The organism is Bacillus sp. GS3m_15504, assembly GCF_055825275.1.
This window is the reverse complement of sequence record NZ_JBVVNL010000005.1, coordinates 1-203,904: the sequence shown is the minus strand read 5'-3', so window position 1 is coordinate 203,904 and position 203,904 is coordinate 1. Positions and strand designations below refer to the sequence as shown.

Sequence of the window (203,904 nt, the reverse complement as noted above, 5' to 3'; positions counted from 1 at the left end):
GCCTTCAATAGTTTGGTGATGATGGCAGAGAGGTCACACCCGTTCCCATACCGAACACGGAAGTTAAGCTCTCTAGCGCCGATGGTAGTTGGGACCTTGTCCCTGTGAGAGTAGGACGTCGCCAAGCAAAAACCTAAGTCGATTCGACTTAGGTTTTTTTGTGTTTATTTTTATATACCAAATCTTAATGAGGAAAAAGAATGAAAATGAGGGTATTGAGAGTAATAGTAATGATTTTTTGCTTTTTAAGTTTTCTAAGTGCTCTAAGTGCTCCCAAACAATTCTTATAATAGGAACTGTTATTTCTACTACAAGTATATATTTTAAATAATGAGAGTGAAAAAAGCGGGATAATATAAACAAGTATTTAATTATTATAATAATCGTTGCGATACAAAGGAATATAAACGATATGCTTTATATTAATTAGTACACAAACCAGTTTGTGTATGATAGATCTCTAGAAATATATATTCTAATTTCTTATCCTTCTTGCATATAGTTACAATTATTCTTTTGAATATAACTAAAACACGAACGTTATTGATTAGTAATAAAAAAACATTCGATTATTTGTTGACATTGTTTATGAAATATTGTTAATATAGCCATAGAAAGAATAATATATAAGACCTCATATAATCGCGGGGATATGGCCTGCAAGTCTCTACCTAACGACCGTTATTCGTTAGACTATGAGGGAAAGTCACTCGGTATTTTTCTATTCACAAGGGATACGTATGCCTGAGTAGAGCGCTTTCTCTCATAGTAAAAGAGAAACTGTTCTATTTCAGGCTTTTTTTATTTGAATCGGGGGGATTCTAATATGAAATCACTAGTTGGAGTCATAATGGGAAGCACGTCAGACTGGGAAACAATGAAATATGCTTGTGACATTTTAGATGAATTAAATATACCGTATGAGAAAAAGGTTGTATCCGCTCATCGGACTCCGGATTATATGTTTGAATATGCAGAGACGGCTCGTGAACGTGGATTGAAAGTTATTATTGCTGGAGCTGGTGGAGCAGCGCATTTACCAGGAATGGTTGCAGCGAAGACGAATCTTCCTGTAATCGGAGTTCCAGTTCAATCAAAAGCGTTAAACGGCTTAGATTCATTATTATCCATCGTCCAAATGCCAGGAGGGGTTCCAGTTGCAACTGTTGCAATTGGTAAGGCTGGTTCAACAAATGCTGGTTTACTTGCTGCACAAATACTTGGATCATTCCATGATGACATACATGATGCATTAGAATTGAGAAGAGAAGCAATTGAAAAAGATGTGCGCGAAGGTAGTGAGCTAGTATGACGAGAATCATTTTACCTGGAAAAACAATCGGCATTATTGGAGGCGGCCAGCTAGGAAGAATGATGGCATTGGCAGCTAAGGAAATGGGATATAAAATTGCTGTTTTAGATCCTACAAAAAACTCACCATGTGCACAAGTTGCTGATATTGAAATTGTTGCATCATATGACGATTTAAAAGCAATTCAGCATTTAGCCGAGATTAGTGATGTTGTCACATATGAATTTGAGAATATTGATTATAGATGTTTACAATGGCTTGAAAAGCATGCTTACTTACCGCAAGGCAGTCAGTTGTTAAGTAAAACACAAAATCGTTTTACTGAAAAGAATGCAATTGAAAAAGCGGGATTACCAGTAGCAACGTATAGATTGGTTCAAACTCAAGAGCAGCTTACTGAAACAATCGCCGAGTTATCATATCCTTCCGTCTTAAAAACAACGACAGGTGGATATGATGGGAAAGGGCAAGTTGTTTTAAGAAGTGAAGCTGACGTTGATGAAGCGCGAAAGCTTGCGAATGCAGCAGAGTGTATTTTAGAGAAATGGGTGCCTTTTGAAAAAGAAGTATCAGTTATCGTAATTCGTAGTGTAAGTGGTGAAACGAAAGTATTTCCGGTAGCGGAAAATATTCATGTAAATAACATTTTGCATGAATCCATCGTTCCAGCTCGCATTACAGAAGAACTTTCTCAAAAAGCAATTGCTTATGCAAAAGTGCTAGCGGATGAACTAGAACTTGTGGGAACACTAGCGGTAGAGATGTTTGCTACAGCCGATGGTGAGATTTATATTAATGAACTAGCACCAAGACCTCACAATTCAGGACACTATACACAGGATGCATGTGAAACGAGTCAATTCGGTCAACATATTCGAGCAATCTGTAATTTACCTCTTGGAGAAACAAATTTGTTAAAACCAGTTGTCATGGTAAACATTTTAGGCGAACATATAGAAGGGGTCCTAAGACAAGTGAATAGATTAACCGGGTGCTATTTACACTTGTATGGAAAAGAAGAAGCAAAAGCGCAGCGAAAAATGGGGCATGTTAATATTTTAAATGATAATATTGAAGTCGCTCTAGAAAAAGCAAAGAGTTTGCATATTTGGGACCATCAAGAACAACTGTTGGAGGGAAAAAGATGATTAGTCGTTATACACGCCCAGAAATGGGTGCGATTTGGACGGAAGAGAACAAATTTAAAGCGTGGTTAGAAGTTGAGATTTTAGCTTGTGAAGCATGGGCTGAGCTTGGCGATATTCCTAAAGAAGATGTTAAGAAAATTCGTGAGCATGCATCATTTGATATTGATCGTATTTATGAAATTGAAAAAGAGACACGTCATGACGTAGTTGCATTCACTCGTGCTGTATCAGAAACACCAGCATTAGGTGAGGAACGTAAATGGGTTCATTACGGTTTAACATCTACAGACGTAGTAGATACAGCGTTATCTTACATCTTAAAACAAGCGAATGAAATCATATTAAAAGACTTAGAAAACTTCGTAAGCATTTTAGCTAACAAAGCGAAAGAGCATAAATACACGATTATGATGGGAAGAACACACGGTGTCCATGCAGAACCAACAACATTTGGTCTAAAACTTGGCCTTTGGTATGAAGAAATGAAACGTAACGTAGAGCGTTTCAAACAAGCTGCTAATACAGTTCGTGTGGGTAAACTATCTGGTGCGGTTGGTACATATGCAAATATTGATCCATTCGTAGAAAAATATGTTTGTGAAAATTTAGGATTAGAAGCAGCGCCAATTTCAACACAAACATTGCAACGTGATCGCCATGCTCATTACATGTCAACACTTGCATTAATCGCAACATCTATCGAAAAGATGGCAGTTGAGATTCGTGGTTTACAAAAGAGTGAAACACGTGAAGTTGAAGAAGCTTTCGCAAAGGGTCAAAAAGGTTCTTCTGCAATGCCACATAAGCGTAATCCAATTGGATCTGAAAATATGACTGGTTTAGCTCGTGTTATCCGCGGTTATATGATGACAGCTTATGAGAATGTTCCATTATGGCATGAGCGTGATATTTCTCACTCTTCAGCAGAACGTGTAATTTTACCAGATGCTACAATCGCGTTAAATTACATGCTAAATCGCTTTGGTAATATCGTTAAAAACTTAACTGTATACCCAGAGAATATGAAACGCAATATGACAAGAACATACGGCTTAATTTATTCTCAGCGCGTAATGCTTACATTAATCGATAAAGGTATGGTGCGTGAAGAAGCTTACGATATCGTACAACCTAAAGCGATGGAAGCTTGGGAAACACAAGTACAATTTAAAGAGCTTGTAGAAGCTGATGAGCGTATTACGAGCAAGTTAACACAAGAAGAAATTAATGAATGCTTCAACTATGAGCATCATATGCAACACGTTGATACAATCTTTGAACGCCTAGGATTAAACGAAGCGTAAAATTTCATATGGCACAGAATAGAGTCATTCTGTGCCATTCTTTATAAAAATATTATTCACATTTTTCAAACTACAGGGGGCTTGCGAAATGCAAAAGCTAGAGTTGCTGTATGAAGGTAAGGCAAAAAGAATTTATCGTACAGAATCAGCAGATATGGTTTGGGTAGAGTACAAAGATAGTGCGACTGCTTTCAATGGGGAGAAAAAAGAGACGATTACAGGAAAAGGTCGTTTGAACAATGAGATTACAACTTTATTGTTCAGAAAGTTACAAGAAGTTGGAATTAAAACACATTTTGTTGAGAAGTTATCTGAGACAGAGCAACTTGTTAAAAAAGTGAGTATTATTCCTTTAGAAGTTGTCACAAGAAATGTAATTGCAGGAAGCCTTTCAAAACGATTAGGAATGGAAGAGGGAACTGTACTTGCAGAACCAATCGTAGAATTTTACTTCAAAGATGATGATTTAGGAGATCCGCTTGTAACGGAAGATCATATTCGTGTATTAAACGTTGCATCGCCAGAGCAAGTAAGCGTATTACGAGATATGGCTCTACAAATCAATCAAGTGTTGATTGATCATTTCGCAAGCTGTCGTGTAAGATTAGTAGATTTTAAATTAGAGTTTGGTGTAACGGATGAAGGGGAAATCATTTTAGCAGATGAAATTTCACCAGATACTTGCCGTTTATGGGATGAAACGAGCAATGAAAAGTTTGATAAAGACGTATTCCGTCGTGATCTTGGAAATTTAACAGATGCTTATGAAGAGATTTTAAAACGTTTAGGGGGAATTTCACATGTATAAAGTTAAGGTATATGTAACATTAAGAGAAAGCGTATTAGATCCACAAGGAACAGCAGTAAAAGGAGCACTTCATAGCCTTTCATTCACAGAAGTACAAGATGTTAGAATTGGAAAATACATGGAATTAACAATTGATAAATCAGTATCTGACCTTGACGCAAAGGTAAAGGAAATGTGTGAAAAACTATTAGCGAACGTTGTAATGGAAGACTTCCGTTATGAAGTTGAGGAGGTTGTCGCACAGTGAAATTTGCCGTAATAGTATTTCCAGGTTCGAACTGTGATGTTGATATGTTCCATGCAATTAAAGATGAGCTTGGCGAAGAAGTAGATTACGTTTGGCACGATACAGAGAATTTAGATGAATATGATGCAATTCTACTACCAGGTGGTTTCTCTTACGGTGACTACTTACGCTGCGGTGCTATTTCTCGCTTTGCGAATGCAATGAAAGCAGTACAGAAAGCTGCTGAGCAAGGAAAGCCAATTTTAGGTGTATGTAATGGATTCCAGATTCTTGTTGAATCAGGATTACTACCAGGGGCATTAATGAGAAACGAAAACTTAAAATTTATGTGTCGAACGGTTCAGTTACGTGTTGAAAATAATGAAACAATGTTTACATCACAATATGAAAAAGATGAAGTAATCAATATTCCAATTGCACATGGTGAGGGGAATTACTATTGTGATGAAGAGACTCTTAAACAATTAGAAGAGAATAATCAAATCGCATTCCGTTACGTAGAAAACCCGAACGGAAGCGTTTCAGATATTGCTGGTATTGTAAACGAAAAAGGAAATGTACTTGGTATGATGCCACACCCAGAGCGTGCTGTAGATGAATTACTTGGCGGTGCTGAAGGGTTAAAAGTCTTTCAATCTATCTTAAAACAGTGGAGGGAAACATATGTCGTTAATGCTTGAACCAAATCCAACACAAATTAAAGAAGAGCGCATATATGCGGAAATGGGGCTAACAGACGAAGAGTTTGCCATGGTTGAAAAGATTTTAGGCCGTCTGCCAAATTATACAGAAACAGGATTATTCTCTGTTATGTGGTCTGAACATTGTAGTTATAAAAATTCAAAACCAGTGCTTCGAAAATTCCCAACAACAGGTGAGCGTGTCTTGCAAGGACCTGGGGAAGGTGCTGGAATTGTAGACATCGGTGATAATCAAGCGGTTGTATTTAAAATGGAAAGTCATAACCACCCTTCTGCTATTGAACCATATCAAGGAGCAGCAACAGGTGTTGGTGGTATTATTCGTGACGTATTCTCTATGGGAGCACGCCCAGTCGCTCTATTAAACTCACTTCGATTTGGTGAATTACAATCACCACGTGTGAAATATTTATTTGAAGAAGTAGTAGCAGGAATTGCGGGATACGGTAACTGTATCGGTATTCCGACTGTTGGCGGCGAAGTACAGTTTGATCCATGTTATGAAGGAAACCCACTTGTAAATGCAATGTGCGTAGGCTTAATTAACCATGAAGACATTAAAAAGGGGCAAGCGCACGGTGCTGGAAATACAGTAATGTACGTAGGTGCATCAACTGGTCGTGATGGTATCCACGGTGCAACATTCGCATCTGAAGAGTTATCTGAAAGCTCAGAAGCGAAGCGTCCAGCAGTTCAAGTAGGAGATCCATTTATGGAGAAACTTCTTATTGAAGCTTGCCTAGAACTTATTCAATCGGATGCACTTGTTGGAATTCAAGATATGGGTGCAGCTGGTTTAACATCATCTTCTGCAGAAATGGCAAGTAAAGCAGGAATGGGTATTGAAATGTACTTAGATGATGTACCGCAGCGAGAAACAGGAATGACACCATATGAAATGATGCTATCTGAATCACAAGAGCGTATGTTAATTGTTGTGAAAAAAGGTAGAGAGCAAGAAATAGTAGATTTATTTGAGAAGTATGGTCTTGCAGCCGTTACGATGGGGAAAGTAACGGAAGACAAAATGCTTCGTTTATTCCATAAAGGTGAAATGGTAGCTGAAGTGCCAGCAGATGCTCTTGCAGAAGAAGCACCAATTTATCATAAACCATCAAAAGAAGCAGCATATTTTGCTGAATTCCAGCAGATGAAAATGGAAACACCAAAAGTAGAAAATTATAAAGAAACGTTATTCGCTCTATTACAACAACCGACGATTGCAAGTAAAGAGTGGGTTTATGATCAATATGATTATCAAGTTCGCACAAGCACAGTTGTTACACCAGGTTCAGATGCAGCAGTTGTACGTGTACGCGGTACAGAAAAAGGATTAGCAATGACGACAGATTGTAACTCTCGCTACATTTATTTAGATCCAGAAGTGGGCGGTAAAATTGCAGTAGCAGAGGCAGCACGTAATATCGTATGTTCTGGGGGAGAGCCACTTGCAATTACAGATTGCTTAAACTTCGGTAATCCAGAAAAACCAGAAATCTTCTGGCAAATTGAGAAATCAGTAGATGGTATGAGTGAAGCTTGTCGTACGTTACAAACACCAGTTATCGGCGGAAACGTATCAATGTATAACGAGCGTAGTGGTGAAGCGGTATACCCAACACCGACAGTTGGGATGGTTGGACTTGTACATGATTTAAAACATGTAACAACACAAGAGTTTAAGCAAGCCGGCGATTTAGTTTATGTCATTGGAGAGACGAAAGCTGAGTTTGGTGGAAGTGAATTACAGAAAATGCTTCACGGAAAAATTTTCGGCCAATCACCAAGTATCGATTTAGACGTAGAATTAAAACGTCAAAAACAAGTATTAGCAGCCATTCAAGCTGGCCTTGTTCAATCTGCACATGACGTTGCTGAAGGTGGTTTAGCGGTTGCGATTTCAGAAAGTGCAATTGGTGCTAACGGCTTAGGTGCTACTGTGAAATTAGACGGGGAAGCAACAGCTGCATTATTTGCGGAATCACAATCTCGCTTCGTAATAACCGTAAAACGTGAAAATAAAGAAGCGTTCGAGAAAGCGGTAGAAGCAATTCAAGTTGGTGAAGTAACAAATACAAATGAAGTAACAATTCATAATGAAGAAAATGAAGTATTACTTACAGCAAATGTAGATGAAATGAGAAAGGCTTGGAAAGGGGCAATCCCATGCTTGCTGAAATAAAGGGGTTAAACGAAGAATGTGGCGTATTCGGAATTTGGGGGCATGAAAATGCGGCACAAGTTTCATACTACGGATTGCACAGTTTACAGCACCGTGGGCAAGAAGGCGCAGGCATTGTCGTAAATAATGGGGAAAAAATCGTCGGTCACAAGGGGTTAGGTTTAATATCGGAAGTGTTTTCAAGAGGTGAGCTAGAAGGATTGAATGGAAAATCAGCAATCGGGCATGTACGATACGCGACGGCTGGTGGAAGTGAAGTAGCTAACGTTCAACCATTATTATTCCGTTTTTCTGATCATAGTATGGCATTAGCTCACAACGGAAATTTAATTAATGCAAAAATGCTTCGCCGCGAATTAGAGGCAGAGGGAAGTATTTTTCAAACAAGTTCAGATACAGAAGTACTTTTACATCTTATTAAACGTAGTACGAAAGATTCGTTAATTGAAAGTGTAAAAGAGGCTTTAAATAAAGTGAAAGGTGCGTTTGCGTATCTTTTACTAACTGGAAATGAAATGATCGTTGCGTTAGATCCGAATGGTTTCCGTCCTCTTTCAATTGGAAAGATGGGTGATGCTTACGTTGTAGCATCAGAAACATGTGCTTTCGATGTAGTAGGTGCAACATACATTCGTGATGTAGAACCGGGTGAATTACTTATCATCAATGATGAAGGAATTCACGTAGATCGTTTTACAAATGAAGTAGATCATGCAATTTGTAGTATGGAATACATTTACTTTGCACGACCAGATTCTAATATTGCTGGTATTAACGTCCATGCAGCACGTAAAAACATGGGAAAACGTTTGGCGGCAGAAGCTCCTATTGAAGCTGATGTTGTTACTGGTGTGCCAGACTCTAGTATTTCGGCAGCAATTGGTTATGCGGAGGCGACAGGTATTCCATATGAGTTAGGATTAATTAAAAATCGTTACGTTGGACGTACATTTATTCAACCTTCTCAAGAACTGCGCGAGCAAGGGGTTAAGATGAAGCTTTCAGCAGTAAGAGGGGTAGTTGAAGGAAAACGAGTTGTTATGATTGACGATTCTATCGTAAGAGGAACAACAAGTAAACGAATTGTTCGCATGCTTCGCGAGGCTGGAGCGACAGAAGTTCACGTAAGAATTGCTTCACCACCTCTGAAATATCCATGCTTCTATGGTATTGATATTCAAACGAGAAAAGAATTAATTGCAGCAAATCATACGGTAGAAGAAATTCGTGAAATGATCGGTGCAGACTCATTAACATTTTTAAGTGAAGATGGATTAGTAGATGCAATTGGACGTCCATATGAAGGGAAATATGGCGGCCTATGTATGGCTTACTTTAATGGGGACTATCCAACAGCTCTTTATGATTATGAGCAAGAGCTTTTAGAAAGTATGAAATAAGAAAAATGAAAAAAGCTTCTACTTCTTTTGATGTAGAAGCTAGCTTCTTTTTTATAAATAGCCCGCCCTGGATGGGGAGAAATTAAAAGACGAGGTGTAAATAACGATGGCGAATGCATATAAGCAAGCAGGAGTAGATATTGAAGCTGGATATGAAGCGGTATCTCGCATGAAAAAACACGTACAAACAACTATGAGAAAAGAAGTACTAGGCGGTTTAGGCGGTTTTGGAGGTATGTTTGATCTATCAAAATTTGCATTAGAAGAACCTGTATTAGTATCTGGAACAGATGGCGTGGGAACGAAATTGATGCTCGCTTTTATGGCAGATAAACATGACACAATTGGTATTGATGCAGTAGCAATGTGTGTAAATGATATTGTTGTCCAAGGAGCAGAGCCGCTTTTCTTCCTTGATTATATTGCTTGTGGTAAAGCTGAACCTAGTAAAATTGAAAACATCGTCAAAGGTATATCAGAGGGCTGTCGCCAAGCAGGTTGTGCTTTAATTGGTGGAGAAACAGCTGAAATGCCAGGAATGTATTCGACGGAAGAATACGATTTAGCTGGTTTTACAGTTGGAATTGTTGATAAAAAGAAAATTGTAACAGGTGAAAAAATTGAAGCTGGTCACGTATTAATTGGCTTAGCATCTAGCGGTATTCATAGTAATGGTTACTCTTTAGTACGAAAAGTATTACTAGAAGATGGAGAACTATCTTTAGACCGCATTTATGGACGCTTAGAGCTACCTCTTGGTGAAGAATTATTAAAACCAACGAAAATTTATGTCAAACCTATTTTAGAACTATTGAAGAATCATGAAGTATACGGTATGGCGCATATTACAGGTGGCGGATTCATTGAAAATATTCCACGTATGTTACCAGAAGGAATCGGTGCAGAAATTGAATTAGGATCTTGGAAAATTCAGCCGATCTTCAGTTTACTTCAAGAAGTTGGAAAGCTAGAAGAGAAAGAAATGTTCAATATTTTTAACATGGGTATTGGTATGGTAGTAGCAGTGAAGGAAGAAGATGCAAAAGATATCGTCCGTCTTCTTGAAGAGCAAGGGGAAACAGCTCGTATTATTGGACGTACTGTACAAGGAGCTGGCGTTACCTTCAATGGGGGCAAAGCACTATGAGTAGATTAGCAGTTTTTGCTTCTGGAAGCGGATCTAACTTTCAATCTCTCGTTAATGCGGTAGAAGAAAAAAGATTGGATGCAGAAATTAGTTTATTAGTATGTGATAAACCAGAAGCACGCGCTGTTGGGCGAGCGAATTATCATCATATTCCGTGTTTTGCTTTTTCAGCGAAAGCATATGAGTCAAAAGAAGCATTTGAAAAAGAAATATTAAACAAGCTAGAAGAGTATGAAATTGATTATGTTATTTTAGCTGGATATATGCGTTTAATCGGGCCGACTTTACTAGAAGCTTACGGCGGAAGGATTATTAATATTCATCCATCATTATTACCAAGTTTTCCAGGTAAGGATGCTGTCGGCCAAGCGTTAGAAGCGGGTGTGAAAGTAACTGGAGTAACGATTCATTATGTAGATGCAGGTATGGATACAGGGCCAATTATTGCGCAAGAAGCAGTAGTTGTTTCTGAAGGTGATACGAGAGAAAGCTTACAAAAGAAAATTCAGCAAGTTGAACATAAATTATACGTAAATACAGTGAATCAAATTGTTCAATCTACGAAAGAACCAACTGTTAATTAACATACAACCAGGGGTGAAGGATAAATGAAAAAGCGTGCATTAGTAAGTGTTTCAGATAAAACAGGAGTAGTAGAATTTGTTAAAGGTTTACTAGAACAAGGGATCGAAGTTATATCAACAGGTGGTACGAAAAAATTACTAGAAGAAAACGGCTTACAAGTAATCGGTATTTCTGAAGTAACTGGTTTCCCAGAAATTATGGATGGTCGTGTGAAAACATTACATCCAAATATTCATGGTGGTCTATTAGCAGTTCGTGATAATGAAACACATGTAGCGCAAATGAATGAATTAGGTATGGAGCCGATTGATTTTGTTGTCGTTAACTTATACCCATTCAAAGAAACGATCGCTAAGCCTGATGTAACATTTGCTGATGCAATTGAAAATATTGATATCGGTGGCCCGACAATGATTCGCTCTGCTGCGAAAAATCATGAATTCGTATCTGTAATTGTAGATCCAGTAGATTATGATGTTGTATTAGCTGAATTAAAAGAGAACGGTGAAGTAGCAGAGGAAACAAAACGTAAACTAGCAGCGAAAGTATTCCGTCATACAGCAGCGTATGATGCGTTAATTTCTAACTACTTAACAGAGCAAATGGGTGAAGAAAGTCCAGAAACATTAACTGTGACATTTGAGAAAAAGCAAGACTTACGTTATGGCGAGAACCCACATCAAAAAGCAACTTTCTATAAAGCGCCATTCGCAGCAACTTCTTCTGTTGCATACGCAGAACAATTACATGGCAAGGAATTATCGTATAACAATATTAACGATGCAGATGCAGCGCTTAGTATCGTGAAAGAATTTACAGAACCAGCAGTAGTAGCGGTAAAACATATGAATCCATGTGGTGTTGGAGTAGGTACGGATATTCATGAAGCATACACACGTGCTTATGAAGCGGATCCAGTATCCATTTTTGGAGGAATTATTGCAGCGAATCGTGAAATTGATAAAGCTACAGCTGAAAAGTTACACGAAATTTTCTTAGAGATTATTATCGCACCTTCTTTCTCGAAAGAAGCTTTAGAAGTACTGCAAAGTAAGAAAAACTTACGTTTATTAACTGTAAATATTGAAAAAGCGACAAGCGCAAGCAAAAAATTAACTTCTGTACAAGGTGGCCTTCTCGTTCAAGAGGAAGATACGTTATCATTAGATGAAAGAACAATTTCAATTCCAACGAAACGTGAACCTTCAGAGCAAGAATGGAAAGATTTAAAACTAGCTTGGAAAGTTGTAAAGCATGTGAAATCAAATGCAATTGTTTTAGCAAAAGATGATATGACAATTGGTGTCGGTGCTGGACAGATGAACCGTGTAGGTTCTGCAAAAATCGCAATTACACAAGCTGGCGAAAAAGCACAAGGTAGCGCACTTGCATCTGATGCTTTCTTCCCAATGCCAGATACAGTAGAAGAAGCAGCAAAAGCAGGAATTACGGCAATCATTCAACCAGGCGGATCAATCCGTGACGAAGATTCTATTAAAGTGGCGGATACGTATGGGATTGCTATGGTGTTCACTGGCGTACGTCATTTCAAACACTAATAGAGGAAGTTTAAAAAGTCCGGTTAAGATAACCTTCCTTTTTAAACTTTGATTGATATGAAAAAACAAACTAGGAGCATAGCTTCTAGTTTGTACTTATTTAAATATTGGGGGATGAAATATGAATGTTTTAGTAATTGGCCGCGGTGGGCGTGAGCATGCTTTAGCTTGGAAGTTTGCACAATCTGAAAAAGTAGAAAAGGTATATGTAGCACCAGGTAATGAAGGTATGCGTGATGTTGCAACACCAATTGATATTGATGAAAATGATTTTGATGCATTAGTTTTATTTGCGAAAGAGAACCATGTGGAATTAACTTTCGTTGGACCAGAAATTCCACTTATGAATGGAATTGTTGATCGTTTTAAAGAAGAGGGACTTCGCGTATTTGGTCCGAATAAAGCAGCTGCTGTTATTGAAGGTAGTAAAGCTTTTACAAAAGAGCTTATGAAAAAATATAATATTCCAACTGCAGCGTACGAAACTTTTACAGATTATGAAGAAGCAGTACAGTACATTGAAAAAGTTGGTGCACCAATTGTTATTAAAGCGGATGGTCTAGCTGCTGGTAAAGGTGTAACAGTAGCGATGACGCTTGAAGAGGCATTACAAGCTGCGAAAGAAATGCTGCAAGATGTAAAGTTCGGGGAAGCGAGTAAGAAAGTTGTTATTGAAGAGTTTTTAGATGGACAAGAATTTTCATTAATGGCATTTGTGAATGGAACAACTGTACATCCGATGGTAATTGCGCAAGATCATAAACGAGCTTTTGATGGTGATAAAGGTCCAAATACTGGCGGAATGGGTGCATATTCTCCAGTACCACAAATTTCGGAGTCAGCAGTTCAAGAGGCGATTGAAACGGTGTTATATCCAACTGCTAAAGCAATGATCCAAGAAAATCGATCGTTTACAGGAATTTTATATGCGGGACTTATTTTAACAAATGATGGTCCAAAGGTAATTGAATTTAATGCACGTTTTGGCGATCCTGAAACTGAAGTTGTATTACCCCGTTTAGAAAATGATTTAGTGGATGTATGTAACGCTGTATTAGATGAAAGTGAGTTAACGTTACAATGGTCAGATGAAGCCGTAATTGGTGTTGTACTTGCTGCGAAAGGATATCCGGAAGCATATAAAAAAGGTGACATTATTAAAGGGCTAGATGCATTGCAAGATGTGATTGTTTTCCATGCAGGTACAGCAATGAAACATGGTGACTTTGTAACGAACGGTGGCCGTGTATTATTTGTTGCTTGTAAGGCGAATAGTTTACAAGAAGCGAAAGATAAGGTGTATAAAGAAATCGGTAAAATTGAGAGTGATGGTCTATTTTACCGAAGTGATATAGGATATCGTGCAATTGGGCATGAGATGACGAGAAGTTAATATGTAAAAATCCCGCTGATTCCTCAGCGGGATTTTTATGCATCTTTATCTTTTTTTAATTTACCTTTTTGCTTTGCCATTTCTCGAAGTAAATACTCGATGTGTGCATTGACGCTACGAAACTCATCATTCGCCCATTTTTCGATGACTGCATGTAATTCAGGATCAATACGTAATGGAAAGCTTTTCTTTTTAGCCATAATGATTTACAACCTTTTAGTATAGGCTTCCTGTATTAATGACTGGTTGCGCACCTTTATCTGAAACGATGGCAACTAATAAGTTGTTTACCATATTTGCTTTACGCTCGTCATCTAATTCCAGTACGCCTTCTTCATCTAACATATGGATTGAATCTTTAGCCATCTTCACAGCACCTTCAACAATCTCTTTTCTAGCAGCTAATACTGCTTTCGCTTGTTGACGTTGTAACATTGCATGGGCAATTTCCGTTGCGTAAGCTAGGTGCGTTAAACGAGTTTCTAATACTTCTACACCAGCAATTTCAAGACGTGCTTCTAACTCACGCTTTAATTCTTCAGAGATTTCTTCAGTATTTCCGCGTAACGTGATGCAAGTTTCATCTTGGAAATTGTCATAAGGATATTTCGTTGCGACGTGGCGGATTGCCGTTTCGCTTTGAATTTCTACAAATCGATCGTAATGTTCAACGCCGAACATTGCTTTTGCAGAATCAACAACTTTATATACGATAACAGCGGCAATTTCAATTGGATTTCCGTCGACATCATTTACTTTTAATTTTTTACTGTTAAAGTTTTCAACACGTAACGATACAGTTTGACGGAATGCGAACGGAATCGTTAAAAATAAACCGTTTTGACGAATTGTTCCTAAATAATTACCGAAGAACGTAATAACTTTTGCTTGGTTTGGTTGAACAATACCAATACCTGTAGCAAGAACTGCGGCTAAAATAATAGTTAATGCTGCTCCTATAAAAATTTCTTGTATAAGGAAAAATACACCGATAGCGGCTAAAATCAAAATTCCAATAATCCCAAGAAAACCATTAACATAAAATACTTGTTTTTCTTTCATATGATCGCCTCCTGATATAAAAATGATATCACTTTTATATCATTTTAAGCAAGGGGTTTACACCTAGTTTTCTGAATTTTATTGATTATGTATATTTTAACACTTAAAATGAGAATGTATGTTCTGTTTTATGGTAAAATAAAGAAGACTTAACCGCCCACTGCAGCAGCTAAGTCTCTTTGAGAGCATCTTGCATCGTGACAAATGATTCAAAGCGGTTTTGCCAGGATTATATCTTCAATCGCTGACTCAATCTCTTTGTCAGAAGCGTCATAACTTCCATTTGACTGTGGTTTGTCGTGATTGGAAGTTTGATTCACTTCTTCTTTAGTATGTCCCTTTTCAGCAAAATTCATGCTAGGCATTTTAAATGCCCCCATGTTCATGTATTTTCCGAATTTCCACATTTCAACAACAGGACAGAAACGAACAATTCCCTCTGCAACTTTCATTGCACCAATCCATAGCAAAATGTTAGACCAAGTGCACCAAGGTTTGCGTACGAGTTTCGTTGCACTACAACCGAAGAGGACAAGTCCGAGTGTAATTCGAATTAGGGCATTTATTGTACCGATATTTTGCTTCATTAGAAAAACACTCCTTTTTATGAAAGTTGAAATAGATAACACTATTTCTCCTATTAGTATCCCGTTTGATTTTTGGGATATGTAATCCAACATTTGACGTGGAAAAAGATGTTGGATTGTGCGTGTGTGTAAGTAGTTTTTTTTGTTATAATGAAAGAATGCATAAAAGGAAGTTCAAAAGTAAATCCTCTCGTTTAAAAAATGTGGAAGAGGAAATTCCAAACTTAATTCTCCGTTTTAAACAAATATTTAAGATGAAGTAAAAAATCCTAATGAAAATAAACTGTTATTTTGAACAGAAATATATACAACTTGAGAAAAGAAAGGGTGTTTTCATGTACGATATTTCCGGGTGGAAACATGTATTTAAGCTTGATCCGAATAAGGAGCTAAGTGACGAACATTTAGAAATGATTTGTGAGTCTGGAACAGATGCTGTTATTGTAGGCGGAAGTGATGGAGTGACAATTGATAATGTACTACACATGCTAGTTAGCATTCGTAGATATGCAGTTCCTTGTGTGCTAGAGGTTTCTGATGTAGAAGCAATTACACCAGGATTCGATTTTTATTATATCCCAAGCGTTTTAAATAGCCGAAAGGTAGAATGGGTAACAGGCGTTCATCATGAGGCTTTGAAAGAATTTGGGGATATTATGGATTGGAACGAAATTTTCATGGAAGGATATTGTGTTTTAAATCCTGAAGCGAAGGTAGCACAGCTTACAGATGCAAAGTGTGATGTAACAGAAGATGATGTGATTGCATACGCGCGTTTAGCAGACAAGCTATTACGTTTACCGATATTTTATTTAGAATATAGCGGTACGTATGGAGATGTTGAACTTGTTAAAAATGTAAAAGCAGAATTGAAACAAGCTAAGTTATATTATGGCGGTGGTATTTCTAATGCTGAACAAGCGAAGGAAATGGCGCAACATGCTGATACAGTAGTTGTTGGAAATATTATTTATGATGATATAAAAGCAGCGTTAAAAACGGTTAAAGCAGTAAAAGGAGAGTAGGTGCAGGCGTATATGAGTATGACAGATAGGTTATTAAATGGTTTAAATCCGCAACAACAAAAAGCAGTACAAACAACGAACGGACCACTTCTATTAATGGCAGGCGCAGGTAGTGGTAAAACACGTGTGTTAACACATCGTATTGCGTATTTACTTGGTGAAAAAGGAGTAGCACCGTGGAATGTACTAGCTATTACCTTTACAAATAAAGCCGCTCGTGAAATGCGCGAGCGTATTGATACACTTGTCGGACCAGAAGCCGAAGATATTTGGATTTCTACGTTCCACTCTATGTGTGTACGTATTTTACGACGTGATATCGATCGCATTGGTATTAATCGTAACTTTACAATTTTAGATTCGGGTGATCAGTTAACTGTGGTCAAAAAAATTATGAAAGAGCGCAATATTGATCCGAAGAAATTTGAGCCGCGCTCTATTTTGGCTGGTATTAGTAATGCGAAAAATGAACTGTTATCTGCGGATAAGTATGCAAAGAAAATTACAATTGCTGATCCATATGAAAAATTAACGAGCGATGTATATACAGAATATCAAAAACGTCTTTTGAAAAATAACTCATTAGACTTTGATGATTTAATTATGACGACGATTCAACTATTTGAACGTGTTCCAGAAGTACTAGAGTTTTATCAGCGCAAATTCCAGTATATTCACGTGGATGAGTATCAAGATACGAACAAAGCGCAGTACCTTCTTGTTAAACATTTGGCAGCACGTTTTAAAAATTTATGCGTTGTAGGTGACTCAGATCAGTCAATTTATCGCTGGCGTGGTGCGGACATTTCCAACATTTTGTCATTCGAAAAAGACTATGAGAATGCGCAAGTTATTCTGTTAGAACAAAATTATCGTTCGTCACAAAATATTTTAAATGCAGCGAATGCTGTTATTGAAAGAAATACGAATCGTAAACCGAAGAAGTTATGGACAGATAATGAAGTTGGAAGCAAAATCTCGTACTATCGTGCTGCAACGGAAAAGGACGAGGCGTACTTTGTTGCGAAAAAAATTCGCGACGATATTCAAATGGGAAAACGAAAATATACTGATTTTGCAGTGCTATATCGTACAAATGCGCAGTCTCGTATGGTCGAGGAGATTTTCCTGAAATCTAATATTCCTTACAAAATTGTCGGCGGTACGAAGTTCTACGACCGTAAAGAGATTAAAGACATTTTGGCGTATTTACGTTTAATTGGGAATCCAGATGATGAGATTAGTTTTGCGCGTATTATTAACGTGCCAAAGCGCGGAATTGGTGCGACTTCTATCGACAAAATTATTAATTATGGTGTACAAAATGGAATTTCTTTAACTGCTGTATTCGATGAGATTGAGCATGTTGGAGTAAGTGCAAAGGTTACAAAGGCAGTAAAAGAATTCGCAGGTTTATTACACAATTGGGTAAATATGCAAGAGTATTTATCTGTTACAGAATTGGTAGAAGAAGTGATTGAAAAAACAGGCTATCGCGATATGTTGAAAAATGAGCGTACGTTAGAAGCGGAAGGTCGTCTGGAAAACTTAGATGAGTTTTTATCTGTTACGCAAACATTTGAATCTCAAAGCGAGGATAAGAGCCTTGTTGCATTCTTAACAGACTTAGCACTTGTTGCAGATATTGATCGTGTAGATGAAGACCCAACTGCTGGTGAGGAAGTTATTTTAATGACGATGCACTCAGCGAAGGGGTTAGAATTCCCAGTTGTCTTTATTGTTGGTTTAGAGGAAGGAATATTCCCACATACTCGTTCTCTAATGGAAGAAGATGAAATGCAAGAAGAGCGTCGTCTTGCTTATGTAGGTATTACTCGTGCGGAAGAAGAGTTGTATTTATCAAATGCACAAATGCGTACTTTATTTGGTAGAACAAGTATGAATGCCGCATCGCGATTTATTACAGAAATCCCGACAGAACTAGTAGAATCATTAAATGAAACAGCACCGAAGCGTGAAACTTCGTTTGGTGCAAAAGGAAGAGTGGCAAGTAGCAGTAAAACGACAACTACAACACGTTCTCGCTCAGCTTTCGCACGTCCTGCAGCTAAGACGACAGGCGGCGAACAAATTGGCTGGGCAGTAGGTGATAAAGCTTCCCACCAAAAATGGGGAGTCGGTACAGTTGTAAGTGTAAAAGGTGAAGGTGATGCAAAAGAATTAGATATTGCGTTCCCAAGCCCAATTGGTGTTAAACGTTTGTTAGCAAAATTTGCACCTGTGACGAAACAATAGGAAAGGAATGAGGATATGTCAAAAGAGATAGCAAAAAAACGTATAGAAGAACTACGTGATTTGTTAAATACATTTAACTATCAATATCACGTATTAGACAATCCTTCTGTTTCTGATGCGGAGTATGACCGTAATATGCAGGAGCTTATAAAATTAGAAGCAGAGAATCCAGAGTTTATGAGTGAAGACTCTCCCTCTATTCGAGTTGGGGGAACGGTTCTTGATATATTTGAAAAAGTAACACATAAGTCACCGATGTTAAGTTTAGGAAATGCATTTAACGAAGGAGATTTACGTGATTTTGACAGACGAGTACGTCAAGGAATTGATGATGCGAATGTAAGATATATATGCGAATTAAAAATTGACGGACTTGCTGTTTCACTTCATTATGAAAAAGGACGCTTCATTCAAGGGGCAACACGTGGTGATGGTGTAACAGGTGAAGATATTACCCAAAATTTAAAAACGATTAAAGCAATCCCGCTTCGTTTAAATGAAGAAGTAACGTTAGAAGCACGAGGCGAAGCTTATATGCCGAAGCGTTCATTCGTTAAGTTAAATGAAGAAAAAGAGCAAAATGGTGAAGATGTATTTGCGAATCCGCGTAATGCGGCAGCAGGTTCAATCCGCCAACTTGATCCGAAAATTGCAGCGAAGCGTAACTTATCTATGTTTGTATACGGTCTTGCGAATGTAGAAGAAAAAACAATCCCATCACATAGTGAATCGCTTGATTACTTAGGTGAACTTGGATTCAAAACAAATCCAAATCGTCGTACATGTGAAACAATTGAAGAAGTTATAGCTTATGTAGAAGAATGGCAAGAAAAACGTCCGCATCTTGATTATGAGATTGATGGGATCGTTATAAAAGTAGATGATGTTGCTCTTCAAGAAAGTCTAGGAACTACAGCAAAGAGTCCAAGATGGGCGATTGCTTATAAATTCCCAGCGGAAGAAGTTGTAACAAGATTAACGGGCATTGAATTAAGTGTTGGTCGTACAGGAGTTGTAACACCGACTGCAGAGCTAGAGCCAGTGCGAGTGGCTGGTACGATCGTTCGTCGTGCTTCTTTACATAACGAAGATTTAATTCGTGAAAAAGATATTCGAATTGGTGACTACGTTGTTGTGAAGAAAGCTGGAGATATTATTCCAGAAGTTGTAAATGTTATTTTTGATAAGCGTACTGGTGGGGAAGAAGAATATCATATGCCAACGCATTGCCCAGCATGTGAGAGTGAACTAGTTCGTTTAGAAGAAGAGGTAGCACTTCGTTGTATAAATCCAACTTGTCCTGCTCAAATTCGAGAAGGGTTAATCCATTTCGTTTCAAGAAATGCAATGAATATTGATGGTCTTGGAGAACGTGTTATTACACAACTCTTTGATGCTGATTATATTCGTACATTTGCGGATTTATATTCGTTGACGAAAGAGCAATTATTACAGTTAGAACGATTCGGAGAAAAATCAGCAACGAATTTAGTACAAGCAATTGAGAATTCTAAAGAAAACTCATTAGAGCGATTATTATTCGGTCTTGGTATTCGCCATGTCGGAGCGAAAGCAGCACGTACATTTGCAGAGCATTTCGAAACGATGGATGCACTTGTGAAAGCGACGGAAGAAGAATTAAAAGCAATTAACGAGATTGGTGAAAAAATGGCTCAATCCGTCGTGGCGTATTTTGATAATGAAGACGTATTAGAGCTATTACAACAATTTAAAGAGTATGGCGTGAATATGACATACAAAGGTATAAAAATTGCTGATTTACAAAATGTTGAGTCGTACTTTGCAGGAAAAACTGTCGTTTTAACTGGGAAATTAGAAGTTATGGGACGTAGTGAAGCGAAGAAGAAGATTGAGGCATTAGGTGGAAAAGTAACAGGAAGTGTTAGTAAAAGTACGGATTTAGTTGTCGCAGGTGAAGCGGCAGGTTCGAAATTAGCACAAGCGGAGAAACATAATGTTGAGGTTTGGAATGAAGAGAGGTTCTTACAAGAGCTAAATAAGTAAGAGGTGCAAACTTACCATGAAAAAAATAGCATTAGCGGTATTAAGCCTTGGCCTACTTGTAAGTGGGTGTAGTGCAGGTGCCGATAAAGATGAAAAAGTGGTTGAGAAATCGGGGAAAGCAAAAGAGCAAGTAATCGTCCCAAATTACTCTATTTCGGATGAATATTATAAGACGACTATTCCATTTGAAGGAGGAAATGCACGTGGCTTAGTTGTGCAAGGAGTAAGTAATCGTCTTGATATAGATGAATTTGAAACAGGATTAATGCGTATTGCGAAAGAATCATTTAGTACGAAAGATAATGTTTTAAAAGGCGGAAAGTCCCTAACTACTCAGTATATACAGATGCTTGTTAAAAGAAAACGTACAGATGCAGAACAAAAGGAACTAGAAGATACATTAAAAAAAGATGCGGTTAAATTCCCGAACATAGGGTTAAATCCCGCATTAGGTGCAGGATCCGAATCATTAGAGGCGAAAAATAAAAAAAATCCAATATATATTTCCAATATTTTAGAACATGATTATTATGTGAACAAAGACAAAAAAGATGAGCGTAGTGGTATTGTAGTTGGATTAGCGATGAATTCGGTTCATTATTATGAGGAAGAGCATGGGTATCCGCGTGAGGTTACAATTTCGAATGAAAAGATGTTAGCTGAAGGGAAAAAAATGGTGCCAGAAATCTTGAAAGTTATGCATCAACAAGATCCTGAGACAAAAAAACTTCCGATAACATTTGCGATTTATCGTCAGGCTCCAAAGTCTTCGCTCGTACCAGGTAACTTTGTTTCTTATGGGAATGTCGAAAAAGGTAGTGAAACGGTTGAGGATTGGAAACAAATTAATGAGAAATATTATTTGTTCCCATCTGAACAAGCGAAAACAGATAATAAACGTGAAGACTTGGCGAGAGTATCAAACTTCAAGGCAAAATTAAGCGATTATTTCCAAGGTGACTATACAGCTGTTATCGGTACTGGTATGTATAGAGACGATGAATTAAGAGAAATAAAGCTTGATATTCCTGTCCAGTTTAATGGGAAAGCAGAAATAATTGGCTTTACACAATATGTAGCCGGGCTTGTTATGGAATATTTCCCGAATTATATGAAAGTACAAGTAACGATTAAATCTGTAGAACGTCCAGAAGCGATTATTATACGTGAAGCGAAGCAAGATGAACCGTATGTGAAAATTTTAGATTAAGTAGAAGGGCCGTTCCTTTATGGAACGGCTTTTTTTCTTGGTTAATTTTGTTATAATTTAAAATGTTATAAATAATGGGGTAAGGGGTAAAGGGCATGGATGAATTAAGTTTTCAAGTCATTATTTTATTAATTGCATTCGGTTTTTTAGCAGCTTTTATTGATTCAGTTGTTGGTGGTGGAGGATTAATTTCGCTTCCGGCACTTATGTTTGTTGGTTTACCACCAGCTTCGGCAATTGCAACGAATAAATTAGCTGCAACGATGGGGACGTTTACGAGTGCGATTTACTTTATTCGATCGGGAAAGGTCGATTTTAAAATTGTAGGAAAGTTAATCCCGTTAACTGTTATAGGAGCAGTAGCAGGTGCTTTAGTAGTAAAGTTTATTCCTCCAGATATTTTACGTCCGTTAGTGCTTGTAATGTTGGTATTTATTGCTATTTATATTATTGCGAAAAAGGATTGGGGAAGTGTGTCTACCTATAAGAAGATGACGAAAAGAAAAACATTAATATTTTTCTTTGTTATTTTAATGATAGGGTTTTACGATGGATTTTTTGGACCAGGGACAGGATCCTTTTTAATTTTTGCATTTTTATTAATAGGTTTGGATTTTATTCAAGCGGCAGCATCTGGAAAACTTTTGAACTTTGTTAGTAATATCGTATCGTTAATCACTTTTTTATTTTTAGACGTAATTCATTTTGAATACGGTATTATTATGGGGTTATCGATGATTTTTGGCGCTTATTTTGGATCGAAGTTTGCAGTTCAAAAAGGTGTTGGATATGTAAGAGCTTTATTTTTGTTAGTGACTATTTTATTGATTAGCAAAAACGTTTTGGAATATACTCATATTTTGTAGAGTTATACATTTGTATAACTCTGTTTTTTTATTATATTTTAAAAATTAATTAATTTTTAAAATATAAGTCTAGGAATATTTGAATAAATCTAAATTATCGTGTAGAATAATGTTGTAAAATGTAAACGTTTTTCTAAGGGGAGGCTAAAAATAATGGTAGTAGCATACAAACATGAGCCATTTACAGATTTTTCAGTAGAGGCTAACAAATTAGCGTTTGAAGAAGGTTTAAAGAAAGTAGAATCTTATCTTGGACAAGACTATCCATTAATTATTGGGGGAGAAAAAATCACTACAGAAGACAAAATTGTTTCTGTAAACCCTGCAAATAAAGAGGAACTTGTTGGTCGCGTTTCAAAAGCAAGCCGTGAGTTAGCTGAAAAAGCAATGCAAGTAGCGGATGAAACATTCCAAACTTGGAGAAAGTCAAAACCAGAAATGCGTGCAGACATTTTATTCCGTGCTGCAGCGATCGTTCGTCGTAGAAAACATGAATTCTCTGCTATTCTTGTAAAAGAAGCAGGTAAACCGTGGAATGAGGCAGATGCTGATACAGCAGAAGCAATCGACTTTATGGAATATTATGGTCGCCAAATGTTGAAATTAAAAGACGGAATTCCAGTAGAAAGCCGTCCAATTGAATATAATCGTTTCTCTTACATTCCATTAGGAGTAGGTGTTATCATTTCTCCTTGGAACTTCCCATTCGCAATTATGGCAGGTATGACAACAGCTGCTTTAGTTTCTGGTAACACAGTATTACTAAAACCAGCTAGTACAACTCCTGTAGTAGCAGCGAAATTCATGGAAGTATTAGAAGAAGCTGGCTTACCAGCTGGCGTAGTAAACTTCGTACCAGGTAATGGTTCTGAAGTTGGTGACTACTTAGTAGATCACCCTCGTACACGCTTCATTAGCTTCACTGGATCTCGTGATGTAGGTATCCGTATTTATGAGCGCGCAGCGAAAGTAAACCCAGGCCAAATCTGGTTAAAACGCGTTATCGCTGAAATGGGTGGTAAAGATACAATCGTTGTTGATAAAGAAGCAGATCTTGAATTAGCAGCTAAATCTATCGTTGCATCAGCATTCGGATTCTCAGGACAAAAATGTTCTGCATGTTCTCGTGCAGTAATCCATGAAGACGTATACGATCATGTATTAAATCGTGCTGTTGAATTAACAAAAGAATTAACAGTTGCTAACCCAGCTGTATTAGGTACAAACATGGGTCCTGTTAATGACCAAGCTGCATTTGATAAAGTAATGAGCTATGTTGCAATTGGTAAAGAAGAAGGTAGAATTTTAGCAGGTGGCGAAGGAGACGATTCTAAAGGCTGGTTCATCCAACCAACAATCGTTGCTGACGTTGCAGAAGATGCTCGCTTAATGAAAGAAGAAATCTTCGGACCAGTAGTAGCATTCTGTAAAGCAAAAGACTTTGACCATGCACTTGCAATTGCAAACAATACAGAATACGGTTTAACAGGAGCAGTTATCTCTAACAACCGTGACCATATTGAAAAAGCACGTGAAGACTTCCACGTAGGTAACTTATACTTCAACCGTGGATGTACTGGTGCAATCGTAGGATACCAACCATTCGGTGGCTTTAACATGTCTGGTACAGACTCTAAAGCTGGTGGCCCTGACTACTTAGCACTTCACATGCAAGCAAAAACTACTTCTGAAACTTTATAAGAAATAGTAGAAGAGATCTTCGCAGTCTGCGAAGATCTCTTTTTTTTTGAAAAACTTTCTATATGTGGAGTAAGATAGGTATCAGTAGAAAAACTAATAAAGTAATAAGGTTTACTTCAGCAAAATGAGGTATATTTATATTTGCTGAATAGATTCTCTTTAAAGACAAGAAAAGTAGGTGAACAAAGTGGGAAAATATCAATTGGATTACAAAGGTCAGGTAGCTGTCGCGAAGTTTCATGAAAAACAGACGCCTGTCAAATTTGATAAAAAGCAGCAAATTGAAAAATTGCGTGCGGAGTATTTGAAAAAGAAACAAAAACAAACAGATAAATAATAGGAGAAATTAGTTAATTTGCATTAAAAAACACTTACCATATATTACTATTTGGTAAGTGGAACTAGCTAAACCCTATTCATATCGGGGTAAACATGTAAATAGAAATAAAACAATGAGAAAAGTTGACTTATTAGTCACATTTTTTTGTATTCATTTTAAGGATTTCCTGTATAATACAATTTGAAAGAAAATCTATGGTTTGACAAGAAACACTCTTTTCGGTTTTGCTCACTGAAGAGAGTGTTTTTTTGTAGCTAAAAACTCCTCTGTACTCATTACATTTGCATAGACGCCATTTAAACTAGCTAAAATTGTGTTATGAATATAAACGGCTGGTATAGTAGCATTCTTAAAAGAAAGGTCTTTTGTAGCACAAGCATCATGTATAACAGTACATTGCAAGCCGAAATCAAAGGCAGCCCTTACGGTAGCATCAATACACATATGAGTCATCATCCCGCATATGACGACGTGCTCAATAGCTAAACGTTGTAATTGTTTTAGAAGATCAGTTTCGCGAAAACTATTTGGATAATGCTTGAGTATAACTGATTCTTCTCTAAGTGGGCGTACGCTTTCATGAATATGTACACCTTCTGTATTGGGTAGGAAAAAAGTTGCGTCTTCTTTTATTGCTACATGTTGGATATGAAAAATAGGTTCGTTTTTCTTTCTAAAGAGCTGTAGTAGCTGACTAGCATATGCGCTTGCTTCTGCTGGATTACGTAATTCCATCTTTCCGTGTGGAAAATAATCATTTTGAATATCAACGAGTAAAAGAGCTGTTTTCATATATTTATCTTCCTCCGATTTCATATTCAAATAATGGTATTCAATTAGTAGAGAAGATTATCCTTTTAAAAAATATGCAAGAGGAGAATTTTACATAACTTTAAAGGTTACTATTTTCTATTAAATTTTTCATCTGAAAATTTTAATAAAGAAATAATTAATATTTTTCTAAAAAATGTATTGACTCTTATTATTCTGAGTTCTATAATGAGAATTAATTAAACGACAATTAAATCGATACATTCTTATCCAGAGAGGTGGAGGGACTGGCCCTACGATACCTCAGCAACGGGTTTTTTAATACCGTGCTAACTCCAGCAAGCCTATGAAAGGCTTGGAAGATGAGAAGATGTGACCGAGTACATATAAGTGCTCTCCTTCTTATCTTTATGGTTGATAAGAAGGAGAGCACTTTTTATTTTACCTCGAGAGCTCTACTTCAAGTTTTTACAGCATATAGGAGGGGGAAAAATGATTTCTTTTAATAATGTAAGTAAAGTATATGAATCAGGTGGGCAATCTGTTCATGCGGTGGAGGATGTAACGTTATCAGTTGAGAAAGGCGAAATTTTTGGCATTATCGGTTTTAGTGGCGCTGGAAAGAGTACATTATTACGCCTAGTAAACATGTTAGAGAGACCAACGGCAGGAACGATTTCAATAGATGATAAAGATATTACATCATTATCGACGAAAGAATTACGGAAGCTAAGACAAAGAATCGGGATGATTTTTCAAAGCTTTAATTTATTTAATTCAAGAACAGTGTTTGGGAATATTGCTTATCCATTAAAGTTAGCAAAAGTACCAAAGAATGAGATAAAAGAAAGAGTAAATGAATTGCTGAAGTTTGTAGGATTAGAAGATAAGGCAAACAATTACCCAGAGCAGCTATCAGGCGGACAAAAGCAGCGTGTAGGTATTGCTAGAGCACTTGCAACATCACCAGATATTCTTATATGTGATGAGGCAACATCAGCTTTAGATCCAGAAACAACGACAGAAATTCTAAACTTATTAAAGAAAGTAAATCGAGAATATAATTTAACAATTCTTCTTATTACACATGAAATGCATGTCGTGAAAGAAATTTGTCACCGTGTAGCTGTAATGGAAAAAGGAAAAGTTATTGAAGAAGGAAAACTGTTTGATGTTTTCACACAACCAAAAACAACGACGACTCAAAACTTTGTACGTTCTGTTATTAATGATCATTTACCAGAAAGTGTTTTAGCGAAAATTCAAAATGGTGGTCAAATTTATCGTCTAACATTTACTGGTGAGGAGACAGGACAGCCGGTACTATCATATATCGCAAAAAACTATAACGTCGATGTAAATGTACTGTACGGAAATATTATTGAACTTCAAAATGTGCTATTTGGAAATCTTCTTGTAGAGTTGCAAGGTGAGCAGAGGGAAATTCAAAAAGCATTACAACATCTAAGACTGCAAGTGCAGCTGAAGGAGGTAGAAGCTCATGCGAGTTGATTGGAGTATATTTTGGCCGCGCATACTAGATGCGACGGGGGATACCCTCTTAATGGTAATTGTAACCCTTATATTCGCTACAATTCTTGGTATACCTCTAGGTTTACTTTTATATGTAACGAGAAAAGGAAACTTTTTAGAAAATAAATGGGTCTTTTCTATTCTTAACATCATAATTAATACAATTCGTCCGGTACCATTCATTATCTTTTTAGTAGCCTTAAGTCCACTAACAAGAAGTGTTATCGGAACGACGATTGGAACAGCAGCGGCAATTTTCCCGATGACGTTAGTCGCATCAATTGGTATTGCTAGAATGGTTGAAACAAACCTTGTTTCCGTTCCGAAAGGAGTAATTGAAGCAGCGCAAGCAATGGGCGCCTCGCCAATTAGAATTGTTTTTGAAATCCTTGTACCAGAAGCGTTAGCGCCATTAATTTTAGGTGTTACATTTATGACAGTTGGTTTAATTGAATTTTCTGCAGTTGCTGGGCTTGTCGGTGGTGGCGGTCTTGGTGATTTAGCAATGACATATGGTTATCAACGTTTTGATACATCAGTTATGTTCGTAACGGTCGTTTTACTTATCATTCTCGTACAATTAGCTCAAAACTTAGGAAACTATTTTGCGAAAGTCTTTTTACGCAGATCATAAAAAGGAAGAGGGGAAAAGAAAATGAAGAAAATTTTAGCATTTGCATTATCAGCAATTGTAGGAGTTTCAGCATTAAGCGGCTGCTCAAGTGGAGACACAGGGGCAGGGGCGAAAGAAAAAGTAGTTCGCGTCGGTGTAACTGGAACGGATGGAGACGCTTGGGAAATTTTGAAGAGGAAAGCTGAAAAAGAAGGAATTAAAATTAAGCTGGTTGAGTTCTCTGATTACACAACGCCAAATAAAGCGTTAGCTGATGGAGATATTGAATTAAACTCATTCCAGCACATTGCATTCTTAGAACAATTTAAAAAAGAGCATAAGCTAGATATTACAGCTGTTGGTACAACGCAAATTGCACCAATGGGTTTATACTCTGAAAAACATAAGAAAGCAAATGAAATTCCAGATGGTTCAGAAATTGCGATTCCAAATGATCCAACAAACCAAGCACGTGCATTAAAACTTCTTGATGCAGCTGGGTTATTAAAGCTTAAAAAAGACTTTGGCTTATTTGGAGATCCAAGCGGCATTGCAGAAAATCCGAAGAAGTTAAAAATTACACCGGTTATCGCACAGCAAACACCTCGTGTGTTAAAAGATGTTGCAGCATCAGTTATTAATAACGGTGTTGCTGGTCAAGCTGGATTAGATCCAGCGAAGGATCCTATTTTCTTAGAAGATCCAAAGAATGAAAATGCGAAGCCATATATTAATATTTTTGCAGCTCGTACGAAAGATAAAGATGATCCAACACTGAAAAAAGTAATTGAATTATACCATTCAAAAGAAGTAACAGATGCAATTAAGAAAGAAACAAATGATGGTTCAATTTCAGTAGATCTTTCACTCGATGAGCTTGAAAAAATCGTAAAATAATGATTGGGTTTAATGGACTAACAGAAGGAACCCCTCCGCTGTTAGTTCGTTCAACATATAATCTACTTAACAAACAAAACAAACCCTAATTCTGTACCTTCCAATTCTGTATAATATAGAATCCAATGTTTGTTAAGTAGAGTAATAGACCAGGAGTTTTCCTGGTCTTTTTTTATTACTGAAAGCAGCTAGCGAGTAGTAAGGTAATCCAAATGATAATGGGATAAGAAAATAAGCTGAACACGAGTGTAATTACGAATTGCTTTTTATGAATTAAGTGTTTTTGGGATGAAAAAAAGAAAATAGAAAAAATAACAATGAAAACTGCGGATATTACGCCAGGATTATAGGAGCCATAAATAAAAAACAAAATAATATGTTGAACAGAGTTGAAGAAGATAGCCCCTTGTATAAAAATAATCCAGTATATAGAAGACAAGAAATTCAGTTGATATAGAAAGACGATAACTAAGACAAAGAGAGTTAATACAGAAATCGCAATGAAAAAGTGTTGGCTAGTTATAAAAGTAATTGAAAATTGATTAGCAAGATATTGTGGCATTTGGAAAGATTCTTCAAGGTTATGAATGAAAAATAACAAGGGAATAATCCAAAATATAATAGTAGAAATTCTTTTTAACAACTTACCTCACTCCAATATGGAGATAGAAAGCCTAAAAAGGCCCTCTATCCAGAGATGTTTATTCGATTATAATATTTTTTAAATTATTTTTATGATGCCCTTGTTCTTTCGGATAAGAAGATAGCTCCTCTTGTAAAATATTTAGCATTTGCTTAGCTGATTGCTGGATTGGGGCAGGTAACTCTTCTAATATATGCATACCGACTTTTATTTTTGTACGGATTATCTTCCTTAGTAGTTCTTCATGCATGCACGACACCTCCAAAACGAATGTTTAGTACGTCCTCTTCAAACTTAGCCCCTTGAATAGAAAGGTGCGTTAATGTTTTTGGTAATGTGATGTTCCGTTTAACAGAACCTGCGCGAATGATAAGCTCATCACCTTTTTGATTTAATGTGAGCTCACTTTTATTTGAGAAGGGAATGGACAGAACGAAAATATATTCATTGCCATCTTTTTTTACATATTGTGTGCGGCCGTTAAATTTCACTTCAGTAGGACAATGTTCAGTTTTAAATAAAGCATCTCCTACACGCTCTAACATAGGCAAACCAACAACTTCTTGTTCAAACATTGGTGCTTCGTAAATAGGAAGTGGATCAAAACTATCTTGAATTAATGTTTTATATTTCTTTTGGGTATCTTTCCATGCTTGAAAATAAGGATCGGTGACAGTGTTAGGAATGACGCGGTTGATCATAATAGCATCTACGTTATAATCGTACAAATTTAAATACGTAAAGCTGCGCTGTGCTTCTTTAATGACCATTTTTTCAGGATTTACAACGATGCGGATACTTGTTACTTCTCGGTTTGATAAAATATCTCTCATTTCTCCGAGCTGTTCAAGTGTAATTGTTAATTCGTCCATAATATCATCGGTTGGAAGGGGCACACCAAGAAGTGGTTGAGCTACAGGGCGAACAACTTTTAAAACTTTTCTTTTAATAGGAAAGAGTTTTTCCATCCACCAGCCGAGCATGTCTGGAAAGCTGAGCATTGCTAACGTTTCTCCAGTTGGAGCGCAATCAATGATAATAACATCATATGTGTTTTGTTTATAATAATCGAGTACGCGAAGTAAGCTAATTAAATCTTCCATACCAGGAAACATCGTTAATTCTTCTGTTGTAATATCATCAGCTGCTTTGGAAGTGAAGAGTAGTGTAATATATTTCTGTAACTTTCCCCAGCCTTTTTCCATTTCATAAATTGTATTAATTTCTTGTGCCCACAAATTTTCACGAATTTCTAATGGCTCAGAAGATAGTTTTACACCAAATGAATCTCCTAAACTATGAGCTGGATCTGTACTCATTACTAAAGTTTTTAATCCTTGTTTTGCGCTTTGAATTGCTGTTGCTGCTGAAATGCTAGTTTTTCCTACGCCGCCTTTACCTGTATACAAAATAATTCTCATCATTTATATCTCCTTTGTTTCGAATATCGAATATTACGAGTGTCGAAATAAATGATTGAATAAAAACCCAACTAGGGTTTTATTCAATCGGAATGTTTTTCATTTTAGGTGTAGAAACCTTTTCTTCTGTTTTTTGCTGTGACGTAGCAATGTGATTCATAATCTTTTGGAAGATTTGTAGTAAAAATGCTTTTTCTTCTTCTGATAATGCTTCCGTCACTAAGTTAAAGTAATGGGCTGCATTTTGTTTCACTTCTTGAACAAGCGTTACACCGTTTTCTGTTAAACGAATTAATACAATACGTCGGTCGTTTTCATCACGGTAGCGTTCAATATAACCCTTTTTTACAAGGCGATTTACAACGCCTGTCGTCGTACTCATCGGTATATCAAGAAGATCAGCAATTTTTGTCATTGTAATATCCGTATTTCGCTCCATCCAAAGTAAACAAAATACTTCAGTTTTAGAAAGTGTTAAATCGAGGCTTACCCATTCTTCAGGATAAAAAAGTTTCTTGGCGTTATCTAGCAGTAAGTCTAAAAAATGTTCGTATTGCAACAATTAATTCCACTCCCGTATATTTCGAGATTCGTAATATTTGTTTTTATTTTATGTAGAATTGAAATAAATGTCAATTGTTTTAATTGTTTTTTCTGATTAGGCAGAAAATTCACCTTGAAATATTATTCTTTTATGAAAGATTTATAAATATAAAACTAGAATTTACATAAAAATTCATCATAGTAAATATACTTATCTATAATAGATGTACAGCTAACGAGGGGGAGAACGATGAGAAGACGTAATACGCAAGCGTTCACGTTTTTAGCATGGACTTCATTTGTTTGCGCGCTTTCAGGTATGCTAATTGGAATTTATACGCTAGATGAAACGCTTAGTGTAAAAGGATACTATTTAATTGGAACACTATTTTTAACGATGTCTTGTTTTGTATTACAAAAAACAATTCGTGATAATGAAGAAGATAACGAGAGATTTCCGAAAAATAAACCGTCAGATAAAGAGTAAATCGTAAAGAAAGGCGTTTGCCTTTCTTTTTTTATGTAAAAATGCTGTAAGTGCCGTGTGTTGACTTGCTTGAAGTACTGAAAATTTGGTATCATCAATAGTATTGTAGATTGAACGATATATTATGGAGGTGGCCTAGCCGTGTCAAGAATTTCCGTTGAGAATGTAAAGCACGTAGCACATTTAGCACGTCTTGCAATTACTGATCAAGAAGCAGAAAAATTTCAAAAACAACTAGATGCAATTGTTACATTTGCAGAACAGTTAAATGAATTAGATACAACAGATGTAAAACCAACAACTCATGTATTAACTATGAAAAATGTTATGCGTGAAGATGTACCAGAAAAAGGTTTACCAGTTGAAGAAGTATTAAAAAATGCACCGGATCACAAAGATAATCAAATCCGTGTTCCAGCAGTATTAGAATAGAGGAGGGGAATTTCGATGTCATTATTTGATCATTCAGTATCAGCGTTACATAAGAAGTTAAACAACAAAGAAATTTCCGTTACGGATTTAGTAGAAGAATCTTACAAACGTATTGCGGATGTTGAAGATAACGTAAAAGCTTTTCTTACATTAGATGAAGAAAACGCACGCGCGAAAGCGAAAGAATTAGACGCAAAAATTGGCGCTGAAGATAATGGTTTATTATTTGGTATGCCAATCGGTGTTAAAGATAACATTGTAACTAACGGGCTTCGTACAACTTGTGCGAGCAAAATATTAGCAAACTTCGATCCAATTTATGATGCGACAGTTGTGCAAAAGCTAAAAGCTGCTGACACAATTACAATCGGTAAATTAAATATGGATGAGTTCGCAATGGGTTCTTCAAATGAAAACTCAGGTTTCTACGCTACGAAAAATCCATGGAACTTAGATTACGTTCCAGGCGGATCTAGTGGTGGTTCTGCAGCAGCTGTAGCAGCAGGAGAAGTATTATTCTCTCTAGGTTCTGATACGGGTGGTTCTATCCGTCAGCCAGCTGCATATTGCGGCGTTGTAGGTTTAAAACCAACTTACGGACGCGTATCTCGTTACGGATTAGTAGCATTCGCATCTTCACTTGACCAAATCGGACCGATTACACGTACAGTAGAAGACAATGCATACTTATTACAAGCTATTTCAGGCCTTGACCGTATGGATGCAACTTCTGCAAACGTTGAAGTAGGAAACTACTTAGCTGGTTTAACAGGCGACGTTAAAGGTTTACGCATTGCTGTACCGAAAGAATACTTAGGTGAAGGTGTTGGCGAGGAAGCCCGTGAGTCAGTGCTAGCTGCTTTAAAAGTATTAGAAGGTATGGGCGCAACTTGGGAGGAAGTATCTCTTCCACACTCTAAATACGCTCTAGCAACGTATTACTTACTATCTTCTTCTGAAGCATCTGCTAACCTTTCACGCTTCGACGGCGTACGTTACGGCGTTCGTTCTGACAATGTGAATAACTTAATGGATCTTTACAAAAACACACGTAGCGAAGGCTTCGGTGATGAAGTTAAACGTCGTATTATGCTTGGTACATTTGCACTTAGCTCTGGTTACTATGATGCATATTACAAAAAGGCACAACAAGTACGTACATTAATTAAAAACGACTTTGAAAATGTATTTGCTAACTACGATGTTATTATTGGACCAACTACGCCAACTCCGGCATTTAAAGTGGGCGAAAAAGTTGATGATCCAATGACAATGTATGCAAATGACATTTTAACAATCCCAGTAAACTTAGCGGGTGTTCCAGCGATTTCTGTTCCATGTGGATTCGGTGCTAACAACATGCCACTTGGTCTACAAATCATTGGTAAACACTTCGATGAAGCGACAATTTACCGCGTTGCACATGCGTTTGAGCAAGCAACAGACCATCATACAAAAAAAGCAAGTCTGTAAGGAGGCGAGCATAGATGAATTTAGAAACAATTATTGGTTTAGAGGTTCACGTTGAGTTAAAAACAAATTCGAAAATTTTCTCTGCGAGTCCAACAGAATTCGGAGCGGAGCCAAATACACAAACAAGTGTAATTGACTTAGGATACCCAGGGGTACTTCCTACTTTAAATAAAGAAGCAGTTAACTTTGCAATGAAAGCTGCAATGGCATTAAACTGTGAAATCGCAACGGAAACGAAGTTCGACCGTAAAAACTATTTCTACCCAGATAATCCGAAAGCTTACCAAATTTCTCAATTTGATAAGCCAATTGGTGAAAATGGCTGGATTGAAATCGAAGTAGACGGTAAAAAGAAACGTATCGGTATTACACGTCTTCATTTAGAAGAAGATGCTGGTAAATCAACGCATACAGCTGATGGTTCATTAGTAGACTACAACCGTCAAGGTATGCCTTTAATCGAGATCGTGTCTGAGCCAGATATGCGTACGCCAGAAGAAGCATATGCATACTTAGAGAAGTTAAAATCAATCATTCAATACACTGGCGTATCTGATTGTAAGATGGAAGAAGGTTCCTTGCGTTGTGATGCGAACATCTCTCTTCGTCCAGTTGGACAAGAGAAGTTCGGTACAAAAGCAGAACTGAAAAACTTAAACTCATTCACTTACGTACAAAAAGGTCTTGAGCATGAGCAAGTGCGTCAAGAAAAAGAATTATTATCTGGTGGTATCATCCAACAAGAAACACGTCGTTATGATGAAGCAACGAAGAAAACAATCTTAATGCGTGTAAAAGAAGGATCTGACGATTACCGTTACTTCCCAGAGCCAGACTTAGTTGAACTTTACATCGATGATGAGTGGAAAGAAGAAGTTCGCGCTTCTATTCCAGAACTTCCAGACGCACGTAAAGCCCGCTACGTTGCAGAAATTGGCTTACCAGCTTATGATGCACACGTATTAACATTAACGAAAGAGATGTCTGATTTCTTTGAAGCAGCAATTGCAGATGGAGCAGATGCGAAATTAACATCAAACTGGTTAATGGGTGAAGTGCTTGCGTACTTAAACAAACAACAAAAAGAATTAAAAGATGTTGCATTAACGCCTGCTGGTTTATCTAAAATGGTTCAATTAATTGAAAAAGGTACAATTTCTTCTAAAATTGCGAAGAAAGTATTTAACGAATTAATTGAAAAAGGTGGAGACCCAGAAGAAATCGTTAAAGCGAAAGGTCTTGTTCAAATTTCTGACGAGGGTACACTTCGTAAAGTTGTAACAGAAATTCTTGATAATAATGAACAATCTATCGAAGACTTTAAAAACGGTAAAGACCGTGCGATTGGCTTCTTAGTTGGTCAAATTATGAAAGCTACAAAAGGACAAGCAAATCCACCGCTAGTTAACAAAATCTTACTTGAAGAGATTAATAAGCGATAATAGTAGTAACTTTTAAAGATTAAGCAGAAAAACACCCGGACATGGGTGTTTTTCTAGGTTAATCAAACGTTTGTTTAAATGAGAGAAAATCATTTAAACAAACGTTTGATTAACTGTCAAAAGTGGAAAAATGTTTGTATAGCAACTATGGTATGATAGTTGCAAAAAGGTGGGAATAATGATAAATCTAGACATAGAGGTTTTTTTCATCTCATGAAATAATAGATAATTATTATTCGTTATATGTAAATTGTTGTGAGGAAATAGATGGACATAAATTTTTTGTCAAATAAAACAAAACCATTGAAATGAATATTTACTTTTGATGGGCTACACGAATCGGGTTCTTACTGCCTGTTTGAGCGAGATAAAAGAAGGATAGGAAGATGAGAGGAGGTAGGCATGGGAATACTGAATAGAAGTTCGGTATGTTCTTTTTCGATACATAAAGAAATTTCCTGTGCTAATAAATGATGAAGCGAGCAAGAATTATTTATAATCCTACTTCTGGGCGTGAGCTATTTAAGAAGAGTTTACCAGAAGTATTACAAAAATTAGAACAAGCTGGATATGAAGCATCTTGTCATGCGACAACGGGTCCTGGCGACGCAACTGTGGCGGCGAGGCAAGCTGTGGATCGTAAATTTGATGTTGTTATCGCTGCTGGTGGTGACGGCACGTTAAATGAAGTGGTGAACGGTTTAGTAGGGCATGAACATCGTCCGAAGTTCGGAATTATTCCGGTTGGAACGACTAATGACTTTGCACGTGCAATCGGTGTACCTCGTTCTATTGAAGAGGCAGCAGATATTATTTGTGAAGGAAAAACTGTGCCATTAGACCTTGGTAGAGCAAACGATACATATTTTATTAACATCGCTGGTGGCGGTCGCATTACAGAATTAACATATGAAGTACCGAGTAAGCTAAAGACTGTATTAGGACAACTTGCTTATTATTTAAAAGGTATCGAAATGCTACCATCACTACACCCAACATATGTTGAAATTGAGTATGATGGAAAATTACTACAAGAAGAAATTACGATGTTTTTAATTACGAATACTCGTTCAGTGGGCGGCTTTGAAAAGGTAGCACCATATGCATCAATTAACGATGGCTTATTTGATTTATTAGTGCTGAAAAAAGGTTCGATTGCTGACTTAATTAAAGCAGCAACACAAGCGCAGCGTGGTGAACATATTAACAATCCAAAAGTACTGTACACACAAGCTAACCGAATTAAAGTGCATTCACCAGACAAACTAATGATTAATTTAGATGGTGAATACGGTGGAGATGCACCGATGGAATTCGAAAATATATATCATTGTCTGGAACTATTTGTTCCTGAACATCAAGAGGATGCCCTGTAAAGGCATCCTTTTTATTATATAGAGGAATTGTAAATTGGAAGTTAGTTTGATTTTCATGGTATTTTTACAATTCGTTTATTTTATATCCATACTTTATTGATACACTGGAGGAGATAAGAGACGAGAGGTAGGGTGTGCTATGGAGAAGGTAAAAGCAATACTATTTGATAAAGATGGGACATTAATGGATTTTCATTCAATTTGGATAAAAGTAGCTGAAGAACTTGTGGCGGAATGTATCAATTTATATGAACTGCCAAAGTCAATGCAGCCTACTTTATTAAAAGAGATCGGCGTGGAGGGTGTGTTTGTGAACCCTCGTAGCGCAATAGCGGCAGGAACAAGCCTTGATGTTGCAAAGGGGCTTTGTAAGTATATTACGTCATCTAAGGAAGAGGAGATGCATGAGTGGGTAAGTGGAAAATTATTTTCCCTTATGTATGAGCACCGTTCCTATATGAAAATGACGGCAGATTTACCGAGAATTTTACAAAGTTTAAAGGATAGAGGATTTATTTTAGGTGTTGTCACGGCGGATGATTTCGCACCGACAGAATTATTTTTAAAACAGTATCAATTAGAGTCTTTTTTTGATTATGTTGTAGCTTCAGATACATTTCCGGCACAAAAACCAGATAAAAGAATTGTAGAATCCTTCTGTGATAGGTTTCATTTAGATGCATGTGAAGTAGCGGTCGTTGGGGATACACCTACTGATTTATATTTAGCGAAAAATGGCGGCGATTGCTATGCAATTGGAGTACTATCTGGTACAGGAGATCGTCAAACGTTAGAACCACTTGCGGATTTAGTAGTACAATCTGTTGGGGATTTTATTTCTCATTCAGGTGAGTTTATTTGGGAACGAGGAAAGTCTAGTGTGTAAGAAAAATAAGTCTATAAAGACTCTTAATGAGTCTTTATAGACTTATTTTTTATGGCGAAATAGAAGGTATGTAGGATGAATACTGAAGAAGAATGTTGGCATACATTTTGCAATGAAAAGAGAAAACAATGTAAAGAAAAGGATGGGGTACGTAATGAACACAAAAAAATTTGCTAAAGTAAATGAACAAATTCCTGGACCGAAAGCAGCGTCTTTACTAGAACGCCGCCAAAATATAGTACCAAAAGGAGTAAGTAACGGCATCCCAACGTTTGTACAATCTGCAAATGGTGCTCTTGTAACAGATGTTGATGGCAATCAGTACATTGATTTCGCTGGAGCGATAGGAACAATTAACGTAGGGCATTGTCACCCAGCTGTTAAAGAAGTGCTCCATAAACAAGTAGATCAATACATCCATACTGGCTTTAATGTCATGATGTATGAGCCATATATTGAATTAGCAGAAAAACTTGCGGCATTAGCACCAGGAAGTTTTGATAAGCAAGTACTATTTTTAAATAGTGGTGCAGAAGCAGTTGAGAATGCGGTGAAAATCGCTCGTAAATATACAAAAAGACCTGGCATTATCGCTTTTTCTAAAGGTTTCCACGGACGTACATTAATGACAATGACGATGACAAGTAAAGTAAAACCATATAAATTTGGATTTGGCCCATTTGCTCCAGAAGTATATAAAGCGCCATTCCCTTATGAATATCGTCGCCCAGAAGGATTAACGGAAGAGCAGTATGATGACTTTATGATTGAAGAGTTTAAGAATTTCTTCATATCAGAAGTAGCACCAGAAACGATTGCAGCCGTTGTAATGGAACCTGTTCAAGGGGAAGGTGGATTTATCGTCCCAAGTAAGAAGTTTGTGCAAGAAGTACGCAATATTTGTTCAGAACACGGCATCTTATTTGTAGCGGATGAAATTCAAACAGGATTTAGCCGTACAGGAAAATATTTTGCCATTGATCATTATGATGTCGTTCCGGATTTAATTACGGTATCTAAATCATTAGGTGCTGGTGTACCAATTAGTGGTGTTATTGGGCGCAAGGAAATTATGAATGAGTCTGCTCCAGGAGAGCTTGGGGGAACGTATGCAGGAAGCCCGCTAGGATGTGCGGCAGCATTAGCAGTACTTGATGTAATAGAAAAAGAGAATTTAAATGATAGAGCGATAGAATTAGGAAAAGTTGTAATGAACCGATTCGAAGAGATGAAAAATAAATATAATTGCATCGGTGATGTGCGCGGTTTAGGAGCAATGTGTGCATTCGAGCTCGTTCAAGACCGTAAGACGAAAACACCTGATAAAACGTTAACAGCTAATTTGTGCACAGAAGCAAACAAACGCGGCCTACTTCTACTATCAGCAGGAACATACGGTAATGTTATTCGTGTACTAATGCCGCTAGTTATTACAGATGAGCAACTGGAAGAAGGATTAACAATTATTGAAGAATCATTGCAAATTTGTTATGAGAAAGCAAATACTGCCCGTGTTTAAAAGTTAAATAAATAGCAAACATTCTAGCTGACTCTATATAAAATGCAGAAAATTCACTTTATAATAAAGGTAGTGAAGTGAATCGATGGATTGGAAGTTAGGGGTGGCTAGGATGGTTGCAGAAAAGGAACGAGTGTTAATGGATTTACAAGATGTATTTGAATATGCGTTTGACGAAATTTTTGTGACTGACGACAAGGGAATCGTTGTGCGTGTAAATAGTACATGTGAAAGGCACTATCAAATAGCTGCTAAAGAGTTAGTAGGTAAGCATGTAAAAGAATTGCAGAAGGATGGGATCTTTTATCCATCAGCAACGTTAGAAGTAATTGAAAAAAAGAGGCCGATTGAACTCGTTCAAACGACAAAATCAGGAGAGTATTTACACGTTCGTACAAGGCCTGTTTTTGATGATGAGGGAAATTTAAGAAGGGTGATTAGTTACTCTCGTGATCTTACAGAACTCTATCAATTACGTCAAAAGGTAGAAGAAATGGATAATCAGTTAAAAACATATAAAAAAGAATTAAGAGAAACATATGAACATGAAGGACTTATTTTTAAAAGTATCGCTATGCAAAAAATAGTCGAGACAATCAAGAAAGTATCCGTGGTAGATAGTACTGTTCTCATTTTAGGTGAGACAGGAGTAGGGAAGAGTCGATTGGTGCGTCATTTACATGAAATGAGTAACCGGAAGAACGAAAGTTTCTATGAAATTAATTGTGCGGCATTGCCAACGAATTTAATTGAGTCAGAGCTTTTTGGATATTCAGGTGGATCCTTTACAGGTGCGAATCGTGAAGGGAAAAAGGGATTATTAGAATCAGCGCATAAAGGAACTCTTTTTTTAGATGAAATTGGTGAAATGCCACTTGAAATTCAAGCAAAGCTTTTGCAAGTGTTGCAAGAGAAAACGTTTCGTCCTATAGGCGGAAGAGAATTAAAAAAGGTGGACGTTAGGATTGTAGCGGCAACAAATAGAGATTTAAGTATGATGGTGAAACAAGGAACATTCCGGAAAGATCTATATTATCGTCTGAATGTCATTCCAATTTTAATTCCACCACTAAGGGAAAGAACCGAAGACATTTTGCCACTCATTTATCATTATTTACAACACTTTAACGAGAAATATGGCAGGAATGTAAAATTAGCGCCTAGTACATTGCAAATGTTTGTTGGTTACCCGTGGGAAGGAAATAATAGAGAAATTGAAAATGTGATTGAGCGAATTGTTATAACTGCTGATGATATCGTTACGATAGAGGATTTGCCAATAGCGATGCAAGAATCAACGGTTGAACAATCGGGTCAAAGTCTCTATAAAATGTTAGAAGAAGTAGAACGGAATATTATTTTGAAAGCATATAAAACATATGGATCGAGTTATAAAGTAGCGGAGTTTTTAAAAATAAGTCAATCTGCTGCCACGAGGAAAATAAAGAAACTTATAGAGGAGGAAGAGAACATTGGATAAAAAAGCGACGTTTGTAAATGTAGAGAAAAAGGCGATGTATATAAATGGTGAGTGGATTACATTACAAGAACAAATCGAAGTAAATAATCCAGCAACGAAGGAAATATTTGCGACGGTACCAAAGGGCGGGATAACAGAGGCAAAGCAAGCTGTTGATGCTGCGCATGAAGCTTTTAAATCATGGTCTAAGTTAACAGCAGCAGACCGTGCAGCGAAATTAAAAAAATGGTTCACACTGATTGATGAAAATAAAGAAGAGATTGCAGCAATTATGACGAAAGAACAAGGAAAGCCGTTTGCAGAAGCACTTGGTGAAGTAAATTATGCAAATAGCTTTGTTGAATGGTATGCAGAAGAAGGAAAACGCGTATATGGTGAAATGATTCCTGCTTCTCATCCAAATAAGCGCATTTTAGTTATGAAGCAACCAGTTGGCGTTATGGCAGCTATTACACCGTGGAACTTCCCGGCAGCGATGATTACGAGAAAGGTAGCCCCAGCGCTTGCAGCAGGCTGTACAGCCGTTGTGAAACCGGCAAGTCAAACGCCATTAACTGCATTGAAATTAGCTGAATTAGCCCATGAAGCAGATATTCCAAAGGGCGTAATCAATATCGTAACAGGTAGTGCAAAAGCAATTGCGGATACGTGGATGGAAGATGGGCGCGTTCGAAAAGTTTCCTTTACAGGATCAACGGAAATTGGGAAAGAGTTAATGGCTAGTGCTGCACAAACGATGAAAAAAGTTTCACTTGAGTTAGGTGGTCACGCACCGTTTATTGTTATGAATGATGCGGACTTAGATAAAGCAGTAGAAGCGGTGATTGGTTCGAAATTCCGTAACGCAGGACAAACGTGTATATGTACAAACCGAGTATTTGTTCAGGAAGAAGTGTACGAAGTATTTGCAGAGAAGTTCCAAAAGGCAGTAGGGCAGTTAAAAGTAGGAGACGGTTTCGGTGACGGAACGACTGTAGGACCACTTATTGACGAGAATGCAGTTTCGAAAGTACAGGAGCATATCGAAGACGCTATTCAAAAGGGTGGAACAGTTTTATATGGTGGTCAAAAGGTTGCAGAGCTAGACGGACACTTTATGCAACCGACTGTAATTGGATTGGCGAACGATACGATGCTTTGTATGAATGAAGAAACATTTGGACCGGTTGCACCAGTTGCGAAATTTAAAACGGTTGAAGAAGTAATTGAGCGTGCAAATCATACGCCATATGGTTTAGCCGCGTACATTTTCACGAAAGATATTAGTCAAGCATTCCAAATTAGTGAAGCGTTAGAGTACGGTATTATCGGATTAAATGATGGCCTCCCATCAGTTGCACAAGCACCGTTCGGTGGGTTTAAAGAAAGCGGTATTGGCCGTGAAGGTGGTCATTTCGGTATCGAGGAATATTTAGAAATTAAATATATTTCATTAGGACTATAAGTAGTATACTAGAATCTCTATAAGGTAACAGAGAAGGAGATTCTAGTATGGTATATTGGCTATTATTACTCGTAACAATTATTTTTGAAGTAGCTGGAACAATTGCGATGAAATTATCAAATGGTTTAACAAAGCTCGTTCCAAGTGTACTTATTTTCGTATTTTATGGAATTTGTTTCAGCGTGTTCGCCATCGTTGTAAAAAAGATTCATTTAAGTATTGCTTATGCAATTTGGTCTGGTGTTGGGACGTTACTTATTACAATTATTAGTGTGTACTTTTTTAAAGAGCACATTAGCTTATTCCAAGCATGTTGTATTCTTTTTATCGTGTTAGGAGTAATTGGACTTAAGGTGTCATCTGCATCATAAAAGGCTATCTTCCGTTGGGGAGATAGCCTTTTACTTTTGTTAAAATGCCCAATTACCTTTACGGAAGATTGGTTCATGTCTGCCATCAGCTGTAATACCGTCGATATCAAGCTCAGCTGATCCAATCATGAAGTCGTTGTGTGTAATACTAGTGTTTGCACCATTTTCAGCAAGTTCTTCTTTAGACATTGTTTTTCCGCCAACTAAGTTGAATGCATATGCACTTCCGATTGCAAGGTGGCAAGATGCGTTTTCATCAAAGAGCGTATTGTAGAATAAAATATTTGTATTTGAAATTGGTGAATCATGAGGTACTAAAGCCACTTCTCCTAAGAAGTGAGAACCTTCATCTGTTTCTACTAAATGTTTTAAAGCTTCTTCTCCAACTTCAGCTTTATAATCTACGATACGTCCGTTTTCAAATGTTAACGTGAAGTTATCGATAATGTTACCTGCAAATGCTAACGGTTTTGTGCTAGATACTTGGCCGTTTACACCTGTTTTAAGTGGCATTGTAAATACTTCTTCAGTTGGAATGTTCGCCATAAATGGTACATTCTTTTCATTTAAGCTACCAGCACCAGCCCATACATGCTTTTCTGGAAGTTCGATCGTTAAATCTGTTCCAGGACCTGTATAGTGAAGAGCTTTATAATGTTTTTCGTTTAAGTAATCAACTTTTGTATGTAACGTTTTATCGTGTTCTTTCCATGCTTCCACAGGATTTTCTAAATCAGCACGAGTCGCTTTGAAAATAGCATCCCATAGTTTTGCTTCTTGTTCTTCTGGTGCAGCGTCAGGGAATACTTTCGCAGCCCATTCTTTCGTAGGAACAGAAATGACACACCAGCTTACTTTATCAGCTTGTACGTAATCACGATATACTTTCATTGCTTCACCGGCTACTTTATGAGCTGTTGCAATACGCGTTGAATCCACACCTTTTAATAAATCAGGGTTTTCTGCATAAATAGACATAAATGCAGCGCCTTCTTTTGCTAATTCTTCACGAGCGTGTGCTTTCCAAGATGGGAACTCAGCGAATGCTTCTTCAGGAGCTAGATCGAACTTTAAGCGTGTTAACGTCTCATCATTCCAATCCACATATACGTGTTTTGCACCAGATTTATATGCTTTTTCTGTAACGAGACGTACAAATTGTACAGCTTCAAGAGGTGCACTGATTGATAATGTTTGTCCTGGTTGAATATTAACACCAACATTGACTGCAAGGGCAGCATATTTCTCTAACGTTTGTTCAAATGACATATGTATAATCTCCTTTAATTTGAAAGATTTCTTACTATATATAATACAAGAAAATTCAAAAAATATATATAAATATAGCATAAAAAGAGAGCTCAAAATATATTGAGCTCTCATCGTTATTTAATCGAAGAAGCAAATTGTTCTACGGTCGTCGTATGGTGTATGCGAACACGCTTCATTTTTAACAACTCATCGGGTTCACCTTTTGTAATGAATTTTCCAGGTTTTGTTGTTGTTGCGAATTGATAATATTTTTTCGTTTCTGCAACGACTTTATCATCTACGTGACCGAATGGATAGGCAACTGCGATAACGGGTTTACCTGTTATTTTTTCTAGCTTTTCTTTCGATTCCTTTAATTCTTCTTCATAGTTTGTAATCTTCGGCAAGTCCGCATGTGTTGCAGTATGAGATTGCATAGAGAAAATGCCGGAATCCACCATTTCTTTTATGTCAGATGTAGAAAGAGATCCTTCAGCATCAACATTATTAACAATCATATATTCTGTTGCCACCGGTTTAAACGTATCGTCTTTTAGCTTTTGTAAAACATGAAATGCATTCATATTATTTTTCATACCATCATCAAATGTAACAAAGATAGGTTTATTTACTTTATTTATATCGCCCCAGCGTTCAAACGTTAACAGTGTATAACCATTGTCCTTTAAATATTTCATTTGGGCTTCAAAGTTAGCGGGTGATACGAATAAGTCTTTAATACCTTGACCGTGATAATTCTCGATTGCATGGTACATAAGAACGGGAACCTTTTGCTCGAAAGTAATAGCAGATTTTGTGAGTGGAATGGTTTTCCCATCTTCTTTTATGCCTATTGCTTCAATTTGGAACTCACCGCGTTTTCCTTCAAATTCTTTTATGTCAAAAGGAAGTGAAAATTGCTTTTCCTTTTCTTTAGAAGACAAAGATTTAGCAGTTTCCTTTCCATCAGCGGTACGCCAAATTTTATATTGTACCTCAGTTAAAGTATCTTTTATATCTGTCATATGAATAGTAGTATTGGTAGATTCGTGTGTAATTGGGTTATAAGAAATTTTACCTTGTTCTTGCACAGTCTCTGCTTGTTTCTTAGTTTCTTGAACCTTTCTCTCTTTGTTAGGTTCCTGGCTTACATTGCTAGTATTACAGCCTGCTAGAATGGCAGATGTACATAAAGCGATTGCTGCATATTTTCTCATAAGATCACCTTCTATTGTGTATTATGTTTCGTACTTCTATTTAAAATCCCCACCGCTGTAAGAGAGGTGGGGATATACCCTTGTTCATCATGTCATTTTAGTAATGAGATAGTTTTTATTAGAGTCATTTCTACTGTTTTTTAGTAAAGTTTACTTTATAAGAGATATGAATTTTTCCATCGATGTATTAGGCCCTACAAAATGGCGTTTAATTAAGTACTGTTCGTTCGGCATCCCTTTTGTAATATGATTACCGTGATCAGTAGTTACTGCGAACTCATAGTATTTTTTTGTTTCTTCAACAGCTGGATCATTATAAGAACCTACTGGATAGGCGAGAGCGATGACCTTTTTACCAGTAAGAGCTTCAATTTTCTCTTTTGAACCACGTAATTCCTCATCATAATTATTCGAGTGAGCCATCATCGTATGATTAGCAGTATGGGATTGAATAGAGAAAATGCCGGAATCCATCATTTGCTTTATATCATCCGTTGATAGACGATTTGGTTTGTCTATCTCATTTGCAGTAAGGAATTCAGTAGCTGCAGGTTGGAAGGTATCATCCTTTAATTTTTGTAAAATATGAAGAGCGTTCATATTATTTTTTCGACCATCATCCATTGTTATGAAAATAGGTTTATTTACACGGTTTATATCATTCCAACGTTCAAACGTAAGCATCGTATAACCGTTATCTTTCAAATATTGCATATGTTTTTCGAATTGTTCAGGCGGTACGTATAAGCCATAATCTCCATCACTTGGCCCAGGAAATTTTTCAATTGCATGGTACATTAAAACGGGTACATGTTGCTGGAATGTAATTTTAGATGTTACTAGATTTGTTTCAGTATTATCTTCTTTAATTCCTACTGTTTCAATTTGAAATTCGCCACGTTTTAAATGGAATGTTTTTAGGTGAAGTGGGAGGGCAAAATCACGATCTTTTTCTTGTGAAGTGAAAGTTTGTTTGCTTTCAGGGCCATCAGCAGTACGCCAAATGTTATAACGTACTTCTTTAAACGAATCTCTTAAATCTTTTGTGTAAAGCGTGGTATTTTGTGCGTTATATTCATACGGATCCCATGTAATAACTCCTTGTGTTAAAGGAAGTTCAACTGCTTTCGCTTTTTTTTGTTCAACTGCTTGTTTCGCCGTTGTTTCTTGTATTTGTTTATCACTAGCGCTACTAGTGTTACAACCTACGAGAATAGCAGAAGAAAGTAAAGCGATATATGTATACTTTTTCATTCTATCATCCTTCTATTGTGATTTAATTATCATCACTTATATTATGAAACAATCGTTCTTATAAGTGACACGAATCCAAATTTTCGATTCTAAAAATTTGAATTATACCCTTGTCCATCATATCACTATAGAATATATAGGGGAATATGTTTTTGGGATATTTAGGTAAAAATACCTTATTTTTTTCTGGTGTTATTTACATAAAAATACATATAGAAGATAAAAAACTCCACCCAAACTTCTTTTAGAAAAAGAGAAGTAAGGTGGAGTTTTTTTAAATAAACAATCCAGCGATTGTCGCAGATAAAATAGAAGCAAGTGTTGATGCAAATAGCATTTTCCAACCAAATTTCGATACGATGCTTCCTTGTTTCTCAGAAAGAGCACGAATTGTACCAACGATCGCTCCAATTTGGCTAATACTTGCGAAGCTAATTAAGAATACTGTAACGATTCCAACTGTACGTGGAGATAATGTTGCTGCAACACCTTTTAAATCAAGGATTGCTACAAACTCGTTTAATACAATCTTCGTACCCATAATTCCGCCAGCTGGGATAATATCTTGAGCTGGAATACCCATTAAGAATGCAAATGGAGCAAGTACGTAACCAAAGATTTGTTGTAACGTAACGGCATGTCCCATTGCACCTGAAGCTGCGCTAATTACGTAGTTTACAACTTCCATCACACCGATGAAAGCGATCATTAATGCGGCAACGATACCTGCTACTTTTAAACCGTCAAGCGCACCGTTAATCATTGCACCGATAAAGCTGTCCCCGAATACAGTTCGGTCAAATTTCTGAACTACTTCGTCTTCCTTTTTCGTATCAACAGGTGTTAATAACGAACAAACGATTAAGCTTGAGAATAAGTTTAATGGAAGAGCTGCTAATACATATTTTGCATCTAACATCATTACGTATGATGCTGTAACAGAAGCAGAAACTGAGCTCATCGCAGAACAACAAATGATAAACATACGGTTTTTGTTAAAATGCTGTAAATCATTTTTAATAACGATTAAAGCTTCACTTGAACCGAAGAATACAGAGTTTACTGCGTGGAATGATTCAACGCGTGGTAAACCAGTAACTTTTGAAATGGCACCGCCGACAACGCGAACGATGAATGGTAAAACACCTAAATAACTAAAGATAGAAAGTAGTGCTGAGAAAAATACGATAATTAATAATACGTTTAAGAAAAAGACAAAATCTCTTTGAATTCCATTAAAGAGAAAATCGACGCCTGTCGTACCAAGTTTAATTAGTTTGTTGAAAACTTTACTAATGAAGATGATAATTTGTTGACCAATTTTTGTGCCAAACATAAACCAACCGATTAAAATTTGGAAACCAATCATAATTGCAATTGCACGGAAGTTGATTTTACTTTTGTTGTTTGACAAAGCAAAACATAAACCTAAAACGACAAGAATACCGATAATGCTCATTACATATTGCATGTAGTTGCCCCTTTCAGAAGTTCGTATAAAGTTTGTACATAAAACGCTCGTTATATTACTAAAAATAAAACAAAGAGGTTTTATGTCATACGTAAGATGTCTGACCTTTTAGAAAAATAAAAATAAAAAAAGACCCATATGGATTCACTTTCATCTATGAGAGAAAGCTAATCAATATGAGTCCTTTTTTGCACATAGGCTAATATTCATTAGTTTTCCCCATAGTCCAGCAATTTAAGGTTGCCGGGTAGAAACTCTCGATCCATATTATCGAGTATATATGAGGTAACATCGTCCGTATTAAATTAGTAGTAGCGTAACATTAACAGAGAACTATCGTCAATAGCTTTTTTTCTTCCAATAGAAATAGACCATATAAGTATGATAAAATGTAACGCAGTGTTATGAAAAAGAGAGGTCGGAAAATGAGTACAAAAATGACGCCACCAGTTGAAAAAAACGAGTTTATAGATGTAGTATTTGAAGATTTAACACATGATGGTGCCGGTGTTGCGAAAGTAAAAGGCTATCCTATTTTCGTTAAAAACGGATTACCAGGTGAAGAAGCGCAAATTAAAATTGTTAAAGTGAAGAAAAACTTCGCATTCGGACGTTTAATGAAACTTCATACAGAGAGCCCATATCGTAAAGATGCAGAATGCCCAGTGTACAATCAGTGCGGCGGTTGTCAGCTTCAGCATTTAACATATGAAGGACAATTACAAGCGAAAGAAAAACAAGTACGTGACGTTATGCAGCGTATTGGCGGATTAGGTGATGTTCCTGTTCATCCTGTACTTGGCATGAAGAATCCGTGGGTATACCGTAATAAAGCACAAGTACCAATTGGAGAACGTGAGGGCGGACTTGTAGCTGGTTTCTATCGTCAAGGAACGCATGACATTATTAATATGGAATCATGTTTAATTCAAGCAGAAGAAAACGATACATTGATTCAAGAAGTAAAACGTATTTGTGAAAAACACGGTATTTCGGCGTACAACGAAGAGCGTAACAAAGGGACACTTCGCCACGTAATGGCTCGTTACGGACAAGTAACAGGGGAAATTATGCTTGTCTTCATTACTCGTACAGCAGAACTGCCAAACAAAAAAGCAATCATTGAAGAAATTGCCGCGAAATTCCCAGAAGTAAAATCAATTGTTCAAAACGTAAACCCGAAACGTACAAACGTAATTTTCGGAGACAAAACGACAGTACTGTACGGATCAGAATATATTTATGACTTTATCGGGGATATTAAGTTTGCGATTTCAGCACGTTCATTCTATCAAGTAAACCCAGAGCAAACGAAAGTGTTATACGATAAAACGTTAGAATACGCCAAATTAGATGGCAACGAAACAGTAATTGATGCCTATTGCGGAATTGGATCAATCTCCTTATTCCTAGCACAAAAAGCGAAAAAAGTATACGGCGTTGAAATTGTGCCAGAAGCAATCGAAGACGCGAAGCGTAACGCAGCGCTAAACAATATGACAAACGCTGAATTTGGTGTAGGAGAAGCAGAAGTAGTCATTCCAAAATGGTATAAAGAAGGCGTAATAGCTGACACAATGGTCGTAGATCCACCGCGTAAAGGTTGTGATGAGGCACTACTTAACACAATCATCGACATGAAACCAAAACGCGTCGTATACGTATCATGTAACCCAGCAACATTAGCACGTGACTTAAAAGTACTAGAAGAAGGCGGATATAAAACGCAGGAAGTACAACCTGTTGATATGTTCCCGCATACGACGCATGTGGAGTGTGTAGCTTGGCTTAAGTTGGTATAATAAAAAAGCAGTTGATATAGGAAAATCTATACCATCTGCTTTTTGGTTTATTGAGAGTTTGAAATTGTATTCATAGTGAGAGGATTTGAATTTGAAATGATAGATAATTTTTGGCGTGATTTACCACGACCATTTTTTGTACTTGCACCAATGGAAGATGTGACAGACGTTGTGTTTCGTCACGTAGTAAGTGAGGCTGGCCGTCCGGACGTATTCTTCACAGAGTTCACAAATTCGGATAGCTACTGTCATCCAGAAGGTATGAAAAGCGTACGTGGCCGTTTAATTTTTACAGAAGACGAACAGCCAATGGTGGCACATATTTGGGGAGATAACCCTGAATATTTCCGTCAAATGAGTATTGGTATGGCAGAACTAGGATTTAAAGGCATCGATATTAATATGGGTTGCCCAGTACCGAACGTTGCATCAAGAGGAAAAGGTAGTGGTCTTATTCTACGTCCAGACGTTGCGGCAGAACTTATTCAAGCTGCAAAAGCAGGCGGACTACCTGTCAGCGTAAAAACACGACTTGGCTTTAAAGAGTTAAGCGAGTGGGAAGATTGGTTAACGCACATTTTCAAACAAGATATTGCAAACCTTTCTATTCATTTACGCACAAGAGAAGAAATGAGCCAAGTAGATGCGCACTGGGAACTAATTCCGGAAATTAAAAAATTACGTGATCGCATTGCACCAAATACGCTCCTAACAATCAACGGAGACATCCTTGATCGTAAAATGGGGCTGGAACTTGCTGAAAAATATGGTATTGATGGCGTAATGATTGGACGAGGAATCTTTAAAAATCCATTTGCGTTTGAAAAAGAGCCAAGAGAGCATAGCAGTAAAGAACATCTAGATCTTTTAAGACTGCAGCTTGATCTTCAAGATCAATATGCAGAAGTATTACCACGATCCATAACGGGATTACATCGCTTCTTCAAAATTTATGTAAAAGGCTTCCCTGGGGCTGCTGAACTAAGAAATCAATTGATGAGCACGAAGTCAACGGATGAAGTACGTGCATTGCTTAATAAGTTTGAGGAGAGTGTTAATGTGGTAGAAGGTAGTGAAACGGTGTAACTGTTGAAAGTTAGAGGGGATGGATTTTATTCATTTATGGGGAGTTGTTTTATTTAGTTTTGAGATCTTTTTTAGACGATAACTGAAAAGGGAATTTCTTAAGAATGAATAAAGCTATCAGTATCTTTTTGTTGTAACATATACTTTGTATATGTGGAGTGTTTGGTTTGATTAAATTTAGTTTAAAATGAGGCAACTTTCCTTTTGGAGAGTTGTCTTTTATGCTTTACAGTAAATATATAGGCAAGTAATTAGAGTGAATGGGGAAGGTTGAAGTGAAAAAGAAGAAAAAGCTATCAGTTATGAAATTTTTAATATATATGCTAATAGCAATTGTAGTTATTAATTGGATCTATAAGACACCCGAAGAGAAAAAAGCAGACTTAGAAGAAAAAGTTGCGAGCTATGAAGAGTTCGAATCACACTGTATAACATATGAAGATTGGAATGTTGATAAAGGTGGGAACAAAAATTTAAATACTTTGTATAATGATCCTCAAGAATGCTTGGAAAAAGAATTATTTATATGACGGAACGATGGTACGGAGCTAACAAGGGGAGTAGCCAAATTAGTATTTCATAAAACAGATTACTATTTTACAGAAGAAGAATTAAAAGATGATATTCAAACGGAGGCGGAAAATAAATACAAATTACTTGAAGAAATTCAGCGCGAGTGTAAATCTACATTGCTTGGGGGTTTTTCATATGATTATATAATAGAGGACACATCAGGCGAAAAATCAAAGATGAATGAAAAAATTTTTAATAGTCTATTTGAAATTACAAAAACGTATAAAAATAATTAACTAGGTGTATGAGGGAAATAGAATATTTGAAAAATGGCTACTGTTTTAGTTGATAAAAACTATAGGGTATTCAAATGACTCGATGGATAAGAAATATACTACCTTTTCTCCACGGTTACACTATTTTCTTGGTTTCTGGTTATAACCTCCACAAGCAATAATCCACCCAAGACTACAAAACCTCCCCCTAAAATGTTAAAGTAGTAACTTAACGACATTCATTTACACATGCTAAAAGCATTATGATAATTAACATTTCAGGAGGCAAAACAATGGCAATGAGCAACAACGATATATTAAAAAGAGTAAGATACGCTTTAGATATAAAAGATATAGATATGGTAGAAATCTTTAAACTTGGCGGGATGGAAGTAACGAAAGAAGACGTAGTTGATATGCTTACAAAAATAAAGAGAGCTCCTCAGCATGAAGCTGAAAATGATGATGTAATCGAAGATGAGTACGTATTAACATGCGATATGATGATGTTAGAATCATTTTTCAATGGATTTATTACTTTAAAAAGAGGGAAGCAAGATCCGAAACCAGGACAATCGGCACCTGTACAAAGTAAAGAGAGTGCTAATAACCTTCTTCTAAAGAAAATGAAAATCGCACTTTCATTAACGAGTGAAGATGTACTTGATATATTAGATAGCGTAGGCGTTAAGGTGACAAAAGGAGAACTAGGCGCTCTATTAAGAAAAAAAGGCCATAAAAATTACAAAGAGTGCGGCGATAGATACGCAAGGAATTTCATTAAAGGATTAGCTGTAAAGTATAGAGGATAATGATTCCGTTAAAGCGGTAAATGATATAATAGGTAGAGTAGGTGTTCGTATCCTACTCTTTTTCATTTGTAAAATAATACGTTAGGTGATGAAATGGTACATACTTATTTAGGTGAGACAATTAATTTTCATATAACTTATAAAAAGAAAAAATCGGTGCGTCTTTTTGTGGATTCTTACGGAAATGTGGAAGTACAGGCGCCGAAAGGGACACCTGTTGAATACTTAATCCAGTTGCTAGAAGAGAAGTGGGATTGGATTCAGACAACACGTAAGGAAATGCAGGAACGAGCGCGTGGACCACAGGAAAAGGATTATGATCAAGGAGAAGGCTTTTTGTATTTAGGGAATACGTATCCAATACAGATTTCCCAAGATGCGAGCGCTGAGCAAGACAATGCAGTGTTTGAAGGAGATAAGCTACATATTTATGTGAAAGATCTTAAAGATGAGAAAATACAGCAAGCTTTAAAACGATTTTACTATAAGCAGTGTAAGTCATTAGTAGAGAAGAGTATTAAAGCGTATCAAAGTAACTTTAAAACAAAACCACGTTCTATTCGTATTACAGATAGTAGTCGCACGTGGGGTACTTGTGATTCGAATTTACAACTAACATTCAATTGGAAGCTAGCGATGGCACCACAGCGAGTAATTGATTATGTAGTTGTTCATGAAATGTGTCATATGGTTCATTTAAATCATGATCGCTCTTTCTGGCGTCTTGTCGGGAAGATAATGCCCGATTATAAGGAAATGGAGAACTGGTTAGCGTTATCTAGTTGGAAGATGACGGTTTAGTAATGCACTACTTTATATAGGTTGCAATTATTGTTAAAATTTGTCGGTAAGTCGATATGTTTCAAAAATCGCTGATATATTTGGAGTTGCGCCGATATATTTTGAAAATCGCTGATATATTTGGAGTTGCGCCGATATATTTTGGAAATCGCTGATATATTTGGAGTTGCAATCGATATGTTCAAGGAAGAGAAAGCAAAAGGAGATGTCACAGCAGACATCTCCTTTTTTCTAGCGTAGCAATTATCGCCCAAACTTCACAACAAAATCTTCATCCACTTTCTCCATCTTATACCCACGATACCCTTCCGAAAGCAATGCCTGTTGTCCACCAGCATTGTTCATTGGAATGCTTTTAATATCCGTCCAATCCCTTTCATTGTCCTCACGCAATTCCTTCACAAAAACATACCGCATACTACCACCATACTTCTCCTTCAGCGCAGCAATTTTCATCCCTTGTGCGAACTTATCTTTTAAACTCGGAATGTTAAAAGGAGCAACGGTGCAGCAAACGTAGTCGTATTTGCTATCTTCTTTTTGTAATTCATCCATGATGACTGTCGCTAATATTTTTTGCATACCATTTCCGCGCCAGTTCGGATGAACGTTTGAGATCTCTTGATAGATGACGCGGTGCAGTTCACTTTCTAGTAAGCCGATATCAAGTCCTAAATGTTCATCGTCGATAGGAGGGACGAGTAGGGCGCGAAATGCGATGAGTTCTTTTTCGATAAAAGCACCAATCATCATGCCGTTTCCTTCTAGAATGTATTGAAATTCTTCTTGGGAGAGTGGTTGTAGACGACTTTTATCTTCTAGTGCTTCAACTACAACGTTTTGTAATAATAAAATTTGTTCGATGTGCTCTAGTGATAGTAATGTAACGTGAAATCGCTCGTTATTTTGTTTTAATCTGCCCTCGTATAGAACTGTCATGCGTTAGCCCTCCTTTAGCGTACACTGTCTTGAAAGACGGTGAGTTCTCGTAGTGTATCTTCATTTATTTCGATACCTAGTCCTGGCTTTTCGTTTAAGCGAATAAATGGTACGTCGTAATGTAAGTTTCCAATGTCTTTCGTGAATTTTAATGGTCCTGTTAGCTCTACGCTCGTAATGATTTTCTTTGAAAAAGCGACATGGAATCCTGCGGAAGAGGCAACAGATGATTCGACCATTGATCCCACTTGGCATTCAATGCCGGCCATTTCTGCTTGATGAGCGAGTTTTACAGCGGGATATATGCCGCCGCATTTCATTAGTTTTATGTTTACTTTATCAGCCGCGTCTACTTTAATAATTTGGCGCATTTCACGAGAGCCCTTTAATCCTTCATCAATCATAAGCGGAAGGTCTGTTTTCGAACGAATGTGAGCCATTGCGTCAATATCGTCTGCGATGACAGGCTGTTCAATCCAGTCGATGTTTAAATGACCTAATGAATGAAGTGCTGTTAATGTGTTTGCACTATTTTTCCACCCTTGGTTTACATCAACACGAATTGCGATGTCATTTCCTACACGCTCACGTACTGCTTCAATTCGTTTTACATCTTCTTTTACATTTGTACCGACTTTCATTTTGAAAGATTGGTAACCTTTCTGAATCATAGAGGCAGCTTCTTCGGCCATTTCTTCTGGATCTGCGATACTTAATACGTGAGTGATAGGAAATTCTTCATGGTATCGTCCGCCAATTAATTGATATACAGGTTGATTTAATTTTTTACCCATTATATCAAAACAAGCAATATCAATCGCAGCTTTCGCTGTTGGGACACCGTAAATTGTATTGTCCATCATATCGTGTATTTTTTCTATATTCATTGGATTTTGGCCGATAAGGGCAGGTGCTAGCGTATGTTTTAAAGTATGGAAAGTACTTTCCCACGATTCGCCTGTAACGTGATCATCAGCAACGCCTTCACCGTAACCGATAATACCTTCGTCTGTTTCCATTTTGACGATAATAGAAGGCATATCAGAATAAGAACCATAACTAATAACAAACGGATCGCGAAGCGGTAAACGAATTGCATAAAGGTGAATAGCTGTAATTTTCATTAGATAGAAACCCCTTCCTGTTTACAATAGTTTTGTACATTTGATATAGTTGACGTTAAATAGTCGTTAATTAATGATAAGGAGTTAGAGAAATGATGATAAAAATTGCAGTTGTCGGTTCAAAAGAGTTTATAGAGACACTTTTACCTATTGCTCATAAACTAGATGAAATAGAAATTGATCCATATGTTTACCTTCATCCGGCAGAATCTTCTGAACTATTAAAACGTTTAAAGCCTTGTGATTTCATCTTTTTCTCAGGTGCTTTACCTTATTATATGGCAAAAGAAATAAGAGAACAATTACGAATTCCAAGTACGTACTTACAGCAAGACGAGACGACCGTGGCATCTTCCATTCTTTCTGTCATGTATCACCAAGGGATTCAACCACATAAAATTTCAATTGATTTAGTAGACCGTTCATTCATTATAAATGTGTTCCATGATATTGGCATAAAAGAAAGTCCACAAGTGTTTGATTATGAAAATATGCTGTGGAGTAAAGATGAAATAAATAGAGTTATTGATTTTCATGTAGCTAAATATCAATCTGGAGAAGCTCATTTAGCTTTAACTAGTATTCACGCTGTCTATGATGAACTTCAAAAAATAGGTATTCCTTCAGAACGTATGATAGATCCGAAGCAATCCATTATACAAGGGTTAAAAGATGCAAAAATAAAAGCTGAGTTAGCAAAAAGCCATTCAGCTACTGTTGGTGCTTGTATTATTTCTTCTTTACAATTACGAGATGGTTTGCTTGAGCAATTAGATGTCATTTCAAAAGAACTACGTGGTTCATTTAAAACAATTGATGAAATGACGTTCATTTTGTATACGACTCGTGGTGATATTGAATCCATTATAAAAACAAATATGATAAATAATTTATTTGCGAGTATAGAAGGAACGATAGCTATTGGATTTGGTTACGGAAAAACTGTGAAAGAAGCGGAGCAAAATGCTAAAATCGCCCAAGGTTTCGCGAAGAATAATCCAATAGACCACTGTTTTTATATACTAACAAGTGATAAAGAACTATTTGGTCCGTTCCCGAAAGAACAGAGAGTACAAAGTTTGAAGAATGACAATCCGGAACTAATGAAAATAGCGAAGGAAACGAAACTTAGCCCAGCAAATTTATCAAAAATTATTCAATTTAGTCAATCACATCCGTCATTGAAGTTTACAGCAGCAGATCTTTCTGAATACTTACAAGTGACTCGGCGATCAACAGAAAGGTTATTAAAGAAACTAGTTGATTATGGGTATGTTCATATTTGCGGCGAGGAAATGCCTTATCAACAAGGGCGTCCTCGCGCAATATATGAACTGAATTTACCGTTATCTTTAAGCTTCTAATTGAGCGTTTTGTTTTTTTAGTAGTTCCGCTTTTTCAATGTCAGATAGTTTCGTAATTGTGAGACCAGTTATACCGTAAATGATCGAGATAATAGGTACGATGAAATTCAATATAGCATAAGGAGCATATTCGAATGCACCTACGCCGAGTGTTGCGAGTATAAATACGCCGCATGTATTCCAAGGTACGAAAACAGAAGTTAATGTTCCGCCATCTTCTAATGCTCTGGATAAATTTTTAGAATGTAGTCCTTTTTCTGTGTATGCATTCGCGTACATTCTTGAAGGAACAACAATCGAAATATATTGTTCAGAGCAAGTAAGATTTGTTGCAAAACATGAAGCGATAGTAGAAGCGATAAGTCCCTTTGCTGATTTCGCTAACTTTAAAATTTGATTTACAATGGAACGAAGAATACCTGTATGTTCTAGTACTCCTCCGAAAGTCATAGCGACAATTGTCATAGAGACTGTATTCATCATCGAATCTAAGCCACCACGGTTAAATAGCTCGTCTACTAGCTTGTTTCCAGTGTCTATAACAAATCCAGCTTGGAGTGCACCGACAGATGCTGAGACAGAACCACCTTGAATAAAGACTTGTGATAAAAACCCTAAAATAATACCTACAAGAATAGCTGGTATAGCAGGAACTTTTTTAGCAACCAATACCATAACGACTACAGGTATGATTAATAGGAAAGGTGAGATAACAAAATTTTGTTGCAATACTTGTAATGTTTGCTCGATACTTTTTGCATCAATATTGTTAGCACCGAAGCTTCTTCCTAAGAAGGCATAAACGATAAGAGTAATAATTAAACCTGGAATTGTAGTAAATAACATATGACGAATATGTGTGAATAAATCTGTATTTGTTAATCCTGCGGCTAAGTTTGTTGTGTCTGAAAGCGGTGACATTTTATCGCCGAAATAAGAACCGGAAATGATAGCACCGGCAACCATCGGAGCTGGGATTCCCATACTTAGGCCAATACCCATTCCTGCAACACCAATTGTTCCCATTGTAGACCAAGAGCTACCAATAGCTAATGCAACAATAGAACAAATAATTGTAATTGAAACTAAAAATAGTGATGGTGTTAAAAGATTTAAACCGTAATAAATCATTGTTGCGACAATTCCACCACCAATCCAGGCACCGATCGTTAAACCTACTAGAATAATGATAACGATAGCCGGTAATGCGAGGCGAATGCCTTTATACATTGCTTCTTCAATGTCGTTCCATTTGTAACCGTAACGCCAAGCGACGATAGAAGCAACAGTTGTACCGATAATAAGTGGGACGTGAGGGCTCTGTTTTAATACAACAATTGTAACCATCATAACTGCAACTGTAATGATAATAGGGATCATTGCTACACCAAAAGGTATTTCTTTTTTCATAAATTTCCTCCTGTTATGTATGTTTGTTTGTATTTTTAGAATTGTCGTAAAATAGACGCTATTAAGTTATAATAACTAAAAAACGATACGAGCGTCAATAAAAAACAGAAAATAAGGAATGTTCTATCGATATAAAGTGAGTGGAAATAAGTTGTAGATTATATTTGAAAATAAATAATTGACTTTTTTCTTAAAATTCAATATGTTCATAAAAACATCTGTTTTTCATAAGTATAATTAACCTGAATGGTTTTGGAATGTGGGAAGGAGAATGTAGCTTTGAAAACATTAGAACTACAAGAGCGTTTAACTGAAATTTTTCAGCATTTACATGAAAACCCTGAAGTGAGTTGGAAAGAGTATGAAACGACAGCGTATATTACTAACTTTTTAAAAGAAGAAGGAATTTCATATAAAATATTTGATGATTGTCCAGGCGTGATTGCTGAGATTGGAAGTGGAAATCCAGTTATTGCGGTTCGTGCTGATATGGATGCGCTTTGGCAAGAAGTGAATGGAGAATTTAAAGCGAATCATTCGTGTGGTCACGATGCTCATATGACGATTGTAATGGGACTTATTTTACAATTAAAGAATATGAGATGGAAAAGTGGTACAGTTAGATTTATTTTTCAGCCGGCAGAAGAGAAAGGAAATGGAGCTTTAAAGATGGTAGAGAAAGGTGCTGTGGATGATGCGGATTTCCTATTCGGTGTTCATTTGCGCCCAATTGAAGAACTATCTTTGAAACAAGCTGCCTCATCAATTCGTCACGGAGCAGCAGGATTTTTAGAAGGTACGATTCACGGAGAAGACGCACATGGAGCACGCCCACATCAAGGGATAAATGCCATTGATGTTATCTCTATGATTAATATCGGTTTGAAAAACATATGGCTACCACCGCAAAGTTCCTATTCAGTAAAGATGACGAGGTGCCAAGCTGGTGGAGATAATTTGAATATTATTCCGGGTAATGGTCATTTTAGTTTAGATGTAAGAGCAGAGAATAATACACTATTAGAAGAGTTAAAGAAAAGGATAGAGCATGTCATAGAATCAGCTGCATCAATGGGGTCGAAAACTTCATATGAGTGGATTGATCTCGCGCCAGGAGCTGAAGTTTCAGAAGAAGCTGAAAGATTTATGCGTAAAGGTATTCTTGAAGTGTATGGGGAAGATAAATGTACAGGACCACTTTATACGACAGGAAGCGATGATTTCCATTACTACACAGTGAAGAGACCATATTTAAAAGCTGTCATGCTTGGATTAGGAGCAGACTTACAACCTGGATTACACCATCCGTATATGAAGTTCGATCATAGTTGTATTATGGATGGGGTAGAAATATTAAAACAAACTGTATTGAAAGTGTTAGAAGACAGGGGCTAGAGAGCTCCTGTTTTTTTGTAGTAATTTGTTGTTAAGTCGATATATTGAAAAAATCGTTCATATAATTTCACGTACCTATTAATTTGATGAAAAATCCTTCTCCAGTACATAGTGTATAATAAGAAGTACCATTTCTTAATAGGAGAAAAAAATGAACGAACAACATTATGATGCAGTTTTAAATATAAAAACAGTAGGTGAACAAAAAGGGTTTAACAAGTCTATGCACTATCACCGTTATGAACCGACGCCATATAGCGGATTAGATGAGTTACTGAATCAATATGAGATAAAACGTAGTGACCGAGTTGTAGATTTTGGGTGCGGAAAAGGACGATTAAACTTTTATATGCATCATAAGTGTGGTGCTTCAGCGGTTGGAATTGAAATGAATGAAGAGTTTTATAAAGAAGCGTTGGATAATCTTGATCGTTATGCTCGAAAGGTAAGAGACAGTAAAGATAAAATTAGGTTTGAATGTTGTTTAGCGCAGGAATATGAGATTAATCCATGTGATAACCGATTTTATTTCTTTAATCCATTTTCTGTCCAAGTGTTTATGAATGTAGTAAATAACATTTTGCTTTCGGTAGAAGAAACGGGGAGAGAAGTGGATATTATTTTATACTATCCTTCTGAAGATTATATTTTCTTCCTAGAGAATCAGACTACGTTTGAGTTGAAGAGGGAAGTAAGATTGCCTGGGGCTTATGAGAAGAATGGGAATGAGAGGTTTTTAGTGTATACATTAGGATTATAAAAAAGCAGGTGCCAAGGCACCTGCTTTTTTTACTCACGTCTATATTAGTTACGGATTAAGTAATCAAATGCACCTAAAGCTGCGTTTGCACCTGAACCCATAGAGATGATGATTTGTTTGTACGGATTATTTGTACAGTCACCTGCAGCAAACACTCCTGGTACGTTTGTAGCGCCGTGCTTGTCTGTTACGATTTCACCGCGAACGCGTTCAACTGTTTCGCCTAACCAGTCTGTGTTTGGAACAAGACCGATTTGTACGAATACACCTTGTAATTCAACGTGATGAACTTCTTCAGTTTCACGATCGATGTAAGAAATACCGTTTACTTTATCAGTACCAGTAATTTCTTTCGTTTGAACGTTTTTCAGAACAGTTACGTTTGGTAAGCTGTTAAGACGTTCTTGTAATACAGCATCAGCTTTTAATTCTGGCATGAATTCAAGAACAGTTACGTGCTTAACAATACCTGCTAAGTCGATAGCTGCTTCAATACCAGAGTTACCGCCGCCGATAACTGCTACGTCTTTTCCAGTGAATAATGGACCGTCACAGTGTGGGCAGTATGCTACACCTTTATTTTTGAACTCAGCTTCACCTGGTACGCCAACGTTACGCCAGCGAGCACCTGTTGAAACGATTACGCTCTTACTTTTCAGAATAGCGCCGTTTTCAAGTTCCACTTCAATAAGTTCTTTTTTCTCTAAACGTTTTGCACGTTGTAGATTCATTACATCGATGTCGTATTCTTTTACGTGCTCTTCAAGGCTTGCTACTAGCTTAGGACCTTCAGTGCGTTTTACGCTGATGAAGTTCTCAATGCCCATAGTATCCATTACTTGACCACCGAAGCGCTCAGCAACGATACCAGTGCGGATGCCTTTACGTGCTGCATAAATTGCTGCACTTGCACCAGCAGGGCCGCCACCAACAACAAGAACATCGTATGGATCTTTATCAGAAAGCTCTGATGCATCTGGACCGTTACCCATTTTAGCTAAAATTTCTTCCAGTGTCATACGACCGCTGCCGAAAGATTCGCCGTTTAGGAAAACTGTTGGTACTGCCATGATGTCTTTGCTTTCTACTTCCTCTTTGAATGCAGCGCCATCAATCATAGTATGTGTAATACCAGAGTTTAGAACGCTCATTACGTTAAGAGCTTGTACAACATCAGGACAGTTATGACAACTTAGGCTGATATAAGATTCAAAATGATATTCGCCTTGAATGTTTTTAATTTGATCGATTAATTTTTGTTCAACTTTTGGAGCGCGTCCACTTACTTGTAGTAAAGCTAACACTAGTGATGTAAATTCGTGTCCTAATGGAATACCAGCGAATACGACACCAGTGTCTTCACCAGGGCGATTTACGCTAAAGCTTGGTGTTCTCTCTAGTTCAACTTTTTCTACTGTGATCTTAGAAGACATAGTAGATAACTCATCAACTAAAGCTAACATGTCTTTAGATACTGCATCGTCTCCTGCGCTTACTTTAAGTAAAATATCGTTCTCCATTAATTGAAGATATTGGGATAGTTGTGTTTTTATATCTGCATCTAGTATCATTTTGATCGAACTCCTTAGATTTTGCCTACAAGGTCAAGGCTTGGTTTAAGTGTTGCAGAACCCTCTTGCCATTTAGCTGGGCAAACTTCACCTGGGTTGTTACGTACGTATTGAGCTGCTTTAATTTTGTTAACAAGAATGCTTGCGTCACGGCCGATACCGTCAGCATTGATTTCCATAGATTGGATAACGCCGTCTGGATCGATGATGAATGTACCACGAGCAGCAAGACCTTCTTCTTCCATTAAAACGTTGAAGTTTGTAGTGATTGTGCGAGTTGGGTCACCAATCATGATGTACTCGATTTTACCGATAGTTTCTGAGCTATCATGCCATGCTTTGTGAGTGAAGTGAGTGTCTGTAGATACAGAGTATACTTCAACGCCTAACTCTTTAAGAGTTGCATATTGGTTTTGTAAGTCTTCAAGTTCAGTTGGACAAACGAATGTGAAGTCAGCTGGGTAGAAACAAACTACACTCCATTTTCCTTTTAAACTTTCGTCAGTAACTTGGATAAATTCTCCATTATGGTAAGCATTAGCTTTAAACGGTTTTACTTCTGTGCCGATTAATAACATATCAAAATTCCTCCTAAATGTTGGTTTTGAGCATCAAAAAATAGTGTGCTCATAAAATATATTTTTTAATTAACTATAATAATTCTAATTCGATATTAATTATCATATAGAAGTGGTTATTTTGTCAAGCGAATAAACGAACTTTATACCAATTTAATTAATATTTATTCTCAATTAAGGATAACAGGGAATGGAAAGGTAATTTTAAGTTTATAAATTTTCAATGAGTGCTTGAAAGTGTAGTGTGTATGTTAGACATATGATGTAAGTGTAAATTCTTAGGAAGGAAATATTTCTTAGAAGTTTTCTTTTTGAAAAGGAACTGCTTATTTCTATTTTACAAAGAATTGTGTGATAAATAAAATAAAATGAATTAGAATCTTTTTGAACAATTTTTGTCCTCCCAAACATATAATTAGGAAGTATATTGTAATAATAATTAGAAACATTGACTCAAAGTGTTAACAAGATATAATAAAATCTAGATATACATTTCAAAAAGAAGAACATATATTATAGGATGAAAGATTTAATCCTATTATTTTTTATAGCTTTTAGAAAACGCTTACAATTAGTATGGAGGGGAAACCATGTCTAAGTTCACGAAGTATTTTTTAATGGAAGCTAGCGATGTGATTGTATATGTGAAAGAGAAATTATGTAAGTTTGAACATGCAAAGGGGTTACAGTGTAAAGAAATAGGCGATGGTAATTTAAATTATGTATTCCGCGTTTGGGATGAACAGAAGAACATTTCTGTCATTGTAAAACAAGCTGGGGATACAGCTCGTATTTCAGATGAGTTTAAGTTATCGACGAATCGTATTCGTATTGAATCAGATGTTTTGCAGTTAGAGGAAGAGTTAGCACCTGGACTTGTTCCGAAGGTGTATTTGTTTGATAGTGTGATGAATTGTTGCGTAATGGAGGACTTATCGGATCACACAATATTACGTACAGCACTTATAAATCATGAAATATTTCCGAGGCTTGCGGATGATTTAACGACCTTTTTGGTAAATACGCTCTTATTAACATCGGATGTTGTAATGAATCATAAAGAGAAGAAGGAACTTGTGAAGAATTATATAAATCCTGAGTTATGTGAGATTACAGAAGACCTCGTATACGCTGAGCCATTTACAAATCATAATAAGCGTAATGAGTTATTTCCGTTAAATGAAGGGTGGATTAGAGAACATATTTATAGTGATAAAGAGCTTCGTATAGAAGTAGCAAAACTTAAGTTTTCTTTTATGACGAATGCACAGGCGCTTATTCACGGTGATTTGCATACTGGTTCTGTTTTTGTAAAAAATGATTCCACAAAGGTAATTGATCCTGAGTTTGCCTTTTATGGACCAATGGGCTATGACATTGGGAATGTAATGGCGAATTTAATGTTTGCTTGGGTGAATGCAGATGCGACAATGTCAGCTGGAGCCGAGAAAGATACGTATATGGATTGGTTACAATCGACAATGGTAGAGGTAATTGATCTATTTAAGAAGAAGTTTTTAGATGCCTGGAATATTCATGTGACAGAGATTATGGCGAAAGAAGAAGGCTTTAACGAAATCTATTTACAATCTGTATTAGAGGATACAGCTGCAGTGACAGGCCTTGAGTTAATTCGTCGTATTGTTGGGCTAGCGAAAGTAAAAGATATTACTTGTATTGAGAATGAGGAAGCACGTGCTAGAGCAGAACGCATTTGTCTTCAAGTAGCAAAGAAATTTATTTTACGAGCGAATCAATATAAAACAGGTACAAGCTTTGTAGAAACGTTAAAAGAACAGTCAATGCACTATGCGAAGTAAGGGGAGAAGATGATGGAAGAGCAATTAATACCAATTCAGTGGAAAGACGATGCTTTAGTTTTATTAGATCAAACATTATTACCAAATGAAGTTGTCTATGAATCTTTCAATACAGCTGAAGGTGTGTGGGATGCCATTCAAGTAATGAAAGTACGAGGAGCGCCAGCGATTGGTGTTTCAGCAGCTTATGGTGTGTATTTAGGGGTAAAGGAATTTGTTGAAAGTACGGAAGCTGAATTTATTGATGAAGTAAAAAGGGTATGTGCATATTTGGCCACATCAAGACCGACAGCAGTAAACTTATTTTGGGCACTTGAAAGAATGGAAAGTGTAGCGACAGATCATACTCATCTATCAATCACACAGTTGAAAGATAGATTACTAGAAGAGGCAAAAGAGATTCATAGGGAAGATGAAGAAATTAACCGTCAAATTGGAGAACATGCATTAACGTTATTCCATGATGGAATGGGAGTATTAACACATTGTAATGCTGGTGCGTTAGCGACGACTAAGTATGGTACTGCGACAGCTCCGATGTACTTAGCGAAAGAAAAAGGATGGGACTTAAAAATCTATTCCGATGAAACGCGTCCTAGATTACAAGGTTCAACGTTAACAGCATTAGAACTACAGCGAGCGGGAATTGATGTCACTGTCATTACGGATAATATGGCAGCTATGGTTATGTCACAAGGGAAGATTGATGCGGTAATCGTTGGATGCGACCGTGTGGCAGCAAACGGTGATGTAGCAAATAAAATTGGAACATTAGGCGTATCTATTTTAGCGAAATACTACAACATTCCGTTTTATGTAGCAGCACCAACACCGACAATTGACTTAAAAACACCGACAGGAAAAGAAATTCCGATTGAGGAAAGAGATGCTTCTGAAGTAATTAATCGTTTCGGACAGTATTCTGCTCCGAAAGAAAGTAAAGTATATAATCCAGCATTTGATGTCACGCCACATGAAAATGTAACAGCGATTATTACAGAAAAAGGGATTGTAAAAGCACCGTTTACGGACAATTTAAAAAAGCTATTTCAATAAGTAGATAGAGTTAAAAAGTCAGTCATCATAAGCTTTATACTTAGGGGGATGTATATGTTATTACAAAAAGAGAGAGAAGAGATTGTAGCGTACGGAAAGAAAATGATTTCTAGCGGTTTAACAAAGGGGACAGGCGGTAATATTAGTATTTTCAATCGTGAGCAAGGTCTTGTTGCCATTAGCCCAAGTGGTTTAGATTATTATGAAACAAAGCCTGAAGATGTAGTTATATTAAACTTAGATGGTGAAGTAGTAGAGGGAGAGAGAAAACCATCAAGCGAACTCGATATGCACCTTATTTATTATAGAAATCGTGAAGATATAAATGCGCTTGTGCATACACATTCTCCTTATGCGAAGACGATTGCATCATTAGGATGGGAACTGCCCGCAGTATCATATTTAATTGCTTTCGCAGGCCCGAATGTTCGCTGTGCACCGTATGAAACATTTGGTACGAAGCAATTAGCAGAGGCTGCTTTCGAAGGAATGATCGATCGTCGTGCTGTTTTACTTGCGAACCACGGTTTAATTGCGGGTGCAAATCATATCAAAATGGCATTTACCGTTGCAGAAGAAATTGAGTTTTGTGCGCAAATTTATTATCAAACGAAAAGCATTGGGGAACCGAAGCTATTGCCAGAAGACGAGATGGAGAATTTGGCGAAGAAGTTTGAAGGGTATGGGCAGCAGTAGAATAAAAACACCCTCAAGAAAAGATCTTGAGGGTGTTTCTTTACGCTTTTTTAAGCAACAAATACATAAAGTAAGGAGCACCAATTAAAGCGACAACAATACCTGCGGGGATACCGTTAGGTTCAACGATATTTCGTCCAATTGTGTCTGCTAGTAGCAATAGCCATCCACCGATTAAAAGGGCGATAGGCATGAAGATTTGATGTCTTGGACCTACTAAAGATTTCGCGATATGAGGAGCCATCAGTCCGATAAAGCTAATTCCTCCTGTTACAGAAACAGCGGCAGCAGCAAGTGCAACGGCTGCAACTAATAAATATCTACGCTCTTTTTCAATTTCAATTCCAACGCCAATTGCGACTGGTTCGTTTAATGCTAAAATGTTTAATCGATTTGCTTTATAGAAAACAAATGGAATTAATACGATTAACCATGGGAGCATTGCGAAAATGAAGATCCAATCGTCTCCCCAAATGTTCCCTGCAATCCATTTTGAAATAAAGTCTACTTTCATGCGATCTGCGGATGAAATAAGGACAATCATCATTCCAGATAGTGCAAAGGCAAAACCGATACCGGTTAATGTTAATCGTACCGGCTGAAGTCCACTTGATTTACTATATGAAAATACGTAAATGAGAACAGCTGTCAGAAATGCCCCGATAAATCCAACGACAGGTAGTAAGTAAAGAAATGAACCTACATCTATTGGAAAGTATAAAAAGAAAATAGCAACAGCAACACCGGCCCCAGAGTTGATACCGAGAATACCAGGTTCAGCTAAATCATTTCGGGTAATTCCTTGCAGAATAGCTCCTGATAAAGCAAGAGCCATACCAGCTAATAATGTAATGATAATTCTAGGTAGCCTTAAAGAGTATAAAACAAACTCCTCTTTAAAAGTTCCTTGGCCCATTAATATTGGGAGTAGCCGATCATAAGATAAAGATGCTGAACCGAGCCCCATTCCAATTACAATGGTTGTAATGGTTAGTATAAGTAAAGCGAGTATGATAAGACGTTGTTTTCTTAGAATAGATGGTATCATGAGAACGTTTTTCCTCCTTTACGTACAATGAATAGGAAGAATGGTAATCCTACAATTGCGACAATAGCGGCAACTGGTGTTTCGTACGGAGCGTTAATCGTACGTCCGATTGTATCTGCAAGTAGCATAAAGGAAGCCCCGGCAATTGCTGACATCGGTATAACAAATCGGTAATCTGGACCGACAATTGGACGTACCATGTGAGGTACCATTAAACCGATAAATGCCATATTTCCGACAAGTGCTACAGACGCACCTGCAAGTAAAATGATAATGATAAATAGAATGGTTTTAATAACAATAATTTTTTGACCGAGTCCAATAGCTACTTCTTCACTGAAACTAAGAACTGTCAACTTTTTGGCTAGTAAGATAGCGATAAAGATACTAATTGAAATGACTGGAATAATAACTTTCAATTGGCTCCAAGTAGTTCCAATTACGCCTCCAGCAGTCCAAAGTGATACATCTTGTGAAATTTTGAAGTAAATGCCGACTCCTTCTGAAATTGCGAGTAGAAATGCTGAAACTGCAGCACCAGCTAATACAATTCGAAGAGGGGAGAGACCGCCTTTTTTCACCATACCAATTCCAAATACCATAATTGCACCAACTGCAGCACCGATAAAGCAAGCTAATGTTAAGTAAAGATAGCTTATGGAAGGGTTGAAAGCAAGTGTTAGTGCAAGCGCAGCATTTGCTCCACCAGATAGCCCGAGTAATCCAGGATCAGCAAGTGGATTTCGTGTTAATCCTTGCATAATTGCTCCAGAAACGGCAAGTCCAGCTCCTACAAAAATAGCAGCAACTTCACGTGGCAAACGTATTTCGCGAATAATAGATATTTTGTCCCCTTTAGCGGAGGAAGTGAGTGCTAACCATACGTCTTTTATTGAAGTATCTGCAGCACCTAATACCATTGCCACCATAAAAATAAGAAAGAATGCAATTATGCTTAAAATTAATTTGTATGTAAAAGCTATAGAACGCGTATTGTCATGTTCTTTTGTCATTCGTTTCACATCTTTTCTTTTCATAGAATAAAGGAAGAGGAATTCTTAAATTAAGAATTCCTCATGTTTGTATTATTTACCAAGAAAGCTCTTCTTGAAGAAGTCTAGTTGGAAATCTAATGTAAGTGGATCATTGAAATAGAATTCCATCATGTTTGCTTCGTATACACGATTATTTTTTACTGCTGGGATGTTTTTATATGATTCTGTCTCTTGGAATGAGTTATCAGTATCTTTGTTTTTACTTACGATTAAGTAGTCACCAGCAAACTCAGGTAATACCTCAGTAGATAATGCGTAATAACCTTCTTTTAATGCTTTTTCTTTTACTTTTTCAGGCATTTTTAATTTCATTTCTTGGTACAGAATTTCTGTTCCACGGCCCCAGTTCTCGCCGTATACATAAAGCTGTTTGTTGAAGTTTTCTACAACAGAAACTGTTGCATCTTCACCGATTTTTGCTTTAATTTCTTTACCAGCGTCTTGTGCACGTTTCTTGAAGTCATCAACCCAAGTTTTTGCTTCTTTTTCTTTGTTTAATAACTTACCGATTTCTAAATGCTGTGTTAAGTAATCAACTTTTCCGTAAGTGTATGTTACAGTAGGAGCGATTTTCTTTAACTTATCAACATTTTTAATATTAGATAAACCAATGATTAAATCTGGATTTAGTTCAGCAATTTTTTCAACATTTTCATCTGATACTTCAGCAACATCTTTAAGTTTGCTATCAAAACGTGGGTTTTGTTTAGACCATGAATCTACCCCAACAAGATTTACACCTAATGACATTACGTTACCAGCGAATGATGATAGAACAACAACGCGTTTTGGATTTGCAGGAACTTCTACTTTACCATTTTCAGATTGGTATGTAATTGTTTCTGATTTACTACCTTTTGCATCGTTCTTTTTGTCTGTAGAGCCATTGCTACAAGCACTCATAACAAGAACGAAAAGAACTGTTAGTGAAATAAATAACTTTTTCATCGTCTTTCTCCTTTAACATAGATGATATGTGTATACGATAATTTGTTTAACTGCAATCTGTTTGAATGAGTAGTGGTAATGCAAAATATTTATTAAAAATCTTGAATGTGAGATTTTATAATATAGTATTAACCATATTAATGAAAGAAGATGTAATCTCAAATTTGCTAATTATTAACAAAATGATAATGATTATCACTATTGATTCTTTAAATAATATAATTTTATATAGGTGTATTGTCAATAGTAATTTTGATTGTAAATTTTGCGGAAACAGGTTATATTTTATTGAGAATGATAATCAATGATTAGTAGCTGAGGAGTGAGCACGAATGAATCGAGAAGAATTGTTTGATGTAACTGTGATAGGCGGAGGACCTGCAGGGCTTTATTCAGCTTTTTATAGTGGACTCAGAGAAATGAAAACAAAAATAATAGAATTTCAACCACAGTTAGGTGGGAAAATACATGTTTATCCGGAGAAAATGATTTGGGATATTGGCGGATTATTACCGGTTACTGGCGAAAAGTTAATTGAGCAACTTGTACAACAAGGGTTAACATTTCAGCCAGAAGTTGTATTGAATACAAAAATAGAATCAATTATTCGTAATAAAGATGGTATTTTTACGTTAAAAACAAGCACTGGAGAAGAACACTTTTCAAAAACAGTGATCGTTGCAACTGGAAGTGGTATATTGAATCCACAAAAGTTATCAATTGAAGGTGCGGAGCGATTTGAAGTATCGAACTTAAATTATACAGTTAAATCGTTAAAACGTTTCAAAAATAAAACGGTCATTATTTCAGGCGGAGGTAACTCTGCAATTGATTGGGCAAATGAGTTAGAACCAATTGCGAAAAAAGTCTATTTAACATATAGAAAAGAAGAATTATCTGGGCATGAGGCACAAGTAAAACAACTTATGAACAGTTCTGCAGAATGTTTCTTTAATACATCGATTACAACATTAATTGCTGGCGATAACCATGAAGCGATTGAATATGTAGAATTAACAAATCACGAAACGGGAGAGGTTTCTCAGTTAGCTATCGATGAAGTTATTATTAATCATGGATATGAACGTGACATTACATTATTAGAAAATAGTGAGTTAGACGTTGCGATTATAGATAATTATTATATTGCAGGTAATGCAAATAGTGAATCTTCAGTAGACGGATTATATGCTGCTGGAGATATTTTAAAGCATGAAGGAAAATTACACTTAATTGCGGGAGCATTCCAAGATGCTGGAAATGCTGTAAATAAAGCGAAACAATTTATTCAACCAGATGCAAGTGAGTATGGAATGGTTTCTTCGCATAATGAAGTATTTAAGAAGAGAAATCGTGAATTGATTAAGCAGATGATGAAATAATAAAGGAACAAGTATACCCCCATTTACTTCTCTATTCGAATGACGAGAGAGGTAAATGGGGGTTTTCCTGTTTACTATATTTTCAATCATTATAATGACACCGGTTTCATCAGTTCATGTGACATGAACGTTTTTATTTGTAAATCTTCCTAGAAAACAATGAATCTATGTTTTGCTGACGCAGAACAGTATTACATTACGCTGTTCCTTTAGCTCGTTCTTTAGGGAATGGCATATTTAATATAGAAGCAATGTACTGTTTTCCATGCATTCGAGCTAATGATTCTAATATTTGGCGAACACGTTTTGTAAGATGACCTTGTTTTTTTATTTCCTCACAATATGCGTCATAGAAAACGTATTTAGCCCAAAGGAAATCATCTTGTTGGAATAAGAAATGATTTTTGTACCATTCCCCAATTGTATGGTAACAATTGTTTTCTTGTATTGCTGCGCTTTGAGAAAGAATACGATCAGATAAAGATGTAGTTAAATGAGAAATTGTGTTTTCCGTTTCAACTTGTAATGTTTTTTCTAACATTGTAATGATGTGACGAGTAGCCATATGTTAACGCTCCTTTGTGTAAATGGGTAATACCATTCTATATTTAAAAAATTCTTACTATATACTATTATACAATATATGGAATGCATCTACCTGCTTTTTAGGTTGCATTTACAAAATCTTTTTTATTTGTTTACAAAAATAAAGTAAGATACAGTGTATAGGAAAAAATAATAAAGGAATGAATGCGTTGTATATAACAGTAGAAGAAGCTGCGGAGTATTTGAATTTACCAAAGTCGTATATTGAAGAGCTAATTCAGCAAAAGAAAATTCGTGCACTATTTGATGGAGAGCAATATTTATTAAATAAAGAACAATTCAATACACATTTAGAACAAATGGAGAAATATAAGCAATTAGTGGAAGAAATATTGAACGAACCAATTCCGGAAGATATGGATGTTAAAGATGAAGATTAACTATGGGAAATCCCTTATGAAGATATGCAGAAATGTATCTTCATAAGGGATTTTTTTGTTTAAAGATATCAAAAGCATAGGGGGTTCTTAGTCTTTCTTCAAATTTTGATAGGTAGTAGTCTACCATGTTAAAAGCATATTTTTTTCTAGCTAGGACAAACATAGAGAACGTAACCTGTACAGATACATATACTATCAGTGCAAAAGCTTATAAATTAATGGAAGGGGTTTTCTCGTGAGTTTATTTCATTGTGATTTTTTGAAAGACTTAATTGGATCTTTTGTGAGAGTAAACAGGGGTGGTCCAGAATCTCAAAGAGGAACAATAATATCAGTATGTCCGGACTACTTCGTATTGCAGAATGAAAAAGGTGAGCTTTATTACTATCAACTTAGTCATCTAAAAAGTATTACAAAAAGTGCAAAAGAATGTGGATCAAGTGATTGCGAATGGGAAGATTGCGCATGTGCAGAAGACTTTGAAGCACTTCTTGAAAGTTTCAAATATTGTTGGGTGAAAATTAATCGCGGTGGTCCAGAAAAAGTAGAAGGCATTTTACAAGATGTTTCTTGTGATTTCGTAACATTAATCGTAAAAGAAGAAATTATATTAATTGCAATAAAGCATATTAAAAGTGTTAACTATAATGCTTTAGCATGCGGAGAGAGCGATGAGAGCGACGATAGTAGCAGCAAGGAAAGTAGCAATAATTCAGGTCGCGCTCGTGCACAAAGACAATCAAGTAGAGGCAGATAATAAGAAAGGGGGATACGAAATTGGAGAATGTATTATGCTGTGACCAAATTAAATGTTTAGTTGGTGAGACTGTAAAAGTAAACCTTCGCGGACCAGAAAGTCGAGTGGGTGAGCTCGTATCGTTAGGCAAAGATTATTTAACGTTACAATTACCTCATGGTGAATTAGTATATTATCAGTTGAAACATGTGAAGAGCCTAGTTAAGAAAGTGAAAGAAAGTAAATGTGGCGATTGCTATAGTTCATGTTTCTGCTCTGATGAGGATACTTTTTTAGATATATTAAAAGACTTGAAGTATAAGTGGGTAAAAATTAATCGTGGTGGTCCAGAATGTGTGGATGGTTTATTAAGTGAGGTACACCATGGCTGTATTACACTAGTAAACTGCGATGAAGTTATTTATGTAATTAACTCTCATATTAAGAGTGTGAGTCAAGTAGTTAAATGTAAAAAGAATGAAGATGAATAATGTTTAATAAATAAGAGGGGCATTATGAGGGAAAGAGAAGAACAATTTCTTATTTCGATAGTATGAAAAGGAATTACTTACTATTAAAACAGAACTTTGCCCTGATTATTTTTTTGAAAATGGAAGACTGGAAAGAAGAAATTCATAGAAAGGAGGATATAGATGAATGAGTTAAACAAAAGTATTGGAGAAAATATATATGTTAAATTAATCGGTGAAAAAAGATTTAAAGGTGTATTAATAGACGTAGGAAATGATATCGTTGTTCTTTACAATGGACAAGACTATGTATATATATCTTTATACCATGTACAATATTATAAAATTTTAAGAACATATGATGAAGAAATATCAAAACCAGATGTTGATTCTGTAATTAAGAGGGAATCACCTTCTATCTCTTTGAGGAAAGTATTAAGTACTTCTAAAGGGATTTTCACTGAAATTTATGTAGCGGGAAATGCTCCAATACATGGTTATGTTACAAGTATAATGAACGATTATATCGTTTTTTATAGTCCAGTTTATAAAACAGTATATATATCTTTAAAGCATTTGAAATGGTTAATTCCATATAAAGAAAATCAAGTGCCTTATGCCCTCAATAAAAATGAACTCCCCGTAAATCCATTAAATATTACATTAGCTCGAACGTTTGAAGAACAACTTATTAAAATGTCTGGCAAAATCATGGTGTTCGATTTAGGTGAGGAATCTAATAAAATCGGAAAGATGGCGAAGATTGATGAAGGGCATATTGAAATATTAAAAGCGCGTGATGCGAAAATGTATGTAAATATTCAACATGTAAAATCTGTCCACTGTCCGTAAGCTAGTTGAAAGGGCTGGCTTTTTCTTTTATATGCAGAAGAAAAGGTCGAGCCTATTTGTTTAACTCGATTGGAATATGAGGGGAAAAATGAATTGAGTATAAATATGTTAGTGTGATCATTGAAGAGGAAATCTTGTGCTAAATTATAAAAAATATGTACGAGCTATCTTTTGATGTATTCAATTTATTTTTTTGAGGGAGAACTGCTAACTAATATATTAAAGGGGTTTTGTTGGTGGAGCAGTTTCCAAATTCTTTATCGATTACATTACTTGGTAGTGCTGGTGGAGCAGCAAAAGCAGTTTTAGCGATTTTGAATCAAGCGATAGTAAATGAAAAAGACCCGATTTATGAAGTGATAAAGAGTGTTACATTTCATTTGGTTGATATAAAACAAAAAGATAGGACGTATTATGACGAGTTGTTTCCAAATTTGAAAGATCAATTGTTTTTATCCGAAATAGACCTCCAAGATGTAGTGACATTTAAAAAGCATTTAAAAGAAAGTAGTACGAGTGTTGTTATTGATGTTTCGGGGGCAGATACGATCAGAGTATTAAGCTGTTGTAATGAACTTGGAATTTGTTATATTAATTCAGCTTTGGAAAATGAGGCAGTAGATCAGGACGATAGTTTAATCGGCTTTCAACTTACGGAAAGATATACGAGATTTGAGAAGGAAAAAGAGAAATTTACAAATACAAAAGCAATTATAGGCTCAGGTATGAATCCAGGGGTTGTTCAATGGATGGTTGTTGAACTTATGAAGGAACGCCCGAATGAAAAGCCAAGAGCATGCTATATAGTAGAACATGATACGTCATTTTTGAATGATACAGCACTTATAAAACCTCATACACTGTATGCTTCATGGGCAGTAGAGCGATTTCTAGATGAAGCGATATGGAGTTATCCGATGTATATGAGTCATCATCGTCCCCTTTACTTTTATGAAGATGTATATGCTTCAGAGTATAAAGTAAAGTTGGGAGAGAAAGAGTTTTATGGTTGTTTAATGCCGCATGAGGAAGTTTTAATTTTAGGGAAAAACTTTAACATGGAAGTTGGATTTCTTTACCGAATTAATGAGTATACAACAAATATAATTAGACAGAATTTAAATAAGGTAGAAGATCTATGGAACTGGAATCGTAAAGTATTTAATCCAGCCGAAGAAGAGATTGCGGGCGAGGATCTAGTCGGTGTATTACTCGTTTATGAAAATAGCGAGACATATATGTATAACGTGATGAATAGCAGCCAAGTTTTTCATAAATATAAAACGAATGCGACTTACTTCCAAGTAGGATGCGGAATTTATGCTGGCTTGTGTAGTTTACTGTTCGATGAATTTAAACAAGGTGCCTATTATGTAGAGGAATTATTATTAAATACAGAAAGTAAGTACGGAGAATATTTGAATTTATATATGAAGGATTTTGTAGTGGGGGAAAATGATTTTACAGATGGCTTGCTACATGATCGGGTAAGATGGATATAAGTTGTGATGAAAAGGAAGGGGAAATCCCCTTCCTTTTCGCGTTATAAGGTTACATATTGCTTTGAAAGTAATTTTATACTTATAACTTAATGAGATAATATGTAGAGTTTTTGTATTGATCATGAGGAGTATTTATATGAACAAATTTAAAAGCTTAATTTATGAGGAAAGAGAAGCTTTAAAAGTATTTAAAAAAATTAACGGATTTGTTAGGGAAACCAAAGCCAACAAATTATGAATGATGTAATATACGAGAAATCCTTTTATATGTTGTGCAGTTAATGGAAAGTTATGCAGCGCAATATAGAGTGAAGTTTCACTGGAAAATAAATGGGGATGCATCACCTGTAAACGGTGATGATAAACAATTAAAACAATTGTTATTAAAAATGGGATAGAATCGATGCGAGAAGGTGGAGACATTCATATCCGTGTATACGAAAAAACGGAAGGATATGAACGCATTTATAATTGGGATGGAGAACGAGAAGTTAGACAAAATCGGTAAAGCTTTTTACTCAAAAAAGCAGAATGGTACGGGACTTAGATTAGCGATTACATATAAAATTATTGAGGAGTATCAAGGAAATGTTGCGATTCAAAGTAGCGTGGAAATAGGAACGAAAGTGGAGATTTTTTTAATGATAGTATAATGTGCTACAAGAAAATATTTTTCAGAAAAGTGTTCTTGTTGTGTAAATATAAACATTTTATAAAATGTTTCAAGAAGGGTTTTTTTTATAAAATACTTCGTTTATAATGGAGGAAAATATCGACATGAGATTTGTTATTCATGTAACGGTTCGGTAGTGTTAGAAAAAGTAGGGGTGCACACGCATCCTTTTTCTATGCAGATATGATGAAAGAGGTGGTATCATGGAATTAACATTAAATTCGACTGTATGCTTACACACGATTCAATTTCGAAAAGAGCAAAAGAATTACATTGTAAAAGATACAATTACAGGAGAAAAATATGAAATGCCGCCACTTTGGATTGATGCATTGGCAATGATGCGTGACGGTTTTTTATTGGGGGAAATTGAGGAGAAATTAAAAGAAGAGTATCCAGACGAAGAAATAAATATGTTAGCATTTACAAGGCAACTGTTAGAGCTAGAGCTCGTCGGAATGGTAGATGGGGAAGAAATAGCTTGTACAAAGAAGAAAGAGAAAGATTATTTAGCTTGGTTACGTCCTCGTGTTGAGCAATTCTTTCTTAGTTTAAATAAAAAAAATAGAAGCAAAGGTCAATGATGATCTTTGCTTTTTTGTATAGTTTGTTTAAAAAATTACAGCGAACGCCCTTGCAAAAGCACCGTCGCTATCTTTAATTTTTAATGGTGCCGCTGAGAAAAAGAAACGTTTCGTGTGAATGGCATCTAAGTTTGTTAAGTTTTCAATTAAATAAATATTATTCCCAAGTAGTATGTGATGAATTGGTGATGTTTCTGTCGTTACCTCATCAGGAGAGATGAAATCTAGGCCGACCGATTTTACTTTTAATTGAACTAATTCCTCGGCTAATTCTTCAGAAAGATAAAAAGCTTCTTGCTCATACGCCTCTGTATTCCATTTAGTAGATAGATTGGAATGGAAAATGACAATATCTCCTTCTTTTATGTCAGCATTGTGTAATACTTCTTTACGTAATTTTCGTTCTTGTACATGAGTTACATCAATAAGAACAGCTTCGCCTACAAATTGATCTAGGGGTAATTGATCAATGGTAGTTGCGCCTGAAATGAAATGGGCAGGGGCATCGCAATGTGTACCAACATGAACGACAGAATGGAAATCTGTAACTTGATAACCTGTTTCTTCAACGCTTGTAATGGCTTCTAAATTGATTTTTGGTGTTCCAGGAAATTGAGACATATTATTTTCGAATGTTTGTGATAGGTCAATTACTTTCATTTTAAATACCTCCAATATATGTTTTGAAATATAAAAAAACTCACCTTTCATGGTCAAGAAAGATAAGTTTTGCACACAATAGTTACGTTTTATCTTTCAAAATGCAATGCATTTTGCAGGAATTAGCACCTATTCAGTTTGTATAAACTGAGGTTGCTGGGCTTCAAAGGGCCGGTCCCTCTGCCTCTCTTGATAAAGAATTATTCAGTTTTAAAATTTTAAATTTTTAGATAGTTAAATTGTAATTCATTTCCTTTTTTCGTGCAATACAAAATAGGTATTCACCCAAATAAAGTTGCTCGCATATTGTAGCTTATGTAAATAGAATGCTGCGAAGGAGTGAGTGCAGTGACAGGAAATGTATTGAATTATTTTGCTGGCGGCAATACAGCTAGAGGGTTTCATAATTTATACGAAGAGAATCTAAAAGGGCTAAACAGATTATTTATTTTAAAGGGTGGTCCTGGAACCGGGAAATCTTCTTTAATTAAGGCAATAGGTCGTGACTGGGTTGAAAAAGGATATGATATTGAATTTTTACACTGTTCTTCTGATAATAAATCGGTTGATGGTGTAATTATCCCGAAGTTAAAAGTAGGAATTGTTGATGGAACATCACCGCATGTTATTGAGCCGAAAATGCCAGGAGTTGTCGAGGAGTATATCAATTTAGGGGTTGCTTGGGACTCAGATAAATTGAGAGAGCAGAAAGTGGAAATTGAACGATTTGTTTCAGAAGCAAGCAAAGCTTTTCAAGCTGCTTACGCTCGTTTTAACGAGGCGCTAATTATACATGATGAGTGGGAGAAAATATATATTGATAATATTGATTTTAATAAAGCGAATGAACTAACCGATCAGCTCATTCAGAAATTATTTGCAGATAAAGGCGGGAAACAATCGCTTGTGAAACATCGCTTTTTAGGAGCAGCTACACCGAAAGGAGCAGTTGATTTTGTCCCTAACTTAACAGAAGGATTACCACATCGTTATTTTATAAAAGGACGCCCAGGCTCTGGGAAATCAACAATGCTCAAAAAATTAGCTAAGGCAGCGGAAGAAAAAGGGTTTGAAGTTGAAGTATATCATTGCGGATTTGATCCGAATAGTCTTGATATGGTTATCGTAAGAGAATTAGGGTTTGCAATTTTCGATAGTACCGCACCACATGAATATTTTCCGAGCCGTGAAGGTGATGAAATTATAGATATGTATGCCCTTATTGTGACACCAGGGACGGATGAGAAGTATGCGGAGGAAATACGCCATGTCTCCATTCAGTATAAAACAAAAATGAATGAGGCGATGTCTTTCTTAGCGAAAGCGAAATCAGTTCGTGATAAATTGGAACGTATTTATATTGCTGCTATGGATTTTTCGAAAGTAGATGCATATAAAGAGGAGATTCAAAAAGAGTTTGAACGAATTGCGATTAGTGTAACGGAAAAGAACAAGTAAAAAATAAAGAATTTTGGCAGGCTGTCGGGAATTTTCTGACAGCTATTTTAGTATGTAGTAAACTTAGTAATATATTTGTCGAATTTCCAAGGAAATAATCAAAAAATGGAGAGGGTATGAAATGAGAGAGAAAATTAAGTTGGAGTTAGAGCGAATTGAGAAAGAAAAGGATGTGAAAATTTTATTTGCCGTGGAGTCAGGGAGTCGTGCATGGGGATTTCCTTCGAAAGATAGTGATTATGATGTTAGATTCGTTTATATGCATCCGGTAGAATGGTATTTATCAATTCATGATAAACGAGATGTAATTGAGTATCCGATTAGTGATGATTTAGATATAAGCGGATGGGATATAAAAAAGGCGTTACAATTATTTGCAAAGTCAAACCCAGCTTTACTTGAATGGATTCGATCACCGATTTTTTATTCGAAAAACTCTAGTTTTCCAGAACAGCTTCAGCAAATGAGTGAAAAGAACTTCGATCCGAAAGCAACGATATATCATTATTTACATATGGCTTCAAAAAATTATCGTGAATTTTTGCAAGGTGAGAATGTAAAATTAAAAAAGTACTTTTATGTATTGCGTCCTATTTTGGCTTGTAAGTGGCTAGAGGAGAAAACAACTTTGCCTCCTGTAGAATTCGATCGATTAATTACAGAATTATCATTGGAGCGTAGCGTATTAGATGAAATTGAACAGTTGTTAATAAAGAAAAAGGCAGGTACTGAATTAGATGTTGGATTAAAAATTGATGTGTTGAATCAATTTTTAGAAGAACAAATTCATTACTATCAGCAATATGTAAAAGGAATTGAAAAGGGATCAGGGATAGATATTGAGAGTTTAAATACATTGTTTCGAGATATGTTATTCGAAGTATACAAAAAAGAGCACGAGTAAATTTGTGCCCTTTTTTACTTTGCAGGAATAAGGAAAACAGATATAGCCGCGAGAAGACCTGCGAATGAGAATAAATAGAAATTCCATGCTAAATCATATTGCATTGTCATAATAATACCGACAAGAATAGGACCAGCAATCGCACCAACTCGGCCAAGTCCAAGTCCCCAACCTAAGGAAGTAGCTCGGATATGGGATGGGAAGTATTGTGTCACATATGCATTTAATATTTGAGTAATACCGACCGATCCAATTCCAGCAAGACCAATTAAAAGATAAATGATTGTAACAGATGGTTTAATTGTTAATAGTCCAATACATACAGCTGCCATAAGATAGGAGATGCTAATAACAATTTTGGCTCCTATACGATCTGCGATTGCTCCAGCAAATAATGCACCGATAGCGGCGGTAATATTTAGCATAAGTAGAAATGATAAACTAGATCCAAGAGGATATCCTGCCTGTCGCATCATCTGAGGTAACCAAGTATTTAAACCGTATATTAAAAACATCCCCATTATATAAGTGATCCAAAAAAGCAGCGTTGCTTTTATGTATTCTTTTGAGAATAAAGTAAGAAATCCATTTTTCTTTCGTATATTAGATGGGGCTTGATGAGTTTTCTCTTTTGCATGGAATTCAATTTGAAAACGATTAAGAATTTTATCCACTTCTTCTTGGCGATTACGTGATAATAAAAATTGAATGGATTCAGGTAAATAACGAATAATGAAAGGAATGAGGAGCAATGGAATCATTCCGATGCCAAACATAATTCTCCATCCGAAGTCTTCTAACATAAACATGGATAAAATAGCGCCTAACACGATACCTAAAGGATAGCCAGTAAACATAAGAGCATAAATAAAAGATTGTCGCTTTTTTGGTGAATATTCAACAGTAAGTGCGGAAGCTGTTGGAATGACACCGCCTAGTCCAATTCCTCCGATAAATCGCCATAGTCCAAATAATTCAGGAGAAGGAGCAAGTGCAGCTAGGCCCATTGTAATAGAAAAAAGTGCTAAACAGCATATAAGTGTCCATTTTCGTCCAATTAGATCTGTAATAGTTCCAACTAGAATAGCGCCAATAAACATTCCAAACAAAGCATAGCTTGCAATTGTACCAGCATGAGCTGGTGATAGTGCCCAGCTGTTGTCTTCCAGTAACTTAGGCAGAACGGCCCCGTAAATACCTAAATCATAGCCGTCAGCTAGAATGGCTAGCCAACAAATAAAAACAACAAGTTTTGTAATAGAGTTTGAAAAGATAGTTTTTGTAGATTCTAGATGAGGTGGAGCTGAAGGTTGCATAGTATTCACCCCTTTTATTTATAGATGAATATATTATTTTATTTCATGTTAATATTTTCCTCCTTCCTGTCGAAATTTATCTGAAAAGGTTTTATAACAAATAAAGAAGTTCAACAGGAACTCTGTTGAACTTCTTTATTTGTTTACTCATTATCAACTCGCTTTAACGGTTGATCTGCTGGACCTTCAATAACGTCTCCCTCAATTGAAAAGCGGGAACCGTGACAAGGACAATCCCAAGTGCAATCACCATTATTCCACTCAACTTCGCAGCCGAGATGTGTACAAGTTGTATCGACAATATGTAATTTTCCTTCTTTGTCTTTATAAGCACCTGCCCGTTTCCCGTTAACATGTACGACAGATCCTTCACCAACTTCGAGATCTTCTGGCTTACGTAATGCGGTTTCAATCTTTCCTTCAATTAAATGTTTCGCAACATCAATGTTTTGGGAGAGGAACGTTTTTATATCTGGATTTGCATGAAAGCGTGAAGGTGCATAGAGTTCTTTATATGGACTGTGTACTTTTAGAATAGAATCCTTCAGTAAATGAGCGGCAGTAGTTCCAGTTGTCATTCCCCATTTACGATATCCAGTTGCAACAAATATATTTGGATTCCTTTCGTTAATATGTCCGATATAAGGGAGCTTATCTAGCGTGATTAAATCTTGTGCTGACCATCTATAAGGAGCCTCGTCTACCCCAAAAGTTGCTTCTGCAAAAGAATACAGTGCTTCATAATGAAGCATCGTGTTTATTCCTTGGCCTGTTTTATGACTTTCTCCGCCAATTAAAATTAATTTTTCACCATTGTTTGTTGTATAGCGTAAAGACCGTTTTGGATCATCAATACTTAAATACATACCACCTGGATAATCTGTTTTCGCTTTAATTGCAAGGGCATAAGAGCGTTCAGCATACATACGCGTAAAGAAAAAGCTATTTGCATCATAAAAAGGGAAATGTGAACAAGAAACAACATATTCACAAGTGATGCGATGGCCTTCCTTTGTAATGATTTGTGGAGAATCTCCTTTTTCCACATCCATAGCTGTTGTTTGTTCATAAACTTTTCCGCCCATTTCCACAAACTTTGCTAGAAGTGTTTTCAAATAAAGAAGGGGATGGAATTGTGCTTGGTTTTTCATGACAAGTGCAGATTGTACTGGAATTGGAATCGATAGAGATTGAACATAGTCACAAGGTATATTTAATTTTTGATAGGCTTCATATTCTTTCGATAAATTTCTTAATCCCTTATCGGTAGTTGTATATAAATATGAATCTTCATTTGAGAAATTACAGTCGATTTTATATGTTTGCACAGTTTCATTAATAAATTGTAGAGCATGATTATTTGATTCATAGTAAAGTCCGGCCTTTTCCATACCGAAATGATTTATTAATTCATCATAAATAAGATCATGTTGCGCTGTTATCTTTGCTGTTGTATGCCCAGTCGTCCCGTTTAAAATAAGACCAGAATCAATTAATACAACATCGATGCCTTCTTTTGCAAGTAAATAGGCAGTAGTAATACCTGTAATACCAGCACCGATAACAGCAACTTTTGTCTTTATATTTTCAGATAAAGGGGGAAAAGTAGGGAGTTGAGTAGATTCAATCCAATAAGATGATGGGAATTGTGGAAATGTATCGCTTGTCATTAAGGAAACCTCCTGATTTAGAACAATTTTCCTTTTAATATTTCCATATGAGATGAAATTCATGTGTGCTGTTTTAGAGGAAGGCTATTTTTATTTAAAAGAAAGATAAAATTATCTTAATATAATTGTTAGTTCTTGTTGGTATGAAGAGGTAGGAGTTGTGTAAAGCTAAATTTAGATGAGTGTGCTTGTTGTTTACACAGAGAGTTCTTGAATAAGATAGAGTCTATAGTATGTCGAGGTACGTATATGTATAATAGATGAAACCTTATAAAATATGTGTTTTTTCTTTATTGAAATAAAGTATAATTATAAAAATATAACCAACTTTTATTACTAGGTCATAAAACTTATTGACAATGTGGAATTTCTATTGATATGATTCATCATGTGGAAAGGTTGATAGAGAGTAAAAAGAGAAATGTTTTTCATTGATAATAAAAGCGAAAAATAAGTGACGATAGAGTGAGTATATTTTCCTTATACTAGATGCTTTTTTAATCACCTAGTAAAATCAATCTGGAAGCAAGAATTATATATGTAAGTTGCGCAAGGCGCGGCATAAGAAAGGGGCAAAAGGATGAAGGAGCTTCATACGTTTGGGTGGTATGCAGCACGTGTATCACCACATTTGCCGAAAAAAGCATTTAAACCAGTTCCTACTCGTTTATTTGGTGGGCTGGCTTATTTGCTTGTGGCATTGGCTGGTTTAATATCGATTGGTGTATTTGAATTGAATGTGTGGGCAAATCTAGGAATTGCGATTGTTCTTGGATTATGTTTTGCTTCACTTGGGTTTTTAGGGCATGAAATTCTACATGGAACTGTTGTGAGAAAGGCATGGCTTCGTGATTTCTTAGGCGCGATTGCATTTATGCCGCTATCAACAGGTCCTAAACTTTGGAGAAAGTGGCATAATGCAACGCATCACGTTCATACACAACATGAAGAGAATGATCCAGATGCATGGCCGACACTTGAGAAGCTTAAAAAGAGTAAATTTTTGAGTTGGGTATATCGCATGCCTCTTCATGTACGTTCATTCTTTAGTTTTCTGTCATTAACAATTCAATTTACATTGCATTCGACTCGAATGTTCTTTCATTTTATAAAAGAGTTTAAGTCATCCAATCAAAAGTCTGTATGGCTTCAACTTCTTTTGCCTTGGACTGTTTGGATTAGTTTATTGTTTATTATGGGACCTGGGAAATGGTTATTTGCATATGTGATTCCATTGTTAATTGCTAACTTTATTGTAATGGCATATATCGCAACAAATCACCGCTTAAATCCAATTGTTCCAGTGAATGATCCGTTAGCAAACTGTTTATCAGTAACAGTGCCGCGTTGGGTAGACGTTTTACATTTCAATTTCTCATATCATACAGAACACCATTTGTTCCCTGCTATGAGCTCTAAATACTATCCATTAGTAAAAGAGAAAATTAAAGAAATGTGGCCGGAACGCTATCATGAGATGCCGATGACAAAAGCTTTGGCAGCGCTATGGAATACACCACGTGTGTATTATCAAGGAAGTGAATTAGTGGATCCGCATAGAGAGCATTTCTATGGTTCTTTAGGAAATGGACTAGATCCTCATAATATTTCATATCGTGAGGAACATATAGAGGAAGAAGAGAGTATTAAAAAAATAAATCAGTAAAAATAGATATATGTTGCAGTGAAAAAGCAAGCCATCTCTGGCTTGCTTTTTCTTATAAAGAGACTTCTTTTTTCTTCTTTGCACTAACTTGAACTGAGTTTGTTTCTTTTCGCTGTAATCGTTTTTCTAAAAGATTAACAAGGTAAGTGAATAGGAGAACGAGCACGAGATAATATAAACCAACGATTATATATGTATCTAATTGTTGGAAGTTCCCTGCAGCGATTGATAAACCTGACCCCCATAATTCGGACAATCCTACGTAAGCAACAAGTGAAGAATCTTTTAATCCAATAATAAATTGATTTCCTAAAGGAGGAATAGATTGACGAAATGCTTGCGGTAATACAATACGTCGCATTGCTAAAGAATACGGCATCCCTAGAGAGCGAGCAGCTTCCATTTGTCCACGATCGACAGATTGGATAGAACCGCGGAAAATTTCAGTAATATATGCACCGTTATGGATTGCTAAAGCAATGGCTCCTGCCCAAAAAGGAGTAAAAACAACAACGGATGTAATTCCAAAATAGAGAATGGCAATTTGAACAATTAAAGGTGTACCACGAATAATGGCGATATATACATGAGCAATACTATTTAAAACTTTATTGTTAGAGATCCGAAAAAAAGCGAATAGTAATCCAATTAGTGAACCGAGTAATAGGGATGTTAGTGTTAATTGTAATGTGACAATAGTAGCTTTTAAGAGTGTGGGATAAGTAGACATAAAAATTTCAAACATATGTGTCACCTCATATTGTATGGATTTTGGTAGGGAATGAAATACCCCACTGATTAGTATCTCGCACCAATTTGGAGTTTTACTGCCCTTAAATAGTGGGATAAAAAGTGGGGCGTAATGGATGAAACTTTTGAATAACTAGTTTACTTCGTTTTTTCCTCCTCACCAAGAATATTACGACCAAACCATTTTTTACTAATCTTTTCATACGTACCATCTTTAATAATTTCATCTAAAGCTTTATTTACTTTCTCAACCATTTCTTTATCATCTTTACGAATAGCAATTCCCATTTCATCAAGGTTTAATGGTTTTCCAGCTTCTTTTATATTGGATTTACCTTCTTTGATCATACGTAAACCAACCATTTGATCTGTGATTACTGCGTCAATACGTCCAGGCTCTAAGTCCATAAGTGCAGTAATATCGCTATCGTATTCTGTAATTTGATCCGTATGTTTTGCAACAAGATCTTTAAAGGTACTAGCTTTTACAACACCAATTTTCTTACCTTTCAAATCTTCTGGAGAAGAGATAGATGTATTCTTTTTAGCTACAAAAATTTGGGCACCAGAACGATAATAAGGATTTGAGAAATTAACAGCTTTTAAACGTTCTTCTGTAATTGCCATACTGCCCAGTATTACATCATACTTTTTCGCTTTGAGACCTTGGATTAGCGTCTCCCATGGGTTTGTAATAGGAGTCGGTTTCATATTCATTTTTTTCGCAAGTGCCTCACCTATTTCCACATCAAAACCGACAAGCTTTCCGTCATTTTCTTTATAGTTAAAAGGTTTATATAAGCCACTCATCGCATAACGAAATTCTTTCTCACCATTTGAAGAAGTAGTAGAGCTTTCCTTACTACATGCTCCTAGTATGAAAGATGTACATAATGTAATACTCGCAACAATCGTCAATAGTTTTCTTTTCATAAAACCCCTCCTATATATTGATCATACGGATGGCTTTAAGTATGTTATTGAAATATTGTATTTAGATGATTAGTTGTGCACCGTATGAATGTATCTCTTTTCGTTTGAAACAGAAGTTACACTATAAAACGTTGCGTAAAAATTGTTTTGCTCGTTCATGTGATGGAGCTGAAAAGAATTGAGCTGGTGGAGCGTCCTCTACAATTTTTCCATCATCCATAAAAATGACGCGATCAGCTACATCTCTTGCGAAATTCATTTCATGAGTAACAATAACCATGGTCATTCCTTCTTCAGCAAGTTCTTTCATAACTTGCAATACTTCTCCAACAAGTTCAGGGTCTAAGGCTGAGGTAGGTTCATCAAATAGCATAATTTTAGGATTCATAGCAAGAGCTCGTGCAATAGCAATGCGCTGTTTTTGACCACCTGACAGGAGGTGGGGAGTTACATCTGCTTTATCTTGTAGGCCGACTTTTTGCAAAAGTTGATTTCCAATTTCCTTTGCATTTGCTGTTTCTAATTTTTTTACATGAATAGGTGCTTCTATGATGTTTTCTAGTGAGGTCATATGGGGAAAGAGGTTAAAGTGCTGAAACACCATACCGACATTTTCGCGGACTTTATTTAAATTTGAATGCTTTGGATCAATTCGTTCACCTTGTAAGTGAATTTCACCTTCATCGTACATTTCTAAAAAGTTAAGACAGCGAAGTAATGTACTTTTACCGGAACCACTGGCACCAATTAAAACAACAACTTCTTTTTCATTTACTTCTAAATCAATTCCCTTTAAAACATCAAGTGAGCCGAACGATTTTACTAGATTTCGAACCTGAATCATACAAAACCCCCAGTCAAAAATATATTTTACAAATGTTGCCCCTTATTTCTGTTATTAGTCATAAATTGTCAGAATCCTTTATTTTTTTTAGTGGATTTGATATTCAAGGAAATAATAATTTTTTAAATCCCTATATTCCTCTATAATGAAAATATGGATAATAATATATAGGTAGTACTTATATTACTTATAAAAAGGGGGAAAGAAGAGATGGAAAAAGAAAGGAAGACATTTTCCTTTGGCTTACGTACACAACTTATGCTATTCACTACAGTTTTAGCTTTAATTACATATTCAACAAGTATATTTTTTATTTATGTGATATATGATTATTTTCAAAGTTATGTAAGTCAAACTGCATATAATATTATCGTTATGTTATTAGGGGTAGTATGGTCTGGAATTTTAGCATATGGAGCAGCGGTATTTTTAATTAAACCGCTTCGAAAGTTAGAGGAGGCGGCGAGAAAAGCAGCTGAAGGAGATATTCGTGAAGATGTTCCATTACCAAAGACTGATGATGAAATTAAATCTTTAAGTGTTGCATTTAATATGATGCTAGGGAACTTAAGGGGCATGGTAAAAAATATTGATACAACATTTTCGTATACAAACAATCAAGTACAGCAAATTAGAAAACAAACAGGCGAAGCAACGAAACAAGCACAAGGTGTTTCTGAAACACTTGCAGAGATTTCTTCTGGAGCTGAGCAATCAGCGGCGTCCATTCAGGCAATTGTTTCTGCTGTTGATACCACAACTTCTATTGCAAGTGAAGTAGAAGAGAAAGCGAAACAGTCTGATGAGTTGTCTTCAGAAATGGTTCAAGCTTTAGGGCATAGTACTCGTGTCTTTACGTCTTTAATTCAAGGTATTCAAACATTGGCGAAAGAAAATGAAGATTCAATGCAAAATGTACAGAAGTTAGAGGAAAGAATGAAACAAGTAGAACACATTGTATCTGTAGTGAGTGAGATTGCTAGCCAAACGAATTTATTAGCACTAAATGCTTCTATTGAGGCTGCTCGTGCAGGAGAGCATGGAAGAGGCTTTGCGGTTGTTGCGGAAGAAGTGCGGAAACTTGCTGATGAAAGTGATCATTCTGCAAGAAACATATCGCAGTTATTACGAAATATGCAAGAGGAAGTACAACAAGTTGCAATGAAAATGACAGAACAAGTGAAAATAGCTAAAGAAGAGGCGAGACGTGGGGAAGCTACGGAATTAATTTTAAAAGAAATGTCATCAAGTGTTATGGAAGTAGCGGATGCAACGAAGCAAATTAGTGGTTATATGAATGAACAAGTGAGCCACATTCATCAAACAGGAGCACAAACAAAGGCCGTAGCAGCAATTGCTGAAGAAACGTCAGCTGGTTCACAAGAAGTAGCACGTGTGACGTTGCAACAATCTAAAAATATGGTAGTAATTGATCAATTATTAAAGGATTTAGAGCAACAAGCAGCGGACTTGAAACAAACAATTGAACGATTTTCAATGTAAAAGAGAAGAACAGAATACTGTTCTTCTCTTTTTTTAGCTAGATTTAATATCTATAGTTAAAAGATATAAACTATGAACGTTTCCGCAACATTCTTTTCTGTCCCTTTCGGATGAAAATTATAGCGAGCTATAATATTAAAAGGGGTGTCTTTTATGAAAAAAGAAAAAAGACAACGATTAATTAAACAATTTGTAAAAGAGTATGAAATAGAGAAACAAGAAAGATTAGTAGAATTGTTAGCAAAAAAGGATGTATTAGTAACACAAGCTACAGTTTCTCGAGATATTCGTGAGTTAAACTTAACGAAGGTACCTTCTCAAGAAGGATTGATGATATATAAAATTTTCTCAGAAGAACATTTACAAACTGATATAAAGTTAAAGAAAAAATTACGAGAGGTTGTTGTGAAAATTGATTGTGTAGAACAATTAATGGTTATTAAAACATTACCTGGAAATGCACATGTTATTGGTGTTTTATTTGATGAGTTAGATTGGAAAGAAAAAATAGGATGTATATGTGGAAATGATACATGCCTTATAATTTCTCAGTCGAAATCAGATAGGGAGATTTTAGAAGAAAGGTTAAATTTAATTATTTAGATGCAAAATCCTGTTTTTAATTTTTATTAAAAACAGGATTTTTTTGTAAATACGGAAGTTAAATATGCAATATATATGTGTAATATATGTATTTTTTTATTAAAAAATCGGGATGGATTGTTATAAAAATACAAATTAATATGATTTTAAAAAAATAACTTGTTTAATATTTCACAATGATAATGTGGATGATTTCACAAAGGTGAAAGCGCGTAGCATTTATTATGTACTTGTAAGACATCAAACATATTTAAAAGGAGGTACAACAAATGAAGCATCCGATACATGTTACTTCAGAAATTGGGGAATTACAAACGGTTTTATTAAAACGACCGGGTAAAGAAGTGGAAAACTTAACACCAGATTATTTGCAGCAATTATTATTTGACGATATTCCATATTTACCAATTATTCAAAAAGAGCATGATTACTTTGCACAAACGTTACGCAATCGGGGTGTTGAAGTTCTTTATTTAGAAAAACTAGCCGCTGAGGCGTTAGTAGATAAAAAACTTCGAGAAGAATTTGTTGATCGTATTTTAAAAGAAGGCCAGGCCGACGTAAATGTTGCACATCAAACTTTAAAAGAATATTTACTTTCCTTTTCAAATGAAGAATTAATTCAAAAAATTATGGGCGGTGTACGGAAAAACGAAATTGAAACAAGTAAGAAGACACATTTATATGAATTAATGGAAGATCACTATCCGTTTTACTTAGACCCAATGCCTAATTTATATTTTACTCGAGATCCAGCAGCTAGCGTGGGTGATGGCTTAACGATAAATAAGATGAGAGAACCAGCGCGTAGACGTGAATCATTATTCATGGAGTACATCATTAAATATCATCCAAGATTTGCAAAACATAATGTACCAATCTGGTTAGATCGTGATTATAAATTTCCAATTGAAGGTGGCGATGAGCTAATTTTAAATGAAGAAACAATTGCGATTGGAGTATCTGCTCGTACTTCAGCTAAAGCAATTGAACGTTTAGCTAAAAATCTCTTTAGTCGACAAAATAAAATTAAGAAAGTATTAGCAATAGAAATTCCAAAATGCCGGGCATTTATGCATTTAGATACAGTATTTACAATGGTTGATTATGACAAGTTTACAATTCATCCAGCTATTCAAGGGCCAAAAGGGAATATGAATATTTATATTTTAGAAAAAGGATCAGATGAGGAAACCCTCAAAATTACACATCGTACTTCTTTAATGGAAGCATTAAAAGAGGTATTAGACTTAAGTGAATTAGTTCTTATTCCATGTGGAGGAGGAGATGTAATTGCTTCTGCTCGTGAACAATGGAATGATGGCTCGAATACATTAGCAATCGCGCCAGGTGTAGTTGTTACATATGATCGAAACTATGTATCCAATACGTTATTAAGGGAACACGGAATAGAAGTGATTGAGGTACTAAGTTCGGAATTATCTCGTGGTCGTGGGGGTCCACGTTGTATGAGTATGCCAATTGTTCGTAAAGATATTTAGTATAAATAACGGAGAAAGTAGGGATGAAGTATGTTAATGACTAGACCAAACTTAAAAGGAAGAAGCTTTCTAGCAGAAAAAGATTTTACACAAGAAGAATTGTTATATTTTCTAGATTTGGCAGCAGAATTAAAAGAGAAAAAGAAAAATGGTATCCCGCATCATTATTTAGAAGGTAAAAATGTAGCGCTCTTATTTGAAAAAACTTCTACTCGTACGCGTTGTGCATTTACAGTAGCATGTACAGATTTAGGAGCGAATCCTGAATATTTAGGGAAAGGTGATATTCAGCTTGGGAAAAAAGAATCTGTAGAGGATACAGCAAAAGTGTTAGGGCGTATGTTTGACGGAATTGAGTTTCGTGGATTTAATCATGAAACTGTAGAATCTTTAGCACAAAATTCTGGTGTGCCAGTTTGGAATGGATTAACAGATATGTGGCATCCAACACAAACATTAGCAGATTTATTAACTATTAGGGAACATGTAGGGAAATTAAAAAATGTGAAGCTTGTTTACGTTGGAGATGGACGAAATAATGTTGCTAATAGTTTACTAGTTGGTGGAGCAATCGTTGGAATGGATGTACGTATTTGTACACCGGAATCTTTATGGCCTGCACAAGAAGTAATTGATTTAGCAAAAAAATATAATGAACAAGTAATGATAACAAGTAATGTGGAAGAAGCTGTTGCGAGTGCAGATGTAATTTATACAGATGTATGGGTGTCTATGGGGGAAGAAGAAAAATTTGCTGAACGTGTCGAGTTATTGAAACCTTATCAAGTAAATATGAAAATGATTAAAGAAACAGGGAATAAAAACGTGATTTTCTTACATTGTTTACCTGCATTTCATGATGTTGAAACGATGTATGGCGAAGAAGTTTATGAGAAATATGGGTTAAAAGAAATGGAGGTAACTGACGAAGTATTCCGCAGTAAACATTCAAAAGTATTTGATCAAGCTGAAAATAGAATGCATACAATTAAAGCGGTTATGGCAGCTACTTTAGGGAACATGGAGTAAAGAAGAAAGGGAGTTTTCCTTTCTTCTTTCTCCTCCTTTAGACACTATCATTCACTATTGCTTTTGTATTGTTATTGCAATTTAAGAGAGGTGAGTGGAATGGGTGAAGATAAGAAATTAGGGTTGTTTACATTAACGGCTCTTGTAGTTGGGTCTATGATTGGCGGTGGAGCCTTTAATTTAGCGAGTGATATGGCAAAAGGTGCTGGTGCTGGAGCCATTATTATTGGCTGGGTTATAACAGGAATTGGGATGATTGCACTTGGATTATCTTTTCAAAATCTAACTGTAAAACGGCCAGATTTAGATGGTGGTATTTTTAGCTATGCAAAAGCAGGGTTTGGTAATTTTATGGGATTTAATAGTGCGTGGGGATACTGGCTATCTGCTTGGCTTGGGAATGTAGCTTACGGTACATTATTGTTTTCTTCATTAGGATATTTCTTCTCAATCTTTGAAGGCGGGCAAAATGTAGCGTCCATTATTGGTGCAAGCGTATTATTATGGTGTGTTCACATGTTAATTTTACGTGGAGTTCAATCAGCAGCACTTGTGAATTTAGTAACTACAATCGCAAAATTAGTACCTGTATTTGTATTTATTGTCATAGGAATCTTCGCGTTTCATATTGACACGTTCTTAGATGGATTTTGGGGGCAAACTGGTTCTTTTTCATGGGAAGCAGTTGGCAGCCAAGTTAAAAGTACGATGCTTGTAACTTTATGGGTATTTATTGGGGTAGAAGGAGCTGTTGTTTTATCAAGTCGAGCAAAAAATAGAAGTGATGTAGGGAAAGCAACGGTTATTGGCTTAATTGGTACACTCATCATTTACATTTTAATCACATTATTGTCTCTTGGACTTATGCAACAAGCAGATATTGCAGGTCTGAAAAATCCGGCTATGGCTTATTTATTTGAAAGTGTTGTTGGAAAATGGGGTGCTATCTTTATTAATTTAGGTTTAGTCATCTCTGTATTAGGTGCTTGGTTAGGTTGGACTTTGCTCGCTTCTGAAATTCCATATTTAGCGGCTAAAGATGGAGTATTTCCAAAATGGTTCGCAAAAGAAAATAAAAATAAAGCTCCAGTAAATTCATTATGGATAACAAATGGTTTAATTCAAATGTTCTTGTTAACATTTGTCGTTTCTGATCAGGCTTATAACTTTGCATTTTCTTTAGCATCTTCAGCTATTTTAATCCCATATGCTTTTTCAGCATTTTATCAACTGAAGCATAGCTTAAAGTCTGAAGGAGCAGATCGAAATAAAAATATAATAATTGGCTTAATAGCAAGTATTTATGGTGTGTGGTTAGTTTATGCAGCTGGTTTAGAGTATTTATTATTAACAATGACTTTATATGCGCCAGGTATTTTTATTTTTTACAATGTTCAAAAGCAAAAGAGTTCGAAGAAAATATTTACTCGAGTGGAATTAGCATCATCCGTAGCAATTGGTGCTTTAGCATTCTTTGCGATTTATGGATTAATTACAGGCAGTATTACTTTATAAAGCGCTGTGAAAGCGAAATCAACAGGAGGGCTGGAATATGGCACGAAGAAAAATTGTAGTTGCACTAGGGGGAAATGCGATACAGTCTGGAGAAGCTACTGCGGGAGCGCAGCAAGAAGCGTTGGAAAAAACGGCAGAACAACTTGTGAAAATAATGGAAAATGATGTAGATATAGTAATTGCGCATGGAAATGGCCCACAAGTGGGGAATATTTTATTACAGCAAAAAGCTGCAGAAACGGAAAAGACACCTGCAATGCCATTAGATACTTGTGGAGCAATGAGCCAAGGAATGATTGGATATTGGATGGAAAATGCAATTGAAAAGGCATTGAAAAAACGGAATATAAAAAAAGACGTGGCAACGGTTATAACACGCGTTGTTGTGGATAAAAAAGATGAGGCATTTAGTAATCCAACTAAACCGATTGGCCCTTTTTATACAGAAAAAGAAGCCAGAAGGTTAATGGAAGAAACAAAAGCAGTGTTTAAAGAAGATGCTGGTAGAGGGTGGAGACGTGTTGTTCCATCACCAAAACCTGTAAGTATTCATGAACATAAAGTGATTAATTCTTTGGTCGAAGATGGAAATATAGTGATAGCTGTTGGCGGTGGTGGAATTCCAGTAATTGATTCTGAAGAAGGGCTAAAAGGAACTGAAGCGGTTATCGATAAAGATTTCGCTGCGCAAAAATTAGCTGAATTAGTAGATGCAGATACGCTCGTAATTTTAACTGCAGTTGATCATGTATATGTAAATTATAATCAACCGAATCAAAAAAAATTAGAACATGTTACAGTGAATAAATTAGAAGAATACATTGAGCAACAGCAATTTGCTGCGGGAAGTATGCTTCCAAAAATTGAAGCTGCTATTAATTTTGTTAATACAAATCCAAAACGAAAAACAATTATTACGTCTTTAGAAAAAGTATATGAAGCATTAGAAGAAAAAGCTGGTACTATTATTTCAAAACAGAGTGTATGCATGTATGTTTAAATAGTTATGTACGCTAATTATTAGCAAAAAAGAATGAGGTTAGTAACTTCATTCTTTTTATTTATTAATATTTTTGTACGCATTGTTCATAAAGTTTTCACGATGAAATCTAAATATGTAAGTTCATTATGATAAAATTCAACTTGAATACGCTTTCTTGATTTTTCGCTCCAACATACAGCAAGAGAGAGGGAATTTTATGAATAGACGGAACGTAGTTAAAGATTTAAAGCAGTTTGAATTATTTACTCATTTAACAGAAAAAAAATTGAAAGGTTTGACGGAGTTTGTCTATTGGCGAACGTATAAAAAGGGTCAATTTTTATTTTTAGAAGGGGATTCAAGAGAAAGAATTTACTTCATGTTAGATGGATTTGTAAAGTTAGAGCGGGTAAATCAAAGTGGGAATTTGTTATATGATGACTATGTAAAGAGGTATTCTATTTTTCCTTATGGTGGTATGTTTACAGACAGAGGATATAACTATACGGCAGAAGCGATGACAGATGTAGAGGTCTATTATATTCCGACAGTAATTTTTGAAGATATGGTGAAATCTAGTAGGACACAATTAATGTATGTTGTGCGGCAATTATCATCGATATTAAAACTAAACGAAAATCGAGTACAAAATATTACAATTTCTAATGCACAAGATCGGGTCATTCAAACATTAAATTATTTAATGCAGGATTTAGGAGAACAGAGTGGTGAAACGATTGTAATTTCCTGCCCACTTACAACAATTGAAATATCGAAAATATCTGGTACATCTCGAGAGACGGTCAGTAGCGTATTAAAACAATTAAAAAATGATAGCATTGTTACAATTTTAGATAAAAAAATTACAATACATAATCCAACATATTTTGAAGAAATCTCTATGTAAAAATTGCATATTGATTTTTAATTCATATCGTATATTAATAAGGTTCTTTATATATTTATAAGGAACTTTTTTACGTTTTCCTCTATAAAAAGATTGTATAGTATGGTAATAATAGCTAAAATCGATAATAAAAAAGGAAAGGGGAGAAAAAATGGTCCGAATTGAGTATGATCGATTAGTAGCTGTTTTTTACAGTATAGGGGTTTTGTTATTATTAAAAATTCCAAATGATAATGAATTAATAGGGGAAAAGTTATTCAATCTCTATAAGATTCCGATACATACTTATATGTATATGAATTTTAAAGTTTCAAATATATTGATTGTGTCTCTCATACTACATATAATCGCATTTATATTATTTGCAAAATGGCTAGGGAAAAAGGAATCTAGTCTATTTAAAAAAATGAATAAGATAAAAGTAGTAGGCATTAGTATTTTGATTTTAACGATGCCGTTAATTTTAAATAACATCCTCCAGACATTGAATAAAACATGGTACTACGCAGGAAAAACAGGGATAGAAGCAATAGAATATAAAAAAGATGATAGTCAGTGTAGAATGGAGAAAAATGGAGAGGATATCGAACGAAAATGCATCGTTACTTTAAAAAATTATCGTAATCATTCACAAGCATTAAAAGTAGTTTTGTATGAGGATTCAAAAAGTTATTCAGTACCAAATCCAATCTATTTACAAAAACATGAGACAAAGCAATTCGAATTTCAAATTCCTGTTGTTTATAATAGCGGTATTGGAAAAGATAAAGTTCCGAATATTAAAATGCATTCATTGCATGAAAATGATACGAAATACAATTAATCTGTAAGTGAAAGTTTATGAGTAGGAGCAATAACTTGAAACGATATAGAAAATCAACTTGAATCATCCAACATGCTGCGAGGTAACGGCATATTGGATGATTTTTTATTGTATACCCTTTTACGTATGAAAAGGAGGGATACAAAAGAGAAAATTATCGTAACTATGATGTCCGCTTCTTAATCGAAATGGTATACGACGTTCGCGTGGCTGGACAAGAGCAGTTGAGGAATGAGATTTGCCTTTGTGAGAAATAAATAAAGCATAAGAATAAAGAAACTACATAGAGTTCAATGAAAACAGTTGCAAACTATTCATATTTTGTTATGATAGTGTTACGAAAACGTTTGCATAAAAATTCCGATGGGATGCAAAAGGAGAGAATGACTATGAATAAGACATGGTGGAAAGAAGCGGTTGCTTATCAAATTTATCCACGTAGCTTTATGGATTCAAATGGTGATGGTATTGGAGATTTACAAGGTATTATTGCGAAACTGGATTATTTAAAAGATTTAGGAATAGATGTAATTTGGATTTGTCCAATGTATAAGTCACCTAATGATGATAATGGTTATGACATTAGTGATTATCAAGATATTATGGATGAGTTTGGGGCGATGGAAGACTTTGATGCTTTACTAGATGAAGTTCATAAACGTGATATGAAGCTTATTATTGATTTAGTTATTAATCATACAAGTGATGAACATCCATGGTTTATTGAGTCTCGTTCATCTAAAGACAATCCGAAGCGTGATTGGTATATTTGGCATGATGGTAAAGATGGTGCAGAACCAAACAACTGGGAAAGTATTTTTAATGGTTCGGCATGGGAGTATGATGAAGTAACAGGACAATATTATTTACACTTATTCTCGCGTAAACAACCAGATTTAAACTGGGAGAATAAAGAAGTTCGAGAAGTGCTATACGATACAGTTAATTGGTGGCTTGATAAAGGAATTGATGGTTTCCGAGTAGATGCAATCAGCCATATTAAAAAAGAAGATGGCTTTAAAGATATGCCAAATCCAAAAGGACTAAAGTATGTTCCATCTTTTGATAAACATATGAATGTGGATGGTATTCAACCTTTATTAGAAGAATTAAAAGAAAATACGTTTTCTAAGTACGATATTATGACTGTTGGTGAAGCGAATGGCGTTAAGATTGAAGATGCTGAGCTTTGGGTTGGAGAAGAGCAAGGTAAGTTCAATATGGTATTCCAATTCGAACATTTAAGTTTATGGGATGCAGAAAAGAAGAAAGATCTTGATGTTGTAGGGCTGAAAAAGGTATTAACGAAATGGCAAAAAGGGTTAGAAAATAAAGGATGGAATGCTTTATATATTGAGAATCACGATAAGCCGCGTATCGTTTCAACTTGGGGAGATGATAAACAATATTGGCGTGAAAGTGCGACAGCTTTAGGAGCAATGTATTTCTTTATGCACGGTACACCGTTTATTTATCAAGGACAAGAAATTGGGATGACAAATGTTCAATTCCCAAACATTGAAGATTACGATGATGTAGCAATTAAAAATTTATATCGCGAGAAAATTGCAGAGGGCGTATCCCATCAAGATATGATGGAAATTATATGGGCTTCTTGCCGCGATAATTCACGTACGCCTATGCATTGGGACGATGAGATAAATGCTGGTTTCACAACAGGTACGCCTTGGTTTGGTATGAATCAAAACTACAAAGAAATCAATGTTGCAAAGCAAAAGAATGAAGAGAACTCTATTTTCAATTTCTATAAGAAAATGATTGCCCTGAAAAAAGAGCATGATGTACTGAATTATGGTACGTACGATTTACTTTTAGAAGATGACCCGCAAATTTATGCATATACTCGTACATTAAACGATGAAAAAATAGTCGTAATTAGTAATATCTCAAAAGAGGAAGCTGTGTATAATGAGGATTTGTTTGCACTAGAACGCAAACGTTTGCTTTTAAATAACTATGAAGTTGCGGAACATGAACAATTAACTACAATCACGTTAAAGCCTTATGAAACAAGGGTTTATCGCATTTCATAATAAAAAAGGATGCTCTTAGAGCATCTTTTTTTTATAAAAAAAATAAATTTCTATTGCAAAGTGAAAACGCTTTTATTAAAATAGATTTATGAAAACGGTTGCGTAAAGATAAAAGTAAAGTAACATAAGGAATCGTTTTCATAATAGAAACAGAAATTATAATTTAAATCATTATGTTGTTATAAATAAAGGGGAGGAAGAACAGATGAAAATTACGTCTTTTGATTTTTGGCAAAAGTTCGGGAAAGCATTATTAGTTGTTGTAGCTGTAATGCCAGCAGCTGGTTTAATGATTTCTATCGGTAAGTTAATTGGAATGTCTGCTGGGGATATTAACGCAGTTCATACAATCGCTCGCGTAATGGAAGACATCGGTTGGGCAATTATTACAAATCTACACATCTTATTCGCAGTAGCAATTGGGGGATCTTGGGCGAAAGATCGCGCAGGTGGTGCATTTGCAGCGCTATTAGCATTCGTCTTAACGAATAGAATTACAGGAGCTATATTTGGCGTAAACGCTGAAATGTTAGCGGATTCAAAAGCGAAAGTTTCTTCAGTATTAGCAGGAGATTTAATTGTAAAAGATTACTTTACTTCTGTACTTGGTGCACCAGCATTAAACATGGGAGTTTTCGTAGGGATCATCACAGGTTTCTTAGGAGCTACTTTATATAACAAATATTATAACTATAACAAACTGCCACAGGCATTAGCATTCTTTAACGGAAAACGATTCGTACCATTCGTTGTAATTGTTTGGTCTACAGTAACTGCAATTGTATTATCACTTTTATGGCCATTCATCCAAAGTGGATTAAATGAATTCGGTCGCTGGATCGCAGCTTCAAAAGATAGTGCACCAGTTGTTGCACCATTTGTATATGGAACGTTAGAGCGTTTACTATTACCATTCGGTTTACACCATATGTTAACGATTCCGATGAACTATACAGAGCTAGGTGGAACATATACGATGTTAACTGGCTCGAAAATTGGACAAGTTGTAGCAGGACAAGATCCTTTATGGCTGGCATGGATTACAGATTTAAATAACTTATTAGCAAATGGAGATACAAAAGCATATAACGATCTATTAAATAATGTTGTACCAGCTCGTTTCAAAGCTGGACAAGTTATCGGTTCAACAGCAGCATTAATGGGTATTGCTTTCGCGATGTTCCGTAATGTTGATAAAGAAAAACGTGCAAAATATAAACCAATGTTCTTATCAGCAGCATTAGCAGTATTCTTAACAGGTGTAACAGAACCAATTGAATTCATGTTCATGTTTATTGCTCCAGTATTATATGTTGTATATGCAATTACAACAGGACTTGCATTCGCATTAGCAGATTTAATTAACTTGCGTGTTCACGCATTTGGATTTATTGAGTTAATTACTCGTACACCGATGATGGTGAATGCAGGACTAACTAGAGATTTAATCAATTTCGTTATCGTTTCATTAGTATTCTTCGGTCTGAACTTTACATTATTCAATTTCTTAATTAAAAAGTTCAACTTACCAACACCAGGACGTGCAGGTAACTATATTGATAACGAAGATGAGTCATCAGAAGGAACAGGAAATGTACAAGATGGTTCTTTAGCAACAAAGGTTATTGATTTATTAGGTGGAAAAGAAAATATTGCTGACGTAGATGCTTGTATGACACGTTTACGTGTAACAGTAAAAGATTTAGATGTTGTTGCACCAGAAGCACAGTGGAAACAAAATGGTGCTTTAGGACTTATCGTAAAAGATAAAGGTGTACAAGCAGTATATGGTCCGAAAGCTGACGTATTAAAGTCAGACATTCAAGATATGTTAGGTGCGTAATAATATGAAATTGCTAACTTTAAACTGTCACTCTTGGCAAGAAGAAAATCAAATAGAAAAGATAAAATATCTTGCTAAAGTCATTCAAGAAGAAGAGTACGATGTCATCGCATTGCAAGAAGTAAGTCAGTCGATAGGGGCTAAAAATGTATGCGGTAACAAGAAAGAAGATAATTTTGGACTTTTACTATTAGAAGAGCTAAAAGCGTTACATGTAAAAGATTACAATATTACTTGGGATTTCTCTCATATTGGTTATGATGTGTATGAAGAAGGATTAGCGATTATAACGAAGCATAATGTTGTAAAAGAAGATGCGTTCTTTATTTCAGAAAATAAGGATACAACGTATTGGAAAACACGCAAAATTGTAAGTGCAACAATTGCTTATAATGGTAAGAACATCACGTTTTACTCTTGCCACCTCGGTTGGTGGAATGATGAAGAAGAATCATTTAAAGATCAAGTGAATCGTTTGATGGAGCGTGTAGATAGCAATGAACTTTCCTTCTTAATGGGTGATTTTAATAATAACGCTCGTTTGCAAGGAGAGGGTTATGAATATATGATGCAAGAAGGTTTGTACGACACATATGAATTAGCAATAGAGAAGGATGAAGGAACAACTGTCCAAGGTGAGATTGCTGGTTGGGATGAAAATAAACATAATTTACGAATCGATCTAATATTGTGTAACCGAAGTGAAAAAATTCGTTCTTCAAAAGTCGTTTTTAATGGTACAAACCGAAAAGTAATTTCAGATCATTTCGGTGTAGAAGTACAAGTAGATATATAATAGAAGAAATCCTCACAGATGATGAAAAGCTGTGAGGATTTTTTTGAGGAATACAAGTATTTCCAAGAGAAAATACTTGTATTTTTTATGACATTTCCTATATATTTGTTATTATTGAATGTAAAACCGATTTGGTCATTTTGTATTCATACTTTAACTTACTTCGTTATATAATGTAATAAGTCAAAGGTAATAGGAAAAAATAGTTCGTTTTCGGTTAATCCACGATGTAGAAAGTGATATAATTGCAAAATGTATGTATCATTTTCTAAAGAAGGAAAAATATATAATTAGGTGATAACTTCTATGAAACAAATTTGGCGTATTTATAAGACAGATTTACGGAATGTAGCCAAACATTGGGCTGCAATTGTTATTGTTGTAGGGTTAATGATTTTACCATCGTTATATGCATGGTTTAACATTAAAGCTTCTTGGGATCCGTATGGAAATACAAAAGAGGTTCCCATTGCAGTTTCTAACCAAGATGCAGGCTCTAATTTAAGAGGGAAAGATATTAATATCGGGGACGAGATTGTAGATTCCCTTAAGAAAAACAAAAATCTTGGCTGGAAATTTGTAGATGAAAAACAAGCAATTTACGGAGTTGAACGTGGGGATTACTATGCAAGCATTACAATCCCAAAAGACTTCTCTGAAAAGATTGCAACTGTTCTGGATGAAAATCCACAGAAACCAGAACTTGATTACTATGTAAATGAAAAGGTAAACGCGATTGCACCGAAAATTACAGCAAAAGGTGCATCAGGTATTACAGAAGAAATTAGTAAAAACTTTGTTAAAACAGCGAACGGTGAGATTTTTAAAATCTTCAATGACCTTGGAATCGATTTAGAAACAAACTTACCAAGTATTGAGAAAGTAAAAGATCTTGTATTTAAGTTAGAAGCGCAGTTCCCAGAAATGAATACACTGATGGATAAGGCGTTAGATGATGCGACTCGAGCAGAGGATGTTGTGAAAGTAGCGCAGAAAGAATTGCCGGTTGTAGAGAGTGTTATTAATGATGGTCAGGATACACTTAAGAGCTTAGATGCATTCTTTGCGAGAAACGATGAAACATTGAATCGTGCTCCAGGAACTATTAAGAATAATTTAATCGCAATGCAAACAGGTTTGAATAGTGCGGCGGCGATTACTGATTTCTTAAAAAACCCATCTTTTGATTTCAATATGGCACTTCCAGATCCATCTAAATTCCCAGTATTACCTAATATAACTATTCCACAGATACCAGAATTACCGCAGGTGAATGGTCAATTATATAAAGATATAGCTAAAAATATTGATCAAACTGTAAATAATGTATTCGGCTCAATACGTGTTGGAACAACTTATGCACAGGGAGTTATAAACGGGTTACAAAATGGTAATTTTGATCCAGAAAAAGCGAAACAAGATCTTAACAAGGTTTCTGAGAATCTTCAAGGTCGTGTGGATAGTGTTTCGTATGTAATTGATATCTTTACTAAATTTAAAGAATCCGCACCAACTGATTCTGGAAAAGACTTCTTCCAAAAACGAATAGATAAATTAACGAATCTTAAATCAGCTATCGAAAATGCAAATGGCGGCGTTAAAGATATCGCTAATATTATAGGTACAGGGCAAGAAGTGAAACAAGATGTAAGAGATGCTACTAATCAAAAGTTAAATGCAATAAATAATTTAGTAAACCAAGCGGAGGCAGATTATAATGCGACGTTTGTAGCGGATTTTGAAAAAGCGGTAAGTACGGCTGAACAATTAAAAGATAAAGCTGGAAATGCGCAACAGAATTTAAATCAAGAAATAAAAAAAGTTAACGAGATATTAGACAATGGTAGAGAAGGTTATGATCAGGCTGTAAATAATTACAGCAGATTAAAAACAGAGCTTGAAAAAGCTAGAGAAGACTTAAGTAATAAAGGTGTTAACGGACTAGATTCTACAAAAGTAGCTTTAAATGATTTAAATGGCCAGTTCAAAGCCGGGCTAAATTTAGTTAACGATATGATTCCTGTTATGGAAAATACGAATAAAGTTTTAGCAGATGTAAATAGTGATAAGAACACGAATAACATGATTTCTAATTTGAATAAAATAAAAGATGGTCTTCAAAAAGGAATCGATTTAACTGATAAAGGAATTGACGCTATTAATAAAGGTCAAAAACCAGCGGCAGATGTTATTGAGAGTATTAATAAAGTATCTAAAAATGTTTCGGGTCAAATAGGTGACATCTTAGCTAAATACGATTCAGAAATCGTTCCAAACTTTAATGAAGCAATTGCTCGTACAAAAGAGATGTCTAAAAACACATCTCAAATTTTAAAAGAAGCAGACAAAAAGCTTCCAGATGTTAAAAAATTACTAGAAGATTCATCAAAAGGCTTAGTAGACGGTAGAAAGAAATTAGCAGATATTAAAGCTGAAATGCCAGCTACTGAGAAAAAGATTAAAGAATTAGCAGATAAAATTCGTGATTTTGAATCTGAAGAGGATTTAAAAGACATCATCCGTTTGTTGAAAAACGATGTTGAGAAGCAAAGTGATTACTTTGCAAATCCAGTAAATTTAAAAGAGAATAAATTATTTGCAATGCCGAACTATGGTTCAGCAATGTCACCATTCTATACAGTGCTTGCATTATGGGTAGGCGCATTATTAATGGTTTCATTATTAACAGTAGAAGTACATGAAGAGGGCGCGAATTATAAGAGCCATGAAATTTACTTCGGACGTTTATTAACATTCTTAACGATAGGTCTTTCACAGGCGTTTATCGTATCGATGGGAGATATATTCTTACTCGGTACGTACGTAGTCGATAAGTTCTGGTTTGTATTATTTAGTTTATTTATAGGTGGAGTATTTGTTTGTATCGTGTACTCACTCGTTTCTATTTTCGGAAACGTAGGGAAATCGATGGCGATCATTTTACTTGTACTGCAAGTAGCAGGATCGGGTGGAACATTCCCAATTCAAATGACACCGGCGTTCTTCCAAGCGATTTATCCGTTCTTACCGTTCACATACGCAATTAGTGCAATTCGTGAAACAGTAGGCGGAATGCTGTGGGATATTGTAACGCGAGATTTACTTGTATTAAGTGCTTTCGTAGTAGTTATGATTGTTGCTGCGTTATTATTGAAAACACCAATTAACAAATCAAGTGAAAAATTCGTTGAGAATGCAAAAGGAAGTAAAATCATTCACTAATATAAAAGGTTCCTACCGATAGAGGTAGGAACCTTTTTGTTTAATCAAATTTTAATTTCTTTAATGCTTCTGCGAATGGGTTATTTAATGGTTCTTCTTCTTTTTTCTGCTGTTTCATATATTTTTGAACGTCACGCTTATCAGCTTTGTTTCCAGATTCCTTTTTACGTCTTTCTTGGAATGTGGATAATTTCTCGCGATAGCCACATTTACATGCAAAGATTTGTCCTGCACCTTCACCACGTAATTCTAACTTCTTCTTACACTGAGGGCAACGAGCGTTTGTTGTACGAGATACATTTTTACGATGACCACATTCACGGTCTTGGCAAACGAGCATTTTTCCTTTTTTGCCGTTTACCTCTAGCATTGGTTTCCCGCAATCTGGACAAGACTTTGTTGAAATGTTGTCATGTTTATATTTTTTATCACTCGATTTAATTTCAGAAACAATTTCTTTCGTATAGTTCTTCATTTCGGAAATGAATACTTCTTTTTTCAGTTTACCTTTTGCAATTGCCTCTAGTTTTTGTTCCCACTCACCAGTTAGTGTAGGTGATTTTAACTCTTCTGGTACTAAATCAAGTAACTGACGGCCTTTTGAAGTAATGTGAATATCTTTCCCGCGTTTTTCAATTAAGAATGAATTGAATAGTTTGTCGATAATATCAGCTCGTGTTGCCACAGTACCTAATCCACCAGTTGATTTTAACGTATCAGCAAGTTGTTTATTTTGCGTATCCATATATTTTGTAGGATTTTCCATTGCTGAAAGTAAAGTCGCTTCGTTAAAACGTGCAGGTGCTTTCGTTTGACCTGATGTTTGCATAATTAACTTTACAGTTAATGTATCGCCTTTTTCAATGCGAGGTAAAAGTTGCTCTTTTACGTCATCAGTTACATCATCATCTTCAAAGCGATTTTCATATACTTCTTTCCAACCGGCATGTAAAATTGTCTTTCCGCGTGCAATGAATGTTTCATTGCCGACCTTTGTGCGTAACGTTAGTTGTTCGTATTCGAATGCTGGGAATAAAACAGCTAAGAAACGTTTGACAACTAAATCATAAATTTTACGTTCTTTATCTGTGAAGGCTGAGAAGTTAACGTATCCTTCTGTCGGAATAATTGCGTGGTGATCGCTTACTTTACTATCATCAACAAATGATTTATTAGCCTTGATAGGCTTTTGTAATACTTTATGTGCTAAAGGACGATATTCCCCAACGCCGCACGCCTTTAGACGTTCTGGAAGTGTTCCAACGATATCAGATGAAATGTAACGCGAATCTGTACGAGGGTATGTTAGCACTTTATGTTGTTCATACAATTTCTGCATAATATTCAATGTTTCTTTCGCAGAGTAACCGAACTTTTTATTGGCATCACGTTGCAATTCAGTTAAATCGTAAAGACCAGGAGAGAATGACTTCTTCTGTTTTTTATCAATTTCTAAAACAGTAGCATTATGTTTATCTAAACCTTTTACAATACCATCAATTTTTTCTTTATTAAAACTGCGGCTATTGCCATTTGCATCTTGCCACGTTAGTTTTAATTGATTTGTTGTTTGAGCTTCAATGCCGTAGTAAGTTTGAGCTTTGAAGTTCTTTATTTCATCTTCACGATTAGCGATCATGGCAACAGTAGGTGTTTGCACACGGCCACAGTTAAGTTGGGCATTAAAGCGAGTCGTTAAAGCTCGAGTCGCGTTAAGACCGATATACCAGTCAGCTTCTGAACGTGCGACAGCTGAAGCGTATAAATTGTCATATGCTTTACCTGGTTTTAAATTTGCGAAACCATCTTTAATTGCTTTATCAGTAACAGATGAAATCCATAGACGTTTAATTGGTTTGTTAATTCGAACCTTATCAATAATCCAACGAGCAACCAATTCTCCTTCACGTCCAGCGTCTGTCGCTACAATAATTTCATTTACATCTTTTCTAAGAAGCTGACTTTTTACAGCGTTAAATTGTTTCCCTGTTTGTTTAATAACAGTTAATTTCAAACGCTCAGGTAGCATCGGTAAATCTTCTAAATTCCACTTTTTATATTTCACATCATAGCTTTCTGGATCAGCTAATGTAACAAGATGACCTAAAGCCCAAGTTACAATATATTTACTACCTTCAAGGTAGCCATTTCCTTTTTTATCACACTTCAGTACACGCGCAATATCTCGTGCAACGGAAGGTTTTTCAGCGATTACAACGCTTTTTGCCATATTAAAAACATCCTTTCAAATTTCCATACGTTAACTATAGCATACATCTTCTTGAGATTCAGTTTCGCTCCATATTTGAACGGTTTTTAGTGGAATGAACAAAGTCTCTACTGATTAAAGTTTCATTTTATTATGCTTATTGTTATATAGGTTGCTTCCATATTAAATAGAAAAGTAAAGAACTTGTTATTTTAGTAGAATAAGAGTAGACTTTGAAGTAGATGAATAATAAGCACATGGGAGTTTGTGGATGCAAACTGAGAGTATGACTATTCCGTCATTGACCATTTGAACCTGTTGGATAATGCCAGCGTAGGGAGAGTGTAAAAGCACATGTTCAGGCACTTTGCGTACGCGCAAAGTGCCTTTTTGTGTATCTCCCATCACTATAGTTAGGAGATGAGAAGGATGAATACGAAAGAAATTAGCAAAGTAGTGGATTTGGTGAGAGAATCTAATCCGCTCGTTCATAATATTACAAATGTTGTTGTAACAAATTTTACAGCTAACGGTTTATTAGCATTAGGGGCATCCCCTGTAATGGCGTATGCAAAAGAAGAAGTAGCAGAAATGGCTAGCATTGCTGGAGCGTTAGTATTAAATATGGGGACACTTCGTCCTGACGAGGTAGAAGCGATGTTACTTGCTGGTAAGTCGGCTAATAGGAATGATGTACCGGTACTGTTTGATCCGGTTGGCGCAGGGGCAACTTCGTATCGAACAGAAGTTGCGAGACATATTCCGGCTGAAATCGAATTAGCAATTATTCGCGGAAATGCAGCTGAAATAGCGAACGTTATTAATGAAAAATGGGAAATTAAAGGGGTAGACGCTGGTGCTGGAAATGGTAATGTCGTAAGTATTGCAAAGCAGGCAGCAGATGAACTAAATACAGTTGCGGTGATTACTGGAAAAGAAGATGTTGTTACAGATGGAGAGCGAACTATTGTTATTCGAAATGGTCACTCTATTTTAACGAAAATTACGGGAACTGGTTGTTTACTAACTTCTGTAATAGGAGCATTTGTAGCGGTAGAAAAGGATTATGTAAAGGCTGCAGTAGCGGCATTAACGTTTTATGGTGTAGCCGCGGAACTAGCAGCTGCTAAGACAGTAGAAAAAGGACCTGGTAGTTTCCAAATTGAATTTTTAAATCAGTTAGCCAATACGACTTCGGGTGATATAGAAAAGTATGGGAAGATTGAGGTTATATAGTAAGGAGGGAAAATAAATGTCACGTATTTCAAAGGCAGAAATGTCTAAGTTATTATCAGTATATTTTATTATGGGAAGTAACAATTGTACGAAGGATCCACTGCAAGTATTGAGAGAGGCACTTGAAGGTGGTATAACAATTTTTCAATTTCGTGAAAAGGGAGAAGGGGCTTTAACGGGAGAAGAACGTATTTGTTTCGCAAAAGAATTACAAGCAATTTGTAAGGAATACGGTGTACCATTCATCGTAAATGATGATGTGGAACTAGCCCTCGAGTTAGATGCAGCTGGCGTGCATGTTGGACAAGATGATGAAGGAATTACTTCTGTTCGTGAAAAAATGGGGGATAAAATTGTTGGTGTATCTACCCATACAATTGAAGAAGCACGCTGGGCAATTGAAAACGGAGCTGATTATTTAGGAGTTGGCCCAATTTTTCCGACGAGTACGAAAAAGGATACGAAAGCGGTGCAAGGAACGAAAGGTTTAGCTCATTTTAGAGAGCAAGGAATTACAATACCGATTGTTGGGATTGGTGGCATTTCAATTGAAAATACAGCTTCGGTTATAGAAGCAGGTGCGGATGGTGTTTCCGTTATTTCTGCGATTAGTTTAGCGGAATCTGCCTATGAAAGTACGAAGAAATTAGTAGAGGAAGTAAGTAGGAGTTTGTAGGAAAAGGGAACTTCACAAAAATAGTAAAGAACAGACTGGACAGATAAAGATATTTAAACAAACGTTTGATTAAAAAAGCACAAACCCTTTAAATTTGTAGGTTTGTGCTTTTTCTTTAAAACATAATTGATATTAAGAGCATTCCAATTCCGATAGAAGTGAATGTTGCGATTAGGCCTGGAATCATAAAGCTATGATTTAAAACATATTTACCAATGCCAGTTGTACCAGTACGATCAAAGTTAATGGCAGCAACGATTGTTCCGTAGTTTGGAATGAAGAAATATCCATTTACTGCAGGGAACATCGCGATTAGTAGTGCTGGTGGAATACCGAGTGATAATCCAAGAGGCATTAAAGCGCGTACTGTCGCTGCTTGGCTATATAGTAAAATAGATAGAATGAATAATGCGATGGCAAATAGCCATGGCGCACTTGTTACTAGATGCTGAATTGATCCTTGAATCATATTTAAGTTTCCGTTAAAGAAAGTATCTCCCATCCAAGCGATACCGAAAATAGCAACAACTGCTGTTGCCCCCGCTTTAAAGACGTTACCAGACACGATGCTTTCTACATTTGGTTTACAGAAAATAATAATAAGAGCTGCGATCGTTAACATAACCATTTCAATTGTGTTTGGCATGGAAAGACGGGCTAACTTCCCATCAACTATCCATCCTGGACGAAGTGCTTCAAATGAACCGAGAAGTACGACAAGGAAAGTTCCTACTAAGAAAAGGATAACTGATAATTTAGCGCCTTTTACACCAACAAATTCTTTTTTCTCTTCAATCTTAGGAATCATTCCTTCTTTTAATCGCTTTAAGTATTCAGGGTCTTCATTTAATTCTTTCCCCATTTTGCTAGCAACAAATGCAGCTATCATACAAGCGATGAAAGTAGAAGGGATACTTACTTTTAAAATATCTAATAAGGTGATTTTATAGTCAGCTAACATTGCTAAAAGTGCAACTGTTGCAGCTGATATAGGACTAGCTGTAATTGCTTGTTGGGAAGCAATTACGGCAATTGACATTGGTCGTTCCGGTCTAATTCCAGATTCGCGAGAGACTTCTGCGATAACAGGAAGTACAGAATAAGCAACGTGACCAGTTCCTGCACAAAGTGTAAATAAATAAGTAACAATTGGAGCAAAGAATGTAATGCGTTTTGGATTTTTTCGTAATGCTTTCTCGGCCAGATGAACAAGGTAGTCCATTCCTCCAGCGGCTTGGAGTGCACCAGCAGCTGTAATTACTGCTAAAATCATAAGCATGACATCAATAGGAGGAGCTGTAGGTTGTAAGTGGAAGACGAAAACAAGTATTGCCATACCAACGCCACCCATTACTCCTAGACCAATTCCGCCTAGACGTGCGCCAATAAAAATGCAGAGTAGTAATGTAAGAAATTGTAGCCAAAACATGATAAACTACCTCCGAAATTCATTAGTTAAGATATATTCGAATAATTTAATTTAAAAGAAAATTAAAATAAATATTCAAAACAATCCTTGTGTTATATACATTTTTTATTATATAACACAAGAAATGTAACATTCACGTACTTTGTTAAATTATTTCGAAAAAATAATGCATCCAAATTTTACATTTGTATCTCTAAATAGGTGGACATTTTAATTTTTATGTTGTAATCTTTGATAGAGAATAATGTAATTCTCATAGAACTCCCATATCGTTCAACTCGTTCAGCGAGAAAGGCAAACTGATGGAAACATTAGGACGCAAAACTACAGGAGCTAAGGCCGAAAGGCTACGCTAGCCAGTTACCGGACGGATAGGGTTGGTCTTGACCAATGCTTTTTCATTGGTCTTTTTTTATTTGTAAACAAATGAGAAACCTTATCAGTTGTTGATAAGGTTTCTATTTTAATAGTTTTCCTTTATATTAAGTTAATTAAGAAAGGTGATGTTGATGAAAAAATATTGGCACAAGCTATCATTTCTTCAAAAGAATGTATTGTTAACTGTGTTAGTTATTTTGACGCTTGTTGGTACTATGGGAGCGTTAAGTTTTAACATGTTTCAAAATAGCATGATGTCTATATTTGAAAGGCATTCTTTTGAAACAGGAGATACGGTATTACATAAATTAGACGAAGAAATAGTGAGAGATGTTACAAAAGACCCAGTGGCACAAAGAGAAAAGAGAGAGAAGTTAACAGAGAAATTAGATGAAGCAACGGAAGAATTGAATAGTGTTGGACAAACGTATATTGTTGGAGCAAAAAAAAATGAAAAAGGTGAGTTACTAATCGTCGACTTGTCTACAGACTTAGCAAATGTTGTTGAAGTAAGGCCGGGAGAATATTATAAACAACCAGATCTTTGGATGGAAGCATACGATAAGGTAATGAGCACGAAAAAAGCAAACATGACAGTAGTATATGAAGATCTATTAGGAACATGGGTAACGATATTAGAGCCAATTAAAGATGGAGAAGGAAATATTGTGGCAATTGTTGCAGCCGATGTAGATGCCTCTATTGTTCCTAGTACAAAGGAAAAGTTCATTATACAAGGTTTAATGTTTATTTGTATTTCTGTTTTAATTGCAACTGTTATTCAATTCTTAATTGTACGTAATGCACTTGCTCCATTGCGAGATTTACGTGAAGGATTGCGCAGAGTTGGTGAAGGTGATTTAAATATTAAATTAGAGGAAAGATCAGATGATATTGGTATTATTAATTCTTATTTTAATAATACCATCGAGAAGTTTAAAGGAATTATAGATAAAGTGAAGCAGACAGCAGAACAGGTTTCCTCATCTTCACAAGAATTGTCAGTGAGTACGAAAGAGAATAGTATGGCAGTTCAAGAAATCGTAAGTTCTATGGTTGAGTTAAGAGCTGGCGCTCAGTTACAAGAAACTTCAGTACCACAGTATTTAGGTATTGTATATGAAGTGGAAGATAAGATGGAAGAGATAACGAATGCGGCAAAACAAATGGAGAAAGTGTCTGAAGGTATAGAGCATCATTCAGTTAAAGGAAACGGTGTTACTAAACAGGCAATTAATCAAATGAATATAATACAAAATGCAGTACAAGATTTATCTTCTATCATTTATTCTTTGGAAGTAAGATCAAAAGAAATTAGTGATATTGTAACTGTAATTACAAGTATTTCAAATCAAACTAATTCGCTAGCTTTACACGCTACTATTGAAGCTTCACGTGCTGAGGAAACTGGAGAGGGATTTGCCGTTGTTGCTGATGAAGTGCGTAAATTAGCAGAGCAGATGGAAGCATCAGCAAAAGATATAGCAAATTTAATAAGGGAAACACAAGCTGGTACGGAAGAAGCTGTTGTTTCAATACGAAAAGCTTCAAAAGAAGTAGAATCTGGGATGAAACTTGTTGAAATGAATGGTGCTTTCTTTGAGGAAATTTCAAAATCAGCACAATCTGTTACAAATCAAGTTAGAGTTGTTTCTAGCAATTCAAGTGATATATTGCAAAATAGCCAAAATATTGTTCGTGTTGTAAATGAACTATCACTTATCGCAAATACGTATACAAATAGTAGTAGTAATGTTGAAGAAAGTATGAAAGAACAGGAAATGTCTGTACAAGATATTGCTGAATTAGCCAGTTCTTTAAGCTGGCTTTCACAGGAGTTACAAGAGTTAATTGGGGAGTTCAAAAGTTAAATGAAATGATTATACATGCTTTTGTTTGTTCAATAAAATAAATCATGCTACAATGAAAACGAATTAAGGACCGGGGAGCCAATTGGCTGAGAGGATGTGAGCAAACATCGACCCTCAACCTGATCTGGATAATGCCAGCGTAGGGAGTTACTTAAAGTAATGTAGCATATGTTATTCTATAATAACTTGCATACAAGGCTTTCCTACGTGGTAGGAAAGCCTTTTCTTGTTTTAAAATTTAATTTCATAAGGGGGATTTTATTATGTCACAACAAGTTACAATGTCATTTTCAGTAGTACCACAAGCGAAAACAAAAGACGTATATTCTGTTGTTGATAAGGCAATTGAAGTTGTGCAACAATCGGGAGTTCGTTATGAAGTAGGGGCAATGGAAACAACGCTGGAAGGAGAATTAGATGTACTTCTTGATGTCGTTAAACGTGCGCAACAAGCTTGTGTGGATGCTGGAGCTGAAGAAGTGATTACTTCTATTAAAATCCACTATCGTCCAAGCACTGGTGTAACGATAGATGAAAAAGTTTGGAAGTACCGTGATGAATATGCAAAACCAGAAGCAATCTAAAATAATTACAACAATTTGGCTTATCCTTCTCATTGCGATATGGGAAGGATCTGTTTCATTATTTAAAATCGAACCGTGGATTTTACCGAAGCCTTCTGCCATTGTTCAAGAATTAATTGGAATGAAAGATTTACTATTACCGAATACGATGCAAACACTGCAAGAGGTTATAATTGGACTGTTCTTTGCGATTTTAATTGGGACAAGCATTGCAATTCTTATGGACGTTATCCCTTTATTTCGTATTTTAATAAATCCGTTGCTTGTTATTTCGCAAACGATTCCAATCGTTGTACTTGCACCGTTATTTATTATTTGGTTTGGATATGGAATGCTACCGAAAGTAATGGTAGTCATACTCGTTTGTTTCTTCCCGATTGCGCTTAGCATTTTAGAAGGTTTTCAAACGGTAGATAAAAATATGTTGAAGTTGTTGCAAACGATGAAGGCAACGAAATGGCAAGTTTACCAGAAAGTAAAGTTTCCAGCAGTGCTTCCATATTTTTTCTCAGGTTTAAAAATTGCAGTTACATATAGCGTAATGGGAGCGATTATTGGAGAATGGCTCGGTGCCAGTGAAGGATTAGGAGTTATGCTTACAAGGGCTACGAAATCCTTTTTAACAGCCCGAGTATTTGGTGTTGCAGCGATTATTGTAATGGTGACATTATGTCTGTATTTTATCGTAGAGTTTATGGCAAGAATAACAGCACCATGGATATATAGAAAGGACGGCAGAAAATGAAAAAAGGTTTAAAAGTTATGTTGGCTGCCTTATTAGCAGTAGGTGTGGCTGGATGTAATCCGGCGAAGAAAGAAGAAAGTGCAAGTAAAGATCAAAAAGTAAAAGTCGTATTAGATTGGTTTCCGAATACGAATCATACCGGCTTATATGTAGCACAAGCGAAAGATTATTATAAAAAGCAAGGCTTAGATGTAGAAATCATTCAGCCTGGTGATAATGTGACGGCGGAGCAAATGATAGCTTCAGGAAAAGCTGACTTCGCAATAAGCGCACAAGAAAATGTAACGTTGGCTCGTGTGGAAGGTATTCCTGTTGTATCTGTAGGGGCGATTATTCAGCATAACACTTCAGCTTTTGCATCGCTTAAGAAAGATAATATGACGTCACCGAAAGATTTTGAAGGGAAACGTTACGGTGGCTGGGGAGGACCAGCGGAAGAAGCGACATTAAAGACTATTATGGATAAGCACCAAGCTGATTTTAATAAAGTTGAAAAAATCATTTTAGGACAAACAGATTTCTTTAAATCAATTGGTCGTGATGCAGATTTTGAATGGATTTATTATGGATGGGATGGAATTGAAGCGAAGCGCCAAGGAAAAGAGTTAAATACGATTATGGTGAAAGACTTAGATCCAGCGCTTGATTTCTATAGTCCTGTTATGATTACTAGTGAAAAACATACGAAGCAAGATAAAGACTTTGTGAAAAAGTTTATGAGCGCAACGACAGAGGGTTATAATTTCGCAATTAAAGAGCCGAAAGAAGCTGCTGATATTTTAATTAAAGCTGTTCCAGATGTAAATAAAGATTTAGTACAAGAAAGTCAAAAATGGTTAAGTACGAAGTATCAAGATGATGCAAAAGCGTGGGGAGTACAGAAGGAAGAAGTTTGGACGAATTACATGAATTTCTTATATGATAACAAAGTTATTAAGAAGAAAATTGATGTGAAAGATGCCTTTACAAATGAGTTCCTTCCAAGTGAAAAATGAGTGGATTACAAATAAAAGATATTGTGAAATCTTTCGATGGAAAGAATGTATTAGCAAATATTAGTGCTTCTATACGAGAGGGAGAGTTCGTTTCCTTTGTAGGACCGAGTGGTTGCGGGAAAAGCACACTATTAAATATGATCGCAAATGTTGAAAATCCAACAAGTGGAAGTGTAACGTATAACGATAAGCACATACAAGAGCAAGATGTTGTAAGTTATATGCCGCAACAGGATTTATTACTACCGTGGCGATCAGCTTTACAAAATATCGTTCTTCCGTTAGAAATTGAAGGGAAGCCGAAAAAACAAAGGCTGACAGAAGGAATGGAAGCATTAAAGCAGTTTGAACTAGATGAATATGCAGACCATTATCCAGATGAATTGTCTGGAGGGATGCGTCAAAGAATTAGTTTTCTGCGCACATATTTATGTGAAAAGCCAATTATGTTACTTGATGAGCCTTTTGGTAAATTAGATGCTTTTACAAAAATGGAAGTACATAGCTGGCTTTTAAACTCTTGGCACCAAGAGAAGCAAACAATCGTTATGGTTACACACGACTTAGATGAGGCAATCTTGCTTTCGGATCGCGTATTTATTTTATCTCAAAGACCAGCATCAATAGTTGGTGAGGTACAAGTGAAATTACCTAGGCCGAGAACGATGGATATGTTAACATCAATTGAGTTAAAGAAGGATAAGGAAGAAATTCTGAGAGTATTAGCTCCTTATATGAAAAAATAGAAAAAGTCTTTTAACAGTTTTTGGTATAATTACTGTTAAAAGGCTTTTTTTATATAGGGGGAGAAAGATGAAAACTATAGAGAAAATAGTGGATGAATTAACGGCAGATAATCTTGAAGAAAGAAAAGCTGTATTAAAAAATCATATTTTATTAATGAAGTATGGTATGGAACATCATGAATTAAAAGAAGAAGAAATGACAGAAATTTTAAAGTGGGTTCAAGGTCGAGATCAATTGAGAAAAGATGTTCCGGAATTACGTGATTTACATTTAATTAAAAAGTTTCAAGCGGTATTAGATGAATTTATTCATTCTATAATTTTAAATGGTTACGTAGAAGACGCGGTAGAAATTCTAGAGAGTGTATTAAAAAGTATGGGGGCAGTCGCTCATATTGTAAAAGTTATGTTTGTCGGCAAAATGAAAGTTGATAGAAATTCTTTGGAAATGGTGGAGGTGCTAAAACGAGAGTGCTACAATTTAATGGAACAGCGTGCTGTTGTTGGTTTACATGCTCAAATTTTTCACGTTTTAGGTTTTGTCCATTCAATTCAGTTTGATTTAGAAGAAAGATCACAGGAACATGGACGAGTTGTGGTAGGTCTTTTAACAGATTTTAAAACGGATGAATTGAAGTCTGTACAACAATTTCAAACCGAAGACCATATTCCAGAAGTGAAAAGTATGGTGAGTAAAGGATACGGAATAGAATTACAAAGAAGAATTTATATGTGGAAATCGTTAACGTTCATCTTTACAAGTCCATATGCATTAGAAAAGATGTATAAAGAAATTTATGCAGAAAACGATAACATGGGGAAGGAACAAAAGGAAAAGTAGAGAATAGAATATAACAGAGGAGTTTATACTCTTAATATAACAAATGTTAAAGGAGTGAAAGGATAAAATGACTTTATCAACTGTTCTTCAAATGGTTTTAGCTTGATATGGGAGAAGTCTGCCCATTTTTATCGATTAAGCTAAATTGAAGACAGCAGGTAAAGAACCTTAATCCTTTTTTACGATAATATGTAATGGGTAAGGTGTATTCACCTTACCCATTTTTATATGCACAATTAAATAAGGCTTTATACTGTTGCTCTCTCTATTTAGCTTATGAACTATAAGTAAAGGAGAGAAAATAATGAGTATATTAACGGTAGAAAATGTAAGTCATTCGTATGGTGAGAAAACCATTTTATATAATGCATGTTTTCGACTATTGAAGGGCGAGCATGTTGGGGTAGTAGGGGGAAATGGAATTGGAAAATCAACATTGCTAAGGATTTTAACAGGAGAACTTATACATGATGATGGGAATATTGAATGGTTTCCTCATGTGAAGATAGGTTTTTTACAGCAGCATATGGATTTACAAGAAGGGATGACAATTGAGGGATACTTGCAAAGTGCATTTGCTGATTTGTATGCGATTGAATGCGAAATGTTAAAAATTGCTGAAGAAATGAATGGAGCAGGAGAAGTAGAAAAACTGTTAGTAAAGTATGGAGAATTACAAACTATATTGGAAAGCTCTAATTTCTATCACATTCATGCAGAAGTTGAAGAAGTAGCAATCGGTTTAGGTTTATTTGAAATAGGTTTGAAAAAGGATGTATCGAAGTTAAGTGGGGGACAGCGAACAAAGTTATTACTTGGGAAGCTTCTTTTAGAAAAAGCTGATGTTTTATTACTAGATGAGCCAACAAATTATTTAGACACAGCCCATATAGAATGGTTGCAATCGTATTTGAGACTATATGAAAAAGCTTATGTAATCATTTCGCATGACGAATTATTTTTGAACAGTATTACAAATGTTATTTTTCATCTAGAAGGAGGGAAAGTGAAGCGATACGTAGGAAACTATGAAAAGTTTGTACAAAGTTATCAAGTGCAAAAGAAACAATTACAATCGGCGTATGTGAAACAACAAAAAGAAATCTCTCAGTTAGAAACATTTATTCAAAAAAATAAAATTCGTAAAGCGAAACAGGCTAAAAGTCGAGAGAAAGTATTGGAGAAAATGCAAAGGATTGAAAAGATTCATCCTGTACCTCGATCCCGTTTTGATTTCAATGTTTATGAGGAGCCGGTGAGTCGTATATTGCAAGCTGAGAAACTAAGGATAGGTTATAGTGATCCGTTATGCCCAGAGTTGAATTTACAAGTGAAAAAAGGAGAGAAGATAGCGATTATTGGTCATAATGGAATTGGAAAAACGACGATGTTAAAAACATTATTAGGTCAAATTAAGCCGCTAAGCGGTTCAATTTCTGTTGGAGAACGAGTAAATCCTGCGTATTTTGCCCAGGAAGAGTTTGCTTCAGAAACAACACCCTTAGAGAAAGTTTGGGCAGAGCGACCAGATATGACAAAGAAAGAAGTGCGCCAAGCATTAGCAAAGTGTGGATTGAAAGAAGAACACGTATTAAAACCTATTCGTTTATTAAGCGGCGGAGAACAAACGAAAGTACGTTTATGCGAACTTATTGTAACGAGAAGTAATGTTTTAATTTTAGATGAACCAACTAATCATTTGGATATAGAAACAAAGAAGTCTTTGCAGGAAGCGTTACAACAATATAAAGGAACAGTTTTACTTGTTTCACATGAGCCTTCTTTTTATGAAGCATGGATAACAAAAGTATGGAATATAGAAGAATGGAACGCTGAACAATATGAATAAAGAAAAGGCATTAGCTTGTATAAGCTAATGCCTTTTCTTTGTGATTAACATGATTTTCGAGAACTCTTACATGAGAATTGTATGAAGAAGCACTCTTATGGTGCGCTTATAAGCGTGCTTTTTCTTTTGTTATGTTTATATTTATAATAATACTAGATGCCTTTCCCTAATAGGCGACTATCTTTATATATATATGTAGATAGTTTGAAATGGAATGAAAATAATTCCTATATGTAAAGGATAATGTGATTGGTATAGGAAGACAATAGAGCTTAAAGGAAATTCATGTAAAATTCAGGTGAACTTCACACGAACTTCATATTGGAAACTAAATATAATTATAATAGGTTATTATAATGTTTATTTGTGATTTTTCATAAAATTAAAAGTTTGAATTTAGGAGAGAGCACTCAAACCTAAATTCAAACTTTAGTGAAACAATTAATGGAAGTTACGTTTAGTTTTCGCTAATGGATGCATTTACAAGTTCAGCAGGAGTGCCTGTTCCTGCCCCTCCGATTGTAATTGATCCACCAGGAGGAATTTCACCATTCCATCCTGCATTCGTAATTACGTAATGATTATTTATTTTACTACTAATTTTAGAATCCCAAACTTGTGTTAAATTGCCGTTATAATCAAATTCTAATTTCCAGTTTTTAATAGGGGTCGTTCCACTATTTTTAATTACAATCGAGAAGTTGTAACCACTTCCCCAATTTGAAGTGACTGAAAAGGTAGCATTGCTATTTCCACCAGGAGGTGTTGTGTTAGCATCATCTGTTTTTACAATAATAGAAGTAGGCTGTGATTTATTCCCAGCAGCATCTTTTGCTAGTATTGAAAATGTGTATTCTGTATTAGGTTTTAAGTTTTTAATTGCAATGCTATTTGTTGTTGTACTCCATTTCTCTTCTCCAGCAGTAATTTCATATTCCGTAACTCCTACGTTATCAGTAGATGCCGTCCAGTTTAATTGAACTGAGTTTGAATTTTTATTTGTTACAGCAATATTTTTTACGTTTGTTGGTGGCTCAATATCTTTTTGAGTAATAGGTCCACCTAGTAATTCTTTTACTAACGTATCAAGTAATTTTGGTCCACTACAACTATATTTTGGACTTGTGCGACAGTCACCACTAAGCTCCCAAAACATTGCGCCACTTAAACCTTTTGTCTTTATATAGTCTGTTTTATATTTCATAGATTCGTTGTCATCATAGCTAATAAATGTGCCTGTAGTTGCATTATATAAATAAGGTACTTTCGCCACATCGTTCCATCCGCGAACAAAACCATTTTTATTAACATAATTAGCTGCTAAATCACCATAATCATACACACCTGTATCGCCGGTAGAATAGTCATCCCAAGTACCTTTAGAAGCGAGCTTTCCATCGCTACCTGGTTTACAAGGTTGGTATTGTCCGTTATTTTCTTTTCCACAACTTTTCCACCCGCGTCCGTAAAATGGTACACCTAATACGAGTTTATCTGCTGGAACCCCTTCATTTGTATAAATGTCTATCGCACCATCTACGTAAAATTTCGTATCCGCTGCTGGATCATTTGGATCTTTGTATAGAGCTGCATTATGGTTAGAAGTAGCTTCCCATCCACCGTGGAAATCATATGTCATAATATTAATCCAATCCAGTATTTGAGAGATTTTCTTTAGCTCTGTATGATCAGCATAACGTTGGCTTGCACCTGATGCAATTGTTAGTAAATATTTTTTACCATCTTCTGCACCAGCTTTCGTTAATGCATTTCGAACATCCTGAAGGAGTAGGGTGAAGTTTTGTTTATCTTCAGGGCGATAACTACCACCAGGAATCGTTTCTACGCCCGGATATTCCCAATCTAAATCAACGCCATCAAATCCATATTCGCGTAGGAAATCGACTGTAGAATCAGCGAATACTTTTCTTGTTTTTTCATCAGCGGCCATGTCAGAAAAGCGGTTAGACCAAGTCCAGCCACCAACGGAAATAATTGTTTTTAGGTGAGGATACTTAGCTTTTAATCGTTTCAGTTCGCCGAAATTTCCGCAGCGTGCGTATTTATCACAATCTTCCCAAGTTGTACCTGAGCCAGGATAAGATTTTGTGACATCAGCCCATGGCTCACCGAGTACGAGAGTACCATTAGGGACCTCTTTATTTTGCAGTGGTACACCAGATTCTTTACAGTTCCACGTTTGTTTATTTGGATTATCGGGGTGAGTAGAAGGATTTCCATGTTTTCCATTCCAGCAAATATCAGCGAAAGCATAGTTTAAATGAGTTAGCTTTGATGCATCAATGTCTGCAACTTGATAATTACGTCCGTAAATGCCCCATGAAGGAAAATACCCAACAATTTTTTGATCTTGCTTTTGTGAATCTGCTAATACGACATTTGGAGTAATAAAGTTTGTGAGAAAAAGAGGTAAGAAGAGTAGTAGGGATAGTAATAGCAGTGTGAATTTTTTTGATTTCATAGCCATTTCTCCTTTCAAAATAAAAGATATATTTAAAGGCATGCGCCAATAAATCAAAATGAATTTAGATGTATAAATCATCTAGATAAAAATGATCAGACATCACGAAGTCTATACAAGGAGCTGAGGATGATTAAATCGTAACAAATGTAAGATTTAGTGTAAACGCTTTATTCAATTCAGAAGGATTTTCTCAATATAAAAGGGCTTGAATACAAACTGTATATGAAAATAAAACATCTGTGAGTTAGAAAATAGCTCCTTATAAATAAAATTGAGAAAAAATTGTATGAAGTCAATTTCTTATGGCATAGCAAGATGAGAAAATATCATGTAAAATAATAGTAAAAATATGTAAAGGAGGGAATAGTGTGGATGTGTTTTTGAATATTGCTGAAGAAAAAATTCGACAAGCAATACGGAATGGTGATCTCGATAATATTCCGGGAAAAGGAAAACCACTACAATTAGAAGATCTTTCAATGGTACCTCCAGAACTTAGAATGAGTTATAAAATTTTAAAAAATGCGGGAATGATTCCCCCAGAAATGGAACTACAAAAAGATATATTAAAAATAGAGGATTTAATTGCTTGCTGTTATGATGAAGAAGAGCGAAAAAAATTACAAGAAGAGTTAACGGCAAAAACACTACGTTTTCAGCAAGTAATGGAAAAAAGAAAGATTAAAGATAGTTCAGCATTTCGTATGTATCAAGATAAAGTATTTCATAAACTACGTTAAGAGGGATAAGATGAAAAAATTTGAAACGATAGAAGAATTAGCAACATATATTGAAGAACAACAATTAGTACTTCTATTTATTAAAACGGAAAATTGTGGTGTTTGTGATGTCATGTTAAGGAAAGTAAATTACGTATTAGAGAATTATGATTACGTAGAGAAAATAGAGATATTACTGCAAGACATGCAAGAGGTTGCAGGGCGATATGCAGTATTTACTGGACCGACAATTTTATTATTTCATAATGGAAAAGAGATTCTTCGTGAATCGCGCTTCATTTCGCTTGAAAATCTAGAGAGAACCATTCAATTATTCGAGGAATAAGGGAGGCTTTTAAATGGAATTTATTATTTTTATACTATTATTTGTTGTAATTGGAATAATCGTAACAGCAGTTCGATCAAACAAAAAGAAGGTAAATCTTATGAAACAAAATAACATTCATAATTCATCTAACAGCTCATCGCCATTATTTTTCTTTGCTGGGTCTGATAATGATAGCTCGCATGATGGAGGTTCACATGATTGCGGAGGGTCTTCTGGTGGAGATAGTGGAGGAAGCTGCGGTGGCGGCGGTGATTGATGAAAATGCGCCTTATATAGGTGTATTTCTTTTTAAACAAACGTTTGATTAGTTGGCTTACATATGCATAAAAACAGTTAAACAAACGTTTGATTAAATGTTTTTAATATACTAAGGGGAATGGAAATGGAAAGGGAACCGAAAGTGAAAAATAAGGGGAAAGTAATGTTATTTTTATTAGCTGCGGGAGGCGTATTTCTTGTGAAATTAGGATTTAAAATTGGAATTATACATATGATTCGAACGTGGTTTGAAAGTACATTTTCTTAAATAAGAAATATAGCCTCTTGTAATAGAGGTTTTTAATTTGTTATTATTAGACTGAACGGTCGGTTTAAAGAGGTGTGAATATGAGAAGAAGTGCAGAAGAGATAAAGAAAGAAATTGCATATAAAGCAGAAATTTTATTTTCACAGAAGGGCTATGCAGCCACATCTATGGAAGAGATTTGTGAAATTACAGAGAGAAGTAAAGGAAGCATTTATTATCACTTTAAAAGTAAAGAAGAATTATTTTTATTTGTAGTAAAGCAGCATACGTATGATTGGCTTGAAAAATGGAATGAAAAAGAGAAGTTGTATAGTACTAGCACTGAGAAATTGTATGCCTTAGCAGAATATCATGTAGAGGATATACAACAACCTATTTCTAATGCAATAGAAGAATTTTCTATGAGCCAAGTTGTAAGCAAAGAAATTTTGGATGAAATGTTAGCTTTAACTAGAGAATCGTATGTTATGTTTGAGACATTAATTGAAGCAGGCATACAGTCTGGAGAGTTTCGTGAAGATAATACGCGCGATCTTATGTATATTGTAAATGGATTATTATCAGGGCTGGGAGTACTTTATTACGAGTTAGATTATAAAGAATTGAAACGTATTTATAAAAAGGCGATAGATGTATTGTTAAAAGGAATGGCAGCTGAATAATAGGTCAGTTGCTTTTCTTACAAAATAAATTAGACCGAACGGTCGGTTTATGGAAGGAGAATAAAAATGAAAGCTTTATTTAAAAATCGAGCATTTATGCTCGTTATGGCATCGGATATTTTACAACAATTTGCAATTTGGATTAGAAATATGGCCCTTTTGTATTTCATAATGGAGCGAACGAATAATGATCCAGTTTCAGTTTCGTTGTTATCGGTTATGGAATATGCACCTATTTTTATTTTCTCGTTTATCGGTGGTGCACTAGCCGATCGTTGGAATCCGAAAAGAACGATGGTTGCTGGAGATGTGTTAAGTGTACTATCTATCATAGGTATTGTCTTGTTGTTAAAGCTGGATTATTGGCAGGCTATATTTTTTGCAACACTCATTTCCGCGATTGTAGGCCAGTTTTCTCAGCCATCATCTTCGCGTATATTTAAGCGCTACGTAAAGGAAGAACAGGTAGCAAATGCGATTGCATTTAACCAAACATTACAGTCATTATTTATGATTTTTGGACCAGTGGTAGGATCGCTTGTGTATACACAACTTGGTTTATTTACGTCACTATATAGCTTAATCATTTTATTTTTGTTATCTGCTATCGCTCTTTCATTTTTACCGAAATGGGTTGAACAAGAGCAAGTGGCAAGAGATTCATTAAAAAATGATATAAAAGAGGGTTGGAAATACGTTCTTCATACGAAAAATTTACGTATGATTACAATTACTTTCACCATTATGGGCTTAGCTGTTGGACTAACGAATCCGTTAGAGGTGTTTCTTGTAATAGAACGCCTTGGAATGGAAAAGGAAGCAGTTCAATATTTAGCTGCAGCTGATGGAATAGGTATGTTAATTGGTGGTATTGTTGCTGCAGTGTTTGCTTCAAAGGTGAATCCAAAAAAGATGTTTGTATTCGGTATGAGCATATTAGCGATGTCATTTTTAGTAGAAGGGCTATCTACATCATTTTGGATTACTAGTTTCATGAGATTTGGAACAGGTATTTGTTTAGCTTGCGTTAATATCGTTGTCGGTACGCTTATGATTCAACTTGTACCAGAAAATATGGTTGGAAGAGTAAATGGAACAATTTTACCGCTGTTTATGGGAGCTATGCTAATTGGTACTGCTTTAGCTGGAGGATTAAAGGAAATGACATCACTGGTTATTGTATTTTGTATAGCAATGGCACTTATTTTATTAGCAATAGGGCCAGTTCTACGCATGCAAATAAAGAAAGAAGATGTCACTACTAAAGAGGAACTAACAAATTCGTTAGCGTCGAAATAACTATTGTAAGGGAGCAGAAGTGCTCCCTTTTTCTTTGGCGAACTTTTGACAACTATATGAGCCAATTATATACTGATGATGTAAAAACGATTTTACAGGTTAGGAGAAATGGTGTGAAAAATCAAATCTATGAATTACGCACTGAAAATAATATTTCACAAGGCGCATTAGCTGATAAATGTAAGGTTTCTAGACAAACGATAAATGCAATTGAGAATAATAAATATGATCCAAGCTTAGCGTTAGCTTTTCGTTTAGCGGAAGTATTAGGAACAACTGTTGATAAACTATTTTTGTACAAGCAGTAGGGGGAGTAGTTGTTGGGGAAAGAGAAAATAAGCCTTTTCGTTACTATATTAGTGTCTATAGGTACGTTACTGTATGCACTTTACTATTGGTTAACTGAACTTCAAGTAAACTGGTATGCACTATTTATTTGCAGCATCGCGTTGCATTATCTATTTAAAAGTTCGGCATCACATAGCGTTGAAGGGGAAACTGAGGAGAACCAGGATTTAGAAAGACATGTATTAAAAACAAGTGCCAATGTTACATATTACGTACTTGTTGTATTCATTTTTGGTCTGTTTTTCGCATCGGTAGGCTTTAATAGATGGATTGATTTTCATAACATACCGTTATTGTTTGCGTTATGTGCTGCGATAGTTGTAAAGCCAGCTGTTGAGTTTTTAATTGTAAGACGTTATAGATAAAAAAGATCCCCTAGAGGATCTTTTTCTTATAGCGTTTTAGTTTTCGGATTAGGTGGTGTAACGGATGTATTATTTTCAGGGACCCTAGTTAATAAAAATCCACCGATAATAAACAATACAATAATACTAAGAACACCAGCGTTTGTTTTTCCTGTTAATTGCGTTGTAACACCGACTAATACTGGACCCATAATCGCGGCGAATTTGCCAAATATATTATAAAATCCAAAAAATTCATTTGCAGATTCTTTAGGTACTAGTTTTGCAAAATAGGAACGACTAAGTGCTTGAATACCACCTTGAGAAGTAGCAACTAGCATTGCTAAAATCCAGAAATCGAGTGTCGTTTTTAAGAAATAAGCATATATGCAGATAATGATGTAAATAATAATACCGACATATAGCATTTTTTTACCTGTAAATGTTGTTGATAATTTTCCGTATAATAAAGCAAATGGACAAGCTACAATTTGTGTGACGAATAAGATGATTAATAGATTCGTTGCACTAATGCCGAGATCTGTTCCATAAGCGGTAGACATAGTAATAATTGTATCGACCCCATCAATATAGAAAAAGTAAGCGATTAGAAACATAAAGACCGTTTTATATTCTTTAATATTTTTAAAAGTATCAGCAAGGCGTTTGAAGCTCATTGCAATTGGTTTTGGGTGACGTTCAATATAATGTGTTTGCTCTACGTTCTTCAGCATTGGAATTGTGAATAGTCCCCACCAAAGAGCGGTTATCGCGAATGAAATTTGACTAGCAATGCCGACTGATAAAGGGATAGTTCCTTTTTGAGCAAGAATGATAAGAGCGATACAACCGATAAATGGAATAGTACTCCCAATATAGCCTAAAGCGAAACCTCTCGTAGAAATTCGATCCATTCTATCTTCAGAAGTGACATCTACTAAAAATGCGTCATAAAAAATGTTTGCTCCAGCAAAACCGACTAATGCGAGCATATAGCATCCTAGTAATAAGTACCACTGAGATGTTGGGACGACTGCTAACATACTTGTAAATACAATGCCGAGTCCAAAGAAGAATGTGAAAAATCGTTTTTTAAATCCTTTATAATCAGCAACTGTGCCGAGAATAGGAGCAAGTATAGAAATTAAAAGTGTAGCGAATGAGTTTGCATATCCCCAATATGCTGTTGACGTTGCACCAGATAGTCCAGCTTCTTTTGCAGCTGCTTTAAAGTAAATTGGGAATAATGCAGTTGTAATGACGAGCGAATATACCGAGTTCGCCCAATCGTATAATATCCAGCTTTTTTCTTGTCTGGACATTTTTTTCATATAGTGTTCCCCCTTAAATTAGTTCTACTAACAGTGTACAAAAATAAAAATTATAAAAAGAGAAACAGTGATGATTTTTACATAACTTTTACATATATACACAGTTCTTTACAATTGGAGTAAATCCTCTACAATTGATCCGTCTGTTTCACCTAAGTGTAAACCGAGTAGTCTAGCGATAGTTGGGCCTTCATCAATAAGTCTCATATACGGAATGGTAACGCCGCTTTTTATCCCTTTCCCAGCAGCTATAAAAATTGTTTCATAGTTAGGTTTTGTTGGAGAGTATCCATGCGTACCAAATGTATATTTTTTACTAGGCGTAACATCTTTTTCAGTAATTTCTTTTATAAAATCTCCTGTATAGTTTTCAGTGAAATAATATCCTTCTCGCGCTTCTAACATAAATAAACAATTACCATCTGCACCACATTCCTTCGCATCTTCATCATGAAGTATAAATTCAATTCCGTTTTGTTTATGTTGAAGTAGTTCTTCAAGGAGTAGTTGTACCTCCCGAATTGTATCCGTATCATTTTTGTCCTTCACATATACATAGGCAGAGCCGTCACAACTTTGGCAATAGACTTTCCAATCTACTAAATTTCCTTTTGAATTTACAGATATAAGCCCTTTTTGATGAAATAGTACATTTAATTGAATGGCTTTGTTTTCACTTAAAGCGCTATGGTCACCAAGAGCGATAATTGTACTCTCTTCGTATAGGTCACTGTCTTTTAAAGCTTGAATAATTTGCCCTAGCCGCTCATCATGTCTATGAATTGCAGCTATTGTTTCTTTGGATTCAAAGCCATGATAGTGTCTTTGAGTGTCTAAATCAGTAAAATGCACGAACATAACATTAGGCTTTTTCGTCTGGATTGTATGCACAGCAGAAGCAAGTACGAAATCATCGAGTTCAGGTTGTGACAGCCCATTTCGTATATGGCCGAAACGACGATTCAAATCTAATTGATACAGCGGGCTACCGCTAAATAATGAAACTAAAACTTGATTTTGCCACGGCCTATTTGGAAAGATTTCTGGTAAATTGTAATCAATATTTGCTCTGCCGGTAACAGGCCATAGAAGGGCAGCTGTCGTTAAATTTGCTTTATGTGCTTCATCGTATAACGTTGTTCCTTTAATGGATTTTCGGTACCAATGCCAATCTGGTGACTGGCGCCCAGGTTGAAGTAACGTATTGCTAACTACGCCATGTTTATTAGGATAGTTTCCAGTAACGATTGTTGAGTGACTTGGGTATGTTACAGAAGGATAAATTGGTTCTACTTTTTCGACAACCGTGCCCTTTTTGATTAGAGATTGGAAGTAAGGTAATTTTTGTAGTATAGGAAAATCTAAAGCTGATAAACAGTCGAATGATAAAATGATGACACGATTCGTTAATGCTTTATCCATAAAGCAATCCTCCTAATTATATAAAACCTATTACTATATATTACTATTAATACCTAGTAATAAAAATATGTTTTTGAATAAAATTTATTATTTATTTTCAGAAAAGTTAAACATATAATAAGTATAAGGGAATCTATGGAAGGAGGGAATAGTATGGACTGGTTAGATGGATTTGGTATATTTTACATCATTGGCGGAATCACGATTATCCTTGTATTTGCTATTTCGTATTTACTAAAGAAACGGTTTCCAGACAAGCAGTTCGATATTATATTTGCACTTAGTCTAATACTTCTTTGTTTAGCATCCTTTCCTGTTACAATGATGGTTATTGGTGGATGGGAAGGAATGGGGTATGGGTTTATTGGTTTCTTCGTTCTACTTGGTACACTTATCGGTATGATTGCACATCAACTTGTAAAAATCTCGCGAAAAAGCTACGTATAAAACTGCAAAAAATGAAAAGAATATATAAAAATAAGAAAATTCACTCTTGTTTTAGGGTGAAATTTATATTATGATATTCAACAAATTTATTTCGTTATAACGATGAAAAAGGACTAGTACATGTTCAACCTTTTTTGCAGAGAAAGAATCCGCTAGGCTGAAAGATTCTTAAAAAGGCGATATGGAACCTACCTTTGCGTTCTGCATATGCAGCGGGAATTTCCCGTTATCAAAAAGAGAGCATGCGCAATTTTTGTGCATGAATCAGGGTGGTAACGCCGGCAAAGCTCGGTCCCTATTTAGGGACGCGGGCTTTTTTGTATTTTCTAGAAGGAGGAAGACTGACTATGGCAAAAGAACAAGTACAAGCGATTACGAAGATGGAAGAGGACTTTGCACAGTGGTACACAGATATTGTAAAAAAAGCAGAACTTGTTGATTATTCAAGTGTAAAAGGATGTATGATTCTACGTCCGTACGGCTATGCCTTATGGGAAAATATGCAGAAAGTTATGGATGAGAAGTTAAAAGCAACTGGTCATGAAAATGTGTATATGCCAATGTTTATTCCAGAGAGCTTATTACAAAAAGAGAAGGATCATGTAGAAGGATTTGCTCCTGAAGTAGCATGGGTGACACATGGCGGGGATGAAAAGTTAGCAGAAAGACTTTGTATACGCCCTACATCTGAAACTTTATTCTGTGAGCACTTTTCAAAAATTGTGCAATCCTATAATGATTTGCCAAAGCTATATAATCAGTGGTGTTCAGTAGTTCGTTGGGAGAAAACAACTAGGCCATTCCTTCGCACAACAGAATTCTTATGGCAAGAGGGACATACAATTCATGAAACAGCAGAAGAATCTCAAGCTGAAACGTTAAATATTTTAAATCTATATGCTTCTTTCTGTGAAGACTATTTAGCGATACCGGTAATTAAAGGACAAAAAACAGAAAAAGAAAAATTTGCGGGAGCAAAGGCAACTTATACGATTGAAAGCTTAATGCATGATGGGAAAGCACTTCAAACAGGAACATCCCATAACTTTGGAACGAATTTCTCTGAAGCATTTGATATTAAATTTTTAGATCGTACCGGTAAGTGGCAATATGTACACCAAACATCTTGGGGCGTATCAACGAGAATGATAGGTGGACTTATTATGGTTCATAGTGATAATAATGGGCTTGTAATGCCTCCTAAAGTCGCACCAGTGCAAGTTGTTATTGTACCGATTGCGCAGCATAAAGAAGGAGTTTTGGCGAAAGCGATAGAGTTACAAGGACATATTCAAAAGGTTGCACGAGTAAAAATAGATGCTAGTAATAAAACACCAGGTTGGAAATTTAATGAGTATGAAATGAAAGGTATTCCAATTCGATTAGAAGTTGGTCCTAAAGATATTGAAAAGAATCAAGTTGTACTCGTAAGAAGAGATACGAAAGAAAAAGAGTTTATATCAATGGATCAATTAGGAGAACGCATTCCAGCACTACTTGAGGAAATTCATAACTCTTTATTTAATAAAGCAAAAGTATTTCGTGATGAAAATACGTATAGTGTGACGAATTTTGAAGAGATGAAAAAATTAGCGGATGAAAAGCAAGGGTTTATTAAAGCAATGTGGTGTGGAGAATTAGCTTGTGAAGAGAAGCTAAAAGAAGAAGTTGGAGTATCTTCACGCTGTATGCCTTTTGAACAAGAACATTTAGCAGATGAATGTGTTTGTTGTGGGAAGGAAGCTAAACAAATGGTTTATTGGGGAAAAGCGTATTAATGCTCTTTTTGATAGATAATGAAAAGGACTTTGGGTGCATAAAAAAATGCAATCCAAAGTCCTTTTAGTTTTATAATTTATTTCATGTATTTTTTAGATGGAAGAATGTGTTTTTATTTTGCATTTTTGCGGCGAATAAATAGTAACATACCGATTAGGAATGTTGAAAGTCCCATTAAAATAGATGCAGGATAATGTGTTGCCGTATTAGGTAACTTATCGCCTTGTTTTTTCGCATTATCTTTTACATTACCACCTTGAGAGCCATTTCCTCCCTGAGAACTGCTATCACCTTTAACACGATTTCCGCCTTGAGAGCCATTGCCACCAGAACCGTTGCCACCAGAACCGTTGCCGCCAGAACCGTTGTCACCCGAGCCACTGCCACCAGAACCACTGCCACCAGAACCGTTGCCACCCGAGCCATTGCCACCAGAACCGTTGCCGCCAGAACCGTTGTCACCCGAGCCACTGCCACCAGAACCATTACCACCAGAACCGTTGCCACCAGAACCATTGCCACCCGAGCCATTGCCACCAGAACCGTTGCCGCCAGAACCGTTGTCACCAGAACCACTGCCACCAGAACCGTTGCCGCCAGAACCATTGCCACCAGAACCGTTGCCGCCAGAACCGTTGTCACCAGAACCACTGCCACCAGAACCGTTGCCACCAGAACCGTTGCCGCCAGAACCATTGCCGCCAGAACCGTTGTCACCAGAACCACTGCCACCAGAACCGTTGCCGCCAGAACCGTCGTCGCCAGAACCGTTGTCACCGGAACCATTGCCGCCCGAGCCATTGCCACCCGAGCCATTGTCACCAGAACCGCTACCATCGGAACCATTGCCATCAGAACCACTATCGTCCTGAGAGCCACCGTTTCCTGGTGGTTTATTATTATCTTTTGAGTTACCTTCTGCGAAATAATCGTTATTTTGTACAATCGCGTTTGTTATTGGAGAGAAGTTTTCTGTTGCTGCATTACCGATATTTAATCCACTAAAGAAAGATAAAGAAAGAGTTGATGCTAAAATGAAAATTTTCGTCATTGATTTCCTCCTGAAAAATTAATATTCCATCTAAAATACATCCCTTTGTAATATTTCATAGGAAAAAGAGTTTTATGCAAAAAAACTATATATAGAAAAAGGTGGTGTATTTCTAAAGAGAGAAAAGTGTTAGTGTAAATTGTTTATGAATAGTAGAGTGGTGAGAATTTTACACTCATTACAGTAGAGGAAGTGACAGCAGATGAAAGAATATATTGCATTTGATATTGGTGGTACACAAATTAAATATGGAATTGTTTCAGAAACAGGAATAGTACTAAAGCACAAAACAGTTCCAACAGAAATTCATTTGGGCGGGGAACAAATTATTCAAAAACTCATTCTTTTATCAAAAAAATTAGTGAGTGAACATACGATTTCGGGAATTGGTATTAGTACTGCGGGAATTGTTGACGTTAATAAAGGGGTTGTGACGGGAGGGGCGGATCATATTCCGGGCTATAGTACGATTCCTATTATTAATAGATTGCAAGAGGTATTAAAAGTTCCCGTATCTATTGAAAATGATGTGAATTGTGCTGCGCTGGGAGAAAAGTGGAATGGTATTGGAAGAGAGAAAGAAAATTTCATTATGCTTACCCTTGGAACTGGTATTGGAGGAGCGATTTTTATAGATAGAGAGTTATATAGAGGGCATTCATTTAGTGCTGGTGAATGGGGAAATATGTTAATAGAAGGAAAAGCGTTTGAAGAGATCGCTTCCATTTCAGGGTTAATTCATCTTGTACGAAATTATAAAGGAGAAGGTAATTGGAATGGGAAAACGATTTTCGAACTGTATGATAAAGGCGACAGGGAAGTTAAGCAAGCAGTTGAGGTTTTCTTTAAACATTTAGCGATTGGAATTAGTAACCTTGCTTATATTTTTAATCCAGAGACAATTATTATTGGTGGAGGAATTACTGATAGAGGAGATCAGTTTTTAAAAGAAGTAAAAGAAGAGGTAGAAAGATACTTAAATAAAGAGATTTATAGTAATTGTGAGATTGAACTTGCGCAAAACGGTAATCGTGCAGGAATGATTGGTGCTATTTACCACTTCTTACATCATCATAAGTAAGTTATATGAATGTTTTCATATAACTGAGAATTTATCCTTTTTATCACTAGGTAAATAATGCTACAATATAAGAGAAGAATACAATATTTTCCGCCTTGGAAAATGCTTTGTAGAAAGGAAGAAACTGCATGCCTATTATTTTAGAAAAAGGTCAAAAGATCGATTTAACGAAAGGACAACCAAAAGTAGCAAAACTACAGGTTGGCTTAGGCTGGGATCCAATTGGGCAATCAGGTGGGTTTCTGTCTTCATTATTTGGAAGTAAACCAAATGTAGATTGTGATGCATCCGTTGTTATGTTAGAAGGAGATCGTTTTTTAAATAAAAACGATTTAGTTTACTTCGGAAACAAGCTTTCTACTTGTGGTAGTATTATTCATTCAGGAGATAATTTAACAGGTGAAGGCGCTGGTGATGACGAAACAATTTTCGTAGAATTACATAAAGTTCCGAGCCGTATTAATCGTTTAGTATTCGTTGTAAATATTTATGACTGTGTAAATCGTCGTCAAGATTTCGGGATGATTCGTAATGCATATATTCGTATTCAAAACCCGCAAACTGGCGAAGAATTAGCACGCTATAATTTATCGGATAATTATGCTGGCAAAACGACTCTAATTGCAGGTGAAATGTATCGCCACGGAAGTGAATGGAAGTTTTCAGCTGTTGGAGAAGGCACACAAGATAAAAACTTAAGTGAGATTGTATCACGTTATCAATAATATAAACAGAGGAGGAATTGTATATGGCATCAATTTCATTGAAAAAAGGACAAAAAGTAGACTTAACAAAAACGAATCCAGGTCTTTCAAAAGTTCTTGTAGGACTTGGTTGGGATACGAATCGTTATGACGGACAAAACGATTTCGATTTAGATGTTAGTATTTTCTTAGTAGGTGCTAACGGTAAAGTTTCAGGTGCAGAGGATTTCGTCTTCTATAATAACCCAAAAGGTGCGAATGGTGCTGTAGAGCATTTAGGAGATAACCGAACTGGCGAAGGTGAAGGCGATGACGAATCGATTAAAGTAGATTTGAAAAATGTACCTGCACATATCGAACGTATTTGCTTCACAATCACAATTTACGATGGAGAAGGACGCAGCCAAAACTTTGGACAAGTTTCTAACTCTTTCGTACGTATTTTAGATGAAGAAAAGAATGCAGAATTAATTCGTTACGATTTAGGAGAAGATTTCTCTATTGAAACAGCGGTAGTAGTAGGTGAACTATACCGTCATGCAGGTGAATGGAAGTTCAATGCAATCGGAAGTGGATTCCAAGGTGGATTAGCGTCTCTATGTAATAATTTCGGTTTAGATGTAGAGTAATAGATTGATATATCCATCGGTAAAACAGATGTTTACTGATGGATATATTTTTTAAGATTAAAATATAGAGGTGAATATAAATGGTTATTCAATTGCAAAAAGGACAGAAGATTGATTTAGGTAAGACAAGCCCTGGTTTAACAAAAGCAGTAATTGGTCTTGGATGGGATATTAAATCTTATGACGGTGGATCAGATTTCGATTTAGATGCATCTGCCTTTTTATTAGATGCGAACGGAAAATGTACGAAGGAAACTGATTTTATCTTCTATAACAATTTACAGTCTCCTTGTGGATCTGTTCTACATACAGGAGATAACCGCACAGGTGAAGGTGAAGGCGACGATGAGCAACTTGTTGTAGATTTGAAGAAAGTTCCAGCAGATGTGCATAGAATTGCTATTACAGTTACGATTTATGATGCGGAAGGCCGTAGTCAAAACTTTGGACAAGTAGGAAATGCGTTCGTTCGTTTAGCGAATGAAGAAACGAATGAAGAAGTTCTTCGTTTTGATTTAGGGGAAGATTTCTCCATTGAAACAGCAGTTGTCTTTTGTGAATTATACCGTCATAATGGACAGTGGAAGTTTAATGCAGTAGGAAGCGGATTCCAAGGTGGTTTAGGTGCGCTTGTAAGAGCGTATGGCTTGGATGCATAAGAAGGGAAACGATATTCGTTTCCTTTTTTTGACCTTTCTATAAATCTAGCAAAGAATAGGGGATATAGGTAAGATGAGTATTTTGCAAGGAATCCTTGATACGTATGCTCAGTTTTTCGACTTGGACATGTGGATTAAAGTGTTGCAGGATCCAGTATCTTGGGGATTAATTGGTACACTTGTTGTACTTGAAGGATTATTATCTGCTGATAACGCACTTGTGTTAGCAGTAATGGTAAAACACCTTCCGGAAGAAAAGCGTAAAAAAGCATTATTCTATGGACTTATTGGAGCTTATGTATTCCGATTTATTGCAATTGGAATTGGAATGTTCTTAATTAAATTAGCGTGGGTAAAAGTGTTAGGTGCACTTTACTTAGCGTGGCTTTCAGTTAAATACTTCATTGATAAAAGAAAAGGTAATGCAGAAGAAGAGGAAGCTCATGGTATGAACCAAAACAGTATTCTCTTCAGAATGTTTGGTGTCTTCTGGGGAACAGTTGCGATGGTTGAATTAATGGATATCGCATTCTCTGTAGATAGCGTACTTGCTGCATTTGGTGTATCAAATGAAGTTTGGATTCTATTATTAGGTGGAATGCTAGGTATTTTAATGATGCGCGGTATCGCTGGCGTATTCTTAAAATTGTTAGAGCGTATTCCAGAACTTGAAACGACAGCATATATTTTAATCTTAATTATTGCAGCAAAAATGTTACTGTCTGTTATTCATATTGAAGTAAGTCATACATTGTTCTTCATTATTTTAGTTGTAGCATTTGGAGCAACATTTATACTTCACTACGTGAAGAATTCTGGACAAGCTAAAGAAGAAGTTGCAGCTACTAAAAATAACCATAAATAATTGAAATGGGTTTGCTCGTTTTACGAGCGCCCATTTTTTATAACTAAAAATAGTTTATAATGGAAGAAGGACTTAGAAAAAACGTAAATGTTTTTGGAGGTGAACTGTTGTGTTTTCACGTTTTACACTTCAACCATATGCATTAAAAGATGAATCAGATTTAAAGCACTTTGAAACACTTTTAGAAAAACGTCCACAATATGAGCTGACAGAGAATGAAATGAAATTTAGTTATATAGCATGTCGAATCCTTGGCGTTCCTAATGATGTAGATGAATATTTCAATGAACTATTTGATTATAGTGAAGCGAAAGGAATCGAAGTTTTACACGAACAAAATTTAAATAAAGTAATCGATTCGGAAAAACTTCGTCATATTCAAGAAGTGTTCGGATTACATCAAGAAGCACCAAATGGTCTGACAGTAAATAGGCTAGTGGCACACTTATCTGGGAAACAACTTTTACCGAAAGTAGACAATCCTGATTTACAGCATTATATACATAAGACGTTTATTTCAGTATTGAAATTATATGAGAAACAACATAATCAATCTTTAAAGACAGAAGGCTTCCGTCGTTTCTTAATCGATATAATTAAATTAAGTGAAAATTACGTAGCAAAGTGGTTCTCTACGATTAATTATAAGAAACAAATGCCACGTATCATTTGGTATGGTGATGCACAGGAAAGTCGTATATATTTCTTATATTTTCTTATTATGCTCGGTTGTGATGTGCTTTATTATCACCCAGAAGGAAAAGATGGATTTGAGAATATTGATGAAGAGGCAAGAACTTTTGTCGTGTCTCATTCTAGTCGTATTTCTCTCGAGCCATTTCCAGATCGTCGCCGCGAGCGTGTTGCAACAGTAGCATATCAAGCTTCAAAAGAAATTGAACAAGTACTTCACCACGATAATTCACTATTATACAAGCCGTGGCAATTCCGTTCCTATACACCTGTAGCTCGTACATTAAAAACAACATATGATGAACTCTTTTTAATTACGAAAGAAAAGGCATTTGTACGCCCGACATTCTTTGTTGAGAATAAACACATTTATATTCCTTCTTTATTTGCAAAAATATCAGGGGTTTCAAAGAATGATAAAGAATATTTTCAGCGATTAAAGGCAGTTACATCATTTGATAACAGCTTATTAATTAATACATTCCCGTTTACGAAAGAACAAAAAGCAAATTTCCAATATCATTATCGAGATGCATTAGACCGTGGGGGGAAATTACATCCAGATTTAATTATGAACAGTCATTGGTGGCCACATAAGCGATTACCAGAAGGGTTACAACATGGGATTGCAGAGGCGATTATCCATACGTGTGAAAGTGAAATGTGTAAGCCAATTGCAAAAGAGACGAAACAAGATGTAGCACTATATGTTTTCGCGCAACTTTCTCAAATACCGCCTAATATTTTAGAACAACTTGAGAAATTTGATTATTCACAAGATGTACCGAAAATTGTTATATTTAATAATGAGAAAAGTGGAGAATTAACTCGTTCTGATGCTGTTTTATTACTATTTTTAAATCAAATTGGAGTAGATGTATTTCATTTTAATCCAACGGGAAGAAACGATATTGAACCGTATATTGAAGCAGGGGCATTTGATTCACATTGGCTGGAAGAAGTTAATTTCGATCTTGAGTTTCATGGTTCATCAGCCTATAAAAATTTATCACAAACAATAAAAGGACTATTTCGTCCATTTTTATAAGGAAAGGGAGAATACCATATGAATAACCCAGTCGTACTAGATTCGAAAACAGAATTAAATGAGCAAACAGCACAAAATGTGCGCTTGCAACTTAGACAAGATGCGGATGTACAACGTATTTATAATGCAGTAGATATTAAAGATCAATTAGAATTAATTGAACTTGGAAAAGAACCTTCTATGGAAATTTCACGTTTTGCTGATCAAATTTTACATACGATGTCATTATCAAAAATAGAAGACTCTGGTGAATTATTAAAACAACTTGGTAAAATTATGGACCGATTCGATAGCAAAGACTTTGCGGAAGAGAAAAGTGGTTTCTTCTCACGTATGTTCAAAAAAGCGGATAAAATGATTGAACAAATCTTTAGCAAGTATCAAACGATGGGCCGTGAAATTGATAAAGTGTATGTGGAAATTACGAAGTATCAAGATGAAATGAAAAAATCAATTGGTACGTTAGATGGTTTATATGAGCAAAACTTAAAATATTATTTAGACTTAGAAAAATACGTAGTAGCAGGAGAAATGTTATTAGAGCGTTTGAATACAGAGTTGGTTCCGATGTATGAAGAGCGTGTACGTAATAATGATCAATTAGCAGGTATTGAATTAGAGTCGCTTAAAAACTCTGTTGAAATTCTAGAACAACGTATCGATGATTTAGAAAAGGCACGTATGGTTGCTTTACTTACAGCACCACAAATTCGTATGATTCAACGTGGTAACAATAAATTAATTGGTAAAATCAATACAGCATTTATTACGACGATTCCGATCTTTAAAAATGGTATCATTCAGGCGGTAAATGCGAAGCGCCAAAAGCTTGTTGCAGATTCTATGGCTGAACTGGATCGCCGCACAAATGAATTACTTAAGAAAAATGCACAAAATATCGCAACGCAAAGTGTGGAAGTAGCGAGATTATCAGGTTCTTCCAGCATTAAGATGGAAACGCTTGAGGAAACTTGGAACATTATTTCAAGAGGTATGCAAGAAACACAGCAAATTGAAGAGCAAAACAAGCGTGAGCGTGAAGAAAGTCGTAAGCGTATGGCTACATTAACAGAGAACATAAAAAAAGAATTGCAAGGATAAATGAAAAGGCAATGAGGATTAATCCTCATTGCCTTTTAGTTTCGCTTCACTAATTTAATGAACTCATTCACAACAAGCGGAATGATACTTAATAAAAGAACAAATCCCCAATCTCGCATCGTTAATGCATGCACACCGAATATATTTGCAAGGGGCGGGATGGAGATGATACAAACTTGCATAAGAACACCGATAAGAAGGGAGAAGACTAAATATTTATTTGTAAAAATCCCAATTGAAAAAATCGATTTCGTTCTTGAGCGCAAGTTAAATGAATGAACAAGCTGAGAAAAACTAAGAACAACAAATGCCATCGTTTGAGCATGTAATAGAGCATCTTCATCAATTCGCTCTGGGAAAAGAGGGAATAAATTTGTATCTCCAGTATAGAACTTTGCTCCAGCGATAAAGGCTATTAGCGTTAAAAGTCCAATGACAAACCCATTGAAAATAAGAAAAGGAACGCTACCGCTAAATAAGCTTTCTTTCGCATGTCGTGGTTTTTCCTTCATCACATCAGGATCTTCAGGGTCAACACCAAGTGACAATGCAGGTAGTGTATCTGTAATTAAATTCACCCACAAAATGTGAATTGGTCGTAATGGTGTCGCCCAGCCAAGTAAAATCGCTAAAAATAAAGCGATAATTTCTCCAAAGTTACAAGAGAGTAGGAAGAGAATTGATTTTTTTATGTTACGATAAATGTTTCTACCTTCCTCAACAGCTTTCACGATAGATGAGAAATTATCGTCTGTTAACACGACATCCGCTGCCCCTTTTGCAACGTCTGTTCCTGTAATGCCCATCGCTACGCCAACATCAGCTTGCTTTAAAGATGGAGCGTCATTGACACCATCACCAGTCATAGAAACAATATTTCCTTTCGCGCGTAATGCTTTTACAATCTTTACTTTATGTTCTGGAGAGACCCTAGCGAATACATGTAAGTGATTAATTTTGTTTGCTAGTTCTGTATCTGAAATGTTATCTAATTCAGTTCCAATCATAATTTCAGATATTTCTTCAGCAATGCCAAGTTCTTTGGCAATTGCAAAGGCAGTATCTTTATGGTCACCAGTAATCATAACTGTACGAATACCAGCTTTTTTACATTCTGAAATTGAGTCTTTTACTTCAGTTCGCGGTGGATCAATCATACCGACAAGACCAATAAAGATGAGGTTTTCTTCAAGATGATTTATATCCACATCGCTTGAGTTGTATTGTTTAAATGCGAATGAAAGTACTCTTAAAGCTTCTTGAGACATTACCTCAGCAGCTTCTAATATTTGATTTTTATCATCCTCTGTTAGACCCTCGATTTTACCGTTTTTAAATATGTGGGTACATAGAGGTAAGAGTTTATCGATAGCACCTTTCGTCATGCTATAGTAGCTTTCATCGTATGTATGCACGGTTGACATCATTTTACGATCTGAATCGAAAGGTAGCTCATTAACACGTTCATGTATTTTTTCTAAATGATCTTTTTGCATGTTAAAAGTGCTTCCGGCAACAAGAAGGGCAATTTCAGTCGGGTCCCCCGTTTGTGATTCATTGTTGTAAGACGCATCATTACATAGCACCATATTTTCTAACAATAGACGTTGTGTATCATTATTTACATTTAAACGTTCTAATTGATCGTATGTGTTATCACTATAAAAGTGAGTAACGGTCATTTTATTTTGTGTTAACGTACCTGTTTTATCTGAACAAATAATTGTAACAGAACCGAGAGCTTCAACAGCTGGTAGCTTCCGAATGATAACATTTTGTTTAATCATGCGCTGCACACCAATTGCAAGAACGATGGAAACGATAGCTGGCAAACCTTCTGGAATAGCTGCAACAGCTAAACTAATAGCAGTCATAAACATTTCTAGTGTATCTCGTCCTTGTAAAAAGCCGATGAGAAACATAACGATACAAATAGCTACAGCAACAAAGCCTAAATACTTTCCGACTTGTGCTAAGCTTTTTTGAAGTGGTGTCATATCATCGTCTGCTTCATGTAACAGGGTAGCAATCTTACCAATTTGTGAGTTCATTCCAGTTTCAACAGCAACACCGACGCCTCTTCCATATGTTACAAGAGTAGACATAAAGGCCATATTTTTTTGATCGCCGAGTGGTACTTGTTCATCACTTTGCATGGAAGGGTGGTAGATTGCATCTTTATCAACAGGGACAGATTCACCAGTTAGAGCAGATTCTTCAACTTTTAAATTTGCGGTTTCGATAAGGCGTAAATCGCATGGGATATATCGTCCGGCGTCGAGCATAACGATATCACCTGGAACGACGTGTTCAGATGGAATTTCTTTTAGTTCACCATCTCGCTTGACGATAGCTTTAGGTGTCGCCATCTTTTTCAATGCCTCTAAGGCTTGTTCTGCTTTCGATTCTTGGACGACGCCGATAACAGCATTTAAAACTACAACAAGCGCAATAATACTTGCATCAGCCCATTCACCTACAAAGGCAGAAATAAGGGCAGCAATAATAAGGACATATACGAGGACGTCATTAATTTGGGCAAAAATACGCTGCCATAAAGAGCGTTTTTGTTTTGTAGCTAATTCATTAGCACCGTATTGCGTTAAACGTTCATTTACAATTTCCTCTGTTAAACCGTGTTGTTCATTTGTTTCTAGGTCAATTAATGTTTGGTCTTTCGTCTTACTGTACCAATTGCTCATAAGTAAGCACCTCCAGTAAAAACAGTTAGCAATGGTAGTGTTGCTATTATTTGTGAGTAGTATGTATGGAGAAAAAATCTAAGATGAGGTTCTACTTCTATTGTACAATATTTTACAGTTGGTTGAGGGAAAGAGAAGAGTTGTCATGAATTTGTTGGAAATAAAAAAGAGCCTCATAAGCGAGGCTTTTTTTACTTTTTAATTAATGTACCTAATTCTTCTGTAATAGCTTGCATTTCACTAATGCTGAATGTTTCACGTTTCATAACATGCTCATAAATGTCACGTAAGTCTTCGTACATTTCTTCATTAAAGCTAGCAGCTCTCATTGCTCCAGCATTAACCATACGTAATTTTTCTTTAATAGCTTCGACCATATATTCAACGTTTTCTTCTGACTTTACGGATAAATCCACCGAAGTGTCCCCCTTTAAAATAACATAAGGTTATCTTAACATTTTTTATCATTTTCGTTAACGAATCTTTTCAATCCTATTAAATTAGTAGGGATTTCCTTTATATTTAATAATTGGTTGTTTATACTATAAGTATATATTAAGAAATGCACCAAGAAGGGAAGAAACAAAAATATGGTTCAAGTATTGTTTGTTTGTCTTGGGAACATTTGCCGTTCTCCAATGGCAGAAGCGATTTTTCGAGATCTTGTCGTAAAAGAGGGACTCGAAGAGAAAATTGTCATTGATTCTGCAGGAACTGGAGATTGGCATGTTGGCCATCCGCCACATAAAGGAACACAAAAAATTTTAAAAGAAAATGCAGTCACTTTTGAAGGAATTAAAGCAAGGCAAGTAGAAAAAGAAGACTTAACAAAGTTTGATTATATTATTGCCATGGACAACAAGAATATAGCAGATTTAAAAAGTTTAGGTAAAACTGGAGGCTATATTGGTAGGCTGTCCGATTTTGTTCCAGACGGTGGCTGGACAGACGTTCCCGACCCTTACTATACAGGGAATTTCCAAGAAGTATATGACCTTGTAACAGAAGGGTGTGCAAAGCTATTAGCTTTCATTCGAAATGAACAAGGAATATGAGGAAGCTTAGAAAGAAATACTTTCTAACATAAGAAATGAAAGGGTGAAGGAATATGGCAAAGAAAAATAATATTGCTCGAAACATTGCGATTGGTGTAGCTGCAGGTGTAGCTGTATCTATGTTGAAGAAAGAAAACCGTGAAAAAGTAAAAAATACTGCAGAAAAAGCAAAAACAAAGATGATTGAAATCGGTGAAAATGCAAAGATCAAAGAAAAAGTGCAAACTGTTACAGATAAAGGACGCGAACTTGCTGATTTAAATGTAGTGAAAGCGAAAGTAGCAGAAATTAAAAAATTAACGCCTTCTGTTGTAGAAACGTTAAAAGAAACGAAAGAAATTTTTAGTAAGAAAAAAGTTGAGCCAGCAGAGAAGCCAGAAACGATTGAAATTCAAGCTGTATCTCCAAAAGTAGATGAACTGAAAGTAGAAGAAGAGCCAGTAGTTGCTGAAGATGGCGGTATGAAAGAAGCGCGTGAACTATTTATGAAAGACTCTAATGTTGAGGAAAAAAAAACTGAAGCGTACATTGAGTTGAAGCAAGATAAAGAAGAGAAGAAAAGCGTTTAAACATATATGAGAAAAATTTTAGAAAAGGTAAGAAGAAATCGTACGTATTCGTTTGGTAAAGATTTGTATGACCGGACGATGCGCGATGATGTAGCGGGCTTGGCAGCACAGCTCGCTTATTTCTTCTTGCTTGCGATTTTTCCTGGGCTTGTTTTCTTAATTACGCTTCTTGGATTTATTGACCTTCAAACAGAAAGTGTGCTCGATTTATTAGAACCGTACGTACCGGAAGATGCAATGAACTTAATTGAAGTAAACGTAGATAAAGTTGTAAATGAGCAAAATGGTGGTTTATTATCATTTGGTTTATTATCGATGCTATGGTTTGCTTCAAATGGAGTAAATGCGGTTATGAACGCTTTTAACCGTGCTTATGATGTGACAGAAACTCGCTCTTTTATTAAAACGAGAGCGTTATCTATCGTGTTTACATTAGCAATCATTTTTATGATTGTGTTTGCACTACTTGTCCCAGTATTTGGACAAGTAATTGGGGCAGAAATAATTGGCTTATCAGATACTTATTCTTATGCGTGGAGTGTTACGCGTTTAGTGTCGAGTTTCTTTGTTTTGTTTGCATTATTTAGCTTTTTATATACGTTTGCGCCTGATCGAAAATTAAAGAGAAGAGAAGTTGTATCAGGGGCGTTATTTGCTACTATCGGATGGATTGTGGTATCGTACTCATTTGCTTATTATGTAGATAAGTTTGCGAATTACGCGAATACATATGGTGGTCTCGGTGGTATCATTGTTTTAATGTTATGGTTTTATTTAACTGGATGGGTAATTTTACTTGGCGGCGAAATTAATGGTTTACTCCATCATTATAGGACGGGTGACAATAATTCCCGTAATGAAAAGTGACTTCTTGTTCCATAATAATAAGGAACAGGGGGGATATTTCATGAGTAATAATAAAAAGAATCACAACAATAAAAATAACAATAAACAAAAGAGCAGTTCGCATCCAAAGCATAAAACGAGTGGTAGTGCGAACGGGCATAATAGCTACCATTAAAAAAAGCGGGTCCTTTATGAGGGACCCGTTTTAATTGTTTCCTTTTAATAATCGTAACCCGTTTAAAATAACAAGAATCGTACTTCCTTCATGCCCAATAACACCGAATGGAAGAGCTAAAAATTGCAAGAAGTTTGAACAAATTAGCATTGCAATTACAGCTAGTGAAAAGATTACGTTTTGCTTTACAATACGGTTCATTCGTTTTGATAAACGGATCGCTTGGGAAAGTCGAGATAACTCGTTCTTCATAAGTACAACATCTGCAGTTTCTAAAGCTACGTCTGTTCCTTCTCCCATCGCTACACCAATGCTAGCAGTAGCGAGTGCAGGGGCATCATTTATACCGTCTCCGACCATTGCTACTGTTCCGTATTTTTCTTTTAGCTTTTTAATCGTTTCCACTTTTGTTTCTGGTAAGCATGATGCGTAATGTTCCTTTATATTACTTTCAGAGGCAATAGCTTTTGCCGTTTCTTCATTATCTCCAGTAATCATAATTGCCTCGACACCGATACTTTGTAGTTCACGAATAGCAGCTATTGTTTCTTGGCGAAGTGTATCTTTTAAAGCGATAAGTCCAAGAATACCTTCTTCATCACTAATATAAACGACAGTTTTACCTTCTTTTTCAAGTGAGGCAGAAATACCATTATGAAATGTCTTTGTTTCATCACCGATAAAATCAGCTTTACCTATTTTATAAGCTTTGCTTTCAAATATTCCTTTTAGCCCAAAACCAGTTACATCTTCAACATTTTCTGGTTTTTTTAATGTAATGTCATACGTATGTTGTGCATATTTCACAATAGATTCAGCTAAAGGATGTGTAGAGTGACTTTCAATTGCTGCTGTAATAGAAAGTACTTCTTTTTCTGTCATATTTTCTCGAACATATACATCTGTTACGGTAGGTTTTCCTTCTGTTAATGTTCCCGTTTTATCAAAGGCAATTGCTTTTACGGAAGCGAGGCGTTCTAAATGTATGCCGCCTTTAAAGAGAATTCCATTTCTTGCTCCGTTAGAAATTGCAGATAATGTTGCTGGTGTAATGGCAGCAACGAGTGCACAAGGAGATGCGACTACAAGTAAGATCATAGCGCGATAAAACGTTTCATTCCAGCTCCAATCCAGTAAGAAATGAGGGACGAACATCATAAGCGCAACAACGAGTAGTACACCTTTTACATATGTGCCTTCAAACTTTTCGATGAATAGTTGTGATGGTGATTTTTCACTTTGTGCACTTTGAACGAGACGGATAATCTTCTGGAATAATGTTTGATCACTTGGCTTCGTAATTTTAACTTCGATAGCACCGCGTAAATTTACAGTACCAGCAAATACTTCATCACCATGTTTTTTTTCATTTGGAATAGGTTCACCAGTAATCGCTGCCTCATCGATATTTGTTTCACCGCTATGGATCGTACCGTCAGCAGGAACGCGCTCACCTGGCTTAATTAGAATAATGTCGTTAATTTGTAATCGTCCAACAGGAACACGTTCTTCGGTTCCATTTGAAATGCGTAATGCTTCTTCCGGTTGTAGATCAAGAAGCGCTGAGATTTCTTTTTGACTTTTACTTAATGTATAAGATTCCATCGCACCGCTTAGTGCGAAGATAAAGATTAAAATGGCGCCTTCTGCCCAGTAGCCAATCATTGCAGCACCGATAGCAGCAAAGAGCATAAGCATTTCGACATTTAGCTCTTTCTCCTCAATTGTATCTTCAATACCTTCTTTCGCTTTTGCATATCCACCAACTATATAAGCAAGGATATAGCAAGTAATGCCTACATTCATTACATCGTTCTTTGTGAATAACCAACCACCTAAAATGAAAATACCAGATGCGATTGCAAATATAAGTTCATAATGTTTCTTTAACGTATCCCATAAAGAGGGATGAGAAATAGACTTTTGTACTTGTAATGTTTTTACTTCTGAGTTCATTACTACTCGCTCCTTCCAAATTCTTATTGAGAAAAAGAATCAAAATCGAAACCCCTATAAAACGACGAAAGCTGCCATCCATAATGGATAGCAGCATTTCTGTTGAAACTGATTTTAATAGTTATTATGTTGTAATTATTCTATAGTATAGCATATGTTTTCGTTAGATGATATGTTTTTGTTTGTGTATAAACTGAAAACTTGTGTTTTCACAGTTCCTTTGGTATATATGAATATTGTTCGTAAAAAGATCGGAAAGGAAGACAACAAGTGAAGACAGAGAAATTTTTTACCCATCCGATTGGCGTGTTTATTGCTGCAATAGTAGCGACTTTTTTATGGGGGAGCGCATTCCCTTTTATTAAATTAAGTTATGCTGAACTTGGAATTCAGCCACAAGAAGTTGGGGAGCAAATATTATTTGCTGGTTATCGTTTCTTCTTATCTGGAGTCATGCTCTTATTCTTCTTTAAATTATTAGGAAAAGACATGAACTTCAAAAAAGGAACGGGGAAGCAGTTAGTACAAATTGGTTTATTTCAAACATTTCTTCAATATATATGTTTTTATATTGGAATGAGTTATAGCTCTGGTATTGAAGGAGCTATCATTTCAGGAACATCATCATTCTTTCAAATTATACTTGCACACTTTTTATATAAAGATGATGCTCTCAATATGAGAAAAATAATTGGAGTTTCTATCGGCTTTTGTGGTGTTGTTTTAGTAAATGTACCGAGTGATGGTAGTTTGTCATTTCATTTCGGAATCGGTAGCTTATTACTTCTTAGTGCAGCAATGTTATATTCATATGGGAACATATTGGCGAAAGAAGGTAGTAAAACGTTAGATGTCGGCTATATGACAGCATACCAAATGATTTTTGGTTCTATCGGACTATTATGTATAGGTGCTTTGCAAGTTGGAATTATGCCATTTACATTTAGTGTACATGCAATACTTATGCTTATCTACTTATCTTTCTTATCTGCAGCAGGATTTTGCATTTGGAATACAATTATGAAGTATAACAAGGTTGGAAAAGTATCCATGTACATGTTCTTTATACCCGTATTTGGTGTATTATTATCGAGCATGATTTTAGGCGAAGCAATTCATTCATTTGTACTATTCGGTTTAGCATGTGTAGCCGCGGGAATTATCGTGGTGAATCGCATGCCAGCTAAGCAAAAAATAGAGCAAGGAAAACAAGTAGCATAGATAATGGGAAAACGATTACAATGGAAGAACAGTACTGTTCTTCTTTTTTTATATAGAAAAAGGATAATAGACTAGGTGCAACGAAAAAGATACAAAAAGCATTTATTGAGGAGAACATGTTATGAATCTACTTTATATGGTGTTAATTGGACAAATCATTCTTTTTTTAATTGGTGCAATATACGCAATAGGACAGACAAAAAAAACAACAAATAATATGCCGTTACCTTTAGTGGTGCGTCTTATTCTTAGTTTTTCTTTAACAATAAGTGCAATTTGGATATGGTTACAAGATCCATCAGTAGAGTATAGTACGTGGGTTGCACTAGGTATGACGTTATCAACTGTAGGAGATTTATTTATGGCAGGATTGATTCCAATTGGTCACAGGTTAATTGGAGGAATGATTACTTTCGCCCTTGCTCATTGTTTTTATGTAAAAGCATTTTTGCAAACAGGCATTTCATGGAATGGTTTTTGGATTGGTTTACTCGTATACGGGCTCTTTCTCATTATAGGATGGTTCTTCTTTATCCGAAATGAGAAACAAGATAAATTGTTTACGATAGGAGCTCTAATTTACGGATTGTGGGTTGGAGGAATGGCTTGCTTCGCATTCGCCTTATACTATGAGAATACAGGAATATGGTGGATACCAGCTTTTGGTGGTTTACTATTTGTGATTTCTGATTTTATTATTGGTGTGACAGATATTGGAGGGCGCAAATTAAAGTATGAACCACTTTGGATTTGGTTTACATATGTAGCGGCTCAAATGTGTATTGTATATGTGGGAATATAAAAGGATACTCTCCAAATAGTAGATAGACTATTTGGAGAGTATCTTTTTTACTATTTTGCTTCAGCTAAATTTTACTGTCTATAAATAGTGAGGTACATATAAAATATGGTATATAAAAATAAGGATTTTATGAGGATGTTATTTTAAAATTTTTAATATTAAAATTATACAATTCAGAATTTTATAGAAATTAAACAGTTGAAGTCTTTATAATAAAAGTAAAAAGATGATGAGATGGTGGAATGATGCAAAAGAAAAAACGTTGGCGTGAATTCTTTGGAACAATTGCAATTGCATGTTTGTTGGTGTTTTTGGCAAAAATTTTCGTGTTTTTTCCTACGACTGTAAAAGGAGCGTCCATGAAGCCAACGTTACAAGATGGGGATAAGGTAATTGTGAATAAGTTGGCAAAGCAATTTGAAAGTTATGGAAGAGAAGATATTATTGTTGTGAAGACGGATAATTCTTATGTAAAAAGGGTTATTGGTTTGCCTGGCGATGTCATTGAGGTGAGAAATGATCAATTATATGTGAATCATGAAGTAATAGAGGAAGCGCATTTGTATAGTAATAAGAAACAAGCTGAAAAAAAACTTATGAATTTAACAGAAGACTTTGGACCGATTACAGTTCCTAAAAATAAGATTTTTGTTATGGGAGATAATCGCTTAATAAGCAGGGATAGTAGAAATGGTTTAGGACTCATTGATAAGGCTGATGTATTAGGAGAATTAGCGGCAATTTATTATCCATTTGAACATATGAAAATAATAAATTAAAGTAAAAAACCAAGCAAATTTCAGTTTGCTTGGTTTTTATGTTAAATCGTAGGAGACTCATTAAATTCATAGACGTCTTCATTTTTTTTGTGCGTACTTAAAACGAATTTGTGCTGCAATAGTTGCAGTTTAAAGAATGCTAACGGATCGTGATAAGTTTCTGGGTTGCTTCTTAACGTTGCTAATGTTTGCTCGTCTTCCTGTATTTCAAGTTGAGCGGCTTCTACATTTTGTTTCAGTATGCTAAGTGGATCTTTAAAGAACATCATGATATCTCGTTCTAATGCGCCTTCAAATACTTCAAATTGAAGGAAGAATTGTTTTGAAATCGTTTGAGCAATTTCCGTATAGTCTTCCGTTTCAATATACTGTTTATATTTGTTTGCAAGCATAGATTGATTTTTTTGCATGTTACCAAATAGTTTTCCTGCACTCTTTAAGAAAAATTGTGTCGGTGTAAAACGTAATAAAATATTGATATTCGATACTGTAATTCTATTGGTCATGCGTACAACATCTCGATGCCAATCATCTAGTAATTTGAAATCGCAAGGAAGTTTCATGCGTTCTTCTTTATATAATTTATTAAACGTTTCACTCATTTCATCTAAATAAGATTGAGCTTGAATAAATTCATTATGTGCTGTTTCAATCCACTCTTGAATAAACCCAGTAAATTTAGGAAGAAGCACTTGCTGTACATGTTTTTGAATTCGTTCGTTCATCGCAGTATTTAATTCTTCATGAACTAATTTGAAATCACTATCTTCTTGAACAAGGTCAGAGCAGCTCTGTAATAATTCAGGAATTTGAGAATGGATATCTCGTGTGATTTCTTCTTTCGTTAAAAGATAAGATTCTGTAATAGAACGAATTTTATCTTTTTCAAGAGCGGTAAGATTGTTAATAAATCCATTTAGTTTTACTGAGATATGTTTATTCCAGCGTACTGATTTCACTAATGTATTTTCTAATTCCACACGTTCATTTACAAGGTATGCGATTGTCTTTTGAGTAAACCATATTAGTTTTTCTATACGTTCTTGTTCTATATCGCGTGTTGCTAGATTAGAAAGAATAGACTCTGTCACGTCCCCAAGTTGCTGGCTACTCTCTTGTGAAGGAGAGTATGGGAAGAATTTTGCATTTGGGAAATGGACTTTAATCTTACTCATTAGTTTTTCATTCTTGTCCGCACTATTTGTGTGTAGTACGAAATGAATTTGTAAGTTTGGTACTTGTTCACGTAAATAAAGTAATGTATCAAGCTCTTTACCATGTAATGGCGAAGCAGAATTTAATACGTAAATAAGGCTATCTGCCGCTTGTAAGTATTCAAAATATGAGCTGTTTTTATCCACTTGTCCTTGAACAGATGGCGTAACAAGGAATGCAAACTTATTTTTTCTTAAAAATCTACTTGGTAATTTAATTTCTATACATTTATTCTCAAGTTCTGACTGGTCAGATGTAGCCATTATTTGATGGAATTCATCAAAGTTCGGTATATTGTGTACATCTAACGCAGTAAATTCTGTTATTTCAGTTTGGCTATCATCTTTAAATAAAATAGGAGTTGTTATAGTCTCAGTTAAGATGTTCTCTCCTAATATTGAATTGACGAATGATAATTTATCGTGGTCACTAGTTCCCGCTATTAGTAATTGTGTAACATTTAAATCACATAGTTCATGAACGAGTAACGTAAATTGATGACTTAAATCTACATCATTTTTTTCAGCCCATACAGCAATTGTTTCGAATAAATGAGAAACAGTTTCCATATTTACGTTTGTTTCAGCTGTTGAATTAGAAAGTAGGGCTCCCGCACTTTTTACGAGTAATGACTCTAAAGTTGTAGGTGAAACTTCATTCCACGCTAACACTGCAGCAGAGACAAATAGGGCGTCTTTTGCTCTCGTTAAACTAAACCAATTTGTTAATAAATCAGGTACAAGTCCTTGCATTTCATGCATGAAATGCTCACCAGTAATTAATTCAAAGTACGTATCTTGATAACGTTCAACAATTTCATGCCAATCGTCATTGTTGTCTGTTTCAATATGTAAGAATAAATGATTGATTGTTTCAATCCAAGGTAGATGTAATTTTTCATTTTGATAGCTGTTCCAAAGAGTAATAACAAGTTCTTTAAATTGGACTTGATCAATTGCATATAGTGCTTTTAAAGATTCATAGAAATATTCTGGTTTGATTTGTTTCGTAAATCCTTGATTCACATAATTGATTAAAGTATCGAACCAGTGTAATGATTTTGTTCGAATTCCTTCTTGAACGGCAAGTTCGATGGCATTATTCCAATCTTCTTGTTTTTCATAGAATGAGCGAGCAATTGAAGTAATATTTGGATAGTCAGGTTGAAATGCAACAGCCTCACTAATCGTCTTAAATGCTAGACCTAAACGATCTTGCTCGATATAAAGAGAAAGGAGTTGTAAGGAAACTTCCATTGTAAGAGTTGTATCTTCCGTTTGGATAGATTGATACATTTCTTCTGCTTTTGGTAAGAATCCTAGTTCAAAATAAGCATCTGCAATATTTTTGGTTGCCCAAAGTGCAAGCTCGTTATTTACTTTTTCCCATTTAAATATCGCTGCTTCAAAGTCTTTATTTTGGTAATACAATTCGCCTTGAGCAAAACGGATATTAGAAATGTTGGAGAATTCATTTGTAGATTCATTTATATATGCTTCACCAAGTACATCTGATACTGGAGTAGAAGTTTCTTCTGTTAAAAATGTTTTATAGTAAACCTTTTGGATAAATTGATTTTCAATGGTCATGTTCGTTCCCCCTGTATAATTTAGAAAAATGATGTTGTATGTAAAGGGTGCATGTTCTTTTAATAGGTAGAAGTTGCATTATATCGACCAAACTATGTTTTTGCTAGGTATATCATTTTTCCTGAGAGTTAAACCGTTGCGAAAAGTAACTTTCCTTTATTGTAACAAAAAAATAGGCATATGAATTTTTATTTTTTCATCCCGGTGTTTGTAGATAGTAAGATTAGCACTTCAAAAAGAGGTGAATATAAGGGAAGGTGGCGGGAGTCTAGCGCACGATTGATGTGTACTAAAAATGAGCAAGGATGAACAAACCCTCACTGATTGATGGTTCCATTTCTTTCTGCTAAAGGAATGGATAGAAGTAGAGTTCATTATAAAAACAATGTATAGTGAATATGTATACCATGTTTGTCTGAAAGATAGAAAGGGCACAATGTGGAATAACGATCGTGCATAGGATGTGTCTTCCGAATGGAACAACATATTGGCGAGTTGATCGCACATTATGGGTATTTTGGAATTATTATAGCTTTGGCCGGTGGGATTGTTGGATTACCGATACCAGACGAGTTTTTATTGACCTTCGTTGGTTATAACGTTTCAAAAGGAGTTATGTCAGGAACTGCTGCGTTTTTAAGTGGGATGGCTGGTGCGATGTTAGGGATTACATTAAGTTATATACTAGGCTTAAAACTTGGACTTCCTGTTTTAAAAAAATATGGTCCGAAAATTAGAATTAAAGAACATCACATTGAAAAAACACATATTTTATTTGAAAAATATGGCCCATTTCTTTTAATGATTGGTTACTTTATCCCGGGAGTACGTCATTTAACAGCATATTTTGCTGGGATGTCGAATTTAACAATTTGGCGTTTTTGTTTGTACGCTTACGGTGGTGCGCTTATTTGGATCAGTGTTTTTATTGGACTTGGCTGGAAGTTAGGAGAGAAGTGGCGTTTCGTTGAGTATAGTTTACATCATTATGGAATATGGATTTTATCTATTTCAGTAGTTGTTACATGTGTCGTATGGTTTTACATAAAGAAAAAGAAAAACCGCGAGTAGCGGTTTTTTTAGCTGAAAGCAATAAATAGTACACCAGCTGTAATAAAGACAACACCAATACCAGTCATAAAGTTTAACTTTTCGCCGAGTATAATCATGGCGAGAATGATAGAAAATACAACGCTTAGTTTATCGACAGGAGCCACTTGTGAAACTTTCCCTGTTTTGAGGGCAAGAAAATAAAATAGCCATGACGAAGCACCTGCAACTCCACTTAATGTGATAAAGAGCAGTGCTTTTTTATTTAGCAGCACGTCGCCGATATTTTGAAATTTACCTTGTATAATAATAACGCCTACCATAAATAATGCCATAATAATAGAACGAACCGTCGTAGCGACATTAGCATCGATTCCATCTAAACCGATTTTACCGAAAATAGACACAAGAGCAGCAGCAATTGCTGATAATAGTGCGAATAAGAGCCATGAACTCATAGTAAAATTCCTCCAATCTTACATTATTATACATGAAAATCATTCTCATGTATTAATAACGAAATAATCCCCACCTTATATTTTTAATAAGGTGGGGATTATTATACTACTCTGCAATTTCCTCATATAAAAAGTACGTTACATTATAAATATGTTCTACTTCATCGTCTGTCATAAATAATAATTCGTCACGCTCAATCCCTTTTTTCTTTTCGATAAACTCAATCATGTTTTTGCGTTCTTCTCTTTTCATCAATTTTATTTCTCCTCTCAATCTGTTTTAATACAGTTTATTTAAGTTACTGCTATTATATAACAGAATCTTTAGAAAGTTCCACCTATTTTATTGTTTTTTTTAGAAGAACTTTTCGACAAAACAAGCCCACCTAAAGGGGGCTTGTTTTATTTTATAGTCGTAAAAACTCGGGCTCAGTCGTACCGGCACCATCGATGTAATAAATTGTATCGGGATTGATTTTAATTAGTACATAATTAGGGTCTTCAGGACCGAGTAACCAACGTTTTAAGCTATTATTCCAAAACTTGTTTTTTAATGTGGAGTCTTCCTCGATGGAGGCTAAGCCTTCCACTTCAATATAATCTTCATCTAATTTTTTTCCTTCACGACCAAGTAGTACATGTACATTTGGATTGTTTTCGATATCTGTTATCTTTTTTGATAGTCGATCTGTTGCAACATACAGTACAAAATCTTCATGGAAAAACATCATAAAGGCGCTATGAGGTTTCTCGTTTCGTACTGTAGATAATACACCAGTACGTTGACCTTGAATAATAGTTGCGATTTTTTCTTTTAAGTGCATATTTTTTACCTCTTTTCTTAATTTACATTTTCTTTATTTAAACAAGATGATTTAAACATCTTTCATACTGTTTTCTTCAATTCAATTTTTTAAACGCAATTGTGATGAAATCGGACAAGTTAGGAGAAGAATAATAATAATATCGAGGAGAAATACATACGATGGAAGGATGAAAAGCATGTTTAATAAAATATTTCTTATCGTGGCTCTTATAGGTGTACCACTGTCTGTACTTGGGAAAACACTTCATTGGCCTCAAACAATTATGTTTGCTGTGTATTGTATTACGATTATCGCATTAGCGGGTTTTATGGGGAGAGCGACAGAAAGTTTGGCAATTGTATCAGGTCCTAGAATAGGTGGATTATTAAATGCTACTTTCGGTAATGCCGTTGAACTAATCATTTCAATTTTTGCACTTCAGGCAGGATTAATTGAAGTGGTGTTAGCTTCTTTAACGGGTTCTGTACTTGGAAACTTATTATTAGTAGGAGGGCTATCCTTCTTTGTAGGAGGGCTTAAATACAAAAGACAAAGTTTTAATGTGTATGATGCAAGGCATAATTCAGCTTTATTAATCTTTGCTGTAGTAGTAGCATTCGTTATTCCAGAGATTTTTTCAATGAAGATGGACGCGGGAAAGACGTATCAATTAAGTATCGGTGTCTCGATTATTATGATTATTATGTACCTTGCTGCATTGCTATTTAAGTTAGTTACGCACCGTGGTGTATATCAGCATAAAAGTGATGAAGTCGCTCATGAAGAAGAACCAGAGTGGTCGAAAGGGAAAGCACTACTCATTTTAGCCATAGCAACAATTGCGGTAGCTTATGTATCAGAGGCGCTCGTGCATACATTTGAGACGGTCGCAAAATCATTTGGTTGGTCAGAGTTATTTATAGGGGTTATTATCGTTGCGATTGTCGGAAATGCGGCGGAACATGCATCTGCAATTATTATGGCCTATAAAAATAAAGTAAATATTGCAGTAGAAATTGCAGTAGGTTCTACATTGCAAATTGCTATGTTTGTTGCGCCTGTATTAGTACTGCTTTCTATGTTCTTCGCGCAAAGGATGCCTTTAGTATTTACAATACCAGAACTTGTTTCTATGATTACAGCTGTTTTCTTAACGATTGCGATTTCAAATGATGGAGATACAAACTGGTTTGAAGGCGGCACTTTATTAGCAGCGTATGTCATTATGGGAATTGGTTTTTATTTATTATGAAAAATAGGCATAACAATTGTGTCCAGAGAAAACAATAAACGAAGTAGTATATATACCTTTACGTAGGAAGGAGCCAGACAGGTGAAACGAGTATACAGCATATGTCTTTCAACTATGGTCTCGTTTATTCTATTATTTCCTAACATGAGTTTTGCAAAGACAACGGTAGAAACAAAAATGCCTTCATCTGTTTTAAATATTTCTAAAGACAATACGTTTCCAAACGATGCGCAAGATTTACCGCGTTTGCAACCGAGTAAGTTTGCTCAAGAACTATTGAAAACAGCAAATATTAAAATTGAAAACCCAGACTTAATTCGAATGTTTAATGAAACGACAATTTCGAATGCGCCGCTTGCGGTAGGGTACCGAGCGAAGATTTATTTAGGTCAATGGGCTTTGCACTATGAATCGATTGATACATCGATTAATTGGGAATATAAACAAGTAAATCGCAATGTGTATGATAATCGAGGGGGAGATCGCCTATATCCGCTACGCTATAAGCAAGAAACGCAAAAGACGGTTGAAGGTGATTTAACAGCAGATATGAAAGATGCTACAGATGTGAAAAAAATGATGCTTCTCAAAGCACTTGAAAAAGTACAATTACCACTTTCATTTAAAACTACCATTGGTTATGGTACTGGACATGAGAGAGTGTATAATATTAGCCCGAGTCAACTCGGATATTTATACGCTTATACACCAGCGGTAAATGAAAAAGGAAAAGTGACATTTGGAGAAGTATACCTTGTATTAAAGGGAAATCAAAAAAGGCTTGTTGTAAAAAATATTACTTCTCAAGGAATTGGAGCGGCTATTCCAATTCATGATCATTTGTATTTTAAATTCATTTCTTCTTCTCACTCGCAATAACATAAAAAAACGTCAGCTTATAAGCTGACGTTTTTTTATAATGTAATATTTGCTGTTTTTGATAAGAAATCTTCTGTCGGATAGTAGCTGTTTTTTACAAGAACATTCGGTCCAAGGCATTTTACTGCAGGACAGTGACAGCTTAATGATTTTGCTGTTTTTGAAGCACTCCATTTGTCATAAGCTTCTTGTAATGTGTTTGTTTGTATGTTTCCTAGAAGGGGAACGTCACCGAAATCAGTTACGATAATATTTCCATCGAAAATATTTACATTTAAACGAGAACGGCCATCTGGATCATTACGAACTGTTACGTTTTTGCTCTCTTGTAACTTTTTAAATGTGGCAATGTCTCGCTCGTCATCGCTACAAGCATAGAAAGGTAAAGTTCCAAATAACATCCATACATTTTCATCGCGAATTTCTAGTAAATGCTCAATTGCATCACGAATTTCAGCTTTTGTTAAAATTTCTAGATTGCTCGCGAAGTCACTTGGGTACATTGGGTGAACCTCATGACGTTTACAACCCATTTCGTCAACGATTTGACGATGGATATGTTCAATGTGTGGTAGAGTTCGTTTATTCAGCATCGTTTCGGCTGATACGAGTACACCTGCATCTGATAGAGCTTTACTATTTGTAATCATTCGTTCAAATAACTTTGCACGTTGTTCATACGTAGGTTTACGCTCCATCATTGCAAATCCGCCTTCGACGAAGTCATCAATTGTTCCCCAGTTATGAGAGATATGCAATACGTCTAAGTAAGGAATAATTTGTTCGTAACGTGCTAAATCTATAGTTAAGTTTGAGTTGATTTGAGTGCGAACGCCTCGTTCATGGGCATATTTTAAGAGTGGTGTTACATAGTTGTCGACGGATTTTTTTGAAAGCATAGGTTCTCCGCCAGTAATACTTAAAGAACGTAAATGAGGAATCTCATCTAATCGTTTTAATAAAAGATCCATCGGAAGCGGATTCGGGTCTTTCGGCTGTAACGTGTAACCAACAGCGCAATGCTCACAGCGCATATTGCATAACGTCGTCGTTGTAAACTCAACATTTGTTAATAGTAGTTTGCCGTACTCTTCAAGGTCCATATACGCTTCCCATGGATCGTAAGAAGGAGTAATCGGCTTCATTTTTTGTGATATCGTCATATGAAATACTCCTTTGACTATTGAAATAACAATTTGTCCATTCTCTATAATAGAAGAATATGTGCTTTTTATAAAGTGAAACTTTTTAGAGGAGAAAGAGAGAGGGCTTACATTATAGCGAATAACCGTGACAAAATTGATGAAATTACATACCCATTGTAATCATTTTTGCGGTATAATAAAAGCAACTCGAATTAAAAGGAGAGTGCCTTCATGGGAAAAGCAATTCAAGATAAAGATACACAATTAGTATATTTAAAAGAACGTTTAAATATGTTCATTGAAGTAATTGATACAATTGAACCTGAAGAAGTAGAGTTAGAAGATGTGGATCGTCTTCTTGCAATGTTAGATGAATTAGAATTAAAATGTGAGCAATTTAAAAAAGACGAATAATATATTAAAAAGGCTGCCAATTCCAATTTGGTAGCCTTTTTCTGTGCGGATAATAGAAGGACGATAGAAAAAGAGGTATAATCAAGTTGTGAAAAATTTCATTTATGTTTTAATAGCGTGAAACAAATAAAAAGCGAAAGAGCATAACAATGGAATTTTCAGCTCATAACGTTTTGGTAGCGTTCACAATTGAGGGGGAAGTAACAATGGAAAAGCTTCAAGAAAGCATGTATCAACTAATTGTTGAAACGTCAACGAACTTACCGAAAGATGTTCGTCGTGCGATTCAACAAGCGAAAGAGCGAGAAAATGCAGGGACTCGCTCTGCGATGGCACTTGGCACAATTACAAATAATATTAAAATGGCTGATGATAACATCTCACCAATTTGCCAAGATACAGGGATGCCAACGTTTAAAATCTATACACCAGTTGGTGTGAATCAATTAAAGTTGAAGGAAGCTATCTATAATGCGCTTGAGCGGGCGACAAAAGATGGTAAACTTCGTCCAAATTCTGTTGATTCTCTTTTTGGAGACAATAGTGGAAATAATTTAGGACCAGGTACACCGGTGATTAAGTTTGAACAATGGGAAAAAGATTATATTGATGCACGTTTAATTCTAAAGGGTGGTGGCTGTGAGAATAAAAATATTCAGTATAGCTTACCATGTGAATTAGAAGGACTTGGACGCGCAGGACGTGATTTAGAAGGGATTCGTAAATGCCTTCTTCATGCAGTGTATCAAGCGCAAGGTCAAGGATGTAGTGCAGGTGTAATTGGTGTTGGTATCGGGGGAGACCGCACATCAGGTTACGAATTAGCAAAAAATCAATTATTCCGTACATTAGATGATGTTAATCCAATCCCAGAATTACAACAACTTGAAGAATATGTCTTAGAAAATGCGAATAAGCTTGGCATTGGTACGATGGGATTTGGCGGAGAAACAACTTTACTTGGCTGTAAAATTGGCGTGTATAATCGTCTGCCGGCTAGCTTCTACGTATCTGTGGCGTATAATTGCTGGGCATATCGCCGTCTTGGCGTAACAATTCACCCTGAAACAGGTGAAATTATGGATTGGTTATATCAAGAAGGTGACGATACACTTCAGCAAGAAGCGCAAGAAAAAAAAGAGCAACGTGAGATTGTATTACAAGCACCAATTACAGAAGAGCAAATTCGTGAACTTCGCGTTGGTGATGTTGTAACAATTAATGGCATGATGTATACAGGTCGTGACGCAATCCATAAGCATTTAATGGATAACGATTGTCCAGTAGATTTAAATGGACAAGTTATTTATCACTGTGGTCCAGTTGTCGTGAAAGATGAAAATGACAATTGGCAAATTAAAGCGGCAGGTCCAACGACAAGTATTCGTGAAGAACCGTACCAAGGCGATATTATGAAGAAATTCGGTATTCGCGCTGTCATTGGAAAAGGTGGTATGGGTGCGAAAACTTTAGCGGCTTTAGAAGAACACGGCGGTGTATATTTAAACGCAATCGGTGGTGCAGCGCAATATTATGCTGAATGTATTAAAGAAGTGAAAGATGTTGATTTCTTACAATTTGGTATTCCAGAGGCAATGTGGCACTTACGTATTGAAGGGTTTAAAGCAGTTGTAACGATGGATTCTCATGGTAATAGCTTACATGCAGATGTTGATAAAACATCACTTGAAAAATTAGCGAGCTTTAAAGAGCCAGTATTTAAGTAAACAAAAATGCATCTCGAATGATTCGAGATGCATTTTTTTGGTATATATAGAAAAACATGTTCAGCATGAAAGAATGTGCGGCAACAAAAACTACAAGTACGATTATATATGGAAAGGAGACTATTTATGAAACATAAATGGTTATATATCGGTCTCATTTTTTCAATTATGATGGCACTTGTTCCAGTTTCTGCACTAGCTTATACAAATACTCCACATAACTGGGGAATCCCGCGCCCTAAAAATGAAACAGTACCAGATGCAGGAAAGCTATATACAGATTTACTACAAAAAAATGGTGGGTTTTATTTAGGAGATACGAAGAAAAAGGATATTTATTTAACATTTGATAATGGATATGAGAATGGATACACAGGGAAAATCTTAGACGTATTAAAAGAGAAAAAAGTGCCAGCAACTTTCTTTGTAACGGGGCATTATATTAAAACACAAAAAGATTTATTGCTAAGAATGAAAGATGAAGGACACATTATTGGAAACCATTCGTGGAGTCACCCTGATTTCACAGCGGTAAATGATGAGAAACTTCGTGAAGAATTAACGAGTGTAACGGAAGAAATTAAAAAAGTAACTGGGCAAAAAGAAGTGAAATATGTACGTCCTCCGCGCGGCGTATTTAGTGAAAGAACGTTAGCTCTTACGAAAGAAATGGGCTACTATAATGTATTTTGGTCACTTGCATTTTTAGATTGGAAAGTGGATGAGCAAAGAGGATGGCAATATGCGCATAATAATGTTATGACGATGATTCATCCAGGATCTATTTTATTACTTCATGCAATATCAAAAGATAATGCAGAAGCACTTGCAAAAATCATTGATGATTTGCGCGAGAAAGGGTATCATTTTAAAAGTCTAGATGACTTAGTAAAAAGCAATCAACCGTAAGCATGTATGCTTGCGGTTTTCTCATGCTATAATGATGTGTAAAAAGGATGGGGAAACGTATGTGGAGCGAACATGTTACGTTAGAGTATCCGTATCATTTTGAAGAAGTGTTAAAACGTTTATCTTTTGATCCTCTTAACGTCATTCAATTAGATGAGAAAGTTATTTATGTCCCGCTTTGTATAGACGAGGAACAGATTGTTGTTCGCCTGCAAGGGATTGGTACTGTTCAAAATCCACAGTTTTGGATTTCTAGTCAGACAGGAGATCCAGAGAAAGTTATGAAACGAATGAGGGCCATTTTTCATTGGAATGAACCGTTTCAAGATATACAAAATCATTTTTTAAACACATCATTACGTCCACTATTTGAAACATATGCTTATACTCCAATTATTTTAGAATTTGATTATTTTGCTTGTCTTCTTCGCTGTATCATTCATCAACAAATAAATTTGAAATTTGCTACTGTGTTAACAGAACAGTTTGTGAAACGATATGGAACAGAGAAGAACGGTGTATTCTTTTTCCCCACTCCAGAAATAGTAGCAAATATTTCAATAGAGGAATTGAGAGAGCAGAAGTTTAGTCAGCGAAAAGCTGAATATATAGTAGGATTAGGTCAAAGTATTGCCAGTGGTACATTAAATTTAGCGAGTATAGAAACCAGGGCGGAAGAAGAGGTTTCAGCACGATTGTTACCAATTAGGGGGATTGGCACATGGACAGTGCAAAATTTTTTAATGTTTGGGCTTGGACGGAAAAATATGTTTCCGAAAGCGGACATTGGGATTCAGCGTGCAGTACAAGGTGTATTTCAATTAGATGATAAACCTGATGATGCATTTTTAGAAAAAGTGAAACAAGAGTGTGAACCATACTGCAGTTATGCAGCGTTATATTTATGGAAAAGTATAGAGTAGAGGTGTAATAATGATACAAAAGCAACATGAGAGTAAGTTGGAAGTTGGTCAAACATTTCCTGTGACAATTAAACGTCTTGGGATTAACGGAGAAGGCGTTGGTTATTTTAAGAGACAAGTTGTTTTCATTCCAGGGGCATTACCAGGAGAAGAAGTTGTTGCTGAAACAACGAAAATTCAGCGTGGCTTCGCAGAAGCGAAAGTGAAAAAAGTTCGTAAAGCTTCACCGCATCGTGTGAAAGCACCGTGTCCAGTATATGAGGAGTGTGGCGGTTGTCAGCTGCAACATTTAGATTATAAAGAACAATTGAATCAAAAGCGTGATATCGTTGTACAAGCATTTGAGAAATACATGAAAAACAGTATGGAAGAGAAAATTCGTCCAACGCTTGGCATGGAAAATCCATGGCATTATCGTAATAAGAGTCAATTACAAGTGGGGCGTAAAGACGAAAAGGTTATTACAGGGCTGTATAAACAAAATTCACATCAGTTAATTGATATTGCTCATTGTATGATTCAACATAAAGCAACGAATGAAGCGACAAAAGTTGTAAGACGTATTTTAGAAAAATTAAATGTTTCTATTTACAATGAGAAAAAACAAAAAGGTTTAGTACGTACAATTGTGACACGTACTGCAGTTCAAACAGGGGAAGTACAAGTTACACTTATTACAACAAAAGAAGAGTTGCCAAATAAAGAACAATTTATTGCAGAAGTACAAAAACAGATGCCAGCTGTTAAATCAATTATGCAAAATGTAAACTGGCGTAAAACATCTGTTATTTTCGGAGATAAAACATTTAAATTAGCTGGAAAAGAAGTAATTCAAGAAACACTTGGTGATTTATCATTTGAATTATCAGCACGTGCATTCTTCCAGTTGAATCCAGAACAAACGGTTGTATTATATAATGAAGCGAAAAAAGCCGCTGCCTTAACAGGAAATGAGAAAATTGTAGATGCATATTGTGGTGTTGGTACAATCGGTCTTTGGCTTGCAAATGATGCAGCGGAAGTACGTGGTATGGATGTAATTCCAGAAGCAATTGCAGATGCAAGAAAAAATGCGAAGCGTCACGGATTTACAAATACGAAATATGAAGCAGGTAAAGCTGAACAATGGTTACCTAAATGGGTAAAAGAAGGATGGCGTCCAGATGTAATTGTTGTCGATCCACCACGTACAGGTTGCGACGATAAATTACTGGAAACAATTTTAAAAGTGAAGCCAAAACAAGTTGTTTACGTATCTTGTAACCCTTCTTCCTTAGCACGTGATGTACAAGCGTTAATGAAGAGCTATGAAGTGGAATATGTACAACCAGTTGATATGTTCCCGCACACAGCTCATGTAGAAAATGTAGTGAAGCTTGTTAGAAAGTAAAGTTTATTCATATTCCCTCATGATATGAGGGAATATTTTCTGTGAAGGAGAATAAGATGAACAATTATAAATTAACAATTCAGTACGACGGTGCACGTTTTAAAGGCTGGCAACGTCTCGGCAATAACGATAATACGATTCAAGGGAAAATCGAAAGTGTCATATCTGAAATGATCGGAAAAGAAATTGAAATTATCGGTTGCAGTAGAACAGACGCTGGTGTACATGCTTTGAATCAAGTGGCTAACTTTCAAAGTGATGAGAAGTTAGTAGAACATAAAGTGAAAAAATATTTGAATCAATATTTGCCAAATGATATTAGCATTACGAATGTAGAAGAAGTACATGATCGCTTCCATGCTCGTTACAATTCTAAAGCAAAAACATATCTGTATAAAATTTGGAATGAAGAGCATACGAATCCATTTATGCGTAAATACAGCATGCATGTGAATAAAAAATTAAATGTGAAAAGCATGAAAGAAGCTGCGAAACATTTAGTTGGTTCACATGACTTTACTGCTTTTTCAAATGCAAAATCAAAGAAAAAGTCTATGGTACGAGAAGTATATACACTTGATGTGATGGAAGAGGCAGGATTTGTACAAATTAGAGTAAGTGGTAACGGATTCCTTCATAACATGGTACGAAAAATTGTTGGAGCATTAATTGAAGTTGGATTAGGACAATTAGCTGCAGAGGCGATTCCACAAATTCTAGAGGCGAAACAACGTAATCAAATTAATTGTCTTGCTGAGGCGAGTGGTTTGTATTTGGAGAATGTTGAGTTTTAATAATCAGTAAAAAATCGAGCTGTGTAGGCTCGATTTTTTATGTTTTGGCGTTAAGAAGGTTTCTCTCTCTTCATACGTATCTTAAAATTCCAAAAGGCAGCAAGCATAATAGCTGCAAAAGAGCCGCTAATTGTTGCTAGTAGCTTTGCATAAGGATAGGCATTCATATCAATGAGTAATATCATACATACAAGGGTAGGGAAGAAGGCTAAGTATTGTAATAACTTTAATTTTTTATCATTACTCATATATATCGTTCCTTTCTAGTATGTTATATGTTTATTGTAGCATGTTTTACCAATTTATAACATCAAGAGAAAGGTTTGTTTTAAGGGAAGTAGAAAGTTTATAATATGTAGTAATTTAGAGACTGTAAAATTGTAAACAGTCTCTTTTTTTGTGAAAATAAAGCTGGAAACATACTACGTATGCAAAGGGGAATTAGCAATGAATCCAGACGTTTCACAGCTATTAGAACAGATTGAACTACGAAAAGATGAGTTACTAGAGCTTACAAAAACTTTAATTCGTTTTGAAACACCAGCACCGCCGGCGAGAAATACAAATGAGGCACAACAATTTGTTGCAGATTTTCTAAGAAAAAGAAATTTTAGTGTTGATAAATGGGATGTATATCCGAATGATCCGAACGTTGTTGGGGTCAAAAAAGGGATAGAAAGTGAAACACATAAAAGTCTTATTATTAATGGACATATGGATGTAGCTGAAGTGTCAGCAGATGAGGCGTGGGAAACAAATCCGTTTGAGCCATTTATAAAAGATGGTTGGTTAGTTGGACGTGGTGCAGCTGATATGAAAGGGGGACTAGCTGGAGCGTTATTCGCTATTCAGCTTTTACAAGAAGCTGGCATTGAGTTACCTGGAGATTTAATCTTTCAATCCGTAATTGGGGAAGAAGTTGGAGAAGCTGGTACACTTCAATGCTGCAGGCGAGGTTATGATGCTGATTTTGCAGTCGTAGTGGATACGAGTGATTTACATATGCAAGGACAGGGCGGCGTAATTACTGGGTGGATTACTGTGAAAAGCCCCAAAACGTTTCATGATGCAACGCGCAGACAAATGATCCATGCTGGAGGACGTTTATTCGGAGCGAGTGCGATTGAAAAAATGATGAAAATTGTACAAAGTTTACAGGAATTAGAGCGGCATTGGGCAGTTATGAAAACATATGAAGGTTATTCGTCTGGAACAACAACAATTAATCCAGCTGTTATAGAAGGTGGACGGCATGCAGCGTTTATTGCGGATGAGTGCCGTTTGTGGATAACAGTGCACTTTTATCCGAATGAAACACATGAACAAATAATAAAAGAAATTGAAGAGTATATCGGGAAAGTGGCAGATGCCGATCCATGGTTAAGTGAAAATCCACCGCAATTTAAGTGGGGCGGAGAATCAATGATTGTGGATCGTGGCGAAATTTTCCCTTCTTTAGAAATAGATAGTGAACATGCAGCTGTAAAAACGCTTAGCTCAGCACACGAATCAGTTCTTTCTAAACATGCAATTTTAGATATGTCTGCAACGGTAACGGATGGTGGTTGGTTTAGTGAATTTCATATTCCGGCTGTTATTTACGGACCAGGTACATTAGAAGAAGCTCATTCAATAAATGAGAAAGTTGAAGTAGAGCAGTTAATTGAATTTACAAAAGTAATAACAGCATTTATATATGAATGGTGTCATACGAAAAAATAGATTAGTATGTTGAAATCGTACAGGTATGTATACTTGTACGATTTTTTTTAGTGAACTATTTCAGAGTTGAATAGAAACAACTGAAATAGTTCTTTATTTTTCTATGTCTTTCGTTTGAGTTCGATTAATTTCTCTTTTGCTAATTCAACAGCAATTGCATCATCTAAATAGCCAATTGGAAAGAGGTAGTCAGGAATAATATCTGTCGATAAAATGAAATACAGTAATGCGCCGCCAAGAACTGCACGCTCTTCTTTTGGAATCGTTTCGTTGCAAAATTGTTGATACATATCTGTTAATTGTTCAATGAAAGGGCCAGCACTATCAATTTGTTCTAACTTGCTTGCGAAACTTTCGTGAATACGCTTTTCACCCTCTGTTGTTTGAGCATATCGTTCATAGTTTTCAAGCTCTTGTTTCACGCGAGTTGTTGTGTAGTCGAAATCGAATAAGTTAGAGGATTGCAGCGTTTGCTGAATGGTATCAAGAGATGTGTACATATCCGTCTTTTCTTTATTAATGTGAGGAGAATCTGGATACATTTCATCAAATAATAATTGGGGTGGGACTTGCAGACATTCTGCAAATTTTTGTAGATGCTTTTGCTTTGGTGGTTGTTTACCATTCATAATTCTTGAGATTGTTGCAGGATCAATATTTGTCAGCATTCCGAGTTGGCGCATAGATAAGGCACGTTCTTTTAAAAGTTTTTTTATTAATTTACTAAGCCGCTCATTTGGATTGTCTTTAGGCATAGCGAAGGCACTCCTTTTTGTTGTTGAAAAAATGTTGAGCATTTATTACATGTATATGAAACAGACAGGCACAGTTGCTCAACATTTTCATAAGATGCATTGAAAAGTGAGAAAAAGGGGTGGCTGTTTATGAGTACGGCAGGTCTATTTTCAATTTTTTTAATTGGGATTGCTTCTAATTTAGATAATGCAGGTGTTGGGATTGCATATGGCATTCGTAAAATCCGAATTTCGTGGTTCAACAATTTTATCATCGCATTTTTTGGGTTTTTATTTACTTTATTAGCTGGCTTTTTTGGGAACTGGATTGCGCTATTTATTTCAGAGTTTACAGCAAACTTGATTGGAGCAATCGTTTTAGCGATAATTGGCGTGTTTATTTTGTGCCAGCCTTTCTTGGGGCAAAAAAATACCGTAGGCTCTAAAGATGGTAATGTACTGATGGGAATTTTACGTGATCCAGAAAAAGCAGATTTTGATGGTTCAAAAACAATTAGTTTTTCAGAAGCAATTGTTTTAGGGGTTGCGTTGTCTATTAATAATATTGCAGGTGGGTTTGATGCTGGGGTAACAAACTTGAACCTGTGGCTTACAGCAACTATTTCTGGGGTATTTAGTTTTATTTGTATTAGTGGATTTGCGTATGTAGGAAAACGATTTTTAGCAGAATACTTAGGGAAATGGGCGACAGTTATTGCAGGATTGTTATTAATTTTTATTGGGATTGATCAGTTGTTGTAAGGAGAGTAGAAAACAAGGTTCGAGTATTTCCTTGGAAATACGGCAAGGGATTGCATATATCGACGTACTTTTCTCCATACTAATACGGATTTCTTTTAAGAAAGGGGGATTTGTATGGGACGCGGAAAAGCATTTGATCATAAGAAAAAAGGGCACGATCATCAACCACCTAAAGGTGCGTTCATTCATAAAGATGTAAATGAACATACTTTGGAAGAGGAAGAGCTACCAGTAAATATTGAGGCGTATAAAAATAGTTTGAAAAAACATTAAAAGCACCTACATAGGTGCTTTTTTACCGTATATCTTCAATTAATTGTTCTGATTCTTCATGCATACTGTACTCACTTAATACTTGGATACAAAGCCACTTTAATTCTTCAATCGTATGTTCAAGTTCTTCAGGAAGCACATGATGAATGTCTTCAAGTCCCATTCCGAAATGAATAAGTTCAAGTACTTGATCATCGATGTTCCGATCCATTAACAGTTCAAGTACTTCTAAATTGAATATGTATCGGTGAGCTTCATCGAGTGAAACAACTTTTAACTTCAAGCTTTCTACAATACTCAATATAAAAAGAAGAATTGTTTTTTCAAGAACAGGCTGTTTTCCCATTTGAAATATTAGTTTCATCTTTCACACCTCCACATATAGCGCTAGGTTGTACTATATTATTCAGGAGGGGGGAGCAAATATGCATGATATAGAGAAACTTTCAGCACGGTTTTTGTACGGGCGTGGATAGTTGATACAGTTAAGGTTTTTATGAAATGAAAAAATCCTGCTAGTATAGCAGGATAGCTCTGAATTAAAAAATGCTCCAACCTTCTTGGGCAGAAAGAAGTTCAAGAATTTTAAAACCAGCGATACTATTTCCGTTTGCATCTAAAGCTGGTCCGAAAATACCAATTCCCATTTCTCCTTTTACGCAGCCGAAAATGCCACCAGCTACACCACTTTTTGCGGGGATACCAACACGAATCGCAAATTCACCAGACTCGTTATACATACCGCATGTAACCATAAATGTTTTACAAATCTTTGTAATATGCTTAGGGATAATTTGTTTTTCCTTATATGGATCATATCCATCCATCGCAAAAATTAAACCGATACGTGCTAAATCGATACAGTTTACCTCAACTGCACATTGACGAGTGTATAAATCCATAAGTTCTTCGATATCACAATCAATAATTCCGTTTTGTTTCATATAGTAACAAAGTGAACGATTTAAGTAAGCTGTCTCTAATTCTGAATTGGCAACTTTAGAAGAATAATTAATAGTAGGATTATCTGTTATTTCACGTACGAAATGAAGAATGCGCTCCATTTTTTCTTCGTTATCTTTTCCTGCTAACATACTTGTAATAGCTAGTGCCCCTGCATTAATCATTGGATTAAGTGGTTTAGAAGGACTCGTCGTTTCTAACTTAATAATAGAATTAAATGGATCACCAGTTGGCTCCATTCCAACTTTAGAAAATACATATTCTTCACCACGATCTAAAAGTGCAAGTGCAAGTGTAATTACTTTTGAAATACTTTGAAGAGTGAATAGTGTTTGTGAGTTGCCAGCATGGATGTATTCTGTTTCTTTATGGAAAATGGCAATCCCTAAATCATCTGGATTGGCATTTCCTAGTTCGGGGATATAAGTAGCAAGCTTTCCTTTTTTCGTATATGGTTTTACTTGTTCTAACAACTGTTGTAAGTTGTTTGTTTCAATGCACTGCATAGTACCAACGCTCCTATTTCGAATTAACTAAGTTTACTTTTCCCGATATGCTCGGAAATAAATAATAACATGAAAAAGTGGAATGATAAAACGAAAGTTACATGTTCTATATTAGGCCTTTCGTTTCGAGTATTCTGTAGTGAAAAAGGAGAATTTTCCTTTTATATAACAGTTTGGAAATAGGAGATTTATCCATGAAAAATTCAAAAATAAAAACTACACATCTATACAACTATATGTTATTATGGTTATGTAAATAGAAAGCGTTTTCTAAGGCGTACTTATAATGATAACGATTTCATAAATTTGATAGGGGGAATTAAAATGTTGCAGTTTCTACAACGTATTGGTAAAGCGCTAATGCTTCCAATCGCCGTACTACCAGCAGCAGGATTATTGCTTCGTTTAGGACAAGAAGACGTATTTAACATTCCTGTTATGGCACAGGCCGGTGCAGCAATTTTTGATAATTTAGCACTTATTTTTGCAATTGGTGTTGCAATCGGTTTGTCTGTTGACGGTAGTGGAGCAGCTGGACTTGCCGGAGCAATCGGATATCTTGTTTTACAAAATACAACGAATGCTCTAAGTAAGACGTATTCAGCAGCAGAGTTAAATGATAAATTAAAAAGTGTTCAAGATTTAGTCGGTTCAGTAGATCCAACTAAATTAGCAGATACAATGACAAAGGTTTCAAAAGCAGCGGCGTTAACGCCAAAAATAAATATGGCCATACTCGGTGGTATTATTGCAGGGGTTGTTGCGGGATTACTATACAACAAATTCCATAAGATTAAACTACCAGAATGGTTAGGATTCTTTGCAGGAAAACGCTTCGTACCAATCATTACTTCAATCGTAATGTTACTTTTAGGATTGGTATTCGGTCAAATTTGGCCAACAATTCAAAGTGGTATTGATGCAGTGGCACATGGTATCGTGAACTTAGGTTCAATTGGTGCTGGTTTATTTGGATTATTAAACCGTTTATTAATTCCAATTGGTTTACACCACGTAATGAACACATACTTCTGGTTCGTACTTGGTGACTTTACAAATGCAGCTGGCGATATTGTTCATGGTGATATTGCACGTTTCTTTGCAAAAGATCCATCAGCAGGTATGTTTATGACTGGTTTCTTCCCAGTTATGATGTTCGGTTTACCAGCAGCATGTTTCGCAATGATTGCAGCTGCTAAACCAGAAAAACGTAAAATGGTTACAGGTATGTTAGGTGGTCTAGCATTAACTTCATTCTTAACTGGTATTACAGAGCCAATTGAATTCTCATTCATGTTCTTATCGCCAGTACTATATGGAATTCATGCTGTATTAACAGGTCTGTCTTTATTCATTACAACAACACTTGGCATTCATGATGGTTTCTCATTTAGTGCCGGGGCAATCGATTACGTCTTAAACTTCGGTATTGCAACAAAACCATTGTTACTAGCAGGAATCGGTTTAATTTACGCAGCAATTTACTTTGTAGTATTCTACTTCTTAATTAAGAAGTTCGACCTAAAAACTCCTGGTCGTGAAGATGAAGAGGAAATGGCTGAAGGCGAAGAAGCTCCAGTTGCAGGTTCAATTGGTGAAACTTACGTAGCAGCTTTAGGTGGAAAAGAAAACTTAACAGTTATTGATAACTGTGCAACACGTCTACGCTTACAAGTGAAAGATGCTGGTCAAGTAAACGAAGCAGCATTAAAACGTGCTGGTGCAAAAGGTGTTATGAAATTAAGTAACACGAGTGTCCAAGTTATCGTAGGTACAAATGTTGAATCTGTTGCCGATGATATGAAAAAACACGTATAAATAATTAGATAAGAGGATATCCAAAAAGATTGATAACATCAATTTTTTAGAGGGTATCCTCTTTTTTTATGTTAAAAAATTAATGGGAATCTTACTTTTGTAAATTTTCTTTTTCTTTTTTATGCATATAGGTTGGTAATATGTGCAGTGCGTGATAAAGTAGGGATGACATAGAATGGATTATCCATAATCTACTAAAATGAGTCTTTAGTAAAGGTAGTAAATTATTGGTGAATAAGGGGAAAAAAGCAATCATGGATCAGGAAAAAAATAATGCGAATGGGAAATCACGTCGGCCGATTGTATACATAAAAAGAACAATCATTCTCGTCTTACTATTTTCACTTGTATATTTCATGTATACAAAAATTGTTACGCATAATAAGAAAGAAGAAACTTTAAAAGCGGCAGAAATGAAGAAGCAAGAAGAGCTAAAAAAGAAAGAAGAAAAAAAGAAGCAAGAAGCACAAAAACAAAAAGAGCAGGAAGAACAAGTGAAGCAAGCACAAGCTGCAGAACAGCCTGCTGAGGGACCACCTCAAGAAATTAATGAAAACGCTCAATTAGATCAATATTTACAAAACATAGGATTTAGCGGGACAGCGGTTATTGTGAAGAACGGAAAAGTTCTTGTGAATAAAGGATATGGTATGGCGAATAAAGAGAAACAAGTACCGAATAATTCAGAGACAACTTTTTATATTGGTTCTATTTCAAAGGCGTTTGTAGCGACTGCTATTATGCAATTAAAAGATCAACATAAATTAAATGTAGAGGATACGATTGCGAAGTATATTCCAGATTTCCCTCAAGGTAATAGTATTCAGTTAAAACATTTATTAACACATACATCAGGAATTCCGGAGTACGAGCAGGGAACAGAGGATATTTCTCATGAAGAATTGATAAAACGAATAGGAAAGCAAAAGCGCATTGGAAGTCCAGGAGAGAAATGGAAGTATTCCGATTCTAACTATTCGATACTTGCCTATATTGCTGAGAAGGTAAGCGGACAACCGTTAGAAGAGTATATTAAACAACATATTTTTGCACCTGCTGGTATGAAACATTCTGGTTTTGGTAGAGAGCTAGAACAAACAAGATTTCCATCGACAGGTTATAAAATAGTAAATAACAATATGACAACACCTAATATTCCAAGTATGTCACAACTATATGGTTGTGGTGATATATATACAAGTGCACATGATTTATATTTATTTAATGAAGCACTTTTCTCTGGAAAGTTAATTTCAAAAGAAAGCTACGATCAAATGTTTACAGGCGGAAAAAAAGATTACGGGTTTGGATGGTACGTAGACCCGGGAAGTTATTCGAATCACGGTGTAATGCCAGGCTGGAATTGCTTGAATGGATTTAGTAAAAACGGAAGTGTGTATGTCGTTTTATTATCTAACATTCAAAATAATATTAAATCGTTTGGTAAAGTGAACAACGATATTTATACGATTTTGCGAAATATTGAAGTGTAAGAGACTATCCTTTTGGATAGTCTTTTTTTTGCTTAGACCATATTGTTTCGATGAAAAATGTATGTCTTACCTATCACAAAAAGAGTCTGCTTTGTGTACATTAAGATGTATGGATATATTTTTATAATTTAAAAATAATAGGAGGAGAAGTGTATGTGTCTGTTCGGTAAGTATTGGAAAAAGTTATCGAGATTGTTTAATAGACAATTAGATTATTTTTTAGATAATAAGTTATTGCCTGCTGTAGAACGACTTTTATTTTCACAAAACTTCGCGAGATTTATTCAAAGAAACTCTAAGCAAGCTACGGAAGAATTTATTGAATCAAGTAAATTTCAATCTATTATTTGTAACATTTTAAAAGAATGTAATACATCACCTTTTAAAGAAATTGCAGAGCAGTATTTGGGTAAAAACGTAGAAATTACAGTGACAGTTGGACAGTTAACGGGTGTTATTGTAGCAGTTGGTGATGATTTCTTAATACTACAAGAAGGAATAGGAACAGAAGTGTTATTACCGTTTGCAAGTATTATATCAATTAAAGAAGCGTAAGAAAGGAGATTTATATATGTTATTTACTGATGAATTACGTAACCATGTTGGTGAACTAGTGCAAGTTGTGACAGCTGTAGAAATCATTGCGGGCGTTCTTTTATCTGTGACGGATGGGGCAGTAATTATTCGTACTTCTCCTTCTTATGGACCACCAGAAGATGTAGCTGTACGTATTCCTATTATTGCTTATGTTCGCTTGGAAGGGTAAGAGTGATACAAGTATGAGAGTGTCAGTTGTGATTCCAGTGCATAATGAAGCAAGTACTTTATCAAAAGTTTTAGTAGAAGTAAGGAAGTTGGAACCATATGAAATTATCATAGTAGATAATGGATCGACAGATGGTACGAAAGAAATAGCGCTACAGCATAATTGTCGTGTGATTTATTATAGATATTCTCTTGGTAATGATGTGGGACGGGCAATTGGTGCTAGAGAAGCAAAAGGTGAAATTGTTTTATTTTTAGATGGCGATATCGTCATGAAAAGTGAAGAATTATACAATTTTATTAAAGGAATACAGCAAGGACATGAGATTGTTTTAAATAATTTAACATGGTCCGTTTATTTGAAGATGAGACCGCATTATACGACGGTTGGAAAATATATGTTAAACCGTTATTTGAACAAAAAAGAGTTTGTTGTAGGATCTTTAATTGCGATACCACATGCGATAAGTCGTGAAGTGATTGAAAAACTAGGGTGGTGGAATTTAGCGGACCCAGCACTATTTCAAGCGATGGCGATGTCTAGAGGAGTAGATATTTCTGATATGGCTTCAGTTGATGTCATTTACACAAATAAAGTTCGTCCTGTCCATACGGGCACATCACCTGATTCTCCTTATCCGAAAGCGACTAGTCGTATTATGGGTGATCATTTGCGAGCTTTACAATACGTAATCGAAACATACGGTAATCGCGGTGGTTTTTCAGAGGGCAATAAAGATAGGGAGTTTGTAGGAAAGTATAAACCAGTTTTATTGCAAAAGAAAAAAGCGAAATATAGTGCCATTATCCCAGTATCAGAAGAGAAAACAACTATAAGGTCTGTTATACAGGAAGTGAAAAAAGCAGGTGTAGATGAAATTATAGTTGTTGCGAATGGAGCTGCCGTAAAGACCATTAAACAAGTAAAGCTAGAGAATGTTATTGTTGTTGAGTTGGAGGAAGCGCTTGGGCATAATGTAGCACGGGCGATAGGGGCCATGTATGCTACGGCAGATATTTATTTATTTGTTGATAGTGATTTTGTTATTCCAGCAACAAATTTAATTCTATTTTTGAGCGCTATTGAAGATGGAAGTGATGTGGCATTAAATGATTTACAGTGTTTATTAGATACGTTTCATCCAGCAGATCCAATTAGCATGGGAAAATATTTTGTGAATTTGATAGCGAAACGACCAGATTTATGGAATAACTCATTAACAGCAGTACCACACGCTATGCATAAAAAAGTAATAGAGAAAATTGGTTATGATTCTCTTGTGATTCCTCCATTAGCTCAGATAAAAGCTATTTTAGAAGGATTCTCTATTACAGCAGTAGAGTTAGTAGATGTTATAAAAACAAATCGAGTACGTCCAGAGCAACACGAATTTGTAAATGGGCGTATTTCAGCATTTGATCGTATTTTCGGTGATCAAATTGAGGCGATTGCGTATTTATTACAATGTACGGACGAACGCGGTGGCTTTACGGATGGAGATAGAGATAGAGATATCATTCAACAATTGAGAAGGGAAGAAGAGAATACAAATGAATAGTAGTAAAGTAGCTATTATTGGCTTAGGGTATGTTGGCCTTCCTTTAGCAGTCCATTTTGCAGAGAGAGGGCATACAGTACTTGGGTTAGATAAAGATATTAGAAAAATAGAATCAATTATAAAAGGAGAAAGTTATATTCCGGACGTTTCTTCTAAAGAGTTACAAAGTTTATTGATGAAAAAAAAATTAATAGTGAACACACCGGATCAAGGCATTGCTGATTTTCAAAATAGTGATTATGTTATTGTTACTGTCCCGACTCCAATTAATGAACAAAGAGAACCAGACTTAAGTGCCCTCATTTCAGCCTCACATTATATACAACAAAACCTTCAAAAAGGACAAACCTTCATTTTTGAAAGCTCCACATATCCAGGTACACTCGAGGAAGTTATTATTCCTATTATTTCTCAAACAGGTAAAAAGGCAGGAGAAGATTTCTATATCGGATATTCCCCTGAGAGAATTGATCCAGCAAATAGTCAATATTCAGTTCAAACGATTCCAAAAGTTATTAGTGGACAAACAGAAAAGTGTAAACAAAAAGTACAGGCTTTGTATAGCACTATTTTTGATGTAGTTGTTCCAGTTAGTTCTCCGAAAGTAGCGGAGATGTGTAAGCTATTCGAAAACATTCAGCGCCTAGTTAATATTTCGTTAGTCAATGAGCTAAACACACTATGTGAAAGTTTAGGAATTGATTTTTATGAGGCGCTTGAAGCGGCATCTACAAAACCATTTGGATTTACTCCATATTGGCCAGGTCCAGGGATAGGAGGACACTGTATTCCAGTAGACCCTTTATATTTTCAATGGAGAATAAAAAAGAATGGTGCAATAAGTCAATTGATTGAAGCAGCGCATGTAATTAATGAAGAAATGCCAGAGAAAATGGTCCAGAAAGTAAAAGGTGTGGTGCAACCACCTGCAACGGTTTTAATTGTAGGGATTGCATATAAGAAAGATGTAAATGACTTAAGAGAATCACCAGCGTTGCCAATTATTGAATTGTTAATAAAAGAAGGATACGAGATAGAATATCACGATCCATATATTTCTTCGGCAAAATTTGGAGATAAGGTGTACCAATCTGTTTCTTTAAATGAACAAGCCGTTAACCAAGCGAGTTGTATTTTAATTTTAACGGATCATTCTAATATTGATTGGAAGCTTTTTAAAGGAATAAAGCGAGTAGTAGATACACGTGGGATTGTAAAGAAGGTGAGTAAATGAGTAAGAAATGTTTAATTACAGGCGGAGCAGGATTTATTGGATCCCATTTAGCTGAAGAGTTGGTGGGAAGAGGTTATAATGTCACGATTGTTGATAACTTCTATAAAGGGAAAAATAAATATCATGATGAGTTAATGAAAGAAATTCGGGTTATTCCAATAAGTGTCTTAGACAAAAATTCTATTTATGAACTCGTAAACCAACATGATGTTGTGTTTCATTTAGCAGCAATTTTAGGTGTGAAAACGACAATGGAAAAGAGTATAGAACTAATTGAAACGAATTTTGATGGAACGAGAAACATTTTACAAGCAGCGCTAAAAGGAAAAAAGAAAGTAGTTTTTGCGTCTACTTCAGAAGTATATGGTAAGGCAAAGCCACCCTTCTCTGAAGAAGGAGATCGATTATACGGTGCAACTTCTAAAATACGTTGGAGTTATGCAATTTGTAAAACGTTAGAAGAAACATTATGTTTAGGATACGCTTTAGAAGGTTTACCTGTAACGATTGTTCGTTATTTTAATATTTATGGTCCACGAGCGAAAGATGGTCCGTATGCAGGGGTAATCCCGCGATTTATTAGTGCGGCCCTGCAGGGAGAAGACATTCTCGTATATGGAGATGGAGAGCAAACACGTTGCTTTACGTATGTAAGTGATGCGGTAGAGGCAACGATTCGGGCAATGGATGAGAAGGTAAATGGTGAGATTATTAATATAGGTTCTGAGAATGAAAAAAGTATAAAAGAAGTAGCAGAGGTCATTAAAAAATTAACGGATTCTTCTTCAAAGATTGTGCAAGTACCTTTTGAAGAAGTATATCCACATGGTTTTGAAGAAATTCCAAATAGAAGACCAGACGTAACAAAATTAAAAGATCTTGTTCAATTTCAGGCGAAAGTAACGTGGGAAGACGGATTGAAGGAAACAATTAAGTGGTTTCGTGAAGAAGACAATGGCTAAGTCATTATCTGTTATTATTCCTGCATGTAATGAAATCGATACGATTTCAGACGTTATTCAATCGGTAAAAGGATTAAATCCATTAGAGATTATTGTAGTAGCAAATGGTTGTACTGATGGTACAGAAACAGTTGCTGAGCATTTAGGATGTAAAGTACTGCGGTATACAGAAAAGCTTGGAAATGATGTTGGACGTGCAGCTGGTGCCAAAGAAGCTATAGGTGATGTACTACTATTTATAGATGGCGATTTTGCTATTCAAACTTCAAAATTACAGTTATTTCTTAATCCGATTTTATACAATCAGGCAGATGTAGTTTTAAATAATTTGGACGCATTATTTTTAAAAAGGCAAAAACCTAATTCTATTACAGTATGGCGCCAAATATTAAATTCAATATTAGAGCGTGAAGAGTTAAAAATTGATTCTTTATTAGCTGTACCTCATGCGTTGACGAAAGAAGTTGTTCAAAGTATTGGATATGAATGTTTTGTTAATCCTATTCTCGCTCATTTACGTCTAGTTCAAGGCAAATGGAGAATTAGTCGACATTGTGCAATTGACGTTATTACGCCAAATAAATTTCGGCCGACAGAGCATGCTGCGTATGGCACAGATCTTTCTCCTTCTGAAAAACGGATGATAGGTGACCATATAGAAGCTGTAGCAGAGCGAATAGTAGGTAGCGATGAGCGCGGAGGGTATTGTGATGGAAATAGGAAAAGAGATAGTGTCTATCATACTTTAGATTTTGAAGATTTTTATCAAGGATGGGGCGTTACATCTAATTTGTATAAGGGAAAGCAATTATCGGTCATTATTCCTGTACAAGATGAAGAGAAAACAATTGGAAACGTTATAGAAGAGCTTCGCAAGATTGAACCTTTTGAAATTATCGTTGTTGTAAATGGTTCGTCCGATCAAACGGCGACAATTGCAAAAGACAAGGGAGCAACGACAATTGTATATAAAGAAGCACTTGGAAATGATGTGGGGCGCTCACTTGGAACGTATTTTGCAAAAGGAGAAATTGTGTTATTTATAGACGGCGATTTTGTTATTCCAGCGAGCGAGCTATATCCTTTTGCGAAAGCCATTGCAGATGGGACAGATGTTGCATTAAATGATCTAAATCATTATTTGGATTTAAGAGTACCGCTTCATCTTGTAACTGCATTTAAATATGCATTAAATTTAGCTTGTGATAGAAAAGATCTAGGCGTAGGCTCACTTATCGCTGTACCGAATGCGTTTAGCCGTAAGTGTTTGAAACAAATTGGGTATAGATCTTTATTGGCGCCGTGTGTAGCCCAAGTGAAAGCTATTCTTTCAGGATTTGAAGTTGCATGTGTAAGTCGTGTTGAGGTCGATAAGATGAACCGTATTCGTCCCAGTGAACATTTTGCTAAAATAGGTCATCCACCAGCTGTACTTCGAATTATAGGTGACCATATAGAAGGATTAGAGCAATTAATTGGATTAACAGGCAGTCGTGGTGGATTCCATGATGGAAATAGAAAAAGAGATATTTTATAGGTAACAAAAAAGTGTACAACATATGTACACTTTTTTGTTCTGTTATAAAAACTATAACAGATTAGGAGATAAGAGTATTACAGCTCTACAATGGGTATTGTTTTTATATTACAAAATAGGACTCGTATATAAGAATACCAAAAAAATACAATTAAAGAAAGGGTTAATTTTAAAGACTTTAAAATGAAGTTAACACTATGTATATAGTAGTTTGCTCAATATTTCACAAACATGTCACAACTATTTCGTTCACTTTCGTAAAAAAGTAGTATTCTAAGTGTGTAAGCTGTTATATAAAAAATCTTAGTCCTGTACTAATCAAAAATGGAGGAGATTAGGATGACTCAAGTATTAGAAAATGTTAAAAACGCATGGGAAAACTTTAAAGGTGAAAAATGGAAAGCAGAGATTGATGTTCGCGATTTCATTTTAAATAATGTAAACGTTTACGAGGGAGATGAATCTTTCTTAGCGGGAGCAACTGAAGCAACGAAACAACTTTGGGATCAAGTAATGGATTTAACAACGAAAGAACGTGAAAACGGTGGCGTTCTTGATATGGATACAAAAATTGTTTCTTCTATTACATCACATGAACCAGGATATTTAAATAAAGAGACTGAAAAAGTAGTCGGTTTCCAAACTGATAAACCATTTAAACGTTCTTTACAGCCATATGGTGGTATTCGTATGGCGGAACAAGCTTGTGAATCTTATGGATACGAAATGGATAAAGAACTTAGTCGTATTTTTAGAGATTGGAGAAAAACTCATAACCAAGGTGTATTTGATGCTTATACACCAGAAATGAGAGCTGCTCGTAAATCAGGTGTTATTACTGGTCTTCCAGATGCATACGGACGTGGACGTATTATCGGTGACTACCGCCGCGTAGCATTATATGGAGTAGATCATTTAATTGAAGCGAAGAAAGCAGATTTAAATTTAACTGGCGGTGTAATGAGTGAAGATACAATGCGTTTACGCGAAGAATTATCTGAGCAAATACGTGCACTTCAAGAGTTAAAACAAATGGCTGCTTCTCATGGATTTGATATTTCTAAGCCAGCAACAAATGCTCAAGAAGCATTCCAATGGTTATACTTTGCATATCTTGCAGCAATTAAAGAGCAAAACGGAGCTGCAATGAGTCTTGGACGTACTTCTACATTCTTAGATATTTATATTGAAAGAGATTTAGCAAATGGTACTTTAACAGAAGAAGACGTACAAGAAATTGTGGATCACTTCATTATGAAATTACGTCTTGTGAAATTTGCCAGAACACCTGATTATAATGAGTTATTCTCTGGTGACCCAACTTGGGTAACTGAGTCTATCGGTGGTATGGCATTAGATGGTCGTCCATTAGTAACAAAGAACTCATTCCGTTTCTTGCATACATTAGATAATTTAGGACCAGCTCCAGAACCAAACTTAACAGTTCTTTGGTCTAAACAATTACCACAGAACTTTAAAAACTACTGTGCGAAAATGTCTATTAAAACATCAGCAATTCAATATGAAAATGATGACATTATGCGTGCTGACTACGGCGATGACTACGGAATTGCTTGTTGTGTATCTGCAATGAGAATCGGTAAACAAATGCAATTCTTTGGCGCACGTGCAAACTTAGCAAAAGCATTGCTATATGCGATTAACGGTGGTAAAGATGAAAAATCTAAAGCGCAAGTTGGTCCTGAGTATGCACCGATTACTTCTGAAGTATTAGATTATGAAGAAGTTATGCATAAGTTTGATATGACAATGGAATGGTTAGCGGGTCTATATTTAAACACATTAAATGTTATTCACTACATGCACGATAAATATAGCTACGAACGTATTGAAATGGCACTTCATGATACAAATGTTCTTCGTACAATGGCAACAGGTATCGCGGGTCTATCTGTAGTAGCAGATTCTTTAAGTGCAATTAAATATGCAAAAGTAAAACCAATTCGCGATGAAAACGGAATCGCAGTTGACTTTGAAATTGAAGGAGATTTCCCTAAATACGGTAACAATGATGACCGTGTAGATGAAATTGCTGTAAATCTTGTGAAAACATTTATGAATAAACTTCGTAAACATAAAACATACAGAAATTCTGTTCATACAATGTCAATCTTAACAATCACATCTAACGTTGTATACGGTAAGAAAACTGGTAACACTCCAGATGGTCGCCGTACTGGAGAACCATTTGCACCAGGTGCGAACCCAATGCATGGACGTGATACAAAAGGTGCGCTAGCTTCATTATTATCTGTAGCTAAATTACCATATGAAGATGCACAAGATGGTATTTCTAATACATTCTCTATTATTCCAAAAGCACTTGGTAAAGAGGATGAAGTACAAGTACGTAACTTAGTATCAATGCTTGATGGTTATGCAGTAAAAGAAGGACATCACTTAAATATTAACGTATTTAACCGTGAAACATTAATGGATGCAATGGAACATCCTGAGAAATATCCACAATTAACAATTCGCGTATCTGGTTACGCTGTAAACTTTATTAAATTAACTCGTGAACAACAAATCGATGTAATTAACCGTACAATGCATGAAAGCATGTAAATGAAAAAAGTGTCCCTCTGCATTTTATAAACAGCAGAGGGAGGCTGTTTCAATAAAGGAGGAAGTAACATGGTAAAAGGAAGAATTCATTCTGTAGAGTCTTGTGGTACTGTTGATGGCCCAGGAATTCGTTATGTCATATTTACACAAGGGTGTTTATTACGTTGTCAATATTGTCATAATGCTGATACGTGGGAGATCGGTAAAGGAAAAGAAATAACAGTCGAAGAAGTAATGCAGGATGTGACATGTTACCTTCCTTTTATTGAAGCTTCCGGAGGCGGTATAACAGTTAGTGGTGGGGAGCCATTATTACAGCTAGATTTCTTAATTGAATTATTTAAGAAATGTAAGGAAATTGGAATTCATACAACAATTGATTCTTCGGGTGGGTGTTATTCTGAAGAAACAGAATTCCAAAATAAGCTAGACATTTTAATGGAGTACACAGATTTAGTTTTATTGGATTTGAAACATATTGATTCAAAGAAACATCGTAAATTAACAGGAAAACCAAATGAACATATTTTACAATTTGCTCGTTATTTATCGGATAAAAATAAACCGATTTGGGTACGACATGTATTAGTTCCTGGTGTTACTGATAATGAAGAGGATCTACAAAAGTTATCTAGCTTTATTCAAAGTCTGTCTAATGTTCAAAAAATTGAAGTGTTACCATATCATAAGCTTGGTGTATATAAATGGGAGGCACTTGGACATAAGTATCCACTTGCGAATGTAGAACCACCTACTGAAAAAAATGTAGAACAAGCAAGACATATTTTACAAGCAGTCTAATCCAAATATTGGATTAGACTTTTTGCTTTCTTTACAATAAAACCTAGAGTATATATAGAGAAAAGAGTATACTAAAAATAGAATATCCATATTTTTGTAAGGAATAAGTGGAGAAATTTACATAATTGTAAAGGGAAATCAAAATAGTAAAAAGAATTAAGAAGTAAAAGAGTGAGTATCATGGAATAGAGAACATTTGTAAGTTATTGCGAAAGCTCTTATAGGAAAGTATAATGTAAAGATATGAGCACAGATAGGATTAAGGGGTCAATCTTATATGCTTTGCATATCCACGACAGGTACATAGCTGAAAGAGAAATATTAGAGTCTGTTTATGTAATTTTTAAGGAAAATGTTTTTCCTATTGTCGTATATGCAATATGGAGAAACAATAAGCTAGGAGTGGATTTGTTTGATAAAAAACCCCAAGGTTTTAATATTAACTGCACATTACGGTAACGGTCATGTGCAAGTAGCGAAAACATTAGAACAAACATTTCGCCAAAAAGGAATTAAAGATGTAATTGTATGCGATTTGTTCGGAGAATCACATCCGGTTATAACCGATATTACAAAATATTTATATTTAAAAAGTTATACAATAGGAAAAGAATTATATCGCTTGTTTTATTATGGCGTAGAAAAAATTTATGATAAAAAAATAGCATCTTGGTATGCGAATTTTGGAAGAAAACGCTTGAAATTACTTTTACAAGCAGAGAAACCGGATATTGTTATTAATACCTTTCCGATTATAGCTGTACCAGAATTAAAAAAGCAAACAGGTATTTCAATTCCTGTGTATAACGTATTAACGGATTTTTGTGTGCACAAAATATGGATTCATCGGGAAGTAGATCGTTATTTTGTAGCAACTGATCACGTAAAAAAAGTTATGGTTGATATCGGTGTGCCTGCGGAGCAAATTGTTGAAACCGGAATTCCGATTCGTAGTAGTTTTGAGTTAAAGATCAATCCAGACATTATATATAATAAATATCAGTTATGTAAGAATAAAAAGATTTTACTAATTGTAGCAGGTGCTCATGGGGTATTAGGAAGTGTAAAAGAACTATGCCAATCATTTATGTCAGTACCTGATTTACAAGTAGTTGTCGTTTGTGGGAAAAATGAAGCATTAAAACAGGATTTGGTAGGGGTACAGGAAACAAATCCTGATGCATTAAAAGTATTTGGTTATGTTGAAAATATTGATGAACTATTCCGCGTTACTTCTTGTATGATTACAAAGCCAGGCGGTATTACGTTAAGTGAGGCGGCAGCATTGCAAGTACCTGTCATTTTATATAAGCCTGTTCCAGGACAAGAAAATGAAAATGCGATGTACTTTGAAAGAAAAGGAGCTGCAGTTGTCATTCGTGATGATAGTGAGGTTTTTGCAAAAACAGAGGCGTTATTACAAGACGATATGAAGCTTCTTCAAATGAAAGAAGCGATGAAAAGCATTTATCGTCCGGAGCCAGCTGATCATATTGTGGATACAATTTTGGCAGAAAATCATGTAGAACCGAATCATATACCTATTAAATCACCTGCACTTGCACAATCATTTACTTAATATGAAACCCTCTTTTGTATGTTTAAAGAGGGTTCTTTATTGTTCTCTAAGATAAAGACTTATCCACATGAAGATTGCGTTTTCATTAAACAGTAAAGTCGGAATATTAACAACTATATCCACATTATCCACAATTTTTAGAAAAATATCCACAATTCTAACATTTAATGTACGTTGCAATATATAAACTTGTGAAAGGTTTGGTGAATTTATGCACAATTCCATAAATTATGTGGATAACGTTATCCACATAAAAAAAGGTTCCTTATTTATAAGGAACCTTTTTTCTACTCTATCACGTAGAAAAAATATGTAATGAGAATGAATAATTAGGGGGGAGAACTTCTAATTATTCATTCTCACTTTAAATACTTTTCGAGCGATAACCCGCTGCGCGATCTGCTTTACGAAATTCTCGTTGGTAGAGAACTTCTTGTGTACTAGATAACGCGTTTTTTGTTTTGTCACGTTTCTTTTTATCCATTACAAATCACCTCGTGTCTGAAAGTTACTATCTATCGTTTCCAAAGACATGGGGTGATATACGTATATATCAAAATGTTAATGGTTAATTATTATTTCTGAAAATTTAGATTATGCTTCTTTTAAGTGATGTGCATCTTGGAACGTTGTATCGCGCATTGTAGCAAGTGTATATTGATCTTTTGGAATTTCATATAAGTTATATACTTCTTCATTCGCATTAATTTCATCATAAACAGCTTTTCTTGTTTCATTTGCTAGATTTACATATTGTAATTTCTCTGCAGCTTTAATAGAACGAATATTTATTTTGCGAATACGCATAAAGATTGTTTCAATATCTAGCTCGTAGAAAAGTTCGCTAAAAAATGAATCTTTTGCCAATTTATTGTAGCCTTTTCCATGATAAGGTTTGCCAAGCCATGTTCCAAGGAATCCAGCTTTTTCTTGCACATCAAATAAAGTAATTGTTCCGATAGGGTTACCCCATTCATCTAAAATTGTGCGTGAAATTAATTCCCCACGCTCTTCAGCTTCAATCGTTTGTTTCGTTAAAAATAAATATTCCTCATAAGAATAAGCCTTTTGACGCACAAAAGGGAAGACAGCTGGATCCACCATTAACTCGTATAGAACGTGGCTGTCGTGTAAGTCGCGTTTTTTTAACATACTAACTCCTCCTCACACGAGGGTAGCATGACGAAAAAACACCCCACCCTCGAAATTTTTATATCAATCTTTAAAAAATTTCGGGGTGGGAATCGAACCCACTAGAACCAGTTTCTAACGCTGGTGGCGCACCATTTGCCTTCCCCATTCATCAATTTGAAAATGATAATCACGACACAAATTGATTATGGTTTCATTCAGTTTATAATCGTATAATACTTTATCTAGTCAAAAAAATAAACTAGTTTTTTTTATTTTTTTTGTAAATTATTTTTCCATCAATCATAGTTAGTACAGGCTTGGCTAAATAATGGAAAGGATGATGGGTCCACAGCACAAGATCAGCGTCTTTTCCGACCTCAATGCTTCCAATTCTATCCTCTAAACGTAAATTTCGTGCTGGAAATATAGTGATTCCTTCTAGTGCAGTTTTTTCGTCTAATCCTTCCCTTACAGCAACAGCAGCACAAAGATTTAAATATTGAATGGGTGTATAGGGGTGATCTGTTGTGATGGAAACTTCCACTCCATTTTTCGATAATATATGGTAAGTATCCCATGTTTTGTTTTTAAGTTCAATTTTAGAACGGCGTGTAAGCGTGGGGCCAACTGAAACTTTCAAATTGTGCTTCGAAAGTTCCTCAATAATAAAGTGTCCTTCTGTACAATGTTCAATACGTAAATCGAGATTGAACTCTGTTGCAAAACGTAGAGCAGAACTAATATCATCTGCTCGGTGAGCGTGGATACGTACGGGTATTTCGCGGCGTAATGCTTTTAAAATAGGAAGCATTCGAAAATCAGCTTCATGCCCGTAGTGTTGTGCTTCATAAAATGATTCCCGAAGTAATCCCATAATTCCCATACGCGTAATGGACTCTTTTGTTCCATTACTATGGACTTTTTTAGGATTTTCGCCAAAGGCAATCTTTAAGCCAGCAGGTTCTTGAATAATCATATGATCAATACAAGTTCCGGCTGTTTTTATTACACAAGTCGTACCACCAATAATGTTTTGACTTCCTGGCATAACGTGAACAGTTGTAATTCCATTTTGTACAGCATCTTGAAATGCAATATCCAAAGGGTGGATTCCGTCTAAAGAACGGATATGTGGTGTTGAAACTTCAGATGTTTCATTTGCATCATTGCCAGCCCAACCAGTACCTTCATCGTAGAGACCAAGATGAGTATGGACATCAATAAATCCAGGTAAAAGATGAAGAGCACGTGCATCTATAACTGTCATATCTTGAGTAGGTTGAATGAAAGGCTTGACCTCAGCAATTTTTTCTCCTATAACGAGTACATCCCCTTGAAATTTTTGGGATGTAATAGGATAGACCATGGCTTGTTTGAGCAATATTTTCATAGGTACCTCATTTCTGTTACTTTATAATGTTAATGGAATGTAAGGAAAAGTAACTGAACGATTATTTGTGTAATAATGCTCCGGATTCTAGGAAATGAAAATTTTGGAAGTAACCCCTGTAAAACTATGTTTTAGAAGTACTACATTGTATGCGAAAGTATATTTTGTAATGCATGGTCTATTGTTGGAAATGTGTATTGATACCCATGCTCAATTACTTTACTAGGTAATACATGTTGTCCTTCTAGTACAAGTATGCTCATCTCACCTAATAAAGCATGAAGCATAAATGAAGGGACAGGTAACCAATGAGGTTTTTTCATTATAGTTGCAATGGTTTCTCCAAATTCCTTCATTCTTATAGGCTCTGGAGCTGTAATGTTGAGCGGGCCATCAATTTCTTTTTTGTGTATGATGAAATCAATCATGGAAGCGACATCGTCTATATGAATCCATGATAACCATTGCTTTCCAGATCCAACTGTACCTCCGATATAGAATTGATAGGGAAGTAGCATTTTGGGAAGGGCTCCTCCGTCTGGACCTAATATGACTCCGAATCGTGCATAGATTGTTCGTATTCCGAGAGAGCGTGCTTTAGATGCTTCTTGTTCCCATGAATATACTGTATTTGCTAAAAAGTCATTTCCGGGAGTCACATGCTGTTCTGTAAAAGACTCGGTTTCAGACGTTCCATAGTATCCAATTGCACTCGCGTTAATAAATGTATGTGGTTTTGCAGGGAGTGCCTGCAATTGTTTAATGAGTCCTTTTGTTGTTTGAATTCTACTGTTTAAAATGATTTTCTTTTGTTTCTTTGTCCATCTACTATTAATAGACTCTCCAGCTAGATTAATAACTACATCAATAGAAGAGAGAGGGAAGGTTTGTAAATCTGGTGTCCATTGCACATACTGAAGGTTAGGGTGAGAAGTTTCAGTAGTTTTTTTTCTTGTGAGAATGTAAACCGTATATCCTTTTTGAATAAAAAAAGTAGAAAGGTATGTGCCGATAAAGCCGGTACCACCAGAAATTGCGATTTTCACAATTATTTCCTCCTCATTATATATATTCTTGAAAAGCAAAAACGTTCCTCGACTATGTTAAAATAATAGAGAGGTGAGAGTATGGCTGTCATTACAAAAATAGAAGTGCAAAAACGATCGAAAGAACGGTTTAATATTTATATCGATAAAGGTCAAGGTGAAGAATACGGATTTAGTGTGAACGAAGTAATCTTAATAAAGCACGGATTACAAAAGGGCTTAGAAATTGATGAAATAGCGTTAGGAAATATTTTGTACAATGAAGAGGTACAAAAAGCATATTTACAAGCAATCTCCTATTTATCCTATCAAATGAGAACGAAACTAGAAATAGAAGATTTCTTACGAAAAAAAGAAGTGGGACAAGCCATCATCTCTGAAGTCGTTTCGAAATTATTACATGACCGATATATTAATGATAAAGAGTATGCTATTTTATATACGAGAACGCAAAGTAATGTGAATCGAAAAGGTCCAACGGTTATTAAAAGAGAGTTGTTAAATAAAGGTGTTCAGGATCTAATTATTATGCATAGTTTACAAGAATATACGAAGGAAAAGCAAATTGAGAATGCTTTAATTCTTATAGAAAAGAAGAAAAAGTCTTATCAAAAGCATTCCTTTTTACAAATGAAACTAAAGTTAGATGAAATGCTTGTTCGTAAAGGATATTCTAGAGATGTGATTCAAATTTGTTTGGAAGAATTGAAAGACGAAAAAGATGACGAAAAGCAACAAGAAGCGTTACACTATCATGGGAACAAATACTATGAGAAATATAAGAAGTATGATGGATGGACGTTTGAAAATAAGATGAAACAAGCGTTATATCGTAAAGGATTCTCTATTGATGAGATAGAGATATTTTTGCAAATGAAACGTGAAGAGGGATGAGGGAATAAAATGAATATGCCAAAACGCTACAGTGAAATGACACCATATGAGCTAAGGGAAGAAATTGGGGTTTTGAAAGAGCAAGCAATAAAAGCTGAGCAACTTGGAATTGTAAATGAGTTCGATGTATTAATGCGAAAGATAGCAATGGCTCGTGCTTATATGACTGACATAAATAAATTCCATATTGGTGAGACGTATGAATTAGTAGAAGAACCTGGTATATTATTTGAAATTACGTATTTCAATGGGGTATTTGCTTGGGGACATAAGCAAAATGATAATGAAGAGATTGGAATACCGATTTCTTTATTACAAGAAAAATAAAAACCAGAGAGTGAATATCTCTCTGGTTTTCATCTTTGGTAGGCGTTACAGGAGATAGGAGATTCTAAAATTGGCGTTTTTTACATTCATTCGCCAATATAATGAGAGACTGGGTTTGTTGCGTCTGTCCGTTAACTTGCGCTTTTGCATGTTTCGGACGAGTCCACGTATGGTTAAATAATTCAGAACGACTATCTAAGCGATCACGGTAGCTCATCTTTATCACCTCGTGTAGGAAGTTGAAGTTAAATTACTTTGTACTACTCTTCCTGCTGATTTGCAGCACGCATACGTTCTTGTGGGTGCGTGTTAATTGTGCCGTTAGGTCGCTTCGAAGCGAAGCGTGATTTCGCTTTCGGTTGACCGTCGATTTTGCTGTTGTTTTTTGACTCAGACCAAAATTCGGCTTGTTTACCCATTGCGAACGCCCTCCTCATCATCAGTTGATACCTCTTGAAGAAGTATCAATTATAGAATGTGCAAAATAGAAGAAACTATCCTTTAGAAATGAAGGGATAATTAGGTAAAGGAGATTAGAACATGAATGATATTTATGAAGCATTAACGAAAGAACTATTAGAGAAAAATGACAAACTTTCTTATGCACAAGCTCGTGCGTGGGTTGAATTACTGTGGGAAGATTTTCAAACAACTTATGCGAAATCAGGTCGTTATCAAGGAGAAGAAATGACTGAACAAGTGGTGCGATCATGGATTAATAATCATGGAGGACGCCTTCATGAAATGCGTACAAATAATCCGAAATATAGCCATCTAATCAATCAAGAAGATCATTTGAAACATTAAAAAAAGCGACTTAAGTCGCTTTTTTTAATGTGGAAGTAACTCCAGTTTTTTTCGAAGTTTTTCTTCACTAAAAATCCATCCTGTATAGGAACTAATAATATTTAAATTATGATCGAGTTGAACGATTGCAACGAATGGATAATAATCTTTACTGCGATATCGCAAATCAATGAATCGAACTTCATAATAATGATCATAATCGAAAATATCCCAGCGATACACAGGAGAGAAAGATAAAAACGCTGAGATGTTTTCATCTTGTTTAGCTGCGCGCATAATAGCATTATCTGGGAACGGTACCCGATCGAACTTGTCATATATCATGATATTACCACGGTGCCATCTCGCAACGTAGTAATAATCAGCCGTAACGACTGCTAAATGGTAATGATAAAATCGGTAAGAAGGAGAAATGATAATCTTTTCGACATTTTTGAAACGTTTGTGTACAACGCTTCTTATATTTCTGTGCATCATAATCCGTCCGATGTAGTAAATAATCATTAATATATACGCTGCTAAGGCAGTATACCCTTTATGGGAACCTACGAGCATACAAGCAATTGCGAGTATATGGATAAAGAAAATGACGGTATCAAATGTATTAATGATGCCGAGTGCTACCCATTTTTTTGTGAAGGGCCGTAATGCTTGTGTACCGTAGGCATTGAAAATATCTACAAAGACGTGAAGAAAGACCGCAATAAATGACCAAAGTAGTAGATGAAGATATGGAGCGTCTGAAAAGAAGGCGAAAGAGATGCCACTTATAAGGAACGACCAAAGAATTACTGCAGGAATGGAATGAGTAATCCCGCGATGATTTCTTATATATTTAGCGTTATTACGCAATTTTAAAACTGTATCGATGTCAGGAATATTGGAACCAGCAATTGTAGCAAGCATAACAGCTTGAGGACCAATATCACTTTGTGCTATGGCTGGATCTAACGTGGCCAAACTGCCTAGAGTAACGCCCATAACAAGGTGAGTGGCTGTGTCCATAGAAATCCACCTCCGTTTTTTATTAATGTAACTCTTTTTATTCGATACCTCAAGTCCTTTGCCTTCTATTTCCTATGTCATCTTACTTAAATTTTTTCCTAAAATCTTTATAATAGTACTTATATGCAAAAAAATGAGGGGGATCAAGTTTGACACTTGAAATATTAAATAACTTTAACATAGAGCAGTTTCAAAATGATTTAATTGGTTGGTTTGAAAAAGAGCAACGTGACTTACCGTGGCGTAAAAATAAAGATCCATACCGCGTTTGGGTTTCAGAAATTATGTTGCAGCAAACGAGGGTAGAAGCTGTAAAACCATATTACGCGAATTTTATGGGGAAGTTTCCTACTCTAGAAGCTTTGGCCAATGCTGATGATGAAGAAGTGTTAAAAGCATGGGAAGGTTTAGGGTATTATTCTAGAGCGCGAAATTTACATGCGGCTGTAAAAGAAGTAAAAGAAGTATATGGCGGGATTGTGCCAAGTGATGTAAAGAAGATTGAGAAATTAAAAGGAGTCGGCCCCTATACAAAAGGTGCTATTTTAAGTATCGCATATGGCATACCAGAGCCGGCAGTTGACGGAAATGTTATGCGTGTATTGTCTCGTATTTTATCAGTATGGGATGACATTGCAAAACCGAAAACTAGAAAAGTGTTTGAAGAGATTGTGCGTGAAATTATTTCGGCTGAAAATCCATCTTATTTTAATCAAGGTTTGATGGAATTAGGAGCACTGATTTGTATTCCTAAAAATCCAGCATGCTTACTTTGTCCTGTTCGTGAGCATTGCAGGGGATATGCTGAAGGTGTTCAAAAGGAATTACCAGTAAAAAGTAAAGCGAAAGCTCCTACGATGGTACCGATTGTTGCAGGAGTACTTCAAACGGAAGATGGTCGTTACGTCATTAATAAACGTCCAAGTACCGGTTTATTAGCTAATATGTGGGAGTTTCCGAATGTTGAACTTGGCGAAGGGATTCGTAATCAGAAGGAACAGCTTATAGATTATATGAAGGAAAAATTTGAGCTTTCGATTTCTATTGAAGAATACGCAATGAATGTACAACATACGTTTACACATCGTACTTGGGATATATTCGTATTTTATGGAAAAGTAACTGGTGATATTGTTGAAACAGATACATTGAAATTTGTATCGAAAGAAGCATTTGAGCAGTTACCTTTCTCTAAATCGCATCGTACGATTTATGAGAATTGTGTTGAGAAAATTACAATGCAATAAACAAAAAAAGTGTTCCCAGGTTGGGAACACTTTTTTAATCGTAAGAAATTTTTGTCCCATGAGTCCAACTAGCTTCACCTTCTTGTAAGCCACCTCTTGATTCAATTTCTATTACAATTTCTTTGTAAATACTTTGACCTTCCGCGTTTAAATAAGGCAAAATCTGTTGTAATGAATGATGAAAATAAGCTAATTCATCTTCTTTCCATTCGTTTTTTGAAACCATTGTTAGTTCAGTCATATCGCGTCCTATATACATATTCCCACCTCCATTTTCTATAGTTTGAATGAGTAACAAGAGATATATGCGGAATTTTTTCAAAAGAAAATTACGGATAGCTTCTAGTTGAATTGGTTACATTATTGATTGTGGAGGTGAGAAAGATGAGTAAAAAACAACAAGGTTATAACAAGGCAACTTCTGGTGCTAGCATTCAAAGCACAAATGCTAGTTATGGTACAGAGTTTGCGACTGAAACAAATGTACAAGCAGTAAAACAAGCAAACGCACAATCAGAAGCTAAGAAAGCGCAAGCTTCTGGTGCACAAAGTGCAAATGCTAGTTATGGTACAGAATTTGCAACTGAAACAGACGTGCATGCTGTGAAAAAACAAAATGCACAATCAGCTGCAAAACAATCACAATCTTCTAGTTCAAATCAGTAATGAAAGAAAAACACTTCTCTAACTCGTGAGAAGTGTTTTCTTTGTGCTTTGGCCATGGTAATGAAAATAAATCGAACGACATAACTTCTAATAAGTCAACAAATGTAGTCAAAGGAGAAGGAAGTTACAGGTTAGAAATATGTAATGAGGAATAATAACTGATAAATAAGTTCAAAAGGGGGTAAGTAATGAACGATTTTGATAAGTTGGTAGGAGAGCAATTGGAAACGATGGATGAGTTGTTGAAATTACAAGCTCATCTAGAAAAGTATCAGCAAATTGAAATGAGCGAAAAGGATACGTGCGATAAAAAGGAATTACATTTTATCCGCCAGGAAATATATAGAACAGAATTAGCACTCAAGCTATTGCATGAGAAATTTGAAGAGCAAACAAATAGTGTGATTCAATCTTTTGAAACTGAAAAAATGATTTCAAATTTAGGATAAGATATACCGCTATCTTCAGATAAAAGGTCCTTCTTTACATGGAAATAAAGAAGGGCTTTTTTTATTCTCATTTCCTCGTTTTGCCCGTAACCTAAGAAGATTAGGAGTATGGTATTCAGTGTGAAAAATGGAGCCTTAGCGCTTTAGTTTTAAAATTTCGACAAAAAAGTTATAATAGAAAAAAAGTGAATGCAGCTCAAAGGGCATTTGCAGTTGAAAGAAGGGAGCATATATGGGATTTCCCAAAGAAGGAGAAAAAGTACAAATACATAGTTATAAACATAATGGCTCCATTCATAGAATGTGGGAAGAGACAACAATTTTAAAAGGGACACAGAGTCTTGTAATCGGAGCGAATGATCGTACAGTAGTGACGGAATCAGATGGCCGAACATGGATTACTCGTGAACCAGCAATTTGTTATTTTCATGCAAACTATTGGTTTAATGTAATTGGAATGTTAAGGGAAGAGGGAGTATACTATTATTGTAATTTAAGCTCACCTTTTGCATATGATTCTGAAGCGTTAAAGTATATTGATTATGATTTAGATATTAAAGTGTATCCAGACATGACATATACGCTTTTAGATGAAGATGAGTATGAAAAACATAGTCAAATTATGCAATATCCACCTGTTATTGATACGATTTTAAAACGAAATGTAGCACAATTAACGCAATGGATTCATCAAAGAAAAGGGCCATTCGCGCCAGATTTTGTAGATATGTGGTATGAGAGATATTTAATGTACAGAAATTAACACAAACCTGCAGGGGATTTCCCGGCAGGTTTGTCCTATTAGAGGGGGGATTATGTGCAAGGTATAAAAAGATATTTGCAATTTGTTAAACCATATCGATGGCTTATTGCTATTACGATTATGATTGGTCTAGTTAAATTCGGCATCCCGCTTATTATGCCGTGGTTATTAAAATATATTATTGATGATGTAATTCAGGGCGCAGGGTCACTTCAAGATAAAACGTCCCAACTAGTAACAGCGATTGGGATTGCTTTTTTTATTTTTGCAGTATTAAGACCGCCAATTGAATATTATCGTCAATATTTCGCGCAACGTATTGCAAATACAATACTATATGATTTGCGAAAGCATATTTTTGGTCATTTACAAAAGTTGAGTTTACGCTATTATTCGAATACAAAAACAGGGGAGATTATTTCACGTGTCATTCATGATGTAGAACAAACGAAGGACTTTGTAATTACTGGTTTGATGAATGTTTGGTTAGATACGGCAACAATTGCTATCGCTATTATTGTTATGTTTTCTATGAATATAAAATTGACATTTGTTGCGCTATTAATTTTACCTATTTATGTAGTAGCAGTGAAATATTTTTTCGGGCGTCTTCGTAAATTGACGAAGGAGCGTTCACAAGCGTTAGCAACGATGCAAGGATATTTACATGAACGTATTCAAGGGATGCAAGTGACACGTAGCTTTGCATTAGAAGAGTATGAGGGGAAGCAGTTTGAAAAAAGAAATAATGAATTTTTGACGAAAGCGTTAACGCATACGAGTTGGACGGCGAGAACATTTTCGGCAGTAAATACGTTAACAGATTTAGGGCCGTTACTTGTAATTGGTTTTGCAGCATATGAAGTGATTCAGGGGCAGTTAACATTAGGGACTATGGTTGCCTTTGTCGGATATATGGATAGTTTGTATAGTCCGCTTCGCCGCCTTGTTAATTCATCTACGACATTAACGCAGTCTTTCGCATCGATGGACCGAGTGTTTGAACTGTTAGATGAAAAATACGATATTGTCAATGTGCCAAGTGCAGTACAAACGAAAAAATTAAATGGTGAAGTGATATTTGATAATGTATCTTTTCGTTATAATGCGGATGAAAAAGAGATATTACATAACCTTTCGTTAACTATGTTGCCAGGAGAGAAGGTAGCACTTGTAGGAGCGAGTGGGGGAGGGAAGTCATCTCTTGCTAGTTTAATTCCTCGTTTCTATGATGTTTCCTCAGGGGCAGTTTATGTAGATGGAATAGATGTCAGAAAGTATGATATGAGAAATTTACGTAGCCATATTGGAATTGTACTGCAAGATAATTTGTTATTTAGCGATACAATCGGGGCAAACATTTTATATGGAAATCCGAAAGCTACAGAGGAAGAAGTAATTGCAGCTGCCAAAGCTGCGCAAATTCATGATTTTATTATAGAGTTACCTGATGGTTATGATACTGTCGTTGGGGAACGTGGTGTGAAGTTATCTGGTGGTCAAAGGCAACGTGTAGCGATTGCACGAGTGTTTTTAAAGAATCCATCATTACTTATATTAGATGAAGCGACTTCCGCTTTAGATTTAGAAAATGAACGATATATTCAAGAGGCGCTTCAGACGTTAGCTGCTGATCGAACGACAATCATAATTGCACATCGATTGGCGACGATTACGCATGTGGATACGATTATTTACATTGAAGATGGTGAAATTAAAGAAACAGGTTCTCATGAAGAATTAATGAAAAAAAGAGGATATTATTACAACTTATATCAACTTCAACATATAACAGAAACAGCTCCTTTAGCGTAAAAGGAGCTGTTTTTTATTCGTCTTCTTTTTTATCATCGATTTTAAGTTCTGCTTCTGGTTTATGGTATGTGTAGAAGCTATCCACAAGTAAATCTAAATGCTCTACTTCTTCACTATAGTTAATAATGGCAGAAATAAGAGGGAAGAGATGTAGCCATGTTTTATATGCTTCTTCATCGTCCTTGTTTTGATATTCCATAAAGATATCAATTAATTCTTGTTTACCTGTTTCAACTTCATCAAGCATTTCAACGGATTGTTGTTTTTTTGCTTTACCAATAAATTTTAATAAAACTTGTTCATGGTAATGCGTTAATGAATCAAGTTCGTTTTGGATAGATTCTTGAAATTCTTCTGGCATATAGCGCAATTCATTTTCAGTACGATGTAATGATTTTAACGTACTTAAAGCACGGCTTGTCGTCGCTAACATTTGTCTGAATAAAACGAGCTTACGAATTTTTGCGAACTGTACTTTTTTCGTGTAACTTCTTTCTTCTTTATACAGCAAATAGTAATGGTTTAATTTGATCATTTTTTCTTTCATACGATCAATATCAGTTTTTAGCGTTGTAAAATCAGAAGCTTGCCTGCTATTCATTCGAATCCATTTTACAATTTCTTCTGTGTTATCAACGATGCGATGATATAGCTTTGTTTCGTATTTTGGCGGCATAAATACTAAATTTACAAGTGAAGCGGCAATAATACCAACCATAATCGTCGCAAATCGAAGTAAGGCAAAACTAAAGAAATCTTCGCCCTGATATTCCATAATAGCGATAACAGTTACTAAAGCGATTGATATTGTGTTTTCTAATCGTAATTGCAATGTAAGAGCAATTACTAATATACATGTTAATCCAATAATAAAAGGATTATGTCCAAAAGCAGTAGCGAATGCGATAGCGAATACCGCACCAATGACGTTTGCTTGAATTTGTTCAAGTGCAGTTAAATACGAACGGTATACAGACGGTTGAACAGCGAATATAGCTGAGATTCCCGCAAATACCGGACTCGGTAAGTTAAGTAAAATACAAGCAAATAAAGCTAAAGTGATGGCAATACCCGTTTTTAAAATGCGAGCACCAAGTTTCATACCCTAAATAAGATCCTTTCTCTTGTCATAATGAATGTACAACATGATACTATACATTCATTACAATATGTTAGCAAGTGATATTTTAGTGACGTTAATAAGAAATTAAGATTCATTTTATACTTTTTCCTAATTCTTTTGAAACATCAATTTTTAGTAAAAAAACCTGCTGAATTCCAGCAGGTTTCAAATTGTTACTATAGATTACTATGAGAAGTGTACTTCGTCAATTTTTTTCTTGAAGGTGAAAAATAGGTATATCACTCTGTTGAGATAGATGGATCAGCCTGCTCTTTTTTCGGGATGATTTCAAAAAACTGTTGCTGCATATCATCGAGTAACGGTGTTAACAAAGCAACTTCTTCATATTGTTCATGTTCATTTAATACACGGATATAATCTAGTAATAACTCGTTTACATCTCGCACACCATTTTTACTAATTGGTTGCAATGTAACATTTGCTCCTTTTGCGATTCTTCTTTTTAAGGCCTGTTCTGTTAAACCTAAGCTTGAATCATGACGTAAATAAACAACGCCGCCAGTCATACCAGCACAGATCCATGGGCCAGGATCCCCTAAAACAAGCGCTCGCCCATTTGTCATATATTCAAAAGCAAAACCTTTAATATTAGAGTATGCTCCTATATTCCCTTGCTCTTTTTCACGGAGTGGCTTTGTCATGCGCCCTCCAATTATCATGTCTGCTCCAGAGAGACGAATGCCAGCGCGAGCATCAGCGTTACCTTGAACGTATAACGCTCCTTTTTGTGCACCGTATCCAAAACCTTTTCCGACAGAACCGTTATAATATAGGCCATCTTTTCCTTTTGCTTTTGTTATATAAATACCACCACCAAAGGAGGTTTTACCAATACCATCTTGTGCACCGCCATTTACATGTATAAATAAATTTTCACTATTGTAAGCACCTAATCCATTTCCAGGAATCGAGCCATTCGTATACTTTAATGTCAGTGGTTCAAGTTTTGTATCTTCATATAATTTACTACGCACGCGATAGCAAGATTCTAGACCGCCCATAACGCGTTGCTCTACACCAACGCCTACTAATTCTTTTGAATGAGGGGAATGAATGGTTTCAAATTGTTTTTCTAGTACGTGTTCTGTTTTTATAACAGATGGATGTTCTATCGTTTGTAGTAAATTACATAAGTTTAATAAATTTTTGCCTCGAACTTGTTCTAATAAATCAGACCGCCCGACAATTTCTTGTAAGTTTGTATAGCCAAGATTTCCTGTTAATCGTTTTAGTTCTTCACCAAAAGTAGTGAATAAATGTAATAATCCAGCCACGGCACTTTCTAGTTCGCGCGGGACGAAGCGGCGTAATCCGTGTTCTTTTGCCTGAGCTTCAGATTCAATTTGTGTTGCAATGCCAACGTGACAAGTATCTAGATGACATCCGCGGCAAGTTGTACAGCCGATTGCAATCATGGATAATGTACCAAATCCAATGCGATTTGCTCCGAGGAGCATGATTTTCAAGGCATCATTAACACTTCGAATACCACCATCAGCCCAAATTTCTACGTTATGTCTCATATTTGCTTCTAATAAAGCATTGTGAGCGGCTTTCACACCAATTTCTACAGGAAGGCCTACATGTTGCAATGCGTGAATACGTGCAGCCCCTGTACCACCATCAAATCCGCTAATATTAATAAAATCAGCACCAGCTTTTGCGATGCCAACAGCAATTGTTCCAATATTAGGGACAACAGGAACCTTTACAGCTACTTTCGCAAGTTGATTAGCCGTTTTAATTTCTGTAATCATTTGAGCTAAATCTTCAATGGAATAAATATCATGGTTGTTAGAAGGTGAAATTAAATCTGAGCCAATTGTTGCATTGCGTGCTTCAGCGATTTTGGCTGTTACTTTTGAACCTGGCAAATGTCCACCTTCACCAGGCTTTGCGCCTTGCCCAATTTTTATTTCAATTAAGTTTGATGAATTTAGTAGTTCGGCGTTTACGCCAAATCGCCCAGATGCAACTTGTTGTCCACGTGTATGTGGATATTTTCCAATCATATCTTTAATTTCGCCGCCTTCACCGTTCAAGCTAATCATATTTAGTTGGTCGGCCGCTTCTGCATATGCACGAAAGGCAATTTCATTTTGAGAGCCAAATGACATGGAACTAATAATAAATGGTAAATCATGATTTTGAATGCTGATAGATACCTCTTCAGTTGGAATGACATGTTTTGTTTCTTTCGTTTGAATAAGGTGTCTAATCGCAATTGGATTATTTTCTTCTAATTCACTTAACTTGTCACGGTAATCATCATAAGAGTTTCCTTTTGCGACATCACCGATTGCTTTCCAAATTCGCGGGAATATATGAAAAGATTTTCGTATTCTAACTTTCGGATCGTTATAATCATCCGCTCGCATTTGTGCATCTTCAGCAAGTGATTCAAGAGAAAAGGTTAAATCATTTGAACCTAAGAAATTTGTAACTTGCAATATATTTGCGATTTCCTCATGTAATCCAATAGAAGAATAGAGGCGGCCGTAACCACGCAATTCATGAATTCCAATTGTTGAAATGACTTTCTCCAGTCCTTTATTAAGTGCATTGTATAAATTCGTAATTGGTGTTTTTGTCCCATCATTTACGGTTGCAAATAATAAATAGGGATTAATACTATCTGCTCCTAATCCATACAGTGTAACGATATCGTGTAAGGAGCGAAGGGCACCCGAACGTATAACGAGAGAGCAGTTTCGGCGTAATTTATTTTCGCTTAATACTTGATGTACTTTAGCAGTAACTAAATGTGGATCAATCCATAACCGTTCATTTAGATGAGCGTCGGCATCGTCTATTAATAGTAGGGAAGCCCCATCGTTCACGGCTGTTATCGCTTCAGAACTAATTCGACTTAAGGCGCATTGTAAAGTTTCTGCCTGACTGAATGTAGCAGAAATGGTAGTGATAGAGCTATGAGTATTGAATAGTTCTATAAGTTGTTCATACGTAATTGTGTGTAATTCCTGTGCAATAGATTGTGCCACGCTTCCTTCTAAAATAATTGGGGAAAGCATCTCAACTACAAATGGTTTTTTCGCATCGCTTAATAAACTTGGTCGCTCTCCAAGTATCGTTCGTGTGGAGAAGTGTTCGACCTCTCGATCGCGATCGATTGCTGGGTTTGTAACAACAGCTACACTTTCCTTAATGAAGTCAGCGATATTTCGTCTATCAGTATCGAGTGCGGCAAGTGGTGAGTCATGCCCAAGTGAGCGGATTGGCTCAACGCCTTTTGTTGCCATCTGTTCAAGAAGCTGAATATGTTCTCGGTCCCATCCGAAAGCAACATATTGTTTCGTTTCAACTCGCATAGAATCACATGAATTAGGAATTTCTTTCGTTTCAGGGATAGATAAATGTAAATGATAATTGGTAACATCCACTCTCTTTTTAAAACGGTTATATACTTGAGTTTGGTAGTCGTCGTGTTCGTAGAGTACAAGCTCATCTCGTTCATTCCACTTTAGGCCGACTTTTTCTCCTGGAGCGAGTGGTTTTGGTTCTGCTACATATTCAGTTGGTGATACAACTCCAGGTTCAGAAGAGAAAATATAAGAGCTTTCTGTTTCAACTTTCCATACTGGTCGAAGTCCAAGGGAATCAACGCTGAAAACAGCTTCATCTTTATAACGTGAAATAATGCCAGCTGGACCTTGTGCAAAATGGCCCCATGCTTCACGTATATACGTATATAAATCTTGTAAATGTGTTTCATAAAGTTTAATTTCATTAATAATTGGTGGGAATAGTATATCCATTGCTTCAAATAAACTGTAGCCATATTGAACAAGTAGAGTTTCTAAGGTGCGGTTTAAATCTTGGGAGTCACTGCCCCCAGCAGTAAGGGGAACGTGAATCATTTCAGCTTGATCGCGTAATTTTGCAATTGTGTTAATTTCACCGTTATGTCCGAGAATACTAAATGGTTGTACACGAAAAAAATTAGATAATGTATTAGTAGAATAGCGATTGTGTCCTAGTGTCATAGTCGAAGCGATAAGTGGGTGTTGTAAATCATTGTAATAGGCAACAAGTGTATCCCCAGCACCGAGAACTTTATATACAACGTGATCACGACTTAAGGAAGCAACATGAATCGCTTCGTTTTCCTCTATTTTTATCGTTACTGAAAATAAGGTTTGCTCAATATTTACAACTTCATTTTCTGCGATAAGGGCAACTTGCCAAAATAAAGGTTCTTCTTGTTTACCAAGTGGACCGAGTGCATCGGAGTTTATTACATTGTCACTTTCGAAAAGGATTGCAAAGTTTTTGTTGTTTAGTTGTGTACGAATATGATTTTTTAAATCAACTATATTTTCGTTTTTGTTTAGAAAAAAATGTCCAACGATAAAGTGGGGATGATCCACAATCGTTGGATTATATCCGCTACTTTTTAATTTTTCATTCCAAAGAGCTTTTGGTACATCAATGTGAATGCCGATTCCATCGCCTTCGCCATTAATGAAACCAGCTCTATGATTCATTTTGACGAGCGATTGTATGCAGAGGTCAATGTTTTCTTTTGTAGGAATTTTTCGTTTCTCCATAACGGAAACGATTCCACACGCATCATGTTCTGCATTTTTATAATCTCGAAATAAAGACGGTGTCCATGTATTTGTTTTATTGAGCATCCGTCAATCCCCCCTCTTGTGAAAGTTTGAATAATCTTACTATTTAAGGCGTGAGCAGCCTTTTATACAAAGATAGTAAGGATCTAAAAGAAAATTAAACAGATAATTATGAATAATTATACTATTAATACGGGATTTATGAAATAGAAAAAAGGAAAAAAGAAAGATGTGCTTTCTTTTTTCCTTTTAATGATGAGATTATTTATTGTCTGCTAAAGCAGCAAATGCTCTGCCTACAGCTTCAATTGTATATTCAATATCTTCTTTTGTATGCTCTGTTGTTAAGAACCATGCCTCGTATTTAGAAGGTGCTAAGTTAACGCCTTCTTGAAGCATTAGCTTGAAGAATTTGCCGAACATTTCCCCATCTGTATCTTGTGCTGCATCGTAATCTTCAATTGTATTTGTTGTGAAGTATACAGTTAAAGCACCTTTTAGACGGTTTAATGTAATGTCAATATTATGTTTTGCAGCTTGCTCTAAAATTCCTTTTTCAAGCATTGCACCAAGCTCATCTAATTTCTCATAAAGCCCTTCTTGTTGAAGAACTTCTAGACAAGCAATACCAGATGCCATAGAAGCAGGATTTCCTGCCATTGTACCAGCTTGATATGCAGGTCCGAGCGGGGCAACTTGTTCCATAATTTCTTTCTTACCACCGTAAGCACCGATTGGTAGTCCGCCGCCGATAACTTTACCAAGCGCTGTTAAGTCTGGTGTTACGCCAAGTAAGTCTTGAGCGCCACCGTACATGAAGCGGAAAGCGGTAATAACTTCATCATAAATTACTAGTGCACCAGCTTCATGAACAAGTTCATTCACTTTCTCAAGGAAGCCAGGTTTTGGCTCTACAATACCGAAGTTTCCAACAATCGGTTCTACAAGAATAGCTGCTACCTCATGTCCCCATTTATCTAATGCTTCTTTTAAAGTTTCTACATTATTAAATGGAACAGTAATAACTTCTTGAGCGATACTTTGTGGTACGCCGGCTGAGTCAGGGGTTCCTAGTGTAGACGGGCCAGATCCAGCTGCTACAAGTACTAAATCAGAATGACCGTGGTAACAACCAGCAAATTTCATAATTTTTGTGCGGCCTGTGTAAGCACGAGCGACACGGATTGTCGTCATTACTGCTTCAGTACCAGAATTTACGAAGCGGACTTTATCTAATGCAGGCATTGCTTCTTTTAACATTTTTGCAAATTTTACTTCTAGTGCTGTTGGTGTTCCGTAAAGTACACCATTTTCAGCAGCAGTTGTAATTGCTTTTGTGATGTGCGGGTGAGCATGTCCAGTAATAATAGGACCGTATGCTGCTAAATAATCGATATATTTATTTCCGTCTACATCCCAGAAATAAGCACCTTTTCCGCGTTCCATAGCAATAGGAGCGCCGCCGCCAACTGCTTTAAAAGAACGAGAAGGACTATTAACGCCGCCAACGATATGTTCTAAAGCTTCTTTATGTAATGCTTCTGATTTTGTGAATTTCACTACCATTCATCTCCTTACAAAAATCTATGTATTATTCTAACATGTTTTTCGAAAAGACGTATTGTTTGTGATAGAGAAGGCAGTTGGGTAAACTATTCGTTGTGACATTTAGGAAGGGGGTCCGGTTATGAAATCGGTAATTGAGGTACAAGGATTACGTAAAGAATTTACAGCCTATTCAAGTCGTCCAGGTTTAAAGGGTGCATTTCGCGATTTATTAAATCGTAATTATAAAATAGTACCAGCAGTAAATGATGTATCTTTTACTGTGAAACAAGGTGAAATGGTTGGATATATCGGTGAGAACGGTGCTGGTAAATCAACGACAATTAAAATGCTTACGGGGATTTTGACTCCGACATCAGGAGATATTTTAGTAAATGGAATGAACCCGCATAAGCAGAGGGAAGAATTTGTAAGAACTATTGGTGTTGTTTTTGGTCAACGCTCACAGCTTTGGTGGGATATTGCGGTACAAGAATCGTTTCGTTTATTAAAAAAGGTGTACGGTGTATCAGACGCTCAGTATAAAGAACATATGGAGCACGTGATTGAAACGTTAGATATTGGCCCTTTATTAGATAAGCCAGTTCGAAAGCTATCTTTAGGTCAAAGAATGCGTTGTGAATTAGCGGCAGCATTAATTCATAATCCGCCGTTATTATTTTTAGATGAACCAACAATTGGACTAGATGTACTTGTGAAATTGAAAATACGTGAGTTTTTAAAAGAAATGAATGAACGTTATAAAACAACAATTTTATTAACTACTCATGATATTACTGATATTGAGGCATTATGTGAGCGCGTTATTATGCTGGATGAAGGAAACATTATGTATGACGGTTCTTTAAATAATCTTCGTACGCAGTGGGGAGCAGAGAAAGAAATACATTTTCAGTTTGTTGCACCAGTTTCCTATCAGGCTTTATCAATGGTTATGCCAGATAGTCATGTCGTTTGGTCGAAAGCGAAAGAGGAAAACGCATGGATTGCAAAAATACCGAATGAAGAAGTTATTATTTCAATGCTTATTTCTAAAGTAGTACAAGCATTTCAAATTAAAGATTTAAAAATTAATGAAGTGTCTACAGAGGAAATTATTCGTAACATTTATGAAGAAGGTATTAAACATGGGTAAGTACATTGAAATGATTCGAATTCGCTTTTTAATGATGCTTGCGTATCGCACAAATTATTATAGCGGGATTTTAATTTATACGATTAATATCGGTGCGTATTATTTTTTATGGCAAGCAATTTATAGCGGAAAAGAGAATATTGAAAGTTTATCTATTTCGCAAATGACTACGTATATCGCAATTGCGTGGATGGCACGTGCCTTTTATTTTAATAATATAGACAGGGAAATTGCGATGGAAATTCAAGAAGGACGTGTAGCGGTAGAACTGATACGTCCATATAACTATTTAGGAATGAAAGTGATGCAAGGTCTTGGTGAAGGAATATTTCGTTTTGCATTCTTTTCCATTCCGGGTATGGTTATCGTTACCTTATTATTTTCATTGCAAATTACAACGAATTTTCAAACGTGGTTATATTTCTTCTTATCTTTAATATTTAGTTTTATTATTAATACACAAATTAATTTAATGACGGGAATGCTCACGTTCTTCCTATTTAATAATAGTGGAATTATGTATGCAAAACGTGTTGTTATTGATTTATTTTCTGGTCTATTATTACCGATTAGTTTTTATCCGTTATGGGCCCAAAAGGCAATGGTGTTTTTACCATTTCAGGCCATTAGTTATATTCCGAGTATGATTTTTTCAGAAGGTATACAAGGAAGTAAATTGTATGAGGCATTATTATTCCAAGTAATTTGGGCAATTGTACTTATTATTCCAATTGTACTCATGTGGAGAACGGCGAGAAAACGTCTAATTGTACAAGGGGGATGATGAGATGATATATATAAAACTATTTTTGCAATATGCAAGCCAATATATAAAAACAAAATTGGAGTATCGGGGCGATTTTATCGTTGGATTACTTTCTGATTTATCACTACAGGCTGTTAATTTAATTTTTATTCTCGTTGTGTTTGGACATACACAAGCATTAAAAGGCTGGAGTAGAGAAGAAGTCATCTTTATTTATGGTTTCTTTTTAGTACCGTTTGCCATTTTCTCAGCTTTCTTTAACATATGGGACTTTAATGATCGTTACATCATTAAAGGAGAAATGGATCGCATATTAACGAGACCAATTCATAGCTTGTTTCAAATTATATTAGAAAGAATGGAACTGGAATCTTTAATTGGGGCCATTACAGGAATGATTGTAATGGGGTATGCAGCTGTGGAGTTGCAACTATCTTTTTACTGGTATGATTTCTTCTTATTCTTACTAATGGTAGGAGGAGGCGCGCTTGTGTACGGAGGAATATTTGTTACGCTTGCAAGCCTTGGTTTTTGGTCGGATGCGAAAAGTTCAATTATGCCGCTAATGTATAACATAGGTAATTATGGCCGCTATCCGGTTAATATTTATAACCGTGTGATTCGCTTCATTTTAACATTTGTTTTACCATTTGCGTTTGTCGGAGTGTATCCGGCAGCGTACTTTTTAAGAAAAACAGAGTGGAATAGCTATGCATTTGCAACACCGCTCGTTGGTGTTATCTGTTTTACAATTGCAATCACTCTTTGGAACCAAGGGGTAAAAAGGTACCGTGGTGCTGGCAATTAATTATAAAAGCTCGTTTGTTTCTAAGGGATAAATCTAATGGTCACCTCATACATATAAAATGAGGTGGAGGACATGTTATGGGGATTTATTCTATTAATTGTAGCAATTGCTATTTTGAGAAGTGTCCAATTGTTATGGAGTTCCTATTCAGATTCAACGCGTTTTTTTTCGCTGTATAATCTAGCCACATTATTTTTAATTTATACAACTGTACTAATTGCGTTTGGATTAAGTTATGTTGTATTAGAAGAAATGGGTTTTGCAGTTTTGAAAGAAGATGGAGAAAGCTTAAACGCTCACTCTTTTCAACTCGTTGAAATTTGTTTATATTTTAGCGCAGTTACTTTATTGTCTGTTGGATATGGTGATATATCTCCGATTGGAATTGGGCGGTGGATTGCAATTGGAGAAGCGCTAATTGGATATACATTACCGTTTGCTTTCGTGATGAGGTCTGTAATAGACAATGAAAAATAAGATGGCATTTGTTATAGTAAAAGAAAAGAATAGGAGTGATAACAATGGTTACAGTAGGAGAAATGGCACCGGAATTTACATTAGAGGGAAGTAACGGGGAACAAGTTCGCTTAGCTGATTTTCGTGGGAAAAATGTAGTTCTATATTTTTATCCGAAAGATATGACTCCAGGGTGTACAACTGAAGCGTGTGATTTCCGTGATTCTTATGGATTATTTCAAGAGAAGGACACGGTTATTCTTGGAGTGAGTCCGGATCCGGCAAATAGACATTTGAAATTCATTGAGAAGCATGAACTTCCATTTACACTTTTAGTAGACGAGGATCATAAAGTAGCAGAATTATACGATGTTTGGAAATTGAAAAAGAACTTTGGGAAAGAGTACATGGGAATTGAGCGCTCTACATTCCTGATTAATAAAGACGGTGAGCTTGTAAAAGAGTGGCGTAAAGTGAAAGTGAAAGGACATATTGAAGATGTTCTTTCTTATATAAACTAAATCCATTGTGGAGATAAAATATATAGAAGTAAGGCGAGTGTCTATACATATTTTATTGTCTTACATAAAGTGAAGTGTAGGGCATACCTCCTCAGATGATAGTATTCCAAGTGCGATTATGTCGCACTTTTTTTCTATGTAAATGTATAGGAAATGGGGAAAGATACATAAGAATAAGGCTATATACAAAAATAAACCACATACTTATAGTAGAAATATTGACGATTTATAAGAAAAGGAGTACACTCTTTATAAGAATTATAAAATAATAATCCGTATAGAATCGGGGTGCATGACGGTGGTCAAAGAAGAATTAAAAGAAGCGCTAGAAATGCTGAAAAATACGGGTGTACGCATTACTCCACAGCGTCATGCTATTTTAGAGTACCTTGTGGAATCAATGACGCACCCAACAGCGGATGACATTTATAAAGCATTAGAAGGTAAGTTTCCAAATATGAGTGTTGCAACTGTCTATAATAACTTACGTGTATTTAAAGAGGTTGGGCTTGTAAAGGAATTAACTTACGGAGACGCTTCAAGTAGATTTGATTATGTTACAAGTCAACATTATCATGTGATTTGCGAAAAATGTGGTAAGATTGTTGATTTTCCTTATGGAGGCTTGGAAAAGCTTGAAGAGGAAGCTGCGAAAACGACAGGCTTCGTTATTAATAGTCATCGCTTAGAAATTTATGGCGTTTGTCCAGAGTGTCATAAGGCGTAATATATAATAAAGAAAGAGGCTGACGGATTTACGTCAGTCTCTTTCTTTGAATTACGTTAGGTTCAGGGGGATTTAAAATGTGAAGTGAAGAACCTAACTTAATTGAGGATAAATACAAAAGGTGATTTCTTAACCAAGAAATCACCTTTTAATGTTTAGCTCTGTAAGGCAATATTTTTTTAAGGTAATCATATGTACCTATGATTTATAGCTCTTCTTATTATATTTTTCATCAAATTCTTTTCCTTCTAGATCTCGATCCATTGTTAAAGGTTGGTTGCAATGCATACATGCGTCGACACGACCGAGCATTTTTGTAGGTTTATCGCAGCTTGGACAAATAATTTGTACCGTTTTAGTAGATAACATACCAATCCAAAAGTAAACGACTGTACTAGCGATAACAGCTAAAAAGCCAACCATCATAAATGTTGTCATAATAATAATGTTCTCACGGAAAAAGACTCCTAAGTATGCAATGAAGAGGCCGATAAATACTAAACTTAATGCAAAGGTCCGGATTTTATTGATTTTGTTTGAATACTTAATGCTCATTCTCACCACGCTCCTATAACAATAATATAACATAAAATTTAGAATTTTCTATCGTATAGAAATATGGTAAAGTGAAAAGATATGAAATGCAGAAGGAAGGGAGATTATAATGATTTTTGAAACATGTTTTTAAACTTTTAACGGGATGTGAAATTTTTTTATAAAAAGTATTGACCATGTATGTACTGCATGATATATTAATAACCGTCGCTGATGCGGAAACGCAGAAAACGATAAAAAAGAAATTAAAAAACTTAGTTGACATCGAAAAACGAAGATGTTAACATAAGGAAGTCGCAATTGAGCGACTAAGTAGTTCTTTGAAAACTGAACGAAACAAACAACGTGAAACGTCAATTTTTATTTTAGATGCTAGACAAACTAACTTTATTGGAGAGTTTGATCCTGGCTCAGGATGAACGCTGGCGGCGTGCCTA

General features: G+C 35.8%; 190 protein-coding genes, 1 rRNA gene, 4 pseudogenes, 7 riboswitches and 1 other annotated feature. Of the genes and pseudogenes, 138 read left to right on the top strand and 57 right to left on the bottom strand.

What is annotated here, in order from left to right; all coding sequences use genetic code 11:
- Positions 1–11: 11 nt before the first annotated feature.
- The 13 genes from rrf to purD all read left to right on the top strand — a co-directional run bounded on the left by rrf (position 12) and on the right by purD (position 13,786).
- Positions 12–127, top strand: a 5S ribosomal RNA gene (gene rrf, locus AC0L0O_RS26065).
- 487 nt (positions 128–614) lie between these two features.
- A riboswitch (purine riboswitch) is annotated at positions 615–716 on the top strand.
- Between the two features lie 110 nt (positions 717–826).
- Positions 827–1,312 (top strand): 5-(carboxyamino)imidazole ribonucleotide mutase, encoded by a 486-nt coding sequence (gene purE, locus AC0L0O_RS26060; RefSeq protein ID WP_000839367.1) that lies wholly within the window; start codon positions 827–829, stop codon positions 1,310–1,312.
- Complete coding sequence (gene purK / locus AC0L0O_RS26055) at positions 1,309–2,460, top strand: 5-(carboxyamino)imidazole ribonucleotide synthase (RefSeq protein WP_428889613.1); 1,152 nt, start codon at positions 1,309–1,311, stop codon at positions 2,458–2,460. Before purE ends, purK begins: the two co-directional genes overlap by 4 nt.
- A complete protein-coding gene (purB, locus tag AC0L0O_RS26050) occupies positions 2,457–3,764 on the top strand; it encodes an adenylosuccinate lyase (protein WP_000625683.1) in 1,308 nt (435 codons plus the stop codon). The genes purK and purB overlap by 4 nt, the downstream gene beginning before the upstream one ends.
- Before the next feature lie 88 nt (positions 3,765–3,852).
- Positions 3,853–4,572 (top strand): phosphoribosylaminoimidazolesuccinocarboxamide synthase, encoded by a 720-nt coding sequence (gene purC / locus AC0L0O_RS26045; protein WP_001170542.1) that lies wholly within the window; start codon positions 3,853–3,855, stop codon positions 4,570–4,572.
- Complete coding sequence (gene purS, locus AC0L0O_RS26040) at positions 4,565–4,819, top strand: phosphoribosylformylglycinamidine synthase subunit PurS (protein ID WP_000278820.1); 255 nt, start codon at positions 4,565–4,567, stop codon at positions 4,817–4,819. The genes purC and purS overlap by 8 nt, the downstream gene beginning before the upstream one ends.
- Complete coding sequence (purQ, locus tag AC0L0O_RS26035) at positions 4,816–5,499, top strand: phosphoribosylformylglycinamidine synthase subunit PurQ (RefSeq protein ID WP_000666779.1); 684 nt, start codon at positions 4,816–4,818, stop codon at positions 5,497–5,499. The genes purS and purQ overlap by 4 nt, the downstream gene beginning before the upstream one ends.
- On the top strand, positions 5,483–7,702 hold the full coding sequence (purL, locus tag AC0L0O_RS26030; RefSeq protein WP_000055577.1) for a phosphoribosylformylglycinamidine synthase II: 2,220 nt from the start codon (positions 5,483–5,485) through the stop codon (positions 7,700–7,702). Before purQ ends, purL begins: the two co-directional genes overlap by 17 nt.
- Positions 7,687–9,102 carry an amidophosphoribosyltransferase gene (purF, locus tag AC0L0O_RS26025; protein ID WP_000879029.1) on the top strand — a complete coding sequence of 472 codons (1,416 nt, stop codon included), beginning with the start codon at positions 7,687–7,689 and terminating at the stop codon, positions 9,100–9,102. Before purL ends, purF begins: the two co-directional genes overlap by 16 nt.
- A gap of 106 nt (positions 9,103–9,208) precedes the next feature.
- Complete coding sequence (gene purM / locus AC0L0O_RS26020) at positions 9,209–10,249, top strand: phosphoribosylformylglycinamidine cyclo-ligase (protein WP_001262436.1); 1,041 nt, start codon at positions 9,209–9,211, stop codon at positions 10,247–10,249.
- Positions 10,246–10,833: a phosphoribosylglycinamide formyltransferase gene (gene purN, locus AC0L0O_RS26015; protein ID WP_000088592.1), complete on the top strand. Its 588-nt coding sequence runs from the start codon at positions 10,246–10,248 to the stop codon at positions 10,831–10,833. The genes purM and purN overlap by 4 nt, the downstream gene beginning before the upstream one ends.
- Positions 10,834–10,857: 24 nt before the next feature.
- The gene (purH, locus tag AC0L0O_RS26010; RefSeq protein ID WP_000745423.1) at positions 10,858–12,393 is read left to right on the top strand and encodes a bifunctional phosphoribosylaminoimidazolecarboxamide formyltransferase/IMP cyclohydrolase; all 1,536 of its coding nucleotides are present in this window, start codon (positions 10,858–10,860) and stop codon (positions 12,391–12,393) included.
- 121 nt (positions 12,394–12,514) lie between these two features.
- Positions 12,515–13,786, top strand: a complete 1,272-nt coding sequence (gene purD, locus AC0L0O_RS26005) for a phosphoribosylamine--glycine ligase (protein WP_001101946.1) — start codon at positions 12,515–12,517, stop codon at positions 13,784–13,786.
- A gap of 35 nt (positions 13,787–13,821) precedes the next feature.
- Here purD and AC0L0O_RS26000 read toward each other — a convergent pair whose 3' ends face one another.
- The 3 genes from AC0L0O_RS26000 to AC0L0O_RS25990 all read right to left on the bottom strand — a co-directional run bounded on the left by AC0L0O_RS26000 (position 13,822) and on the right by AC0L0O_RS25990 (position 15,435).
- Positions 13,822–13,986, bottom strand: a complete 165-nt coding sequence (locus tag AC0L0O_RS26000) for a type II toxin-antitoxin system antitoxin (protein WP_001085171.1) — start codon at positions 13,984–13,986, stop codon at positions 13,822–13,824.
- 16 nt (positions 13,987–14,002) lie between these two features.
- Complete coding sequence (locus AC0L0O_RS25995) at positions 14,003–14,848, bottom strand: SPFH domain-containing protein (RefSeq protein ID WP_000660677.1); 846 nt, start codon at positions 14,846–14,848, stop codon at positions 14,003–14,005.
- Positions 14,849–15,057: 209 nt separating this feature from the next.
- A complete protein-coding gene (locus AC0L0O_RS25990; RefSeq protein WP_000812350.1) occupies positions 15,058–15,435 on the bottom strand; it encodes a YgaP family membrane protein in 378 nt (125 codons plus the stop codon).
- Between the two features lie 335 nt (positions 15,436–15,770).
- On the opposite strand from AC0L0O_RS25990, the gene pcrB reads away from it, so the two are divergent.
- The 7 genes from pcrB (at position 15,771) to AC0L0O_RS25955 (ending at position 24,855) form a co-directional block, all read left to right on the top strand.
- Positions 15,771–16,460 (top strand): heptaprenylglyceryl phosphate synthase, encoded by a 690-nt coding sequence (pcrB, locus tag AC0L0O_RS25985; RefSeq protein WP_001983810.1) that lies wholly within the window; start codon positions 15,771–15,773, stop codon positions 16,458–16,460.
- 12 nt (positions 16,461–16,472) lie between these two features.
- Positions 16,473–18,716 carry a DNA helicase PcrA gene (gene pcrA / locus AC0L0O_RS25980; protein WP_003292997.1) on the top strand — a complete coding sequence of 748 codons (2,244 nt, stop codon included), beginning with the start codon at positions 16,473–16,475 and terminating at the stop codon, positions 18,714–18,716.
- A gap of 15 nt (positions 18,717–18,731) precedes the next feature.
- A complete protein-coding gene (ligA, locus tag AC0L0O_RS25975; RefSeq protein WP_000031433.1) occupies positions 18,732–20,741 on the top strand; it encodes an NAD-dependent DNA ligase LigA in 2,010 nt (669 codons plus the stop codon).
- Positions 20,742–20,757: 16 nt separating this feature from the next.
- Positions 20,758–21,951 (top strand): CamS family sex pheromone protein, encoded by a 1,194-nt coding sequence (locus tag AC0L0O_RS25970; RefSeq protein ID WP_473786180.1) that lies wholly within the window; start codon positions 20,758–20,760, stop codon positions 21,949–21,951.
- Positions 21,952–22,046: 95 nt separating this feature from the next.
- A complete protein-coding gene (locus AC0L0O_RS25965; protein WP_000343964.1) occupies positions 22,047–22,817 on the top strand; it encodes a TSUP family transporter in 771 nt (256 codons plus the stop codon).
- Between the two features lie 153 nt (positions 22,818–22,970).
- Positions 22,971–24,518, top strand: a complete 1,548-nt coding sequence (gene pruA, locus AC0L0O_RS25960) for an L-glutamate gamma-semialdehyde dehydrogenase (RefSeq protein WP_000259550.1) — start codon at positions 22,971–22,973, stop codon at positions 24,516–24,518.
- A 187-nt stretch (positions 24,519–24,705) separates the two neighbouring features.
- Positions 24,706–24,855, top strand: coding sequence for a hypothetical protein (locus AC0L0O_RS25955; protein WP_000521648.1), 150 nt, complete (start codon positions 24,706–24,708; stop codon positions 24,853–24,855).
- A 231-nt stretch (positions 24,856–25,086) separates the two neighbouring features.
- On the opposite strand, the gene AC0L0O_RS25950 is transcribed toward AC0L0O_RS25955, so the two are convergent.
- Positions 25,087–25,650 (bottom strand): cysteine hydrolase family protein, encoded by a 564-nt coding sequence (locus AC0L0O_RS25950; protein ID WP_000844897.1) that lies wholly within the window; start codon positions 25,648–25,650, stop codon positions 25,087–25,089.
- A gap of 242 nt (positions 25,651–25,892) precedes the next feature.
- Positions 25,893–25,998, top strand: a riboswitch (SAM riboswitch).
- Positions 25,999–26,121: 123 nt separating this feature from the next.
- On the opposite strand from AC0L0O_RS25950, the gene AC0L0O_RS25945 reads away from it, so the two are divergent.
- From AC0L0O_RS25945 to AC0L0O_RS25935, 3 genes are read left to right on the top strand one after another with little or no spacing between them, the layout of a single operon-like run.
- A complete protein-coding gene (locus AC0L0O_RS25945; protein WP_000622981.1) occupies positions 26,122–27,141 on the top strand; it encodes a methionine ABC transporter ATP-binding protein in 1,020 nt (339 codons plus the stop codon).
- Positions 27,131–27,796, top strand: coding sequence for a methionine ABC transporter permease (locus AC0L0O_RS25940; protein WP_001983923.1), 666 nt, complete (start codon positions 27,131–27,133; stop codon positions 27,794–27,796). Before AC0L0O_RS25945 ends, AC0L0O_RS25940 begins: the two co-directional genes overlap by 11 nt.
- A gap of 21 nt (positions 27,797–27,817) precedes the next feature.
- Positions 27,818–28,672 carry a MetQ/NlpA family ABC transporter substrate-binding protein gene (locus tag AC0L0O_RS25935; protein ID WP_000721603.1) on the top strand — a complete coding sequence of 285 codons (855 nt, stop codon included), beginning with the start codon at positions 27,818–27,820 and terminating at the stop codon, positions 28,670–28,672.
- Positions 28,673–28,847: 175 nt separating this feature from the next.
- Here the strand turns inward: AC0L0O_RS25935 and AC0L0O_RS25930 are convergent, their stop codons facing one another.
- The 4 genes from AC0L0O_RS25930 to AC0L0O_RS25915 all read right to left on the bottom strand — a co-directional run bounded on the left by AC0L0O_RS25930 (position 28,848) and on the right by AC0L0O_RS25915 (position 31,298).
- The gene (locus AC0L0O_RS25930; protein ID WP_001983895.1) at positions 28,848–29,315 is read right to left on the bottom strand and encodes an HXXEE domain-containing protein; all 468 of its coding nucleotides are present in this window, start codon (positions 29,313–29,315) and stop codon (positions 28,848–28,850) included.
- A gap of 58 nt (positions 29,316–29,373) precedes the next feature.
- Positions 29,374–29,565: a DUF3926 domain-containing protein gene (locus AC0L0O_RS25925; protein ID WP_000544088.1), complete on the bottom strand. Its 192-nt coding sequence runs from the start codon at positions 29,563–29,565 to the stop codon at positions 29,374–29,376.
- Positions 29,558–30,739, bottom strand: coding sequence for an ArsA family ATPase (locus tag AC0L0O_RS25920; RefSeq protein ID WP_001983893.1), 1,182 nt, complete (start codon positions 30,737–30,739; stop codon positions 29,558–29,560). The genes AC0L0O_RS25925 and AC0L0O_RS25920 overlap by 8 nt, the downstream gene beginning before the upstream one ends.
- Before the next feature lie 76 nt (positions 30,740–30,815).
- Positions 30,816–31,298, bottom strand: coding sequence for a MarR family winged helix-turn-helix transcriptional regulator (locus AC0L0O_RS25915; RefSeq protein WP_000942488.1), 483 nt, complete (start codon positions 31,296–31,298; stop codon positions 30,816–30,818).
- A gap of 231 nt (positions 31,299–31,529) precedes the next feature.
- Between AC0L0O_RS25915 and AC0L0O_RS25910 the strand changes: the two genes are divergently transcribed.
- The 10 genes from AC0L0O_RS25910 (at position 31,530) to AC0L0O_RS25865 (ending at position 42,189) form a co-directional block, all read left to right on the top strand.
- The gene (locus AC0L0O_RS25910; RefSeq protein ID WP_001254394.1) at positions 31,530–31,766 is read left to right on the top strand and encodes a YiaA/YiaB family inner membrane protein; all 237 of its coding nucleotides are present in this window, start codon (positions 31,530–31,532) and stop codon (positions 31,764–31,766) included.
- 141 nt (positions 31,767–31,907) lie between these two features.
- On the top strand, positions 31,908–32,198 hold the full coding sequence (gatC, locus tag AC0L0O_RS25905) for an Asp-tRNA(Asn)/Glu-tRNA(Gln) amidotransferase subunit GatC (RefSeq protein WP_000086999.1): 291 nt from the start codon (positions 31,908–31,910) through the stop codon (positions 32,196–32,198).
- Between the two features lie 15 nt (positions 32,199–32,213).
- Complete coding sequence (gene gatA / locus AC0L0O_RS25900) at positions 32,214–33,671, top strand: Asp-tRNA(Asn)/Glu-tRNA(Gln) amidotransferase subunit GatA (protein WP_001983809.1); 1,458 nt, start codon at positions 32,214–32,216, stop codon at positions 33,669–33,671.
- 14 nt (positions 33,672–33,685) lie between these two features.
- Positions 33,686–35,113, top strand: a complete 1,428-nt coding sequence (gatB, locus tag AC0L0O_RS25895) for an Asp-tRNA(Asn)/Glu-tRNA(Gln) amidotransferase subunit GatB (protein ID WP_001047689.1) — start codon at positions 33,686–33,688, stop codon at positions 35,111–35,113.
- A 470-nt stretch (positions 35,114–35,583) separates the two neighbouring features.
- Positions 35,584–36,489 (top strand): diacylglycerol kinase, encoded by a 906-nt coding sequence (locus tag AC0L0O_RS25890; RefSeq protein WP_000977673.1) that lies wholly within the window; start codon positions 35,584–35,586, stop codon positions 36,487–36,489.
- Positions 36,490–36,628: 139 nt separating this feature from the next.
- The gene (locus AC0L0O_RS25885) at positions 36,629–37,375 is read left to right on the top strand and encodes an HAD family hydrolase (protein ID WP_075396334.1); all 747 of its coding nucleotides are present in this window, start codon (positions 36,629–36,631) and stop codon (positions 37,373–37,375) included.
- Between the two features lie 154 nt (positions 37,376–37,529).
- Positions 37,530–38,894, top strand: coding sequence for a 4-aminobutyrate--2-oxoglutarate transaminase (gene gabT, locus AC0L0O_RS25880; RefSeq protein ID WP_075396335.1), 1,365 nt, complete (start codon positions 37,530–37,532; stop codon positions 38,892–38,894).
- Between the two features lie 112 nt (positions 38,895–39,006).
- Positions 39,007–40,374 carry a sigma-54 interaction domain-containing protein gene (locus AC0L0O_RS25875; protein ID WP_001983811.1) on the top strand — a complete coding sequence of 456 codons (1,368 nt, stop codon included), beginning with the start codon at positions 39,007–39,009 and terminating at the stop codon, positions 40,372–40,374.
- Positions 40,367–41,818 carry an NADP-dependent succinate-semialdehyde dehydrogenase gene (gabD, locus tag AC0L0O_RS25870; protein ID WP_000358098.1) on the top strand — a complete coding sequence of 484 codons (1,452 nt, stop codon included), beginning with the start codon at positions 40,367–40,369 and terminating at the stop codon, positions 41,816–41,818. The genes AC0L0O_RS25875 and gabD overlap by 8 nt, the downstream gene beginning before the upstream one ends.
- Positions 41,819–41,865: 47 nt before the next feature.
- Positions 41,866–42,189 (top strand): DMT family transporter, encoded by a 324-nt coding sequence (locus AC0L0O_RS25865; RefSeq protein WP_000263260.1) that lies wholly within the window; start codon positions 41,866–41,868, stop codon positions 42,187–42,189.
- 39 nt (positions 42,190–42,228) lie between these two features.
- Here the strand turns inward: AC0L0O_RS25865 and AC0L0O_RS25860 are convergent, their stop codons facing one another.
- From AC0L0O_RS25860 to AC0L0O_RS25845, 4 genes are all read right to left on the bottom strand, one after another.
- Entirely contained in the window at positions 42,229–43,458 is a 1,230-nt protein-coding gene (locus AC0L0O_RS25860; protein WP_000007344.1) for an aminopeptidase, read from the bottom strand.
- A gap of 116 nt (positions 43,459–43,574) precedes the next feature.
- Positions 43,575–44,657, bottom strand: coding sequence for a polysaccharide deacetylase family protein (locus AC0L0O_RS25855; RefSeq protein ID WP_001983889.1), 1,083 nt, complete (start codon positions 44,655–44,657; stop codon positions 43,575–43,577).
- 150 nt (positions 44,658–44,807) lie between these two features.
- Positions 44,808–45,911, bottom strand: a complete 1,104-nt coding sequence (locus tag AC0L0O_RS25850; RefSeq protein WP_000760992.1) for a polysaccharide deacetylase family protein — start codon at positions 45,909–45,911, stop codon at positions 44,808–44,810.
- Positions 45,912–46,185: 274 nt separating this feature from the next.
- Complete coding sequence (locus AC0L0O_RS25845) at positions 46,186–47,382, bottom strand: NupC/NupG family nucleoside CNT transporter (protein WP_001200504.1); 1,197 nt, start codon at positions 47,380–47,382, stop codon at positions 46,186–46,188.
- A 202-nt stretch (positions 47,383–47,584) separates the two neighbouring features.
- Positions 47,585–47,686: riboswitch (purine riboswitch) on the bottom strand.
- A 121-nt stretch (positions 47,687–47,807) separates the two neighbouring features.
- On the opposite strand from AC0L0O_RS25845, the gene rlmD (AC0L0O_RS25840) reads away from it, so the two are divergent.
- From rlmD (AC0L0O_RS25840) to AC0L0O_RS25820, 5 genes and pseudogenes are all read left to right on the top strand, one after another.
- Entirely contained in the window at positions 47,808–49,184 is a 1,377-nt protein-coding gene (gene rlmD / locus AC0L0O_RS25840) for a 23S rRNA (uracil(1939)-C(5))-methyltransferase RlmD (protein WP_000105056.1), read from the top strand.
- A gap of 96 nt (positions 49,185–49,280) precedes the next feature.
- The gene (locus tag AC0L0O_RS25835) at positions 49,281–50,270 is read left to right on the top strand and encodes a tRNA dihydrouridine synthase (RefSeq protein WP_000566682.1); all 990 of its coding nucleotides are present in this window, start codon (positions 49,281–49,283) and stop codon (positions 50,268–50,270) included.
- Between the two features lie 260 nt (positions 50,271–50,530).
- Positions 50,531–51,079: pseudogene (locus AC0L0O_RS25830) on the top strand (hypothetical protein).
- 272 nt (positions 51,080–51,351) lie between these two features.
- Positions 51,352–51,870: a YehS family protein gene (locus tag AC0L0O_RS25825; protein ID WP_001251701.1), complete on the top strand. Its 519-nt coding sequence runs from the start codon at positions 51,352–51,354 to the stop codon at positions 51,868–51,870.
- Positions 51,871–51,963: 93 nt separating this feature from the next.
- A complete protein-coding gene (locus AC0L0O_RS25820) occupies positions 51,964–52,671 on the top strand; it encodes a M48 family metallopeptidase (protein WP_000233740.1) in 708 nt (235 codons plus the stop codon).
- Between the two features lie 243 nt (positions 52,672–52,914).
- Here AC0L0O_RS25820 and AC0L0O_RS25815 read toward each other — a convergent pair whose 3' ends face one another.
- Together AC0L0O_RS25815 and AC0L0O_RS25810 are read right to left on the bottom strand one after the other, a co-directional pair.
- Positions 52,915–53,610: a GNAT family N-acetyltransferase gene (locus AC0L0O_RS25815; RefSeq protein ID WP_131369369.1), complete on the bottom strand. Its 696-nt coding sequence runs from the start codon at positions 53,608–53,610 to the stop codon at positions 52,915–52,917.
- A gap of 14 nt (positions 53,611–53,624) precedes the next feature.
- Entirely contained in the window at positions 53,625–54,734 is a 1,110-nt protein-coding gene (locus AC0L0O_RS25810; RefSeq protein WP_000704463.1) for a mandelate racemase/muconate lactonizing enzyme family protein, read from the bottom strand.
- Between the two features lie 92 nt (positions 54,735–54,826).
- Between AC0L0O_RS25810 and AC0L0O_RS25805 the strand changes: the two genes are divergently transcribed.
- Complete coding sequence (locus AC0L0O_RS25805) at positions 54,827–56,098, top strand: hypothetical protein (protein WP_000972794.1); 1,272 nt, start codon at positions 54,827–54,829, stop codon at positions 56,096–56,098.
- On the opposite strand, the gene nhaC is transcribed toward AC0L0O_RS25805, so the two are convergent.
- Positions 56,087–57,508, bottom strand: coding sequence for a Na+/H+ antiporter NhaC (nhaC, locus tag AC0L0O_RS25800; RefSeq protein WP_000711542.1), 1,422 nt, complete (start codon positions 57,506–57,508; stop codon positions 56,087–56,089). The two genes, AC0L0O_RS25805 and nhaC, sit on opposite strands and share 12 nt — an antisense overlap.
- A 279-nt stretch (positions 57,509–57,787) precedes the next feature.
- Here nhaC and AC0L0O_RS25795 point away from each other — a divergent pair, with 279 nt between their 5' ends.
- Complete coding sequence (locus AC0L0O_RS25795) at positions 57,788–58,903, top strand: M20 peptidase aminoacylase family protein (RefSeq protein WP_000853534.1); 1,116 nt, start codon at positions 57,788–57,790, stop codon at positions 58,901–58,903.
- Between the two features lie 151 nt (positions 58,904–59,054).
- Positions 59,055–59,663 carry an SAM-dependent methyltransferase gene (locus AC0L0O_RS25790; RefSeq protein WP_075396340.1) on the top strand — a complete coding sequence of 203 codons (609 nt, stop codon included), beginning with the start codon at positions 59,055–59,057 and terminating at the stop codon, positions 59,661–59,663.
- Between the two features lie 44 nt (positions 59,664–59,707).
- Here AC0L0O_RS25790 and ahpF read toward each other — a convergent pair whose 3' ends face one another.
- Both ahpF and ahpC read right to left on the bottom strand, forming a co-directional pair.
- A complete protein-coding gene (gene ahpF / locus AC0L0O_RS25785) occupies positions 59,708–61,234 on the bottom strand; it encodes an alkyl hydroperoxide reductase subunit F (RefSeq protein ID WP_000599486.1) in 1,527 nt (508 codons plus the stop codon).
- 14 nt (positions 61,235–61,248) lie between these two features.
- Entirely contained in the window at positions 61,249–61,812 is a 564-nt protein-coding gene (gene ahpC / locus AC0L0O_RS25780; RefSeq protein ID WP_000924422.1) for an alkyl hydroperoxide reductase subunit C, read from the bottom strand.
- A gap of 590 nt (positions 61,813–62,402) precedes the next feature.
- Between ahpC and mtnK the strand changes: the two genes are divergently transcribed.
- From mtnK to AC0L0O_RS25765, 3 genes are read left to right on the top strand one after another with little or no spacing between them, the layout of a single operon-like run.
- Positions 62,403–63,632 (top strand): S-methyl-5-thioribose kinase, encoded by a 1,230-nt coding sequence (gene mtnK / locus AC0L0O_RS25775; RefSeq protein ID WP_000033258.1) that lies wholly within the window; start codon positions 62,403–62,405, stop codon positions 63,630–63,632.
- A 12-nt stretch (positions 63,633–63,644) separates the two neighbouring features.
- Positions 63,645–64,688 (top strand): S-methyl-5-thioribose-1-phosphate isomerase, encoded by a 1,044-nt coding sequence (gene mtnA / locus AC0L0O_RS25770; protein WP_131369375.1) that lies wholly within the window; start codon positions 63,645–63,647, stop codon positions 64,686–64,688.
- A gap of 54 nt (positions 64,689–64,742) precedes the next feature.
- Positions 64,743–65,384, top strand: a complete 642-nt coding sequence (locus AC0L0O_RS25765; protein WP_000926550.1) for an L-fuculose-phosphate aldolase — start codon at positions 64,743–64,745, stop codon at positions 65,382–65,384.
- 40 nt (positions 65,385–65,424) lie between these two features.
- On the opposite strand, the gene AC0L0O_RS25760 is transcribed toward AC0L0O_RS25765, so the two are convergent.
- From AC0L0O_RS25760 to AC0L0O_RS25750, 3 genes are read right to left on the bottom strand one after another with little or no spacing between them, the layout of a single operon-like run.
- Positions 65,425–66,432 carry a FecCD family ABC transporter permease gene (locus AC0L0O_RS25760; RefSeq protein ID WP_000613086.1) on the bottom strand — a complete coding sequence of 336 codons (1,008 nt, stop codon included), beginning with the start codon at positions 66,430–66,432 and terminating at the stop codon, positions 65,425–65,427.
- Positions 66,429–67,469, bottom strand: a complete 1,041-nt coding sequence (locus AC0L0O_RS25755; RefSeq protein ID WP_000823046.1) for a FecCD family ABC transporter permease — start codon at positions 67,467–67,469, stop codon at positions 66,429–66,431. The genes AC0L0O_RS25760 and AC0L0O_RS25755 overlap by 4 nt, the downstream gene beginning before the upstream one ends.
- Positions 67,470–67,517: 48 nt before the next feature.
- Positions 67,518–68,435 (bottom strand): iron-hydroxamate ABC transporter substrate-binding protein, encoded by a 918-nt coding sequence (locus AC0L0O_RS25750; protein WP_000732577.1) that lies wholly within the window; start codon positions 68,433–68,435, stop codon positions 67,518–67,520.
- 332 nt (positions 68,436–68,767) lie between these two features.
- On the opposite strand from AC0L0O_RS25750, the gene AC0L0O_RS25745 reads away from it, so the two are divergent.
- Complete coding sequence (locus AC0L0O_RS25745; RefSeq protein WP_001078275.1) at positions 68,768–69,817, top strand: NAD(P)/FAD-dependent oxidoreductase; 1,050 nt, start codon at positions 68,768–68,770, stop codon at positions 69,815–69,817.
- A gap of 196 nt (positions 69,818–70,013) precedes the next feature.
- On the opposite strand, the gene AC0L0O_RS25740 is transcribed toward AC0L0O_RS25745, so the two are convergent.
- Positions 70,014–70,382 carry a hypothetical protein gene (locus AC0L0O_RS25740; RefSeq protein ID WP_000235482.1) on the bottom strand — a complete coding sequence of 123 codons (369 nt, stop codon included), beginning with the start codon at positions 70,380–70,382 and terminating at the stop codon, positions 70,014–70,016.
- A gap of 181 nt (positions 70,383–70,563) precedes the next feature.
- On the opposite strand from AC0L0O_RS25740, the gene AC0L0O_RS25735 reads away from it, so the two are divergent.
- From AC0L0O_RS25735 to AC0L0O_RS25705, 7 genes and pseudogenes are all read left to right on the top strand, one after another.
- Complete coding sequence (locus tag AC0L0O_RS25735) at positions 70,564–70,803, top strand: helix-turn-helix domain-containing protein (RefSeq protein ID WP_000993176.1); 240 nt, start codon at positions 70,564–70,566, stop codon at positions 70,801–70,803.
- Between the two features lie 235 nt (positions 70,804–71,038).
- The gene (locus AC0L0O_RS25730; RefSeq protein ID WP_000051540.1) at positions 71,039–71,560 is read left to right on the top strand and encodes a hypothetical protein; all 522 of its coding nucleotides are present in this window, start codon (positions 71,039–71,041) and stop codon (positions 71,558–71,560) included.
- 20 nt (positions 71,561–71,580) lie between these two features.
- Entirely contained in the window at positions 71,581–72,030 is a 450-nt protein-coding gene (locus AC0L0O_RS25725; protein ID WP_000432505.1) for a PI-PLC domain-containing protein, read from the top strand.
- A 162-nt stretch (positions 72,031–72,192) separates the two neighbouring features.
- Positions 72,193–72,861 carry an LSm family protein gene (locus AC0L0O_RS25720; RefSeq protein WP_001004287.1) on the top strand — a complete coding sequence of 223 codons (669 nt, stop codon included), beginning with the start codon at positions 72,193–72,195 and terminating at the stop codon, positions 72,859–72,861.
- Positions 72,862–73,097: 236 nt separating this feature from the next.
- A complete protein-coding gene (locus AC0L0O_RS25715; protein WP_000434747.1) occupies positions 73,098–74,363 on the top strand; it encodes a hypothetical protein in 1,266 nt (421 codons plus the stop codon).
- Between the two features lie 206 nt (positions 74,364–74,569).
- Positions 74,570–75,016 (top strand): annotated as a pseudogene (locus tag AC0L0O_RS25710) (ATP-binding protein); the annotation flags it as partial.
- Between the two features lie 223 nt (positions 75,017–75,239).
- A complete protein-coding gene (locus AC0L0O_RS25705; RefSeq protein WP_000424111.1) occupies positions 75,240–75,620 on the top strand; it encodes a hypothetical protein in 381 nt (126 codons plus the stop codon).
- Positions 75,621–75,647: 27 nt separating this feature from the next.
- Here AC0L0O_RS25705 and AC0L0O_RS25700 read toward each other — a convergent pair whose 3' ends face one another.
- Entirely contained in the window at positions 75,648–76,280 is a 633-nt protein-coding gene (locus AC0L0O_RS25700) for a cyclase family protein (RefSeq protein ID WP_000862964.1), read from the bottom strand.
- An 86-nt stretch (positions 76,281–76,366) separates the two neighbouring features.
- A riboswitch (SAM riboswitch) is annotated at positions 76,367–76,479 on the bottom strand.
- 149 nt (positions 76,480–76,628) lie between these two features.
- Here AC0L0O_RS25700 and AC0L0O_RS25695 point away from each other — a divergent pair.
- Together AC0L0O_RS25695 and AC0L0O_RS25690 are read left to right on the top strand one after the other, a co-directional pair.
- Positions 76,629–77,738, top strand: a complete 1,110-nt coding sequence (locus tag AC0L0O_RS25695) for a PRK06851 family protein (RefSeq protein ID WP_000147449.1) — start codon at positions 76,629–76,631, stop codon at positions 77,736–77,738.
- A 121-nt stretch (positions 77,739–77,859) separates the two neighbouring features.
- A complete protein-coding gene (locus AC0L0O_RS25690) occupies positions 77,860–78,642 on the top strand; it encodes a nucleotidyltransferase domain-containing protein (RefSeq protein ID WP_001208288.1) in 783 nt (260 codons plus the stop codon).
- 14 nt (positions 78,643–78,656) lie between these two features.
- Here the strand turns inward: AC0L0O_RS25690 and AC0L0O_RS25685 are convergent, their stop codons facing one another.
- Entirely contained in the window at positions 78,657–79,958 is a 1,302-nt protein-coding gene (locus tag AC0L0O_RS25685) for an MFS transporter (RefSeq protein WP_071729632.1), read from the bottom strand.
- A gap of 143 nt (positions 79,959–80,101) precedes the next feature.
- Entirely contained in the window at positions 80,102–81,628 is a 1,527-nt protein-coding gene (locus AC0L0O_RS25680) for an FAD-dependent oxidoreductase (protein ID WP_000199963.1), read from the bottom strand.
- Positions 81,629–82,208: 580 nt separating this feature from the next.
- Between AC0L0O_RS25680 and desB the strand changes: the two genes are divergently transcribed.
- Positions 82,209–83,294, top strand: coding sequence for a Delta(10) desaturase DesB (desB, locus tag AC0L0O_RS25675; RefSeq protein ID WP_000661224.1), 1,086 nt, complete (start codon positions 82,209–82,211; stop codon positions 83,292–83,294).
- Positions 83,295–83,346: 52 nt separating this feature from the next.
- On the opposite strand, the gene AC0L0O_RS25670 is transcribed toward desB, so the two are convergent.
- The 3 genes from AC0L0O_RS25670 to AC0L0O_RS25660 form a co-directional block, all read right to left on the bottom strand.
- On the bottom strand, positions 83,347–84,039 hold the full coding sequence (locus AC0L0O_RS25670; protein WP_000461612.1) for an amino acid ABC transporter permease: 693 nt from the start codon (positions 84,037–84,039) through the stop codon (positions 83,347–83,349).
- 143 nt (positions 84,040–84,182) lie between these two features.
- Entirely contained in the window at positions 84,183–84,977 is a 795-nt protein-coding gene (locus tag AC0L0O_RS25665) for an ABC transporter substrate-binding protein (protein WP_000823759.1), read from the bottom strand.
- Positions 84,978–85,098: 121 nt separating this feature from the next.
- Entirely contained in the window at positions 85,099–85,821 is a 723-nt protein-coding gene (locus AC0L0O_RS25660; RefSeq protein WP_000616938.1) for an amino acid ABC transporter ATP-binding protein, read from the bottom strand.
- A 210-nt stretch (positions 85,822–86,031) separates the two neighbouring features.
- On the opposite strand from AC0L0O_RS25660, the pseudogene AC0L0O_RS25655 reads away from it, so the two are divergent.
- The 13 genes and pseudogenes from AC0L0O_RS25655 to AC0L0O_RS25595 all read left to right on the top strand — a co-directional run.
- A pseudogene (locus AC0L0O_RS25655) lies at positions 86,032–86,382 on the top strand (HAMP domain-containing protein); the annotation flags it as partial.
- Between the two features lie 369 nt (positions 86,383–86,751).
- Positions 86,752–87,324 (top strand): annotated as a pseudogene (locus tag AC0L0O_RS25650) (methyl-accepting chemotaxis protein); the annotation flags it as partial.
- Between the two features lie 153 nt (positions 87,325–87,477).
- Complete coding sequence (gene argR, locus AC0L0O_RS25645) at positions 87,478–87,927, top strand: arginine repressor (RefSeq protein ID WP_000711842.1); 450 nt, start codon at positions 87,478–87,480, stop codon at positions 87,925–87,927.
- A gap of 269 nt (positions 87,928–88,196) precedes the next feature.
- Positions 88,197–89,429, top strand: a complete 1,233-nt coding sequence (gene arcA, locus AC0L0O_RS25640; RefSeq protein ID WP_075396343.1) for an arginine deiminase — start codon at positions 88,197–88,199, stop codon at positions 89,427–89,429.
- 30 nt (positions 89,430–89,459) lie between these two features.
- Positions 89,460–90,458: an ornithine carbamoyltransferase gene (gene argF, locus AC0L0O_RS25635; RefSeq protein WP_000930297.1), complete on the top strand. Its 999-nt coding sequence runs from the start codon at positions 89,460–89,462 to the stop codon at positions 90,456–90,458.
- A gap of 99 nt (positions 90,459–90,557) precedes the next feature.
- Positions 90,558–91,973 (top strand): arginine-ornithine antiporter, encoded by a 1,416-nt coding sequence (arcD, locus tag AC0L0O_RS25630; protein WP_000503416.1) that lies wholly within the window; start codon positions 90,558–90,560, stop codon positions 91,971–91,973.
- Positions 91,974–92,010: 37 nt separating this feature from the next.
- Positions 92,011–92,973, top strand: a complete 963-nt coding sequence (gene arcC, locus AC0L0O_RS25625) for a carbamate kinase (RefSeq protein ID WP_000113949.1) — start codon at positions 92,011–92,013, stop codon at positions 92,971–92,973.
- 199 nt (positions 92,974–93,172) lie between these two features.
- Positions 93,173–93,862 (top strand): Crp/Fnr family transcriptional regulator, encoded by a 690-nt coding sequence (locus AC0L0O_RS25620; protein ID WP_001081915.1) that lies wholly within the window; start codon positions 93,173–93,175, stop codon positions 93,860–93,862.
- A gap of 151 nt (positions 93,863–94,013) precedes the next feature.
- Positions 94,014–94,685 (top strand): hypothetical protein, encoded by a 672-nt coding sequence (locus tag AC0L0O_RS25615; protein WP_000251631.1) that lies wholly within the window; start codon positions 94,014–94,016, stop codon positions 94,683–94,685.
- Between the two features lie 389 nt (positions 94,686–95,074).
- Entirely contained in the window at positions 95,075–96,739 is a 1,665-nt protein-coding gene (locus AC0L0O_RS25610) for a glycoside hydrolase family 13 protein (protein ID WP_375361588.1), read from the top strand.
- 205 nt (positions 96,740–96,944) lie between these two features.
- Positions 96,945–98,582: a PTS transporter subunit IIBC gene (locus AC0L0O_RS25605; protein ID WP_000705542.1), complete on the top strand. Its 1,638-nt coding sequence runs from the start codon at positions 96,945–96,947 to the stop codon at positions 98,580–98,582.
- Between the two features lie 4 nt (positions 98,583–98,586).
- Positions 98,587–99,378, top strand: coding sequence for an endonuclease/exonuclease/phosphatase family protein (locus AC0L0O_RS25600; protein ID WP_000771957.1), 792 nt, complete (start codon positions 98,587–98,589; stop codon positions 99,376–99,378).
- 306 nt (positions 99,379–99,684) lie between these two features.
- A complete protein-coding gene (locus AC0L0O_RS25595) occupies positions 99,685–102,600 on the top strand; it encodes a YhgE/Pip domain-containing protein (RefSeq protein WP_000810128.1) in 2,916 nt (971 codons plus the stop codon).
- Positions 102,601–102,640: 40 nt separating this feature from the next.
- On the opposite strand, the gene topB is transcribed toward AC0L0O_RS25595, so the two are convergent.
- Positions 102,641–104,830 carry a DNA topoisomerase III gene (topB, locus tag AC0L0O_RS25590; protein WP_001140209.1) on the bottom strand — a complete coding sequence of 730 codons (2,190 nt, stop codon included), beginning with the start codon at positions 104,828–104,830 and terminating at the stop codon, positions 102,641–102,643.
- A gap of 226 nt (positions 104,831–105,056) precedes the next feature.
- A riboswitch (TPP riboswitch) is annotated at positions 105,057–105,166 on the top strand.
- Positions 105,167–105,238: 72 nt separating this feature from the next.
- Between topB and thiM the strand changes: the two genes are divergently transcribed.
- Positions 105,239–106,045: a hydroxyethylthiazole kinase gene (gene thiM / locus AC0L0O_RS25585; RefSeq protein WP_001092689.1), complete on the top strand. Its 807-nt coding sequence runs from the start codon at positions 105,239–105,241 to the stop codon at positions 106,043–106,045.
- Positions 106,046–106,061: 16 nt separating this feature from the next.
- Positions 106,062–106,721 (top strand): thiamine phosphate synthase, encoded by a 660-nt coding sequence (gene thiE / locus AC0L0O_RS25580; RefSeq protein WP_001983807.1) that lies wholly within the window; start codon positions 106,062–106,064, stop codon positions 106,719–106,721.
- Positions 106,722–106,836: 115 nt separating this feature from the next.
- Here the strand turns inward: thiE and AC0L0O_RS25575 are convergent, their stop codons facing one another.
- The gene (locus AC0L0O_RS25575) at positions 106,837–108,150 is read right to left on the bottom strand and encodes an anaerobic C4-dicarboxylate transporter family protein (RefSeq protein ID WP_000498690.1); all 1,314 of its coding nucleotides are present in this window, start codon (positions 108,148–108,150) and stop codon (positions 106,837–106,839) included.
- A 283-nt stretch (positions 108,151–108,433) separates the two neighbouring features.
- Positions 108,434–108,518, top strand: a riboswitch (cyclic di-GMP riboswitch).
- 141 nt (positions 108,519–108,659) lie between these two features.
- Between AC0L0O_RS25575 and AC0L0O_RS25570 the strand changes: the two genes are divergently transcribed.
- The 7 genes from AC0L0O_RS25570 to abc-f all read left to right on the top strand — a co-directional run bounded on the left by AC0L0O_RS25570 (position 108,660) and on the right by abc-f (position 116,159).
- On the top strand, positions 108,660–110,399 hold the full coding sequence (locus tag AC0L0O_RS25570; protein ID WP_000761101.1) for a methyl-accepting chemotaxis protein: 1,740 nt from the start codon (positions 108,660–108,662) through the stop codon (positions 110,397–110,399).
- A gap of 61 nt (positions 110,400–110,460) precedes the next feature.
- A riboswitch (TPP riboswitch) is annotated at positions 110,461–110,562 on the top strand.
- A 100-nt stretch (positions 110,563–110,662) separates the two neighbouring features.
- Positions 110,663–110,983 carry an MTH1187 family thiamine-binding protein gene (locus AC0L0O_RS25565; RefSeq protein ID WP_000082906.1) on the top strand — a complete coding sequence of 107 codons (321 nt, stop codon included), beginning with the start codon at positions 110,663–110,665 and terminating at the stop codon, positions 110,981–110,983.
- Positions 110,955–111,728, top strand: coding sequence for an ABC transporter permease (locus AC0L0O_RS25560; protein WP_001057157.1), 774 nt, complete (start codon positions 110,955–110,957; stop codon positions 111,726–111,728). The genes AC0L0O_RS25565 and AC0L0O_RS25560 overlap by 29 nt, the downstream gene beginning before the upstream one ends.
- Positions 111,725–112,723, top strand: coding sequence for an ABC transporter substrate-binding protein (locus AC0L0O_RS25555; RefSeq protein ID WP_000715551.1), 999 nt, complete (start codon positions 111,725–111,727; stop codon positions 112,721–112,723). The genes AC0L0O_RS25560 and AC0L0O_RS25555 overlap by 4 nt, the downstream gene beginning before the upstream one ends.
- A complete protein-coding gene (locus AC0L0O_RS25550) occupies positions 112,720–113,469 on the top strand; it encodes an ABC transporter ATP-binding protein (RefSeq protein WP_000016062.1) in 750 nt (249 codons plus the stop codon). The genes AC0L0O_RS25555 and AC0L0O_RS25550 overlap by 4 nt, the downstream gene beginning before the upstream one ends.
- A 67-nt stretch (positions 113,470–113,536) precedes the next feature.
- Positions 113,537–114,310 carry a hypothetical protein gene (locus tag AC0L0O_RS25545; protein ID WP_000848341.1) on the top strand — a complete coding sequence of 258 codons (774 nt, stop codon included), beginning with the start codon at positions 113,537–113,539 and terminating at the stop codon, positions 114,308–114,310.
- 304 nt (positions 114,311–114,614) lie between these two features.
- Positions 114,615–116,159 (top strand): ribosomal protection-like ABC-F family protein, encoded by a 1,545-nt coding sequence (abc-f, locus tag AC0L0O_RS25540; RefSeq protein ID WP_001983865.1) that lies wholly within the window; start codon positions 114,615–114,617, stop codon positions 116,157–116,159.
- Positions 116,160–116,616: 457 nt separating this feature from the next.
- Here the strand turns inward: abc-f and AC0L0O_RS25535 are convergent, their stop codons facing one another.
- Positions 116,617–118,641: a glycosyl hydrolase family 18 protein gene (locus AC0L0O_RS25535; protein ID WP_001983801.1), complete on the bottom strand. Its 2,025-nt coding sequence runs from the start codon at positions 118,639–118,641 to the stop codon at positions 116,617–116,619.
- A 371-nt stretch (positions 118,642–119,012) separates the two neighbouring features.
- Here AC0L0O_RS25535 and AC0L0O_RS25530 point away from each other — a divergent pair, with 371 nt between their 5' ends.
- The 8 genes from AC0L0O_RS25530 (at position 119,013) to AC0L0O_RS25495 (ending at position 122,912) form a co-directional block, all read left to right on the top strand.
- Positions 119,013–119,384 carry a DnaJ family domain-containing protein gene (locus AC0L0O_RS25530; RefSeq protein WP_000382363.1) on the top strand — a complete coding sequence of 124 codons (372 nt, stop codon included), beginning with the start codon at positions 119,013–119,015 and terminating at the stop codon, positions 119,382–119,384.
- A gap of 10 nt (positions 119,385–119,394) precedes the next feature.
- Positions 119,395–119,709 carry a thioredoxin family protein gene (locus AC0L0O_RS25525; protein WP_000713042.1) on the top strand — a complete coding sequence of 105 codons (315 nt, stop codon included), beginning with the start codon at positions 119,395–119,397 and terminating at the stop codon, positions 119,707–119,709.
- Positions 119,710–119,722: 13 nt separating this feature from the next.
- A complete protein-coding gene (locus AC0L0O_RS25520) occupies positions 119,723–119,968 on the top strand; it encodes a hypothetical protein (protein WP_000394351.1) in 246 nt (81 codons plus the stop codon).
- Between the two features lie 126 nt (positions 119,969–120,094).
- Positions 120,095–120,238: a hypothetical protein gene (locus tag AC0L0O_RS25515; RefSeq protein WP_000439126.1), complete on the top strand. Its 144-nt coding sequence runs from the start codon at positions 120,095–120,097 to the stop codon at positions 120,236–120,238.
- An 80-nt stretch (positions 120,239–120,318) separates the two neighbouring features.
- A complete protein-coding gene (locus AC0L0O_RS25510; RefSeq protein WP_001254429.1) occupies positions 120,319–120,900 on the top strand; it encodes a TetR/AcrR family transcriptional regulator in 582 nt (193 codons plus the stop codon).
- A 66-nt stretch (positions 120,901–120,966) separates the two neighbouring features.
- Complete coding sequence (locus AC0L0O_RS25505; RefSeq protein WP_000645360.1) at positions 120,967–122,199, top strand: MFS transporter; 1,233 nt, start codon at positions 120,967–120,969, stop codon at positions 122,197–122,199.
- A gap of 56 nt (positions 122,200–122,255) precedes the next feature.
- Positions 122,256–122,507 carry a helix-turn-helix transcriptional regulator gene (locus AC0L0O_RS25500; protein ID WP_001996603.1) on the top strand — a complete coding sequence of 84 codons (252 nt, stop codon included), beginning with the start codon at positions 122,256–122,258 and terminating at the stop codon, positions 122,505–122,507.
- Between the two features lie 12 nt (positions 122,508–122,519).
- Positions 122,520–122,912 (top strand): hypothetical protein, encoded by a 393-nt coding sequence (locus tag AC0L0O_RS25495; protein WP_001983838.1) that lies wholly within the window; start codon positions 122,520–122,522, stop codon positions 122,910–122,912.
- A 26-nt stretch (positions 122,913–122,938) separates the two neighbouring features.
- Here the strand turns inward: AC0L0O_RS25495 and AC0L0O_RS25490 are convergent, their stop codons facing one another.
- Complete coding sequence (locus tag AC0L0O_RS25490; RefSeq protein ID WP_000738818.1) at positions 122,939–124,222, bottom strand: MFS transporter; 1,284 nt, start codon at positions 124,220–124,222, stop codon at positions 122,939–122,941.
- A gap of 108 nt (positions 124,223–124,330) precedes the next feature.
- A complete protein-coding gene (locus AC0L0O_RS25485; protein ID WP_000356458.1) occupies positions 124,331–125,644 on the bottom strand; it encodes an alkaline phosphatase family protein in 1,314 nt (437 codons plus the stop codon).
- Between the two features lie 153 nt (positions 125,645–125,797).
- On the opposite strand from AC0L0O_RS25485, the gene AC0L0O_RS25480 reads away from it, so the two are divergent.
- Together AC0L0O_RS25480 and proS are read left to right on the top strand one after the other, a co-directional pair.
- Positions 125,798–126,091, top strand: coding sequence for a YesK-like family protein (locus AC0L0O_RS25480; protein WP_000383852.1), 294 nt, complete (start codon positions 125,798–125,800; stop codon positions 126,089–126,091).
- Positions 126,092–126,184: 93 nt separating this feature from the next.
- Positions 126,185–126,391, top strand: a binding site (T-box leader).
- 47 nt (positions 126,392–126,438) lie between these two features.
- Positions 126,439–127,869, top strand: a complete 1,431-nt coding sequence (proS, locus tag AC0L0O_RS25475) for a proline--tRNA ligase (RefSeq protein WP_001983912.1) — start codon at positions 126,439–126,441, stop codon at positions 127,867–127,869.
- 113 nt (positions 127,870–127,982) lie between these two features.
- Here the strand turns inward: proS and AC0L0O_RS25470 are convergent, their stop codons facing one another.
- Positions 127,983–128,921, bottom strand: coding sequence for an LPXTG cell wall anchor domain-containing protein (locus AC0L0O_RS25470; protein WP_001983888.1), 939 nt, complete (start codon positions 128,919–128,921; stop codon positions 127,983–127,985).
- A 202-nt stretch (positions 128,922–129,123) separates the two neighbouring features.
- Here AC0L0O_RS25470 and AC0L0O_RS25465 point away from each other — a divergent pair, with 202 nt between their 5' ends.
- The 7 genes from AC0L0O_RS25465 (at position 129,124) to AC0L0O_RS25435 (ending at position 135,701) form a co-directional block, all read left to right on the top strand.
- Positions 129,124–130,002 carry an ROK family protein gene (locus AC0L0O_RS25465; RefSeq protein WP_001983901.1) on the top strand — a complete coding sequence of 293 codons (879 nt, stop codon included), beginning with the start codon at positions 129,124–129,126 and terminating at the stop codon, positions 130,000–130,002.
- A gap of 128 nt (positions 130,003–130,130) precedes the next feature.
- Positions 130,131–130,727, top strand: coding sequence for a TerD family protein (locus tag AC0L0O_RS25460; protein WP_001121586.1), 597 nt, complete (start codon positions 130,131–130,133; stop codon positions 130,725–130,727).
- Between the two features lie 23 nt (positions 130,728–130,750).
- Complete coding sequence (locus AC0L0O_RS25455; protein WP_000146731.1) at positions 130,751–131,335, top strand: TerD family protein; 585 nt, start codon at positions 130,751–130,753, stop codon at positions 131,333–131,335.
- An 80-nt stretch (positions 131,336–131,415) separates the two neighbouring features.
- Positions 131,416–131,994: a TerD family protein gene (locus tag AC0L0O_RS25450; protein WP_000236653.1), complete on the top strand. Its 579-nt coding sequence runs from the start codon at positions 131,416–131,418 to the stop codon at positions 131,992–131,994.
- Positions 131,995–132,067: 73 nt separating this feature from the next.
- Complete coding sequence (locus AC0L0O_RS25445) at positions 132,068–132,859, top strand: TerC family protein (RefSeq protein WP_000025696.1); 792 nt, start codon at positions 132,068–132,070, stop codon at positions 132,857–132,859.
- A gap of 109 nt (positions 132,860–132,968) precedes the next feature.
- Positions 132,969–134,600, top strand: coding sequence for a YceG family protein (locus tag AC0L0O_RS25440; protein WP_000492839.1), 1,632 nt, complete (start codon positions 132,969–132,971; stop codon positions 134,598–134,600).
- Between the two features lie 18 nt (positions 134,601–134,618).
- Positions 134,619–135,701, top strand: a complete 1,083-nt coding sequence (locus tag AC0L0O_RS25435) for a toxic anion resistance protein (protein WP_001064422.1) — start codon at positions 134,619–134,621, stop codon at positions 135,699–135,701.
- Positions 135,702–135,736: 35 nt separating this feature from the next.
- On the opposite strand, the gene AC0L0O_RS25430 is transcribed toward AC0L0O_RS25435, so the two are convergent.
- The gene (locus tag AC0L0O_RS25430) at positions 135,737–138,403 is read right to left on the bottom strand and encodes a cation-translocating P-type ATPase (protein ID WP_000073712.1); all 2,667 of its coding nucleotides are present in this window, start codon (positions 138,401–138,403) and stop codon (positions 135,737–135,739) included.
- Positions 138,404–138,594: 191 nt separating this feature from the next.
- The gene (locus tag AC0L0O_RS25425; RefSeq protein WP_000366197.1) at positions 138,595–138,819 is read right to left on the bottom strand and encodes a DUF1128 domain-containing protein; all 225 of its coding nucleotides are present in this window, start codon (positions 138,817–138,819) and stop codon (positions 138,595–138,597) included.
- Positions 138,820–138,993: 174 nt separating this feature from the next.
- Between AC0L0O_RS25425 and AC0L0O_RS25420 the strand changes: the two genes are divergently transcribed.
- Genes AC0L0O_RS25420 through AC0L0O_RS25410 form a run of 3 tightly spaced genes read left to right on the top strand, consistent with a single transcriptional unit; the run spans position 138,994 to position 140,894 of the window.
- Positions 138,994–139,458, top strand: a complete 465-nt coding sequence (locus AC0L0O_RS25420) for a low molecular weight protein-tyrosine-phosphatase (RefSeq protein ID WP_000250910.1) — start codon at positions 138,994–138,996, stop codon at positions 139,456–139,458.
- A 53-nt stretch (positions 139,459–139,511) separates the two neighbouring features.
- Positions 139,512–140,027 carry a DUF4075 domain-containing protein gene (locus tag AC0L0O_RS25415; protein ID WP_001085396.1) on the top strand — a complete coding sequence of 172 codons (516 nt, stop codon included), beginning with the start codon at positions 139,512–139,514 and terminating at the stop codon, positions 140,025–140,027.
- A 6-nt stretch (positions 140,028–140,033) separates the two neighbouring features.
- A complete protein-coding gene (locus tag AC0L0O_RS25410; protein ID WP_001226523.1) occupies positions 140,034–140,894 on the top strand; it encodes a YihY/virulence factor BrkB family protein in 861 nt (286 codons plus the stop codon).
- Between the two features lie 184 nt (positions 140,895–141,078).
- On the opposite strand, the gene AC0L0O_RS25405 is transcribed toward AC0L0O_RS25410, so the two are convergent.
- Positions 141,079–143,004, bottom strand: coding sequence for a heavy metal translocating P-type ATPase (locus tag AC0L0O_RS25405; RefSeq protein WP_428889581.1), 1,926 nt, complete (start codon positions 143,002–143,004; stop codon positions 141,079–141,081).
- A gap of 270 nt (positions 143,005–143,274) precedes the next feature.
- Here AC0L0O_RS25405 and AC0L0O_RS25400 point away from each other — a divergent pair, with 270 nt between their 5' ends.
- The 3 genes from AC0L0O_RS25400 (at position 143,275) to lepB (ending at position 145,806) form a co-directional block, all read left to right on the top strand.
- Positions 143,275–144,225 (top strand): DMT family transporter, encoded by a 951-nt coding sequence (locus AC0L0O_RS25400; protein ID WP_428889579.1) that lies wholly within the window; start codon positions 143,275–143,277, stop codon positions 144,223–144,225.
- A gap of 121 nt (positions 144,226–144,346) precedes the next feature.
- The gene (locus AC0L0O_RS25395) at positions 144,347–145,027 is read left to right on the top strand and encodes a lysoplasmalogenase (protein WP_075396352.1); all 681 of its coding nucleotides are present in this window, start codon (positions 144,347–144,349) and stop codon (positions 145,025–145,027) included.
- Positions 145,028–145,269: 242 nt separating this feature from the next.
- Entirely contained in the window at positions 145,270–145,806 is a 537-nt protein-coding gene (gene lepB / locus AC0L0O_RS25390; RefSeq protein WP_428889577.1) for a signal peptidase I, read from the top strand.
- 41 nt (positions 145,807–145,847) lie between these two features.
- Here lepB and AC0L0O_RS25385 read toward each other — a convergent pair whose 3' ends face one another.
- On the bottom strand, positions 145,848–148,610 hold the full coding sequence (locus AC0L0O_RS25385) for a tetratricopeptide repeat protein (protein WP_428889576.1): 2,763 nt from the start codon (positions 148,608–148,610) through the stop codon (positions 145,848–145,850).
- 474 nt (positions 148,611–149,084) lie between these two features.
- Here AC0L0O_RS25385 and AC0L0O_RS25380 point away from each other — a divergent pair, with 474 nt between their 5' ends.
- The gene (locus AC0L0O_RS25380) at positions 149,085–149,681 is read left to right on the top strand and encodes a DedA family protein (RefSeq protein WP_000434857.1); all 597 of its coding nucleotides are present in this window, start codon (positions 149,085–149,087) and stop codon (positions 149,679–149,681) included.
- Between the two features lie 8 nt (positions 149,682–149,689).
- Here the strand turns inward: AC0L0O_RS25380 and AC0L0O_RS25375 are convergent, their stop codons facing one another.
- The 3 genes from AC0L0O_RS25375 to AC0L0O_RS25365 form a co-directional block, all read right to left on the bottom strand.
- Positions 149,690–150,118, bottom strand: a complete 429-nt coding sequence (locus AC0L0O_RS25375) for an EamA family transporter (RefSeq protein WP_000100306.1) — start codon at positions 150,116–150,118, stop codon at positions 149,690–149,692.
- A 106-nt stretch (positions 150,119–150,224) separates the two neighbouring features.
- Complete coding sequence (locus AC0L0O_RS25370) at positions 150,225–150,371, bottom strand: BH0509 family protein (RefSeq protein ID WP_000817786.1); 147 nt, start codon at positions 150,369–150,371, stop codon at positions 150,225–150,227.
- Positions 150,372–150,525: 154 nt separating this feature from the next.
- Positions 150,526–150,942 carry a pyridoxamine 5'-phosphate oxidase family protein gene (locus tag AC0L0O_RS25365; RefSeq protein WP_428889574.1) on the bottom strand — a complete coding sequence of 139 codons (417 nt, stop codon included), beginning with the start codon at positions 150,940–150,942 and terminating at the stop codon, positions 150,526–150,528.
- A 178-nt stretch (positions 150,943–151,120) separates the two neighbouring features.
- Here AC0L0O_RS25365 and cax point away from each other — a divergent pair, with 178 nt between their 5' ends.
- Together cax and AC0L0O_RS25355 are read left to right on the top strand one after the other, a co-directional pair.
- Positions 151,121–152,176, top strand: coding sequence for a calcium/proton exchanger (gene cax, locus AC0L0O_RS25360; RefSeq protein WP_000482146.1), 1,056 nt, complete (start codon positions 151,121–151,123; stop codon positions 152,174–152,176).
- Between the two features lie 81 nt (positions 152,177–152,257).
- Positions 152,258–153,055 carry a YfkD famly protein gene (locus AC0L0O_RS25355; RefSeq protein WP_003158879.1) on the top strand — a complete coding sequence of 266 codons (798 nt, stop codon included), beginning with the start codon at positions 152,258–152,260 and terminating at the stop codon, positions 153,053–153,055.
- A gap of 35 nt (positions 153,056–153,090) precedes the next feature.
- Here AC0L0O_RS25355 and yfkAB read toward each other — a convergent pair whose 3' ends face one another.
- Entirely contained in the window at positions 153,091–154,218 is a 1,128-nt protein-coding gene (gene yfkAB, locus AC0L0O_RS25350; RefSeq protein ID WP_000156006.1) for a radical SAM/CxCxxxxC motif protein YfkAB, read from the bottom strand.
- 213 nt (positions 154,219–154,431) lie between these two features.
- On the opposite strand from yfkAB, the gene AC0L0O_RS25345 reads away from it, so the two are divergent.
- From AC0L0O_RS25345 to truA, 6 genes are all read left to right on the top strand, one after another.
- A complete protein-coding gene (locus AC0L0O_RS25345; protein ID WP_000513558.1) occupies positions 154,432–154,614 on the top strand; it encodes an SE1561 family protein in 183 nt (60 codons plus the stop codon).
- A gap of 206 nt (positions 154,615–154,820) precedes the next feature.
- Positions 154,821–156,341, top strand: coding sequence for a class I fumarate hydratase (fumA, locus tag AC0L0O_RS25340; protein WP_342380938.1), 1,521 nt, complete (start codon positions 154,821–154,823; stop codon positions 156,339–156,341).
- A 126-nt stretch (positions 156,342–156,467) separates the two neighbouring features.
- The gene (gene pdaA, locus AC0L0O_RS25335; RefSeq protein ID WP_000681209.1) at positions 156,468–157,250 is read left to right on the top strand and encodes a delta-lactam-biosynthetic de-N-acetylase; all 783 of its coding nucleotides are present in this window, start codon (positions 156,468–156,470) and stop codon (positions 157,248–157,250) included.
- Positions 157,251–157,309: 59 nt separating this feature from the next.
- Positions 157,310–158,173 (top strand): DNA-3-methyladenine glycosylase family protein, encoded by an 864-nt coding sequence (locus AC0L0O_RS25330; protein WP_000269437.1) that lies wholly within the window; start codon positions 157,310–157,312, stop codon positions 158,171–158,173.
- 10 nt (positions 158,174–158,183) lie between these two features.
- Positions 158,184–159,563, top strand: coding sequence for a 23S rRNA (uracil(1939)-C(5))-methyltransferase RlmD (rlmD, locus tag AC0L0O_RS25325; protein ID WP_000615206.1), 1,380 nt, complete (start codon positions 158,184–158,186; stop codon positions 159,561–159,563).
- Between the two features lie 56 nt (positions 159,564–159,619).
- The gene (gene truA, locus AC0L0O_RS25320) at positions 159,620–160,357 is read left to right on the top strand and encodes a tRNA pseudouridine(38-40) synthase TruA (RefSeq protein ID WP_428889568.1); all 738 of its coding nucleotides are present in this window, start codon (positions 159,620–159,622) and stop codon (positions 160,355–160,357) included.
- A gap of 50 nt (positions 160,358–160,407) precedes the next feature.
- Here truA and AC0L0O_RS25315 read toward each other — a convergent pair whose 3' ends face one another.
- Positions 160,408–160,605 carry a hypothetical protein gene (locus tag AC0L0O_RS25315; protein WP_473786179.1) on the bottom strand — a complete coding sequence of 66 codons (198 nt, stop codon included), beginning with the start codon at positions 160,603–160,605 and terminating at the stop codon, positions 160,408–160,410.
- Between the two features lie 151 nt (positions 160,606–160,756).
- Between AC0L0O_RS25315 and AC0L0O_RS25310 the strand changes: the two genes are divergently transcribed.
- On the top strand, positions 160,757–162,079 hold the full coding sequence (locus tag AC0L0O_RS25310; RefSeq protein WP_428889566.1) for an acetylornithine deacetylase: 1,323 nt from the start codon (positions 160,757–160,759) through the stop codon (positions 162,077–162,079).
- A gap of 101 nt (positions 162,080–162,180) precedes the next feature.
- On the opposite strand, the gene AC0L0O_RS25305 is transcribed toward AC0L0O_RS25310, so the two are convergent.
- Positions 162,181–162,834 (bottom strand): helix-turn-helix domain-containing protein, encoded by a 654-nt coding sequence (locus tag AC0L0O_RS25305; protein ID WP_001123637.1) that lies wholly within the window; start codon positions 162,832–162,834, stop codon positions 162,181–162,183.
- A 129-nt stretch (positions 162,835–162,963) separates the two neighbouring features.
- Here AC0L0O_RS25305 and ytaF point away from each other — a divergent pair, with 129 nt between their 5' ends.
- Together ytaF and AC0L0O_RS25295 are read left to right on the top strand one after the other, a co-directional pair.
- A complete protein-coding gene (gene ytaF / locus AC0L0O_RS25300) occupies positions 162,964–163,575 on the top strand; it encodes a sporulation membrane protein YtaF (RefSeq protein WP_428889565.1) in 612 nt (203 codons plus the stop codon).
- Between the two features lie 114 nt (positions 163,576–163,689).
- Positions 163,690–163,848, top strand: coding sequence for a hypothetical protein (locus tag AC0L0O_RS25295; RefSeq protein WP_000532409.1), 159 nt, complete (start codon positions 163,690–163,692; stop codon positions 163,846–163,848).
- Positions 163,849–163,870: 22 nt separating this feature from the next.
- Here AC0L0O_RS25295 and AC0L0O_RS25290 read toward each other — a convergent pair whose 3' ends face one another.
- Positions 163,871–164,212: a DUF3969 family protein gene (locus tag AC0L0O_RS25290; RefSeq protein ID WP_000766603.1), complete on the bottom strand. Its 342-nt coding sequence runs from the start codon at positions 164,210–164,212 to the stop codon at positions 163,871–163,873.
- A 175-nt stretch (positions 164,213–164,387) separates the two neighbouring features.
- Positions 164,388–165,317: a glutaminase A gene (glsA, locus tag AC0L0O_RS25285; RefSeq protein WP_001149852.1), complete on the bottom strand. Its 930-nt coding sequence runs from the start codon at positions 165,315–165,317 to the stop codon at positions 164,388–164,390.
- Between the two features lie 69 nt (positions 165,318–165,386).
- Here glsA and AC0L0O_RS25280 point away from each other — a divergent pair, with 69 nt between their 5' ends.
- The 12 genes from AC0L0O_RS25280 to AC0L0O_RS25225 all read left to right on the top strand — a co-directional run bounded on the left by AC0L0O_RS25280 (position 165,387) and on the right by AC0L0O_RS25225 (position 179,654).
- Positions 165,387–165,500, top strand: a complete 114-nt coding sequence (locus tag AC0L0O_RS25280) for a hypothetical protein (protein ID WP_002035643.1) — start codon at positions 165,387–165,389, stop codon at positions 165,498–165,500.
- 141 nt (positions 165,501–165,641) lie between these two features.
- Positions 165,642–167,135, top strand: a complete 1,494-nt coding sequence (gene nagE, locus AC0L0O_RS25275) for an N-acetylglucosamine-specific PTS transporter subunit IIBC (RefSeq protein WP_000938883.1) — start codon at positions 165,642–165,644, stop codon at positions 167,133–167,135.
- A gap of 254 nt (positions 167,136–167,389) precedes the next feature.
- Positions 167,390–168,628 (top strand): serine hydrolase domain-containing protein, encoded by a 1,239-nt coding sequence (locus AC0L0O_RS25270; RefSeq protein WP_000371836.1) that lies wholly within the window; start codon positions 167,390–167,392, stop codon positions 168,626–168,628.
- A gap of 153 nt (positions 168,629–168,781) precedes the next feature.
- Positions 168,782–169,183: an LSm family protein gene (locus tag AC0L0O_RS25265; RefSeq protein ID WP_000335516.1), complete on the top strand. Its 402-nt coding sequence runs from the start codon at positions 168,782–168,784 to the stop codon at positions 169,181–169,183.
- 16 nt (positions 169,184–169,199) lie between these two features.
- Positions 169,200–169,394, top strand: coding sequence for an LSm family protein (locus AC0L0O_RS25260; RefSeq protein ID WP_000899467.1), 195 nt, complete (start codon positions 169,200–169,202; stop codon positions 169,392–169,394).
- Between the two features lie 13 nt (positions 169,395–169,407).
- Positions 169,408–170,952, top strand: coding sequence for a glycosyltransferase family 2 protein (locus tag AC0L0O_RS25255; protein WP_428889615.1), 1,545 nt, complete (start codon positions 169,408–169,410; stop codon positions 170,950–170,952).
- Complete coding sequence (locus AC0L0O_RS25250; RefSeq protein WP_001088935.1) at positions 170,945–172,186, top strand: nucleotide sugar dehydrogenase; 1,242 nt, start codon at positions 170,945–170,947, stop codon at positions 172,184–172,186. The genes AC0L0O_RS25255 and AC0L0O_RS25250 overlap by 8 nt, the downstream gene beginning before the upstream one ends.
- Positions 172,183–173,148 (top strand): NAD-dependent epimerase/dehydratase family protein, encoded by a 966-nt coding sequence (locus AC0L0O_RS25245; RefSeq protein ID WP_000037028.1) that lies wholly within the window; start codon positions 172,183–172,185, stop codon positions 173,146–173,148. Before AC0L0O_RS25250 ends, AC0L0O_RS25245 begins: the two co-directional genes overlap by 4 nt.
- Positions 173,141–174,685 carry a glycosyltransferase family 2 protein gene (locus AC0L0O_RS25240; RefSeq protein ID WP_001130002.1) on the top strand — a complete coding sequence of 515 codons (1,545 nt, stop codon included), beginning with the start codon at positions 173,141–173,143 and terminating at the stop codon, positions 174,683–174,685. The genes AC0L0O_RS25245 and AC0L0O_RS25240 overlap by 8 nt, the downstream gene beginning before the upstream one ends.
- Before the next feature lie 339 nt (positions 174,686–175,024).
- Positions 175,025–177,274, top strand: a complete 2,250-nt coding sequence (gene pflB, locus AC0L0O_RS25235; RefSeq protein ID WP_000195483.1) for a formate C-acetyltransferase — start codon at positions 175,025–175,027, stop codon at positions 177,272–177,274.
- A 69-nt stretch (positions 177,275–177,343) separates the two neighbouring features.
- Entirely contained in the window at positions 177,344–178,075 is a 732-nt protein-coding gene (gene pflA, locus AC0L0O_RS25230) for a pyruvate formate-lyase-activating protein (RefSeq protein WP_000238480.1), read from the top strand.
- Between the two features lie 412 nt (positions 178,076–178,487).
- On the top strand, positions 178,488–179,654 hold the full coding sequence (locus tag AC0L0O_RS25225) for a diglucosyl diacylglycerol synthase (protein WP_000594708.1): 1,167 nt from the start codon (positions 178,488–178,490) through the stop codon (positions 179,652–179,654).
- 364 nt (positions 179,655–180,018) lie between these two features.
- Here AC0L0O_RS25225 and AC0L0O_RS25220 read toward each other — a convergent pair whose 3' ends face one another.
- From AC0L0O_RS25220 to AC0L0O_RS25205, 4 genes are all read right to left on the bottom strand, one after another.
- Positions 180,019–180,138, bottom strand: a complete 120-nt coding sequence (locus AC0L0O_RS25220; protein WP_000358485.1) for a YfhE family protein — start codon at positions 180,136–180,138, stop codon at positions 180,019–180,021.
- 110 nt (positions 180,139–180,248) lie between these two features.
- Positions 180,249–180,806, bottom strand: coding sequence for a GNAT family N-acetyltransferase (locus AC0L0O_RS25215; protein WP_000914736.1), 558 nt, complete (start codon positions 180,804–180,806; stop codon positions 180,249–180,251).
- A gap of 241 nt (positions 180,807–181,047) precedes the next feature.
- Positions 181,048–182,178, bottom strand: a complete 1,131-nt coding sequence (locus tag AC0L0O_RS25210) for an amidohydrolase (protein ID WP_000698322.1) — start codon at positions 182,176–182,178, stop codon at positions 181,048–181,050.
- A gap of 140 nt (positions 182,179–182,318) precedes the next feature.
- Positions 182,319–183,224 carry a TIGR01777 family oxidoreductase gene (locus AC0L0O_RS25205; RefSeq protein WP_000684410.1) on the bottom strand — a complete coding sequence of 302 codons (906 nt, stop codon included), beginning with the start codon at positions 183,222–183,224 and terminating at the stop codon, positions 182,319–182,321.
- 81 nt (positions 183,225–183,305) lie between these two features.
- Here AC0L0O_RS25205 and recX point away from each other — a divergent pair, with 81 nt between their 5' ends.
- Both recX and AC0L0O_RS25195 read left to right on the top strand, forming a co-directional pair.
- Positions 183,306–184,118, top strand: a complete 813-nt coding sequence (gene recX / locus AC0L0O_RS25200; RefSeq protein ID WP_000268518.1) for a recombination regulator RecX — start codon at positions 183,306–183,308, stop codon at positions 184,116–184,118.
- 9 nt (positions 184,119–184,127) lie between these two features.
- Positions 184,128–184,445: a YfhH family protein gene (locus AC0L0O_RS25195; RefSeq protein ID WP_001057035.1), complete on the top strand. Its 318-nt coding sequence runs from the start codon at positions 184,128–184,130 to the stop codon at positions 184,443–184,445.
- Between the two features lie 64 nt (positions 184,446–184,509).
- On the opposite strand, the gene AC0L0O_RS25190 is transcribed toward AC0L0O_RS25195, so the two are convergent.
- A complete protein-coding gene (locus AC0L0O_RS25190; RefSeq protein WP_000122093.1) occupies positions 184,510–184,662 on the bottom strand; it encodes a YpzG family protein in 153 nt (50 codons plus the stop codon).
- 43 nt (positions 184,663–184,705) lie between these two features.
- Complete coding sequence (locus AC0L0O_RS25185) at positions 184,706–184,864, bottom strand: small, acid-soluble spore protein K (protein WP_000517891.1); 159 nt, start codon at positions 184,862–184,864, stop codon at positions 184,706–184,708.
- A 121-nt stretch (positions 184,865–184,985) separates the two neighbouring features.
- Here AC0L0O_RS25185 and AC0L0O_RS25180 point away from each other — a divergent pair, with 121 nt between their 5' ends.
- Complete coding sequence (locus AC0L0O_RS25180) at positions 184,986–185,252, top strand: YfhJ family protein (protein ID WP_000998162.1); 267 nt, start codon at positions 184,986–184,988, stop codon at positions 185,250–185,252.
- 24 nt (positions 185,253–185,276) lie between these two features.
- On the opposite strand, the gene AC0L0O_RS25175 is transcribed toward AC0L0O_RS25180, so the two are convergent.
- Positions 185,277–186,257, bottom strand: coding sequence for a metal-dependent hydrolase (locus tag AC0L0O_RS25175; RefSeq protein WP_000379125.1), 981 nt, complete (start codon positions 186,255–186,257; stop codon positions 185,277–185,279).
- Between the two features lie 149 nt (positions 186,258–186,406).
- On the opposite strand from AC0L0O_RS25175, the gene mutY reads away from it, so the two are divergent.
- The gene (gene mutY / locus AC0L0O_RS25170) at positions 186,407–187,504 is read left to right on the top strand and encodes an A/G-specific adenine glycosylase (protein WP_000171407.1); all 1,098 of its coding nucleotides are present in this window, start codon (positions 186,407–186,409) and stop codon (positions 187,502–187,504) included.
- A gap of 34 nt (positions 187,505–187,538) precedes the next feature.
- Here the strand turns inward: mutY and AC0L0O_RS25165 are convergent, their stop codons facing one another.
- On the bottom strand, positions 187,539–187,763 hold the full coding sequence (locus AC0L0O_RS25165; RefSeq protein WP_000275445.1) for a hypothetical protein: 225 nt from the start codon (positions 187,761–187,763) through the stop codon (positions 187,539–187,541).
- Positions 187,764–187,888: 125 nt separating this feature from the next.
- Between AC0L0O_RS25165 and AC0L0O_RS25160 the strand changes: the two genes are divergently transcribed.
- The 4 genes from AC0L0O_RS25160 (at position 187,889) to AC0L0O_RS25145 (ending at position 191,197) form a co-directional block, all read left to right on the top strand.
- Positions 187,889–188,170, top strand: coding sequence for a gamma-type small acid-soluble spore protein (locus tag AC0L0O_RS25160; protein ID WP_000039039.1), 282 nt, complete (start codon positions 187,889–187,891; stop codon positions 188,168–188,170).
- Positions 188,171–188,358: 188 nt separating this feature from the next.
- Positions 188,359–188,619, top strand: coding sequence for a YgaB family protein (locus tag AC0L0O_RS25155; protein WP_000997582.1), 261 nt, complete (start codon positions 188,359–188,361; stop codon positions 188,617–188,619).
- A gap of 232 nt (positions 188,620–188,851) precedes the next feature.
- Complete coding sequence (gene ntdP / locus AC0L0O_RS25150) at positions 188,852–189,382, top strand: nucleoside tri-diphosphate phosphatase (protein WP_000506628.1); 531 nt, start codon at positions 188,852–188,854, stop codon at positions 189,380–189,382.
- Between the two features lie 54 nt (positions 189,383–189,436).
- A complete protein-coding gene (locus AC0L0O_RS25145; RefSeq protein ID WP_001161615.1) occupies positions 189,437–191,197 on the top strand; it encodes an ABC transporter ATP-binding protein in 1,761 nt (586 codons plus the stop codon).
- 13 nt (positions 191,198–191,210) lie between these two features.
- Here AC0L0O_RS25145 and AC0L0O_RS25140 read toward each other — a convergent pair whose 3' ends face one another.
- The 3 genes from AC0L0O_RS25140 to hemL all read right to left on the bottom strand — a co-directional run bounded on the left by AC0L0O_RS25140 (position 191,211) and on the right by hemL (position 198,499).
- A complete protein-coding gene (locus AC0L0O_RS25140) occupies positions 191,211–192,299 on the bottom strand; it encodes an aromatic acid exporter family protein (RefSeq protein WP_000765785.1) in 1,089 nt (362 codons plus the stop codon).
- Positions 192,300–192,559: 260 nt separating this feature from the next.
- Positions 192,560–196,996 (bottom strand): glutamate synthase-related protein, encoded by a 4,437-nt coding sequence (locus AC0L0O_RS25135; protein ID WP_428889553.1) that lies wholly within the window; start codon positions 196,994–196,996, stop codon positions 192,560–192,562.
- A 198-nt stretch (positions 196,997–197,194) separates the two neighbouring features.
- The gene (gene hemL / locus AC0L0O_RS25130; protein ID WP_000260527.1) at positions 197,195–198,499 is read right to left on the bottom strand and encodes a glutamate-1-semialdehyde-2,1-aminomutase; all 1,305 of its coding nucleotides are present in this window, start codon (positions 198,497–198,499) and stop codon (positions 197,195–197,197) included.
- 121 nt (positions 198,500–198,620) lie between these two features.
- On the opposite strand from hemL, the gene AC0L0O_RS25125 reads away from it, so the two are divergent.
- The 6 genes from AC0L0O_RS25125 (at position 198,621) to perR (ending at position 202,912) form a co-directional block, all read left to right on the top strand.
- Complete coding sequence (locus AC0L0O_RS25125; protein WP_000843645.1) at positions 198,621–199,634, top strand: ABC transporter ATP-binding protein; 1,014 nt, start codon at positions 198,621–198,623, stop codon at positions 199,632–199,634.
- On the top strand, positions 199,627–200,418 hold the full coding sequence (locus AC0L0O_RS25120) for an ABC transporter permease (RefSeq protein WP_000521523.1): 792 nt from the start codon (positions 199,627–199,629) through the stop codon (positions 200,416–200,418). Before AC0L0O_RS25125 ends, AC0L0O_RS25120 begins: the two co-directional genes overlap by 8 nt.
- A 4-nt stretch (positions 200,419–200,422) precedes the next feature.
- Positions 200,423–201,208, top strand: a complete 786-nt coding sequence (locus tag AC0L0O_RS25115) for an ABC transporter permease (RefSeq protein ID WP_000639352.1) — start codon at positions 200,423–200,425, stop codon at positions 201,206–201,208.
- A 72-nt stretch (positions 201,209–201,280) separates the two neighbouring features.
- Positions 201,281–201,685: a potassium channel family protein gene (locus AC0L0O_RS25110; protein WP_000964357.1), complete on the top strand. Its 405-nt coding sequence runs from the start codon at positions 201,281–201,283 to the stop codon at positions 201,683–201,685.
- 44 nt (positions 201,686–201,729) lie between these two features.
- Positions 201,730–202,185, top strand: coding sequence for a thioredoxin-dependent thiol peroxidase (gene bcp, locus AC0L0O_RS25105; RefSeq protein ID WP_000259041.1), 456 nt, complete (start codon positions 201,730–201,732; stop codon positions 202,183–202,185).
- A gap of 298 nt (positions 202,186–202,483) precedes the next feature.
- The gene (perR, locus tag AC0L0O_RS25100) at positions 202,484–202,912 is read left to right on the top strand and encodes a peroxide-responsive transcriptional repressor PerR (protein ID WP_000237829.1); all 429 of its coding nucleotides are present in this window, start codon (positions 202,484–202,486) and stop codon (positions 202,910–202,912) included.
- Positions 202,913–203,110: 198 nt separating this feature from the next.
- Here perR and AC0L0O_RS25095 read toward each other — a convergent pair whose 3' ends face one another.
- Entirely contained in the window at positions 203,111–203,467 is a 357-nt protein-coding gene (locus tag AC0L0O_RS25095) for a YgzB family protein (protein ID WP_000025061.1), read from the bottom strand.
- Between the last annotated feature and the right edge of the window lie 437 nt (positions 203,468–203,904).

Bases quoted from the DNA above. Each gene is read 5' to 3' on its own strand.
- purM (WP_001262436.1), top strand. From the start codon at position 9,209: ATGGCGAATGCATATAAGCAAGCAGGAGTAGATATTGAAGCTGGATAT.
- AC0L0O_RS25295 (WP_000532409.1), top strand. From the start codon at position 163,690: ATGGGACGCGGAAAAGCATTTGATCATAAGAAAAAAGGGCACGATCAT.
- arcC (WP_000113949.1), top strand. From the start codon at position 92,011: ATGGCACGAAGAAAAATTGTAGTTGCACTAGGGGGAAATGCGATACAG.
- AC0L0O_RS25375 (WP_000100306.1), bottom strand. From the start codon at position 150,118: ATGAGTTCATGGCTCTTATTCGCACTATTATCAGCAATTGCTGCTGCT.
- AC0L0O_RS25890 (WP_000977673.1), top strand. From the start codon at position 35,584: ATGATGAAGCGAGCAAGAATTATTTATAATCCTACTTCTGGGCGTGAG.
- glsA (WP_001149852.1), bottom strand. From the start codon at position 165,317: ATGCAGTGCATTGAAACAAACAACTTACAACAGTTGTTAGAACAAGTA.
- AC0L0O_RS25990 (WP_000812350.1), bottom strand. From the start codon at position 15,435: ATGAAGCAAAATATCGGTACAATAAATGCCCTAATTCGAATTACACTC.
- AC0L0O_RS25855 (WP_001983889.1), bottom strand. From the start codon at position 44,657: ATGAGAAAATATGCAGCAATCGCTTTATGTACATCTGCCATTCTAGCA.
- AC0L0O_RS25160 (WP_000039039.1), top strand. From the start codon at position 187,889: ATGAGTAAAAAACAACAAGGTTATAACAAGGCAACTTCTGGTGCTAGC.
- AC0L0O_RS25860 (WP_000007344.1), bottom strand. From the start codon at position 43,458: ATGTCATTTGAACAAACGTTAGAGAAATATGCTGCCCTTGCAGTCAAT.
- AC0L0O_RS25735 (WP_000993176.1), top strand. From the start codon at position 70,564: ATGAATGCGTTGTATATAACAGTAGAAGAAGCTGCGGAGTATTTGAAT.
- AC0L0O_RS25490 (WP_000738818.1), bottom strand. From the start codon at position 124,222: ATGAAAAAAATGTCCAGACAAGAAAAAAGCTGGATATTATACGATTGG.
- thiE (WP_001983807.1), top strand. From the start codon at position 106,062: ATGTCACGTATTTCAAAGGCAGAAATGTCTAAGTTATTATCAGTATAT.
- AC0L0O_RS25935 (WP_000721603.1), top strand. From the start codon at position 27,818: ATGAAGAAAATTTTAGCATTTGCATTATCAGCAATTGTAGGAGTTTCA.
- ytaF (WP_428889565.1), top strand. From the start codon at position 162,964: ATGAGTACGGCAGGTCTATTTTCAATTTTTTTAATTGGGATTGCTTCT.
- AC0L0O_RS25215 (WP_000914736.1), bottom strand. From the start codon at position 180,806: ATGTTAAAAAAACGCGACTTACACGACAGCCACGTTCTATACGAGTTA.
- AC0L0O_RS25680 (WP_000199963.1), bottom strand. From the start codon at position 81,628: ATGACAAGCGATACATTTCCACAATTCCCATCATCTTATTGGATTGAA.
- purC (WP_001170542.1), top strand. From the start codon at position 3,853: ATGCAAAAGCTAGAGTTGCTGTATGAAGGTAAGGCAAAAAGAATTTAT.
- ahpF (WP_000599486.1), bottom strand. From the start codon at position 61,234: ATGATACTAGATGCAGATATAAAAACACAACTATCCCAATATCTTCAA.
- AC0L0O_RS25250 (WP_001088935.1), top strand. From the start codon at position 170,945: ATGAATAGTAGTAAAGTAGCTATTATTGGCTTAGGGTATGTTGGCCTT.
- AC0L0O_RS25610 (WP_375361588.1), top strand. From the start codon at position 95,075: ATGAATAAGACATGGTGGAAAGAAGCGGTTGCTTATCAAATTTATCCA.
- pflB (WP_000195483.1), top strand. From the start codon at position 175,025: ATGACTCAAGTATTAGAAAATGTTAAAAACGCATGGGAAAACTTTAAA.
- nhaC (WP_000711542.1), bottom strand. From the start codon at position 57,508: ATGAAAAAAGAAATACCTTTTGGTGTAGCAATGATCCCTATTATCATT.
- pcrB (WP_001983810.1), top strand. From the start codon at position 15,771: ATGTACGATATTTCCGGGTGGAAACATGTATTTAAGCTTGATCCGAAT.
- arcA (WP_075396343.1), top strand. From the start codon at position 88,197: ATGAAGCATCCGATACATGTTACTTCAGAAATTGGGGAATTACAAACG.
- AC0L0O_RS25125 (WP_000843645.1), top strand. From the start codon at position 198,621: ATGAAATCGGTAATTGAGGTACAAGGATTACGTAAAGAATTTACAGCC.
- AC0L0O_RS25485 (WP_000356458.1), bottom strand. From the start codon at position 125,644: ATGGATAAAGCATTAACGAATCGTGTCATCATTTTATCATTCGACTGT.
- AC0L0O_RS25110 (WP_000964357.1), top strand. From the start codon at position 201,281: ATGTTATGGGGATTTATTCTATTAATTGTAGCAATTGCTATTTTGAGA.
- AC0L0O_RS25850 (WP_000760992.1), bottom strand. From the start codon at position 45,911: ATGAAAAAGTATACATATATCGCTTTACTTTCTTCTGCTATTCTCGTA.
- AC0L0O_RS25185 (WP_000517891.1), bottom strand. From the start codon at position 184,864: ATGGGTAAACAAGCCGAATTTTGGTCTGAGTCAAAAAACAACAGCAAA.
- AC0L0O_RS25660 (WP_000616938.1), bottom strand. From the start codon at position 85,821: ATGATTCAGGTTCGAAATCTAGTAAAATCGTTCGGCTCACTTGATGTT.
- gabT (WP_075396335.1), top strand. From the start codon at position 37,530: ATGAACACAAAAAAATTTGCTAAAGTAAATGAACAAATTCCTGGACCG.
- AC0L0O_RS25670 (WP_000461612.1), bottom strand. From the start codon at position 84,039: ATGTTTGAAATTTTTATGTCTACTTATCCCACACTCTTAAAAGCTACT.
- AC0L0O_RS25190 (WP_000122093.1), bottom strand. From the start codon at position 184,662: ATGAGCTACCGTGATCGCTTAGATAGTCGTTCTGAATTATTTAACCAT.
- AC0L0O_RS25115 (WP_000639352.1), top strand. From the start codon at position 200,423: ATGATATATATAAAACTATTTTTGCAATATGCAAGCCAATATATAAAA.
- AC0L0O_RS25290 (WP_000766603.1), bottom strand. From the start codon at position 164,212: ATGAAACTAATATTTCAAATGGGAAAACAGCCTGTTCTTGAAAAAACA.
- AC0L0O_RS25445 (WP_000025696.1), top strand. From the start codon at position 132,068: ATGAGTATTTTGCAAGGAATCCTTGATACGTATGCTCAGTTTTTCGAC.
- rlmD (WP_000615206.1), top strand. From the start codon at position 158,184: ATGATACAAAAGCAACATGAGAGTAAGTTGGAAGTTGGTCAAACATTT.
- AC0L0O_RS25515 (WP_000439126.1), top strand. From the start codon at position 120,095: ATGGAAAGGGAACCGAAAGTGAAAAATAAGGGGAAAGTAATGTTATTT.
- AC0L0O_RS25195 (WP_001057035.1), top strand. From the start codon at position 184,128: ATGAATATGCCAAAACGCTACAGTGAAATGACACCATATGAGCTAAGG.
- AC0L0O_RS25875 (WP_001983811.1), top strand. From the start codon at position 39,007: ATGGTTGCAGAAAAGGAACGAGTGTTAATGGATTTACAAGATGTATTT.
- AC0L0O_RS25155 (WP_000997582.1), top strand. From the start codon at position 188,359: ATGAACGATTTTGATAAGTTGGTAGGAGAGCAATTGGAAACGATGGAT.
- pflA (WP_000238480.1), top strand. From the start codon at position 177,344: ATGGTAAAAGGAAGAATTCATTCTGTAGAGTCTTGTGGTACTGTTGAT.
- pdaA (WP_000681209.1), top strand. From the start codon at position 156,468: ATGAAACATAAATGGTTATATATCGGTCTCATTTTTTCAATTATGATG.
- pruA (WP_000259550.1), top strand. From the start codon at position 22,971: ATGGTAGTAGCATACAAACATGAGCCATTTACAGATTTTTCAGTAGAG.
- AC0L0O_RS25575 (WP_000498690.1), bottom strand. From the start codon at position 108,150: ATGTTTTGGCTACAATTTCTTACATTACTACTCTGCATTTTTATTGGC.
- AC0L0O_RS25720 (WP_001004287.1), top strand. From the start codon at position 72,193: ATGAATGAGTTAAACAAAAGTATTGGAGAAAATATATATGTTAAATTA.
- AC0L0O_RS25180 (WP_000998162.1), top strand. From the start codon at position 184,986: ATGAATGATATTTATGAAGCATTAACGAAAGAACTATTAGAGAAAAAT.
- AC0L0O_RS25790 (WP_075396340.1), top strand. From the start codon at position 59,055: ATGAACGAACAACATTATGATGCAGTTTTAAATATAAAAACAGTAGGT.
- AC0L0O_RS25095 (WP_000025061.1), bottom strand. From the start codon at position 203,467: ATGAGCATTAAGTATTCAAACAAAATCAATAAAATCCGGACCTTTGCA.
- AC0L0O_RS25455 (WP_000146731.1), top strand. From the start codon at position 130,751: ATGGCATCAATTTCATTGAAAAAAGGACAAAAAGTAGACTTAACAAAA.
- AC0L0O_RS25965 (WP_000343964.1), top strand. From the start codon at position 22,047: ATGGATGAATTAAGTTTTCAAGTCATTATTTTATTAATTGCATTCGGT.
- purD (WP_001101946.1), top strand. From the start codon at position 12,515: ATGAATGTTTTAGTAATTGGCCGCGGTGGGCGTGAGCATGCTTTAGCT.
- AC0L0O_RS25415 (WP_001085396.1), top strand. From the start codon at position 139,512: ATGGCAAAGAAAAATAATATTGCTCGAAACATTGCGATTGGTGTAGCT.
- argF (WP_000930297.1), top strand. From the start codon at position 89,460: ATGTTAATGACTAGACCAAACTTAAAAGGAAGAAGCTTTCTAGCAGAA.
- AC0L0O_RS25395 (WP_075396352.1), top strand. From the start codon at position 144,347: ATGAATCTACTTTATATGGTGTTAATTGGACAAATCATTCTTTTTTTA.
- yfkAB (WP_000156006.1), bottom strand. From the start codon at position 154,218: ATGACGATATCACAAAAAATGAAGCCGATTACTCCTTCTTACGATCCA.
- thiM (WP_001092689.1), top strand. From the start codon at position 105,239: ATGAATACGAAAGAAATTAGCAAAGTAGTGGATTTGGTGAGAGAATCT.
- AC0L0O_RS25430 (WP_000073712.1), bottom strand. From the start codon at position 138,403: ATGAGCAATTGGTACAGTAAGACGAAAGACCAAACATTAATTGACCTA.
- AC0L0O_RS25165 (WP_000275445.1), bottom strand. From the start codon at position 187,763: ATGTATATAGGACGCGATATGACTGAACTAACAATGGTTTCAAAAAAC.
- AC0L0O_RS25265 (WP_000335516.1), top strand. From the start codon at position 168,782: ATGTGTCTGTTCGGTAAGTATTGGAAAAAGTTATCGAGATTGTTTAAT.
- AC0L0O_RS25665 (WP_000823759.1), bottom strand. From the start codon at position 84,977: ATGAAAAGAAAACTATTGACGATTGTTGCGAGTATTACATTATGTACA.
- AC0L0O_RS25380 (WP_000434857.1), top strand. From the start codon at position 149,085: ATGGAACAACATATTGGCGAGTTGATCGCACATTATGGGTATTTTGGA.
- AC0L0O_RS25410 (WP_001226523.1), top strand. From the start codon at position 140,034: ATGAGAAAAATTTTAGAAAAGGTAAGAAGAAATCGTACGTATTCGTTT.
- rlmD (WP_000105056.1), top strand. From the start codon at position 47,808: ATGAGTACAAAAATGACGCCACCAGTTGAAAAAAACGAGTTTATAGAT.
- AC0L0O_RS25535 (WP_001983801.1), bottom strand. From the start codon at position 118,641: ATGAAATCAAAAAAATTCACACTGCTATTACTATCCCTACTACTCTTC.
- AC0L0O_RS25760 (WP_000613086.1), bottom strand. From the start codon at position 66,432: ATGATACCATCTATTCTAAGAAAACAACGTCTTATCATACTCGCTTTA.
- AC0L0O_RS25345 (WP_000513558.1), top strand. From the start codon at position 154,432: ATGGGAAAAGCAATTCAAGATAAAGATACACAATTAGTATATTTAAAA.
- argR (WP_000711842.1), top strand. From the start codon at position 87,478: ATGAAAAAAGAAAAAAGACAACGATTAATTAAACAATTTGTAAAAGAG.
- AC0L0O_RS25690 (WP_001208288.1), top strand. From the start codon at position 77,860: ATGAGAGAGAAAATTAAGTTGGAGTTAGAGCGAATTGAGAAAGAAAAG.
- AC0L0O_RS25470 (WP_001983888.1), bottom strand. From the start codon at position 128,921: ATGACGAAAATTTTCATTTTAGCATCAACTCTTTCTTTATCTTTCTTT.
- AC0L0O_RS25945 (WP_000622981.1), top strand. From the start codon at position 26,122: ATGATTTCTTTTAATAATGTAAGTAAAGTATATGAATCAGGTGGGCAA.
- AC0L0O_RS25705 (WP_000424111.1), top strand. From the start codon at position 75,240: ATGGAATTAACATTAAATTCGACTGTATGCTTACACACGATTCAATTT.
- ahpC (WP_000924422.1), bottom strand. From the start codon at position 61,812: ATGTTATTAATCGGCACAGAAGTAAAACCGTTTAAAGCTAATGCTTAC.
- AC0L0O_RS25505 (WP_000645360.1), top strand. From the start codon at position 120,967: ATGAAAGCTTTATTTAAAAATCGAGCATTTATGCTCGTTATGGCATCG.
- gatB (WP_001047689.1), top strand. From the start codon at position 33,686: ATGAATTTAGAAACAATTATTGGTTTAGAGGTTCACGTTGAGTTAAAA.
- AC0L0O_RS25510 (WP_001254429.1), top strand. From the start codon at position 120,319: ATGAGAAGAAGTGCAGAAGAGATAAAGAAAGAAATTGCATATAAAGCA.
- AC0L0O_RS25175 (WP_000379125.1), bottom strand. From the start codon at position 186,257: ATGGACACAGCCACTCACCTTGTTATGGGCGTTACTCTAGGCAGTTTG.
- abc-f (WP_001983865.1), top strand. From the start codon at position 114,615: ATGAGTATATTAACGGTAGAAAATGTAAGTCATTCGTATGGTGAGAAA.
- AC0L0O_RS25550 (WP_000016062.1), top strand. From the start codon at position 112,720: ATGAGTGGATTACAAATAAAAGATATTGTGAAATCTTTCGATGGAAAG.
- AC0L0O_RS25845 (WP_001200504.1), bottom strand. From the start codon at position 47,382: ATGCAATATGTAATGAGCATTATCGGTATTCTTGTCGTTTTAGGTTTA.
- AC0L0O_RS25140 (WP_000765785.1), bottom strand. From the start codon at position 192,299: ATGAAACTTGGTGCTCGCATTTTAAAAACGGGTATTGCCATCACTTTA.
- AC0L0O_RS25405 (WP_428889581.1), bottom strand. From the start codon at position 143,004: ATGAACTCAGAAGTAAAAACATTACAAGTACAAAAGTCTATTTCTCAT.
- AC0L0O_RS25255 (WP_428889615.1), top strand. From the start codon at position 169,408: ATGAGAGTGTCAGTTGTGATTCCAGTGCATAATGAAGCAAGTACTTTA.
- desB (WP_000661224.1), top strand. From the start codon at position 82,209: ATGAAGGAGCTTCATACGTTTGGGTGGTATGCAGCACGTGTATCACCA.
- hemL (WP_000260527.1), bottom strand. From the start codon at position 198,499: ATGGTAGTGAAATTCACAAAATCAGAAGCATTACATAAAGAAGCTTTA.
- AC0L0O_RS25970 (WP_473786180.1), top strand. From the start codon at position 20,758: ATGAAAAAAATAGCATTAGCGGTATTAAGCCTTGGCCTACTTGTAAGT.
- gatA (WP_001983809.1), top strand. From the start codon at position 32,214: ATGTCATTATTTGATCATTCAGTATCAGCGTTACATAAGAAGTTAAAC.
- ntdP (WP_000506628.1), top strand. From the start codon at position 188,852: ATGGGATTTCCCAAAGAAGGAGAAAAAGTACAAATACATAGTTATAAA.
- AC0L0O_RS25910 (WP_001254394.1), top strand. From the start codon at position 31,530: ATGAGAAGACGTAATACGCAAGCGTTCACGTTTTTAGCATGGACTTCA.
- AC0L0O_RS25750 (WP_000732577.1), bottom strand. From the start codon at position 68,435: ATGAAAAAGTTATTTATTTCACTAACAGTTCTTTTCGTTCTTGTTATG.
- AC0L0O_RS25805 (WP_000972794.1), top strand. From the start codon at position 54,827: ATGATGATAAAAATTGCAGTTGTCGGTTCAAAAGAGTTTATAGAGACA.
- AC0L0O_RS25685 (WP_071729632.1), bottom strand. From the start codon at position 79,958: ATGCAACCTTCAGCTCCACCTCATCTAGAATCTACAAAAACTATCTTT.
- AC0L0O_RS25370 (WP_000817786.1), bottom strand. From the start codon at position 150,371: ATGAAAAGAGAAGAACGCAAAAACATGATTGAGTTTATCGAAAAGAAA.
- AC0L0O_RS25280 (WP_002035643.1), top strand. From the start codon at position 165,387: ATGAAAAAGTGGAATGATAAAACGAAAGTTACATGTTCTATATTAGGC.
- recX (WP_000268518.1), top strand. From the start codon at position 183,306: ATGGCTGTCATTACAAAAATAGAAGTGCAAAAACGATCGAAAGAACGG.
- AC0L0O_RS25520 (WP_000394351.1), top strand. From the start codon at position 119,723: ATGGAATTTATTATTTTTATACTATTATTTGTTGTAATTGGAATAATC.
- purN (WP_000088592.1), top strand. From the start codon at position 10,246: ATGAGTAGATTAGCAGTTTTTGCTTCTGGAAGCGGATCTAACTTTCAA.
- topB (WP_001140209.1), bottom strand. From the start codon at position 104,830: ATGGCAAAAAGCGTTGTAATCGCTGAAAAACCTTCCGTTGCACGAGAT.
- purH (WP_000745423.1), top strand. From the start codon at position 10,858: ATGAAAAAGCGTGCATTAGTAAGTGTTTCAGATAAAACAGGAGTAGTA.
- AC0L0O_RS25305 (WP_001123637.1), bottom strand. From the start codon at position 162,834: ATGCCTAAAGACAATCCAAATGAGCGGCTTAGTAAATTAATAAAAAAA.
- AC0L0O_RS25555 (WP_000715551.1), top strand. From the start codon at position 111,725: ATGAAAAAAGGTTTAAAAGTTATGTTGGCTGCCTTATTAGCAGTAGGT.
- AC0L0O_RS25925 (WP_000544088.1), bottom strand. From the start codon at position 29,565: ATGCATGAAGAACTACTAAGGAAGATAATCCGTACAAAAATAAAAGTC.
- nagE (WP_000938883.1), top strand. From the start codon at position 165,642: ATGTTGCAGTTTCTACAACGTATTGGTAAAGCGCTAATGCTTCCAATC.
- AC0L0O_RS25315 (WP_473786179.1), bottom strand. From the start codon at position 160,605: ATGAGTAATGATAAAAAATTAAAGTTATTACAATACTTAGCCTTCTTC.
- AC0L0O_RS25755 (WP_000823046.1), bottom strand. From the start codon at position 67,469: ATGAAAAGAAAAGATGTGAAACGAATGACAAAAGAACATGACAATACG.
- AC0L0O_RS25450 (WP_000236653.1), top strand. From the start codon at position 131,416: ATGGTTATTCAATTGCAAAAAGGACAGAAGATTGATTTAGGTAAGACA.
- purE (WP_000839367.1), top strand. From the start codon at position 827: ATGAAATCACTAGTTGGAGTCATAATGGGAAGCACGTCAGACTGGGAA.
- purB (WP_000625683.1), top strand. From the start codon at position 2,457: ATGATTAGTCGTTATACACGCCCAGAAATGGGTGCGATTTGGACGGAA.
- AC0L0O_RS25825 (WP_001251701.1), top strand. From the start codon at position 51,352: ATGGCAATGAGCAACAACGATATATTAAAAAGAGTAAGATACGCTTTA.
- proS (WP_001983912.1), top strand. From the start codon at position 126,439: ATGGCAAAAGAACAAGTACAAGCGATTACGAAGATGGAAGAGGACTTT.
- AC0L0O_RS25595 (WP_000810128.1), top strand. From the start codon at position 99,685: ATGAAACAAATTTGGCGTATTTATAAGACAGATTTACGGAATGTAGCC.
- AC0L0O_RS25260 (WP_000899467.1), top strand. From the start codon at position 169,200: ATGTTATTTACTGATGAATTACGTAACCATGTTGGTGAACTAGTGCAA.
- AC0L0O_RS25465 (WP_001983901.1), top strand. From the start codon at position 129,124: ATGAAAGAATATATTGCATTTGATATTGGTGGTACACAAATTAAATAT.
- AC0L0O_RS25245 (WP_000037028.1), top strand. From the start codon at position 172,183: ATGAGTAAGAAATGTTTAATTACAGGCGGAGCAGGATTTATTGGATCC.
- pcrA (WP_003292997.1), top strand. From the start codon at position 16,473: ATGAGTATGACAGATAGGTTATTAAATGGTTTAAATCCGCAACAACAA.
- AC0L0O_RS25815 (WP_131369369.1), bottom strand. From the start codon at position 53,610: ATGACAGTTCTATACGAGGGCAGATTAAAACAAAATAACGAGCGATTT.
- AC0L0O_RS25135 (WP_428889553.1), bottom strand. From the start codon at position 196,996: ATGCTCAATAAAACAAATACATGGACACCGTCTTTATTTCGAGATTAT.
- AC0L0O_RS25820 (WP_000233740.1), top strand. From the start codon at position 51,964: ATGGTACATACTTATTTAGGTGAGACAATTAATTTTCATATAACTTAT.
- AC0L0O_RS25435 (WP_001064422.1), top strand. From the start codon at position 134,619: ATGAATAACCCAGTCGTACTAGATTCGAAAACAGAATTAAATGAGCAA.
- AC0L0O_RS25740 (WP_000235482.1), bottom strand. From the start codon at position 70,382: ATGGCTACTCGTCACATCATTACAATGTTAGAAAAAACATTACAAGTT.
- AC0L0O_RS25700 (WP_000862964.1), bottom strand. From the start codon at position 76,280: ATGAAAGTAATTGACCTATCACAAACATTCGAAAATAATATGTCTCAA.
- AC0L0O_RS25570 (WP_000761101.1), top strand. From the start codon at position 108,660: ATGAAAAAATATTGGCACAAGCTATCATTTCTTCAAAAGAATGTATTG.
- ligA (WP_000031433.1), top strand. From the start codon at position 18,732: ATGTCAAAAGAGATAGCAAAAAAACGTATAGAAGAACTACGTGATTTG.
- AC0L0O_RS25615 (WP_000251631.1), top strand. From the start codon at position 94,014: ATGGTCCGAATTGAGTATGATCGATTAGTAGCTGTTTTTTACAGTATA.
- AC0L0O_RS25420 (WP_000250910.1), top strand. From the start codon at position 138,994: ATGGTTCAAGTATTGTTTGTTTGTCTTGGGAACATTTGCCGTTCTCCA.
- mtnK (WP_000033258.1), top strand. From the start codon at position 62,403: ATGTCTAAGTTCACGAAGTATTTTTTAATGGAAGCTAGCGATGTGATT.
- AC0L0O_RS25545 (WP_000848341.1), top strand. From the start codon at position 113,537: ATGAAAACTATAGAGAAAATAGTGGATGAATTAACGGCAGATAATCTT.
- AC0L0O_RS25605 (WP_000705542.1), top strand. From the start codon at position 96,945: ATGAAAATTACGTCTTTTGATTTTTGGCAAAAGTTCGGGAAAGCATTA.
- AC0L0O_RS25500 (WP_001996603.1), top strand. From the start codon at position 122,256: ATGAGCCAATTATATACTGATGATGTAAAAACGATTTTACAGGTTAGG.
- AC0L0O_RS25330 (WP_000269437.1), top strand. From the start codon at position 157,310: ATGTGGAGCGAACATGTTACGTTAGAGTATCCGTATCATTTTGAAGAA.
- AC0L0O_RS25950 (WP_000844897.1), bottom strand. From the start codon at position 25,650: ATGAAAACAGCTCTTTTACTCGTTGATATTCAAAATGATTATTTTCCA.
- AC0L0O_RS25460 (WP_001121586.1), top strand. From the start codon at position 130,131: ATGCCTATTATTTTAGAAAAAGGTCAAAAGATCGATTTAACGAAAGGA.
- purS (WP_000278820.1), top strand. From the start codon at position 4,565: ATGTATAAAGTTAAGGTATATGTAACATTAAGAGAAAGCGTATTAGAT.
- AC0L0O_RS25365 (WP_428889574.1), bottom strand. From the start codon at position 150,942: ATGCACTTAAAAGAAAAAATCGCAACTATTATTCAAGGTCAACGTACT.
- arcD (WP_000503416.1), top strand. From the start codon at position 90,558: ATGGGTGAAGATAAGAAATTAGGGTTGTTTACATTAACGGCTCTTGTA.
- AC0L0O_RS25765 (WP_000926550.1), top strand. From the start codon at position 64,743: ATGTTATTACAAAAAGAGAGAGAAGAGATTGTAGCGTACGGAAAGAAA.
- AC0L0O_RS25620 (WP_001081915.1), top strand. From the start codon at position 93,173: ATGAATAGACGGAACGTAGTTAAAGATTTAAAGCAGTTTGAATTATTT.
- AC0L0O_RS25865 (WP_000263260.1), top strand. From the start codon at position 41,866: ATGGTATATTGGCTATTATTACTCGTAACAATTATTTTTGAAGTAGCT.
- fumA (WP_342380938.1), top strand. From the start codon at position 154,821: ATGGAAAAGCTTCAAGAAAGCATGTATCAACTAATTGTTGAAACGTCA.
- AC0L0O_RS25810 (WP_000704463.1), bottom strand. From the start codon at position 54,734: ATGAAAATTACAGCTATTCACCTTTATGCAATTCGTTTACCGCTTCGC.
- AC0L0O_RS25120 (WP_000521523.1), top strand. From the start codon at position 199,627: ATGGGTAAGTACATTGAAATGATTCGAATTCGCTTTTTAATGATGCTT.
- AC0L0O_RS25525 (WP_000713042.1), top strand. From the start codon at position 119,395: ATGAAAAAATTTGAAACGATAGAAGAATTAGCAACATATATTGAAGAA.
- purF (WP_000879029.1), top strand. From the start codon at position 7,687: ATGCTTGCTGAAATAAAGGGGTTAAACGAAGAATGTGGCGTATTCGGA.
- AC0L0O_RS25240 (WP_001130002.1), top strand. From the start codon at position 173,141: ATGGCTAAGTCATTATCTGTTATTATTCCTGCATGTAATGAAATCGAT.
- purL (WP_000055577.1), top strand. From the start codon at position 5,483: ATGTCGTTAATGCTTGAACCAAATCCAACACAAATTAAAGAAGAGCGC.
- AC0L0O_RS25600 (WP_000771957.1), top strand. From the start codon at position 98,587: ATGAAATTGCTAACTTTAAACTGTCACTCTTGGCAAGAAGAAAATCAA.
- AC0L0O_RS25210 (WP_000698322.1), bottom strand. From the start codon at position 182,178: ATGAAAATATTGCTCAAACAAGCCATGGTCTATCCTATTACATCCCAA.
- AC0L0O_RS25920 (WP_001983893.1), bottom strand. From the start codon at position 30,739: ATGATGAGAATTATTTTGTATACAGGTAAAGGCGGCGTAGGAAAAACT.
- mtnA (WP_131369375.1), top strand. From the start codon at position 63,645: ATGGAAGAGCAATTAATACCAATTCAGTGGAAAGACGATGCTTTAGTT.
- AC0L0O_RS25385 (WP_428889576.1), bottom strand. From the start codon at position 148,610: ATGACCATTGAAAATCAATTTATCCAAAAGGTTTACTATAAAACATTT.
- truA (WP_428889568.1), top strand. From the start codon at position 159,620: ATGAACAATTATAAATTAACAATTCAGTACGACGGTGCACGTTTTAAA.
- lepB (WP_428889577.1), top strand. From the start codon at position 145,270: ATGATGCAAAAGAAAAAACGTTGGCGTGAATTCTTTGGAACAATTGCA.
- AC0L0O_RS25565 (WP_000082906.1), top strand. From the start codon at position 110,663: ATGTCACAACAAGTTACAATGTCATTTTCAGTAGTACCACAAGCGAAA.
- AC0L0O_RS25885 (WP_075396334.1), top strand. From the start codon at position 36,629: ATGGAGAAGGTAAAAGCAATACTATTTGATAAAGATGGGACATTAATG.
- cax (WP_000482146.1), top strand. From the start codon at position 151,121: ATGTTTAATAAAATATTTCTTATCGTGGCTCTTATAGGTGTACCACTG.
- AC0L0O_RS25995 (WP_000660677.1), bottom strand. From the start codon at position 14,848: ATGAAAGAAAAACAAGTATTTTATGTTAATGGTTTTCTTGGGATTATT.
- AC0L0O_RS25940 (WP_001983923.1), top strand. From the start codon at position 27,131: ATGCGAGTTGATTGGAGTATATTTTGGCCGCGCATACTAGATGCGACG.
- AC0L0O_RS25560 (WP_001057157.1), top strand. From the start codon at position 110,955: ATGAATATGCAAAACCAGAAGCAATCTAAAATAATTACAACAATTTGG.
- AC0L0O_RS25220 (WP_000358485.1), bottom strand. From the start codon at position 180,138: ATGGATAAAAAGAAACGTGACAAAACAAAAAACGCGTTATCTAGTACA.
- AC0L0O_RS26000 (WP_001085171.1), bottom strand. From the start codon at position 13,986: ATGGCTAAAAAGAAAAGCTTTCCATTACGTATTGATCCTGAATTACAT.
- AC0L0O_RS25835 (WP_000566682.1), top strand. From the start codon at position 49,281: ATGATAGATAATTTTTGGCGTGATTTACCACGACCATTTTTTGTACTT.
- AC0L0O_RS25270 (WP_000371836.1), top strand. From the start codon at position 167,390: ATGGATCAGGAAAAAAATAATGCGAATGGGAAATCACGTCGGCCGATT.
- AC0L0O_RS25480 (WP_000383852.1), top strand. From the start codon at position 125,798: ATGGACTGGTTAGATGGATTTGGTATATTTTACATCATTGGCGGAATC.
- AC0L0O_RS25745 (WP_001078275.1), top strand. From the start codon at position 68,768: ATGAATCGAGAAGAATTGTTTGATGTAACTGTGATAGGCGGAGGACCT.
- bcp (WP_000259041.1), top strand. From the start codon at position 201,730: ATGGTTACAGTAGGAGAAATGGCACCGGAATTTACATTAGAGGGAAGT.
- purK (WP_428889613.1), top strand. From the start codon at position 1,309: ATGACGAGAATCATTTTACCTGGAAAAACAATCGGCATTATTGGAGGC.